The 224,770-nt window shown below is 63.6% G+C and carries 213 protein-coding genes, 1 tRNA gene and 1 pseudogene (1 of these 215 cut by a window edge); 107 read left to right on the top strand and 108 right to left on the bottom strand.

All coding sequences use genetic code 11. The features are described from left to right. Positions 1-128 carry the final stretch of a peptidoglycan DD-metalloendopeptidase family protein gene (locus BHD08_RS12170; protein ID WP_015278504.1) on the top strand. 769 nt of this gene lie to the left of the window's left edge, so only the last 128 of its 897 coding nucleotides appear in the window; its start codon lies beyond the left edge, outside the window; it ends in the stop codon at positions 126-128. Positions 129-179: 51 nt separating this feature from the next. Here the strand turns inward: BHD08_RS12170 and BHD08_RS12165 are convergent, their stop codons facing one another. From BHD08_RS12165 to glcC, 7 genes are all read right to left on the bottom strand, one after another. Then, positions 180-941, bottom strand: coding sequence for an outer membrane beta-barrel protein (locus tag BHD08_RS12165; protein ID WP_125022541.1), 762 nt, complete (start codon positions 939-941; stop codon positions 180-182). Between the two features lie 192 nt (positions 942-1,133). After that, positions 1,134-2,477, bottom strand: coding sequence for a hemolysin family protein (locus BHD08_RS12160; RefSeq protein WP_125022539.1), 1,344 nt, complete (start codon positions 2,475-2,477; stop codon positions 1,134-1,136). 100 nt (positions 2,478-2,577) lie between these two features. Further along, positions 2,578-3,879 (bottom strand): phosphate regulon sensor histidine kinase PhoR, encoded by a 1,302-nt coding sequence (phoR, locus tag BHD08_RS12155; protein WP_125022537.1) that lies wholly within the window; start codon positions 3,877-3,879, stop codon positions 2,578-2,580. 68 nt (positions 3,880-3,947) lie between these two features. Then, positions 3,948-4,637, bottom strand: coding sequence for a phosphate regulon transcriptional regulator PhoB (gene phoB / locus BHD08_RS12150; protein ID WP_003283304.1), 690 nt, complete (start codon positions 4,635-4,637; stop codon positions 3,948-3,950). A gap of 120 nt (positions 4,638-4,757) precedes the next feature. After that, positions 4,758-5,651 (bottom strand): 4-hydroxybenzoate octaprenyltransferase, encoded by an 894-nt coding sequence (gene ubiA, locus BHD08_RS12145; RefSeq protein WP_125022535.1) that lies wholly within the window; start codon positions 5,649-5,651, stop codon positions 4,758-4,760. Between the two features lie 42 nt (positions 5,652-5,693). Further along, positions 5,694-6,248, bottom strand: coding sequence for a chorismate lyase (locus BHD08_RS12140; protein ID WP_125022533.1), 555 nt, complete (start codon positions 6,246-6,248; stop codon positions 5,694-5,696). 108 nt (positions 6,249-6,356) lie between these two features. Next, on the bottom strand, positions 6,357-7,130 hold the full coding sequence (gene glcC, locus BHD08_RS12135; protein WP_015278498.1) for a transcriptional regulator GlcC: 774 nt from the start codon (positions 7,128-7,130) through the stop codon (positions 6,357-6,359). Positions 7,131-7,367: 237 nt separating this feature from the next. Here glcC and glcD point away from each other — a divergent pair, with 237 nt between their 5' ends. The 10 genes from glcD (at position 7,368) to BHD08_RS12085 (ending at position 18,188) form a co-directional block, all read left to right on the top strand. Continuing rightward, positions 7,368-8,867 carry a glycolate oxidase subunit GlcD gene (gene glcD, locus BHD08_RS12130; RefSeq protein ID WP_015278497.1) on the top strand — a complete coding sequence of 500 codons (1,500 nt, stop codon included), beginning with the start codon at positions 7,368-7,370 and terminating at the stop codon, positions 8,865-8,867. Next, positions 8,867-9,928 (top strand): glycolate oxidase subunit GlcE, encoded by a 1,062-nt coding sequence (gene glcE / locus BHD08_RS12125; RefSeq protein WP_125022530.1) that lies wholly within the window; start codon positions 8,867-8,869, stop codon positions 9,926-9,928. Before glcD ends, glcE begins: the two co-directional genes overlap by 1 nt. A 6-nt stretch (positions 9,929-9,934) precedes the next feature. Further along, a complete protein-coding gene (glcF, locus tag BHD08_RS12120; RefSeq protein WP_015278495.1) occupies positions 9,935-11,152 on the top strand; it encodes a glycolate oxidase subunit GlcF in 1,218 nt (405 codons plus the stop codon). Between the two features lie 73 nt (positions 11,153-11,225). Then, positions 11,226-11,630 carry a heme-binding protein gene (locus BHD08_RS12115; protein WP_015278494.1) on the top strand — a complete coding sequence of 135 codons (405 nt, stop codon included), beginning with the start codon at positions 11,226-11,228 and terminating at the stop codon, positions 11,628-11,630. A 20-nt stretch (positions 11,631-11,650) separates the two neighbouring features. Continuing rightward, entirely contained in the window at positions 11,651-13,831 is a 2,181-nt protein-coding gene (locus BHD08_RS12110; RefSeq protein ID WP_015278493.1) for a malate synthase G, read from the top strand. Positions 13,832-14,048: 217 nt separating this feature from the next. Next, positions 14,049-15,752: an L-lactate permease gene (locus BHD08_RS12105; protein ID WP_125022528.1), complete on the top strand. Its 1,704-nt coding sequence runs from the start codon at positions 14,049-14,051 to the stop codon at positions 15,750-15,752. Between the two features lie 114 nt (positions 15,753-15,866). After that, positions 15,867-16,034, top strand: coding sequence for a rubredoxin (rd, locus tag BHD08_RS12100; RefSeq protein ID WP_125022526.1), 168 nt, complete (start codon positions 15,867-15,869; stop codon positions 16,032-16,034). Positions 16,035-16,068: 34 nt separating this feature from the next. After that, entirely contained in the window at positions 16,069-17,253 is a 1,185-nt protein-coding gene (locus BHD08_RS12095; RefSeq protein WP_125022524.1) for an NAD(P)/FAD-dependent oxidoreductase, read from the top strand. 148 nt (positions 17,254-17,401) lie between these two features. Beyond that, complete coding sequence (locus BHD08_RS12090) at positions 17,402-17,674, top strand: HU family DNA-binding protein (protein WP_003283322.1); 273 nt, start codon at positions 17,402-17,404, stop codon at positions 17,672-17,674. A 139-nt stretch (positions 17,675-17,813) separates the two neighbouring features. Beyond that, entirely contained in the window at positions 17,814-18,188 is a 375-nt protein-coding gene (locus BHD08_RS12085; protein WP_102826336.1) for a helicase, read from the top strand. 140 nt (positions 18,189-18,328) lie between these two features. On the opposite strand, the gene BHD08_RS12080 is transcribed toward BHD08_RS12085, so the two are convergent. Then, positions 18,329-19,231 carry a LysR family transcriptional regulator gene (locus BHD08_RS12080; protein WP_125022522.1) on the bottom strand — a complete coding sequence of 301 codons (903 nt, stop codon included), beginning with the start codon at positions 19,229-19,231 and terminating at the stop codon, positions 18,329-18,331. A 175-nt stretch (positions 19,232-19,406) separates the two neighbouring features. Between BHD08_RS12080 and BHD08_RS12075 the strand changes: the two genes are divergently transcribed. Both BHD08_RS12075 and BHD08_RS12070 read left to right on the top strand, forming a co-directional pair. Further along, positions 19,407-20,588: an acyl-CoA dehydrogenase gene (locus tag BHD08_RS12075; RefSeq protein ID WP_015278487.1), complete on the top strand. Its 1,182-nt coding sequence runs from the start codon at positions 19,407-19,409 to the stop codon at positions 20,586-20,588. A gap of 121 nt (positions 20,589-20,709) precedes the next feature. Then, complete coding sequence (locus tag BHD08_RS12070) at positions 20,710-21,933, top strand: CaiB/BaiF CoA-transferase family protein (protein ID WP_125022520.1); 1,224 nt, start codon at positions 20,710-20,712, stop codon at positions 21,931-21,933. 1 nt (position 21,934) lies between these two features. On the opposite strand, the gene BHD08_RS12065 is transcribed toward BHD08_RS12070, so the two are convergent. Then, positions 21,935-22,948, bottom strand: a complete 1,014-nt coding sequence (locus tag BHD08_RS12065; protein WP_125022518.1) for a zinc-binding alcohol dehydrogenase family protein — start codon at positions 22,946-22,948, stop codon at positions 21,935-21,937. A 100-nt stretch (positions 22,949-23,048) separates the two neighbouring features. Here BHD08_RS12065 and BHD08_RS12060 point away from each other — a divergent pair, with 100 nt between their 5' ends. The 4 genes from BHD08_RS12060 to BHD08_RS12045 all read left to right on the top strand — a co-directional run bounded on the left by BHD08_RS12060 (position 23,049) and on the right by BHD08_RS12045 (position 25,956). Then, positions 23,049-23,876 (top strand): LysR family transcriptional regulator, encoded by an 828-nt coding sequence (locus BHD08_RS12060; RefSeq protein ID WP_125022517.1) that lies wholly within the window; start codon positions 23,049-23,051, stop codon positions 23,874-23,876. A gap of 86 nt (positions 23,877-23,962) precedes the next feature. Beyond that, a complete protein-coding gene (locus BHD08_RS12055) occupies positions 23,963-24,571 on the top strand; it encodes a LemA family protein (protein WP_125022514.1) in 609 nt (202 codons plus the stop codon). Next, positions 24,568-25,320, top strand: coding sequence for a YgcG family protein (locus BHD08_RS12050; protein ID WP_125022512.1), 753 nt, complete (start codon positions 24,568-24,570; stop codon positions 25,318-25,320). Before BHD08_RS12055 ends, BHD08_RS12050 begins: the two co-directional genes overlap by 4 nt. A gap of 18 nt (positions 25,321-25,338) precedes the next feature. Continuing rightward, the gene (locus tag BHD08_RS12045; RefSeq protein WP_015278481.1) at positions 25,339-25,956 is read left to right on the top strand and encodes a TPM domain-containing protein; all 618 of its coding nucleotides are present in this window, start codon (positions 25,339-25,341) and stop codon (positions 25,954-25,956) included. 32 nt (positions 25,957-25,988) lie between these two features. Here the strand turns inward: BHD08_RS12045 and BHD08_RS12040 are convergent, their stop codons facing one another. Beyond that, entirely contained in the window at positions 25,989-27,266 is a 1,278-nt protein-coding gene (locus BHD08_RS12040; RefSeq protein WP_125022509.1) for a tetratricopeptide repeat protein, read from the bottom strand. A 111-nt stretch (positions 27,267-27,377) separates the two neighbouring features. Between BHD08_RS12040 and BHD08_RS12035 the strand changes: the two genes are divergently transcribed. Continuing rightward, on the top strand, positions 27,378-28,454 hold the full coding sequence (locus BHD08_RS12035; protein ID WP_015278479.1) for a GlxA family transcriptional regulator: 1,077 nt from the start codon (positions 27,378-27,380) through the stop codon (positions 28,452-28,454). A gap of 43 nt (positions 28,455-28,497) precedes the next feature. On the opposite strand, the gene BHD08_RS12030 is transcribed toward BHD08_RS12035, so the two are convergent. Next, positions 28,498-30,471, bottom strand: a complete 1,974-nt coding sequence (locus BHD08_RS12030; RefSeq protein WP_125022507.1) for an AAA family ATPase — start codon at positions 30,469-30,471, stop codon at positions 28,498-28,500. Positions 30,472-30,879: 408 nt separating this feature from the next. Between BHD08_RS12030 and BHD08_RS12025 the strand changes: the two genes are divergently transcribed. Further along, on the top strand, positions 30,880-31,341 hold the full coding sequence (locus tag BHD08_RS12025; RefSeq protein WP_125022505.1) for a FecR domain-containing protein: 462 nt from the start codon (positions 30,880-30,882) through the stop codon (positions 31,339-31,341). Positions 31,342-31,346: 5 nt separating this feature from the next. Next, the gene (locus BHD08_RS12020) at positions 31,347-31,919 is read left to right on the top strand and encodes an OmpA family protein (RefSeq protein WP_177412677.1); all 573 of its coding nucleotides are present in this window, start codon (positions 31,347-31,349) and stop codon (positions 31,917-31,919) included. Positions 31,920-31,962: 43 nt separating this feature from the next. Here BHD08_RS12020 and BHD08_RS12015 read toward each other — a convergent pair whose 3' ends face one another. The 5 genes from BHD08_RS12015 to BHD08_RS11995 form a co-directional block, all read right to left on the bottom strand. Beyond that, the gene (locus tag BHD08_RS12015; RefSeq protein WP_125022503.1) at positions 31,963-32,343 is read right to left on the bottom strand and encodes a RidA family protein; all 381 of its coding nucleotides are present in this window, start codon (positions 32,341-32,343) and stop codon (positions 31,963-31,965) included. Between the two features lie 103 nt (positions 32,344-32,446). Beyond that, positions 32,447-34,555, bottom strand: a complete 2,109-nt coding sequence (spoT, locus tag BHD08_RS12010) for a bifunctional GTP diphosphokinase/guanosine-3',5'-bis pyrophosphate 3'-pyrophosphohydrolase (RefSeq protein ID WP_015278474.1) — start codon at positions 34,553-34,555, stop codon at positions 32,447-32,449. 60 nt (positions 34,556-34,615) lie between these two features. Further along, positions 34,616-34,879 carry a DNA-directed RNA polymerase subunit omega gene (gene rpoZ, locus BHD08_RS12005; protein WP_015278473.1) on the bottom strand — a complete coding sequence of 88 codons (264 nt, stop codon included), beginning with the start codon at positions 34,877-34,879 and terminating at the stop codon, positions 34,616-34,618. A gap of 114 nt (positions 34,880-34,993) precedes the next feature. After that, the gene (gene gmk, locus BHD08_RS12000; protein WP_125022501.1) at positions 34,994-35,614 is read right to left on the bottom strand and encodes a guanylate kinase; all 621 of its coding nucleotides are present in this window, start codon (positions 35,612-35,614) and stop codon (positions 34,994-34,996) included. A 69-nt stretch (positions 35,615-35,683) separates the two neighbouring features. Further along, positions 35,684-36,547 (bottom strand): YicC/YloC family endoribonuclease, encoded by an 864-nt coding sequence (locus tag BHD08_RS11995; protein WP_125022499.1) that lies wholly within the window; start codon positions 36,545-36,547, stop codon positions 35,684-35,686. Positions 36,548-36,698: 151 nt separating this feature from the next. On the opposite strand from BHD08_RS11995, the gene rph reads away from it, so the two are divergent. Next, positions 36,699-37,421, top strand: coding sequence for a ribonuclease PH (gene rph, locus BHD08_RS11990; RefSeq protein ID WP_106156069.1), 723 nt, complete (start codon positions 36,699-36,701; stop codon positions 37,419-37,421). Positions 37,422-37,438: 17 nt separating this feature from the next. After that, entirely contained in the window at positions 37,439-37,807 is a 369-nt protein-coding gene (locus tag BHD08_RS11985; RefSeq protein WP_106156068.1) for a DUF4870 domain-containing protein, read from the top strand. Between the two features lie 70 nt (positions 37,808-37,877). Here the strand turns inward: BHD08_RS11985 and BHD08_RS11980 are convergent, their stop codons facing one another. Then, a complete protein-coding gene (locus BHD08_RS11980) occupies positions 37,878-38,657 on the bottom strand; it encodes an exodeoxyribonuclease III (protein ID WP_015278468.1) in 780 nt (259 codons plus the stop codon). 85 nt (positions 38,658-38,742) lie between these two features. On the opposite strand from BHD08_RS11980, the gene pyrE reads away from it, so the two are divergent. The 3 genes from pyrE to BHD08_RS11965 all read left to right on the top strand — a co-directional run bounded on the left by pyrE (position 38,743) and on the right by BHD08_RS11965 (position 41,673). Next, a complete protein-coding gene (gene pyrE / locus BHD08_RS11975) occupies positions 38,743-39,384 on the top strand; it encodes an orotate phosphoribosyltransferase (RefSeq protein ID WP_125022497.1) in 642 nt (213 codons plus the stop codon). Positions 39,385-39,404: 20 nt separating this feature from the next. Further along, a complete protein-coding gene (locus BHD08_RS11970; protein WP_177412670.1) occupies positions 39,405-39,998 on the top strand; it encodes a DUF4124 domain-containing protein in 594 nt (197 codons plus the stop codon). Between the two features lie 199 nt (positions 39,999-40,197). Next, positions 40,198-41,673 (top strand): DUF3360 family protein, encoded by a 1,476-nt coding sequence (locus tag BHD08_RS11965; protein ID WP_015278465.1) that lies wholly within the window; start codon positions 40,198-40,200, stop codon positions 41,671-41,673. Between the two features lie 57 nt (positions 41,674-41,730). On the opposite strand, the gene argB is transcribed toward BHD08_RS11965, so the two are convergent. From argB to coaBC, 4 genes are read right to left on the bottom strand one after another with little or no spacing between them, the layout of a single operon-like run. Beyond that, the gene (gene argB, locus BHD08_RS11960) at positions 41,731-42,633 is read right to left on the bottom strand and encodes an acetylglutamate kinase (protein WP_125022495.1); all 903 of its coding nucleotides are present in this window, start codon (positions 42,631-42,633) and stop codon (positions 41,731-41,733) included. Between the two features lie 15 nt (positions 42,634-42,648). Further along, positions 42,649-45,222, bottom strand: a complete 2,574-nt coding sequence (locus tag BHD08_RS23355; protein ID WP_125022493.1) for a phosphomannomutase/phosphoglucomutase — start codon at positions 45,220-45,222, stop codon at positions 42,649-42,651. 41 nt (positions 45,223-45,263) lie between these two features. Beyond that, positions 45,264-45,719, bottom strand: a complete 456-nt coding sequence (dut, locus tag BHD08_RS11950; protein WP_122098788.1) for a dUTP diphosphatase — start codon at positions 45,717-45,719, stop codon at positions 45,264-45,266. 1 nt (position 45,720) lies between these two features. Then, positions 45,721-46,929: a bifunctional phosphopantothenoylcysteine decarboxylase/phosphopantothenate--cysteine ligase CoaBC gene (gene coaBC, locus BHD08_RS11945; protein ID WP_125022491.1), complete on the bottom strand. Its 1,209-nt coding sequence runs from the start codon at positions 46,927-46,929 to the stop codon at positions 45,721-45,723. Positions 46,930-47,068: 139 nt separating this feature from the next. Between coaBC and radC the strand changes: the two genes are divergently transcribed. Then, positions 47,069-47,743 (top strand): DNA repair protein RadC, encoded by a 675-nt coding sequence (gene radC / locus BHD08_RS11940; RefSeq protein ID WP_125022489.1) that lies wholly within the window; start codon positions 47,069-47,071, stop codon positions 47,741-47,743. 3 nt (positions 47,744-47,746) lie between these two features. On the opposite strand, the gene BHD08_RS11935 is transcribed toward radC, so the two are convergent. Together BHD08_RS11935 and BHD08_RS11930 are read right to left on the bottom strand one after the other, a co-directional pair. Then, on the bottom strand, positions 47,747-49,090 hold the full coding sequence (locus BHD08_RS11935) for a hypothetical protein (protein WP_125022487.1): 1,344 nt from the start codon (positions 49,088-49,090) through the stop codon (positions 47,747-47,749). Between the two features lie 3 nt (positions 49,091-49,093). Next, complete coding sequence (locus BHD08_RS11930; RefSeq protein WP_125022485.1) at positions 49,094-49,537, bottom strand: PaaI family thioesterase; 444 nt, start codon at positions 49,535-49,537, stop codon at positions 49,094-49,096. A 118-nt stretch (positions 49,538-49,655) separates the two neighbouring features. On the opposite strand from BHD08_RS11930, the gene BHD08_RS11925 reads away from it, so the two are divergent. The 3 genes from BHD08_RS11925 (at position 49,656) to BHD08_RS11915 (ending at position 53,546) form a co-directional block, all read left to right on the top strand. Continuing rightward, positions 49,656-51,182 (top strand): 3-hydroxyacyl-CoA dehydrogenase, encoded by a 1,527-nt coding sequence (locus BHD08_RS11925; RefSeq protein WP_125022483.1) that lies wholly within the window; start codon positions 49,656-49,658, stop codon positions 51,180-51,182. Positions 51,183-51,307: 125 nt separating this feature from the next. After that, positions 51,308-52,918 (top strand): methyl-accepting chemotaxis protein, encoded by a 1,611-nt coding sequence (locus BHD08_RS11920; protein WP_375708252.1) that lies wholly within the window; start codon positions 51,308-51,310, stop codon positions 52,916-52,918. Positions 52,919-53,021: 103 nt separating this feature from the next. Then, entirely contained in the window at positions 53,022-53,546 is a 525-nt protein-coding gene (locus BHD08_RS11915; protein WP_125022479.1) for a DUF962 domain-containing protein, read from the top strand. Positions 53,547-53,552: 6 nt separating this feature from the next. Here the strand turns inward: BHD08_RS11915 and BHD08_RS11910 are convergent, their stop codons facing one another. From BHD08_RS11910 to BHD08_RS11895, 4 genes are all read right to left on the bottom strand, one after another. Continuing rightward, positions 53,553-54,296 (bottom strand): hypothetical protein, encoded by a 744-nt coding sequence (locus tag BHD08_RS11910; RefSeq protein WP_125022477.1) that lies wholly within the window; start codon positions 54,294-54,296, stop codon positions 53,553-53,555. 157 nt (positions 54,297-54,453) lie between these two features. Further along, the gene (locus BHD08_RS11905) at positions 54,454-56,001 is read right to left on the bottom strand and encodes a phospholipase D family protein (protein ID WP_125022475.1); all 1,548 of its coding nucleotides are present in this window, start codon (positions 55,999-56,001) and stop codon (positions 54,454-54,456) included. A 58-nt stretch (positions 56,002-56,059) separates the two neighbouring features. Beyond that, positions 56,060-57,394: an FAD-binding oxidoreductase gene (locus BHD08_RS11900; protein WP_015278452.1), complete on the bottom strand. Its 1,335-nt coding sequence runs from the start codon at positions 57,392-57,394 to the stop codon at positions 56,060-56,062. A 103-nt stretch (positions 57,395-57,497) separates the two neighbouring features. Then, entirely contained in the window at positions 57,498-57,986 is a 489-nt protein-coding gene (locus BHD08_RS11895) for an Lrp/AsnC ligand binding domain-containing protein (protein ID WP_003295466.1), read from the bottom strand. Positions 57,987-58,132: 146 nt separating this feature from the next. Here BHD08_RS11895 and dadA point away from each other — a divergent pair, with 146 nt between their 5' ends. From dadA to BHD08_RS11870, 5 genes are all read left to right on the top strand, one after another. Beyond that, on the top strand, positions 58,133-59,431 hold the full coding sequence (gene dadA, locus BHD08_RS11890; RefSeq protein ID WP_015278451.1) for a D-amino acid dehydrogenase: 1,299 nt from the start codon (positions 58,133-58,135) through the stop codon (positions 59,429-59,431). After that, complete coding sequence (locus BHD08_RS11885; RefSeq protein ID WP_015278450.1) at positions 59,406-59,780, top strand: RidA family protein; 375 nt, start codon at positions 59,406-59,408, stop codon at positions 59,778-59,780. Before dadA ends, BHD08_RS11885 begins: the two co-directional genes overlap by 26 nt. A gap of 118 nt (positions 59,781-59,898) precedes the next feature. After that, complete coding sequence (locus BHD08_RS11880; protein ID WP_015278449.1) at positions 59,899-60,447, top strand: cupin domain-containing protein; 549 nt, start codon at positions 59,899-59,901, stop codon at positions 60,445-60,447. A 161-nt stretch (positions 60,448-60,608) separates the two neighbouring features. Further along, positions 60,609-61,034: a cytochrome c5 family protein gene (locus tag BHD08_RS11875; RefSeq protein WP_015278448.1), complete on the top strand. Its 426-nt coding sequence runs from the start codon at positions 60,609-60,611 to the stop codon at positions 61,032-61,034. A 134-nt stretch (positions 61,035-61,168) separates the two neighbouring features. Beyond that, on the top strand, positions 61,169-61,705 hold the full coding sequence (locus tag BHD08_RS11870; protein WP_125022473.1) for a cupin domain-containing protein: 537 nt from the start codon (positions 61,169-61,171) through the stop codon (positions 61,703-61,705). A gap of 7 nt (positions 61,706-61,712) precedes the next feature. On the opposite strand, the gene BHD08_RS11865 is transcribed toward BHD08_RS11870, so the two are convergent. The 4 genes from BHD08_RS11865 to BHD08_RS11850 all read right to left on the bottom strand — a co-directional run bounded on the left by BHD08_RS11865 (position 61,713) and on the right by BHD08_RS11850 (position 66,174). Continuing rightward, positions 61,713-62,285: a xanthine phosphoribosyltransferase gene (locus BHD08_RS11865; RefSeq protein ID WP_015278446.1), complete on the bottom strand. Its 573-nt coding sequence runs from the start codon at positions 62,283-62,285 to the stop codon at positions 61,713-61,715. A gap of 136 nt (positions 62,286-62,421) precedes the next feature. Beyond that, a complete protein-coding gene (locus BHD08_RS11860; RefSeq protein ID WP_015278445.1) occupies positions 62,422-63,006 on the bottom strand; it encodes a DUF1080 domain-containing protein in 585 nt (194 codons plus the stop codon). Positions 63,007-63,016: 10 nt separating this feature from the next. Beyond that, a complete protein-coding gene (locus BHD08_RS11855; protein WP_015278444.1) occupies positions 63,017-64,636 on the bottom strand; it encodes an alpha-amylase family protein in 1,620 nt (539 codons plus the stop codon). Positions 64,637-64,638: 2 nt separating this feature from the next. Next, complete coding sequence (locus BHD08_RS11850; protein WP_015278443.1) at positions 64,639-66,174, bottom strand: alpha-amylase family glycosyl hydrolase; 1,536 nt, start codon at positions 66,172-66,174, stop codon at positions 64,639-64,641. A gap of 186 nt (positions 66,175-66,360) precedes the next feature. Between BHD08_RS11850 and gap the strand changes: the two genes are divergently transcribed. The 5 genes from gap (at position 66,361) to BHD08_RS11825 (ending at position 71,666) form a co-directional block, all read left to right on the top strand. Beyond that, a complete protein-coding gene (gene gap, locus BHD08_RS11845; RefSeq protein ID WP_015278442.1) occupies positions 66,361-67,371 on the top strand; it encodes a type I glyceraldehyde-3-phosphate dehydrogenase in 1,011 nt (336 codons plus the stop codon). Next, entirely contained in the window at positions 67,371-67,952 is a 582-nt protein-coding gene (locus BHD08_RS11840) for a cyclodeaminase/cyclohydrolase family protein (protein ID WP_125022471.1), read from the top strand. Before gap ends, BHD08_RS11840 begins: the two co-directional genes overlap by 1 nt. Positions 67,953-68,113: 161 nt before the next feature. Beyond that, positions 68,114-69,280, top strand: coding sequence for an iron-containing alcohol dehydrogenase (locus BHD08_RS11835; RefSeq protein ID WP_125022469.1), 1,167 nt, complete (start codon positions 68,114-68,116; stop codon positions 69,278-69,280). Positions 69,281-69,284: 4 nt separating this feature from the next. Next, positions 69,285-70,787: a CoA-acylating methylmalonate-semialdehyde dehydrogenase gene (locus BHD08_RS11830; protein ID WP_125022467.1), complete on the top strand. Its 1,503-nt coding sequence runs from the start codon at positions 69,285-69,287 to the stop codon at positions 70,785-70,787. Between the two features lie 90 nt (positions 70,788-70,877). After that, the gene (locus BHD08_RS11825; RefSeq protein WP_015278438.1) at positions 70,878-71,666 is read left to right on the top strand and encodes an IclR family transcriptional regulator; all 789 of its coding nucleotides are present in this window, start codon (positions 70,878-70,880) and stop codon (positions 71,664-71,666) included. 1 nt (position 71,667) lies between these two features. Here the strand turns inward: BHD08_RS11825 and BHD08_RS11820 are convergent, their stop codons facing one another. Next, complete coding sequence (locus BHD08_RS11820; RefSeq protein ID WP_015278437.1) at positions 71,668-72,285, bottom strand: hemolysin III family protein; 618 nt, start codon at positions 72,283-72,285, stop codon at positions 71,668-71,670. Between the two features lie 97 nt (positions 72,286-72,382). Further along, positions 72,383-74,392 carry a DNA helicase Rep gene (rep, locus tag BHD08_RS11815; protein WP_015278436.1) on the bottom strand — a complete coding sequence of 670 codons (2,010 nt, stop codon included), beginning with the start codon at positions 74,390-74,392 and terminating at the stop codon, positions 72,383-72,385. A 245-nt stretch (positions 74,393-74,637) separates the two neighbouring features. Here rep and BHD08_RS11810 point away from each other — a divergent pair, with 245 nt between their 5' ends. Further along, positions 74,638-76,275 (top strand): bifunctional diguanylate cyclase/phosphodiesterase, encoded by a 1,638-nt coding sequence (locus BHD08_RS11810; RefSeq protein ID WP_041756780.1) that lies wholly within the window; start codon positions 74,638-74,640, stop codon positions 76,273-76,275. A gap of 38 nt (positions 76,276-76,313) precedes the next feature. Here BHD08_RS11810 and betT read toward each other — a convergent pair whose 3' ends face one another. From betT to BHD08_RS11795, 3 genes are all read right to left on the bottom strand, one after another. Continuing rightward, positions 76,314-78,287 carry a choline BCCT transporter BetT gene (betT, locus tag BHD08_RS11805; RefSeq protein WP_015278434.1) on the bottom strand — a complete coding sequence of 658 codons (1,974 nt, stop codon included), beginning with the start codon at positions 78,285-78,287 and terminating at the stop codon, positions 76,314-76,316. A gap of 131 nt (positions 78,288-78,418) precedes the next feature. After that, entirely contained in the window at positions 78,419-79,915 is a 1,497-nt protein-coding gene (locus BHD08_RS11800; protein WP_125022464.1) for a YifB family Mg chelatase-like AAA ATPase, read from the bottom strand. Between the two features lie 36 nt (positions 79,916-79,951). Next, on the bottom strand, positions 79,952-80,212 hold the full coding sequence (locus BHD08_RS11795; RefSeq protein ID WP_125022462.1) for an accessory factor UbiK family protein: 261 nt from the start codon (positions 80,210-80,212) through the stop codon (positions 79,952-79,954). Between the two features lie 398 nt (positions 80,213-80,610). Between BHD08_RS11795 and glnK the strand changes: the two genes are divergently transcribed. The 5 genes from glnK (at position 80,611) to sutA (ending at position 84,615) form a co-directional block, all read left to right on the top strand. Continuing rightward, positions 80,611-80,949, top strand: a complete 339-nt coding sequence (glnK, locus tag BHD08_RS11790; protein WP_003096476.1) for a P-II family nitrogen regulator — start codon at positions 80,611-80,613, stop codon at positions 80,947-80,949. A 38-nt stretch (positions 80,950-80,987) separates the two neighbouring features. Further along, positions 80,988-82,304: an ammonium transporter gene (locus tag BHD08_RS11785; protein WP_003283409.1), complete on the top strand. Its 1,317-nt coding sequence runs from the start codon at positions 80,988-80,990 to the stop codon at positions 82,302-82,304. 123 nt (positions 82,305-82,427) lie between these two features. Further along, positions 82,428-83,678 carry an ammonium transporter gene (locus BHD08_RS11780; RefSeq protein ID WP_003283411.1) on the top strand — a complete coding sequence of 417 codons (1,251 nt, stop codon included), beginning with the start codon at positions 82,428-82,430 and terminating at the stop codon, positions 83,676-83,678. A 103-nt stretch (positions 83,679-83,781) separates the two neighbouring features. After that, positions 83,782-84,207 (top strand): secondary thiamine-phosphate synthase enzyme YjbQ, encoded by a 426-nt coding sequence (locus BHD08_RS11775; RefSeq protein ID WP_058063638.1) that lies wholly within the window; start codon positions 83,782-83,784, stop codon positions 84,205-84,207. A gap of 78 nt (positions 84,208-84,285) precedes the next feature. Beyond that, positions 84,286-84,615 carry a transcriptional regulator SutA gene (gene sutA, locus BHD08_RS11770; protein WP_003283413.1) on the top strand — a complete coding sequence of 110 codons (330 nt, stop codon included), beginning with the start codon at positions 84,286-84,288 and terminating at the stop codon, positions 84,613-84,615. Between the two features lie 67 nt (positions 84,616-84,682). Here the strand turns inward: sutA and BHD08_RS11765 are convergent, their stop codons facing one another. From BHD08_RS11765 to BHD08_RS11740, 6 genes are all read right to left on the bottom strand, one after another. Then, positions 84,683-85,384, bottom strand: coding sequence for an HAD family hydrolase (locus tag BHD08_RS11765; RefSeq protein ID WP_125022460.1), 702 nt, complete (start codon positions 85,382-85,384; stop codon positions 84,683-84,685). Beyond that, positions 85,381-86,280 carry a tyrosine recombinase XerC gene (gene xerC / locus BHD08_RS11760; protein WP_125022458.1) on the bottom strand — a complete coding sequence of 300 codons (900 nt, stop codon included), beginning with the start codon at positions 86,278-86,280 and terminating at the stop codon, positions 85,381-85,383. The genes BHD08_RS11765 and xerC overlap by 4 nt, the downstream gene beginning before the upstream one ends. A gap of 66 nt (positions 86,281-86,346) precedes the next feature. Continuing rightward, positions 86,347-87,039: a DUF484 family protein gene (locus BHD08_RS11755; RefSeq protein ID WP_015278426.1), complete on the bottom strand. Its 693-nt coding sequence runs from the start codon at positions 87,037-87,039 to the stop codon at positions 86,347-86,349. Beyond that, positions 87,036-87,866 carry a diaminopimelate epimerase gene (dapF, locus tag BHD08_RS11750; RefSeq protein WP_125022456.1) on the bottom strand — a complete coding sequence of 277 codons (831 nt, stop codon included), beginning with the start codon at positions 87,864-87,866 and terminating at the stop codon, positions 87,036-87,038. The genes BHD08_RS11755 and dapF overlap by 4 nt, the downstream gene beginning before the upstream one ends. Positions 87,867-87,876: 10 nt before the next feature. After that, positions 87,877-89,124, bottom strand: a complete 1,248-nt coding sequence (gene lysA / locus BHD08_RS11745; RefSeq protein ID WP_125022454.1) for a diaminopimelate decarboxylase — start codon at positions 89,122-89,124, stop codon at positions 87,877-87,879. Between the two features lie 12 nt (positions 89,125-89,136). Beyond that, complete coding sequence (locus BHD08_RS11740) at positions 89,137-89,277, bottom strand: lipoprotein (protein WP_003283423.1); 141 nt, start codon at positions 89,275-89,277, stop codon at positions 89,137-89,139. Positions 89,278-89,465: 188 nt separating this feature from the next. Between BHD08_RS11740 and cyaY the strand changes: the two genes are divergently transcribed. Next, positions 89,466-89,798 (top strand): iron donor protein CyaY, encoded by a 333-nt coding sequence (cyaY, locus tag BHD08_RS11735; protein ID WP_015278423.1) that lies wholly within the window; start codon positions 89,466-89,468, stop codon positions 89,796-89,798. 160 nt (positions 89,799-89,958) lie between these two features. Further along, complete coding sequence (gene rnk / locus BHD08_RS11730; RefSeq protein WP_015278422.1) at positions 89,959-90,363, top strand: nucleoside diphosphate kinase regulator; 405 nt, start codon at positions 89,959-89,961, stop codon at positions 90,361-90,363. 83 nt (positions 90,364-90,446) lie between these two features. Here rnk and BHD08_RS11725 read toward each other — a convergent pair whose 3' ends face one another. The 10 genes from BHD08_RS11725 to argH all read right to left on the bottom strand — a co-directional run bounded on the left by BHD08_RS11725 (position 90,447) and on the right by argH (position 99,076). After that, a complete protein-coding gene (locus BHD08_RS11725) occupies positions 90,447-90,677 on the bottom strand; it encodes a DUF4880 domain-containing protein (RefSeq protein ID WP_041756778.1) in 231 nt (76 codons plus the stop codon). A 78-nt stretch (positions 90,678-90,755) separates the two neighbouring features. Further along, positions 90,756-91,223, bottom strand: coding sequence for a sigma factor-like helix-turn-helix DNA-binding protein (locus tag BHD08_RS11720; RefSeq protein ID WP_125022452.1), 468 nt, complete (start codon positions 91,221-91,223; stop codon positions 90,756-90,758). 85 nt (positions 91,224-91,308) lie between these two features. Beyond that, positions 91,309-94,134, bottom strand: coding sequence for a class I adenylate cyclase (locus BHD08_RS11715; RefSeq protein WP_125022450.1), 2,826 nt, complete (start codon positions 94,132-94,134; stop codon positions 91,309-91,311). A 139-nt stretch (positions 94,135-94,273) separates the two neighbouring features. Then, the gene (locus BHD08_RS11710; protein ID WP_015278419.1) at positions 94,274-94,519 is read right to left on the bottom strand and encodes a TIGR02647 family protein; all 246 of its coding nucleotides are present in this window, start codon (positions 94,517-94,519) and stop codon (positions 94,274-94,276) included. Between the two features lie 78 nt (positions 94,520-94,597). Further along, complete coding sequence (locus BHD08_RS11705; protein ID WP_125022448.1) at positions 94,598-95,041, bottom strand: hypothetical protein; 444 nt, start codon at positions 95,039-95,041, stop codon at positions 94,598-94,600. 68 nt (positions 95,042-95,109) lie between these two features. Further along, complete coding sequence (locus BHD08_RS11700) at positions 95,110-95,637, bottom strand: hypothetical protein (protein WP_125022446.1); 528 nt, start codon at positions 95,635-95,637, stop codon at positions 95,110-95,112. A gap of 92 nt (positions 95,638-95,729) precedes the next feature. After that, positions 95,730-96,878 carry an NnrS family protein gene (locus tag BHD08_RS11695; protein ID WP_125022444.1) on the bottom strand — a complete coding sequence of 383 codons (1,149 nt, stop codon included), beginning with the start codon at positions 96,876-96,878 and terminating at the stop codon, positions 95,730-95,732. A gap of 41 nt (positions 96,879-96,919) precedes the next feature. Further along, a complete protein-coding gene (locus BHD08_RS11690; protein ID WP_125022442.1) occupies positions 96,920-97,399 on the bottom strand; it encodes a GNAT family N-acetyltransferase in 480 nt (159 codons plus the stop codon). A 20-nt stretch (positions 97,400-97,419) separates the two neighbouring features. After that, positions 97,420-97,662: a hypothetical protein gene (locus BHD08_RS11685; protein WP_125022440.1), complete on the bottom strand. Its 243-nt coding sequence runs from the start codon at positions 97,660-97,662 to the stop codon at positions 97,420-97,422. A gap of 19 nt (positions 97,663-97,681) precedes the next feature. After that, the gene (gene argH, locus BHD08_RS11680; protein WP_125022438.1) at positions 97,682-99,076 is read right to left on the bottom strand and encodes an argininosuccinate lyase; all 1,395 of its coding nucleotides are present in this window, start codon (positions 99,074-99,076) and stop codon (positions 97,682-97,684) included. A gap of 207 nt (positions 99,077-99,283) precedes the next feature. On the opposite strand from argH, the gene BHD08_RS11675 reads away from it, so the two are divergent. The 9 genes from BHD08_RS11675 to BHD08_RS11635 all read left to right on the top strand — a co-directional run bounded on the left by BHD08_RS11675 (position 99,284) and on the right by BHD08_RS11635 (position 107,627). Continuing rightward, positions 99,284-100,342, top strand: coding sequence for a sensor histidine kinase (locus tag BHD08_RS11675; RefSeq protein ID WP_125022846.1), 1,059 nt, complete (start codon positions 99,284-99,286; stop codon positions 100,340-100,342). After that, positions 100,339-101,085 carry a LytTR family DNA-binding domain-containing protein gene (locus tag BHD08_RS11670; protein ID WP_015278411.1) on the top strand — a complete coding sequence of 249 codons (747 nt, stop codon included), beginning with the start codon at positions 100,339-100,341 and terminating at the stop codon, positions 101,083-101,085. The genes BHD08_RS11675 and BHD08_RS11670 overlap by 4 nt, the downstream gene beginning before the upstream one ends. Before the next feature lie 155 nt (positions 101,086-101,240). Beyond that, the gene (gene hemC / locus BHD08_RS11665) at positions 101,241-102,179 is read left to right on the top strand and encodes a hydroxymethylbilane synthase (protein ID WP_015278410.1); all 939 of its coding nucleotides are present in this window, start codon (positions 101,241-101,243) and stop codon (positions 102,177-102,179) included. Next, complete coding sequence (locus BHD08_RS11660; RefSeq protein ID WP_125022436.1) at positions 102,176-102,946, top strand: uroporphyrinogen-III synthase; 771 nt, start codon at positions 102,176-102,178, stop codon at positions 102,944-102,946. Before hemC ends, BHD08_RS11660 begins: the two co-directional genes overlap by 4 nt. A 16-nt stretch (positions 102,947-102,962) precedes the next feature. Beyond that, complete coding sequence (locus tag BHD08_RS11655; protein ID WP_125022434.1) at positions 102,963-104,141, top strand: uroporphyrinogen-III C-methyltransferase; 1,179 nt, start codon at positions 102,963-102,965, stop codon at positions 104,139-104,141. Next, positions 104,138-105,358 (top strand): heme biosynthesis HemY N-terminal domain-containing protein, encoded by a 1,221-nt coding sequence (locus BHD08_RS11650; RefSeq protein WP_125022432.1) that lies wholly within the window; start codon positions 104,138-104,140, stop codon positions 105,356-105,358. The genes BHD08_RS11655 and BHD08_RS11650 overlap by 4 nt, the downstream gene beginning before the upstream one ends. Positions 105,359-105,475: 117 nt before the next feature. Continuing rightward, positions 105,476-105,967, top strand: a complete 492-nt coding sequence (locus BHD08_RS11645) for a disulfide bond formation protein B (RefSeq protein WP_125022430.1) — start codon at positions 105,476-105,478, stop codon at positions 105,965-105,967. A 257-nt stretch (positions 105,968-106,224) separates the two neighbouring features. Next, positions 106,225-106,692 carry an Rsd/AlgQ family anti-sigma factor gene (locus tag BHD08_RS11640; RefSeq protein ID WP_015278405.1) on the top strand — a complete coding sequence of 156 codons (468 nt, stop codon included), beginning with the start codon at positions 106,225-106,227 and terminating at the stop codon, positions 106,690-106,692. A 104-nt stretch (positions 106,693-106,796) separates the two neighbouring features. Continuing rightward, a complete protein-coding gene (locus tag BHD08_RS11635; RefSeq protein WP_125022428.1) occupies positions 106,797-107,627 on the top strand; it encodes an AlgP family protein in 831 nt (276 codons plus the stop codon). Here the strand turns inward: BHD08_RS11635 and BHD08_RS11630 are convergent. After that, entirely contained in the window at positions 107,603-108,079 is a 477-nt protein-coding gene (locus BHD08_RS11630; protein ID WP_125022426.1) for a TIGR02444 family protein, read from the bottom strand. The two genes, BHD08_RS11635 and BHD08_RS11630, sit on opposite strands and share 25 nt — an antisense overlap. Before the next feature lie 68 nt (positions 108,080-108,147). Between BHD08_RS11630 and BHD08_RS11625 the strand changes: the two genes are divergently transcribed. The 5 genes and pseudogenes from BHD08_RS11625 to BHD08_RS11605 all read left to right on the top strand — a co-directional run bounded on the left by BHD08_RS11625 (position 108,148) and on the right by BHD08_RS11605 (position 112,051). Beyond that, positions 108,148-110,058: an ATP-binding cassette domain-containing protein gene (locus BHD08_RS11625; RefSeq protein ID WP_125022424.1), complete on the top strand. Its 1,911-nt coding sequence runs from the start codon at positions 108,148-108,150 to the stop codon at positions 110,056-110,058. After that, positions 110,055-110,636 carry a mechanosensitive ion channel family protein gene (locus BHD08_RS11620; RefSeq protein WP_015278401.1) on the top strand — a complete coding sequence of 194 codons (582 nt, stop codon included), beginning with the start codon at positions 110,055-110,057 and terminating at the stop codon, positions 110,634-110,636. Before BHD08_RS11625 ends, BHD08_RS11620 begins: the two co-directional genes overlap by 4 nt. Positions 110,637-110,651: 15 nt before the next feature. Then, positions 110,652-110,902, top strand: a pseudogene (locus tag BHD08_RS11615) (TerC family protein); the annotation flags it as partial. A 46-nt stretch (positions 110,903-110,948) separates the two neighbouring features. Further along, positions 110,949-111,581 (top strand): LysE family translocator, encoded by a 633-nt coding sequence (locus tag BHD08_RS11610; protein WP_125022422.1) that lies wholly within the window; start codon positions 110,949-110,951, stop codon positions 111,579-111,581. 14 nt (positions 111,582-111,595) lie between these two features. Then, on the top strand, positions 111,596-112,051 hold the full coding sequence (locus BHD08_RS11605) for a YaiI/YqxD family protein (protein ID WP_125022420.1): 456 nt from the start codon (positions 111,596-111,598) through the stop codon (positions 112,049-112,051). 4 nt (positions 112,052-112,055) lie between these two features. Here the strand turns inward: BHD08_RS11605 and BHD08_RS11600 are convergent, their stop codons facing one another. Both BHD08_RS11600 and elbB read right to left on the bottom strand, forming a co-directional pair. After that, positions 112,056-112,523, bottom strand: coding sequence for a thioesterase family protein (locus BHD08_RS11600; RefSeq protein ID WP_125022418.1), 468 nt, complete (start codon positions 112,521-112,523; stop codon positions 112,056-112,058). Positions 112,524-112,671: 148 nt separating this feature from the next. Continuing rightward, entirely contained in the window at positions 112,672-113,337 is a 666-nt protein-coding gene (elbB, locus tag BHD08_RS11595; protein ID WP_015278397.1) for an isoprenoid biosynthesis glyoxalase ElbB, read from the bottom strand. Positions 113,338-113,638: 301 nt separating this feature from the next. On the opposite strand from elbB, the gene hemB reads away from it, so the two are divergent. Both hemB and ppk1 read left to right on the top strand, forming a co-directional pair. Further along, the gene (hemB, locus tag BHD08_RS11590; protein ID WP_015278396.1) at positions 113,639-114,652 is read left to right on the top strand and encodes a porphobilinogen synthase; all 1,014 of its coding nucleotides are present in this window, start codon (positions 113,639-113,641) and stop codon (positions 114,650-114,652) included. Between the two features lie 19 nt (positions 114,653-114,671). After that, complete coding sequence (gene ppk1 / locus BHD08_RS11585; RefSeq protein ID WP_125022416.1) at positions 114,672-116,888, top strand: polyphosphate kinase 1; 2,217 nt, start codon at positions 114,672-114,674, stop codon at positions 116,886-116,888. 105 nt (positions 116,889-116,993) lie between these two features. Here the strand turns inward: ppk1 and ppx are convergent, their stop codons facing one another. Further along, the gene (ppx, locus tag BHD08_RS11580) at positions 116,994-118,496 is read right to left on the bottom strand and encodes an exopolyphosphatase (protein WP_125022414.1); all 1,503 of its coding nucleotides are present in this window, start codon (positions 118,494-118,496) and stop codon (positions 116,994-116,996) included. A gap of 183 nt (positions 118,497-118,679) precedes the next feature. Between ppx and trxA the strand changes: the two genes are divergently transcribed. The 4 genes from trxA to BHD08_RS11560 all read left to right on the top strand — a co-directional run bounded on the left by trxA (position 118,680) and on the right by BHD08_RS11560 (position 123,132). Beyond that, entirely contained in the window at positions 118,680-119,006 is a 327-nt protein-coding gene (gene trxA / locus BHD08_RS11575; protein WP_015278393.1) for a thioredoxin TrxA, read from the top strand. A gap of 231 nt (positions 119,007-119,237) precedes the next feature. Next, positions 119,238-120,497 carry a transcription termination factor Rho gene (rho, locus tag BHD08_RS11570; protein WP_014821732.1) on the top strand — a complete coding sequence of 420 codons (1,260 nt, stop codon included), beginning with the start codon at positions 119,238-119,240 and terminating at the stop codon, positions 120,495-120,497. Positions 120,498-120,620: 123 nt separating this feature from the next. After that, positions 120,621-122,087 carry a 4-hydroxy-3-polyprenylbenzoate decarboxylase gene (gene ubiD / locus BHD08_RS11565; RefSeq protein ID WP_125022412.1) on the top strand — a complete coding sequence of 489 codons (1,467 nt, stop codon included), beginning with the start codon at positions 120,621-120,623 and terminating at the stop codon, positions 122,085-122,087. 73 nt (positions 122,088-122,160) lie between these two features. Beyond that, the gene (locus BHD08_RS11560; RefSeq protein WP_015278391.1) at positions 122,161-123,132 is read left to right on the top strand and encodes a CDP-6-deoxy-delta-3,4-glucoseen reductase; all 972 of its coding nucleotides are present in this window, start codon (positions 122,161-122,163) and stop codon (positions 123,130-123,132) included. Positions 123,133-123,187: 55 nt separating this feature from the next. Here BHD08_RS11560 and BHD08_RS11555 read toward each other — a convergent pair whose 3' ends face one another. The 3 genes from BHD08_RS11555 to BHD08_RS11545 form a co-directional block, all read right to left on the bottom strand. Beyond that, positions 123,188-123,853, bottom strand: a complete 666-nt coding sequence (locus BHD08_RS11555; RefSeq protein ID WP_125022410.1) for an SPOR domain-containing protein — start codon at positions 123,851-123,853, stop codon at positions 123,188-123,190. After that, entirely contained in the window at positions 123,854-125,593 is a 1,740-nt protein-coding gene (gene argS, locus BHD08_RS11550; RefSeq protein WP_125022408.1) for an arginine--tRNA ligase, read from the bottom strand. A 112-nt stretch (positions 125,594-125,705) separates the two neighbouring features. Next, positions 125,706-127,928, bottom strand: coding sequence for a primosomal protein N' (locus BHD08_RS11545; RefSeq protein ID WP_125022406.1), 2,223 nt, complete (start codon positions 127,926-127,928; stop codon positions 125,706-125,708). Positions 127,929-128,124: 196 nt separating this feature from the next. Between BHD08_RS11545 and rpmE the strand changes: the two genes are divergently transcribed. From rpmE to BHD08_RS11530, 3 genes are all read left to right on the top strand, one after another. Beyond that, positions 128,125-128,337, top strand: coding sequence for a 50S ribosomal protein L31 (gene rpmE, locus BHD08_RS11540; protein WP_014821726.1), 213 nt, complete (start codon positions 128,125-128,127; stop codon positions 128,335-128,337). A 20-nt stretch (positions 128,338-128,357) separates the two neighbouring features. Beyond that, on the top strand, positions 128,358-129,155 hold the full coding sequence (locus tag BHD08_RS11535) for a thermonuclease family protein (protein WP_125022404.1): 798 nt from the start codon (positions 128,358-128,360) through the stop codon (positions 129,153-129,155). 156 nt (positions 129,156-129,311) lie between these two features. Beyond that, on the top strand, positions 129,312-130,580 hold the full coding sequence (locus tag BHD08_RS11530; RefSeq protein ID WP_106156000.1) for a malic enzyme-like NAD(P)-binding protein: 1,269 nt from the start codon (positions 129,312-129,314) through the stop codon (positions 130,578-130,580). Between the two features lie 65 nt (positions 130,581-130,645). Here BHD08_RS11530 and BHD08_RS11525 read toward each other — a convergent pair whose 3' ends face one another. After that, the gene (locus tag BHD08_RS11525) at positions 130,646-133,075 is read right to left on the bottom strand and encodes a penicillin-binding protein 1A (RefSeq protein WP_125022402.1); all 2,430 of its coding nucleotides are present in this window, start codon (positions 133,073-133,075) and stop codon (positions 130,646-130,648) included. 180 nt (positions 133,076-133,255) lie between these two features. On the opposite strand from BHD08_RS11525, the gene BHD08_RS11520 reads away from it, so the two are divergent. The 11 genes from BHD08_RS11520 (at position 133,256) to hemE (ending at position 148,769) form a co-directional block, all read left to right on the top strand. Then, positions 133,256-134,320: a pilus assembly protein PilM gene (locus BHD08_RS11520; RefSeq protein ID WP_125022400.1), complete on the top strand. Its 1,065-nt coding sequence runs from the start codon at positions 133,256-133,258 to the stop codon at positions 134,318-134,320. Continuing rightward, positions 134,320-134,892, top strand: a complete 573-nt coding sequence (gene pilN, locus BHD08_RS11515; protein ID WP_125022398.1) for a type 4a pilus biogenesis protein PilN — start codon at positions 134,320-134,322, stop codon at positions 134,890-134,892. The genes BHD08_RS11520 and pilN overlap by 1 nt, the downstream gene beginning before the upstream one ends. Continuing rightward, a complete protein-coding gene (pilO, locus tag BHD08_RS11510) occupies positions 134,889-135,512 on the top strand; it encodes a type 4a pilus biogenesis protein PilO (protein ID WP_125022396.1) in 624 nt (207 codons plus the stop codon). The genes pilN and pilO overlap by 4 nt, the downstream gene beginning before the upstream one ends. Then, complete coding sequence (gene pilP, locus BHD08_RS11505; RefSeq protein ID WP_125022394.1) at positions 135,509-136,036, top strand: type 4a pilus biogenesis lipoprotein PilP; 528 nt, start codon at positions 135,509-135,511, stop codon at positions 136,034-136,036. The genes pilO and pilP overlap by 4 nt, the downstream gene beginning before the upstream one ends. 54 nt (positions 136,037-136,090) lie before the next feature. Further along, positions 136,091-138,163 carry a type IV pilus secretin PilQ gene (pilQ, locus tag BHD08_RS11500; RefSeq protein WP_125022392.1) on the top strand — a complete coding sequence of 691 codons (2,073 nt, stop codon included), beginning with the start codon at positions 136,091-136,093 and terminating at the stop codon, positions 138,161-138,163. 5 nt (positions 138,164-138,168) lie between these two features. Beyond that, positions 138,169-138,714: a shikimate kinase AroK gene (aroK, locus tag BHD08_RS11495; RefSeq protein ID WP_125022390.1), complete on the top strand. Its 546-nt coding sequence runs from the start codon at positions 138,169-138,171 to the stop codon at positions 138,712-138,714. Positions 138,715-138,737: 23 nt separating this feature from the next. After that, the gene (gene aroB, locus BHD08_RS11490; RefSeq protein ID WP_125022388.1) at positions 138,738-139,841 is read left to right on the top strand and encodes a 3-dehydroquinate synthase; all 1,104 of its coding nucleotides are present in this window, start codon (positions 138,738-138,740) and stop codon (positions 139,839-139,841) included. A 10-nt stretch (positions 139,842-139,851) separates the two neighbouring features. Continuing rightward, a complete protein-coding gene (locus BHD08_RS11485) occupies positions 139,852-141,417 on the top strand; it encodes an AAA family ATPase (protein WP_125022387.1) in 1,566 nt (521 codons plus the stop codon). Positions 141,418-141,590: 173 nt separating this feature from the next. Then, complete coding sequence (gene gltB / locus BHD08_RS11480) at positions 141,591-146,039, top strand: glutamate synthase large subunit (protein ID WP_125022385.1); 4,449 nt, start codon at positions 141,591-141,593, stop codon at positions 146,037-146,039. 107 nt (positions 146,040-146,146) lie between these two features. Next, a complete protein-coding gene (locus tag BHD08_RS11475; protein WP_125022383.1) occupies positions 146,147-147,565 on the top strand; it encodes an FAD-dependent oxidoreductase in 1,419 nt (472 codons plus the stop codon). Positions 147,566-147,704: 139 nt separating this feature from the next. Next, on the top strand, positions 147,705-148,769 hold the full coding sequence (gene hemE / locus BHD08_RS11470) for a uroporphyrinogen decarboxylase (protein ID WP_125022380.1): 1,065 nt from the start codon (positions 147,705-147,707) through the stop codon (positions 148,767-148,769). Between the two features lie 57 nt (positions 148,770-148,826). On the opposite strand, the gene BHD08_RS11465 is transcribed toward hemE, so the two are convergent. After that, positions 148,827-150,032 (bottom strand): MFS transporter, encoded by a 1,206-nt coding sequence (locus BHD08_RS11465; protein ID WP_232422586.1) that lies wholly within the window; start codon positions 150,030-150,032, stop codon positions 148,827-148,829. 253 nt (positions 150,033-150,285) lie between these two features. Here BHD08_RS11465 and BHD08_RS11460 point away from each other — a divergent pair, with 253 nt between their 5' ends. Next, on the top strand, positions 150,286-151,185 hold the full coding sequence (locus tag BHD08_RS11460; protein ID WP_125022376.1) for a LysR family transcriptional regulator: 900 nt from the start codon (positions 150,286-150,288) through the stop codon (positions 151,183-151,185). A gap of 9 nt (positions 151,186-151,194) precedes the next feature. Here BHD08_RS11460 and BHD08_RS11455 read toward each other — a convergent pair whose 3' ends face one another. From BHD08_RS11455 to rpsU, 27 genes are all read right to left on the bottom strand, one after another. After that, a complete protein-coding gene (locus tag BHD08_RS11455) occupies positions 151,195-151,485 on the bottom strand; it encodes a hypothetical protein (RefSeq protein ID WP_015278371.1) in 291 nt (96 codons plus the stop codon). A gap of 116 nt (positions 151,486-151,601) precedes the next feature. After that, positions 151,602-152,042: a hypothetical protein gene (locus BHD08_RS11450; protein WP_015278370.1), complete on the bottom strand. Its 441-nt coding sequence runs from the start codon at positions 152,040-152,042 to the stop codon at positions 151,602-151,604. A gap of 32 nt (positions 152,043-152,074) precedes the next feature. Beyond that, positions 152,075-153,307, bottom strand: a complete 1,233-nt coding sequence (locus tag BHD08_RS11445; RefSeq protein WP_125022374.1) for a beta-ketoacyl-ACP synthase — start codon at positions 153,305-153,307, stop codon at positions 152,075-152,077. Then, positions 153,307-154,035, bottom strand: a complete 729-nt coding sequence (fabG, locus tag BHD08_RS11440) for a 3-oxoacyl-ACP reductase FabG (RefSeq protein ID WP_015278368.1) — start codon at positions 154,033-154,035, stop codon at positions 153,307-153,309. The genes BHD08_RS11445 and fabG overlap by 1 nt, the downstream gene beginning before the upstream one ends. Beyond that, positions 154,032-154,484, bottom strand: a complete 453-nt coding sequence (locus BHD08_RS11435; RefSeq protein ID WP_125022372.1) for a hotdog family protein — start codon at positions 154,482-154,484, stop codon at positions 154,032-154,034. The genes fabG and BHD08_RS11435 overlap by 4 nt, the downstream gene beginning before the upstream one ends. Continuing rightward, the gene (locus BHD08_RS11430; protein WP_125022369.1) at positions 154,481-155,674 is read right to left on the bottom strand and encodes a beta-ketoacyl-[acyl-carrier-protein] synthase family protein; all 1,194 of its coding nucleotides are present in this window, start codon (positions 155,672-155,674) and stop codon (positions 154,481-154,483) included. The genes BHD08_RS11435 and BHD08_RS11430 overlap by 4 nt, the downstream gene beginning before the upstream one ends. Further along, the gene (locus BHD08_RS11425) at positions 155,671-156,177 is read right to left on the bottom strand and encodes a DUF3261 domain-containing protein (protein WP_125022367.1); all 507 of its coding nucleotides are present in this window, start codon (positions 156,175-156,177) and stop codon (positions 155,671-155,673) included. Before BHD08_RS11425 ends, BHD08_RS11430 begins: the two co-directional genes overlap by 4 nt. 10 nt (positions 156,178-156,187) lie before the next feature. Next, positions 156,188-157,438: an NAD(P)/FAD-dependent oxidoreductase gene (locus tag BHD08_RS11420; protein WP_125022365.1), complete on the bottom strand. Its 1,251-nt coding sequence runs from the start codon at positions 157,436-157,438 to the stop codon at positions 156,188-156,190. Next, a complete protein-coding gene (locus tag BHD08_RS11415) occupies positions 157,425-159,773 on the bottom strand; it encodes an MMPL family transporter (RefSeq protein WP_125022363.1) in 2,349 nt (782 codons plus the stop codon). Before BHD08_RS11415 ends, BHD08_RS11420 begins: the two co-directional genes overlap by 14 nt. Beyond that, positions 159,763-160,371 (bottom strand): outer membrane lipoprotein carrier protein LolA, encoded by a 609-nt coding sequence (locus BHD08_RS11410; RefSeq protein ID WP_125022361.1) that lies wholly within the window; start codon positions 160,369-160,371, stop codon positions 159,763-159,765. Before BHD08_RS11410 ends, BHD08_RS11415 begins: the two co-directional genes overlap by 11 nt. Then, positions 160,368-160,793 carry a thioesterase family protein gene (locus BHD08_RS11405; RefSeq protein WP_125022359.1) on the bottom strand — a complete coding sequence of 142 codons (426 nt, stop codon included), beginning with the start codon at positions 160,791-160,793 and terminating at the stop codon, positions 160,368-160,370. Before BHD08_RS11405 ends, BHD08_RS11410 begins: the two co-directional genes overlap by 4 nt. Beyond that, the gene (gene hutH, locus BHD08_RS11400; RefSeq protein ID WP_015278360.1) at positions 160,786-162,318 is read right to left on the bottom strand and encodes a histidine ammonia-lyase; all 1,533 of its coding nucleotides are present in this window, start codon (positions 162,316-162,318) and stop codon (positions 160,786-160,788) included. The genes BHD08_RS11405 and hutH overlap by 8 nt, the downstream gene beginning before the upstream one ends. Next, positions 162,311-163,255, bottom strand: coding sequence for a glycosyl transferase (locus BHD08_RS11395; protein WP_125022357.1), 945 nt, complete (start codon positions 163,253-163,255; stop codon positions 162,311-162,313). The genes hutH and BHD08_RS11395 overlap by 8 nt, the downstream gene beginning before the upstream one ends. Next, positions 163,252-164,067, bottom strand: coding sequence for a glycosyltransferase family 2 protein (locus tag BHD08_RS11390; RefSeq protein WP_125022355.1), 816 nt, complete (start codon positions 164,065-164,067; stop codon positions 163,252-163,254). Before BHD08_RS11390 ends, BHD08_RS11395 begins: the two co-directional genes overlap by 4 nt. Further along, complete coding sequence (locus BHD08_RS11385) at positions 164,064-165,740, bottom strand: acyl-CoA synthetase family protein (protein WP_125022353.1); 1,677 nt, start codon at positions 165,738-165,740, stop codon at positions 164,064-164,066. The genes BHD08_RS11390 and BHD08_RS11385 overlap by 4 nt, the downstream gene beginning before the upstream one ends. Then, the gene (locus BHD08_RS11380) at positions 165,737-166,312 is read right to left on the bottom strand and encodes a hypothetical protein (RefSeq protein WP_256678668.1); all 576 of its coding nucleotides are present in this window, start codon (positions 166,310-166,312) and stop codon (positions 165,737-165,739) included. Before BHD08_RS11380 ends, BHD08_RS11385 begins: the two co-directional genes overlap by 4 nt. 49 nt (positions 166,313-166,361) lie before the next feature. Then, positions 166,362-166,619 (bottom strand): acyl carrier protein, encoded by a 258-nt coding sequence (locus BHD08_RS11375; RefSeq protein WP_015278355.1) that lies wholly within the window; start codon positions 166,617-166,619, stop codon positions 166,362-166,364. 12 nt (positions 166,620-166,631) lie between these two features. Continuing rightward, a complete protein-coding gene (locus tag BHD08_RS11370; protein WP_015278354.1) occupies positions 166,632-166,895 on the bottom strand; it encodes a phosphopantetheine-binding protein in 264 nt (87 codons plus the stop codon). Next, positions 166,876-167,682, bottom strand: coding sequence for a 1-acyl-sn-glycerol-3-phosphate acyltransferase (locus BHD08_RS11365; protein ID WP_125022351.1), 807 nt, complete (start codon positions 167,680-167,682; stop codon positions 166,876-166,878). The genes BHD08_RS11370 and BHD08_RS11365 overlap by 20 nt, the downstream gene beginning before the upstream one ends. Further along, complete coding sequence (locus BHD08_RS11360; RefSeq protein WP_125022349.1) at positions 167,658-168,380, bottom strand: beta-ketoacyl synthase chain length factor; 723 nt, start codon at positions 168,378-168,380, stop codon at positions 167,658-167,660. Before BHD08_RS11360 ends, BHD08_RS11365 begins: the two co-directional genes overlap by 25 nt. Positions 168,381-168,577: 197 nt before the next feature. Beyond that, entirely contained in the window at positions 168,578-169,015 is a 438-nt protein-coding gene (gene trxC / locus BHD08_RS11355; protein ID WP_125022347.1) for a thioredoxin TrxC, read from the bottom strand. 68 nt (positions 169,016-169,083) lie between these two features. Beyond that, on the bottom strand, positions 169,084-170,361 hold the full coding sequence (locus BHD08_RS11350) for a bifunctional O-acetylhomoserine aminocarboxypropyltransferase/cysteine synthase (protein WP_125022345.1): 1,278 nt from the start codon (positions 170,359-170,361) through the stop codon (positions 169,084-169,086). 91 nt (positions 170,362-170,452) lie between these two features. Continuing rightward, positions 170,453-172,243: an SLC13 family permease gene (locus tag BHD08_RS11345; RefSeq protein ID WP_125022343.1), complete on the bottom strand. Its 1,791-nt coding sequence runs from the start codon at positions 172,241-172,243 to the stop codon at positions 170,453-170,455. 233 nt (positions 172,244-172,476) lie between these two features. Continuing rightward, a tRNA-Ile gene (locus BHD08_RS11340) sits at positions 172,477-172,553 on the bottom strand. A gap of 156 nt (positions 172,554-172,709) precedes the next feature. Beyond that, complete coding sequence (rpoD, locus tag BHD08_RS11335; protein WP_015278348.1) at positions 172,710-174,563, bottom strand: RNA polymerase sigma factor RpoD; 1,854 nt, start codon at positions 174,561-174,563, stop codon at positions 172,710-172,712. Between the two features lie 67 nt (positions 174,564-174,630). Then, positions 174,631-176,574, bottom strand: a complete 1,944-nt coding sequence (gene dnaG, locus BHD08_RS11330; RefSeq protein WP_125022341.1) for a DNA primase — start codon at positions 176,572-176,574, stop codon at positions 174,631-174,633. A gap of 138 nt (positions 176,575-176,712) precedes the next feature. Beyond that, positions 176,713-176,928: a 30S ribosomal protein S21 gene (rpsU, locus tag BHD08_RS11325; RefSeq protein ID WP_003296736.1), complete on the bottom strand. Its 216-nt coding sequence runs from the start codon at positions 176,926-176,928 to the stop codon at positions 176,713-176,715. A gap of 196 nt (positions 176,929-177,124) precedes the next feature. On the opposite strand from rpsU, the gene tsaD reads away from it, so the two are divergent. Then, the gene (gene tsaD / locus BHD08_RS11320; protein WP_125022339.1) at positions 177,125-178,150 is read left to right on the top strand and encodes a tRNA (adenosine(37)-N6)-threonylcarbamoyltransferase complex transferase subunit TsaD; all 1,026 of its coding nucleotides are present in this window, start codon (positions 177,125-177,127) and stop codon (positions 178,148-178,150) included. A gap of 14 nt (positions 178,151-178,164) precedes the next feature. Here tsaD and plsY read toward each other — a convergent pair whose 3' ends face one another. Continuing rightward, positions 178,165-178,734, bottom strand: a complete 570-nt coding sequence (gene plsY, locus BHD08_RS11315) for a glycerol-3-phosphate 1-O-acyltransferase PlsY (RefSeq protein ID WP_125022337.1) — start codon at positions 178,732-178,734, stop codon at positions 178,165-178,167. A gap of 75 nt (positions 178,735-178,809) precedes the next feature. Between plsY and folB the strand changes: the two genes are divergently transcribed. Together folB and folK are read left to right on the top strand one after the other, a co-directional pair. Beyond that, complete coding sequence (folB, locus tag BHD08_RS11310; protein WP_038663516.1) at positions 178,810-179,163, top strand: dihydroneopterin aldolase; 354 nt, start codon at positions 178,810-178,812, stop codon at positions 179,161-179,163. Further along, positions 179,154-179,696, top strand: a complete 543-nt coding sequence (folK, locus tag BHD08_RS11305) for a 2-amino-4-hydroxy-6-hydroxymethyldihydropteridine diphosphokinase (protein WP_125022335.1) — start codon at positions 179,154-179,156, stop codon at positions 179,694-179,696. Before folB ends, folK begins: the two co-directional genes overlap by 10 nt. A gap of 6 nt (positions 179,697-179,702) precedes the next feature. Here folK and BHD08_RS11300 read toward each other — a convergent pair whose 3' ends face one another. From BHD08_RS11300 to BHD08_RS11250, 11 genes are all read right to left on the bottom strand, one after another. Continuing rightward, positions 179,703-180,872, bottom strand: coding sequence for a multifunctional CCA addition/repair protein (locus BHD08_RS11300; protein WP_125022333.1), 1,170 nt, complete (start codon positions 180,870-180,872; stop codon positions 179,703-179,705). A gap of 95 nt (positions 180,873-180,967) precedes the next feature. Continuing rightward, a complete protein-coding gene (locus BHD08_RS11295; RefSeq protein ID WP_125022331.1) occupies positions 180,968-182,515 on the bottom strand; it encodes a SpoVR family protein in 1,548 nt (515 codons plus the stop codon). Between the two features lie 10 nt (positions 182,516-182,525). Beyond that, entirely contained in the window at positions 182,526-183,797 is a 1,272-nt protein-coding gene (locus BHD08_RS11290) for a YeaH/YhbH family protein (RefSeq protein WP_125022329.1), read from the bottom strand. 81 nt (positions 183,798-183,878) lie between these two features. After that, positions 183,879-185,801: a PrkA family serine protein kinase gene (locus BHD08_RS11285; RefSeq protein WP_103456020.1), complete on the bottom strand. Its 1,923-nt coding sequence runs from the start codon at positions 185,799-185,801 to the stop codon at positions 183,879-183,881. Positions 185,802-186,071: 270 nt separating this feature from the next. After that, the gene (gene glpE, locus BHD08_RS11280) at positions 186,072-186,401 is read right to left on the bottom strand and encodes a thiosulfate sulfurtransferase GlpE (RefSeq protein WP_125022327.1); all 330 of its coding nucleotides are present in this window, start codon (positions 186,399-186,401) and stop codon (positions 186,072-186,074) included. Beyond that, a complete protein-coding gene (locus BHD08_RS11275) occupies positions 186,398-187,225 on the bottom strand; it encodes a symmetrical bis(5'-nucleosyl)-tetraphosphatase (protein ID WP_125022325.1) in 828 nt (275 codons plus the stop codon). The genes glpE and BHD08_RS11275 overlap by 4 nt, the downstream gene beginning before the upstream one ends. After that, entirely contained in the window at positions 187,222-187,605 is a 384-nt protein-coding gene (gene apaG, locus BHD08_RS11270) for a Co2+/Mg2+ efflux protein ApaG (RefSeq protein ID WP_125022323.1), read from the bottom strand. The genes BHD08_RS11275 and apaG overlap by 4 nt, the downstream gene beginning before the upstream one ends. A gap of 37 nt (positions 187,606-187,642) precedes the next feature. Further along, positions 187,643-188,437, bottom strand: coding sequence for a 16S rRNA (adenine(1518)-N(6)/adenine(1519)-N(6))-dimethyltransferase RsmA (gene rsmA, locus BHD08_RS11265; RefSeq protein WP_125022321.1), 795 nt, complete (start codon positions 188,435-188,437; stop codon positions 187,643-187,645). 114 nt (positions 188,438-188,551) lie between these two features. After that, positions 188,552-189,544, bottom strand: a complete 993-nt coding sequence (gene pdxA, locus BHD08_RS11260) for a 4-hydroxythreonine-4-phosphate dehydrogenase PdxA (protein WP_125022318.1) — start codon at positions 189,542-189,544, stop codon at positions 188,552-188,554. Between the two features lie 110 nt (positions 189,545-189,654). Continuing rightward, on the bottom strand, positions 189,655-190,962 hold the full coding sequence (locus BHD08_RS11255) for a peptidylprolyl isomerase (RefSeq protein WP_125022316.1): 1,308 nt from the start codon (positions 190,960-190,962) through the stop codon (positions 189,655-189,657). Further along, positions 190,943-193,711, bottom strand: coding sequence for an LPS-assembly protein LptD (locus BHD08_RS11250; protein ID WP_125022314.1), 2,769 nt, complete (start codon positions 193,709-193,711; stop codon positions 190,943-190,945). Before BHD08_RS11250 ends, BHD08_RS11255 begins: the two co-directional genes overlap by 20 nt. A 129-nt stretch (positions 193,712-193,840) precedes the next feature. Here BHD08_RS11250 and BHD08_RS11245 point away from each other — a divergent pair, with 129 nt between their 5' ends. From BHD08_RS11245 to BHD08_RS11235, 3 genes are read left to right on the top strand one after another with little or no spacing between them, the layout of a single operon-like run. Further along, a complete protein-coding gene (locus BHD08_RS11245; protein WP_125022842.1) occupies positions 193,841-194,860 on the top strand; it encodes an aminoglycoside phosphotransferase family protein in 1,020 nt (339 codons plus the stop codon). After that, complete coding sequence (gene murU, locus BHD08_RS11240) at positions 194,857-195,528, top strand: N-acetylmuramate alpha-1-phosphate uridylyltransferase MurU (protein WP_125022312.1); 672 nt, start codon at positions 194,857-194,859, stop codon at positions 195,526-195,528. The genes BHD08_RS11245 and murU overlap by 4 nt, the downstream gene beginning before the upstream one ends. A gap of 1 nt (position 195,529) precedes the next feature. Beyond that, positions 195,530-196,297, top strand: coding sequence for a TerB family tellurite resistance protein (locus BHD08_RS11235; protein ID WP_125022310.1), 768 nt, complete (start codon positions 195,530-195,532; stop codon positions 196,295-196,297). A gap of 7 nt (positions 196,298-196,304) precedes the next feature. On the opposite strand, the gene BHD08_RS11230 is transcribed toward BHD08_RS11235, so the two are convergent. Continuing rightward, complete coding sequence (locus tag BHD08_RS11230) at positions 196,305-197,318, bottom strand: alpha/beta hydrolase family protein (RefSeq protein ID WP_125022308.1); 1,014 nt, start codon at positions 197,316-197,318, stop codon at positions 196,305-196,307. Positions 197,319-197,414: 96 nt separating this feature from the next. On the opposite strand from BHD08_RS11230, the gene BHD08_RS11225 reads away from it, so the two are divergent. From BHD08_RS11225 to trpC, 14 genes are all read left to right on the top strand, one after another. Then, positions 197,415-199,832, top strand: a complete 2,418-nt coding sequence (locus BHD08_RS11225) for a PAS domain S-box protein (protein WP_125022306.1) — start codon at positions 197,415-197,417, stop codon at positions 199,830-199,832. Beyond that, positions 199,829-200,458, top strand: a complete 630-nt coding sequence (locus BHD08_RS11220) for a response regulator transcription factor (protein WP_038663465.1) — start codon at positions 199,829-199,831, stop codon at positions 200,456-200,458. Before BHD08_RS11225 ends, BHD08_RS11220 begins: the two co-directional genes overlap by 4 nt. Positions 200,459-200,606: 148 nt before the next feature. After that, positions 200,607-201,716 carry an ABC transporter ATP-binding protein gene (locus tag BHD08_RS11215; protein WP_125022304.1) on the top strand — a complete coding sequence of 370 codons (1,110 nt, stop codon included), beginning with the start codon at positions 200,607-200,609 and terminating at the stop codon, positions 201,714-201,716. Positions 201,717-201,765: 49 nt separating this feature from the next. Next, positions 201,766-202,797 (top strand): ABC transporter substrate-binding protein, encoded by a 1,032-nt coding sequence (locus BHD08_RS11210; RefSeq protein ID WP_125022303.1) that lies wholly within the window; start codon positions 201,766-201,768, stop codon positions 202,795-202,797. A 63-nt stretch (positions 202,798-202,860) separates the two neighbouring features. Further along, positions 202,861-204,114, top strand: coding sequence for an ABC transporter permease (locus tag BHD08_RS11205; RefSeq protein ID WP_125022301.1), 1,254 nt, complete (start codon positions 202,861-202,863; stop codon positions 204,112-204,114). Positions 204,115-204,177: 63 nt separating this feature from the next. Further along, positions 204,178-205,005, top strand: a complete 828-nt coding sequence (locus BHD08_RS11200; protein WP_125022299.1) for an ABC transporter permease — start codon at positions 204,178-204,180, stop codon at positions 205,003-205,005. A gap of 18 nt (positions 205,006-205,023) precedes the next feature. Then, a complete protein-coding gene (gabD, locus tag BHD08_RS11195) occupies positions 205,024-206,484 on the top strand; it encodes an NADP-dependent succinate-semialdehyde dehydrogenase (protein ID WP_177412676.1) in 1,461 nt (486 codons plus the stop codon). Positions 206,485-206,641: 157 nt separating this feature from the next. After that, on the top strand, positions 206,642-207,922 hold the full coding sequence (gene gabT / locus BHD08_RS11190) for a 4-aminobutyrate--2-oxoglutarate transaminase (RefSeq protein ID WP_125022294.1): 1,281 nt from the start codon (positions 206,642-206,644) through the stop codon (positions 207,920-207,922). A gap of 102 nt (positions 207,923-208,024) precedes the next feature. Next, a complete protein-coding gene (rpe, locus tag BHD08_RS11185) occupies positions 208,025-208,699 on the top strand; it encodes a ribulose-phosphate 3-epimerase (RefSeq protein WP_125022292.1) in 675 nt (224 codons plus the stop codon). Then, positions 208,696-209,397 carry a phosphoglycolate phosphatase gene (locus BHD08_RS11180; protein WP_125022290.1) on the top strand — a complete coding sequence of 234 codons (702 nt, stop codon included), beginning with the start codon at positions 208,696-208,698 and terminating at the stop codon, positions 209,395-209,397. The genes rpe and BHD08_RS11180 overlap by 4 nt, the downstream gene beginning before the upstream one ends. Positions 209,398-209,576: 179 nt before the next feature. Next, complete coding sequence (gene trpE, locus BHD08_RS11175) at positions 209,577-211,061, top strand: anthranilate synthase component I (protein WP_125022288.1); 1,485 nt, start codon at positions 209,577-209,579, stop codon at positions 211,059-211,061. A gap of 2 nt (positions 211,062-211,063) precedes the next feature. After that, positions 211,064-211,657: an aminodeoxychorismate/anthranilate synthase component II gene (locus BHD08_RS11170; protein ID WP_038663434.1), complete on the top strand. Its 594-nt coding sequence runs from the start codon at positions 211,064-211,066 to the stop codon at positions 211,655-211,657. Next, on the top strand, positions 211,657-212,703 hold the full coding sequence (trpD, locus tag BHD08_RS11165) for an anthranilate phosphoribosyltransferase (protein WP_125022286.1): 1,047 nt from the start codon (positions 211,657-211,659) through the stop codon (positions 212,701-212,703). The genes BHD08_RS11170 and trpD overlap by 1 nt, the downstream gene beginning before the upstream one ends. After that, positions 212,700-213,542: an indole-3-glycerol phosphate synthase TrpC gene (gene trpC, locus BHD08_RS11160; RefSeq protein ID WP_125022284.1), complete on the top strand. Its 843-nt coding sequence runs from the start codon at positions 212,700-212,702 to the stop codon at positions 213,540-213,542. The genes trpD and trpC overlap by 4 nt, the downstream gene beginning before the upstream one ends. Before the next feature lie 46 nt (positions 213,543-213,588). Here the strand turns inward: trpC and crp are convergent, their stop codons facing one another. After that, a complete protein-coding gene (gene crp / locus BHD08_RS11155; protein ID WP_122098694.1) occupies positions 213,589-214,233 on the bottom strand; it encodes a cAMP-activated global transcriptional regulator CRP in 645 nt (214 codons plus the stop codon). A gap of 214 nt (positions 214,234-214,447) precedes the next feature. Here crp and BHD08_RS11150 point away from each other — a divergent pair, with 214 nt between their 5' ends. Then, the gene (locus BHD08_RS11150; RefSeq protein ID WP_015278312.1) at positions 214,448-214,870 is read left to right on the top strand and encodes an OsmC family protein; all 423 of its coding nucleotides are present in this window, start codon (positions 214,448-214,450) and stop codon (positions 214,868-214,870) included. 89 nt (positions 214,871-214,959) lie between these two features. Here the strand turns inward: BHD08_RS11150 and coq7 are convergent, their stop codons facing one another. Together coq7 and BHD08_RS11140 are read right to left on the bottom strand one after the other, a co-directional pair. Next, complete coding sequence (gene coq7, locus BHD08_RS11145; RefSeq protein WP_125022282.1) at positions 214,960-215,607, bottom strand: 2-polyprenyl-3-methyl-6-methoxy-1,4-benzoquinone monooxygenase; 648 nt, start codon at positions 215,605-215,607, stop codon at positions 214,960-214,962. Positions 215,608-215,672: 65 nt separating this feature from the next. Beyond that, a complete protein-coding gene (locus BHD08_RS11140) occupies positions 215,673-216,014 on the bottom strand; it encodes a histidine triad nucleotide-binding protein (protein ID WP_125022280.1) in 342 nt (113 codons plus the stop codon). A gap of 76 nt (positions 216,015-216,090) precedes the next feature. Between BHD08_RS11140 and BHD08_RS11135 the strand changes: the two genes are divergently transcribed. Next, the gene (locus BHD08_RS11135) at positions 216,091-217,569 is read left to right on the top strand and encodes an AAA family ATPase (RefSeq protein WP_125022278.1); all 1,479 of its coding nucleotides are present in this window, start codon (positions 216,091-216,093) and stop codon (positions 217,567-217,569) included. A gap of 16 nt (positions 217,570-217,585) precedes the next feature. Here the strand turns inward: BHD08_RS11135 and BHD08_RS11130 are convergent, their stop codons facing one another. Further along, complete coding sequence (locus BHD08_RS11130; protein ID WP_125022276.1) at positions 217,586-218,542, bottom strand: DUF805 domain-containing protein; 957 nt, start codon at positions 218,540-218,542, stop codon at positions 217,586-217,588. 131 nt (positions 218,543-218,673) lie between these two features. Next, entirely contained in the window at positions 218,674-219,102 is a 429-nt protein-coding gene (hemJ, locus tag BHD08_RS11125) for a protoporphyrinogen oxidase HemJ (RefSeq protein ID WP_015278307.1), read from the bottom strand. Positions 219,103-219,230: 128 nt separating this feature from the next. Here hemJ and argC point away from each other — a divergent pair, with 128 nt between their 5' ends. Then, positions 219,231-220,265, top strand: coding sequence for an N-acetyl-gamma-glutamyl-phosphate reductase (argC, locus tag BHD08_RS11120; RefSeq protein ID WP_125022274.1), 1,035 nt, complete (start codon positions 219,231-219,233; stop codon positions 220,263-220,265). A gap of 103 nt (positions 220,266-220,368) precedes the next feature. Beyond that, entirely contained in the window at positions 220,369-220,719 is a 351-nt protein-coding gene (erpA, locus tag BHD08_RS11115) for an iron-sulfur cluster insertion protein ErpA (protein WP_003285497.1), read from the top strand. Positions 220,720-220,765: 46 nt separating this feature from the next. On the opposite strand, the gene BHD08_RS11110 is transcribed toward erpA, so the two are convergent. Both BHD08_RS11110 and BHD08_RS11105 read right to left on the bottom strand, forming a co-directional pair. Next, entirely contained in the window at positions 220,766-221,857 is a 1,092-nt protein-coding gene (locus BHD08_RS11110) for an anhydro-N-acetylmuramic acid kinase (protein ID WP_125022272.1), read from the bottom strand. Positions 221,858-221,859: 2 nt separating this feature from the next. Continuing rightward, positions 221,860-223,272 carry a peptidoglycan DD-metalloendopeptidase family protein gene (locus tag BHD08_RS11105; RefSeq protein ID WP_125022270.1) on the bottom strand — a complete coding sequence of 471 codons (1,413 nt, stop codon included), beginning with the start codon at positions 223,270-223,272 and terminating at the stop codon, positions 221,860-221,862. 167 nt (positions 223,273-223,439) lie between these two features. On the opposite strand from BHD08_RS11105, the gene tyrS reads away from it, so the two are divergent. Then, positions 223,440-224,645, top strand: a complete 1,206-nt coding sequence (tyrS, locus tag BHD08_RS11100) for a tyrosine--tRNA ligase (RefSeq protein ID WP_125022268.1) — start codon at positions 223,440-223,442, stop codon at positions 224,643-224,645. Positions 224,646-224,770 lie beyond the last annotated feature (125 nt).

Raw genomic sequence — 224,770 nt, 5'->3', positions numbered from 1 at the left:
GCAACAGCACCGGCCCGCACCTGCACTTCGTGGTGCAGCGCAACGTGGGCCTGGCCATCGAGTCGATTCCGTTCGACTTCTCCCAGCCGGTGAACAGCCTGCCGAACTTCGCGGTGGGTGGGGAGTAGCCGCTGGCTACCACCAGAGCATGATCCGGCAGGCTGATATCGCGTAGAGGCTTAGAACGCCAGGCCAACCTTCAGGCCGACCTGCTCCTGCTTGAGCTTGCTGTTCTCGGCGAACTCACTGTTGCTGTCGATTTCGTAGCGGGTCTGGGTGTAGTACAGGCTGGTGCTGATGGGCATGTTGTTGATGCCCTTGTTCCACAGCACGCTCAGCTCGCCGTAGGGGTTGACCTTGTCCTTCAGATCGACGGTGTCGCTTTCACCGCCAACCTTCAGCTTGCTGTCCGCTTCGATGGAGTAACGGGCGCCGACTTCCAGGCGTACGGTGTAATCGGGTGTCAGGTAGTTGTAGCCAACCCCGGCCTTGGCGAACGGCGAGCGGGTGGTCAGCTTGACGTCTTCCTCGAACAGGCCGAAATCGACGTCGTCCTGCTCGATGCGGCCCCAGTCGTAGCCACCGCCGACGATCACGTCGACATAGTTGTTGCTGCTCAGCGCAGCGCGCAGGCCCAGGTCGATATCGGCGCGGGCGGACATGTATTCCACGTCGTCCTTTTCCCGGTACTGGCCTTCGATACCTGCCTGGTAGATGAAACCTTCCTGGCCGGTCATCTTGTTGCCGAAGTTGTAGTACAGCCCGCCCTGGTTGAGGCGTTCCTTGTCGCTTTCGTCGTTCACGGTCAGCTTGTACTGATTGTGCGAACCAATGACGCCGAAATTCGAGATTGGGCCGGTGGCGGACTGGGCGAACGCCTGGGAGGTCGCTGTCAGGCCGAGGGCCAGGGCGGTTGCAGTGGTCAAAGCATTGATGCGCATGCGGGTAGCTCCATCGTCATTCGATTGGAAATCGGTGGCGGCTCGAGCGAGCCGCCTATGGCGTGGACTGAAACTACTTGCGATTAATTCTGCCAAGCACGACGGGCGGTCGTATTTCTTTGTAAATCAAAGATTAGCGACAGGTATGTAAACGAAAATGTAAGTCGCGGAGTTGTCTGTTTCCGTTACGGGTTAGTCCTTGAGCAGGAGCACCTTCGCGAGCACGATCTTCGGACCGCGCATCTTCTTGATGACGATCTGCAGGCCGTCGACCTGAAGCACTTCATTCTCGTCCGGTACGCGCTTGAGGGTTTCGTAAACCAGCCCTGCCAGCGTTTCCGCCTCGACGTGGTCGAGATCGATGCCCAGCAGGCGCTCGAGTTTGAACAGCGGCGTGTCGCCGCGCACCAGCAGCTTGCCCGGCTGATAGGCGAGCACGCCGCGTTCGGTCTTGCGGTGCTCGTCCTGAATATCGCCGACCAGCACTTCCAGCACGTCTTCCATGGTCAGGAAGCCGATCACCTTGTGGTCGCCTTCTTCCACCAGCACGAAATGCGCGCCGCCCTGGCGGAACTGCTCCAGCAGGCTGGCCAGTGGCATGTGCTTGGACACCCGCTCCAGCGGCCGCAGCAGCTCGCCCAGGCAGAAGTCCTCGGCTAGCGCGCCATTGGCGGCCAGCGCCAGCAGCAGGTCCTTGATGTGCAGCAGGCCGACGTACTCGCCCTTGGCGCTGTCGTAGACCGGATAACGGCTGTACTTGTGGCGACGAATGATCTCGAGGATCTCCGCCAGCGGTGCGTCGTGTTCCAGCTGCAGCAGGTCCTCTCGGGAGTTGGCCCAGTCCACCACTTCCAGCTCGCTCATTTCCACCGCCGAGGCCAGTACCTGGATCTGCGGGTTGCTCGGGTCGCGGGCGCGGTTGGAGTGCAGGATCAGCTTGAGCTCCTCGCGGCTGTAGTGATGATCGTGGTGCACGCCCGGCTCGCCCTGCCCGGCGATGCGCAGGATGGCGTTGGCGCTGGCGTTGAGCAGGTAGATCGCCGGGTACATCAGCCAGTAGAACAGGTACAGCGGTACGGCCGTCCACAGCGACAGCAGTTCCGGCTTGCGGATCGCCCAGGACTTCGGCGCCAGCTCGCCGATGACGATATGCAGATAGGAAATGATGAAGAACGCCGAGAAGAAGGCGATGCCATGCACCAGCGCCGGCGACTGGATACCGATGCCGGCCAGCAGAGGCTCGAGCAGGTGCGCAAACGCCGGCTCGCCGACCCAGCCGAGACCCAGCGATGCGAGGGTGATGCCGAGTTGGCAGGCGGACAGGTAAGCATCGAGCTGATTGTGCACGGTACGCAGGATGTGTCCGCGCCAGCCATGCCGGCTGGCGATGGCTTCCACCTTGGTGGCGCGCAGCTTGACCATGGCGAACTCGGCGGCGACGAAGAAGCCGTTGAGCAGCACGAGGAACAGAGCGAAGAGAATCAGGCCGAAATCGGCGAAGTAGGAAGAAGCGGCGTAACTGGGGGAGGGGTCCATGAAGGGTTCGGGTAGCCAATGATCGCGACAGGATGGCGGCGGCGAGCCGGCTTTTCAAGCGAGCAGCGGGATTTTTCCTGCTGCTCGCGGATATTCCCAGTCAGCGGCCGGGCACCTGGCTGTTCTGGAAGTGACAGGAAAAGCGACTGCCCCGGCCGGGGGTGCTGCTGATGTCCAGGCGCCCCTGGTGGCGCAGCAGCACGTGCTTGACGATCGCCAGGCCGAGCCCCGTACCGCCGGTGCTGCTGGCGCGGCTGGAGTCTACCCGGTAGAAGCGCTCGGTCAGCCGTGGCAGATGTTTCTGCTCGATGCCAATGCCGCTGTCCTCGACGCTGAGGTGCGCGCCGACCTCGTCGCCCCACCAGCGCACATGCACGCTGCCGCCATCCGGGGTGTACTTCACGGCGTTGAACACCAGGTTGGAGAAGGCGCTGCGCAGCTCCGTCTCGCTGCCCTTGAGCTGCAGTGCCGGATCGGCATCGAGGCTGATCAGGTGGCCGCGGTTGCCGGACAGTGCGCGGGCATCGCTGATGATCGACTGCAGTAGCAGCCCCACCGCCACTGGCTGGTTTTCGGTCGGGCGGCTGCTGGTTTCCAGCCGCGCCAGCAACAGCAGGTCGTTGAGCAGGTGCTGCATGCGGCCGGCCTGCTGGTTCATCTGCTGCAGGGCGCGAAGCCAGCGCGGGTTCACCGCTTCGGCATTTTCCAGCAGCGTTTCCAGGTAGCCGGCGATCACGGTGAGCGGCGTACGCAGCTCGTGGGAGACGTTGGCGACGAAGTCTTTGCGCATTTGTTCGAGCTGATGCAGGCGAGTCACGTCCCGCACCAGCAGCAAGTGCTCGCGGTTGCCGTAGCGGGTGATGTTGAACTGCAGGCGCAGGCGATCGTCGACCGGCGAGGCCAGCTCCAGCGGCTGGTCGTAGTTGCCTTTATCGAAGTACTCCTTGAATGCCGGATGGCGCACCAGATTGCCGATGGGGTGGCCGGCGTCCTGCGGCTTCTTCAGCCCCAGCAGGCGGTTGGCGGCGGGGTTCCACCATTCCAGGTTGCCGTCGCTGTCGAGCATGATCACCGCGTCCTTGAGTGCGGCGGTAGAGCCCTGGGCGCGATCGATGATGCCCTGCAGCTCGCCCCGCAGGCGCAGATCGCGGCGCTGCATCTGGTAGAGATTGTCGAACACATCGCCCCAGATTCCGGCCGAGTCCGGCGGCGGCTCGTCGGGATCGGCACGGTGCAGCCAGCGTTGCAGACGCAGCAGCTGGCGCAGGGTCCAGATCAGATAGCCGCTCAGACCGATCACCAGTACCCAGGCGTACTCGCCGGTGATCAGCCCCAGCAGCAGGCAGCCGCCGAGCAGGAGCAGCAGACGACGAATGAGGGCTCCTTGCCAGTCCTGATTCAACCGATGCACTCCAGAGAGGTGGCGATGATGGGATGGATGACGCCGGGACGCAGGCTCACCCGGCGCGCTCAGCTTTTGCTGGAGAAACGATAACCGGTGCCGCGTACCGTCTGCACCAGGTTCTCGTAGGCCTCACCGAGCGCTTTGCGCAGCCGACGGATATGCACATCGACAGTGCGCTCCTCGACATAGACATTGCCGCCCCAGACCTGGTCGAGCAGCTGGCTGCGGGTATAGGCGCGCTCCTGGTGGGTCATGAAGAACTGCAGCAGGCGGTATTCGGTGGGGCCCATCTCGGCCGGCTTGCCGTCGATGGTGACGCGGTGACTGACCGGGTCGAGCAGCAGCCCGCCGATCTCGATCGGCGACTCGCTGTCCACCGGTGTCGCGCGGCGCAGCACGGCCTTCAGCCGGGCCACCAGCTCGCGCGGCGAGAACGGTTTGGTGATGTAGTCGTCGGCGCCGACTTCCAGGCCCTGGATCTTGTTGTCCTCTTCACCCTTGGCGGTAAGCATGATGATTGGCGTGTCGGCGGTCAGTTCGTCGCGTTTGAGGCGGCGGGCCAGTTCGATGCCGGAGGTGCCGGGCAGCATCCAGTCGAGCAGGATCAGGTCCGGCTTGCGGTCGATGATCAGTGCGTGGGCCTGCTGGGTGTTCTCTGCTTCGAGACAGTCATAGCCGGCCATTTCCAGGGCGACGACGATCATCTCCCGGATCGGCGCCTCGTCATCGACGATCAGTATGCTCTTGCCGTTCATGGTCAAGCCTCGGGTCTGTTCTTGTCGTCCGGCATTAGATAACGGAATTATTGCAGCCATGTGACAGGCAGACGGCAGTCGGCTGTGGTGATCCGGCGCTCTAACTCGGCGCGCCTGGGCTTAAGCCTTGGTGGCGTAATCCAGCACGATGCCCGCGAGGATAGCCAGCCCTGCCCAGTGGTTATGCAGGAAGGCCTTGAAGCAGATCTGTGGTTTGCGCGACTGGGTCTTCCAGAACTCCCAGGCGAAGCAGCCGGCGGCGACCACCAGGCCGAGGTGAAACCACTGGCCGAGTTCGAAACGCACGCCAGCGAGCAGCAGGCAGAACAGCGCAAGGCCCTGCAGGGTGACAATGATGACGCGGTCCGCTTCGCCGAAGAGGATCGCGGTGGACTTGATACCGATCTTCAGGTCGTCGTCGCGGTCGGCCATGGCGTAGTAGGTGTCGTACGCCACCGTCCATAGCAGGTTGGCGATGAACAGCAGCCAGGCTTCCGGTGGCAGACTGCCGGTTTCGGCGGTGAAGGCCATCGGCATGCCCCAGGAGAACGCCGCACCGAGCACCACCTGCGGGTAGAAGGTGTAGCGCTTCATGAACGGGTAGCAGGCCGCCAGCGCCAGAGCGCCGAAGGACAGGTAGACGGTTGTCGCGTTGGTCAGCAGTACCAGGCCGAAGCTCAGGCCCACCAGCACGGCGAACAGCGTCCAGGCCTCGCGCGAGCTGACCCGCCCAGCAGCCATCGGACGTGCCTGGGTGCGCTGCACGTGGCCGTCGAAGTTGCGGTCGGCGAAATCGTTGACCACGCAGCCGGCGGCACGCATCAGGATCACGCCGGCGATGAAGATGAACAGATTCTTCGCGCTGGGCACGCCTTCGGCGGCGATCCACAGTGCCCACAGCGTCGGCCACAGCAGCAGGTAGGTGCCGATCGGCTTGTCCAGGCGCATCAGCTGGATGAAGTCCCAGGCGCGCGGGTGCAGGCGATTGCACGATTGCAGCAGTTTCAGATACATCAGCGGCTCTCCTTGGCGGAAGGGGACGTGCAGAGCGGCGGCTCAGGGCGTGACGGCGGCGGCCTGCCACAGTTCGGGGAGGAATACTTCGGCGACCAGCACGCCGAGTCGATTCTGGCGGAAGCACGAGCGCCGCGCCCAGAGGCCGTCGACACGGCACGCATCGGGCAGCCAGTGCGCGGGGTAATGCCGGGCCTCGAGCGTGCCGCGGGCGAAGGCCGGATCGCTGAACAGCAGCTCGCCCAGGGAGCGATTGCCCAGGCGTTGCAGATCGAGGCCGGATTCTTCCAGTTGCACGCGCGCCGCGACGCTGCGGGCGAACACCCAGGGCTGGCCGTGGCCGCACAGATAGACCTCGCGCACCCAGCCTTCACTCTCTGCCGGAACGCCGAGCGCGGCACACTCGTCGGCGCGCAGGGGCTGCCAGGCTTCGTGCAGCGGCTTCACGCTGAACGCGCCATCGGCCAGCTCCGTCAGACGGCGGGTCAGCGAGCCTTTGTCGACGTAGAGCCAGTCATGCAGGGCGGGATCGAGGGGGGAGGGCAGGCGGTCGGCAGTTAGCCAGTCAAGGAATTCGGACACGGCGCGTTCGGGCATAGCGGAAAGAGCGGCGAGTCTAGCATGCGTCCCGGCTGCTGCAGGACGCAGGCGACAACGCGGCGCCTGCAGCGGCTGTAGGGTCGCGCCGGCGCCGCTACAGAATGATCAGGTCCAGCCTTCCAGGCGCATGGTGGCGCGCACCAGGCGCTGCTCTTCCTGCTCGATCTCCTTGAGATTGTCGCGAATGCCGTGGATATGGTCGCGCGCCGCGCGCTGGGCCTGTTCGGGCAGGCGCTCGATTACCGCGTGGTAAAGCCGCGAGTGCTGGCGGTCGATCTGGCGCTTCTGCGCCGGGCGGTGGTAGAGGTTGTTCACCGAGGCGAACACGGTGCTCAGCATCAGGTCGGTCAGCGACTGCAAGGTGTGCACCAGCACCGGGTTGTGCGAGGCCTCGCAGATGGCCAGGTGGAAGGCATGATCGAGGCGGGCATGTTCGCGAGGGTCGGCACCCTCTTCGCTGGCGTGGGCGGCGAGCATTTCCTCGTAGCGGCGACGTAGCAGCACGAAATCCGCGTCGGTGCCGCGCAAGGCCGCCAGCCGCGCCGATTCGCTTTCCAGCAGCGCACGCACCTCCAGCAGGTCATAGAGCGTGCGCGGTTGCGAGTTGAACAGGTGCATCAGTGGGCTGGCGTCATGGTTGCCGGACAGTTCGGCAACGAAGGAGCCACGGCCCTGAGAGGTCTCGATGATGCGGCGCCCGCGCAATACGCGCAGACCCTCACGCAACGCCGAGCGGGAAATGCCGAGCTTCTCGCACAGGCGGCGCTCCGATGGCAGCGCCTGGCCGACTTTCAATACGCCGTCGACGATCAGCCGTTCGATGCGTTCGGCGACGACATCGGCGACTTGACGACGGTCATTGTGCTTTTCGTTCTGCATGTCCTTCGTTCTCCACTGGTAGGACCAGTTTGAGGCGAGTTTACCCTGAATGGCTGGATAGCAGAAACAGCGCCGCTTGGAAGGCCGTTTGGTAGTGCCTTTCATCGGCTGACTACAAAAAACTGGTAGGACCAGTTGTCTGGGGCATGGACGGGCGCCCACCTTCGACGTTAAAGATGCGTCATTCCACCGCAGCCGTGCGCGCTGGCTGTGGCCCCACGAGAACTGGAACCTGCCATGAACATTCTCTACGACGAACGCGTCGATGGTGCGTTGCCCAAGGTCGACAAGGCTGCCCTGCTGGCCGAACTGCAGGCACAGCTGCCTGACCTGGACATCCTCCATCGCAGCGAAGACCTCAAGCCCTACGAGTGCGACGGGCTATCCGCCTATCGCACCACGCCGCTGCTGGTCGTGCTGCCCGAGCGTATCGAGCAGGTCGAGACGCTGCTCAAGCTCTGTCATCAGCGCGGCGTTCCAGTGGTCGCCCGCGGTGCCGGCACCGGTCTGTCCGGCGGTGCGCTGCCGCTCGAGCAGGGCATCCTGCTGGTCATGGCGCGCTTCAACAAGATTCTCGAAGTCGATCCGGCCGGCCGCTTCGCCCGCGTCCAGCCCGGCGTGCGTAACCTGGCGATCTCCCAGGCTGCCGCACCCTATGAGCTGTACTACGCGCCGGACCCTTCGTCGCAGATCGCCTGCTCCATCGGCGGTAACGTCGCCGAGAATGCCGGCGGCGTGCACTGCCTGAAGTACGGCCTGACCGTGCACAACCTGCTCAAGGTGGACATCCTCACCGTCGAAGGCGAGCGCATGACGCTCGGCTCCGACGCACTGGATTCGCCGGGCTTCGACCTGCTGGCGCTGTTCACCGGCTCCGAAGGCATGCTCGGCATCGTCACCGAGGTGACGGTCAAGCTGCTGCCCAAGCCGCAGGTGGCCAAGGTGCTGCTCGCTGCCTTCGACTCGGTGGAGAAGGCCGGTCGTGCGGTCGGCGACATCATCGCTGCCGGCATCATCCCTGGCGGCCTGGAGATGATGGACAACCTGTCGATCCGCGCTGCCGAGGACTTCATCCATGCCGGTTACCCGGTGGATGCCGAGGCGATTCTGCTCTGCGAGCTGGACGGCGTCGAAGCTGACGTGCATGACGACTGCGCGCGGGTCAGCGAAGTGCTGAAGCTGGCTGGCGCCACCGAAGTGCGCCTGGCGAAAGACGAAGCCGAGCGCGTGCGTTTCTGGGCCGGACGCAAGAACGCCTTCCCGGCGGTTGGGCGCATTTCGCCTGACTACTACTGCATGGACGGCACCATCCCGCGGCGCGAGCTGCCGGGTGTGCTCAAGGGTATTTCCGACCTGTCCGAGCAGTTCGGTCTGCGCGTGGCCAACGTGTTCCATGCCGGCGACGGCAACATGCACCCGCTGATCCTGTTCGATGCCAACCAGCCCGGTGAGCTGGAGCGCGCCGAAGACCTCGGCGGCAAGATTCTCGAACTCTGCGTGAAGGTGGGCGGCAGCATCACCGGCGAACACGGCGTCGGCCGCGAGAAGATCAATCAGATGTGCTCGCAGTTCAATGCCGACGAGCTGACCCTGTTCCACGCGGTCAAGGCGGCCTTTGACCCGAGCGGCCTGCTCAACCCGGGCAAGAACATTCCGACCCTGCATCGCTGCGCCGAATTCGGCCGCATGCACATCCACAACGGCCAGCTGCCTTTCCCCGAACTGGAGCGTTTCTGATGTCCGTAATCGCCAACGACGCCAGCGCGCAGTTGCTGGATCAGGTCAACCAGGCGCTTGCCGCCAACACGCCGCTGCGCATCCAGGGCAGCGGCAGCAAGGCTTTCCTCGGCCGGCAGGTCGACGGCGTGCTGCTCGATACCCGCGAGCACCGCGGCATCGTCAGCTATGACCCCACCGAGCTGGTGGTCACCGTTCGCGCCGGCACGCCGCTGACGGAGCTGGAAGCCGCGCTGGATGCCGCCGGGCAGATGCTGCCTTGCGAGCCACCGCACTTTGGCGAAGCTGCCACCGTCGGCGGCATGATCGCCGCCGGGCTGTCCGGCCCGCGTCGCCCATGGAGCGGTTCGGTGCGCGATTTCGTGCTCGGCTCGCGGGTCATCACCGGCCAGGGCAAGCACCTGCGTTTCGGTGGCGAAGTGATGAAGAACGTCGCCGGCTACGACCTGTCGCGCTTGATGGCCGGCAGCTTCGGTTGCCTCGGCGTACTCACCGAAGTCTCGCTCAAGGTGCTGCCCAAGCCGCGCCTGTGCACCAGCCTACGCCTGGAGATCGATCTCGAACGTGCACTGCTCAAGCTTGCCGAGTGGGGCCAGCAGCCGATCCCGATCAGCGCCGCCAGCCATGACGGCCAGGCGCTGCACCTGCGTCTGGAAGGTGGCGAAGGCTCGGTGGGCGCGGCGCGCGAGCGTATCGGTGGCGAGGATCTCGACCCCGGCTACTGGAACGACCTGCGCGAACAGCGCCTGGCGTTCTTTGCCGATCCGCGCCCGCTGTGGCGCCTGTCGCTGCCGAACAACACGCCGGCGCTGGGTCTGCCGGGCGATCAGCTGGTGGACTGGGCCGGTGCCCAGCGCTGGCTGAAGTCCGACGCCGACGCGGTGACCATCCGCGGTATCGCCATTGAGGTCGGCGGCCACGCCACCTGCTTTACCGCAGGCGCCACAACCAATCCGTTCCAGCCGCTGGCCGCACCGCTGCTGCGTTATCACCGCCAGCTCAAGGCCGCGCTGGACCCGCAGGGGATCTTCAACCCCGGCCGCATGTATTCCGAGGTCTGACGACGTATGCAAACCAATCTGAGCGAAGCGGCGAAAAAGCTGCCGCGCGCCGAAGAAGCTGAAAGCATCCTGCGCTCCTGCGTGCATTGCGGCTTCTGCAATGCCACCTGCCCGACCTACCAGCTGCTCGGCGACGAGCTGGACGGCCCGCGCGGGCGCATCTACCTGATGAAGCAGATGTTCGAAGGCGGCGAGGTGACCGAAAGCACCCAGCTGCACCTGGACCGCTGCCTGACCTGCCGCAACTGCGAAACCACCTGTCCGTCCGGGGTGAAGTACCACAACCTGCTGGACATCGGCCGCGACTTCATCGAGCAGCAGGTGCAGCGCCCGTTGGGCGAGCGCGTCGTGCGCGGCGGCCTGCGCACGGTGATCCCGCGTCCGGGCCTGTTCAAGGCACTGCTGGGCGCCGGCAATGCGCTGAAGCCGCTGATGCCGGCCTCGTTGAAGGACCACCTGCCGCGCGAGATCCGCCCGGCCAAGCCGCGCCCGCAGGTCATGCACAGCCGTCGCGTGCTGATACTCGAAGGCTGCGTGCAGCCGAGCCTGTCGCCGAGCACCAACGCCGCCGCCGCGCGCGTGCTCGACCGCCTGGGCATCAGCGTCAGTCCGGCGCGCGAAGCCGGCTGCTGCGGCGCGGTGGATTACCACCTCAACGCGCAGGATGCCGGCCTGGACCGCGCACGGCGCAACATCGACGCCTGGTGGCCGGCCATCGAAGCCGGTGCCGAAGCCATCGTGCAGACCGCCAGCGGCTGCGGTGCCTTCGTCAAGGAATACGGTCATCTGCTCAAGGATGACCCGGCCTACGCCGCCAAGGCCGCGCGGGTCAGCGAGCTGGCCAAGGATCTGGTCGAAGTGCTGCGCAGCGCCGAGCTGGAAAAGCTCAATGTGCGCGCCGACAAGCGCATGGCCTTCCATTGCCCGTGCACCCTGCAGCACGCACAGAAGCTCGGCGGCGCGGTCGAAGACGTGCTCACCCGCCTGGGCTACCAGCTCACCGCGGTGCCAGATGCGCACCTGTGCTGTGGCTCGGCCGGCAGCTATTCGATCACCCAGCCGGAGATTTCCCACCAGCTGCGCGACAACAAGCTCAACGCGCTGGAGAGCGGCAAGCCGGAAGTGATCGTCACCGCCAACATCGGCTGCCAGACTCACCTCGACGGCGCCGGCCGCACGCCGGTCAAGCACTGGATCGAAGTGGTCGAGGAATCGATGCAGTAGCAACGCCTCATGGTTCGGTCGCCCAGTCAGGGCGGCCAGCGAACAACCGAAATACGAAGACAGGAGAATCGAGATGAAAAGCAAAGCCGTACTGAGCCAGACCGAAGTCGCCACCATCCTCGCCGCTGCTCGCGCCGAAGCGCAGGCTAATGGCTGGGCCGTGACCATCGTCGTCGCCGACGACGGCGGCCATCCGCTGGCGCTGGAGCGTCTGGACGGCTGCGCGCCGATCGCCTCCTACATCGCCACCGAGAAGGCCCGCAGCTCGGCCCTCGGCCGTCGTGAAACCAAGGGTTACGAAGACATGGTCAACGGCGGCCGCAGCGCCTTCCTCTCCGCGCCGGTGGTCTGCTCGCTGGAAGGCGGCGTGCCGGTAGTGGTTGACGGTCAGGTCATCGGTTCGGTTGGCGTCTCCGGCGTGACCGCCGCGCAGGACGCCCAGATCGCCAAGGCCGGCGTTGCCGCCCTGGCCAACTGAACAGACAAGGAGAACGACAGATGACTGAGCGCGTAACCCTGGGCCGCCTGCAAGTCGCGGCCAATCTGCAGCGTTTCATCGAAGACGAAGTCCTGCCGGGCAGCGGTATCGAAGCCGCCGCCTTCTGGCAGGGCCTGGACGCCCTGGTCCATGACCTGGCGCCGAAGAACCGTGAACTGCTCGCCGAGCGCGACCGCATGCAGGTCGAGCTGGACACATGGCACAAAGCCAATCCCGGTCCGATCAAGGACATGGCCGCCTACCGCGCCTTCCTCGAATCCATCGGCTACCTGCTGCCGGTGCCCGGCGAGGTGAAGATCGAAACCGCCAACGTCGACAGCGAGATCGCCACCCAGGCCGGCCCGCAGCTGGTGGTGCCGATCATGAACGCGCGTTATGCGCTGAACGCCGCGAACGCCCGCTGGGGCTCGCTGTACGACGCGCTCTACGGCACCGACGCCATCTCCGAAGAGGGCGGCGCGCAGAAGGGCCCGGGCTACAACGAAGTCCGTGGCGCCAAGGTCATCGCCTACGCGCGCAATTTCCTCGATCAGGCCGCGCCGCTGGCCGAAGGCAGCCACGCCGACGCCACCGCCTATCGCGTGCAGGATGGCCAGCTGAAGGTCACCCTGGAGAACGGCAGCGTCACCGGGCTGGCGCAGCCGGAAAAATTCGTCGGCTTCCAGGGTGAAGCGGTCGAGCCGAAGGCCGTGCTGCTGAAGAACAACGGCCTGCACGTCGAGATCCAGATCGATCCGAACAGCCCGATCGGCCAGACCGATGCTGCTGGCGTTAAGGACCTGCTGGTCGAGTCCGCGGTTTCCACCATCCTCGACTGCGAAGACTCGGTTGCTGCGGTGGATGCCGATGACAAGGTGCTGGCCTACCGCAACTGGCTGGGCATCGTGCAGGGCACCCTCAGCGAGGAAGTCGCCAAGGGCAGCTCGAGCTTCGTCCGCCGCCTGAACCCGGACCGCGAATACAGCGCACCCAACGGCGGCGAGCTGAAGCTGCATGGTCGTTCGCTGCTGTTCATCCGCAACGTCGGTCACCTGATGACCAACCCGGCGATCCTGCTGGAAGACGGCCGCGAGATTCCGGAAGGCATCATGGACGGTGTGTTCACCAGCCTGATCGCCAAGCACGACCTCCAGCGCAAGGGCAACTCGCGCACCGGCAGCGTCTACATCGTCAAGCCGAAGATGCACGGACCGAAGGAAGTCGCCTTCGCCGATGAGCTGTTCGGTCGCGTCGAGGAGCTGATCGGTGTGCCGCGCTACACCCTGAAGATGGGCATCATGGACGAGGAGCGCCGCACCAGCGCCAACCTCAAGGCCTGCATCGCTGCGGCCAAGCACCGCGTGGCCTTCATCAACACCGGCTTCCTCGACCGTACCGGCGACGAGATGCACACCTGCATGGAAGCCGGCCCGGTGCTGCGCAAGGGTGACATGAAGTCCACCCCGTGGATCCAGTCCTACGAGCGCAACAACGTGCTGGTCGGCCTGGCCTGCGGCCTGCGCGGCAAGGCGCAGATCGGCAAGGGCATGTGGGCCATGCCGGACCTGATGGCAGCCATGCTCGAGCAGAAGATCGGCCATCCGAAATCCGGCGCCAACACCGCCTGGGTGCCGTCGCCGACCGGCGCCACCCTGCACGCGCTGCACTACCACCAGGTGAACGTGCAGGCCGTGCAGAGCGAGCTGGAGAAGATCGACCTGGCGGCCGAGCGCGATCAGCTGCTCAACGACCTGCTGAGCATCCCGGTGGTCGCCGAAGACAAGTGGAGCGCCGAAGAGAAGCAGCAGGAGCTGGACAACAACTGCCAGGGCATCCTCGGCTACGTGGTGCGCTGGGTCGAGCAGGGCGTCGGCTGCTCCAAGGTACCGGACATCCACAACGTCGGCCTGATGGAAGACCGCGCCACCCTGCGTATCTCCAGCCAGCACATTGCCAACTGGCTGCACCACGGTGTGGTCAGCCGCGAGCAGGTGCAGGAAACCCTGCAGCGCATGGCCAAGGTGGTCGACCAGCAGAACGCTGGCGATCCGCTCTATCGCGCCATGTCCAGCGACTACACTCAGTCGATCGCCTTCCAGGCGGCGTCGGATCTGGTGTTCAAGGGCCGCGAGCAGCCGGCGGGCTACACCGAGCCGCTGCTGCATGCCTGGCGTCAGCGCTACAAGGCCAGCCAGGCCTGACAGGGCCGGGAACTGCGTGCTGCCGGAAGCTCGGCGCACGCGGTGCAGGACAGCAGCCCCAGGCGTCGAGTTGGCGTCCGGGGCTTTCGAGCATGAGCGGCACGGTTTCGGCCGGGCCGTCGGGAAGCGCACCGCGTGGGGGCGTTTCATGCGAAGCACCGGGCGTGCCCGGACACAATAGAAGCGGTTCACAACAAAAAACGCAGGGACCCAACAAATGAGTCAAACACTACTGTCCATCCTGGCCTTCGTGCCGCTGGTGCTGGCGGGTGTGCTGCTGATCGGCTTTCGCTGGCCGGCCAAGTACGCCATGCCGCTGGTTTTCGTCCTCACTGCGCTGATCGGCCTGCTGGCCTGGGACATGACCCTCAACCGGGTCATCGCTTCCACCTTGCAGGGCCTGATCCTCACCGCGGCGATCCTCTGGATCATCTTCGGTGCGATTCTGCTGCTCAACACGCTGAAACATTCCGGGGGGATCAGTTCGATTCGGCGTGGCTTCTCCAATGTCAGTCCTGACCGTCGCGTTCAGGTGCTGATCGTCGCCTGGCTGTTCGGTTGCTTCATCGAGGGGGCGTCGGGCTTCGGCACACCGGCGGCGGTGGCGGCACCGCTGATGGTCGCGCTGGGCTTCCCGGCGCTGGCGGCGGTGGTCATGGGGATGATGGTGCAGTCCACGCCGGTGTCCTTCGGTGCGGTGGGCACGCCGATTCTGGTCGGTGTCGGTGCGGGTCTGGACAAGACTGGCATCAGCGAGCAGCTGGCTGCGGTGGGCAGTAACTGGGAGGTGTTCTTCCACTTGATCTTCTCGCGCGTCGCGATCATCCATGCGCTGTGCGGGATTCTCATGCCGCTGATCATGGTCAGCATCATGACCCGCTACTTCGGTCGCAACAAATCCTGGACCGAAGGTCTGGCAGTCGCGCCGTTCGCGGTCTTTACCGGTCTCGCCTTCGTCATTCCGTATGCTGCGGCCGGTGTGTTCCTCGGTCCGGAATTCCCGTCGATGATCGGTGCGCTGGTTGGTCTGGCCATTGTCGTACCGGCGGCCAAGGCCGGCTTCCTGCTGCCGAAGGACACCTGGGATTTCGCGCCGGCGAAGGAATGGCCGTCCGAGTGGATGGGCAAGATCGAGATGAAGATCGAGGACGTAGCCGGCAAGACGCCGATCTCCGTGCCGATGGCTTGGGCTCCTTACTTGCTGCTGGCTGGTTTGCTGGTCGCCTCGCGGGTCTTCCCGGACTTCAAGGCGCTGCTGATGTCGCTCAGCTTCGGCTGGAAGGACATCCTCGGCGAAACGGGCGTTTCCGGTACGCTGGAGCCGCTGTACCTGCCGGGCGGGATTCTCTGCATGGTGGTGCTGATCACCTTCTTCCTGCATCGGATGAAGGCCAGCGAGCTGGGCGCGGCGATTTCCGAATCGAGCAAGACCCTGCTCGGCGCGGGCTTCGTGCTGATCTTCACCATTCCGATGGTGCGGATCCTGATCAACTCGGGCGTTAATGGCTCCGACCTGGTGTCCATGCCGGTGGCCATGGCGCAGCTCGTCGCTAACAGCGTGGGCTCGGTTTATCCGTTCTTCGCGCCGGCAGTCGGGGCGCTGGGCGCGTTCATCGCCGGTTCCAACACGGTGTCCAACCTGATGCTGTCGCAGTTCCAGTTCAACACCGCGGGCCTGCTCGGCCTGTCCGGTGCGCTGATGGTGGCGCTGCAGTCGGTGGGTGCGGCGGCGGGCAACATGATCGCCATTCACAACGTGGTGGCGGCCTCGGCCACCGTCGGCCTGCTCGGTCGCGAAGGGATCACCCTGCGCAAGACCATGCTGCCGACGCTGTATTACCTCATCCTGGCCGGCACCATCGGCCTGATCGGGTTCTACGTGCTGGGCATCAGCGATCCGCTGGTGGCTGCCGCAGGCTAAGCCTGACTGTAGCGTGACGGGCGGCCTAGGCCGCCCGTTTTCATTTGTGGGTTTGGTGCGACGCACCGTTCTGGTATAGCGTGCGTCGCAGTCGACGGAACATCGAGGTTAGCGATGAAGAAATGGCAATGTGTGGTGTGCGGCTATATCTATGACGAAGCGCTGGGCGCACCGGACGAGGGCATCGCGCCTGGGACGGCATGGGAAGATGTGCCGGAAGACTGGATGTGCCCGGACTGCGGCGTCGGCAAGATGGACTTCGAAATGATCGCCATCGGCTGATCTCTTTCGCAACGCTTCTCTGGAGGACAAGATCGTGAGCGCACCTGTAGTCATCATCGGCACCGGCCTGGCCGGCTATAACCTGGCCCGGGAATTCCGCAAGCTGGACACCCAGACGCCGTTGCTGCTGATTACCGCCGATGATGGGCGCTCCTACTCCAAACCGCTGCTTTCCACCGGCTTCGCCGCCAACAAGAATGCGGAAAACCTGGGCATGGCCACCGCCGGCGCCATGGCCGAACAGCTGAATGCGGAGATTCGCACCCATACCCGCGTCACCCGTCTCGATCCGGCGAATCGGCGCGTGTGGATTGGCAACGAGCCGGTGCCCTACCGCGACCTGGTACTGGCCTGGGGCGCGCAGACGATTCAGGTGCCGGTTGCGGGCGATGCTGCCGACGCGGTTTTTCCGATCAACGACCTGCACGATTACGGCCGCTTCCGCGCCGCCGTCGCCGGCAAGCGTCGGGTGCTGATCCTCGGTGCCGGGCTGATCGGCTGTGAATTTGCCAACGACCTGCTGCTCGGTGGCCATGAGGTCGATCTGGTCGCCCCCAGCGAGCAGGTCATGCCCGGTCTGCTGCCGCTACAGGCCGCCGAGGCGGTTCGCAACGGCCTGAAGGGCATCGGCGCACGCTTTCACCTCGGGGCCACGCTGGAGCGCCTGCAGCGCAGCACCGACGGTCTGCAGGCGACCCTCTCCGACGGCTCGCAGCGGAGCTGCGATCTGGTGGTCAGTGCCGTCGGCCTGCGCCCGCGCACCGAGTTGGCTGCCGAGGCGGGTCTCGAGGTCAAGCGCGGCATCGTCGTCGATCGCCTGCTGCAAACCTCGGCGGAACACGTCTATGCCGTCGGCGACTGCGCCGAAGTCGAAGGGCTGAACCTGCTCTACGTGATGCCGCTGATGGCTGGGGCGCGGGCCCTGGCTAAAACGCTGTTTGGCAATCCTACCTTTGTCAGTTACGGCCCCATGCCGGTCACAGTGAAGACCCCAGCATGCCCGGTAGTGGTTTCCCTGCCTGCGGCTGGTAGTGCCGGCAACTGGACTGTCGAAGCCCAGGGTAATGATGTCAAAGCGCTCTATCTCGGTACTTCTGGGCAGCTTCTCGGCTATGCCCTGACCGGCACGGCGGTACAGGAGCGCCTGGCGCTGAACAAGCAGCTGCCGCCGGTGCTGGCGGAACTACCGCAAATTCTGTCGTTAAAGTCCCCCAGCTGAGCCTGCGGGGCGTCCGGAGGGACTGGCGCAGGTGCTAGCGCCGTGCCATTCTCCATGAGTCTGCCCAGCCTAGAGCTGTTGCAGCGCCTTTAGCGCTGTTCTTGTGAACAGTACGGACACAACAACAAAAACGTCTCAGAGGCTTCCCATGCGTAAACCGGAACTCGCCGCAGCCATTGCCGAGAAGGCTGACCTGTCCAAGGATCAGGCCAATCGGGTACTCAACGCCGTGCTGGATGAAATCACCAACGCGCTGAACCGCAAGGACAGCGTGACCCTGGTTGGTTTCGGCACCTTCGTTCAGCGCCACCGCGGCGCCCGCACCGGGAAAAACCCGCAAACCGGGCAACCGGTGACCATCAAGGCCAGCAACACCGTTGCCTTCAAGCCGGGCAAGATGCTCAAAGACGCGGTCAACTGACGCTGCGCCAACCCGGAGCCAGCGGGCTCCGGGTCAACCTGACTGCCCGGTCCGCCTCGGACCCATTCGTACCCATCCTTTCCCCAGCCGACCAAGCCACTACAATGCGGCCTTTTCTCGTACCGGTCGGGACCTCACCATGAAATTCCGCTTCTTGCTTTGGATGCTTGGCCGCCTGATGGCCAAGGCCAGCCGCACCAATCCCGAGTTCCAGCAGCAGCTGGGAGACAAGGATCTGACCTTTCAGCTGCATACCCTGGACGGCAAGGTCGCCCGGCACTTCGTCGTGCAGAACCAGCGCGTCACCAGCAAGCGCGGCCCGGCGAGCGAACCGGCGTTCTCGCTTGGCTTCAAGGATGCCGCCTATGGTTTCGCCACCATGACGGCGAAGAACAAGCAGCTGGCGTTCATGCAGGGGATTCAGAACAAGGACATCCAGATCCAGGGGAATCCGGCGCTGGTGATGTGGTTTCAAGGGCTGACGAAGTACCTGAAGCCGAAAAAGAAGAAGTAGTTTCGCCCTGAGCCCGCGATTCGGCGCGCTCATTTCTGGATGTCCTGGCACCTGGGTCGACAGACCCAAACCTGCATGCCACCTGTGGTGGAAAACGCTGCGCGGTTTTCCACCCTACGGCTGGGCATCCCTACCCGGCCCTACGCCCCCTCCCGCCACACCCTCGCCTCATCCTTCAGCCAGTCCCGAAACGCCACCAGTCCCGCCGACTCCACCTTGCGCTCCGGAATCATCAGGTAATACGCTCGCGTCTCGCTGCGATAGGCCTGCGGATGCGCCAGCACCAGCCGCCCCTCGGCCAGTTCCCGCTGGATCAGGAACGGCGGGATCAGCGCTACTCCCATGCCATGCTCGGCCGCCTGCGCCAGCATGGAGAACAGCTCCAGCCGCGGACCGGTCATGTCGCGGGCGACTTTCAGCCCCAACGAGTCGAACCACTGCCGCCAGGCATAGGGTCGGGTGGTCTGCTGCAGCAGCGGCATGTCCGCCAGCGTCTGCGCGGTAAACGGCTGACCGTCGTGCAGCAAGGCGGGGCTGCAGACGGGCTGCAGGTCCTCGGGCATCAGATAGTGCGCCTCGGTACCGGACCAGTCGGCGTCGCCGAAGTAGATGGCGGCATCGAACTCGGTATCGGCGAAGAGAAAGGGCCGGGTGCGGTTGGTCAGGTTCACCGTGATTTCCGGATGCAGTGCCTGGAAATGCCTGAGGCGCGGCACCAGCCATTGGGTGCCGAAGGTCGGCACCACCGCAAGCTCCAGGCTCATCGCGCCCTGCTGGCCCATTACCGACAGCGTATCGCGCTCCACCGCGTCCAGCTGTGCGGCGATGCGGCGGGCGTAGGACTGGCCGGCGGCGGTGAGCTTCACGCCGCGCCGCGAACGGCGGAACAGCGCCAGGCCGAGAAACTCCTCCAGCCCGCCGATCTGCCGGCAGATTGCGCTCTGGGTCAGTGCCAGCTCGTCGGCCGCACGGGTGAAGCTCTCGTGGCGGGCGGCGGCCTCGAAGGCGATCAGCGCGGCGGTGCTGGGAATCTTGCGGCGCATTATGCAAAGACCTCACGGGATAAGCCTGATAATCGGTCAAGAGCTTATCTCGAAGTGAGCAAAGCGCACAGTTCGGTGCGAAATCCTCGTTTGCGACGCACCGTCGCTGCGCCTAGGATCAGCTTATCCCGCCCGCGTGACCGCGGTGCCGAAGACAACAAGAGGAGCCTCCCGAATGGCCGGCAAAGCAAGCTTCAACTGGATCGACCCGCTGCTGCTCGATCAGCAGCTGACTGAAGAAGAGCGCATGGTGCAGGGCAGCGCCGCGCAGTTCGCCGCCGACAAGCTGGCGCCGCGGGTGCTGGAAGCCTTCCGCCATGAACAGACCGATCCGGCGATCTTCCGCGAGATGGGCGAAACCGGCCTGCTCGGTGCGACCATTCCCGAAGCTTACGGCGGCAGCGGGCTCAACTACGTGTGCTACGGCCTGATCGCCCGCGAGGTCGAGCGCATCGATTCGGGCTACCGCTCGATGATGAGTGTGCAGTCCTCGCTGGTGATGGTGCCGATTTATGAGTTCGGCAACGAGGCGACCCGACAGAAGTACCTGCCCAAGCTCGCCAGCGGCGAATATATCGGCTGCTTCGGCCTCACCGAACCGAACCACGGTTCCGACCCGGGCAGCATGGTCACCCGGGCGAAGAAGGTCGACGGCGGCTATCGCCTGTCCGGCAGCAAGATGTGGATCACCAACAGCCCGATCGCCGATGTATTCGTGGTCTGGGCCAAGGACGACGCCGGCGAGATCCGCGGCTTCGTGCTGGAGAAGGGCTGGGAAGGGCTGTCCGCCCCGACGATCCACGGCAAGGTCGGCCTGCGCGCCTCGATCACCGGCGAGATCGTCATGGACAACGTGTTCTGCCCGGAAGAGAACGCCTTCCCCGACGTGCGCGGGCTGAAGGGGCCGTTCACCTGCCTGAACAGCGCCCGCTACGGCATCAGCTGGGGCGCGCTGGGTGCCGCCGAGTTCTGCTGGCACACCGCACGCCAGTACACCCTGGACCGTCAGCAGTTCGGCCGTCCGCTGGCCGCCAACCAGCTGATTCAGAAGAAGCTCGCCGACATGCAGACCGAGATCACCCTGGCCCTGCAAGGCTGCCTGCGCCTCGGCCGGATGAAGGACGAAGGCACCGCCGCCGTGGAGATCACCTCGATCATGAAGCGCAACAGCTGTGGCAAGGCGCTGGATATCGCGCGCATGGCCCGCGACATGCTGGGCGGCAACGGCATCAGCGACGAATTCGGCGTGGCCCGGCACCTGGTCAACCTGGAGGTGGTGAACACCTACGAGGGCACCCATGACGTGCATGCGCTGATCCTCGGCCGCGCCCAGACCGGCATCCAGGCGTTCTTCTGACGCCGCCGTAGGGTGGATGACGCTCTCTTCATCCACCGTTGGCTACGCGCGGTGGATGGGTGACGCATCAGCTACGCGCCCCGATCCACCCTACGTTCACTTGAGTTTCGAGGTTTCGCCCATGCCCGGCGCCCTGTCCCATATCCGTGTTCTCGATCTGTCGCGCGTGCTCGCCGGGCCCTGGTGCGGGCAGATCTTCGGCGACCTCGGCGCCGAGGTGATCAAGGTCGAGCGCCCTGGCACGGGCGACGATACGCGCCATTGGGGCCCGCCCTATCTCAAGGATCAGCACGGCGAGAACACCTCGGAGGCGGCCTATTACCTGACCGCCAACCGCAACAAGCAGTCGCTGACCGTCGACTTCACCCGGCCCGAGGGCCAGCGCATCATCCGCGAGCTGGTGGCGCAGTGCGATGTGCTGCTGGAGAACTTCAAGGTCGGCGGGCTGGCCGCCTACGGACTGGATTATGAAAGCCTGAAGGCGCTCAACCCGCGGCTGATCTATTGCTCGATCACCGGCTTCGGCCAGGACGGACCTTATGCCACTCGCGCCGGCTACGACTTCATGATTCAGGGCCTCGGTGGGCTGATGAGCCTGACCGGCCGCAGCGATGCGGAGGAGGGCGCCGGGCCGGTCAAGGTTGGTGTGGCGCTGACCGATATCCTCACCGGCCTGTACGCCACCGTCGGCGTGCTTGCTGCGCTGGCACATCGCGAACGCAGCGGCGAAGGCCAGCATATCGATACGGCGCTGCTCGACGTGCAGGTCGCCTGCCTCGGCAACCAGGCGCTCAACTACCTCACCACCGGCGTGGCGCCCAAACGCATGGGCAATGCCCATCCGAACATCGTGCCCTATCAGGATTTCCCCACCGCCGATGGCGACATCATCCTCACCGTCGGCAACGACGGTCAGTTCCGCAAGTTCTGCGAGGTGGCCGGGCGTCCCGAGTGGGCGTCCGATCCGCGCTTCGCCACGAATCGCGCGCGGGTCGCCCATCGCGCCGAGCTGATTCCGCTGATTCGCCAGGTCACGGTGTTCCGCACCACGGCCGAATGGGTCAGTGCGCTGGAGCAGGCCGGCGTGCCTTGCGGGCCGATCAACGACCTGGCGCAGGTGTTCGGCGACCCGCAGGTGCAGCATCGCGGGCTGAACGTCGAGATGCCGCACCCGCTAGCCGGCCGTGTGCCGCAGGTGGCCAGCCCGCTGCGGCTGTCCGCTTCACCCGTGGATTACCGCATGCCGCCGCCACTGCTCGGCGAGCACAGCGAGGCGCTGTTGCAGCGCCTGCTGGGCATGAATGACGAGCAGATCGCCGGCCTGCGCGCGGCCGGCGTCATCTAGCTCAGAAACCTTCCAGCACGATCTTGCCCTTGGCCTTGCCGCTTTCCAGCAGGGCATGGGCGCGGCGCAGGTTGGCCGCGTTGATGGTGCCGAAGTGCTCGCCTAGGGTAGAGCGCAGTACACCCAGATCAACCAGCTGGCTGACGCGCTGCAGCAGGTGATGTTGCTCGATCATATCCGGCGTCTCGAACAGTGAGCGGGTGAACATCAGTTCCCAGTGCAGCGACAGGCTTTTGCGCTTGAGCTTCATCACGTCCAGCGGCTGGGCTGGATCGTCGATCAGCGCGAGGCGGCCCTGCGGCGTCAGTGCTTCGACCAGCTGATCGAAGTGCCGGTCGGTCTGGGTCAGGCTGGCGACATGGCTGACGCTGGCGAAACCGGCGCGCTGCAGCCCGGCGTGTAGCGGCTGGCTATGGTCGATGACGTGGTGCGCGCCGAGTTCGCGGGCCCAGGCCTGGGTTTCCGGGCGCGAGGCGGTGGCGATCACGCTGACCTTGGTCAGCTGGCGGGCCAGCTGCAGCATGATCGAGCCGACACCGCCGGCAGCGCCAACGATAAGCAACTGCTGCCCGGCGCCCTGGCCTTCAACCAGTTGCAGGCGCTCGAACAGCAGTTCCCAGGCGGTGATGGCGGTCAGCGGCAGCGCGGCGGCCTCGGCGAAGCTCAGGCTCCGCGGCTTGCGCCCGACGATCCGCTCGTCCACCAGATGGCGTTCGCTGTTGCCGCCGGCGCGGGCGATGGAGCCGGCGTAGAACACCTCGTCGCCGACCTTGAACAGGCTGACTTCGCTGCCCACACCGACGACCACGCCAGCCACGTCCCAGCCCAGCACCTTCGGCTGGCCGGCCTCGGGCTGGGTGTTGCGGCGTACCTTGGTGTCCACCGGGTTGACCGAGATGGCGCGCACCTCCACCAGCAGGTCACGCGGGCCGGGCACCGGCTCGGGCAGCTCCACGTCCTGCAGGGCGCGGGGATCGTCGATGGCGAGGGAGTCGAAGTAGGCGACCGCTTTCATGCTGTTGCTCCGTATGGATTCGGTGGAGGGGCATGCTCAGCTATTTGACGCGGCAGAAAAACGGGGTAATAAGCGAGGCTCTTTCAACAGGATTTTGAAAATGCTGCGTATCGATGACCTGCAACTGTTCGTGCGTACGGCCGACAGCGGCAGCCTGTCTGCCGCTGCGCGGGCGCTGGATGTATCCCCGGCGGTGGCCAGCGCTGCGCTCAAGCGCCTCGAAGCCTCGCTTGGCGCCCGGCTGTTGGTGCGCTCCACCCGCAGGCTGCGCCTGACCGCCGAGGGCGAGGCGTATCTGCTGCATGCCCGGGCTGCGCTGGCCAGCCTGCACGAGGGCGCCCAGGCGCTCGCTGGCGGGCGCGAAGCGATCAGCGGCGTGCTGCAGCTGTCGGCACCGTCCGACTTCGGCCGCAATGTGCTGCTGCCGTGGCTCGACGAATTCCAGGCGAGTCATCCGCAATTGCAGCTGCGCCTGCTGCTGGGTGACGGCCTGACCGACCTGTTTCGCCAGCCGGTGGACATCGTCCTGCGCTATGGCGCGCCGCAGCGGCTGGAAGAGTTGACGGGGCACAGCTGCCTGCGCTTCATGCTCGCCGGCCGCGTGCATGACCGCTGGTGTTTTCAGGAAGGACGCCGGGCGCTCACCGTGCAGGTAAGCGGCGACCGGGTCAGCGATGACGCCGATGTGGTACGGCGCTGGGCGCTGGCTGGCGCCGGACTGGCCTACAAGTCCTGGCTGGATATTGCCGATGATGTCGCCGCCGGGCGTCTGCAGGTGCTGCTCTCCGATTGCCTCGGTGAAGCCGCGCCGCTGAACCTGCTTTGCGCGCACCGCGCGCAGCTGAGCAAGCCGGTGCGGCTGCTGCATGAACACCTGCAGGTGCGTTGCGCGCGGCTACTGCTGCGGGCGCCGTGGCAGGGCAGCTAGCGCAGAGGAGTTGATCTTCACCTGAACTCTTATGGCCCTTGGCTATTCTTATCTGCGTACTGGTTAACAGAATGGACGAGCGCACCATGCATACGCAGCGTTTTCGCTACACCTGGCAACTGACCGTTGTCGTCTTCATGTCCTGGCTGCTGGCCGGCTGCGGTATCAACAACATCCCCCGCTATGACGAGCAGGTGAAATCCGCCTGGTCGCAGGTCGAGAACCAGTATCAGCGGCGTGCCGACCTGATTCCCAATCTGGTCGAGACGGTGAAGGGCTTCGCCCGTCAGGAGCAGGAAACCCTCACCGCAGTGGTCGAAGCGCGGGCCAAGGCCACCTCGATTCAGGTCGATGCCAGCACCCTGGATGATCCGCAGAAGCTGCAGCAGTTTCAGCAGGCGCAGAACCAGCTTACCGGAGCGCTTAGCCGGTTGATGGCGGTGTCCGAACGCTATCCGGATCTCAAGTCAAACCAGAACTTCCTCGCCCTGCAGTCGCAGCTTGAAGGCACCGAGAACCGCATTGCGGTGGCACGCCGCGACTTCATCGCCGCGGTCGAGCGCTACAACACCGAGATTCGGACCTTCCCTGGCCGCATCTGGCACAAGGTGATGTACAGCGACATGCCGATCCGCGAGAACTTCGAGGCCACGGCCGAGAACGCCGAGCAAGCGCCGCAAGTGCAGTTTCAATGACCTCCAGGTTCCCGCTACTGCTGGTCCTGCTGCTCTGGGCTGCTGGCCTCGTCGCTCAGGAAAGCGAGCTGCCGGCGCTGACCGGCCGTGTGGTCGACCGCGCTGAGCTGCTTGATACCCAGGCCGAGGCCCGCCTGACCAGCATGCTGGCCGGGCACGAGCAGGCCACGGGCGAACAGGTCGTGGTGGTGACGGTGCCGGATCTGGGCGGGCGCAGCATCGAGGAATTCGGGCTGGAGCTCGGCCGCACCTGGGGCATCGGTCAAAAGGACGAGGACAACGGCGCGCTGCTGATCATCGCCCGCGATGACCGCAAGATTCGCATCGAGGTCGGTTATGGGCTGGAAGGTCGGCTCACCGACGCGCAGTCCTCGGTGATCATCAACCGCATCATCGCGCCGGCGTTCCAGCGCGGTGACTTCACTGCCGGGATCATCGAAGGGGCGGAGGCGATTGTCACCGTGCTCGGCGGCGACCCGTTGCCGGCCGAATTGCGTCCGGTGATGCCAATGGGGCAGGAGCAACCCGGCGGCCTCGGGATTCTCGGTTTCTTCCTCATGCTGGTAGCGATCTTCGTTATCGGCGGCGGGCGAGGCGGTCGCGGCGGTGGTCGTCGTGCCTTGCTGCTCGGCGCTTTGCTCGGCGGCATGGGCCGTGGTGGCGGCTTCGGCGGTGGTGGTTTTGGCGGTGGCGGCTTCGGTGGTGGCGGTGGGGGCTTCGGCGGCGGTGGTGCTTCCGGTGGCTGGTAATTCAATGATGGATGAACGATGACCTTACTCAGCGAAAGCGAACTGCAACAGGTGGCCGCGGCGATCGAGCAGGTCGAGCGCAATACCGATGCCGAACTGGTAACGGTGCTGGCTGCGCAGGCAGACGACTACCGCTACATTCCGCTGCTCTGGGCCAGCCTGATCGCGCTGCTGCTACCCGGCGCGCTGCTGTTCTTCAGTGGCTGGCTCGGCGCCTGGCAGTTGCTGCTGGTGCAGTGGGCGACCTTTATCGTGCTGGCGGTGCTGTTTCGCATGCCGGGACTGACCAGCCGCCTGATCCCGCGCTCCGTACGCTGCTGGCGCGCCTGCAATCTGGCGCGGCGCCAGTTTATCGAGCTCAATCTGCATCACACCGATGCCGATACCGGCATCCTGATCTTCGTTTCCGAAGCTGAGCGTTATGTGGAGATTCTCGTCGACCGCGGCATATCCAGCCGCATCGACAACGCCGCCTGGGAATCCATCGTCGCCTGTTTCACCGAGCGGGTGAAACAGGGCCAGGTGCTGGAAGGCTTTCTCGGTTGCATCGAGGCCAGCGGCGCGCTGCTGGCGCAGCATGTGCCGAAGACCCATGAGCGCAACGAGCTGCCCAACCGCCTGGTGGTGCTGCCGTAACCTCGCGAAAGGCGCCCGTGGGCGCCATCCGATCACTGCATGCGGCGTTGTTCGGCGAGTAGTTGCCGCTCGCGCTGCAGGGCCCGCGCAAGACGTTGCTGACCGCTGCGCTCGGCGGCGGCGATCAGCGTCTGGTCGACCAGATCGCGCTGAGCATGACTGCCGCCAAACAGCTGCGCCTGATTGCGGATCGAGCGCAGCAGCTCCACACACCGCCCATGATTGCCTTCGACGAACGCCACTACCGCCTCGACGCCCGGAGCGCCGATCCGGCCGGTGAAGCGTGCGTTGTCGTCGTCCCGCGCGCAGGCCCGTTGCTGGGCTGAGCGCAGCAGGCCCAGCAGGTCGTCGCGGCCGGCGCAGGCGAAGGCCATGGCGGCGTGAAAGTCGTTGAACGCATAGTTGCCATCCGCCGCCATCGCGGCCCAGCGCTCGGCCACGCCGGCCCAGCGGTCGCCGACATCCACGCCACGCAGTTGCAGCCGCCAGAGCAGTGCGCTGGCGTCGATCAGCTCCAGCGCCAGGGTGCTCTGATGGCCATTCACCGGGCCGTCGAACAGGTCCAGGGCCGCGCCGCAATCGTCCAGCTCGATGTGGTGCAACGCCAGGTGCCACCAGTTGTGCACCGCCAGCATGCTGTCCTGCTGCCAGGCCGGATTGCCGCGCATCCAGGCGATGCCTTCCTCGCGCCGTCCCTGCATCTCCAGGACGTGGGCGACTGCGTGCTGAGCCCAGGCGTCGGCGGGTTGCAGGGCGATCGCTTCACGGCCATAGCGCTCGGCGAGCCGATAGTCGCCGCATTCTTCCAGCCCGAACGCGTACAGGCCGAGCAGCGCGTGATAGCCAGGCAGCTGCAGCGACCAGTCCGGCAGCACACGGGCGATGCGGTCGCGCAGCATGCGTGCGTCGCCGGTGAAAAAGTCGATCTGCTGCCCGGCCTGCAACGCCAGCATGTCGTGGGGGTAGTCGATGCTGAGGTCTTCCAGCACACGCCCGGCCGCATGCCAGCGGCCATCCAGCAGTTGCCCCAGGGCCTTGAGGTGACGGCCCTCGCGATCATTGTGCGGCAGCTCCAGGGCGCGTTCGTACGAGGCGCGAGCCACCGGTAGCGCGGCCGCCTCGGTGCCGAGCAGGTAGAGCCAGGCGTGCAGGACATGGCCCATGACCAGTTCCGGCGACGCCTGCAGTGTGGCTTCGGTGGTCGCCAGGGAGTCGGCGTGCAGGCAGCGGAACTGTGCGAGCGCCTGATCGAGCAGGGCCTGCGCCTCGCTGTTGCAGCCGGTCAGTTGGTACCCGTGTGCGTCTTTCATTGTTCTATGCTCCATGAGTCCGGTTCGTTGGCATCGGCCAACGCGCCCATACTCGGGGTTACGTCTGCGTTGGACCCCAGTCATCCTGGAAACAAACCGGCTATTTCCGCCATGGCCCGCTCAGAGATCGCCGAACGTCCGCCATTGACCGTCGCTCTGCTGGCGACGCCGGACAGTACGGCCTCGACGCTGTTCGGTCTCTACGATCTGCTGCTGGGTGCCCGTCGCGACTGGCAGCAACTGCTGCACCGCGCCGACGTGGCGTCGCCCTTCCTGCCGCTGATCGTCAGCCGCGACGGCCGCTCGCTGCGGGTCTACAACGATATTCCGGTCCACCCTCACACCAGTCTGGACGACGCGCCCCCGACCGATGTGGTGATCGTCAGCAACCTGGCGGTCAGCCCCTGGGAGCCGCTGGACGATCGCTACGCGCCCGAGGCGCAGTGGCTGTGCGAGCGCTACGCGGCGGGGGCGACGCTGGCCGCTGCCTGCTCCGGGGCGATGCTGTTGGCGCGTACCGGGCTGCTGGCCGGCTGCGAAGGGACTTCGCACTGGGGCTACTGCGACTGCCTGCGACGCGAATACCCGGACGTGCACTGGCACCCGGACAAGGCATTGGTCAGCACCGGCGTCGGTCAGCGCCTGGTGATGTCCGGCAGCGGCAGCAGCTGGCATGCGCTGGGGCTGTTTCTTATCGCCCGTTTCGTCGGTGCGCGGGAGGCGATGGAGGTGGCGCGGATGAACCTGTTCGATTGGGATGCGACCAGTCCGCTGGCCTACGCCGCGATGATGCGCACCGGGCAGCTGGCCGATCCGGTGATCGCGCGTTGTCAGGAATGGGCGGCGCAGCATTACGAGGAAGAGGCTCCGGTGAGCGCCATGGTGCGCATCAGCGGCCTGCCGGAACGGACCTTCCAGCGCCGCTTCGCCCTGGCCACGGGACTGACGCCGCTGGATTACATCCACACCCTGCGGCTGGAAGAGGCCAAGCAACTGCTGGAAAGCGGAGAGCTGTCGGTGGAGGCGATCGCCTGGGAGGTCGGCTATCAGGATGCTGGCTTCTTTGGTCGACTGTTCCGGCGCAAGGTCGGCCTCACGCCGGCGCAGTACCGGCGCCGCTTCGGCGTGCTGTCGCGGCGCCTGGCCGGCATCGCCACCCTGCAGCAGGCGGCGCCGGCCGTGCACTGATCCCGGCGGGTGTGCCGCCCGCCGGGACCGTTACGCCCCCGGCTTAGAGCCGGGTCGGGCCGTCGTCTTCCGGCTCGCTGGATACCACCGGCGACAGTTCGAAGCTGTCGGTGCTGTCCATGGCGCTGGCCGCGACGCGGTCGATGCTGTTCAGCGCATGGCCGATGATCGAGCTGACACTGGCTTCGTGATGTTGCACCGGCAACCGCTCGATGGCCGCCAGCACCTCTTCCCCGGGCACGGTTTCCACCGCGAGCAGGCGCTCGGTGATGTGGTCGAGCGCCGGTTTCAACCGCTGCAGCAGGGCAAGGCATTCTTGGTTGAGCTGCTGCAGCAGCTCATCGGCCGCTTCCAGCGCTTCGCGCGGATCGCTATCCAAGTGCGCGTCGCGCACGGCCTGCAGGCTCAGCAGCGAGCCGCGCGGGCCCATGCCCAGCGCGCCGACCATGGAGAGAGCGATCTTCGAGGCTTCCTGCAGATCCTGTCCGGCCCCCGAAGACACCTCATGGAAGTACAGCTGCTCGGCACCGCGCCCGGCCAGCAGCATCTGGATGCGATTGCGCAGCTCGGAGTACATGTGCAGGCGCTTGTCTTCCACCGGGGTCACCAGGGTCACGCCCAGTGCCTGGCCGCGCGGCAGGATGGTGACCTTTTCCACCCGGCCGACATTCAGTGCCGCCGCCACCAGTGCGTGGCCAGCTTCGTGTACGGCAATGCGCTTGCGATCGGTCGGCGACATCGGCGTCACGCCGGAGGGCTGCTCGCCGATGCGGCAGGTTTCCACCGCGTCGACGAAGTGCGCCATATCGACCTGTTTGGCGCCGGCGCGGGCTGCCAGCAGGGCGGCATGGTTGACGATATAGGCGATCGCGGCTGGCGTCAGGCCGACGGTGTTGCGTGCCAGTTGCGGGAAGTCCAGATCCGCCGCGGCAGTGATCTTGCCGGCGTAGAGGCGGAACAGCGCTTCGCGGTCATCGAGGCCGGGCAGGCCGACGGCGATGGAACGGTCGAAACGGCCTTCACGCACCAGCGCCGGGTCGAGCGAGTTGGGAAAGTTGGTGGCGCCGAGCACCAGCACGCCGGCGGCACCATCGAAGCCGTCCATCTCGGCGAGGAACTGGTTGATGATGCGGTTGCTCTCGGCGTCGCTGGAGCGCGTCTGCTCGGCACGCTTGCCGATGCCGTCGATCTCGTCGATGAAGATGATGCACGGCGCCTGCTTGCGCGCGGTGCGGAACAGCGACTTGACCTTCTGGATGCCGACGCCGAAGTACATCGACGAAAAATCGCTGCCGGTGACCTGGATGAAGCTGGCATTCGATTCGCTCGCCAGCGCCTTGGCCAGCTGGGTCTTGCCGGTGCCGGGTTCGCCGGTCAGCAGCACACCCTTGGGCGGTCGGGCACCCAGGCGCGCATAGGCGGCTGGGTCGCGCAGGTAGGCGGTGACGTCACTGAGGGCCTGCTTGGCCTCCGCGGCGCCGATGACATCGGCGAAGGTCACGCCGCTGCCCTTGCGCTGCACGTCGAAGCCGCGGGTCTTCATGGCGAAGAAGATCGCTGCGCCGATCAGCAGCAGGGCGATCGGCGAGTAGGGCAGCAGGTATTTGTAGAACGGCTTCTCCGCGTCGGTCTGGAACATCGCCAGCGGGAACAACTCCGCGCCGCTAACGGCGTACTGATCGAGCAGCAGAGCGGCGACCCGCCCGGACTGGTCCGGTACCCAGTAACGCTGCTCGCCGGTGGTGGTGACGTAAACCGCATCGGCACCCAGCGCGGCGCTGGCAATGGCGCCGCCGCGCAAGTCACCCATCAGCCGCGACAGGTCACCGCGGTTGGCTTCCCAGCTTTCGCGCGAGCTCTGCAACTCGCCGAGCATGGCGGCAGCCGAGCCGGCGGCGGGGCTGTCGGTCGGTGCGCTGGGTTGTACCTGCCAGAAGGCGGCAGCCACGAGCAGCAGCAGGGAAAGAACGGACAACACAAGGCCGCGGCGACACTGGAGTAGGCGTGGTTTCTTCATTTCACATCCAATCGGGCCAGACCCGACGCATCGATAAACACTGCCCGGAATGGACAGACCACAGTTTTCTGGCGCGGGGAATACCCGCTGGCGCACAAGGCAAAGGTGCGTGCGGTCGCTAGCTTATGGATGCTGTTCTGTGCCAGACCGCTGGTCAGTTATTGATCAACCGACAGCGGCGAGGATACGGCAAGCGGGGCTCCCTGAATGGTTGCGCGACGAACGGCGAGAGGGTTTTCGACGAATGACCGGTTGCCGACGGAACCGATGGGCGCGCTCGTAAAGCTGCGTTGAAATACATCGATTCATGAAAACGAAACGGTCGAGGGATTTTTTGCCGGTTTGCACTGCCTTACTCCGGTGGAGCCGAACGGCATCGCTCCCACTGCCCTTCTGATGAGAGCTTCGATGATCTGTCCTCACAACTACCTATTGCCAGCCTCCTGTATGGTCGCCGCCCTCTTGAGCGGGCCTGCCTTGGCAGAGAACCTGCCCGAGCCCATAGGGCATGTGGCGCGGGTGGAAGGTGCCGCCTATATCAGCAGCCGTGGCTATACCAATGCGGCCAAGGTCGGCCAGGCGATCGTTCCAGGCGTGGCATTGAGTACCGGTGCGGAAGGCGCGCTGGGAGTGATACTCGGCGACGGCAGCGTGTTGTCGTTCGGCCCGCACAGCGAGCTGACGCTGGACGACTATCGCTTCGCCCCGGCTGCGGATGAGCTGCGGCTGCGCGCGACGCTCAAGCGGGGCACCCTCAATCTGATCGCGGGCGACATGGCCCGCCTCGATCCGCAGGCGATCTCCGTCGAGACGCCGGACGGCCGGATCGGCGTGCGCGGCGGCCAGGTGCTGATGAAGGTGGCGCCGTGACGCCGATGTCGCTGAAGAAAACAATGGCACTGCTGGCGATGGCGTCGCTGGCTGGCTGCGCCCAGCAGTCCTACGTGATGCTGGCGGACAATGGTGGTGGGTTCGGTGGCGTGATGCTCGGAGAGGAAGGCGAGCGGCGGCTAGACGCATCCGGACAGGGCATCGCGATCGCCGCGGGGCAGGCGTTCGCCGTGTCGGATGTGCGGCGCAAGGCGGATTTCGACCGCGCGCTGGCGGCTCAACCAGCTCTGCCGGAGCGATTCACCCTACATCTTGCGCCATCCGGTCAGCTGGACAGCGCCGCTGAACAACTGCTGGACAGCGTTCTGCTGGCCGCCCGCCGTCGGGATTACCCCGTGGTAACGGTGATCGGCCATACCGATACCCTCGGGCATCGTGCGGCGAACGAACAGGTTGGTCTGCGCCGCGCCCAGGCCGTTGCCGAGCTACTGCGCGCCAAGGGGCTGGAGGCGATGGAGTTGCGGGTGGAGTCCCACGGTGAGCGCAATCTGCTGGTGGCGACGCCGGACGCCACTGCCGAGCCGCGCAATAGACGGGTCGAAATTCTGGTGCGTTGATTCAACGACGCGGCGGCTGGCGCCGCGTCGACATACGATCCGATCAGTCGATGACCAGAACCGCGTCCATTTCCACCTGCGCGCCCTTCGGCAGAGCGGCGACACCGATGGCGGCACGGGCCGGGTACGGCTGCTGGCAGTAGCGGCTCATCACCTCGTTGACGGTGGCGAAGTTGCCGAGGTCGGTGAGGAAGATGTTGAGCTTGACGATGTCCTTTAGCGAGCCGCCTGCTGCTTCGGCCACTGCCTTGAGGTTTTCGAACACCTGCACGGCCTGCGCTTCGAAACCTTCCACCAGTTCCATGCTCTGCGGATCCAGCGGGATCTGCCCGGAAAGGTAGACGGTATTGCCGACCTTGATGGCCTGGGAGTAAGTGCCAATGGCGGCCGGGGCCTTGTCGGTGTTGATCACGATCTTGCTCATGGAAACTCCTCTGGAAATTGCGCAACGGGCCGCCAGCATAATGGCTGGCGGCAGGAGCGGCCAGCCGTGGCGCTTTGCTGATGGGTCGGAGTCGACGGGGAGGTCAGGCCTTGACGCGGGTGATGCGGGTGACGCCCTTGATGGCGCGCAGCTTCTTGATCACCCGGGCCAGATGCACGCGATCATGCACGCTGACCACCAACTGGACGACGCTGATGCGGCCGTCGCGCTCGTCCATGCCGATCTTCTCGATGTTGCCGTCGGCAGCATTGACGCTGCCGGCCAGCAGCGCGATCAGGCCGCGCTGGTGCTCCAGCTCGACGCGCAGCTCGACATTGAACTCGCCGGTGACATCCTTCGACCACGACAGCTGGATGCACTTGTCCGGGTTGTGGCGCACATCGGCGATGTTCCGGCAGGTTTCCAAGTGCACGACCATGCCCTTGCCAGCCGACAGGTGCCCGACGATGGGGTCGCCCGGGATCGGTGTACAGCACTTGGCGTAGTTGAGCACCAGCCCTTCGGTACCGCGAATCGCCAGCGGGCCTTCGAGCGCTGGCGCCTGCTCGTCGTCGCGCAGGATCAGCCGGCGCGCGATCACATAGGCCATGCGGTTGCCCAGGCCGATGTCTTCCAGCAGATCCTCGACGTATTCCATGTGGTACTCGGTGAGTACCTGCTGGATGCGTTCGGGACTGATCTTTTCCAGGCTGGTCTCGAAGCCGCTTAGCGCCTTGCTCAACAGGCGCTCGCCGAGGTTGATCGACTCCGAGCGGCGCTGCAGTTTCAGTGCGTGGCGGATATGCGTGCGCGCCTTGCCGGTGACGACGAAGTTCAGCCAGGCCGGATTCGGCCGCGCGCCCGGTGCGGTGACGATTTCCACCGTCGAGCCGCTTTCCAACGGTTGTGACAGCGGAGCCAGACGGCGGTTGACGCGACAGGCGATGCAGGTATTGCCGACATCGGTGTGCACGGCATAGGCGAAGTCGACTGCGGTGGAACCCTTGGGCATCTCCATGATGCGGCCCTTGGGGGTGAAGACGTAGACCTCGTCGGGGAACAAGTCGATCTTCACGCTCTCGATGAATTCCAGCGAGTTGCCGGCGCGCTGTTGCAGCTCCAGCACACCCTTGACCCATTGCCGGGCGCGGGCATGGGTGCCCTTGGGTACTTCGTCCTCGGGGGACTTGTACAGCCAGTGCGCGGCGATGCCGTTGTTGGCCATCTCTTCCATCTCGCGGGTGCGGATCTGGATCTCGATGGGCACGCCGTGCATGCCGAACAGAGTGGTGTGCAGGGACTGGTAGCCGTTGGCCTTGGGAATCGCGATGTAGTCCTTGAAGCGGCCCGGCAGCGGCTTGTACAGGCTGTGCACCGCGCCCAGCACGCGATAGCAGGTGTCGGCCTTGTCCACCACGATGCGGAAGGCATAGACGTCCATGATCTCGTGGAACGCCTTGCGTTTGCCGCGCATCTTCTTGTAGATGCTGTACAGGTGCTTCTCGCGCCCCAGCACCTCGCCGTCCAGGCCTTCGCGCTCGAGGCAGTGAATCAGCGACTGTTCGATCTTCTCGACGATCTCGTTGCGGTTGCCGCGGGCGCGGCGTACGGCAGCGCGAATGCGCTCCGAGCGCATCGGATGCATGGCCTTGAAGCCCAGATCCTCGAACTCCACGCGCATGGTGTGCATGCCCAGCCGGTTGGCGATGGGCGCGTAGATCTCCAGGGTTTCCTTGGCGATGCGCCGGCGCTTTTCCCCGGCCAGCACTTCCAGCGTGCGCATGTTGTGCAGGCGGTCGGCGAGCTTGACCAGGATCACGCGAATGTCGCGGGCCATGGCCATGGCCATTTTCTGGAAGTTCTCGGCCTGGGCTTCAGCCTTGGTCTCGAAGTTCATCTGGGTCAGCTTGCTGACCCCGTCGACCAGCTCGGCCACGGTTTCGCCAAACTGCGCGACCAGGGCTTCCTTGGGAATGCCGGTGTCTTCGATGACGTCATGCAGCATCGCGGCCATCAGACTCTGATGGTCCATATGCATGTCGGCGAGGATGTTGGCTACCGCGAGGGGATGGGTGACGTAGGCTTCACCGCTACGCCGGCGCTGCCCGTCGTGGGCCTGCTCGGCATAGAAGTAGGCGCGGCGAACCAGGTTCACCTGGTCCGGGCCTAGGTAGGTCGATAGGCGATCCGCAAGCGCGTCTATGGCTGGCAAGACAATGCTCCTTGCCAGCAGGCTTCGATGTTATCGGTTCGACTTCGACCTGGCATTTATTCAGATGGCCTCGTTCGGCTCTTCCTCGTACTGGGTGAAGAGCGGTTCGTCGTCGACGATCTCGTCCTGTGCAATGACATCGTAGTCGACCAGGCCGGAAGCGATTTCGCGCAGGGCGACGACGGTCGGCTTGTCATTTTCCCATGGGACCTTGGGCTCCTTGCCACCGGTGGCCAACTGGCGCGAGCGCTTGGTAGCGAGCATGACCAGCTCGAAGCGGTTATCGACGTTGTCCAGGCAATCTTCAACGGTAACGCGGGCCATGGTTTTCCTCATCAGTAGCGGTAGAGCGTGCCCGAATGGGCGAGCGGACGGAGTAGTCTAAAAAATCACCAGCCTTAATGGAAGCGCTGTTTCTGCGGGCTGTGCGCAACCGAGCTACGCCAGCAGTTCGCCGAGCAGGCGGGCATGGCGTTGCTGCTGGGTCGTCTGTATCAGCTGGTTGGCGCGGAAGATCGATTGCAGGTCAATCAGCGCGTGCGCGAAGTCGTCGTTGATCACCAGGTAGTCGTACTCGACGTAGTGGCTCATCTCGCTGACCGCTTCGCGCATGCGCTTGTCGATAATCTCGTCGCTGTCCTGACCGCGGTTGTTCAGGCGCTGGCGCAGGGCCTCCTGGGTCGGTGGCAGGATGAAGATCGACTTGGCCTTTGGCATCAATCGACGCACCTGCTGCGCGCCCTGCCAGTCGATTTCCAGGATCAGGTCGAAGCCTTCGGCGAGGGTGTCTTCCAGCCAGCGCTGCGAGGTGCCGTACAGGTTGCCGAATACTTCGGCATGCTCGAGGAACTCGTTGCGCTCCAGCCGGGTGACAAAATCCTCACGACTGACGAAGTGGTAGTTGACCCCGTCAACCTCGCCCGGGCGCATGGCGCGGGTGGTGTGGGAAACCGACACCCGCACCTGCGGTTGTGCGTCGACCAGCGCCTTGACCAGGCTGGTCTTGCCGGCCCCGGAAGGCGCGGAAACGATATAGAGCGTACCGGTGGTGGCGGACATGACGGGTTCCTGGAAAGCGCTATGAATGCTGTGGGACAAAAATAGACCAGCCGCCAAGGCGGCTGATGGTTATTCGAGGTTCTGCACCTGCTCGCGCATCTGCTCGATCAACACCTTGAGGTTGACCGCGGCCTGGGTGCTGCGCGGGTCGAATGCCTTCGAGCCGAGGGTGTTGGCTTCGCGGTTGAGTTCCTGCATGAGGAAGTCGAGGCGGCGTCCGGCCGCACCGCCGGTCTTGAGCACTCGGCGCACTTCCGTCACATGGGTGCTGAGTCGGTCGAGCTCTTCGGCGACATCACTCTTCTGCGCCAGCAGTACCATTTCCTGTTCGAGACGCTGCGGCTCGAGTTCGGCGCGCATCTCGGCGAAGCGGTCGAGAACCTTCTGACGCTGGGCTGCAAGCATCTGCGGCACCTGCTCGCGCAGCGTGGCGACTTCTTCGAGGATGCTGTCCAGGCGCTCGTTGAGCAGCTTGGCCAGCTCCTCACCCTCGCGGCGGCGGCCTTCCTTCAGCTGTTCGAGGGCGTCGTGGAACAGCTGCAGAGCACTCTGGTTGAGCGCCTGCGGGTCGAGCGCATCGCCAACCAGCACGCCTGGCCAGCTAAGCACCTGCAGGGGATCGATGGCCGCGGGTTGGCTGATCAGCGCAGCAACGCTCTCGGCGGCCGCGATCAATTGACTGGCGCGTTCGCGGTCGACCTGCAGCGCGGTGCGGTTGTTTTCTTCGGAGAAGCGCAGGGTGCATTCGACCTTGCCGCGCGAGAGGCCTTTGCGCAGGGCATCGCGGACCGCGCCTTCGAGGTCGCGGAAGGCTTCCGGCAGGCGCAGGTGCGGCTCCAGATAGCGATGGTTGACCGAGCGTATTTCCCAGCTGAGGGTGCCGTGGGTGCCGGCCTGCTCGCTGCGGGCAAAGGCCGTCATGCTGTGGACCATCGGGGATACCTCTCGAATGGGGGCTGCGAAAGGCGGAGGATTGTAAAGTAAAACCAGCCATCACTGCAGCGATGGCCAGACGGCCGCGACCCTTTTCCGTGGTAATGGGCTCTATAATGCCGTTCACTTTCTTCTCTAGCAGGACGTATCCATGAAGCGACCCAGTGGCCGTGCCGCCGATCAGCTGCGCTCGATCCGCATCACCCGCAACTACACCAAGCACGCCGAGGGTTCGGTGCTGGTGGAGTTCGGCGATACCAAAGTGATCTGCACGGTCAGCATCGAAACCGGCGTTCCACGCTTCCTGAAAGGGCAGGGTCAGGGCTGGTTGACTGCGGAGTACGGCATGCTTCCCCGCGCTACCGGTGAGCGGAACCAGCGTGAGGCTTCGCGAGGCAAGCAGGGTGGACGCACGCTGGAGATCCAGCGTCTGATCGGTCGCTCGCTGCGCGCCGCTCTGGATATGAGCAAGCTTGGCGAAAACACGCTGTTCGTCGATTGCGATGTGATCCAGGCCGACGGCGGTACCCGCACCGCATCGATCACCGGTGCCATGGTCGCGCTGATCGATGCACTCAAGGTGCTGAAGAAGCGTGGCGGTCTGAAGTCGGGCGACCCGATCAAGCAGATGATCGCGGCGGTTTCGGTTGGTATCTATCAGGGCGAGCCGGTGCTGGATCTGGATTATCTGGAAGATTCGGCGGCCGAAACCGATCTGAACGTCGTGATGACCGACGCGGGCGGCTTTATCGAGGTGCAGGGCACGGCCGAGGGGGCACCGTTCCATCCTGAGGAACTCAATGCGATGCTGGCTCTGGCCCATGATGGCGTGCGCCAGCTGTTCGAGCTGCAGCGCGCGGCGCTGGCGGACTGAGCAAGAGGTGGCGCGAAATGACCGATCAGGATCTTGTGCCGTTACCCAGTCGCGAAGCGCGCCAGTGGGCGATGTTCTGCCACTACTCGGCGTTCTTCTGGTTTCTGGCGCCGATGATCGGCAACGTGATCGGTCCGCTCATCGTCTGGCAGCTGAAGAAGGACATGGATCCCTTCGTCGATCAGCAGGGTAGGGAGGCGCTGAATTTTCAGCTGACCTTCAGCATCGCGATGATGATCTGCGGAGTGCTGGCCTGGATCCTCATCGGCTTTCCGCTAATGGTGTTGGTGAGCGTGGTGGCGCTGGTGCTGGTGGTGATCGCCGGCATTCGCGCCAACGAGGGCAAGCCCTACCGCTATCCGTTCTGTTGGCGGATCGTCAAATAGGACTGCTTCGGCCCTTTGGTTGACAGCTGAACGGCGGCCGACACATTTCGCGCCGGTCGCCAATGCGGGCTTACAGGCTCAGCGTCCAGTCGTAATCGACGATCAACGGCGCGTGCTGGGAGAAGCGCGGCTGGCGCGGCAGGCGCGCGCTGCGTACGAAGCGGCGCAGGCCGGAGGTGAGGATCTGATAGTCGAAGCGCCAGCCGAGGTTGAGCATTTCGGCTTGCTCGGTATCCGGCCACCAGCTGAACAGATCACCCTCGCGATTGACCTCGCGCAGCGCGTCGATATAGCCCATGTTGCCGAAGATCTCGTCCAGCCAGGCGCGCTCGGGCGCGAGAAAACCCGGATCCTGCTGGCAGTCGCGCCAGTTTTTCACATCGAGCTTCTGATGGGCGACGTATAGGGAGCCGCAGTAAATGTACTCGCGGCGCTTGCGGCGCTGCTTGTCCAGATAATGGGCGAAGTCGTCCATGAACTTGAGCTTGTGGTTCAGATTGGCGTCGCCGCCATGGCCGGACGGCACCAGCAGGCTGGCAATGCTGACCTTGTCGAAGTCCGCCTGCAGATAGCGCCCGTAGCGATCGGCAGTTTCGAAGCCCAGTCCGGTAATAACCGCTTTCGGCTGCAGCCGGGAGTAGAGCGCCACGCCTCCCTGCTCCGGAATCTCGGCATCGCAGGCATAGAGAAAATAACCGTCCAGCTGATAGGCCGGATCGTCGAGTTCCAAGGCAGAGGCGCGGGTATCCTGCAGGCAGATGACATCGGCATTCTGCGCTTGCAGCCAGCTGAGCAATCCTCGCTGTGCCGCCGCTTGAATGCCATTCACGTTGACACTGATGATCCGCATAAATGGCCCCTAAAAACACGTGCGTGTATGATAACCCAAGCTCTCCGCAATTAGCTAAAACAGTGGTTTTCCGGGAAATTTCTTCATGCAGGCGTACCAGCGCGAGTTCATCCGCTTCGCCATCGAGCGCGGCGTGCTGCGGTTCGGTGAGTTCACTCTCAAGTCGGGCCGCACCAGCCCATATTTCTTCAATGCCGGCCTATTCAACAGCGGTGGCGCGCTGGCTCAGCTCGGGCGTTTCTACGCTTCGGCACTGATGCAGAGCGGTCTGGATTTCGATGTGATCTTCGGTCCGGCCTACAAGGGGATTCCGTTGGGTGCTGCGACCGCCATTGCGCTTGCCGAGCAGCATCAGCGCGACCTGCCGTGGTGCTTCAACCGCAAGGAAGCGAAGGATCACGGCGAGGGCGGCACGCTGGTCGGTGCGCCGTTGGTCGGTCGTGTGCTGATAGTCGATGACGTGATTACCGCAGGCACCGCGATCCGTGAGGTCATGCAGATCATCCAGGCACAAAACGCCGAGGCGGCCGGTGTGCTCATTGCCTTGAACCGCCAGGAAAAAGGGCAGGGTGAACTGTCGGCGATTCAGGAAGTTGAACGTGATTATCGAATGCCGGTAATCAGTATTGTGTCCCTGGAACAAGTACTGGAATATCTCGCCGATGACGTTCAACTAAAACAATACCTGCCGGCGGTACAGGCTTACCGCGAGCAGTATGGAATCTGAACCAGGATAGGTATTCATTCATGCGTATTTCGGTAGCCGGTCGTTCGCTGCTCCTGCTGGGTATCATGTGCCCGGTATTGGCCTCGGCTGCCGAGTTGTATCGCTATGTTGATGAGCGTGGGGTAGTCGTGCTCGATCGCCACGGCGTGCCGCCGCAGCATATCTCCCGCGGCTACCAAGTGCTCAATGAGCAGGGGCGGGTGGTGCGTGAGGTGCCGCCGGCGCCCACTGCCGAGGAATTTGCCCGGTTGCAGGCGCAGAAGGCGCGCGATGCGTCAGATGCGCAATTGCTGCGGTTGTATGCCAGCGTCGAGGATGTAGAGCGGGCTGAAACGCGCAAACTTTCCGAACTGGACAGCGTGATTGGCTTGTCTCAGGGGAACCTGCAGTCAATCCGCAATCAGCGCAGCAGCCTGCAGAAGCAGGCTGCCAATCACGAGCGAGCCGGGCGCAAGGTGCCCGACAATCTGATGGCGCAAATATCGAATCTGGAGAAGGAAGAACATAGTCTGTTGCGCGATCTCCAGCGCTTCGAGAAGGCGCGCGCCGAGGCCAAGGTAAGCTTCGCTGATGACCGCCAGCGCATCGCTGAGCTACTTGGCCAGGCTCGATAAGCGAGCGTTTGGCTTTCTCCAGCTTGCCCCGCGTAGCAGGTTCTCTTGTCCCCTATGGCTAAACGCCATCCTTCGGATCCTAATGTGTAGCTTGCTTGCTATCACAACGGCCGCTCTATCTCAATAGTTTCAAGGTAGGGATGAGTTCAAGAGGGGCAGTCTGTACCGTTGCGCAAATTTTTCGGTATGGCTGACTAGCATGAATGATAGGGACCTACGCAGTTATCAGGAGCTTCACAAGCCGAAGGGAAATTTCGCAACTCGCTCTGAGTACCTGGAGCACGAACTGGAGATCATGGCGCCGAAACGTTGGGGCATAAACCTGCCGTTTCGCGACTATCGTTTCGAGTACGAAGACTGGGTGCCAGCCATGGCGGCGACCATCGGCAAGATCGTCATGGTGGCAGCGGTAGTCGCTGCGTTCGCCGGGCCGATGGGCCTGTCCAACGAGTTCGTCATCGAGAACGCCCGCTACGAGATGCTGATCGCCGCGGTGCTGTTCGTGGTGCTGTTTTCCGGCTTTCTCAATCCCACCGCCAACCTGGCCGGTACCCACGGCCCGCTGATTCCATTGATTCCGTTGATCGTCGCGTCGGGCGGACACCCGATGGCATTGGGCATCATGGTTGGGGTGCTCGGCTTCACCCTGGGGGTGTTCAAGGGTGGCAGTCTGCTGGCGCGGCTGACCAGTGACGGGGTGTGCGGCGGCCTGTTGCTCTATCTCGGTTTCATCGGCATCACGTCGCAGATCAAGAAGCTGTTCGGCTGGGCGGACAGCTTCGACATGGGCTACATCGCCTTCGTCGTGGTCTTTGCGACCATTGTGATGTACGCCTATCTGGAGCATATCCGCATGCGTTGGCTGGCGATTCCGCTGGGCTCGGCCCTGGCTGCGCTGATCGCGTTCGTGATGGGCGCCCCGTTCGAATTTACCACCGAGCCGGGCATACCCAATCTGAATCCGATGTACTGGTGGGGCGAGACCACGGGCTGGCAGATCGGCCTGCCGGACCTGCATCATTTCATCGCCGTCGCGCCGTTTGCCGTGTTGGCGGTAGCGATGTGGTCGCCGGACTTCCTCGGCCATCGCGTGTTTCAGCAGCTCAACTATCCGCCGAAGGCGAAGAAAGTGCTGATGAACATCGACGACACCATGTGCGTAGCGGCCGCACGGCAGATCGTCGGCACCTCGTTGGGTGGCGGCAACCTCGCGTCGTCCTGGGGTACTTTCATGGTGCCGGCCGCGATCGCCAAGCGGCCGATTCCCGCCGGTGCATTGCTCACCGGCCTGCTCTGCGTGGTTGCAGCGTTGTGGGGCTATCCGATGGACCTGGCCATCTGGCCGCCGGTGCTGAGTGTGGCGCTGATGGTCGGCGTGTTCCTGCCACTGCTGGAAGCCGGTATGCAGATGACCCGTGAAGGCAAGACCTCGCAGTCGGCGGCCATCGTGATCTTTTCCTCGGCGCTGGTTAACCCGGTGTTCGGCTGGTCGCTGACCGTGCTGCTCGACAACCTCGGACTGATCGGTGACAAGGAGCGCGGTCAGTCGCTGAGTCACCTGCATCGTTGGGTGATCCCGACGATCGTGTTCATCGTGCTGTGCGCGGTGATGCTGGGTATCGGCATGTTCCCGGGTATCCCGGCGATGCTCGAGTCCTTCCGCATCGATCTCTGAGTTTCGAACGCGCGATAAAAAGGGGAGCCCAGGCTCCCCTTTTTCGTTGCGTTGCTGTCAGCGCTGGCTGTTGGTGATCAGCGTGCCGACTCCGACGTCGGTGAAGATCTCCAGCAGCACTGCGTTGGGCACGCGACCGTCGATGATGTGCGCGCTATTGACGCCACCCTGCACCGCTTCCAGGGCGCAGCGGATCTTCGGCAGCATGCCGCCGTAGATCGTGCCGTCAGCGATCAGCGCGTCGACCTGCGCAGTAGACAGTCCGGTCAGGACGCTGCCCTGCTTGTCCATGAGGCCGGCGATGTTGGTCAACAACATCAGCTTCTCGGCTTTCAGCGCCTCGGCCACCTTGCCGGCGACCAGGTCAGCGTTGATGTTGTAGGACTCGCCGTTCTCGCCCACGCCGATCGGTGCAATCACCGGGATGAAGTTGCCTTTGACCAGCATCTCCAGCAGTTCCGCGTTGACCCCGGTGACTTCGCCGACATGGCCGATATCGATGATTTCCGGCTTGGTCATCTCCGGCGTCTGACGGGTCGCTTTGAGCTTTTTCGCGCGGATCAGGCCGGCGTCCTTGCCGGTCAGGCCGATGGCGCTGCCGCCATGCTGGTTGATCAGGCTGACGATGCTCTTGTTGACCTGGCCGCCGAGGACCATCTCCACCACGTCCATGGTCTGGCTGTCGGTGACGCGCATGCCGTCGATGAAGTGGCTTTCGATGTTCAGGCGCTTGAGCAGGTCGCCGATCTGCGGACCGCCGCCGTGCACCACCACCGGGTTGATGCCTACCGCCTTCATCAGCACGATGTCACGCGCGAAGCCAGTCTTCAGCTCCTCGCTTTCCATCGCATTGCCGCCGTACTTGATGACCAGCGTCTTGCCGACGAACCGGCGGATGTAGGGCAGCGCCTCGGACAGTACCTTGGCGAATTGGGTGGCAGCTTCACGGCTGAGGGTCATGCAGGGCTCCGCAAATCAGAACGGCAGTTTGAGGTCGGGTGCAACGTTGAGCAGTTGTGCGCGGAAAACATCCTGAATACGGCGGAGTTCTTCCTCGCTGTCGGCCTCGAAGCGCAACACCAGGACCGGTGTGGTGTTCGATGCGCGAATCAGGCCCCAGCCCTTGGGATAGTCGACCCGCACACCGTCGAGGGTGATCAGGTTGGCTTCGCCCCACTGAGCGTCGCGTTGCAGGGCGTCCATGATGGTGAATTTGCTTTCCTCTGTCACCGTGATGTTGATCTCCGGTGTCGAGATATCGCAGGGGAACGCAGCGAACACCTGCTCGGCGTCGCGCTTGTCCTGGCTGAGGATCTCCAGCAGGCGCGCGGCACTGTAGATGCCATCGTCGAAGCCGAACCAGCGCTCCTTGAAGAAGATATGGCCGCTCATTTCGCCAGCCAGCAGCGCGCCGGATTCCTTCATCTTCTTCTTGATCAGCGAGTGACCGGTTTTCCACATCACCGGGCGACCGCCGTAGCCGCTGATCAGCGGGGTCAGGCGGCGGGTGCATTTGACGTCGAAGATGATGTCGGCGCCGGGATTGCGTGAAACGACGTCCTTGGCGAACAGCATCAGCAGGCGGTCGGCATAGATCATGGTGCCGGCGTTGGTCACCACCCCTACGCGGTCGCCATCGCCGTCGAAAGCCAGACCTAGATCGGCCTTCTCCGACTTCACCTTGGCGATCAGATCGACCAGGTTCTCGGGCTTGCCCGGGTCCGGATGGTGGTTGGGGAAGTTGCCGTCGACATCGCAGTACAGCGGGATCACGGTGCAGCCCAGCGCCTCGATCATGCGCGGGGCGATGACGCCAGCGACGCCGTTGCCGCAGTCGACTACCACCTTCATCGGCTTGGCCATGGCGATGTCGCTGCGAATCTGCTGGAAGTAGCGTTCAAGCACGTCGACCTGCTCGACCTTGCCGACACCGCTGGACAGATCGTTGTTCTCGATGCGTTTGCGCAGGGTCTGGATCTGTTCGTTGGCCAGGGTGTCGCCGGCGATGACGATCTTGAAACCGTTGTAATCCGGCGGGTTGTGGCTGCCGGTAAGCATCACACCGGACTTGCCGGCGAGGATGTTCGCTGCGTAATAGAGCACCGGAGTCGGCACCATGCCGATATCGCTGACGTCGCAGCCGCTGTCGAGCAGGCCCTGGATGAGGTGCTGGACCAGTTCGGGACCGGACAGCCGTCCGTCGCGGCCAACCGACACATTGGGTTCACCCTTGGCGAGGCTTTCGGACCCGATGGCGCGGCCGACCCAGTAGGCGGTTTCGGTGGTCAGGCTGTCGCCGACGACGCCGCGGATGTCATAGGCGCGGAAGATACTGGCTGGCAAGTTCGGGGCTTTGGCGCTGCTCATTGCGGTTTCTCGCTCCTTGGTGTCGAGGCCAAAAATGTCCTGGTCCTCGTCGAGAATATCGATGTCGAGAATATCGGTCTCCGGCAAGCGCGGATCGACGTACTCGGTAGGTTTGGCGGGCCGAACGGCGGGAGCCGCGGCGGGTGCCTGGGTCGGAGCCGGTCCGGCGGGGCGGACGGGCAGTCGGACCATGTTCCTGGCCAGTGCGTCGAGGACCGGCAGGCTCAAGGCCGGTACTTGGATGGTCTTGCCGGTAGAGAGTTCCTGCAACAGGCGGCTGATCTGCATTACGTCTTCGCGCAGCTTGCGTTGCTGACTGCCAAGCACCAGTTGCAGGCCGATGAGCATGCCGGCGAGTGCCAGCAGCGCGGCTCCAATCAGCAACAGCGGTGAAAGCGTCGCCTGCGCGGCTTCGCTGCCGGGGAGGTAGACCAGCTTCCAGTTGGCGTTGCCGCTGGAAAGGGTCACTGCTGTGGCACCCTCCGTCGGCGCGCCGCGTTGCAGCAGCAACTGTTCCGGTGTGCCGGAAAACTGCTGAGTCAGGCGCAACTGGCCAGCCTCGGTGGGCAGCGCCGGCAGCGTCGCGAAAAGACGCTCGAGGTCACTGACCAGCAGCAGGGTGCCGCGTATCGCTTGCTGACCCTCCGCACGCAGCGGCACGGCGCTGTACAGCAGCCAGCGGTTGTCGACCTTGTAGGCTTCCGGCGCCGGTGACTGGCCGGCTTCGACGCGTTGTAGCAGGTCGAGCGCTGCGAAGTTAAGCGGCCCCGGGCGATTGGTATCCGGTACGGCTCTGCCGCGTATGTTCAGGTGGACATCGACAACGCCGGGCAGCTGCAGCAGACGCTGTTCGGCATCGCGTCGGCGCTCGGCATCGCCGCGCAGCACATCGGCCAGTTGCTGGCGGTCCACCAAGGCCTGAGTCTCGGCCCGCTGTTGCCGCAGTGCCTGCTGCAGCGCACCGGCCTGACTCTGGCCCCAGGCTTGGGAAAGTTGCGCCTGTTGTTGCTGTTGCGCGTTTTGCAGGCCCAGCCACAGTAGCGCCGCGGCTGCGCCCAGGCCGATCAGGCCGCTGGCAAGGCCGCCTAGCAGTGGTTTGATGGTGACGCCGGCGGGCTTGGTACGGGTACTGGCCGGGTTCAGTACGCCTGAATCCTTGGCGGTGCGCTTGAAGAGTGCCATGAAGCTCCTCGGATCATCCTGAAAGGTAAGCGGTGCGTTACTCAGTGACTGCCGGAGTGCCCAAAGCCGCCGGCGCCGCGATCACTGCTGTCGAAACTGTCGACCAGCTCGAAGCGGGCCTGCACCACCGGCACCAGCATCAGCTGTGCGATGCGTTCGCCAACGGCGATGGTGAAGGCGCTCTGGCCGCGGTTCCAGCAGGACACCATCAGCTCGCCCTGGTAGTCCGAGTCGATCAGTCCGACCAGGTTGCCGAGCACGATACCGTGCTTATGGCCCAGGCCCGACCGCGGCAGGATCAGTGCTGCGAGTCCGGGATCGCCGATGTGAATGGCCAGTCCGGTTGGAATCAGCAGCGTCTGACCCGGTTCAAGGACGGTATCGCTCTGCAGCATGGCGCGCAGGTCGAGCCCAGCCGAGCCCGGTGTCGCATATTCGGGAAGGGGGAAGTCCTGGCCTAGGCGAGGGTCGAGAATCTTGGCTTGGAGTGCGTGCATGTCAGGACTCTTTGTAGCGGTCGGCGATAAAGGCCACCAGTGCGCGGGCAATGTGTCCCTTGCTGGCCTGGCCGAAGCGGGTTTCATGTTGCTGGCGGTCGATCACGCTGACCGCATTGTCTTCGCTGTTGAAGCCGATGCTGGGGTTGGCCACATCGTTGGCGACGATCAGGTCGAGATTCTTGTCGCGCAGCTTGCGCGTGGCGTACTCCAGCAGGTTCTCGGTCTCTGCGGCGAAGCCGACACAGAACGGGCGGTCCGGGCGGCTGGCCAGGGTGGCGAGGATGTCCGGGTTGCGCACCATCTGCAGCAGCAGGCCGTCACCGGTGCTGGGATCTTTCTTCAGCTTGTGCGGAGCCACCACTTCGGGACGGTAGTCGGCAACAGCGGCGGCGGCGACGAGGATGTCGCAGGGCATCGCCGCCTCGCACGCGGCGAGCATGTCGCGCGCGCTGACCACGTCGATGCGCTGCACGCGGTCGGGCGTTGGCAGGAATACCGGACCGGTCACCAGGGTGACTCGGGCGCCGGCTTCGGCGGCCGCCTCGGCCAGGGCGAAGCCCATCTTGCCGGAGCTGTGGTTGGTGATGTAACGCACCGGATCGATGTTTTCCTGGGTCGGCCCGGCAGTGATCAGCAGGTGTCTGCCGGTCAGCAGGCCGGTTGCGAAGCAGTCCGCGGCGGCCTGAGCGAGTTCGTCCGCCTCGAGCATGCGGCCCATGCCGACATCGCCGCAGGCCTGGCTGCCGGAACCGGGGCCGAACAGGCGAATACCGCGCTCCAGCAGCAGTTCACGATTGGCCTGCGTGGCGGGATCGGCCCACATCGCCTGGTTCATGGCCGGTGCCAGCGCGACCGGGGCGTTGGTCGCCAGCACCACGGTGGTCAGCAGGTCATTGGCGATGCCCTGGGCGAGGCGGGCCATGAGGTCGGCGGTGGCCGGGGCGATCAATACCAAGTCGGCCCAGCGCGCCAGTTCGATGTGCCCCATGGCCGCTTCGGCGGCGGGGTCGAGCAGGTCCAGATGGACCGGGTGACCGGAGAGCGCCTGCAGGGTGAGCGGCGTGATGAACTCGCGCCCACCCTGGGTCATCACCACCCGGACTTCAGCTCCGTGGTCGCGCAGCCGGCGGACCAGTTCGGCGCTCTTGTAGGCGGCGATGCCGCCGCCGACGCCCAGGACGATGCGTTTACGATACAGCCGCTGCATAGGCCTGCCTTGTTGACTTGTAGGGACTGTCCGGAGTGAGAACCAGGTCAGAACACGCCCGATACCCCGGAAAAATGACGGGCTAAGATAGCACAGCGCCCACAGCGGAAAAGTGGGCTTGCTCAGACAGGGAGAGGACATGAGCATACGTGACTGGCCGGCGGCGGAGCGGCCGCGGGAAAAGCTACTGGAACAGGGCGCCGCCGCGCTTTCCGACGCCGAATTGCTGGCGATATTCCTGCGCACCGGCGTCGCCGGCAAGAGTGCGGTGGATCTGGCGCGGCACCTGCTCGCCGAGTTCGGCAGCCTGCGCGCGCTGCTGGAGGCGGATCTCGATCAATTCAGCGCACACCTGGGGCTTGGGCCGGCGAAGTTCGCCCAGTTGCAGGCGGTATTGGAGATGGCGCGCCGGCATCTGGCCGAACGACTGCGCCGTGATTCGGCGCTGGAGTCGCCGCAGGCGGTGCGCGACTATCTCAAAGCGCGCCTGCGCCACGAGCCGCATGAGCTGTTCGGCTGCCTGTTTCTCGATTCCAAGCATCGCGTGTTGGCCTTCGAGGTGCTGTTCCACGGCACCATCGATGGCGCCAGCGTCTACCCACGGCAGGTGGTCAAGCGCGCCCTTGCGCAGAATGCGGCGGCGGTGATCCTCACGCACAATCACCCGTCCGGTGTGGCCGAGCCGAGCCAAGCCGATCGTCAGCTGACTCAGCGCTTGAAAGAGGCGCTGGCGCTGATCGATGTGCGGGTGCTCGATCACTTCATCGTCGGTGACGGCGAGCCATTGTCGATGGCCGAGTACGGCTGGATGTGAGCGCTACGCCAGCAGCGGCACCAGCAACAGCGGCCCGAGTACCAGCAGCACGAAACGGCCGTTCCAACCAAAGGCGATGCGCCACGGCGACAATTGCGCGTGGCGCGCCAGCATCAGCGCGGAAGGCCCATAGGGCGACAGCAGCATGGCCAGGGAGAAACCGACCAGCAGCGCCACTGCGGGCTGCATGATCGCCACCCCATGTCCGGCCAGTTGCGCCAGCACTGCGGCGCACAGACTCAGCGAGATGATCGGGGCGACGCCGAGCAGAGCCAGGGCAATGATCGCGAGCATGCCGGCGCTGCCGAGTCCGAACAGCGCCAGCGGTGTGCTGCTGAAGTGGCTAGCCAGGCGTTCGACCGGGATCAGTACCGCAGTGAGCCCGCCGAGCAGGGCCGAGCAGGCGAAGATGAAGGTCTCGTTGCGTATGCCGGCGAGGGTGTCGCGCACTTCGCTATAAACAGCCTTCGGTGCTCCACCCTGATACAGCAGCATCCCTGTCACAGCGAGCGGCACCAGCAGCATGGCCGCCTGGGTTGCCGACAGCCAGGTCAGGTTGGCCAGCAGGGCGATCAGCAGGACGCCGACCAAGCTGCCGCAGAGCAGGCCGCGCAGTCCGTCGGCCGTGTCGGCTGGCGCCACCGTTTGCACCGACTCAGCGGTGGGCTGCAACTGCCGCAAGCGGCGGTTCTCCATTGGCCAGCCAACGACCAGAAGGATGGCGCCGCAGAGCAGGCCGAACGGTAGCAGGGCGCTCCAGCTCAGGCCGGGCAATTCGCGGGTGAGGATTGCCACGGCCACGCTGGTCGGTGCCAGCAATGGCACCAGGGCGAAACCACGGAGCGCCGTAACCATTACGCCCCTGGCACCTTCGCGGCGCTGTTGCTGGTTGTACGGCTGCCGCTCGAGATAGCGTTCCAGCGAACCGCAGACGAGATTGAGCATGCCGAAGCTCAGCACCGAGCTGATCGCAAAAGTGCTGAACAGATAGCTCGGATAAAGACTGGCGCGGGGCAGCCGCAACAACAGCCGATGCAGCTCACCGAGCTGTGGCAGCCGCCTGACTGCGCAGTGTGCAAGGCCGAGCGCACCGATAAAGGCGGCGTAGTAGGCTGCTGACGAGAGCATTCGCTGGGCCTGCTGCCAGTCGGGTTGGCCGAACAGCATCCAGTAGCCGAGCAGTCCCAGGGTGACCAGTCCGAGCCGGCGCGGGTAGGGCATCAGCGAGCGCCAGTGCCAGACGAAGAACAGCACCAGCAGCGCACCGCTGATCACGCTCAGTAGCGACAGATGGGTGGCCAGGGCAAGCAGCTCGCAGACGAGTGCCAGTGGCAGCAGGGCGAGCATCGTTCAGGGCAGCTCGTTGCGCAGTTTGCCGCGCTTGTAGACGCCTTCACCGAACGCCAGCAACCGATCCTGTTCATCGAGCAGGTCGCAACTGGCCATAAATACCTTGTGGCCCGCGGAGCGACAGACGGCCACGGCACGGATGCGGCTGCCGACCGGCGCCGGTGCGCTGAAGTTGACGTTCATCGACAACGTGGTCGCCACGCGACGCTGCTCCGGCTGTTCGACCCAGGTTCCGCAGAGCCCCATCGCCACGTCCAGCAGGGTAGCCGTGACGCCGCCGTGCAGGTTGCTGGCGTTGTTCAGGTGGCGCGGCTGTAACAGCAGCTCGACGACCACGCGCTCCGGACCGTACTCCCTCAGGCGGCAGCCGAGGTCCTGGAAGAACCCGGTCAACGAGCTTTCAACCTGCTGAAGTGTCGCGGCGGGATAGGGCTGATCTGACATGAACGAGCGGTTCGCTGGCTGACTTGCGCTGGAGATTGGCAGTCTTTACGCTCACGGTCAATTCGATGGAATCTTATTCCGCACTGCGAAATATCGCATTGCTCGTGAGGAGGTTTGCATGTTTGAGCGTATCGGCGTCGTCGGCGCAGGAGCCATGGGTCGCGGAATCGCGCAACTGTTCGCCGGCGCCGGCAAGCAGGTGTGGCTGCACGATTCACGCAGTGAGTCGATCAGTGACGCGCTGCGCTTCAACCGCGAGCTGCTCGAGCGTGGCGTGGCCAAGGGGCGGCTGAGCGTTGCCGAGCTGGACGCCACGCTTGCGCGCATGCAGGCGGCCCCCGCGCTGGCCGATCTGTCCGGTTGCGATCTGGTGATCGAGGCGATCGTCGAGAATCTCGAGATCAAGCAGGCGTTGTTCGTCGAACTGGAAGCACTGCTCGCCGAGGACGCGGTCCTTGCCACAAATACCTCCTCGCTTTCGGTCACGCGTATTGCCGCTGCCTGTCGGCTTCCGGGGCGGGTGGCGGGTTTTCATTTCTTCAACCCGGTGCCGCTGATGAAGCTGGTCGAGGTGGTGCGCGGCGAGCGCAGCGATCCGCAGGTCATCCAGCGGCTGGTAAAGCTGGCCGAAGAGGCCGGGCATTTTCCGGCGATCACCCCGGATACCCCCGGTTTTCTGGTCAATCACGCCGGTCGCGCCTACAGCACCGAGGCCCAGCGCATTCTCGCCGAGGGCATCGCCGATGCCGAGCAGATCGACCGCATCCTCCGCGACGGGCCGGGCTTTCGCATGGGGCCTTTCGAGCTGTTCGATCTCACCGGGCTGGATATTTCCCATGCGGTGATGGAGTCGGTGTACCAGCAGTTCTATCAGGATCCGCGCTATACGCCGTCGTATCAGGCGGCGCAGCGGGTTGCCGCAGGGTTGCTCGGACGCAAGACCGGGCAGGGCTACTACCGCTACGAGAAGGGTCAGCAGATCCGTACGCCGGAGCCACAGTTCTCGCCGGTCCGCATCGAGCGGCCGTTCTGGTTGGACAGTCAGGATCCGGCGTTGCGTTCGCAGCTGGCAGCCTTGTTGCAGGCGGCCGGTGCGCAGCTTGAATCGGGCGAGGTGCCATCGGCGCGCGCCATTTGCCTGATCACTCCCTTGGGCGAGGATGCCAGCAGCATGATCGCCCGGCTTGGTTTGCCAGCGGAGCGCTCTGTCGCGCTCGACCAGTTCTGCGATTTCGACCGACGCCGGGTGCTGATGCGTCAGCCAGCGCTTGCTGCGGCGATTGAAGCGCAGGCACGGCAAGCGCTGGGTAGCGATGGTGTGCCGGTCGAGGTGATCAACGACTCGCCCGGCTTCGTCAGCCAGCGCGTGGTTGCGAGCATCGTCAATCTGGGCTGCGAGATCGCCCAGAAGGGCATTGCCGACCCTCAGACGCTGGACCGCGCGGTCACCCTGGCGCTGGGTTATCCGAAAGGCCCGCTGGGATTCGCCGAGCACTACGGTGCGGCGCGAATCCTTGCCATCCTGCAAGCCATGCAGGGCTGCTATGGCGGCGAGGCGCGTTACCGTCCTAGCCCCTGGTTGCGTCGACGCGTGCAGCTATCGCTGCCGCTGACCGCAGCCGATCAGCCCGCCGCGCTGCGGTGACGGATGTCCCGACCGGTGGGTGGGGGGGACGGCTTCAGTTTGTGCGGGAGCGGCCGCTAAGCCTGAAGTGAGCCTCCGATGACGGCACGTTGCTACTAAGGCACTACTGTTCTTTATCCGGGGCTATGGGTACAACGTCGGATCGATCCGACAAGAACAAGAGGCCGTCCATGAGCCCCGCCTACCGCCATCCCAAGCTCGTGGCGTTCCACGCCGCGTTGATCATAGCTTTGTTGCTTGTGCATTACTGGCTGGCTCCGCCGCTGGCAGTGACGGCGATACTGTTGCTCGCCGCAGCGCTCTGGCCCTGGTTCAGTGCATCGCTGGCGGCGAATGCTGACGCAGCGAGCGCTGACGATACGCCGCGTGCCTTCGCCGAACTGAGCAAGAACCTCTCACGCAACACCTGTCACAACGCCTTGTCGGCTGCCCAGGTCGCCTACAGCGCCGAGCAGCTGGCCAGTCGGCTGCAATCGCAACTGCAGGCCGTGAGCGAAATTGCCAACGGCGCGCAGGCCATCGCTGCTACCGAGCAGGACAGCGCAGAGCGCGCCCGCCATACGCTGGACGCTGCGCAGGCGGTACGCCAGCGCAGCGATGCCGGGCAGGCGGAGCTGCAGAAGGCGATCGAGCGCATGCAGCAGCTCAGTGCCCAGACCCACGCCAGCCGCGAGTTGATCGACGGGCTTTCGGCACGCACTGAAGAGATCCGCCGGATCACCGACGTGATCCAGTCCATTGCCAGCCAGACCAACCTGCTTGCCCTGAATGCGGCCATCGAGGCTGCGCGCGCCGGTGAGGCCGGGCGTGGTTTCGCCGTGGTCGCCGATGAGGTTCGCAGCCTGGCGGCGCGTACCTCCAGTGCTACCGAGGAAGTCGGTCGCATGGTGGGCGACATTCGTCAGCAGAGCGAGGCGGTAGTCAGCTATATCCAGCGCCAGGGCAGCGAGCTGGATGCCGCTGCCGAACAGATTGCCGCCACCGGCGAGCAGCTCAGTGGCATCGCCGGTCTGGCCGGCAGCGTCGAAAGCCAGGTCGAGCAGATCACCACCGGCACCGCCGACAACCATCAGCGCCTGACCGGTCAGTTCGTCGCCCTCGATCAGTTGCGCGCCGACGCGCTGGACAGCGAAAAGCAGACCCGGCAGCTCGAGCAGGCTGCGGAACGACTGGTGGCGCAGGCCGAGAGTGCCAGCGAACAGCTGGCCGAGGTGCAGCTCGACGACTACCACCAGGCGATGTTCGATCTGGCTCGCCAGGGGGCGGCAGCGATTGCCGCACGGTTCGAGGCGGATATTGCCGCCGGACGCGTCAGTCTCGATGACCTGTTCGATCGCAATTATCGGGCGCAGCCCAATACCAATCCGGTCAAGTACCAGACCCGCTTCGACCGCTACGCCGACGAGGTGCTGCCGGCGGTTCAGGAGCCGCTCCTGCAGAAGCATTCGGCGATGGTCTATGCCATCGCCACCACGCCCGAAGGTTACGTGCCGACGCACAACCGCGCATTCAGCCAGCCGCCGGTGGGCAATCCGGAAATCGACCGGGTCAAGAGCCGCAGCAAGCGCCTGTTCAACGATCGCACCGGCGGGCGTTGTGGCAGTCATCAGCGCCGGGTATTGCTGCAGACCTACAGCCGCGATACCGGTGAGCTGATGCACGATCTGTCGGTACCGATCATGGTCAATGGTCGGCACTGGGGCGGGCTGCGACTGGGTTATCGACCCGAGGAATAGCGCAGCCAACCTCGATCTTGGCGTGATCGCCTTGGCTGCTGACGAGGGCGGCAGCGCACCGACCGACTAAGCTTGGCGGACGCGAAATCTGGAGATGCCGCCAATGAAAACCCTCACCGATCACCTGGCGCAGTACGCGGCCTATCATCGTGACCCGCGCAACCTGCTCACCCATTTCATCGGCATTCCGCTGATCGTGCTGGCGGTTGCCGTGTTGCTGTCGCGGCCTGGCATCGACGTGGCTGGACTATGGCTCAGCCCGGCCGCACTGGTCTCGCTCGCGGCGGCGCTGTTCTATCTACGCCTCGATCTGCGTTATGGCCTGCTGATGAGCGTGGTGTTGCTGCTGTGCGTATGGCTGGGCGCGCGCGTTGCCAGCGCGACGACGGCGTTGTGGCTGGGCGTTGGGCTGGGATTTTTCGTGCTCGGCTGGATCATCCAGTTCGTCGGGCACTATTTCGAGGGGCGCAAGCCGGCCTTCGTCGATGACCTTACCGGGCTGATCATCGGCCCGCTGTTCGTCGCGGCTGAACTCGGCTTCACGCTTGGCCTGCGCGAACCGTTGCGCCTCGCCATCGAAGCGCGCGTCGGTCCGGTGCGTCTGCGCGAGTCGGCCGCACACGGCTGACCGTGGTCAGGGTCTGGCGGCCATCCACTGGTCGCTGAGGCTGCGGGCATGACGGTCGACCATGATCGGCGCGAAGGGTCGGCCGGAGGCGGTGGTGAGGTTGTTGCTGGCACTGTTCATGTCCTCGAGCGCTACCTTGAGAAAATCCCAGCGGGTCTTGAGCTTGGCCAGAGCGGGATCGCGCTTGCCGTCCAGCCCGGCTAGCTGCGCGTCGATGGCCGGTACCAGATTGCGTTCGTCCTGCCCGAGGTAGGTGTCCGGCTGTTCACGGGCGATCTCGAACGAGCCGATATAAGCGCGGCTGAGGTATTGCACGGCCAGGTACTCCACTTTCGCCGGCAGTTCCGCCTCTGCATCGGCGCCCTGCTGCGCGCGGGCGGCCGTAAGAAAGTCGCGCAATGCCTTGCTCATCTGCAGCGGCCAGCCCCAGGGCATGTCGTCTTCCTTGTAGCCGAAACTGGCACCCTCCCGCAGCCGGGTCTGCAGTTCCAGATGGCTTTCGCGAAGCGCGCTGGTGGGATTGGCGACCTTCAGCAAGGCAGCGTTCAGCGCGCGGATGTCTTCCTCCAGGCGCAGCAGATGGGCTTTCTGGAAGCCTTCGCCGCGGTAGAGCAGCAAGCTGCTGGTGGCGCGGTTGGCATGGATCTGCATGCTCTGCAGAGGTGAGGTCGGTTCGGCCTGAGCCGCTTCGGTGAAGCCGGGCAGTATTGCGAGGATCAGCAATAGCCAGAGGCGAGTGGAACGGTCCATTGTCGTGCTCCTTTTTTATTTTTATAGAAGCTATGCGTGCGTGGCAGCAGCGTTCCTGAGCCTAACGGACCGCTGGCCAAGTGGTATCACCCCAAAGAATGATTTATGCCGAAGCGAATGCGCCGCGGGGCAATCGTGCGGTGTTCGGACGCGAACGCTAGAGCATCTTCTCCAAGCCGATGATCTCGGCGAACCAGGCATTGAAGCGGCGCCAGAGCCCGCCCGGTTCCTTGTCGATCACGCGCAACCGCCCATCATCCTCGGCGATCCATACCAGCTGCTTGCGGCCGTCGCGTTCCTCCAGGCGTACCTCGTAGCTGAGCGCTGGCGACATGCCCTCCAGCGTAAGCCGCTGAACCTCGCGGGCCAGCTCCTGGCTTTCCACCAGAACGCCCACCTCGCTGTTCCACAGCACGGAGCGCGGGTCGAGGTTCAACGAGCCGATGAAGACTTTATTCTGGTCGAACACTGCCGCCTTGCTGTGCAGGCTCGACTCAGACTCGCCGAGAAAGCTGTACGACGGCTCCTGCTCCGGTTGCCGGCGCAGTTCGAACAGGCGTACGCCGAGCTCCAGCATCGCCTCGCGATAGGGCGCGTAGCCACCATGCACGGCTGGGACGTCGGTGGCCTCCAGGGAGTTGGTGAGAATACGCACGGTGACGCCGGCGCCGGTGCGATCAGCCAGATACTCGACGCCGCTGTCCGTGGGCACGAAGTAGGCCGATACCAGGGTCAGCTCGCGACTTACCGTCTGCATGGTCGGTGCGAGTTGGGTCGTCAGCAGCAGTGAGGTGGCCGGTATGCCTTCGGCGAGCAGCTTCTCCGGCGCGTCCCACATCGCTTCGCCGGGCGCCCAGATGAGGTCGTCCAGCCATTGCTGCAGTTGCGGATCCTGCTTGTACTGCATCAGCCGCTGGTACTGCTCGCTGTTGTCGTGACGCGCCTGCTGCAGGTAGTCACGCAGCTGTTTGCGTGCCTTGTCCAGCCGGCTGGGTTTCGGCTGCCACCAGAGAAATCGCTGGATGGGCACGCTCAACTGATTGTTCCAGTACTGATCGAAACTCTGTGCCAGTTGCTCGGCGACCGGGCCTGCACTGAGCAGATCGATATCGGTGAAGTTGAAGGCCTGATCGGCGTCGAAATACTCGTCGCCCAGGTTGCGGCCGCCGACGATAGCCAGGCTGCCATCGACCAGCATCAGCTTGTTGTGCATCCGTCGATGCTGCAACGACAGGTGCAGCAGTCGCCCCATGGTGCGGGTAATGCCGGTGCTGCGGCCAAGGTGCAGCGGATTGAAGACGCGGATCTGGACATTGGGGTGTGCTGCCAGGGTGCCAATGCGGTAGTCGTGGCCATCGCTGGTGGTGTCATCCAACAGCAGGCGCACTCGCACGCCGCGGTCGGCAGCCTGCAGCAGCTCCTCGATCAGCGCGCGGGTGGTCATGCCGTCATGCACGATGTAGTACTGCACGTCGAGGCTGAGCTGTGCCGCGCGAATCATTTCGGTGCGGGCGGTGAATGCCTCGGTGCTTTCCGCTAGCAGACGATAACCGGAGTAGCCGTGCGGCTGCTCTGCAGCGAGCTGCTGGATGCGTCGTCCGAGCGGCGATGCATCCGGCGCCACCGAATAGGACTCACTGGGTGCAGGGTGGCTGGCACAGCCGACCAGCAGCAGAGCCAGCAGAAGCGTCAGGTAAGCGCGCAAGGTCTCTCCGATATGCGTCCGTTCATCAAGGCTTGGACGCTGCGCTTCGTCGGAAAATTCAGAAACGGTCTTTCAGCCGATACCAGAGCATGCCCAGGGCCAGCAGCGGCGAACGCAATGCCCGGCCACCGGGGAAGGTCGGATGCGGCACCTGGGCGAACAGGTCGAAGCCATGGCTTTCCTGGGTGGCGATCGCTTCGGCCAGCAAGTGCCCGGCCAGGTGCGTGGCATTCAGACCGTGTCCGGAATAGGCCTGGGCATAGAACACGTTGGGCTGCTCTGGCAGCCGGCCGATCTGCGGCAGCCGGTTGGCGCCGATGCCGATCATGCCGCCCCATTGGTAATCGATGCCGATGCCGATCAGCTGCGGGAATACTTCGAGCATCTTCGGCTGCATGTAAGCGGCGATATCTTTCGGATCACGGCCGGAGTAGTGGCAGGCACCGCCGAACAGCAATCGGCCATCGGCGCTGAGACGGAAGTAGTCGAGTGCCACCCGCTGATCGCATACCGCCATGTTCTGCGGCAGCAGTTCACGCTGCAGCGGTTCCGGCAGTCGCTCGGTGGCGATGATGTAACTGCCGGCTGGCAGCACCTTGCCCGCCAGCTTCGGCTGCAGGCCATTGAGGTAGGCGTTGCAGGCCAGCACGAGGTTGTCCGCGTGCACCACGCCCTGGGCGGTATGCAGCGCTACTTGCGGGCCGTACTCGATGCGCTCGACCGCCGATTGTTCGAACAGGCGCACGCCTAGCGATTGCGCCGCAGCGGCCTCGCCGAGCGCCAGGTTCAACGGGTGCAGGTGTCCCGAGCCCATGTCCAGCAGACCGCCGAGATAGCGCTGCGAGCCCACCACCGTGGCCAGGTTGGGACGCGACACGCGCTGCAGCGGGTGTGGATAGCCGAGGCGCAGCAGGTCGGAGTATTCCTCGTCGAAGCCTTTCAGGTGTCGCGGCTTGGTGGCGAGGTCGCAGTAGCCCCAGGTCAGGTCGCAGTCGATGGCGTAGCGCTCGATGCGCTGGCGAACGATGTCCACGGCTTCGAAGCCCATGCGCTTGAGCTCGTCGACACCTTCTTCACCGAGGATGTTGGTGAACTGCTCGACGTCATGGCCGACGCCGCGGATCAGCTGGCCGCCATTGCGCCCGCTGGCGCCCCAGCCGATGCGGTGCGCTTCCAGCAGGATGACGCTGAGGCCGCGTTCGGCCAGTTCGATGGCGGTATTGAGGCCGGAGAAGCCGCCACCGACGATGCACACGTCGGCTCGCTGTTCGCCCTGCAGGGGCTCGAAGGATAGCTCGCGGTTGACGCTCGCGGCATAGTAGGAAGGTGCATGGTCGCTGGTGTTCGAGGCGGATGCACGATGATTCACTGAAGTGTCATGAAAGGTCTGCATCTTTCTAGGGTAGACCGGAGCGGTGCTGCGGGGCAAAGGCGAGCTGGACCGACGGTGGCGCGGCTGGCTTCTCGCAGTACGTCCGGATACGCACCCGGACGCTCTAGTCCGGCACCGGCAGGTCAAGCGACTCCTTGATCTCCTCCATCACGATATAGCTCTTCGACTCGCGCACATGGGGCAGCTTCAGCAGGATGTCGCCGAGCAATTTGCGGTACGAGGCCATTTCCGAGATCCGCGCCTTGACCAGGTAATCGAAGTCACCGGAAACCAGGTGGCATTCGAGCACGTGCGGCAACTTGAGCACGGCGCGGCGAAACTCCTCGAAGATGTCGCCCGATTTGTAAGCCAGGCTGATCTCGACGAAGACCAGCAGGCCCGCCTTCAGATGCTGCGGGTTCAGCCGCGCGGAGTAACCCATGATGATGCCCTCGCGCTCCAGCCGTCGCACCCGCTCCGTGCAGGGCGTGGTCGACAGGCCGACGCGCTCACCCAATTCGGTGAAAGGCAGGCGTCCTTCGGCTTGCAGAATACGCAGGATATGGCGGTCGATCTTGTCCAGTTCGCGGCGTGTCTGATGGCGGGTTCTCAAGGGATATGCCCTCCGAATAAAGCGCGTTTGGCGTGAATAAAGGCCAAAGATAGCTTTTTATATGGTGAATAACACTGCCTCTGCCTTTTTATACTCCGCTTCAATAGTGATCCGGAAAAGTCCGTTCGAGCGGGCGGGAGGCTGCAATGCGTGTACTGGTATTGGGTAGCGGGGTGGTCGGTACGGCCAGCGCCTACTATCTGGCGCGAGCCGGTTTCGAGGTGGTGGTGGTCGATCGGCAACCAGCCGTCGCGATGGAAACCAGTTTTGCCAATGCCGGTCAGGTCTCGCCGGGTTATGCCTCGCCCTGGGCCGCGCCCGGCGTGCCGCTCAAGGCCATGAAGTGGCTGTTGCAGCGCCATGCACCGCTGGCGATCAAGCTCACCGGTGACGTCGACCAGTATCTGTGGATGGCGCAGATGCTGCGCAATTGCACGGCGGCGCGCTATGCGGTGAACAAGGAGCGCATGGTGCGGCTGTCCGAGTACAGTCGCGACTGCCTCGACGAACTGCGCGCCGAAACCGGTATCGCCTATGAGGGCCGTCAGCTCGGTACCACGCAGCTGTTCCGCACCCAGGCCCAGCTGGATGCCGCGGCGAAGGACATTGCCGTACTGGAGCGTTCCGGCGTGCCCTATGAGTTGCTCGATCGCGCCGCCATAGGTCGTGTCGAACCGGCCCTGGCGAAAGTCGCGCACAAGCTGAGCGGAGCCCTGCGCCTGCCCAACGACCAGACCGGCGACTGCCAGATGTTCACCTCACGGCTGGCCGAGATGGCGCTGGCACTGGGTGTCGAGTTCCGCTTCGGGCAGAACATCCAGCGCCTGGAGCATGCCGGTGACCGCATCGCCGGGGTCTGGATCGACGGCAAGCTGGAAACCGCGGACCGCTACGTGCTGGCGCTCGGCAGCTACAGCCCGCAGATGCTCAAGCCGCTGGGCATTCGCGCGCCGGTCTACCCGCTCAAGGGCTATTCGCTGACCGTGCCGATCAGCGACCCGGCAATGGCGCCGCAGTCGACCGTGCTCGACGAGACCTACAAAGTCGCCATTACCCGTTTCGATCAGCGCATCCGTGTCGGTGGCATGGCGGAGATCGCCGGGCACGACCTGTCGCTCAACCCGCGCCGTCGGGAAACACTTGAAATGGTCGTCGGTGATCTTTATCCGCAAGGCGGCGATCCGGCGGAAGCAGTATTCTGGACCGGCCTGCGACCGGCCACGCCCGATGGCACACCGATCATAGGCGCCACCGCGTATCGCAACCTGTACCTCAATACCGGTCACGGCACGCTGGGCTGGACCATGGCCTGCGGCTCCGGCCGGGTTTTGGCTGATCTGCTCGCGTCCAAGCGTCCGCAAATCAGTACCGACGGGCTGGATATCTTCCGTTACGGCAAGCACAAGGAGACACGTAAACATGCCCATCCGGCGGCTGCACACTGAAACCCGCTACAGCGAGGCGGTGATCCACAACGGCGCGGTTTATCTGTCCGGGCAACTGGCTGACGACCTGAGCGGCGATATCCGCGAGCAGACCCGCGAAACGCTATCGAGCATCGAGCGCCTGCTTGCGGAGGCGGGAACCAGCAAGGCCCGTCTGCTTTCGGCAACCATCCACCTCAAGGATATCGCCGCCGATTACGCCGGGATGAACGAGGTGTGGGACGCTTGGATTACGCCGGGTACCGCGCCGGCACGCACTACCGTCCAGGCATTGATGTATTCGCCGGATGTGCGGGTGGAGATCACCGTCATCGCTGCCATGCCCGACCTTGCTGGCCCGGTGCTTTGAAGGCCGGCTAAGCCGCGTGTGCCGGGCGACCAGACGTCCGGAGGCGGTGTTGTAAATTCTGAACGCTGTAGCCATGATAGCCCCCTCTTCGCATCGCTCTTGAAAGGGGGCTCCCGTATTGGACGTTGGCGTTCGACTGCAAACCATCCGCAAGCTCAAGGGTCTGTCCCAGCGTGAACTCGCCAAGCGCGCCGGCGTTACCAACAGCACGATTTCCATGATCGAGAAGAACAGCGTCAGCCCTTCGATCAGTTCGCTGAAGAAGGTGCTCAGCGGCATCCCGATGTCGCTGGTCGAATTCTTCTCGCCCGACTTCGATCAGGACAGCGACACCCAGGTGGTCTACAAGGGCAGCGAGCTGATCGACATCTCCGACGGCGCGGTGAGCATGAAGCTGGTTGGCAAGGCGCATCCCGGGCGCGCCATTGCCTTTCTCGCCGAAACCTATCCGCCTGGCTCGGATACCGGGACGGACATGCTCTCGCACCAGGGCGAGGAGGCCGGAATGCTGGTCGAGGGCCGCCTGGAACTGACCGTGAACGGTCAGGTATATGTGCTGGAAAGCGGCGACAGCTACTACTTCGAGAGCAGCAAGCCGCATCGTTTTCGCAATCCGTTCGACGCGCCAGCCAGGTTGATCAGTGCAACGACGCCGGCGAACTTTTAACCGTATCGGCCTCGATTTGTACGAAAGTTGCGATGCGACAAAGCGTCGCGGAGAATCGCCGGGCCTTTCGTATTGTTTCGGCCGGCATGGCTTGCCGTTATACTGACCGCCGCTCGCGATACCGTGGCCGCGGGCGTGTCTAGCCACAATGAGGGTGTAAGGTGAACCTGATTAAGAAGATCCTGGTAGCACAGACTGCCGTATTGGCCCTGTGGGCAATGAGCGCCCAGGCTGCGACCGACGAAGCAATCGCCGAGCGCCTCAAGCCGGTGGGTAGCGTATGTATTCAAGGTGAAGAGTGTGCCGCTGCTGGTGCCGGCGCTGCCGTAGCCGCTGGTGGTGCCGCTCGTAGCGGTTCCGACGTGTACGGCAAGTTCTGCACTGCCTGCCACGGTTCGGGTCTGCTGAACGCACCGAAGACCGGTGACAACGCTGCCTGGTCGGCGCGTGCCGATGCCGCCGGTGGTCTGGACGGTCTGCTCAAGCACGCGATCAGTGGTATCAACGCCATGCCGCCGAAGGGCACCTGTGGCGACTGCTCCGATGACGAGCTGAAGGCCGCCATCCAGCACATGTCCGGCCTCTGATCGAGCGCCAAGCGTCACCAGCAAAGCCGCCTTCGGGCGGCTTTGTCGTTTCTGCGGGGAGCAAAGTGAGTAGGGCTTGAGTCGAACTCGGTACGGCCGACCGGTCGGATTCCATGGCGACGGAGGAGTCCTGCATGCCCAGTTCCGCACCACAACCCGAGCAGCTGCGCCTAGCCAGTGACGGACGCACGCCCAACAGCCCGCACCCCGTATTGATCTATCGTCAGTTGCCGTTGGCCGGCCCGACTCCGGCCGAAGCCTTCGAACGGCTGTTCGACAGTCATCTCTGGCCTTCCGCCTGGCGCGGGACGGTTTACGACTACCATCACTATCACTCCACCGCCCACGAGGTGCTCGGCGTGGCCAGCGGCTGGGCGCGGGTCATGCTGGGCGGTGAGCATGGACAGGAGGTCGAGCTGAAAGCTGGCGATGCCGTGGTGCTTCCGGCCGGGACCGGGCACTGCGCGCTGCAGGCGAGTGAGGACTTTCAGGTAGTGGCCGGCTATCCGGTCGATCAGCAGTACGATATGCAGCGGCCGGACGCGGCCACCCACGACGCGGCGCGCGAGCAAATCGCCCGGGTCGGCGTGCCCATCAGCGATCCGCTGGCAGGCACGCAGGGCGCGTTGGTGCCGCTATGGCGCGGCGAGGCGGCGCCGCTCAGTCGATGAATTGCACTCAGTCTATGAATTGCACTTGGCCATCGGCCAGCGAGGCGACCCGGGCCAGCGACTCGACGCGGTAGCCGGCTTCTTCCAGCTCCTGGCGACCGGCCTGGAAGGCTTTTTCGATGACGATACCGAGGCCGGCGATGCAGGCACCAGCCTGGTTGATGATCGAGATCAGCCCCTTGGCGGCTTTGCCGTTGGCGAGGAAGTCATCGATGATCAGCACGCGGTCGTTCGAAGACAGATGCTGGGTCGAAACCGCGATGGTGCTCTCCACCTGCTTGGTGAACGAATAGACCGTGGCGGTGAGCAGGTTGTCCTGCAGGGTCAGCGACTGGTGTTTGCGCGCGAAGATCACCGGCACGCCCAGCTCCAGGCCGGCCATGACCGCCGGTGCGATGCCGGAGGCCTCGATGGTGACGATCTTGGTAATGCCTTCGTCGCGGAACAGGCGGGCGAATTCCTTGCCGATCGCCTGCATCAGCACCGGGTCGATCTGATGGTTGAGGAACGCGTCGACCTTCAGTACCCGGTCGGAAAGCACGATGCCCTGACTGCGAATCTTATCTTTCAGCTGTTCCACGAACGCTACCTCAAGCGTGGGCGGCCGCGGCTTGCCTGACGCTAGGCGCCGGGGCGCTTCTGCCGTCACTGCGTTTCGCAGCCTGGGAAAGCCGCGCATTCTCGCTCAATTCGCGGCGGCGATCCAAGGTCGGCGTTCAGCTCAGCGGTTCGATCGACAGGCGGCGAAAGCGCACCGCCTCGCCGTGGTGCTGGAGCACGATATGTCCGGTCTGCGCCTGGGCGAACAGCGGCTTGTCGGCGAACTTGCTGGATTCGATTCGCGTGTGCAAGGCTGGGTCGTCCAGGCGATAACTCAGCACCATACGATTGCCTAGCCAGTGCTCGACGTCCGCACCGCGTAGCTTCAGCGCACCTTCCATGAAACTGCCCGGTTCGATCGGGGTTGCCTGCTGCGTGGCGAGTAGCCCGTACAGGGCGCCGTTGCGCGTGGTCGGCTCGGCACCGTCGGGATGAACTTCATCATCGAGCAGCTGCATCTCCGGTCCGCTGTGCCAGGCGAGGTCGGCGCTCTCGTCGACGCGGTAGAACACCCCGGAATTCCCTCCCACCGGCAGGGCGTATTCGAAGCGTAGGATGAAATCGCCATAGCGCTCGCGTGAAATCAGATCGACCCTGGGTGCGCCGACGATGGCGCACAGCTGTTCATCGTCGCGATACCAGCTGTTCTCGGGAAATTCGTCGCCATGCCAGGCGCGCCACTGCGTAGCGTCGAGAATCATCCTGCAGCCCTCATCCGAACAGTTGCTGTTTGCGCCGCAGCCAGCGGTAGCCATACGGGCCAAGGCGGATTTTCAGCGGCGTGCCTTCCGGCTGGTCATAGTCGCAGTCGGCGAGCACATCGACCATGTCCTGCAGGTCGTCGTCAGTGATCTCCACTGTGGTTTCCTGATCCGCCAGATTGACCAGCATGAGTACGGTCGAGCCGTTGTCGTGGCGAATGGCGAACACCGCCGGGTCGTTCACCTCGACGGTCGTGCGCTTGCCGATGCCTATTTCGCGCAGGCCGATGCGCGTACGGATCATGTTGCCGGTGCGCGCCATCAGCGAGTCGCTACGCAGGGTCTGGGCGAACACGTTGATCTTCTCGTAGGTGAAGGGGCCTTCGTCGATCACCGGCGCGGCTAGTTCACCTTTGGTGCAGGAAAAGCCGGCGTTGGGCTCGTTGGACCATTGCATCGGCGTGCGTACGGCCAACCGCTCAGGGCGATCGAGGTCGTCACCCATGCCGATTTCCTCACCGTAGCGGATGATCGGCGTACCAGGCAGGGAGAAGAGCAGGGCATGGGTAGCGGCGATGCGACGCTCATCGCCATCGAGCATCGGCGCGAGGCGTCGACGAATACCGCGGTTGTAGGCACGCATGTTCTCGTCGGGGGCGAAGGTGTCCATCACCTCGTTGCGTTCATCCTCTTCCAGGCGGTCGAGGCTCAGCTCGTCGTGGTTGCGAATCCACAGCGCATATTGCGAATGGCTGGGCGGCAGCGGTTGGCTGTTCAGTGCCCGCACCAGCGGCTCGGCCTGCTGCCGCGCCAGGGAAAGGAACAGGTGATTGTTGGTCCAGAAATCCAGCAGCAGGGTGACGCGGTCGGCTTCGTCGCCGAAGTATTCGACGTATTTGTCCGGATCGGTATCGATCTCGCCGAGCAGCACGGTTTCCGGGCGGCGCATGGTGACGAAATCGCGCATGTGCTCGAGCAGCCAGTAACCCTTCTCCAGTTCACCACCGCCAGCCTGGCGCACCATATGCACCGCGGCGTCGATGCGAAAACCGGAAACGCCCAGGCGCAGCCAGAACGACATGATCCGCTCGATCTCGTGGATGACCCGCGGGTTGGTCAGGTCGAGGTCCGGCTCATGCTTGTAGAACAGGTGGCGGTAGTACTGGCCGGCTTCCTCGTCCCAGGTCCAGATGCTGTCTTCGACGGTCGGGAAAATCGGCTCCATGAAGTCGTCGGGCTCGTCGGCCCAGATGTAGTAGTCGCGATAGGGCGAGTTGCGGTCGCGGCGCGCCTCCTGAAACCACTTGTGCTGGATGGAGGTGTGCTGCACCACCAGCTCGATGATGACGTGCAGGCCCAGTTCCTCGGCCTTTTCCAGCAGCGCGACGATGTCCGCCAGATCACCGAAGCGTTCGTCCACCTGCAGGTGATCGCTGATGTCGTAGCCGGCATCCTCGAACGGCGACTGATAGAACGGCATGAGCCATACGGCGGTGCAGCCGAGGCCGCGAATGTAGTCGAGCCGTTCGGTGATGCCGCGCAGATCGCCGCAACCGTCGCCATTGCTGTCACGAAACAGCGTGGGGTCGATCTGATAGATCGCCGCGTTGCGGTACCAGAGTGGACGCATGCTCAGTTCTCCATTGGGCGCAGCACAACGGCCTGCCCCGGGTTAAGGGTGCCGTTGTAAGGCGCGTTCTCTCCGACCCCGTCACTGGCGATCTCGACGTGCCAGTCGCCTGCGTGCGGGTGGGCATGGGGCTGCTCGGAGAAGTTGATGCAGACCAGTCGGCAGTCATCGCCGTGCTGCCTGCGATAGGCCAGTACCTCGGGGTGCGAGGCCAATTCTTCGAAGTCGCCGTGATGCAGCGCCGGGCTGGCTTTGCGTGCGGCGAGCAGGCGCTGGTAGAGCGCGAATATCGAATTCGCTGCGCCGGTCTGCCGTTCCGCAGCCAGTTCAGCGGCATCAGGCGGGAAGGGTAGCCAGGGTTCCGCACCTTGCCAGCCGTGGGGCGGTTCGGCCTGCCAGGGGATCGGCGCGCGGCAGCCGTCGCGGCCGCCCGGGTCGATGCGCGCCTCGTCGCGGATATGCGCATCCTCCAGGCCCAATTCTTCGCCCTGGTAGATGAACGGCGTGCCGCGCAACGTCAGCAGCAGCACCGCAGCCGCCCGTGCGGCGCGCTCGGAGCCCCGGTAACGGCTGCGCTGGCGCACGTTGTCGTGATTCGACAGCACCCAGGTCGGCCAGGCGCCGGCGGGTTGCAGCCAGTGTTCGACCTCGCGGATGCAGGTGCGAAACAGCACCGGGTCCCAGGGCGCGTCGAGTGGGTTGAAATTGAACGCCAGGTGCAGCTCATCGCCGGCGCCGTAGTACTGCAACACGCGCTCGGTGGAGCGGATGTTCACCTCGCCCACCAGCATGCGGTCGCCGGGATAGCTGTCGACCAGCTTGCGTAGACCGCGCAGCACTTCGTGGCTGTAAGGCTGATCGTTGAAGTCCGACAGCGGTTGGCCGGCCTGGCAGCGCGGGTCGTCGGCGAAGCTTAAGTCCTTGCCGGTGCAGTGGATGACGTCGATACGGAAGCCATCGATGCCGCGGTCGAGCCAGAAGCGCAGCACGTCGTGCATCGCCTCGACCACCTCGGGGTTGCGCCAGTTGAGGTCCGGTTGCTTGGCGAGGAACAGGTGCAGGTAGTACTGCTGGGTGTGCTCGTCCCAGGTCCAGGCGCTGCCGGCGCCGAGCGCGGCACGCCAGTTGTTCGGCTGGTCACGCCAGATGTACCAGTCGCGCTTGGGGTTGTCCCGCGAGCTGCGCGACTCGACGAACCAGGGATGCTCATCCGAGGTGTGATTGGGCACGAAATCCAGCAGCACGCGGATATTGCGGGCATGGGCTTCGGCGATCAGCCGGTCGATGTCGGCCAGCGAGCCGAACAGCGGGTCGATATCGCAATAGTCGCTGATGTCGTAGCCGGCATCGGCCATGGGCGAGCGGAAGATCGGCGACAGCCAGAGGGCGTCGACGCCCAGCTGCTGCAGATGATCGAGATGGCGCAGTACGCCGTTGAGGTCGCCGATGCCGTCGCCATTGCTGTCGGCAAACGACCGCGGGTAGATCTGATAAACGGTCGCGCCCTTCCACCACGGTGTTCGGGTTGTCTCGCTCATGCCATGTACCCCCTGATTCGTCTCAGGTCGCGGCCGATGCTGCACGACCGCTCTGTCAGGTTTACGACTGGTCAACGGCACATGGGTTCGTTAGTTAATTGATCCTGGTCGGTCCGCGATGAACGCAAGGGTGGATACTCCGCCTAAGCTAACGACAGACTTTCACCCCCCTCCGAGGAGATTTGCATGCTACGTATTGCCATCAACGGGTATGGACGTATCGGTCGCGCCGTCGTACGAGCGCTGTTCGAGCGTGGGTTGCAGGATCGGGTACAGGTGGTCGCGATCAACGATCTCAGCGACCACAAGACGCTGGTGCATCTGACCCGCTTCGATTCGACCTTTGGTCGTTTTCCCGAGCCGGTTGAGCTGCAGGGCGAGTCGATGGTGGTGCGCGGCCAGGCGATCCGCCTGCTGGCCGAACGCGATGCGACCCAGCTGCCGTGGAAGGAGCTGAATGTCGATGTGGTGCTCGAGTGCACCGGCAAGTTCAAGAAGCGCGCGATGATCGAGCAGCACCTGCAGGCCGGAGCCAGTCGCGTATTCGCCTCGCATCCGCTGGATGGCGGCGACCTGACCGTGGTCTACGGCGTGAATCACCAGCTGCTGGGCGATCAGCGCGTCGTCTCCAACGCCTCGTGCACCACCAACTGCCTGGCGCCGCTGGCCAAGGTGCTGCACGAGGCGGTCGGCATCCGTCAGGGCCTGCTCAACACCGTGCACTCCTACACCAACGACCAGAACCTGCTGGACAAGGCGCACAGCGATCTCTACCGCGCGCGTGCCGCGGCGTTGTCGATGATTCCGTCCACCACCGGTGCGGCCAAGGCCATCGGCCTGGTGCTGCCGGAGCTGGCCGGGCGTCTGGACGGGCTCTCGGTGCGGGTGCCGACGCCGAACGTCTCGCTGGTCGATCTGACCTTCATCGCCGAGAACGCGCCGGCAAGCGTCGAGGCAATCAACGACATCCTGCGTGCCGGGGCGCAGAAGCTGCCGGCCGGCGTCATGGAGTGCAATGAGGAAGCGCTGGTGTCCTGCGACTTCAACGGCTACCCGGCGTCCTGCGTCGCCGACCTCAGCCAGACCCGCGTGCAGGGCGAGCTGGTCAAGGTGATGGCCTGGTACGACAACGAGTGGGGCTTCTCCAACCGCATGCTCGATGTGTTGCTGCATTGGGACGGAGCCAAGTCGGCCTGATGGCCGAAACCGACCGACCGGGCGCGGGGCAGGGGCTCTGGCAGCTGAGCCTCGCGCAGTTTCGCCAATCCGTGGCCGAGCGTGCGTTGCCCGGCTGCGGTGCGGTTACCGCAGTCAGCGCTGACTTGGCCGTGGCGCTGATCATCAAGGCGCTGCGGGTCAGCGCGGCATATGGCGGTGCTTCTTGCGAGGCGCTGCTGGCCGAAGCCCGCTCGCTGCTTGGTCGTCCCGGTGCCTTTGCCGATGATGACGTTGCGGTCTTTTCCGACTATCTGAAGGACGACGAAGACCGGAAGCCTGACTTGTCGCGACAGGCCTGTGCAGTGCCGCTGGCGACGGCACATGCCTGCGTCGAGGCGCTGGGCATCGCCGAGCACGCCTTGCCGATGGTCGAGCCGGCGCTGCGCTGTGATGTCGAGGCAGCGGTGTTGTTGCTGAGCGCCTGCGTCGATGCCGTACTGCTCAATGTCGAGGCTGATATGGACGAGCTGGATGCAAAGGCGCGGGCCGATGTGCTGTCGGCGCGTGATCGCCTGCGGCAGCAATCGACTCAGCTTCGCGATCGTCTGAGCACTCGCTGATCCTGTTTCCCTAAGCACACCCCCTAATCCTGAGACGAAAGGTCTCGTTTCAGGTTGACGGCGGCTGCCTGCCCTACCTACTCTCCGGTTTATAGTGAGACGTATAGTCTCAAAATAAGAAGCTGCCGCTTCGTCAGGCAGTCCACATTCGGAGAGTGCCCATGAGTCATCGCATCGTCCTGCCGCGCCTGATGGAAGTCGGCGCCGGCGCCAGCCAGCAACTCGCCCGCGTGCTGAAGGAGCTGGGCTGCAATCGCCCGTTGATCGTCACCGACCGCATGATGGTCGAGCTGGGCTATGTCGCGCGCATTGCCGGTCAGCTGGAAGAAGCCGGTATCGCCAGCCAGTGCTTCGCCGATACCCTGCCCGAACCAACCGCTGCCTCGATCCGCGCCGGGGTGGAAATGGTCCGCCAGGGCGACTTCGACTCCATCGTTGCGCTCGGCGGCGGCAGCCCGATCGATTCGGCCAAGGCCATCGGCATCCTCGGCAAGTTCGGCGGCGAGATGCGCGACTACCGCTTCCCGCGCGACGTCAGCGAAGCCGGCCTGCCGCTGATCGCCATTCCCACCACCGCCGGCACCGGCTCGGAGGCGACGCGTTTCACCATCATCACCGACGAAACCAGCGACGAGAAAATGCTCTGCGCGGGCCTCGGCTTCATGCCCATCGCCGCGCTGATCGATTACGAGCTGACCCTCTCGCTGCCGCCGCGGGTCACCGCCGACACCGGCATCGATGCGCTGACCCACGCCATCGAGGCCTATGTCAGCCGCAAGGCCAGCCTCTACAGCGATGCCCAGGCGCTCGAAGCCATGCGTCTGCTGGCGCCGAACCTGCGCGCAGCCTTCCACGAGCCGGGCAACCGCGCCGCGCGCGAGGCAATGATGCTTGGCGCGACGCTGGCCGGGATCGCCTTCTCCAACGCCTCGGTGGCGCTGGTGCACGGCATGAGCCGACCGATCGGTGCCTTCTTCCATGTGCCGCACGGGCTGTCCAACGCCATGCTGCTGCCGGCGATCACCGCCTTCTCGATTCCCGCGGCGCCCGAGCGCTACGCCGATTGCGCGCGGGCGATGGGTGTCGCCGCGCAAACCGACAGCGTCGAGGTAGCCAACGACAAGCTGCTCGCCGAGCTGCGCGCGATCAATCAGGAACTGAAAGTGCCGAGCCCGGAACAGTTCGGCATCAGCCGCGAGCGCTTCTTCGAGCTGCGCGAGACCATGGCGCGCCAGGCGCTGGCCTCCGGCTCGCCGGGCAACAACCCGCGCGTGCCCACGGAAGCGGAAATCATCGACCTCTACGAAACCGTCTGGAACCAGGAGTGAAGCCATGCAGACCCTCGGCAACCTGATCAACAACGAGGCCGTCGCCGGCCGCTCCGAACGCCACGCCACCGTCTACAACCCGGCCACCGGCGAGCCGCGCCTGTACGTCTCGCTGTCCTCGGCGGACGAAACCCGCGAGGCCATCGCCGCCGCTCAGGCAGCCTTCGACGGCTGGTCGAAGACCCCGCCGCTGGTGCGCGCGCGGGTCATGTTTCGTTTCAAGGAATTGCTCGAACGGCGCCGCGACGACGTCGCCCGGCTGATCACCAGCGAACACGGCAAGGTCTTTTCCGACGCCCAGAGCGAAGTCACCCGCGGGCTGGAGGTGGTCGAGTTTGCCTGCGGCATCCCGCACCTGCTCAAGGGCGAGTTCTCCTCCAATGTTGGTCGCGACATCGATTCCAACTCGCTGATGCAGCCGCTGGGCGTCTGCGTCGGCATCACCCCGTTCAACTTCCCGGCCATGGTGCCGTTGTGGATGCTGCCGGTGGCCATCGCCTGCGGGAATACCTTCGTCCTCAAGCCTTCGGAAAAGGACCCCAGCGCGACCATGCTGCTCGGTGAGCTGCTGGCCGAAGCCGGGCTGCCGGCCGGCGTGCTGAACATCGTCAACGGCGACAAGGAAGCGGTGGACGTGTTGCTCACCGACGAGCGCGTGCAGTCGGTGAGCTTCGTCGGCTCGACGCCGATCGCCGAATACATCTATGCAACCGCGTCGGCCCACGGCAAGCGCTGCCAGGCGCTGGGCGGGGCGAAGAACCACATGGTGGTGATGCCCGATGCCGATCCGCAGCAGGTGGTCAGCTCGCTGATCGGCGCGGCTTATGGCTCGGCAGGCGAGCGCTGCATGGCCATTTCGGTGGCGGTGTGCGTCGGTGACGAGGTGGCCGACAAGCTGGTCGGCATGCTGCAAGACGAGATCGGCCAGATGCGCACCGGCCCGGGCCTGGGCATCGAGCCCGAGCCGCACATGGGCCCGCTGGTGACCCGTGAGCACCAGCAGAAGGTCAGCGGCTACATCGATCTGGGCGTGGAAGAGGGCGCGACGCTGGTCTGCGACGGTCGTGGCATCAAGGTCGAGGGCCATGAGAACGGCTTCTATGTCGGCCCGACGCTGTTCGACCGTGTCACGCCGAGCATGCGCATCTACCGCGAGGAAATCTTCGGTCCGGTGCTGGCAGTGGTGCGGGTGAAGAGCTTCGACGAGGCGCTGCAACTGATCAACGACCATGAATACGGCAATGGCACCTCGATCTTCACCCGCGACGGCGACACCGCGCGGCAGTTCGAGGAAAACGTCAAGGTCGGCATGGTCGGCGTCAACGTGCCGATCCCGGTGCCGATGGCCTTCCACTGCTTCGGCGGTTGGAAGCGCTCGGTGTTCGGCCCGCTGAACATGCACGGCCCGGATGGGGTGCGCTTCTTCACCCGGATGAAGACCGTGACCCGGCGCTGGCCCACCGGTATCCGCGCCGGTGCCGAGTTCGCCATGCCGACCATGAAGTAACCCGCGCGGCACCGTTGCACAGATGGTGCCGGTCGCTACACTCGTGCGCGCCCTGCGGGGCGCTCATCTCATCGAACGACAAGGCAGACGATGCGCAGCATTCCCCGCGAGAAAGGCTCCTCCATCACCCGCGTGCTGGAAATCATCGAGGCGGTTGCGGCGGCGAAGGAGCCGCTCAGCCCGACGGCCCTGGCCGAACGGCTGGACATTCCCAAGGCCAGCGCGCACCGGCTGGTGCAGACGCTGGAAAAGGAAGGCTTCCTGCAGTTCGGCCTGCGCGGTGGGCTGTTACCGGGCGAGCGCCTGCACGTCGCGGCGCTGAACATCCTGCGCAGCAGCCGGCACAACGCGCTGCGCCAGGCGATCCTGCGCCAGCTCTCCGAAGCCATCGGTGAAACCTGCGGGCTGGCCATCCCGGATGGGCTGGACATGCTCTATTTCGACCGGGTGCAGACCAACTGGCCGCTGCAGATCAACCTGCCCATTGGCAGCCACACGCCGCTCTGGTGCACCGCCAGTGGCAAGCTCTATCTGGCCTCGCTGCCGCCGGAGCAACTGGAGCGGGTGCTGCCGCGCTTGCCGCTACAACGGATGGCGCGCAACACGCTGACTGACCTCAGCGCGCTGCGTGACGATCTGGCGCGGGTGCGTGAAGAACAGCTCGGCACCGATTGCGAGGAGTTCATCGACGGCATGGTCGCCTGTGCGGTGCCGGTGCGGGATGCCGACGGCGAGCTGCTGGCCTGCCTGTTCAGCCATGCACCGGTGATTCGCTGCTCGATGGCGCAGCTGCTGGAGTTCGTGCCGCGGCTGCGCGCCGCGGCGCGCGAGCTGGAAGCCGTGCTCGGCAGCGCGGCGGCGCTGGACGAACAACGCTGAGTCAGATCACGTAGAACAGAATCGCAATGAAGTGCAGCAGGCTGCCAACCATCACGAAGATGTGCCAGATGCCGTGCCAGTGGCGGAAACGGTCGTCGAAGACGAAGAACACGATGCCTACCGTGTAGCAGATGCCGCCGGTCAGCAGCCAGGCGAAGCCGGCACCGCCGAGCGCCGCCAGCAGCGGCTTGACCGCCACCAGCACGATCCAGCCCATCACCGCGTAGATCACCAGTGACAGCACCCGCGCCTCGGAGCGCGGCTTGATCTCCTGCAGCATGCCGATCACCGCCAGGCCCCAGACGATGCCGAACAGCGTCCAGCCCCAGGGGCCGGCCAGAGTGACCAGGCAGAACGGCGTGTAGCTGCCGGCGATCAGCAGATAGATCGACAGGTGATCGAGCTTGCGCATGACCACCTTCGCCCGCCCGCGCAGGCTGTGGTACAGCGTCGAGATGCTGTAGAGCAGGATCAGGCTGAGGCCGTAGATCGCGGCACTGACGATCTTCGCCAGCTCGCCGTCGAGCGCCGCCAGCACCAGCAGCCAAATGGCGCCCAGACAGGCCAGCAGCGCACCGACCAGGTGCGTCCAGGCATTGAAGCGTTCACCGTGGTACATCGAATCCCTCCAGAAGCCGCAATCGGCAAAGCATGCCGCGGTTGGGTTACGGGATACAAACCGGTGCTGAATGCCCCTCGAAAAGAAGGGCGTGGCGTCAGCGCTTGAGCATCGCCCGCATCGCCGCCAGGGCGTCGTTGCCGCGCGCGGCCTTGACCTCCACCGGCGCATCCTCCTGGCCTTCCCAGACCAGGTCCTCGGGCGGCAGTTCGTCGAGGAAGCGGCTCGGCGTGCAGTCGATCACCTCGCCATACTGCTTGCGCTTGGCGGCGAAGGTCAGTGCCAGGTTGCGCTTGGCGCGGGTGATGCCGACGTAGGCCAGGCGCCGCTCTTCCTCGATGGTGTCGGACTCGATGCTGGAGCGGTGCGGCAGAATCTCTTCCTCGAAGCCGATGATGTACACCGAGGGGAATTCCAGGCCCTTGGAGGCGTGCATGGTCATCATCTGCACGCCCTCGGCGCCTTCTTCCTCTTCCTGCTGACGCTCGAGCATGTCGCGCAGCACCAGCTTGCCGATGGCGTCCTCGATGGTCATGTCGCCATCTTCGTCTTTATCCAGCGTGTTTTTCAGCGCATCGACGAGGAACCAGACGTTGCCCATGCGTGCGTCGGCCACCTTGTCGCTGGAGGCGTTCTGGCGCAGCCAGTTCTCGTAGTCGATGTCCATCACCATGCTGCGGATGGCGGCGATCGGCTCGTTGACCACGCATTGCTGGCGGACGTTGTCCATCCAGTGCTTGAAGCGCGCCAGGCGCTCGGCATAGCGGCTGTCCAGATGCGCGCCGAGGCCGATCTCGTCAGCGGCGGCGTACATCGAGATGCCGCGCTCGCTGGCATAGTTGCCGAGCTTTTCCAGGGTGGTGGAGCCGATCTCGCGGCGCGGCACATTGATCACCCGCAGGAAGGCGTTGTCGTCGTCCGGGTTGACCAGCAGGCGGAAGTAGCTCATCAGATCCTTCACTTCCTGGCGGGCGAAGAAGCTGGTGCCGCCGGACAGCCGATAGGGAATCTGGTGGTGCTGCAGCTTCAGCTCCATCAGCTTGGCCTGGTAGTTGCCGCGGTAGAGGATGGCGAAGTCGCTGTAGGGGCGCTGGGTACGCAGGTGTTCGGTGAGGATCTCCAGCGCCACCCGCTCGCACTCGGCATCCTCGTTGCGCGTGCGGATCACCCGGATCTCGTCGCCGTGGCCCATCTCCGACCACAGCTGCTTCTCGAACACGTGCGGGTTGTTGGCGATGAGGATGTTGGCGCACTTGAGGATGCGGCTGGTGGAGCGGTAGTTCTGCTCCAGCATCACCACCTTCAGCGAGGGGTAATCCTCTTTGAGCAGCATCAGGTTTTCCGGCCGCGCGCCACGCCAGGCGTAGATCGACTGGTCGTCGTCGCCGACCACGGTGAACTGGTTGCGCATGCCCACCAGCAGCTTGACCAGCAGATACTGGCTGGCGTTGGTGTCCTGGTATTCGTCGACTAACAGGTAGCGGATGCGGTTCTGCCACTTCTCCAGGATGTCGGCGTGCTCTTGAAAGAGTTTCACCGGCAGCAGGATCAGGTCGTTGAAGTCCACCGCGTTGTACGCCTTGAGCGTACGCTGGTAGTGCAGATAGACGATGGCGGCGGTCTGCTCCTTGGGATTGCGCGCGTTGGCCAGGGCCTCGTCGGGCAGGATCAGATCGTTCTTCCAGCTGTCGATGTAGTTCTTGATCTCATCGGCGCCGTCGTCGCCGGAATACTCCTTCTGCATGATGTCGGTGAGCAGCGCCTTGATGTCGCCGTCATCGAAGATCGAGAAACCGGGCTTGTAGCCCATCCGCGCGTATTCCTTGCGGATGATGTTCATGCCCAGGTTGTGGAAGGTGGACACGGTCAGGCCGCGCGCCTCGGCGCCCTTGAGCAGGCTGCCGACGCGCTCCTTCATTTCGCGCGCGGCCTTGTTGGTGAAGGTCATGGCGACGATATGGCGGGCCTGGATGCCGCACTGCTGCACCAGATAGGCAATCTTGCGGGTGATCACGCTGGTCTTGCCGGAGCCGGCGCCGGCGAGCACCAGCAGGGGGCCGCCGACGTAGTTCACGGCTTCCTGCTGCCGAGGATTGAGTCGGGACATGGAGTTCAGGTCATTCGAAGCGGGGGCGGGAGTTTAACAGGCTGATGCGCCGATGCTGGCCCGTTGCATGCTCAATAAATCACCGATCGTCGCGCATGGGGCTTGGCTGAACGAAATAATGGATTAGTCTTGTGCGCGCTGCAGGAGGCAGGGCATTTGCAAAGGACTGTGCGGGAATCGGGTGCGTGTCGCTCGTCTACAAACCCATCGAGTCTGGAGGCCGCTTGTCAGCGCCCGTGCAAACCATGCCGCTGCTGTTACTTGCCGATCGTCCCGAATGGGCGACGCGGCTGCGTGACTGCCTGCAGGCTTCGCATTGCACGGAGCGGTTGGTCATCGCGGCGAGCTGCGAATCAGCCGGCGAGCTGCTCGCATCGCCCTGCCTGCTGCTGGCGACCCCTCAATGCCGGCCGCCGGTCGGGCGCTATCCCTGGCCGCTGATCCTGCTGCTCGACGAAGAACCAGCGGACTCTCCGGAGGGTGCGGTGGACTGGCTGGTAGCCGATCAGCTGAGCCCCGAGGTGCTGCGCCGTTGCCTGCGCTACGTGCGTGAGCGCTGCAACCTGCAGGGCACCCTGCAGAAGCTCGCCGAGCAGGACCCGCACACCGGTATCGTCAACCGCCAGGGCTTCCAGACGCTGCTGTTCGATGCCCTGGCCGAACACCAGGAGCAGGGCCTGGTGCTGGGTTATCTGGATCTGGACAACTTTCGCCACGTCAACGATGCCCTGGGCCACGAGGCCGGGGACCGGCTGATCCTGCAGGTGGTGGCGCGGCTCAAGGCGCAGCTGGAGGTCGGCGACATGCTGGCGCGGCTGGGCGGCGACGAGTTCGCGCTGTTGCTCGATACCCGCGGTGATCCGCAGCGCGCCGAGGCGGTAGCCGATCGTATCGTCGAGGCATTGGCAGAACCCTACTGGGTGGAAGGCGAGAGCCTGATGCTTGGCTGCAGCATCGGTCTGGCGCGGGCCAGCGCGGGCATCAAGGCCGATCCGCTGCTCTGGCACGCGCAGATCGCCATGCGCCAGGCCAAGGCGAGCCAAGGCTGCACCTGGTGTTTCTATGACGAGCAGGTCAGCCGCAGCGCGCGCAGCCTGGCCGATCAGGAAGGTGAGCTGCGCCGCGCCCTGCGTCGCGGCGAGCTGGAGCTGCACTATCAGCCGCGTCTGTGCCTGGAGAGCGGGCGCATCGTCGGGCTGGAGGCGCTGGTGCGCTGGCTGCATCCGGAAAGAGGCCTGCTGGCCCCGGACGCATTCATACCCATGGCCGAGGAGAGCGGGCTGATCGTGCCGCTCGGCTACTGGGTAATCGCCCGGGCGCTGCGTGATCTGCAAAGCCTGCAGGATGGCGGCGCCGATGCGCTGCACATGGCGATCAACCTGTCGTTTCGCCAGTTCCAGGACAGCCAGCTGCTGCCGACCCTCAACCGCCTGATCGACGAGCGTGGCATCGATCCGCACTGGCTGGAATTCGAACTCACCGAAACCGCGGTGATGCGTCGTAGCGATCAGGTACAGAGCGCCATGAATGCGCTGGGCGAGCTGGGCGTGCGTTTCTCGCTGGATGATTTCGGCACCGGCTTTTCGTCGTTCGTGCACCTGTCCAGCCTGCCGATCACGCTGCTGAAGATCGACAAGAGCTTTGTCGCCGGCATGATCCTGCGGCCGGAGAAACTGCAGCTGGTGCAGGCGATGGTCGGGCTGGCGCACAACCTCGACCTGGAGGTGGTTGCCGAAGGCGTCGAGACGGCTGAACAGCTTGAGCTGCTGCGCCAGTTCGGCGCGCAGCAGGTGCAGGGCTATCTGGTCAGCCAGCCGCTGCCATTGGCCGAGCTGGTTAGCTTCATGAGTGCCGAACGTCTGTCCGCAGGTGTGGCGCACTGATCGGGGGCGTCCTGGCCGTGCCAGGACGCCGGAGCGATTCAGCGGACCATGTGCAGGAAGTGCATGTGTTTCTCGTACTGGCCGAGGATGTCGCTGATGACGTCCTCGCGGCTCCAGCCCATCACGTCGTAATCCTGACCGCCTTCCTTCAGGTGCACCTCGGCACGGAAGTACTTGCGCTCCTCGCGTTCGTCGTCATCGCTGGTGGCGACGAAGCTCGGCATGGCGTAGGCGCGGGGGCGAACCTCGTAGATGAAATCCGGCTCGCCGTCATGGGTGATTTCGAAGCGCAGGCGACGGTCTTCGCCTTCGCTGATCTCGACCACATAGCCCTGCTTGCGCATTTCCTCGGCGATGTCCTCGTAGGCCGGGCGCACCACTTCGGTGATGAAGCGCACCACATGGGCGCGCCGCGGAAACAGCATCAGCGTGCGCAGTCGGCGCTGCCAGCCTCCCGCTGTGCGCGGCGCGCTGGGCGAGGTGCTCAGCGCCTGGTAGCGCAGCCCCTGCTTGGTGGCATCCAGGCGCAGCGCCTTGAGCAGGCCCCACATCGAACAGAGCAGCGCGATGGTGAAGGGCAGGGCGCTGGCGATGGTCGCGGTCTGCAGGGCGGTCAGGCCATCGGCCAGTAGCAGTGCGATGGCCACGCCGCCCATGGACATCGCCCAGAAGATCCGCTGCCAGACCGGCGTGCCCTGTTTGCCGCCGGAGGCGAGCATGTCCACCACCAGTGCACCGGAATCCGCCGAGGTGACGAAGAACACCACCACCATGATGATGGCGATCAGCGAGATGAGCGCGGAGAACGGGAAGTGCTCGAGGAAGGCGAACAGCGCCAGCGAGCTGTCCTGTTCGATGGCATCGCCGAGGCTGGTCACGTGCTCCCAGAGGATCATGTGAATCGCGGTGTCACCGAATACGGTCATCCACAGCAGGGTGAAGGCGGTCGGCACCAGCAGCACGCCGGCGACGAACTCGCGAATCGTCCGGCCTCGCGAGATACGCGCGATGAACAGCCCGACGAAGGGCGACCAGGCCAGCCACCAGCCCCAGTAGAACAGCGTCCAGCCGCCGATCCAGTCGTTCGGCTCGTAGGCGTAGAGGTTGAAGGTCTTGTCGACGATGTCCGACAGGTAGCTACCGGTGTTCTGCACGAAAGTCTGCAGGATGAACACCGTCGGCCCGGCAACGAGCACCATCAGCAACAGCAGTGCTGCCAGTGTCAGGTTCAGCTCGGACAAGCGGCGCACGCCCTTGTCCAGCCCGGTAACCACCGAAACCGTGGCCAACAGCGTGGTGGCGATGATCAGGCCGATCTGCACCGGCACCGAGATCGGCAGGCCATAGAGGTGGTTCAGGCCGGTGTTGATCTGGGTGACGCCCAGACCCAGCGAGGTGGCGACCCCGAGTACGGTGCCGATGATGGCGAAGATGTCCACGGCATGGCCGATTGGCCCGTAGATGCGCTCGCCGATCAGTGGATAGAGCGCCGAGCGCAGCGTCAGCGGCAGGCCATGGCGGTAGGCGAAGTAGGCCAGGATCATCGCCACGATGGCGTAGATCGACCAGGCGTGCAGGCCCCAGTGGAAGAAGGTGATCTTCATCGCCTCGCGCGCGGCGAGCGTGGTGCCGCCTTCGCCGGTCGGCGGCGAGAGGAAGTGCATCACCGGTTCGGCGACGCCGAAGAACATCAGGCCGATGCCCATGCCGGCGGAGAACAGCATGGCGAACCAGGTCAGCGCGCTGTAGTCCGGCTCGCTGTGGTCCGGGCCGAGCTTGATGTCGCCATAGCGACTGAATGCCAGCAGCACCACCATCAGCAGGATGAGTGCGACGGCAAGGATGTAGAGCCAGCTGACGTTGGCGATGATCCAGGCCTGGGTGTCGCCAAACAGGGTTTGTGCGTGGCTCTGGAACGCGACGCTGTAGATCACCAGCGCCAGGATGATAACCGCCGAGCCATAGAAGACCGGGGCGTTGAGGTGGGAAGACGAGGGCTGTTTTGCCTCCATGCTGCGCTCCTTCGGATTGTGTCTGGGGGAGTGGCCGCCTGTGGCGAAAGCCAGCCAACTTAACACAGACCGCGAAGGACGCCGGTTGTCCGCGGCCGATTTGCGCGAGCCAGAGCCCGCGCCAGAGTGGCTCAGGCCTGGCTGCCGGGCCGGTACTGCAGTGCTTCGGCGAGGTGCTGGCGACTGATGCACGCAGCTTGTTCCAAATCGGCGAGAGTGCGTGCCACCTTGAGCAGACGGTGCGCGGCGCGCAGCGACAGCGCCAGGCGTTCGCAGGCGCGCTCCAGCCAGGCCTGATCCTCAGCCGTCAGCTGGCAATGACTGCGCAGGCCCGCCAGGTCGAGAAAGGCATTGGCACAGCCCTGGCGAGCCTGTTGCAGCTGTCGCGCCTGCGCCACTTGAGCGGCCAGCACGGCACTGCTTTGCCCTGTTTGCGGTGGTGCGTTGAGTGCCGTGGCCTCACGCGCCACGGTCAGATGCAGGTCGATGCGGTCGAGCAGCGGGCCGGAGAGCTTGTTGCGATAACGCTGGATCTGATCCGGCGTGCAGCGGCAGCGTCCGTTGGGATCGCCGAGATAGCCGCACGGGCAGGGGTTCATCGCCGCCACGAGCTGGAAGCGCGCCGGAAAGCGCACCTTGTCGCGCGCTCGGGCAATTACGATATGGCCTGATTCCAGCGGCTCGCGCAGGACCTCGAGCACCTTGCGGTCGAACTCCGGTAGCTCGTCGAGAAACAGCACACCTTGGTGCGCCAAAGTGATCTCGCCCGGCTGCGGCCGGCTGCCGCCACCGACCAGCGCAGGGCCCGATGCACTGTGATGGGGCTGCCGAAAGGGACGCTGCGGCCAATGTTCAAGTGGGCTGTGGCTGGCCACCGAATGGATGGCGGCGACTTCCAGCGCTTCCTGTTCGTCGAGCGGCGGCAACAGGCCGGGCAGGCGGCTGGCCAGCAGAGTCTTGCCGGTGCCAGGTGGCCCGGAAAACAAGAGGTTGTGAGCACCAGCCGCGGCAATCAGCAGCCCGCGCTTGGCGGCCTGCTGGCCTTGTACGTCAGCCAGGTCCGGGTAGGGCTGAATCTGCCGCAGCAGGCCTTGGGCGGCATAGGGTTCGAGCGGTGTGACGCCGTTGAAGTGCGCAGCGACCTCGAGCAGGTGTTCGGCGGCATAGACGGTGAGCCCGGAAGCGAGGCTGGCTTCCTCGGCGTTGGCTCGCGGCACCAGCAAGGCGCGTCCGGCAGCCCGGGCGGCAAGGGCTGCCGGCAACACGCCCTGAACCGGACGCAAGGCACCGGAGAGTGCGAGCTCGCCGAGGCATTCCAGACTGTCGAGGCGCTCGGCGGGCAGCTGACCGCTGGCTGCGAGAATGCCCAGGGCGATGGCCAGGTCGAAACGACCGCCATCCTTGGGTAAATCGGCGGGCGCAAGATTGAGGGTGATGCGGCGCGGCGGGAAGTCGAAGCCGGAGGTGAGGATGGCGCTGCGCACGCGGTCCTTGCTTTCCTTGACGGCGGTTTCCGGCAGGCCGACCAGCGCGAGGGCTGGCAGACCGTTGGCCAGGTGGGCTTCGACGGTTACCGGCGGCGCTTCTACACCGATCTGCGCGCGGCTATGAACTATGGCCAGGGACATTCGATCACTCCTTTGATCGTGTCGCGGCCCGACCTGTCAGGGCGCGGGCGGCGTGAGCTTTTCTTCCAGTTCGGCGACCTTGGCCTCAAGCGCTTCCAGGCGAGTACGAGTACGGGCGAGTACCACCATCTGGCTGTCGAACTCATCGCGGCTGACTACGTCGAGCTTGTTCAGCGCGCCCTGCACCACGCCCTTGAGCTGGGCTTCGAATTCACCACGCGGCAGCGGCGTCTCGCCGTTGAACAGGCGCGAGGCCTGGGAGCCGATGGCATCTAGAAAAGCTTTTGGCGGCAACATTGAAAGCACCTGTCGTTGGACGGGGCGCAGTGTAGCACGGTGTTTTTTGCGGCTTTCTGGCGCGTCGTGCACAGAAACTGAGCAGGGGGTGGTGCGCAGTCGCACCATTAGGGTGCGTCGGCTGAGCGCAACCGTCCGTCGGCCGCCTCCGTTCTGGGTAAAAGCCCTTGCAAATTGGGGCTTGCGTAAAGCTGGCATCGATTCTGCTTTGTCCCCAGCAACGCATGCACCAGCGGGTTGCGGTGCATGGGTGATTCGAGACGCTTTGTCGGAGAGGTTGGTGGTGTCGGTCAGCTGCTCGGGTACAGCCGGAGCGTTACAAGAGCCAGACACTGAGCTTAGACTTGAGCCGGGTTCGTACTTCTGGGGCAAGTCCACCTAAAACGGGAGAAGTTTTCATGAAACTAGTCACTGCCATCATCAAGCCGTTCAAGCTGGACGACGTGCGCGAGTCTCTGTCGGAAATCGGCGTACAGGGCATCACCGTTACTGAAGTCAAAGGCTTCGGTCGTCAGAAGGGTCACACTGAGCTATACCGTGGTGCCGAATACGTCGTCGACTTCCTGCCGAAAGTGAAGATCGATGTAGCCATCGCCGACGATCAGCTCGATCGCGTCATCGAGGCCATCACCAAGGCCGCCAATACCGGCAAGATCGGTGACGGCAAGATCTTCGTGGTCAACCTGGAACAGGCCATCCGCATCCGTACCGGCGAAACCGATACCGACGCGATTTAAGCAGCACCTCCGAACCCCCACGCCCCAGGAGTAAAACCATGACTCTGCGAAGATTCGCAGGGCTAGGAGCCCTTTTGTCTCTGATAAGTCCAGGCCTGGCCCTGGCGCAGGAGGCAACGCTGGATTCAGGCGACACGGCATGGATGCTGACGGCCACTGCGCTGGTGCTGTTCATGACCATCCCTGGGCTGGCACTGTTCTACGGCGGCATGGTCCGCTCGAAGAACATTCTCTCGGTGATGATGCAGTGCTTCGCCGTCACCGGCCTGATGAGCATCCTCTGGATGGTCTATGGCTACAGCCTCGCTTTCGACACCACGGGTATGGAAGCCGGGGTCACCAACTTCAATTCTTTCGTTGGCGGTCTGGATCGCGCTTTCCTCAGCGGTCTGACGCCCGACAGCCTGGTCGGCGCCTTCCCTGAAAGCGTCTTCATCACCTTCCAGATGACCTTCGCCATCATCACCCCGGCACTTATCGTCGGCGCCTTCGCCGAGCGTATGAAGTTCTCCGCGATGCTGGTGTTCACGGGCGTCTGGTTCACGCTGGTCTATGCGCCGATCGCACACATGGTATGGGGCGGCGACGGCGGCCTGATGTGGGACTGGGGCGTGCTCGACTTCGCCGGCGGCACCGTGGTGCACATCAATGCCGGTATCGCCGGTCTGGTGGCATGCCTGGTGCTGGGTAAGCGCAAGGGTTACCCGAACACGCCAATGGCGCCGCACAACCTGGGCCTGACTCTGGTCGGTGCCGCGATGCTCTGGGTCGGCTGGTTTGGCTTCAACGCAGGCTCGGCCATTGCCGCCAACGGTACGGCCGGCATGGCCATGCTGGTCACCCAGATCGCTACTGCAGCCGCGGCGCTGGGTTGGATGTTCGCCGAGTGGATCGGCCACGGCAAACCCAGCGCGCTAGGCATCGCCTCCGGCGTGGTGGCCGGTCTGGTCGCCATCACCCCGGCCGCCGGCACCGTCGGTCCGATGGGCGCGCTGGTCATCGGCCTGGTCTCCGGAGTGGTCTGCTTCTTCTGCGCCACCAGCCTGAAACGCAAGCTCGGCTACGACGACTCTCTGGATGCGTTCGGTGTGCACGGCATTGGCGGCATCGTCGGTGCGCTGCTTACCGGCATCTTCGCCGCACCCATGCTGGGCGGCTTCGGCGAAGTGGAGAGCATTGGTCTGCAGCTGTGGATCCAGTTCAAGGGCGTGCTGTTCACCGTGGTGTACACCGGCATCGTCACCTACCTGATCCTCAAGGCGATCGATCTGGTGATGGGGCTGCGGGTCAACGAGGAGCAGGAAACCATCGGCCTGGACCTCAGCCTGCATAACGAGCGTGGCTACAACCTGTAATCCATTCAGGGCACCCCGGAGCCAACGCCGGGGCCAATCCTAAAAGCGGTGCAGGCCTTCGATGCAGCATGCGATGGCCTGCGGACCGAACAGCGCATACAGCGCGACAGCAAGAGGTGACACATGGATAGCACTGCATTGATACCCGTCCAGTACGGACTCGATACCTTCTACTTCGTGATCTGCGGAGCGCTGGTGATGTGGATGGCGGCAGGTTTTGCCATGCTCGAAGCCGGTCTGGTCCGGGCGAAGAACACCGCCGAGATTCTTACCAAGAACATCGTGCTCTACTCGCTGGCTTCGATCATGTACCTGCTGGTCGGCTACTACATCATGTACTCCAGCCCGGAAGGTGGCATTTTCCCGAGTCTGGGCTTCCTGATCGGCGACGAACATGCAGTCGACCTGGTCGCGGCCGGGGGTGAGGATGCGCCTTACTATTCCGCTCGCGCTGACTTCTTCTTCCAGATCGTGTTCGCCGCAACCTGCATGTCGGTGGTCTCCGGTGCGGTGGCCGAGCGCATGAAGCTGTGGGCGTTCATCGCCTTCGCCGTGGTGATGACCGGCTTCATCTATCCGGTTCAGGGCTTCTGGAAGTGGGGCGGTGGTTTCCTCGACGCGGCTGGCTTCCTCGACTTCGCCGGCTCCGGCATCGTGCACATGGCTGGCGCGGCTGCAGCTCTGGCGGGTGTCTTGTTGCTCGGTGCACGTAAGGGCAAGTACGGCCCGAACGGCCAGATCAATGCCATTCCCGGCGCCAACATGCCGATGGCGACGCTCGGTGCCTTCATCCTTTGGATGGGTTGGTTCGGCTTCAACGGTGGCTCGCAGCTGAAAATGAGCACCATCGAAGACGCCAACGCCGTGGCCCAGGTCTTCGTCAACACCAACATGGGTGCTGCTGGCGGCCTGATCGCTGCACTGATCACCGCGCGCCTGCTGTTTGGCAAGTCCGACCTGACCATGGTCCTCAACGGTGCGCTAGCCGGCCTGGTGGCCATCACTGCAGAGCCGCTGACCCCGAGCGCGCTGCAAGCGACCCTGATCGGTGGTGTGGGTGGTGTGCTGGTGGTGTTCAGCATCCTCGGTCTGGACAAGCTCAAGCTTGATGACCCGGTCGGAGCGATCTCCGTGCACGGTGTCGCCGGCATGTGGGGCCTGATGGCCGTGCCGCTGACCAATGCCGATGCCACCTTCGGTGCACAACTGCTGGGCCTGGTGTCGATCTTCCTCTGGGTGTTCATCGCCAGCCTGATCGTCTGGGGCATCATCAAGGCAGTGATGGGCCTGCGCGTCAGCGAGGAGGAGGAATACGAGGGTGTGGACGTGGTGGAGTGCGGTCTGGAAGCCTATCCGGAATTCACTCGCCAGTAACAATTGCGCGGTTCATGACAAGGGCGCCTTTTGGCGCCCTTTGTTTTTTTCTACGCCACGCTAGAATGCGCGCGACCAGCCGTTGAACATGAGCCTCTCGAACATGTGGCAACAGACTCTGATCACCTTGCGAGCGCGGCCACGCGGCTTCCATCTCATTACCGATGAACTGCTAGATGCACTGCCGGAACTGCGGCAATGCCGGGTCGGTCTGTTACACCTGTGGCTGCGGCATACCTCGGCGTCGCTGACGATCAACGAGAATGCCGATGCAGCGGTGCGGCGCGATTTCGAGCGCTTCTTCAATCGCCTGGTGCCGCAGGGTGAGGGGGGCTACGAGCACGACTACGAAGGGCCGGACGATCTGCCTGCGCACTTCAAGGCCAGCCTGCTCGGCTGTCAGTTGAGCCTGCCGGTCAGTGATGGGCGCCTGGCACTCGGTACTTGGCAGGGCATCTATCTCGGAGAGCACCGCGACCAGGGTGGGGCGCGGCAGATAGTGGCAACGCTGCACGGGACGGCAAGTTGAATTTTTTTTGGCGGTGTCGGTTTTTCCGCATCGCTGGGCTATAACTTACTCCGCTTTGGCAAGGCCATGAGGTTGAACATGAGCGACGAAGAACTAGAACAAGACGATCTGGACGTTAGCGACGAGGAGGAAGGGGAAGAGCTGAACGCTGCCGATGATGGCGACGACAGCCTCGACGACGAAGGCACCGACAGCGAGCGCGCTACGCCGGCCAAGAAGGCCAAGGCCAAGGCCGTGGAACCGGACGAACTGCCGAGCCTGGAAGCCAAGCAGAAGGAGCGCGATGCGCTGGCGCGGGCCATGGAAGAATTCCTCGCGCGTGGCGGCCAGGTGCAGGAAGTCGAACCCAATGTGGTCGCCGACCCGCCGAAGAAGCCGGACAGCAAGTACGGCAGCCGCCCTATCTGAGTCGGCCGAATTGCAAAAAAGCCCGCATCACGGCGGGCTTTTTCGCGTCTGGCGTATGGATCGTTGTTCAGTCGCCGCGCCAGCCATGCAGCAGTTTTGGCAGCTCCGCCAGGCTCTGGATCTCGGCATCGGGATGGTAGTCGTGCGGCCAGACGGCGCGCTTTGGATTGAACCAGATCGCCCGCAGGCCGGCCTGCTGCGCCCCGGCGATGTCGTCGAGGGCGTGGTCGCCGATGTGCACGGCTTGCTCCGGGCGCGCATCGCCCAGTCGCAAGGCCTGCTGGAACGGGTGCGGGTCCGGCTTGCCGACGCCCAGCTCCTCGGCGCACAGGGTGAACTGGAAATAGTCGGCCAGGCCCAGGCGGCGCACGTCGGCATTGCCGTTGGTGATCACGCCAAGGGTGTAGTGATTGGCGAGAAACTCCAGGGTCGGTTGCACGTCCGGGAAAATCTGCACCTCATGGCGCGCATCGAGAAATACCTGAAACGCCTGTTCGGCCAGCCCGTCCGCTTCATCGGCGGGATAACCGGCATCGTGTAACGCGTGCTGCAGGATGCGTCGGCGCAGCTCGCTGATGCGGTGGCGCAGCGCCGGGTCCCGTTCGATCAGCATGCGGCGGATAGCGCCCAGCGCCTCGACGGGAAATTCGCCCAGGCGCGGTGCATGTACCGCCAGCCAGTCGCGCAGCGCGGTCTCGGCGCTCTGGATTGCCGGCGTGGTTTCCCAGAAGGTATCGTCCAGGTCGAAGGTGATCAGGCGAATGCTCATGTGTCGGTGTCCTGCTTGCGCTTGGCGCGCGGATGCGCCTGATCGTAGACCTTGGCCAGGTGCTGAAAGTCCAGATGGGTATAGATCTGCGTGGTGCCGATGTCGGCATGGCCGAGCAGCTCCTGCACCGAGCGCAGGTCCTGGGACGACTCCAGCAGGTGGCTGGCGAAGCTATGGCGCAGCATATGTGGGTGCAGATGCTGGCCGAGCTCGCGCACACCGGCCTGACGCACCCGCAGTTGCACGGCGCGGGCACCGAGGCGACGGCCCTGCTGGCCGATGAATACCGCGCCATCGGCTGGGTTGGCCAGCGCGCGTATTGGCAACCAGGCCTGCAACGCCTCGCGCGCCTTGCGCCCGACGGGCAGCTCGCGAACCTTGTTGCCCTTGCCGAGCACCCGCACCAGCCCCGCCGGCAGGTCGAGCTGGTCAAGGTTCAGGCCAACCAGTTCCGACAGGCGCAGACCGGATGAATAGAACAGCTCGAGCATCGCCTGGTCACGCAGGGCGATGAAGTCGTCCTCGACGCCACCATCGAGCAACTGCATGGCCCGGTCGGTATCCAGCAGCTTCGGTAGACGCCGTTCGCCTTTCGGCGCCGACAGACCGGCGGCCGGGTCGTGTTGGCAGATGCCTTCCTGATTGAGATAGCGATACAGGCCGCGCACCGATGACAGCAGGCGTGCCAGGCTGCGGCTGGATTGGCCCTGACGATGTAGCTCAGCGATCAGCTGGCGCAGGTGGCGGCCCTGTAGCCCGCGCCAGTCGGCTATCTGCTCGCGCTCGCAATGGGCCAGCAGCTTGTTCAGGTCGCGGCGGTAGCCTTCCAACGAGTGGCCCGACAGTTGCCGGGCGCTGCGCAGGTATTCGAAGTAGGCGTCGAGTTCGTTCTGCATGAGCAGGCTCCAGCCTCAGGCCGCGAGCAGGCGCGCGTGATGCTTGGCGTTGGTCTGCAATTGTGCTCAGCGCACCGAGCGCAGCGGGGTGCCGAAGCGCGGCAGCACGCGGGTCAGCACTTCGGCGATATAGCCGAGGAACAGCGTGCCCAGCGAACTCTTGTAGTGCTGCGGGTCCGGGCTGCCGATGGCCAGCACGCCGAGCTGGTTGTTCAGGCTGACCACCGCGGCAGAGCCAACGCTGCCACCATCCTCGCCGAAGAGGAAGTTCAGTTCATGCGGGCGCAGTACGCCGCAGATGGTCTTGCCGCCGTCGAGCAGCCCGCCGATGCTCTGCTGCGCCTCGCCGGTGCTGACGCAGCGGCCGACCGGAAGCGTGGCTTCGCTGAACAGGATCAGGCTGACATAGGGGACCTGAAATTCATGGCGCAGGCTGTCTTCGACTGCGCTGACCACTTCTTCCAGGCTGCTGGCGTCGAGCAGGTCGAGCACCAGGCGGCGGGTCTTGTCGAACAGGCGGTCGTTGTCGCGGGCCACATCCATCAGTTGCGACAGGCGATGGCGCATCTCGATATTGCGCTCGCGCAGCAGTTTGACCTGGCGTTCGACCAGCGACACGGCGGTGCCTGGTTGATGGGGAATGCGCAACTCCGGGATCAGCTCGTCGTGGTCGACGAAGAACTCCGGATGGGCGCGCAGGTAGGCGGCGACGGCTTCGGCGTCGGGAAGCGGGGTGCTGCCCTGGGTCTGGTCGGTCATAGGCGAACCTGTCCTTCAAATACGCGAACGGCGGGGCCGGTCATCATAACCGGCTGTCCGGGACCTGCCCATTCGATGGACAGGCGGCCACCCGGCAGGTCGATCTGCACCGGGGAGTCCATCCAGCCCTGGCGAATGGCGGCTACCGCGGCCGCGCAGGCACCGGTGCCACAGGCCTGGGTCTCACCGGCGCCGCGCTCCCAGACGCGCAGACGTGCCTGACGGCGGTCGACGATCTGCAGGAAGCCAACGTTGACCCGTTGTGGAAAGCGCGGGTGATGCTCAATCTTCGGTCCGAGCTCATGCACGGGTGCCTGCTCGACGCTGTCGACGCGCAGCACCGCGTGGGGGTTGCCCATCGACACGGCGGCCAGCTCGACGCGCTGGCCATCGACCTCGAGCGGATAACACAGGGCTTCCTGGTCGGCCTGGAACGGAATCTCGGCCGGCACCAGGCGTGGCGGGCCCATGTCGACGCGGATCTGTCCATCCGGGCGGATGTCCAGCTCGATGATGCCGCCCTTGGTTTCGACCTTGATCTTGCGTTTGACGGTCAGGCGCTTGTCGACCACGAAGCGGGCGAAGCAGCGCGCGCCGTTGCCGCACTGCTCCACTTCCGAACCGTCGGAGTTGAAGATGCGGTAGCGGAAATCGACGTCCGGATTCTGCGGTGGCTCGACGATCAGCAGCTGATCGAAGCCGACGCCGGTATGGCGATCGCCCCACTGCTTGGCGTGCTTGGGCTGGATGTGCGCGTGCTGGCTGACCAGGTCGATGACCATGAAGTCATTGCCCAGACCGTGCATCTTGGTAAAGCGCAGAAGCATGATCTTGGCCTCAAGTGGGCAGCAGGCTTTCGCCGGCGTATAGCTCCTGAACGCTCTCGCGACGGCGCACTTCGAAGGCCTGGTCACCGTCCACCAGCACCTCGGCGGCGCGACCGCGGGTGTTGTAGTTGGAGCTCATGACGAAGCCGTAGGCACCGGCCGAACACACCGCCAGCAGGTCGCCCTCGACCAGCGCCAGCTCACGATCCTTGGCGAGGAAATCGCCGGTCTCGCAGATCGGCCCGACGATGTCGTAGCGGCGCGTATCGCCTTCGTGCGGCTGCACCGCGATGACGTTCATCCAGGCCTGATACAGCGCCGGACGGATCAGATCGTTCATCGCCGCATCGACGATGGCGAAATCCTTGTGCGCGGTGTGCTTGAGGTATTCCACGCGGGTCAGCAGCACGCCGGCGTTGGCGACGATGGAGCGGCCCGGTTCGAACACCAGCGCCAGGCCGCGGCCTTCGATGCGCTGGCGCACGGCCTGGATGTAGTCGCCGGCCAGCGGTGGCTGCTCGTCGCGGTAACGCACGCCAAGGCCGCCACCGAGGTCAAGGTGACGAATCTGGATGCCGCGTGCGGCGAGGCGGTCGGTCAAGGCGAGCAGGCGATCGAGCGCATCGAGGAAGGGCGGCAGGCTGGTCAGCTGCGAGCCGATGTGGCAATCGACGCCGACCACTTCCAGGTTCGGCAGCTCGGCGGCGCGGGCATAGACCGTCTCGGCGTTGTCGATATCGATGCCGAACTTGTTCTCTTTCAGACCGGTGGAAATGTACGGGTGGGTGCCGGCATCGACGTCCGGATTGACCCGCAGCGATACGGGCGCCTTTTTGCCAAGCTCGGCGGCGACCTTCTGCAGGCGCTCCAGCTCGTCGGTGGACTCGACGTTGAAGCAATGCACACCGACTTCCAGCGCGCGACGCATGTCGTCACGGGTCTTGCCGACGCCGGAGAAGACGATACGGTCCGGCTGGCCGCCAGCGGCCAGCACGCGCTCCAGCTCACCGCGCGAAACGATATCGAAGCCGGCACCGAGGCGCGCCAGCACGTTCAGCACGCCCAGGTTCGAGTTGGCTTTGACGGCGAAGCAGACCAGATGCGGCATGCCATCCAGCGCATCGGCATAGGCCCGGTACTGGGCCTCGATGTGCGCGCGGGAATAGACGTAAGTCGGGGTGCCGAAGCGTTGCGCAAGTGCGGACAGTGCCACGCCTTCCGCGAAGAGTTGACCGTCGCGGTACGAGAAGGCCTCCATGAACAGCCTCCTTTAGAGTTCGAAACGGTCTTTGGAACGTTCTTTGACGGTCTGCTCGTCATCCGGCAGGTACAGCGGACCTTTCTGGCCACAACCGCTGAGCGCGGCGGCGAAGACGGCGAGGGCGATGAAGGGAAGCAGGAGGCGCTTCATGGGGGCTGGAATCCTTGAAAAATCTAATCGCCGGAGTATACCCAGCACCCGGCGGATTGCCTATGTGAGCCGCACGTCACCCGGCGGCCTTGCTGGCTGGCGGCTCGCTTGATTCGACCGCCCCCTGCTAAGCTCGCCGCCATCGCGTGCGGCAGGGTCGCGCGCAGCACAATTCGAGGAAATGTTGCATGAGCCTGAGCGAAGCCCGTTATCACGATCTGGTCGATGCTGTGCAGGAGAGCGTCGAGGACGTATTCGATGACACCAGCATGGACGTCGATCTGGAAAATTCCGGGGGTGTGCTGACCGTGCGTTTCGCCAACGGCAGCCAGCTGATCCTCAGTCGTCAGCCGGTGTTGCGCCAGTTGTGGGTCGCGGCGCGCTCCGGCGGCTTTCATTTCGACTACGACGAGGGCGGCCAGCTGTGGTTGTGCGATGCCAGCGGCGAGCGCCTCGGTGAGCTGCTGACGCGAGTGACGCTGGAGCAGGGCGGCGAAGCGTTAGAGTTCGAGGACATCTAAGCCATCGGCGCGCAGGCCCCGTTTTCCGGGGCCTGCAGGCAGGGGCCTTGCTTATTCGGGCTGCTGTGATAGTGTCTTTCGCAGGTCAACAAAACCCCGCCTTCGGGCGGGGTTTTGCTTTTTTCGTCTTTTGATTTTTCGCAGGAGCTTGCCAGAACCCATGACCAGTGCACCGCCGATCATCCTTACCCAACTCGATCTGCAGCGCCTTGAGCGGCTGCTCGACAGCCTCGACGACTACGGTCCGGCTGCCGAAGCGCTCGAGCAGGAACTGTCGCGGGCGCAGATTGTGGAGCGCAGCGAAATGCCTGCCGGTGTCGTCACCATGAACTCGCGGGTGCATTGCCTGGATGAGGGAACCGGCAAGGAATATCACCTGACGCTGGTCTACCCCCACGACGCTGGCAAGGAAGGTACTGTTTCCGTCCTGGCGCCGGTGGGCACGGCGCTGCTGGGCATGAGCGTCGGCCAGCACATCGACTGGCCAACCCCTGCCGGCAAGATCATCAAGCTCACCCTGCTCGCCATCGAGTATCAGCCCGAGGCGGCTGGCGATCCGTTCTGACCCAGCCTTGGCGTTCTATCGGATCGGTATCCCGCCGGGGTTTCCGTTGACGCGGGGCGGCGCCTGCTGCAACGGCGGGCGTATCAGACTCGCCGAGGGCGACGGCAGATGACGTTGACAATCCAGGCGCCGGCATTTTTGCCAGGACGCCGCTGCCGTTGAACTTCCGTCGGAAGCTGCCCAGTCAGCTGCCATATCTGCTCCGCTCGTTGCCAGGCGCTGGCATTTACAGGCGAGGCCCGTTGCCAGGCCTCGCAGGCAGCACGCAGTTCCTGGTCGTCGGGCGAAGCCTGCAGCCAGATAAGCCATTCCATGGCGCAATTCCATTGGGGTGCGGGAATTTCACTCATTTAGAGATCACCGACAGTTGGAATAAACCCAGATTTGGCTTGTTACGGCTGCTTTGTCGCTCCGTCCAGCGCAGCCGCGCAGCGACTGAGTGCCGTGCGTATCGCCTGGTGGGCCATGCCGGCAGTGATGTCCAGTTCCCTTGCGACCTGCTCCAGCGTATAGCCACGCAGGCGATGCAGTTCGAAGGCCGTGCGGGTGCGCGTCGGCAGCTGTGCCAGAGCGGCGGCGATCAGCGTGAGCTCGCCCGGATGCGCACATACCTGCTCGGCACGTTGTTCCCTTAAGCGAGACGCGCGGTCGTCCGCTTTGGCGAGCGCGGGCTTGGTCACGATACGCAGGAGAAAACTAATGGCCTTGCTCAGCCAGAAGCCGGCTTGAGCGTCCCGGTGCGAAGTCTTGTGGCCATCCATGGCGGTTTGGCTTGTCAGCGCTCGGTTCGCCGGCAATGAACCGACGGGGATGCCGTGATCAGCCGCGAACAGATCGGTTTTGTTGTTTTGTTCGTTCACGATGGTGCGCTCTCGAAGAAATGCGCGGATGGCCCGGGCATCCTAGCCTGAGGGCAAAATGACATCAAGCGGGAAGCTTTATCATTTAGCCGTCCATGGCGGCGTTCAGTGCAGCCTCTAGCCGGGACTTGTAGCGTAGGTACTGCACGGTCTGGCTGCGCCCGCCGCCGTGCAGGCCGGTGAGGTCGAGATCGGTGATGTAGCAGGGGTAGCGCTCGCCATCACGGCGGCGGGAGATGATGGTGCGAGCCACGGCGGCGAACAGCCCGGCTCCGTACTCCAGACCGGAAAATTCCTGCTGGTTGCAGTACAAGGTGACCTGCGAACGACCGTTGTCGCCGGCTTCGACGATGGCCTGCACGTCATAGAATGGGTCGTTGATTTCTTCCAATGGCGCGGGGCGGCGCTCGAGTTGTGCTGGTTGCGATCCCTGCTCCGGCTGGATGCGGTAGAAGATGATGGGCGCCTCAGCCAGCAGCTGGGCCTGATTTTCCTGCTGTGCCTTGCGTCGATAGCGCATCGACTCGAGAAAACGCATCAGCGGTCGCAACAGCGAGCGTTCGTCGCGATAGGGCAGGTGCTGGCGCCACAGTGCGTTGTATTCGTCCAGTACGCTGATCTCGGCAAGCTCGCCCGCGGCGCGGTAGAACACCTGCAAGCAGCCTGGTCGCTGCTGGGCGAGGATCAGCGCCAGGTCGTCTCCTTCCAGCGCCGCACGGTCGAGCTGCAGCGGCAGGTACGCGTGATGTGCTTCGCCCAGATGTTCGATCAGTGCTGAACGGTCGAGAAGATTGATGAGGCGCAGCTCGCCTGCATCGCGTTGCAACACATGGAAATGTTGGCGGATCTTCAGCAGGTAGCGCCCTCGAGCCTCGCTGGCAAGGCCTTGGCGGGCATCGTCGAAGAGCTGCTCGACGCGCCGGGCGATGAGCTGCCCGCGATTGCGTGCGAAGCAGAACACCTGCGGCTGCGGCAGCTCTGCGCCCGGCTCGAGGTTCTCCAGATAATCGCGCAGGCACAGGGGCAGCGCCTTCGGACCGTCGTAACGGGTCACCAGCATCTCGTTCCAGCTGTTGAGGGTGACCTGGTCGATGCTGAGTATGAGGTTTTCCGCCGCTGCGCTCGGTAGCGCCGGCTCGTTACCTGCTTGCCCTGACGCGGTCTGTTGTGTGGGGTCCAGGCCGACGTTGATCAGCAGCAGCACACGGCTGGGTTTGCATGCCGCCAGCAGTGCCTCCTCGTCCACCTGCGGCAGTGGCATTGGCATCGCCCGGCGCAGGTCGCTGAGCAGGGCAAACAGCTCCGCCTCGCTCAAGCCGCTATCGCCTGGGAACAACGAAAGGTGGGTGCCGGTATCGACAATACCGTTGCGATGGCACCAGGCGAGCAGCGCGAGCAGTTCGCGGGTGCGTTTCAGTGGTGCGAAATTGGACAGCTCCTGAGCCGAGTGCCGGCCCTGGTAGAGGGACCAATGCACATTGCCTGCAGCGTCGTAGCCGTGTGCCAGGGTCAGGCTGTCCTCGGCCATATCGGGGGATATGCCGAGGTTGACCACCTCGACCTTGCCAGCCTTGCGCTCGATGGCTGCGTAGAGGCGGCGACCGAGTACGCCGAGGTCACGGCTGGTGAGCGGGCTGACTGCCTGCAGGCGGCGGGTGAAGTCGCTGAGGAAGCGATAGCCATAGGTCAGTTCGTTGACCAGCGCCCGTCGCTCCTGACTGACCTGGCGCACCTTCCACTGGCTGCGATTGTCGAGCAGGGCGAACTGGCGTTCATCCCAGTGCCAGCTGCGCGTCATGCTTTCGAGCAAGGTTCGCTGCCAGCTCTTGTTGCGGTGCACCGGTGGTCGGCTCAGCGGGCGGTTGATCTTCAGGTACAGGCAGCGTCGCGCCAGCTCCAGGCGCTCCTGGTCGCCGCGTTCGCTCAGGTAGCGTTCGATGGCGCCATAGGCGGCGATGTAGGGATCGAGTTCGTCCAGCTCGACGTTGCCGTGATAGATGGCCCGTTTGAAATCCAGCGCCAGGCAGCGAAGTTGCGGGTACTGGCTGGCATACACCTCGACCAATAGCAGCTTGAACAGCGACTTGTACGGGGAGGCGATGGCCTTGTAGAGCTGCCAGAGCCCGGCGCCGACGAACTCCCCCGGCGGCACCTGGCCGAGGTGACCGAGATCGAGGACCTCATCGACACGGACGAAGCGCTTGGCCAACAGCGTCGTCACGTAATCGTCGTAGCGATGCTCCTCGTAGTCCGGCACCAGCCACCATAGCGGTGTGCAGCCACCGAGCCAGAGCGCGGTGCGGTAGAACTCATCGAGCAATAGATAGTGCTGGGTGGTGCCGCAGTCATCGGAGGTCAGCCGGGCTTCGCGCTGGCCCTGGGTGAAACGCTGCGGATCGACCAGAAAGAAGTGCGCTTCGCTGCCCTGGGTCGCCGCCCAGGCTTGCAGGAGTTCGCACTTGCGGCGCAGTTCCTCGAGTCCCTGGGTGTCCAGCGCTGGATCGTGACAGACCCAGACGTCCAGATCGCTGTGTTCGTCCTGCGCTACGGTCCCCAGGCTGCCCATGAGGAACAGGCCTTGGATCGGTCGCGGTGCCTTGCCGCGCACGGGCCTGTAGGCAAATGAACGGCTCAGGCGCTGCGCTTCGGCCAGGTGTTCGCTATCCGGCTCGAAGTGGGCGAGCCCCGCCGGCGTGTTCGTCGACACGTAGCCGGGAAGCATCGGATGGTTGACGTGGAACAGCAGCGGCAACAGCTTGAGCACCTGCTGCTGGCGGGTCGACATGGCGGCCAGTGCTCGATTCAACCGGGCATCGTTCACTGCGAGAAAGCGCGCACGCAGGGTCGTCAGGACCTTGCGATCGATGCCGTCTTCGAGAATCGGCTGGATAGGGTGGTGAGTGCGGATCATGGTGGGTCTTGCAGGCCTGGCTAACCTTGTTCATCGGCCAACAGGCGCAGGGCTTGAGGCTGGCTCGGAGCTTGGCGGCGACCGACCGAAGCCCGGGGCGGCATTATCCGGCCCGGGCAGCGCAGTAAAACGGGGTTATTCAGGCCGTGGCCGTTTCCGAAAGGATGGTGAGCAGCGTTTGTGCCTGTTCGGCGGCGTCACGGCCGAGGCTGGTGAGGTAACCGCCGTCAGCCTGAGTGATCAGGCCCTTGGCGTGCAGACGTGAAAAGGCGGCGATAGTCGAAGGACTGGCGTCGTGATGAACCTTCAGGCCTTCCTGCAGGTTTTCCAGATTGAACTGTCGAAGTACGTCCAGTTCGGCGACCAACTCAGGGGTGTACGACATGCTCGCTCCTCGGATGGTGGGCTCGTGCCCTGTTTGCTGAGTGTAGATGCTGTCAGTGGCCCTGCCTTGATCCAGGTCTTATTCGGTGGCTTCCGGCAGCTCTGGCAGTTTGCGCAGCATGACCTCGTAGGCGTTGGCGTCGAAGGGCCGGTCTGCGGCCAGCATGCTGCGGATTTCGTGTGCCAGAACCACCGCCATCATCTGCAGGCATTCGTCGCGCTCGTAGCCGACCAGGGTGAGCTTGTTCAGTGTGGCTTGAGTGGCTGCCGGCTCGCCTGCTTCGATCTGGTTCTCGATGGCCTGGATCAGATGGGATTCGGCGAAGGTTTCGTCTTCTTCGTTCTCAGGGGTGTCTTGCACCATGGCGGGGGTCTCGTCGAGCGGTGCCGGATTTTCCTCATCGAGCTGACAGATCGTACAGCTGCCGTCATCCGGACGGTTGGTTTCAACGTAGCGTACCCGTCGATGGGCGGCCTGGCGATCGGCATCGATGCGAAAGCGTGGGCGGTCGGGCTCGGACATGGGTACTTCTCCGTTTGCATGTTTTGCAGCTAAGCAGATGCGAGTATGCGCGGCAACATACGACAGCGTCAGTCCATAAAGCTCAATGCCAGGCAAAGCAGGCCGAATGCGCTCCACACCAGCGAAAAAATGATGGGTGTACGTAGAGAAAATAGCAGCGTGCGTTTGTAGCGACGTCCGCCGGGCGGGCTGTTGCCCTCGCCGAACAGCGCCGACTCGTTGTTCGGCAGTATGCCCACGCGACCTTCGATCTGTAGCAGCTCGCCCTGTTTCTGATGCCAGCGCTCAATGACCTCGAAATTGGCCTTGATGCCGGGCATGGCGTGAATCGAGGTGATCAACCCGAGTACCGAGAGAATGGCCGGTACGACCAGGCGGAACAGATCGCCCCATTCGGGATTGCTGTTGGCCATCGATGAGGCGAAGGCGATCATCAGAAAGGACTGCGACGACAGGTATGCGCTCGTGCGCTCGGCCAGCAATGACGATTCGAAGTGGATTTCCGAACGGTAGAACAGCAGCCGCTCCTTGGGCGAGTCGAAGAGCTCGGCGCCCTGGGTGTCCTGGTTCAGCAGCAGGGTGCGCAAGTCGGTCATGCAGGCCTCGATGAGTACGGCCGCTGCGGCTGGAATTAGCCGCCGGCTGCATGTAGGTCAAGCGCAAGCTGCGAGAGTTCCTGGCAAATGACTCAGCGGTCGACGGCGCGGCGCGGGCTATCCGAGTGCGCGTGGCGGCAGCGCCAGAGCAGCAGCGTCAGGGCAAGAAAGGCTAGCGACCAGGTTATTGCCGCCAGCAGCAACCAGCCCGGTCTGGACTGGTCAAGCAGTGCGGGCATCACACGGGCCAGGGCCGCCAGACTGATCAGCAGCGCGGCGGCCTGAATCCACGGTTGCGCAGCCGGATCGCGAAAGCGGTAGATCAGTTGCGTTCGTGCCATCACGGCGAAGGTCAGGCTGCCCAGTGCGCCGACGCTCAGCGCGTGTAGCGTTGCGTTGAGCGGCAGCCGTGGCAGCAGAGTGCCCAGGCCAAACAGCAGCAACCCGAGCGCGAGCCAGGCATAGCCGAGCAGCAGGATCAGCAGGTCCGGACGCGTGCAATGCCACGGCTGCCAGCGCAGCAGACGGATGATCGTGAGCACGCTGGCGCTGATCAGCACTGCTCCGGTCAATTGCCGGGCCAGTGACCAGGGCAGGAGGTTGAGCACAAGGGCGAGGCCCAGCAGGATCAGCACGGCGCCCTCGAGATTCGGCTGGACTCGCGCAGCCAGCTGCCGACCCTGGCTCTGTGCATAGCCGGCGACAGCGGGCGCGATGATGCGGCCGCCCATGAAGAACATCAGCGTCGCGAGCAGCAGCAGCGCTTCGAGCAATGCCAATCGATCAAGGGTCGCGCCTAACCCCCCGCTGGCCGCCGCGCTGAGCAGCCCCAGCCCGGCCACGATGGGTGCGACTGTCTGGTTGCGCCACTTCTTCGCAGCGCCAAGAAAGCGCGGCAGTATCTTCCCGGCAAGCCCGGCGGCGAAGAGTGCTGCGCTCGCCAGCGCCAGCCAGGAGCCCGGCCAGAGCAGAAAGCTCACCCGCGCGAGAAGCCAGCAGCCAAGCAGGGTCAGGGTAAAACGTAGCGGTTGCGGACCTAGCAGGTAGCCGGCGATCACCGCGAGGGCGAAACCGAAGATCATTTCATGAGCGTGGCCGGCGGGCGTAACCAATCCGGGCAACGCCGGAATCAGGCCGAGGAGAGCAAGGACCGAGCTTGGCAGGATGAGCGCTGCGTAGAGCGCGGCAGCAGGAAAGAACCAGGCGTTGGCAAAGGGCAGGCGAGGCTTGCGCTGCGGCATCGCAGTTGCGGAATCTGGCGCAGGCGCGTTCGGGCGGGTGATCAACCCGCTGCGAACTCTGACAGTGCGTCGCCGGCAAGGCGGTAGCCGATCCACTCGCTCTGTGGCCTGGCGCCGATGGATTCGTAGAAGTCGATGGCTGGCTGATTCCAGTCCAGTACCGACCACTCGAAGCGCCCGCAGCCGCGTGCCACCGCCAGTCTGGCCAGATAACGCAGCAGTGCCTTGCCGGCGCCGACGCCACGCTGTTGCGGGGTGACGTAGAGGTCTTCCAGGTACAGGCCGTGCTTGCCCAGCCAGGTCGAGTAGTTGAAGAAATACACCGCATAGCCGATCGGCTCGCCGTCCAGCTCGCAGATCAATCCGTGGGCGGTACTGCCGTCAGCGAACAGGCTGTTCTCGATGCCGGCGACGTCGGTCTTGACCTCGTGCTCAGCCTTTTCGTAGATCGCCAGGTCAGTGATGAAGCGCAGGATCAGCGCGGCGTCGTCTGGGGTGGCGGGGCGGATGGTGAGGGGCATTGAATTGTCTCGGGAGAAGATCAGCCATAGATGAAGGTCAGCCACGTCAACGGCAAGCCCATCAGGCAAAGAAAACCAAACGCCGCAACCCAGGCACTACGTGAGCTCATCGGGTCGGCTAGGCGTAGCGGCAGATCTGGGTAGCGGCCCAGCGTTAGCAGCCGTAAGGCAAACCAGCCAGTAGTGTAGAAAAGATAGGCCAGGGCGATCTCGGCGATCACCCCGGCCAGAAACGCTAGCCCGCGTAGCAGCGGTTCGAACATGGGAGTCCCGGACTTGCGCTTAGCGGCTGGCGAGCAGCTCCTGGCCGCGCTTGACCGCAGCGCGCACCTGCGCCGGTGCCGTGCCGCCGATATGATCGCGGGCGTTCACCGAGCCTTCCAGGGTCAGCACGGCGAACACGTCGTCGCTGATCTGATCGCTGAACTGGCGCAGCTCGTCCAGGCTCATTTCGGCCAGGTCCTTGCCGGTCTGCACGCCATACTTCACCGCGTGACCGACGATCTCGTGGCAGTCGCGGAAGGGCAGGCCCTTGCGCACCAGATAGTCGGCCAGGTCCGTGGCGGTGGAGAAGCCGCGCAACGCTGCCTCGCGCATGATGTCGCGCTTGGGCTTGATTGCCGGGACCATGTCGGCGAAGGCGCGCAGGCTGTCACGCAGAGTGTCGGCGGCGTCGAACAGCGGCTCCTTGTCCTCCTGGTTGTCCTTGTTGTAGGCCAGCGGCTGGCCCTTCATCAGCACCAGCAGGCCGGCGAGCGCGCCGAACACGCGGCCGGTCTTGCCGCGCACCAGCTCCGGGACGTCCGGGTTCTTCTTCTGCGGCATGATCGAGGAGCCGGTGCAGAAGCGATCGGGCAGGTCGATGAACTGGAACTGCGCGCTGGTCCAGAGCACCAGCTCTTCGGAGAAGCGCGACAGGTGCATCATCGCCACGCTGGCGGCGGCGCAGAATTCGATGGCGAAGTCGCGATCGGATACGCCGTCCAGCGAATTGCCGGAGATCGCCTCGAAGCCCAGCAGCTCGCAGGTGATTTCCCGCTGTATCGGGTAGGTGGTGCCGGCCAGCGCGGCCGAGCCGAGCGGCATGCGGTTGGTACGCTTGCGGCAGTCGACCAGGCGCTCGTAATCACGGCTGAGCATCTCGAACCAGGCCAGCAGGTGATGACCGAAGGTCACCGGCTGCGCGGTCTGCAGATGGGTGAAGCCGGGCATGATGGTGTCCGCTTCGGCTTCCGCCAGACCCAGCAGACCCTGCTGCAGACGGGTGATCTCGGCGAGGATGGTGTCGATCTCATCGCGCAGCCAGAGGCGGATGTCGGTGGCTACCTGATCGTTGCGGCTACGCCCGGTGTGCAGCTTCTTGCCGGTGACGCCGATGCGGTCAGTCAGCCGGGCCTCGATGTTCATGTGCACGTCTTCCAGATCGACGCGCCAGTCAAAGGTGCCAGCCTCGATCTCGCCCTGGATGTCTTTCAGGTTGGCGGTGATCTGGTCGCGCTCATCGGCGCTCAGCACGCCGGCCTTTTCCAGCATGGTGGCGTGGGCGATCGAGCCCATGATGTCGTGGCGATAGAGGCGCTTGTCGAACTCGACGGAGGCGGTGAATCGGGCGACGAAGGCGTCGACGGGCTCGCTGAAACGGCCGCCCCAGGACTGGTTGGTCTTGTCGGTGCTCATGAATGCGCTCGCTGAAATCCGAAGGCTGAGGAAAGGCGGCGATGATAACAGGGATGGCGCTGCTGTCGGGCACGTCGGAACCTCGCCGTGAAGGGTGAGCTGGCTGGCAAATCCCGACTAATCCCAGCATGGCGACGAGCGATCGTCTTGCCGTTGCCGGGGCGGCCAAGGAAACTCGCCCACCAGATAACCATCAGGCCGAATCGCGTGAAATCCACTGCCCTAACCGACGAATTCTTCGTGCCCGAGCTGTGCCAGCCCGAGGCCTTGCTCGGCCTCGTCCTGCTCGCCGAACTGCTGGTGTTCGTGCTGGTGCTGGCCGAGCCGATGCAGCCCAGCTTCAACTGGATGCGTCTGGCGCTGACCTCGCTGTTCGTGCAGTGGATCGTACTGCTCTCGGCCGGCACCATGTGCCTGCTGCGGCCTCTGCTGGCGCGCCTCCGCGCGGCCTTCGCGGGGCTTGCCTGCTGCGCGCTGGTGGTCGGCTTGACCCTGGCTTGCACGGCGGTGGCCGATATCTACCAGCTCGGCGGGCCGCTTTCACGCGACGGCGAGGTCAACCTCTACCTGCGCCATGCGTTGATCAGCCTGATCATGTCGGGGCTGCTGCTACGCTATTTCTATCTGCAGAGCCAATGGCGCCGTCAGGAGCAGGCTGAACTGCGCGCGCGGATCGAATCGCTGCAGGCGCGTATCCGCCCGCATTTCCTGTTCAACAGCCTCAACAGCATCGCGGCGCTGGTGGCCAGCGATCCGGTGAAGGCCGAGCAGGCGGTGTTGGATCTATCCGATCTGTTTCGCGCGAGCCTGGCGCGTCCCGGCACGTTGGTGGCCTGGAGCGAAGAGCTGGAGCTGTCGCGGCGCTATCTGTCGATCGAACAATATCGCCTGGGTGACCGTCTACAGATGGACTGGCAGGTCGACGGCGTACCGGACGATCTGCCGATTCCGCAGCTCACGCTGCAACCGTTGCTGGAGAATGCACTGGTGTATGGCATCCAGCCCCGTATCGAGGGAGGTGTGGTGAGCGTAACCGCCGATTATGTCGATGGCACGTTTCAGTTGGTGGTCAGTAACCCCTTCGACGAAGTCGCTCAAACGCAGGCTTCACGCGGGACACGTCAGGGTTTGCAGAACATCGACGCACGATTAGCGGCACTTTTCGGTCCGCTAGCGAGTCTCAGCGTGGAGCGCCGTGAAGGCCGCCATTACACATGTCTACGCTATCCATGTGCGAGACAAACGCAGGAAGCCAGATCTATATGAATGTCCTGATTGTCGATGACGAACCTCTAGCCCGCGAGCGCCTCAGCCGACTGGTAGGTGACCTCGACGGCTATCGTGTCCTCGAGCCCGCTGCCAGCAATGGCGAAGAAGCATTGACGCTGATCGAGGAACTGCGCCCTGATGTCGTGCTGCTGGATATCCGCATGCCCGGGCTCGATGGCCTGCAGGTTGCCGCCAAGCTCTGCGAGACGGATGCGCCGCCGGCCGTGATCTTTTGTACTGCCCATGATGAATTCGCCTTGGAAGCGTTCCAGGTCAGCGCGGTTGGCTACCTGGTCAAACCGGTACGCCCGGAACACCTCACCGAGGCATTGAAGAAGGCGGAACGGCCGAACCGGGTGCAGCTCGCCGCGTTGACCCGGCCGGCGGCGGTTTCCGGTGCCGGACCGCGCAGTCACATCAGCGCGCGTACCCGCAAGGGCATCGAGCTGATCCCGCTGGACCACGTGATCTACTTCATTGCCGATCACAAGTACGTCACCTTGCGCCACATAGGCGGCGAAGTGTTGCTGGACGAGCCGTTGAAGTCCCTGGAAGACGAGTTCGGTGAGCGCTTCGTGCGTATCCACCGCAACGCGCTGGTGTTCCGTGACCGGATCGAGCGCCTGCAACGCACGCCGCTCGGGCACTTCCAGCTGTTCCTCAAGGGGCTCGAAGGCGAGGCGCTGACGGTGAGCCGTCGGCATGTGGCCGGTGTGCGCAAGCTGATGCAGAACCTCTGAACCAGTACGGTTCGCGGCGTCGGTGACCGTCAGCTCCTGCAGCTGGCGGGCTCCGGCACAGTGGCGTGACACCACTCTTTACTTGATTCCGGCCAACCCAGGCTGGTTGTCCGGCCTGTTATCATCGCCGGCAATTCACTGTTCTGGAATTGCCCATGTCTCGCGAAATTCGCATCGCCACCCGCAAGAGTGCCCTGGCCCTGTGGCAGGCCGAATACGTCAAGGCGCGCCTGGAAGCGTCGCACCCGGGGCTGAAGGTCACCTTGGTGCCGATGGTCAGCCGCGGCGACAAGCTGCTCGACGCGCCCCTGGCGAAAATTGGCGGCAAAGGCCTGTTCGTCAAGGAGCTGGAAACGGCGCTGATGGAGAACGAAGCGGACATCGCCGTGCACTCCATGAAGGATGTGCCGATGGAGTTTCCCGAAGGGCTGGGCCTGTACTGCATCTGCGAGCGTGAAGATCCACGCGACGCCTTCGTCTCCAATCACTACGACGACCTCGATGCGCTGCCGCCCGGCAGCGTGGTCGGCACCTCGTCGCTTCGCCGCCAGGCCCAACTGCTGGCGCGTCGGCCGGACCTGAAAATCCAGTTCCTGCGCGGTAACGTCAATACCCGACTGGCCAAGCTCGATGCCGGCGAGTACGACGCCATCATCCTCGCCGCCGCCGGGCTGATCCGCCTTGGCTTCGGCGAGCGCATCCGCTCCAGTATCAGCGTCGATGAGAGCCTGCCGGCCGGCGGTCAGGGTGCGGTCGGCATCGAGTGCCGCACCGGCGACAGTGAGCTGCATGCGCTGTTGGAGTGCCTCAACCATCCGCAGACTGCTACCCGCGTCGTCGCCGAGCGTGCCTTGAACAAGCGCTTGAACGGCGGTTGCCAAGTGCCGATTGCCTGTTACGCGGTGCTCGAAGGCGAGCAGCTGTGGCTGCGCGGGCTGGTCGGGCAGCCGGACGGCACCTTGCTGCTACGCGCCGAGGGGCGTGCGCCGGCCGCCGACGCCGAGGCATTGGGTGTGCGGGTTGCCGAACAGTTGCTGGACCAGGGCGCCGAGCAGATCCTCCAGGCGGTTTACGGTGAGGCTGGCCACGAGTGAATGACTGGCGTGTGCTGCTGACCCGGCCGGCCGAGGAGTGCGGGCCGGTCGCGGCATCATTGGCTGAAGACGACATTCACACTGCGAGCCTGCCGCTGCTGGCGATCGAGCCTTTGCCGGAAACCGCCGAGCAGCGCGCGACGATTCTCGACCTGGATCACTACTGCGCGGTCATCGTGGTGAGCAAACCGGCGGCGCGGCTGGGCATCGAGCTGCTCGACCGCTACTGGCCGCAACCACCGCTTGGCCAGGCCTGGTTCAGCGTCGGTGCTGCCACCGGCGCGATACTCGCCGACTACGGTCTGGACACCAGCTGGCCGGAGCGCGGCGATGACAGCGAGGCGCTGCTGGCGCTGCCGCGCCTCGACGCGGCGCTGGCCAGACCCGATCCGAAGGTGCTGATCCTGCGTGGCGAGGGTGGGCGTGAGTTGCTCGCCGAGACGTTGCGCGGGCGTGGGGTGCAGGTGGATATCCTCGAACTCTACCGGCGTAGGCTTCCTGCTTACCCGCCGGGCACGCTGGCCGCTACGGTCCGTTCGGAACGGCTCAACGGCCTGGTGGTCAGCAGTGGGCAGGGTTTGCTGTCGCTGCATGAGCTGGCGGCCGATACCTGGCCTGAATTGCTTGAGCTAACCTTGTTCGTACCCAGTCCGCGGGTCGCGGAGATGGCTCGGCAGTTGGGCGCCAAACGAATTGTGGATTGCCGTGGCGCAAACGTTGCGGCATTGCTGGCGGCGTTGCGGGAAACCGCGGTGACTGCCTCCTGAAGCAAAGGATGGAAACGTGAGCGAAGCAGATTCCAAGAAAGAACCGCTGCAACCCCCCGCCAGTGAGCCGACCCCAGCCGTCGAGACTGCAAAGCCCGCCAAGCCTGCTCCATCCAGACCTGCCAGCGCCAATGCGGGCGGCAAATCGCTGGCGGCACTGGCGCTGCTGGTCGGTCTGGGTGGCGTGGCGCTCGGCGGTTATGGCCTCTGGCAGCTGAAACAGCTTGGTGCCAGCGAGGATCGCCAGCTCGAAGCGTTGCAGAGCACCGGTGAGCAGACTCGCCAGCTTGCTGAACGCGAGCGCGAGTTGGCAGCACGCCTGGGCCGTCTGGAGCAGCTGCCGTCGGCCAGCGAGCTGGAGGAACGGCGTCGATTGCTGGCGGCGTTGCAGAGCGATCAGCAGCGGCTTTCCGGGCGTGTCGAGCAGGTGCTGGGCGCCAGTCGCGAAGAATGGCGCCTGGCCGAGGCCGAACATCTGTTGCGTATGGCGATGTTGCAGCTGTCGGCGATGCAGGACATCAAGAGCGCCGAAATGCTGGTGCACGAAGCCGATCTGATCCTGCAGAAACAGGATGACCCCGGCGCCTACGGCACGCGGCAGAAACTGCTGGAGGGCCTTGAGGCGCTGCGCAGCCTGCCGGAGCTTGATCGCACCGGCTTGTTCCTGCAGCTCGGTGCGCTGCGTGGACAGAGCAACCAGCTCAGCGCGCTCGCACCCGAGTTCGTCAATGGCGAGGCCGTGCCGGAAAACGCGCAGGACAGCCGCTGGCAGCGCTGGCTCAACGAGCTGACTCGCTACGTGCGGGTGGATTTCGATGCCGGTGGCGATGTCAAGCCGCTGCTGGCCGGCCAGACGCTGGGGCAGGTGCGTCTGGCGCTGTCGCTGGCCATCGAGCAGGCGCAATGGGCAGTGCTCAACGGCAATACCAAGGTCTACCGCCAGTCGCTGGAGCAGGCGAGTGCAGTGCTCAAGGACCATTTCAGCGAAGACAACGGCCAGGCGCGTGGTCTGCACGAGCGCCTCGAAGCATTGTCCCAGCGCGAAGTAGAGGTGACCCTGCCTGATCTGGCGCCGGCGTTGCAGGCTCTGCAGGCCTATGTGCAGAAGCGCGAACGTCGCGACGAAGGCCCGGCGAGCGAGGCTTCGTCTCAGCCTGAAACGCAGACCGAGGCGCAGGAGGCAGAGCGCACATGAAACGCCTGGCCCTGGTATTCATCCTTCTGCTTGCGATCGCAGGCTTTCTCGGTTGGGCGATCAGTCAGAGCGCCGGCTATGTGCTGATCACCTACGACCAGTTCCGTTACGAATCGAGCTTCTGGATATTTCTCGCGCTGGTTGGCTGTCTGTGGTTGCTGGCCATGGTCGTGCACTGGTTGTTGGGCGTGCTGCAGGTGTCGGGGGCGCTGGTCAATCCATGGTCGCGGCGGCACCGCGCACGGCGTGTGGAAAATGCCTCCCGCAAGGGGCTGCGTGAGCTCGCCGAGGGCCAGTGGGGCCCGGCGTTGACGCACCTGCAGCTGGCGGCAGAGAAGGATCGCCAGCCGCTGGTGCATTACCTGGGCGCGGCGCGGGCAGCCAACGAGCTGGGCGAATATGCCCAGAGCGACGAGCTGCTGCACAAGGCGCGTGAGCGCGAGCCGGAGGCGGCACTGGCGATCGGCTTGACCCAGGCGCAGCTGCAGATTGCCCGTGGCCAGTATGTCGAAGCCCGTGCTTCGCTCAGCGAATTGCAGAGTGACCATCCGCGTCACCCCTATGTGCTTACGCTGCTGCAGCAGCTCTACGTGCAGCTGGAAGACTGGGCGGCGCTGTGCCGCTTGCTGCCGGAGCTGCGCAAGCATCGTGTGCTGCCGCCCGCGCGCCTGAGCGAACTCGAAGTGCTGGCCTGGACGGCAGCGGTCGAGCAGGCCGGGCAGCCGTCCGAAGTGGCCGCCGAGGCAGGCATCGAAGCGCTGAATCAGCGTTGGCAGACCGTTCCCAGCGCGCTGCGCAGCGAGCCGCTGGTAGTACGCGCTTATGCCGACGGGTTGTCCCGGCTGGGTGCGCAACCCAAGGCCGAAGAAGTGCTCTACGCAGCGATCAAACGGCAGTTCGATGATCGGCTGGTGGAGCGTTACGGACGGGTGCAGGGCCGTGATCCGGCGCGTCAGCTCGCGCACGCCGAAGGCTGGCTCAAGGATCATCCGCAAAACCCGGTGCTGTTGCTTGCACTGGGGCGTCTGAGCCTGCGTAACGAACTGTGGGGCAAGGCGCGCGATTATCTCGAGGCGAGCCTGCGTTTCGATCATCGTCCGGAAACCTGCGCCGAGCTGGCGCGTCTGCTGGCGCAGTTGGGTGACACCGAGAACAGCAACCGCTTGTTTCAGCAGGGCGTCGGTCTGCTCGGTCGCAATCTTCCCGCCACCCTGTGATCGGCTCGTCAGGTCCGCTATCGCGCGGGCCTGACGCATCTCCGAGGCTGTCCGCCGCTTGTAAGGCCGCTGGGGTTTCCACTACCGTAGCGAACTTTTCCAGCTAGCGGAGCCACCATGCGCCTGGCCAGCCCTCGTTCCCTGTTCGTCATCGCTTTTCTGGGCAGCGCCCTGTTGATCGCTATTGCGCTCTACATGGAGCACGTGATGGGGCTTGCGCCGTGTCCGCTGTGCATTGTTCAGCGCGTCTGCGTGATCGGTTTCGGCCTGATCTGCCTCATCGCGGCGATTCACGGGCCAGCCAAGACCGGACGCCGCATCTACTCGGGCTTTGCCCTGCTATTCGTGCTGGCCGGCGCTGCCACGGCAATCCGGCAGATCTGGCTGCAGAGCGTGCCGGCCGACCAGCTGCCAAGCTGCCTGCCGAGCCTGGAATACATGATGGAGGCATTGCCGTTCCAGGAAATCGCCCGCCTGGTGCTACACGGCACCGCCGAGTGCGCCGAGGTGAGCTGGACGATGCTGGGCATGAGCATCCCGGAGTGGAGCCTGCTGGGCTTTATCGGCATGGCGATCCTCTGCCTGTGGCAACTGCTGCGTCGCGACTGAGCAGATCTTTTACCTTCCTGTCGAACTCCCGTTGCGCTTGCACGGTCTTCTCATGGACGCGCGGCCCGTGGGGGCCGCTGTGCGCTCGCGAGATTCATCGGCATTTTGCTTGATGCATCGAGCGTCGCGGCATAGTCTGCTCGTGCGGTGACGGATTCCTGCCATTCGCTGCCGCCACTCACCCAAAGGCCGATACCGAAAGACAAAAACGTCTCGGGATGGCGTAAAGCATCATCGATTAGGGAAGTGAGGTCATCATGCTCGAGAGCTGTCGGAATGCCCAGGAACGCTGGGGTGGTGTACATCTACTGATCGACCGTTGGCTGCACGAGCGCCACGCTTTGATCAACGCGTACGACGGTTTGCACACCGAGCGCGACGACGCCGCTGCTCGTCAGGGTCTGCAGCAGTTCTGCGAATATCTGGTCGACTACGTCTCGGCTGGCCATTTTGAAATCTACGAACAATTGCTCGCCGAGGCTGAAGCCTTCGGCGACGCGCGTGCCATCGAGCTTGCCAAGCAGATCTATCCGCGTATCGAGACCATCACCCAGGTCGCGCTGGGCTTCAATGATCGCTGCGAAAAGGGCGATTGTCTGGGCAGCCCAGGCCTGGCCGATGAGCTGAAGAAGCTTGGTCAGCTGTTGCATGAGCGTTTCGAGCTGGAAGATTGCCTGATCGAAGTGCTGCATACCGCGCACAAGCAAGCCGCTACGCCGGCCTGAACAACGCGCCAGGCGCTGCGGCAGATGCAGCGCTTCCTGGCCGCTGGCGGCCACCTTGCGGGCCGTCTAGTATGGCTGCATCGTTCCCGCCAGGAGGCACCTTCATGCCCGCGAAGAAGAAGTCAGTCACTACACCGCTGCATCTGCTGCAACAGCTCTCGCACAGCCTTATCGAGCATCTGGACAAAGCCTGCAGCCAGGCAGTCAAGGATGCCGAAAGTGCGCTCGCCAAGCTGCAGAAGCAGCGCGGCAAAGCGCAGGAGAAACTGACCAAGGCCCGCGCCAAGCTGGACGAAGCGGGCAGTGCTGGCAAAGCCAAGGCGCAGACCAAAGCGCGCACCCGGCTCACTGAACTCGAGGACTCTCTCGCGCTGCTGCAGAGTCGTCAGAGCGAAACGCTGACCTATCTTGCCGAGCTCAAGCGCGACGCCGACCAGAGTCTGAAACTGGCGCAGGGCATCCGACAGGTTGCCGATGCCGCGGACAAGGAATTACTGAGTCGTCAGCAGGCGACCGCTACCACCGGCAAAGCTGCAGCGCCTCGGCAGGCCGCGCGCAAGCCGGCTCCAGCCGCTAAAACTGCTGCGAAAACCGCGGCCACGCCAGCCAGAACCCAAGCCGCCAAAGCAGCGGTAAAACCAGCAGCCAAAGCCCCAGTCAAGACTCCGGCCAAAGCGCCGGCAAAGACGTCAGTCAGTGCTGCCGCTTCCAAGCCCGCCACTGCACGCCCGACTGCTGGAAAGGCACCAGCCCGTACCCGACCTGCCGCCACGGCCAAGCCTGTGGTCGCTCCTGCGGCTGCTGAGAAAGCGGCGCCCGCCGCGCAGGCATCGGTTCAGCCTGCCGCCAGCAAGCCAGCCAGCCTGCCTGCCGCGAAGAAGCCCGCTCCGCGCAAGCCAGCCGCCAGCGCTCAAAAGTCGTCCAGCTCCCGCTGAATCCGATACGCCGCGCTGCGCAGGGTTTCCAGGCCTGCGCGGCAGTGGTTCGTCGGCGCCAGTGCGCTCAACCATAGGTTGGGTTCGCAAGACTCGACCCAGTCGTTACTTGTTGTCTGTAGCCGCGCCAGCAAGTGGCGCTCTGCCTGCAGCTCCATTGTCTTCAGCGTCTCGCGCAGTTCGCGCAACGCTTCGTCGCTCTGGGCCGGTGGTCGCCATGCCTGGCGCAGTGCGCGCAACGGCTCGACGACATCCCGTTGCCAGGGCGCGGCGATCTCCTGCAGCGCGTGCCGCCGCTCTTCGTTGCAGGCCACCCCTCGTGCTTCCAGCCAGGCAGCGCAAAGCAGCACGCACACATCGGCGCCCTGGCTCTGCAGCTCCAGACAGGCACTCTCGACGCCGGGTTGTGCGTAGCAACGCACAGCGAAATCCCACAGGTTCAGGTCAGGCATTGGCAATCGCCTTTTTTTGCGGCTAGCTCGGCTGGCTTTCCAGGCGAACTGATAAACTCGCCGACATTATGATCCGACTTCAGAACCTCACTCTACAGCGTGGCCCGCAGCGTTTGCTGGAAGGCGCCGAGCTGACCCTGCACCCCGGCCAGAAGGCCGGCCTGATCGGCGCCAATGGCGCCGGCAAATCCACCCTCTTCGCATTGCTACGCGGTGAAATGGTGCCCGACGGTGGCGATTGCCAGCTGCCACCGGACTGGCGCATCGCGCACATGCGTCAGGAGATCGATACCCTCGATCGCCTGGCGGTGGATTACGTCCTCGATGGCGACGTCGAGCTGCGCCGCGTCCAGCGTGAGCTGGCCGCAGCCGAGCAGGCGCACGATGGCAACGCTCTGGCGCGGTTGCATACCGAGCTGGACAACCTCGACGGCTATAGCGCCGATGCCCGTGCGCGCAAGTTGCTCGCCGGGCTGGGCTTTGCCAACGAGCAGATGACGCTGCCGGTCAGCAGTTTCTCCGGTGGCTGGCGTATGCGTCTCAACCTCGCGCAGGCGCTCATGTGTCCGTCGGATCTGCTGTTGCTGGACGAACCGACCAACCACCTCGATCTCGATGCGATTCTCTGGCTGGAGGATTGGCTCAAGGGCTATCCCGGCACCTTGCTGTTGATTTCCCACGACCGCGACTTCCTCGATGCGGTGGTCGATCACGTTATCCATCTCGAACAGCGCAAACTGACGCTCTACCGTGGTGGCTACTCGGCGTTCGAGCGCACCCGTGCCGAACGCCTGGCGCAGCAGCAGCAGGCCTTCGAGAAGCAGCAGGCGCAGCGCGCGCACATGGAAAACTACATCCGCCGCTTCAAGGCTCAGGCGACCAAGGCACGCCAGGCCCAGAGCCGGATCAAGGCGCTGGAGCGGCTCGAGGAGCTGGCACCGGCGCATGTCGACTCGCCATTCGACTTCCGCTTCCGTGAGGCGGACAAGGTATCCAGTCCGTTGCTGGACCTCGCCGAAACGCGCCTCGGTTACGGCGAAAAGGTCGTCCTGGAGAAGGTCAAGTTGCAGCTGGTGCCCGGTGCACGTATTGGTCTGCTGGGACCGAACGGCGCGGGCAAGTCGACGCTGATCAAGACGCTTGCGGCCGAGCTCACACCGCTGAGTGGCCGCCTGCAGCGCGGCGAGAATCTGGCCGTCGGCTACTTCGCCCAGCATCAGCTCGATTCGCTCGATCCCAAGGCCAGCCCGCTGCTGCACCTGCAGCGCATCGCCCCCAGTGAGCGTGAGCAGACATTGCGTGATTTTCTCGGTGGCTTCGACTTCCGTGGTGCGCGCTGCGACGAGCCGGTGCTGAACTTCTCTGGTGGCGAGAAGGCGCGCCTGGCGTTGGCGCTGATCGCCTGGGGCAAGCCCAATCTGTTGCTGCTCGATGAGCCGACCAACCACCTCGATCTGGAAATGCGCCTGGCACTGACCCTGGCCCTGCAGGATTTCGAAGGTGCGGTGCTGGTGGTGTCCCACGACCGGCATCTGCTCAAGAGCACCACCGACGAGTTCCTGCTGGTCGCCGACGGGCAGGTGCAGAGTTTCGACGGAGACCTCGAGGATTATGCGCGCTGGCTGGTTGATTACCGGGCGCGCCAGCAGCCCGTCGCCAGCGGCGAGCCCGCGGCGGACAAGACCGACAAGCGCGCCCAGCGTCAGGCCGCCGCCGCGTTGCGCCAGCAGTTGGCGCCGCACAAGCGCCAGGCGGACAAGCTGGAGAAGGATCTGGCGACGGTGCACGAAAAACTGGCCGAGCTCGAAACGAGCCTGGGCGACAGCGCGCTTTACGAAGTGGCGCGCAAGGATGAGCTGCGCCAGCTGCTGGCGAAGCAGGCCGAGTTGAAGGTTCGCGAAGGCGAGCTTGAGGAGGCCTGGCTGGAAGCGCTGGAAACGCTGGAAGCCTTGCAGGCGCAACTGGAGGCCAGCGCATGAGCGAACCCTGGCTGAGCATGGTCGAAGAGTGGCGGTTGCAGTGGATGCTCGGCCTGCAGGTGCTGCTCATCCTGCTGGTGGCCTATGTACTGCAACGGCTTGTGGCCCGCGGCCTGACGCGGCTGTCGTCGCGCTACCCGTTGCCGCCGGAACTGCTGATTCCGGTGCGCGGCGGCATCCGCTGGTTCATCATCGGCGGCGCGCTGATCATGGTGCTGGAGCGCTTTGGTGTTTCTGCCACGGTGCTGTGGACGGCCATTTCCGGGTTCGTCGCGGTGGCAGCGATCGCCTTCTTCGCGATCTGGAGCGTGCTGTCCAACCTGCTTTGTGCGGTGCTGATTCTCACCGTAGGGCCGTTCCGGCTGGGCGACGTCGTGGAAATCGTCGAGGCGTTCGACAAGCCGATCGTCAAAGGCCGGGTGATCGACATCAATCTGGTCTACACCACTCTCGAAGAGGTGGCCGAAGCGGGCACCGGCGCCATCGTCCAGGTGCCCAACAGTCTGTTTTTCCAGAAGGCTGTGCGCCGCTGGCGTGGCAGCGAAGTCCAGCTCTACCACCGTAACCCCAACGAGTAACAACTCTCATGGAATGCCGTGTTGGTGATGAAGCTGGCTACGGACACCATCAGCGACTTCATGGCTGAAGATTGTCGCGCTGCCTTCCTCATCGTGGTCGGTACGCTGCTGATTGCCGAAGCCTTCGGTGTGCATGTGCCGAGGGCTACGTCTACTTCGCCATGGCCTTCTCGCTGGGCGTCGAGACGCTGAACATCCGCATGCGCAAGGCCATGAAGCGCAAGCTCAAGGAGCCGGTGAAGCTGGGCAAGGGCTTGCCGGACTGAATCGAAGCGCCGGCTGCGGCGCAATCGTCTGAACGGAGGAATTCAAATGTCACTGGAAACCTGGCTCGCTTTCTTCGTCGCCTGTTGGGTAATCAGCCTGTCGCCGGGCGCCGGTGCCATCGCATCGATGTCCTGCGGCCTGCAGTACGGCTTCTGGCGTGGCTACTGGAACGCCATCGGCCTGCAGCTGGCATTGGTGCTGCAGATCGCGGTGGTGGCTGCGGGTGTCGGTGCGGTGCTGGCGACCTCGGAGTTGGCGTTCAGTCTGATCAAGTGGTTCGGCGTCGGCTATCTGCTGTGGCTGGCCTGGAAGCAGTGGCAGGCGCAACCGCAGGCGCTGGACGACTCCGCCGCGCCGCGACCCATTGGCAGGCCGCTGAGCCTGGTGCTGCGCGGGTTCGTCGTCAATGCCAGCAACCCCAAGGCGATCGTCTTCATCCTTGCGGTCCTGCCACAGTTCCTCGACCCGCAGCGGCCGTTGCTGCTGCAATACAGCGAAATGGCCGCAACCATGGTGGTGGTCGATTTGATCGTCATGGCTGCATACACCGGGCTGGCGGCGAAAGTGCTGCGGTTATTGCGCACGCCGCGTCAGCAGCGCCTGATCAATCGCAGTTTTGCCGCGGCCTTTGCCGGTGCGGCGGCGCTGCTGGCAACGGTGCGGCGCGCTGTCGTATGAGCGAGCCGACTTCAATGCGCGTCTGGATCGACGCTGATGCCTGTCCACGGGCGGCGAAGGATCAGGTGATCAAGTTCGCCCTCAAGCGCAAGTTCGAGGTGCTGCTGGTCGCCGGGCAGAGCCAGGTCAAGCCGGCGTTCGCCTGCGTGCGGCTGATCGTGGTGCCGAGCGGTCCGGATGCGGCTGACGACTATCTGGTCGAGCATGCCGAGCCTGGCGATCTGGTGATCTGCAGTGACGTTCCGCTGGCCGATCGACTGGTGAAGAAGGGCATCGCGGCTTTGGACCCGCGCGGTCGCGAGTTCGACGAGCGCAACATGGGCGAGCGCCTGGCAGTGCGCAATCTGTTCACCGATCTGCGCGAGCAGGGGCAGGTAGGTGGCGGCCAGGCTGCCTACAGCGAGCGCGATCGGCAGGCCTTCGCCAATGCACTGGACCGCTTGCTGACGCAGCTGTCGAGAAGCCGCTAAGCGATCAGCCGCAGAGGTAGGTCCCGGTGCCCACGGCTACCAGCACACCGGTTTCGTTATGCAGCTCCGAGCGCACCACTGCGACCTTGTTGCCCGAGCGCAGCAACATGGCGCAGGCACTGAAGCGCGTGCCGCGGCCTGGCCGCAGGTAATCGATGCGCAGGTCGATGGTGCCCAGCCGGGATAGTCGCGCGGCGCGCTCCTGCGTCGTCAGGTGACGATGCTTGTCGAAGGCGCCGAGCATCGCCATGGCCCCGCCGGCGACGTCCAGCAGCGAGGCGATGACCCCGCCGTGGAGGATGCCGTGGACAAAATTGCCTACCAGCTCGGGCTTCATCGGCAGGTGCATCACCACCCGGCTAGTGGAGATTTCGTCGAGTTCGATGCCCAGTGCCTGATTGAACGGGATGCGCTCGAACATCTGGCGTACCGCCTGGGCCTGCTCGGCGAGCAGTTCATCGTCTTGATTCATGATCGGCATTCCTGTGGCTGAGCGACCAAGCTGCCCGACCCTGCCTTCGCTGAACAGGGCAGCGGCATGAGCAGCCGCGGCTTTGGCGGCTTTCGCGCAAAAAAAATCCCGGGCTGGCCCGGGATTTTTATCAGCACTGCGGAGCAGATCAGCTCTCGGTGGTCATTTCCAGAACGCGATCGACCAGCTTGTAGATGCCCGATGCGGCCTCGCTGATGGACTGCGCCAGCATGTATGCAGGGGTGGTGACCAGTCGGTGCTTGTCATCCACGACGATATCGCTGACTTCGCATGCCTGATGCTCGGCGCCCATCTGGCCGACCGCCTTGGCCGCATCGGCGTCGTCGCTGCCCAGGGTGCAGACCACGCCGGCCCCGAAAATCTGCGCGGCCATGGTCGGTGCGATGCACATCATGCCGATTGGCTTGCGCGCTTCGGCGAAGGCCTGGGCCAGTGCGATCACTTCAGGCAGCGCCTTGCTGGCGGCGCCTTCGGTGGCAAAGGTCGACAGGTTCTTCGCGGCGCCAAAGCCGCCGGGGATGATCAATGCATCGAAATCCTCGGCGCGGGCTTCGCGCAGGTCCTTGATCTCGCCACGGGCCAGGCGCGCCGATTCGGTCAACACGTTGCGCGATTCTGGCATCTCGTCGCCGCTCAGGTGATTGATCACGTGCATCTGCGGGATGTTCGGTGCGAAGCACTGCACCTTGACGCCACGCTGGTCCAGGCGCAACAGAGTGATGACGCTCTCATAGATCTCCGAGCCGTCGTAGACGCCACAGCCGGATAGGATCACGGCGACTTTCTTGTTCATAGCGATACTCCTGGTCAAGTTCAACGGCCCTGCGGTGGGCGCTGCGGATGCGTTCGATGCTAATGCCTGAGACGGCTTCAGGTAAGCCCCGCATGTTTGTTGGATGCGTCGGAGCTGTCGGTGTTCATTGCCGCAGGTCTGGCATGCCGGTTTGCGCTTGATCAAAGGACTGGCAGTCACCGGCATGGCTGGCGACAATGGGGTGATTTCGCAGGCCCGGCGGCGTGCCGTTGTCATCATTTCGTCATGCGCCAGGCCTATAAACGTCATATTCGCCCGTTTTGCGGGCCAGGAGTCCGTCGTGAGTTTCGTTCCTGCCAGCCGGTTGTTCCCTGCTACTCGCCTGCGTCGCAACCGTCGCGATGATTTTTCCCGCCGCCTGGTGCGCGAGAACGTTCTGACGGTCGATGACCTGATCCTGCCGGTGTTCGTGCTCGATGGCGAAAATCGCCGTGAGGCGGTGCCGTCGATGCCGGGAGTGGAGCGCCTGTCCATCGACCTGCTGCTCGAGGAAGCCGAGGAGCTGGTGGCGCTGGGGATCCCGGCGCTGGCGCTGTTCCCGGTGACGCCGCTGGAGAAGAAATCCCTGGATGCCGCCGAAGCCTGGAACCCCGACGGCATCGCCCAGCGTGCCACCCGCGCGCTGCGTGCGCGCTTCCCGGAGCTGGGGATCATCACCGACGTCGCGCTCGATCCCTTCACCACCCATGGCCAGGACGGCATCCTCGACGACAACGGCTACGTGCAGAACGATGTCACGGTCGACGCGCTGGTCCGCCAGGCGCTGTCCCACGCCGAAGCCGGTGCCCAGGTGGTCGCACCGTCAGACATGATGGACGGTCGCATCCAGGCGATCCGCGAGGCGCTGGAAGTGGCCGAGCATCACAACGTGCGCATCATGGCCTACTCGGCCAAGTACGCCAGTGCCTACTACGGCCCGTTCCGCGATGCGGTCGGTTCGGCGGCCAACCTCGGCAAGAGCAACAAGAACACCTACCAGATGGACCCGGCCAACGGCGACGAGGCCCTGCATGAAGTCGCCGCCGACCTGGCCGAGGGCGCGGACATGGTGATGGTCAAGCCCGGCCTGCCTTATCTGGATATCGTCTGGCGCGTGAAGGATGCCTTCAAGGCGCCGACCTTCGTCTATCAGGTCAGTGGTGAGTATGCGATGCACATGGCCGCCATCCAGAACGGCTGGCTGAGCGAGGCCGTCATCCTTGAGTCTTTGGTCGGCTTCAAGCGTGCCGGGGCCGATGGCATCCTCACTTACTTCGCCAAACAGGCGGCACAACAATTAAAACGGGGCCAGTGAGCCCTTTCGAGGCAAAGCGATGATCAACCAGGGACTCAGCGAAAAGGAACTGCAGGACGCCGTCGTCAGCGAGGTGCTGGAGCCGGTCGTGCCTGAAGCGGTGGCGGTGCCTTCCGCGCCGCCGGAAGTCATCGAGGAAGCGCCGGTCGCACCGGTGACCAATCTGGATGACAGCGTGCTGTACATCCATCGCGAGCTTTCCCAGCTGCAGTTCAACATCCGCGTGCTGGAACAGGCGCTGGACGAGTCCTATCCGCTGCTCGAGCGGCTGAAGTTCCTGCTGATCTTTTCCAGCAACCTCGATGAGTTCTTCGAGATTCGCGTCGCCGGGCTGAAGAAGCGCGTCACCTTCGCCCGCGAGCAGGCCGGCGCCGACGGCCTGCAGCCGCACCAGGCGCTGGCACGCATTTCCGAGCTGGTGCATGAACAGGTCGACCGCCAGTACGCGATCCTCAATGACGTGCTGCTGCCGGCACTGGCCGAGCATCAGATCCGCTTCATCCGTCGTCGGCACTGGACGGCCAAGCTCAAGACCTGGGTGCGCCGCTATTTCCGCGACGAGATCGCGCCGATCGTCACGCCGATCGGCCTGGACCCGACCCATCCGTTTCCGCTGCTGGTGAACAAGAGCCTGAACTTCATCGTCGAACTGGAAGGTGTCGATGCCTTCGGTCGCGACTCCGGTCTGGCCATCATCCCGGCGCCACGGCTGCTGCCGCGGGTGATTCGTGTGCCGGAGTCGGTCGGTGGTCCGGGCGACAACTTCGTCTTCCTCTCATCGATGATCCACGCCCACGCCGACGACTTGTTCCACGGCATGCGCGTCAAGGGCTGCTACCAGTTCCGCCTCACTCGTAACGCCGACCTCTCGGTGGACACCGAGGACGTCGAGGACCTGGCCCGCGCGTTACGCGGCGAGCTGATCTCCCGGCGTTACGGTGATGCCGTGCGTCTCGAGGTGGCCGACACCTGCCCGCAGAATCTGGCCGACTTCCTGCTCAAGCAGTTCAGCCTCGGCGAGAGCGAGATGTACCGGGTCAACGGCCCGGTCAACCTGACCCGGCTGTTCAGCATCACCGGCCTGGACAGCCACCCGGAGCTGCAATACAGCCCGTTCACCCCGTCGATTCCGAAGCTGCTACAGAACAGCGACAAGATCTTCAGTGTGATCAACAAGCAGGACATCCTGCTGCTGCACCCCTTCGAGTCCTTCACGCCGGTGGTCGACCTGCTGCGTGAAGCGGCGAAGGACCCGTGCGTGCTGGCGATCAAGCAGACGCTGTACCGCTCCGGCGCCAATTCGGAAATCGTCGATGCGCTGGTCGATGCGGCCCGCAGCGGCAAGGAAGTCACTGCGGTGATCGAGCTGCGTGCCCGTTTCGACGAGGAGTCCAACCTGCAGCTCGCCAGCCGTCTGCAACAGGCCGGTGCGGTGGTGATCTACGGCGTGGTCGGCTACAAGACCCACGCCAAGATGATGCTGATCCTGCGCCGCGAAAACGGCGAGCTGTGCCGCTACGCGCATCTGGGCACCGGCAATTACCACGCAGCCAACGCCAGGCTGTACACCGACTACAGCCTGCTGACTTCGGACGACGCGCTGTGCGAGGACGTTTCCAAACTGTTCAGTCAGCTGATCGGCATGGGCAAGACTATGCGCATGAAGAAGCTGCTGCATGCGCCGTTCACGCTGAAGAAGACGCTGCTCGACCTGATCGCACAAGAGACGCAACACGCTGCCGAGGGGCGGCCGGCGCATATCATCCTGAAGATCAACGCGCTGACCGACCCGAAGATGATCAAGGCGCTGTACAAGGCCAGCCAGACGGGCGTGCGCGTCGATCTCATCGTGCGTGGCATGTGCTGCCTGCGCCCGGGCATTGCCGGGGTCTCGCACAATATCCATGTGCGCTCGATCATCGGCCGCTTCCTCGAGCACAGCCGGGTGTTCTACTTCCAGAACGATGGCGACGAGAAGCTCTACCTCTCCAGTGCTGACTGGATGGAGCGCAACCTCGATCGTCGGGTGGAGACCTGTTTTCCGGTGGAGGGCAAGAAGCTGCTGATGCGGGTGAAGAAGGAGCTGGAAGGCTTCCTCAGCGACAACACCCAGAGCTGGATCCTGCAGCCGGACGGCAGCTACCTGCGCAACAGCCCCACCGGCAACCAGAACCCGCGCAATGTGCAGAGCACCTTGCTCGAGCGCCTGACCGGCCCGCAGGTCGCGGCGCGCTGAGACTGGCCATCGTGCACGGTTCGTTTTCAGGCATGTGGCGCCGGCTCGGCCGGTGAGACGAAAAGCGGATTCCTGAATCAACAAGGGCCCCAACGGGCCCTTGTTTCATTTCATCCGCAGTTCATATCCCACGCGCGCGAGCCAGGCGGCTTCGGCCTCGAAGTCGGCGCGGGTCAGCGGGTTGGCGCCGAGCCAGCCGGCCGGGAAGATCAGCTCAAGGTTGCGCTCGTCGGCCTTCAGTTGTACTTCAGAGACGGCATTGGCGCCGCGGATGTGGTGAAACAGAATCGCAAAGCGCAGCAGGATGCACAGGCGCACCAGGGCATCGGCGTCGGCCCCGGTTTCACCGAACTTATCCTGCGGAATATTGCGCCGGTGGCCGCGTACCAGCAGCGCCAGCATCAACTGATCCTGACGTGAAAAGCCCGGCAGGTCGGAGTGCTCGATCAGATAGGCGCCGTGCTTGTGGTAATGGTAATGCGCGATGTCGAGCCCCACTTCATGCACGCGCGCGGCCCAGGCGAGCAGCTCGCGGTGCCAGTCCTGGTCGAGGTTCCAGGCCTCGGCGACCTGGTCGAAGGCCTCCAGCGCCTTGGCTTCGACCCGTGCGGCCTGCTCCATGTCGACGTGGTAGCGCTCCATCAGGAAGCTCAGCGAGCGGTCGCGGATGTCCTCGTCGTGATGACGGCCGAGCAGGTCGTAAAGCACCCCTTCGCGCAACGCGCCTTCGGAGTGGGTCATGCTGCTGATCTCGAGCGCATCGAAGATCGCCTCGAGAATCGCCAGGCCCGCCGGGAATACTCCGCGGCGATCCGGCTTGATGCCATCGATATCGATCTTTTCCACGTCGCCGAGCTTGAACAGCTTGCGCTTGAGCCAGCCGAGCCCTTCGAGATTGACTTCGCCGTTGCCGAAGCCGCCGCTCTTGATGGCCAGCCCCACGGCACGGATGGTGCCGGATGCACCAATGGATTCCTGCCAGCCGAGCCGGCGCAGGCCGTGCTCGATGCCCATCAGCTCGACACGCGCAGCGGTGTAAGCCTGGGCGTAGCGCGCCGGGGTGATCTTGCCGTCGCGGAAGAAGCGCTGGGTATAACTCACGCAGCCCATCTGCAGGCTTTCACGCAACTGCGACTCGAAGCCTTCACCGATGATGAATTCGGTGCTGCCGCCGCCGATATCGGCGACCAGGCGTCGGCCCTGGCTCGCCGGAACGGTGTGCGACACCCCGAGGTAGATCAGGCGCGCTTCTTCGCGGCCGGAAATGACTTCCACCTGGTGGTCGATGATCTCTTCGGCGCGGCGGATGAAGGTGGCGCGGTTGCGCGCCTCGCGCAGGGCGTTGGTGCCGACGATGCGCACGGCGCCCTGGGGCAGGTGGTTAACCATCTGCGCGAAGCGCCGCAGACAGTCCAGTCCGCGCTGCATGGCAGCCTCGTCGAGCAGACGATTCTCGTCAATGCCCGCAGCCAGCTGGACCTTCTCGCCGAGCCGTTCGAGGATGCGCATTTCGCCGTTGGCGGTGCGAGCGAGCACCATATGAAAGCTGTTCGAGCCCAGATCCAGGGCGGCGATCATGGGGAAAGTATCGGCGGTGTTCTGGCGCATTGGGCGGTCTCGATGCAAAACCCCGACATCCTGACACGATCGCCCCCATCCGCCAACGCAGTCATCGCCGCAGCGGCCTGCTGCGGGCGGGCGCTCGTCGCCTGCTGGCGGGTCTGCGGCTTTCGATCCGCTCACAGTAGGGCTATGATGGCGACCTTTCCGTTCCGACCCTGGAGAAAATCCATGAGCGACTACATCAACAATGTCAGCGACAGCAGTTTCGAGCAGGACGTCCTCCAGGCCGACGGTCCCGTACTGGTCGACTACTGGGCTGAATGGTGTGGCCCCTGCAAGATGATCGCGCCGGTACTCGACGAGATCGCCAAGGAATACGAAGGCCGTCTGAAGGTCTGCAAGCTCAACATCGACGAGAACCAGGAAACGCCGCCGAAGTATGGCGTGCGTGGCATCCCGACACTGATGCTGTTCAAGAACGGCAACGTCGAAGCCACCAAGGTCGGCGCGCTGTCCAAGTCGCAGCTGGCAGCCTTCCTCGACAGCAACATCTGAGTTCGCCAACGTTCTCTTCCAAAGCCCCCGCAGACGCGGGGGCTTTTTTTATCGGCAGGGTGGACGCTTCGCCTGCACGGTGCTAAATTCGGCCTCGCGACGCATTCTTCCGTCGCCCTCTGCACGCCGTCGCCGACGCACTTCAGCCTCATAAAGCACAACGAACCTGTTCGTCTCTTGCTGCGCGGCTTCTCAAGCTAATCGCTTTCTACATCCTTCCTGACTCTCTCTATGAATCTGACTGAACTCAAGCAAAAGCCCATCACCGAACTGCTGGAAATGGCCGAACAGATGGGCATCGACAACATGGCCCGTTCGCGCAAGCAGGACGTGATTTTCTCCCTGCTGAAGAAGCACGCTAAAAGCGGCGAGGAAATTTCCGGTGATGGCGTGCTGGAGATTCTCCAGGACGGTTTCGGCTTCCTGCGCTCCGCGGATTCTTCCTATCTGGCCGGCCCGGACGACATCTACGTCTCGCCCAGCCAGATTCGTCGCTTCAATCTGCGTACCGGTGACACCATCATCGGTAAGATTCGCCCGCCCAAGGAAGGCGAGCGTTACTTCGCCCTGCTCAAGGTCGACTCGATCAACTACGATCGGCCGGAGAACGCGAAGAACAAGATCCTCTTCGAAAACCTGACCCCGCTGTTCGCCAACGAGCGCCTGAAGATGGAAGCCGGCAACGGCTCCACCGAAGACCTCACTGGCCGCGTGATCGACCTCTGTGCGCCGATCGGCAAGGGCCAGCGTGGCCTTATCGTCGCTCCGCCGAAAGCGGGCAAGACGATCATGCTGCAGAACATTGCCAGCAACATCACCCGTAACAACCCCGAGTGCCACCTGATCGTGCTGCTGATCGACGAGCGCCCGGAAGAAGTGACCGAAATGCAGCGCACCGTGCGCGGCGAAGTGGTCGCCTCCACCTTCGACGAGCCGCCGACCCGCCACGTGCAGGTCGCCGAGATGGTGATCGAGAAGGCCAAGCGCCTGGTCGAGCACAAGAAGGACGTGGTCATCCTGCTGGATTCCATCACCCGCCTGGCGCGCGCTTACAACACCGTGATCCCGAGCTCCGGCAAGGTCCTGACCGGTGGTGTCGACGCCCATGCGCTGGAGAAGCCCAAGCGTTTCTTCGGTGCCGCGCGCAATATCGAGGAAGGCGGTTCGCTGACCATTCTCGCCACCGCGCTGGTCGAAACCGGCTCGAAGATGGACGAGGTGATCTACGAGGAATTCAAGGGCACCGGCAACCTGGAGCTTCAGCTCGATCGCCGCATTGCCGAAAAGCGCGTATTCCCGGCCATCAACATCAATCGCTCGGGTACCCGCCGCGAAGAGTTGCTGACCAGTGAGGAAGAGCTGCAGCGCATCTGGATTCTGCGCAAGCTGCTGCACCCGATGGATGAAAGCGCCGCCATCGAGTTCCTGCTCGACAAGCTCAAGGACACCAAGACCAACGACGAATTCTTCATGTCCATGAAGCGCAAGTAAGCGACTCGTCGTTACCCACAAGGCCGGGGAAACCCGGCCTTCGTCTGTCTGCAGGTTTTGGAAAATCCGGCGCTGGGGCTAAACTTTGCGCCCCGACCCTGCCGGCCCATGCGAGGCTCAAGCATGCAGTATCGCGATCTGCGCGACTTTATCAGCGGCCTGGAAAAACGTGGCGAGCTCAAGCGCATCACCACTGCCGTCTCTCCCGTTCTGGAAATGACCGAGATCTGCGACCGCACCCTGCGCAAGCAGGGCCCGGCGCTGCTGTTCGAGAATCCGACCGGTTTCGACATGCCGGTGCTCGGCAACCTGTTCGGCACGCCGCAACGGGTCGCCCTGGGCATGGGCGCCGAGGATGTCTCCGAGCTGCGCGAAATCGGCAAGCTGCTGGCGTTCCTCAAGGAGCCGGAGCCACCGAAGGGGCTGAAGGACGCCTGGAGCAAGCTGCCGATCTACAAGAAGGTCATCAGCATGGCGCCCAAGGTGCTCAAGGACGCGCCTTGTCACGAGGTGATCATCGAGGGCGATGACGTCGACCTGGCGAAGATCCCGGTTCAGCACTGCTGGCCGGGCGACGCCGCGCCGCTGATCACCTGGGGTCTGACCATCACCAAGGGGCCGAACAAGGAGCGACAGAACCTCGGTATCTACCGCCAGCAGGTGATCGGCGGTAACAAGGTGATCATGCGCTGGCTCAGCCATCGTGGCGGTGCGCTGGATTTCCGCGAATGGTGCGAGAAGTATCCTGATCGGCCGTACCCGGTGGCAGTGGCGTTGGGCGCCGATCCGGCGACGATCCTCGGTGCGGTGACGCCTGTGCCCGATACGCTCTCCGAATACGCCTTCGCCGGTTTGCTGCGCGGCTCGCGCACCGAGCTGGTCAAGGCGATCGGCTCCGACTTGCAGGTGCCGGCCTATGCCGAGATCGTCTTGGAAGGGCATATCTACCCAGGCGAGATGGCCGACGAAGGCCCCTACGGCGATCACACCGGCTACTACAACGAAGTGGATCGTTTCCCGGTGTTCACCGTCGAGCGCATCACTCAGCGCAAGAATCCGATCTACCACAGCACCTACACTGGCCGACCGCCAGACGAGCCGGCGATTCTTGGTGTGGCGCTGAATGAAGTGTTCGTGCCGATTCTGCAGAAGCAGTTCCCGGAGATCGTCGACTTCTACCTGCCGCCGGAAGGCTGTTCCTACCGCATGGCAGTGGTGACCATGAAGAAGCAGTATCCCGGTCACGCCAAGCGGGTCATGCTGGGGGTGTGGAGCTTCCTGCGTCAGTTCATGTACACCAAGTTCGTCATCGTCACCGACGACGACATCAATGCTCGCGACTGGAATGACGTGATCTGGGCCATCACCACGCGCATGGACCCCAAACGCGACACGGTGATGATCGACAACACGCCGATCGATTACCTGGATTTCGCCTCACCGATCTCCGGGCTGGGCTCGAAGATGGGCCTGGATGCCACCCACAAATGGCCGGGCGAGACTAACCGCGAATGGGGACGCGCCATAGTCCAGGATCCGGCGGTGAAGCAGCGGGTCGATGAACTCTGGTCGCAGCTGGGTATCGACTGACATAACCGAAGAGGCGGGCTCGAGCCCGCCCGAAGCCTTGGCGGGTCATCCCGTTCACTGATAAGACGTGCACATGAAAGTTACCTTGCAGCCATCCGGCGCCGTGCTCGACGTGCGGCCCGGCGAACGATTCCTCGATGCCGCCAGGCGTCTGGGCTACGAATGCCCGCAGAGCTGTCGCAACGGCAATTGCCATATCTGTGCCTCGCTGCTGGTCGAAGGACGTGTGCGCCAGGCCGGCGAAGTGCGCGATCACGGCGAGCTGCTTGCCTGCCTGGCCGAGCCGCTGGAAGACTGCGTGCTGCTCTGGGATGGCGTGCTGGCGCCCGGCGAACTGCCGGTGCGCGAGCTGAGCTGCCAGCTGAGCGGCTACGAAGAGGTCGGCGGCGATGTAGTGCGTCTGCGTCTGCGTCTGCCCGCTGGCCGGCAACCGCGCTATCACGCTGGCCAATATCTGCTGCTGCAGCGGGAGGATGGCGAGTGGTCGGCGTTCTCTCTCGCTTCGGCGCCAGGGAGCGGTCGGGAGCTCGAACTGCACGTGCTGGCTCGCGAAGAGTCCGCCATCGAGCTGCTGGCGTTCCTGCAGCGACAAGGCTTCGCCCGGGTCCAGTTACCGTTCGGCGATACGCATCTGGCCGAGCTACCGGATGGCCCGCTGGTGCTGGTCGCTGCCGGCACCGGCATGGCGCAGATGCACAGCCTGATCGAGTACTGCCGCGCCGCGGGCTTCGTGCATCCGGTGCATCTGTACTGGGGCGTGCGGCGGCCGGAAGATTTCTACCAGCTGCCGCACTGGGATGAATGGCAGGGCATGGGCAATCTGCATCTGCACCGGGTGGTCAGTGACGTCTGTGGCTGGGAAGGGCGCTGCGGCATGCTGCACGAAGCGATCCGAGAGGACTTCAGCGATCTCAAAGCGCTGCATGTCTATGCCAGCGGCTCGCCGTCGATGGTCTATGGCACGCTCGATGCGCTGGTGGAGGCGGGGATGGACCCGCATCAGATGCGTGCGGACGTGTTCGCCTACGCGCCGCGTGAGGACTAAGGCTGCAGTGGTCGGATAAATGAAAAACGCCGGGTCGAAACCCGGCGTTTTTCGTTCAGCGCGTCTGCCGCTGTTGCAGCAGCAGGTTCTTGTAGCCACTGGCGGCGAGTGTCTTCTGTGCGGCGTTCAGTTGCTCGCGACTGCCGAAGGGCCCGACCAGCACGCGATACCAGGGCTCGTCACGAACCTTGACGCTTTCCACCCGCACATCCTGGCCGAGCAGGATGATCTGCGCACGCACACGATCGGCTTCCGCCTGCTGGCGGAAGGAACCCGCCTGCAGGAATAACTGGGTCACCGGAGCCTTGGCCACGGTGGGCGGTGGTGGCGGCACCTGGCCGTTGAGGGCGGCCTGGGCGCGCGCTTCGTCGATCTTCGCCGCTTCCTCCGGCGTAACCGGCGTGCTTGGTGGTTCCGGCTGCTTGGCCTCGGGCGGCAGAATTACCTCCGACTCGGGCAGCAACGTATAAAAGTCGTACTTCGGCTTGGCTGGCTGCTCACTGGTTGGGGTGCGCTTGGGCTGTTCCTTGATCGCGGTCTTCGGGGCTTCCTTGACGCGTTTGACCTCTTCGCCCCCCGGCTCGAGGCTCATCAGAAACACGATGAAGCCGCCGATCACCAAGCCACAGACCAGCCAGATCCAGCCTGGTACGGCCTGCTTGGCTGGCGCTTGATAGCGGCTGGCGCCCCGCTTGGGCGCGGCTTTCTTCCTTGCAGCCACTTACATGCGCTCCAGAGTTTCCAGACCGAGAAGTTCCAGGCCCTGCTTGAGGGTCTTGCCGGTCAGGGCGGCCAGGCGCAGTCGGCTCTGTTTCTGGTCTTCCTGCTCGGCGCTGAGAATCGGGCAGTGTTCGTAGAAGCTGGAGAACAGCCCGGCCAGATCGTACAGGTAAGCGCACAACAGGTGCGGTTCGCCTTTCTCGCCGACGCTGTTGAGCACCTCGCCGAACTGCGCGAGCTTGGCAGCCAGGGCGAGTTCCTGCTCGGCTTCCAGTCGGATGCGCCCGGTGCTTTCGTCGATGCCTTTGCCTAGCTTGCGGAACACACTGGCCACGCGGGTGTAGGCATAGAGCAGGTAGGGTGCAGTGTTGCCTTCGAAGCTCAGCATCAGTTCGAAGTTGAAGCGGTAATCGCTGGTACGGTGCTTGGACAGGTCGGCGTACTTGACCGCGCTGATGCCCACCGCCCGGGCGATCTGGCGCAGCTCGGCCTCGTCGAGCTCGGGGTTCTTGCCTTTGACCAGGGCATAGGCGCGCTGCTCGGCCTCGTCGAGCAGATCGATCAGCTTCACCGTACCGCCGTCGCGGGTCTTGAACGGACGTCCGTCGGCGCCGTTCATGGTGCCGAAGCCCATGTGTTCCAGCTGCATGCTTTCATGAACGAAGCCGGCGCGGCGGGCCACTCCGAAGGCCATCTGGAAGTGCAGCGCCTGACGCTGGTCGACGAAATACAGCGCGCGATCGGCATGCAGCACCTGGCTGCGGTAACGCATGGCGGCCAGGTCGGTGGTGGCATAGAGATAGCCGCCGCCGGCCTTCTGCACGATTACCGGCAGCGGGTTGCCTTCGGCGTTCTTGAACTCGTCGAGGAAGACACACTGCGCGCCGTTGTCCTCGGTAAGCAGGCCCTTCTCGCGCAGCGCATCGACAATGCCTGGCAGCTCGGCGTTATAGGCGCTTTCGCCCTTCACATCGGCCGGGGTCAGTTTGACGTTGAGGCGGTCGTAGAGCTTCTGGCAGTGCGACAGCGAGATGTCGTTGAAGCGGGTCCAGAGGCTCAGGCACTGTGCGTCGCCAGCCTGCAGCTTGACCACCAGCTCACGGGCGCGGTCGGCGAACTCGGCGGACTCGTCGAAGCGCTGCTTGGCGGCGCGATAGAACTGCTCGAGGTCGGCCAGTTCGCTCTCGGCGGCGGCCGGCTTTTCTTCAAGATAGGCGAGCAGCATGCCGAACTGGGTGCCCCAGTCGCCGACGTGGTTCTGCCGGATCACCTCGTCGCCGAGGAAATCCAGAACACGGCCCACTGCATCACCAATGATGGTCGAGCGCAGGTGGCCGACGTGCATCTCCTTGGCCAGGTTTGGCGATGACAGGTCAACCACCACGCGTTGCGTAGCACTTGCCTTGCGCACTGCCAGCTGTGCGTCGGTCAGGGCCGTTTCGAGGCGCTCGGCCAGGGCGTCGCTGTTCTGGAAGAAATTCAGAAAGCCCGGTCCGGCGATTTCCACCTTGCTGACCTGGGCATCCTGCGGCAGTGCGGCGATCAGCTTCTCGGCCAGGTCGCGCGGCTTCAGGCCGGCAGGCTTGGCCAGCATCAGGGCGATATTGCTGGCGAAATCACCATGACTCTTGTCCTTGGTGTTCTCCACCTGAATAGCAGGTGTCAGCCCATCGGGCAGCACGCCTTCGCTGGTCAGACGAACAAGGGCTTGCTGGATCAGGTGGCGAATGCTGTCTTTCATGGTCGGCTCGGTCCGCAAGAGTGCGCGAAAACCCGGCATTATCGGGGTGCGATGGGTATCGCTTCAAGGTGCGTAGCGCCCAGGCCGGGAAAAGTGCCGTTAATCCGGGCGTTCAGAAGAGGTCGATCGGGTCGACATCCAGACTCCAGCGTACCGCTCGGCTACCGGGCAGCTGTTCGAGCGTGGGGGTCCAGATGTCCATCAGGCGATGCAACGTCGCCCTGGCGTTGCCCTGAAGCAGCAACTGAGCTCGATAGCGTCCGGCGCGTCGCTCCATTGGTGCGGGAACCGGTCCGAGCAGTTCGACGCCGTTGAGTTGCAGTTGCTCGAGTAGCTGTTCGGCGAGGCTGCAGGCGTCATCGAGGAAGGCTTCGGCCTGGCCCGGCTTCTGCGCTTCGGCGCGCAGCAGCGCCAGGTGGCTGAACGGTGGCAGGCCGGCGGCGCGGCGTTCGGACAGCGCCTGCTCGGCGAAGGCGAAATAGCCCTGCTCGGTCAGCTGCACCAGCAGCGGATGGTCGGCCAGATGCGTCTGGATGATGACCTTGCCAGGTTCTTCCGCCCGCCCGGCGCGCCCGGCGACCTGGACGATGAGCTGGGCCATGCGCTCGCTGGCGCGAAAGTCGGCAGAGAACAGTCCACCGTCTGCATCGAGAATTGCCACCAGCGTGACGCGCGGAAAATGATGGCCCTTGGCGAGCATCTGCGTGCCGACCAGCAGGCAGGGCTCGCCGCGATTGATGGTGCCGATCATCTGCTCCATCGCGCCCTTGCGTGCGGTGCTGTCGCGGTCGATGCGCAGCACCGGATAATCCGGAAAGAGGATGCCCAGGCGTTCCTCGGCGCGTTCAGTCCCGGCGCCTACTGGTCGCAAGTCGACCTTGCTGCAGTCCGGACAGTTGCGCGGTGGCCGCTCGACATGCCCGCAATGGTGGCAGCGCAGTTCGTTGTGGCGTTGGTGCAACGTCATTCGTGCGTCGCAACGCGGGCATTGGCTGAGCCAGCCGCAGTCGTGGCAGAGCAGGGTGGGGGCGAAGCCGCGCCGGTTGAGGTAGATCAGCACCTGCTGGCCAGCCGCAAGGGTCTGGCCGATGGCCTGTTGCAGCGGGCCGGAAATGCCGGCATCCAGTGGGCGGCTCTTGACGTCCAGGCGCAAGAAGCGCGGTGACTGGGCGTTGCCGGCGCGTTGGGTCAGTTTGAGCAGCGCATAGCGTCCGCTGTGGGCGTTGTGCAGGCTCTCCAGCGAAGGTGTGGCGGAGCCGAGCACAATCGGTAGGTTTTCCTGCCGTGCTCGCACCAGGGCCAGATCGCGCGCGTGATAACGCAGGCCCTCCTGCTGTTTATATGAGGCGTCGTGCTCTTCATCGATGATGATCAGTCCCGGATTCTTCATCGGCGTGAACAGCGCCGAGCGGGTGCCGATGATGATGTCCGCTTCACCGTCGCGGGCGGCGAGCCAGGCATCGAGCCGGTCACGATCATTGACGTTGGAATGCAGCAGGGCGATCCGTACATTGAAGCGCTGCTCGAAACGGGCGAGCGTCTGTGGTCCCAGGTTGATCTCGGGGATTAGCACCAGGGCCTGCTTGCCGGCTTCCAGTACGCGATGAATCAGTTGCAGATAGACCTCGGTCTTGCCGCTGCCGGTCACCCCGGCCAGCAGGAACGCCTGAAACCCTCCAAGGCCGGCGCTCACCGCTTCGAAGGCCGCGCGTTGCTGTGCGTTCAAGGTGAGTTCGGCCTGCAGCAGCCAGCTGCCACTGTGCCCGCGAGACGGCTTGCTGCGGCGTGATTCGATATGTACCAGGCCCTTCTCCAGCAGCAGGTCGAGGCTGTCCTTGTTCAGCTGCAGTTTGCTGAGCAGCGCATGCGGCAGGCCGTGAGCATGCTGGGCGATGGCTTTCAGCGCTTCACGCTGCCTGGGTGCGCGAGCCAGTCGCGGGTCTTCGGGGCTGGCGCCTTCGGCTAGGCGCCAGTAGCGCTCCTGGCGCGCCTCGGCGGGTTCGCCCTGGCGCAGCAGTACCGGCAGTGCCCAGCTGAGGGTGTCGCCCAGGCTGTGCTGGTAGTACTGCGCGGTCCACAGGCAGAGCTTGAACAGCGGCGCGGGCAGCGGTGGTTTCGCGTCCAGCAATTCCAGCGCCGGCTTGAGCTTCTCCACCGGTACTTCGCTCTGGTCGCTCAGCTCGACCAGAATGCCGACGACCTCGCGTCGACCGAAGGGCACGCGCAGGCGCACGCCTGGTTGCAGCGCGGCGCGCGACACGCCAGCCGGCGGCAGATAATCGAACAGGCGGCGCAAGGGCGAGGGCAGCGCCAGGCGGAGGATGCAGGAAGGCAAGCGGTGTTCCTTGGCAATGAGCGCAGATGGTAAACGATCGTACCGTTTGGCGCCGATGGTAAGCGTATCTTCGGCGGGTCGGTGCGCCCGTCGCCTGCGCTTGCATCACCCTAGCGCTCTGGTATGATTCGCGCCCTACTTCGTGCGGTACTCGACATAGGGTCGGGTGGCGGCACACAATCCTAGAGGATTCACCATGAAAGCCGATATCCATCCGAATTACGTAGAAATCGAGGCCACCTGCAGCTGTGGCAACGTCATCAAGACCCGTTCCACGCTGGGCAAGAACCTGAGCCTCGACGTGTGCTCCGAGTGCCACCCGTTCTACACCGGCAAGCAGAAGGTACTGGATACCGGCGGCCGTATCGACCGCTTCAAGCAGCGTTTCGGTGTGTTCGGCGCCAAGTAAGTTGGCGTACCGGGAATCCGATGAGGTTTTCCGAGCACATGAAAAAGGCGTCCCTTGTGGGCGCCTTTTTCGTTTCCGTCTTCTGGCACGCGTCAACGCTGGCGTTCTTCTGCCCGTCTCCAGGGCGCCTGCCGCTGGTGGATGTGGCGCGGGTGATCGATGGCGACACGCTGCGCCTGGCCGATGGTCGCAGCGTTCGGCTGATCGGTATCAATACGCCGGAGCTGGGGCGTGAGGGGCGCAAGGCGGAGCCGTACGCTGTAGCGGCACAGCGAAGGCTGCAGGCATTGGTGAAAGCCAGCGATGGCCGAGTCGGGCTGGTCGTGGGGCGTGAGCGTCAGGATCGCTACGGGCGCATCCTGGCTCACGCCTATGACGCCAATGGCATCAATCTCGAGGCGTCGCTGCTTGCCGAGGGCCTCGGACTCATGGTCGCGATTGCGCCAAACACCGCATTGGTGGCCTGCCATCAGCGGGCGGAGCAGCATGGGCGGTATGAGCGTCTGGGTGTCTGGCGCGAGCTGACTCCGCGCTCCCCGCAGTCACTCAGGCAGGGAGGTTTTGCGCTGATCGACGCCAAGGTGGCGCGGGTAGAGCGCAATCGCGGCGGCTACTGGCTAGAGATGGAGGGCCCGCTGGTCGTGCATATACCTGTGCAGGCATTCGACGCGTTCGATCTTCGCGCTCTGGATGCGCTCGCCGGTAAGCGACTCGAGCCGAGAGGTTGGATAGTCGATCGCCGCGGACGGGCTGCGGCTGGCCAGGCTCGCTGGATGCTGCGCATTACCCATCCGGCCATGCTTGGCCAGTCCCGCTGAGCTCTCTGTTTCTCCGCCGAGCGCGGCGTGAGTCTACCCGGAAAGTCGTATTGGCGCGGGCTTGACAGCCAGCTTGCCGACTGGCTTGTGACTGCGCTTGTTCTTGGCGTATGCTCGACCGCCTGTCTGTCCCAGTAAAATAAGCGGAAATGCCACATGACTGACCTGAAAACTGCCGCGCTCGAATACCATGCCCAACCCCGTCCGGGAAAACTGAGCGTCGAGCTGACCAAGCCCACCGCTACCGCTCGTGATCTGTCTCTGGCGTACAGCCCGGGTGTCGCCGAGCCTGTGCGCGAAATCGCGCGCGATGCGGAGCTGGCTTACCGTTACACCGGCAAAGGCAACCTGGTGGCGGTTATCTCCGATGGCACCGCTATTCTCGGCCTGGGCAACCTCGGCCCACTGGCATCCAAGCCGGTGATGGAAGGCAAAGGCGTGCTGTTCAAGCGATTCGCCGGTGTCGACGTCTTCGACATCGAAGTCGATGCCGAAAGTCCTCAGGCTTTCATCGATACCGTCAAGCGTATCTCCATCACTTTCGGTGGCATCAACCTCGAAGACATCAAGGCGCCTGAGTGCTTTGAAATCGAGCGTGCGCTGATCGAACAGTGCGATATTCCGGTGTTTCACGACGACCAGCATGGCACCGCCATCGTCACCGCGGCAGGCATGCTCAACGCGCTGGAAATTGCCGGCAAGACATTGGAGCAGGCGAAGATCGTCTGCCTCGGCGCTGGTGCGGCTGCGACCTCGTGCATGAAGCTGCTGGTCAGCATGGGTGCCAAAATCGAAAATATCTTCATGATCGACCGCAAGGGCGTGATCCACGCCGGTCGTGACGATCTGAATCAGTACAAGGCTGTGTTCGCCCACGAAACCGACAAGCGCACCCTGGACGATGCCCTCGAAGGCGCCGACGTTTTCGTCGGCCTGTCCGGTGCCAACCTGCTGAGTCCTGAAGGGCTCAAGCGCATGGCGGCCAACCCGGTTGTTTTCGCCTGTTCCAATCCTGATCCGGAGATCAGTCCCGAGCTGGCCCATGCAACGCGTTCCGACGTGATCATGGCCACCGGTCGTTCTGACTATCCGAACCAGGTCAATAACGTGCTTGGCTTCCCGTTCATCTTCCGTGGCGCGCTAGACGTGCGCGCCAAGCGCATCAACGAGGAGATGAAAATCGCTGCGGCCATCGCATTGCGCGATCTTGCCAAGCTGCCGGTGCCGGCTGAAGTGGCTGCCGCTTATGGAGTGGACAGCCTGGAGTTCGGTCGCGAGTACATCATCCCGAAACCCATGGACCCGCGCCTTATCACGCTGGTGTCCGACGCAGTGGCCAAGGCGGCGATTGAAAGCGGCGTTGCAACGCTGCCTTATCCGTCGCACTACCCGCTGCAGTCGGTACAAGATGTATTCAACGGCTGACCAGCGTTGAATAAAAAACCCCGCCTTGGCGGGGTTTTTTATGGGCCGAATAACTGGATAGGCGATCAGAACAGATCGAGCGGCGCCGCTTCGTCGGCGGGCAGCGGACTGCCAGGTGCCTGATAGCCCGGATCGACCTCGCCCATCGGCGGCGGCGAATCTTCGCTTTTGAACACCTCGAAGTAGGCGTCGGGTGTGCCCGGCGTGGCCGCTCGGCCACTAACCGGGTCGATACGCAATTTGAGCAATCCGTTCGGCTCCGCCGGTGGATGCTCGGGCATGTCCTTGAGCACGGCGCTCATGAAGGTCATCCAGATCGGCAGTGCGACCGTGCCGCCATACTCGTTGCGCCCGAGACTCTGCGGTTGGTCGAAGCCGGCCCACACCGTGGTGACGATGTCGGCGTTATAGCCGGAGAACCAGCTGTCTATCGAGTCGTTGGTGGTGCCGGTTTTGCCAGCAATGTCATTTCGGCCCATGGCCAGCGCGCGACGCCCCGTGCCTCGCTTGATAACGTCCTGCAGCATGCTGGTCATGATGTAGGCGGTACGCTCATCCAGCACTTGCTCGGCATAGCGCGGTCCCGCGCCTGTCGACTCGTCTGTGTCGAGCGCTCGGCTAGGCGGCGCAGCAAAGGTGTCGGCGACCGCATCCGCAGGCTGATCATCGGGTGATGGAACTCTTGCCGGATTGGCCTCGAATACCAGATTACCCTCGCGGTCTTCGATGCGTTGGATCAGGTACGGCTCGATCTTGTAGCCGCCATTGGCGAAGGTGGTCCAGCCAGTGGCGATCTCCATTGGCGTCAGGGTCGCAGTGCCCAGAGCCAGCGAAAGGTTGCGCGGCAGGTCCTGCGGATTGAAGCCGAAGCGGCTGATGTAATCGACGGTATGGTCGATGCCCATTGTCTGCAGCAGGCGGATCGAAACCAGGTTTCTCGATTTGTATAGTGCCTCCCGCATCCTGATCGGCCCGAGGAAGGTGTTGTTGTCGTTCTTCGGGCGCCAGATGCGATCCATGCCTTGCTCGACGAAGACGATGGGGGAGTCGTTGACCAGGCTCGCGGCGGTGTAGCCCGCGTCCAGTGCCGCGCTATAGATGAAGGGCTTGAAGCTCGAGCCAGGCTGGCGCTTGGCCTGGATAGCGCGGTTGTAGTTGCTCTGGCCAAAAGAGAATCCGCCCGCCAAGGCTTCGATCGAGCCATCTTGCGGGTCGAGGGAAACCAGAGCTGCCTGTGCCTGGGGTACTTGGCTGAACAGCGCGGCCTCACCCTGCCAGCGAATGCGTATGACATCGCCTACCTTGACCACGTCTGCCGGGCGCTGTGGTCTGGGTCCCATGCTGTTGATCCCGAGATGCGGGCGGGCCCACTTCATGCTGTCCCAACTCACCGCTTGCTCTTTGCCATCCCTGGTTAGCGCAAGGATGCCGGTAGTGTCGATTTGCGTCACAACGGCCGGCTGCAGGCCGGATAGGCCGCGGTACTTGGCCAATTCTTGCGCCCAGTTCTCGCGCGGCACATCGGCAAGGCGAGCCTCCGGTCCGCGATAACCATGACGCTGGTCGTATTCGATGAGTCCGCCGTTGAGTGCGTTGTTTGCGGCCACCTGGCGCTCGCTCGAAACGGTGGTCTGTACCCTGAACCCGTCAGTGTATGCAGCGCTGCCGAAGCGTCCGACCATTTCTGCGCGGGCCATTTCGGCAATATACGATGCATCCAGTTCGGGAGCGGCTCCGTGGTATCGCGCGGTCTCAGGTTCAGCCAGCGCCTGCCGATAACTAGATTCATCCAGTGAGCCCAATCTGAACATGCGCCCCAGGATCCAGTCGCGGCGCTCTTTGCTGCGGGCTGGGTTGACCACTGGGTTGAATGCGGAGGGGGCCTTGGGAAGTCCTGCGATCATCGCGAGCTGTGCAACGCTCAGTTCAGAAATGGATTTGCCGTAGTAGACCTGAGAGGCCGCCTCGATACCGTAGGCCCGATTACCAAGGTAGATCTTGTTGACGTACAGCTCGAGAATCTCGTTTTTGCTGAGTTCGCGTTCGATTTGCAGCGCTAGGAGGATCTCGTTGATTTTGCGTGAGAAGCTTCGTTCGCTGGTGAGGAAGTAGTTCTTCGCCACCTGCATCGTGATGGTGCTGCCACCGGTCTGAATCTGTCCGCTTTTCAATAATTGCGTGGCAGCGCGCATCAGGCCGGTTATGTCGACGCCATAATGATTAGCGAAATTGTCATCCTCCGCGGCGAGCAACGCCTGGATGAACTCCTGGGGAATGTCTTCGAAACGAATCGGCGAGCGTCGCATCTCGCCGAACTCTGCGATCAGCTTGTCGTCAGCGCTGTAGACGCGTAGCGGGATCTGTAGCTGTATGCTGCGAAGTGAGTCGACCGAGGGAAGGTTCGGACTGAGGTAGAGAAAAGCACCGCTGATGCTGAGCAACAGGGCACAAAAAACTGCGAAGCACGACCAGAGAAGAAATTTCAAAAAACGCATCGGGGTTCTTGGAATCCAGGATTTTGAGGGGAGGAGCGGCGGCGATGCTGAAAGGGAAAACCGTTCACATTATATGCGCTTTTTTTGCCGGGTAGCCATTTGCGCTTCTGTCAAGGCTGTTATCTAATGTGGATGAACATAATTAATCCGTAAGTTGCGGATAAAGATAGGAAATCGGTCGTGCTAGGGCTCTTCACTAAGAAAGCGAACACGCTGCTTGGGATCGATATCAGTTCGACCTCAGTCAAGCTCCTCGAATTAAGTCGATCGGGTAATCGGTATCGTGTCGAGGCCTATGCCGTCGAGCCGCTCCCGCCGAATGCCGTGGTCGAAAAGAACATCGCCGAACTTGAGGGTGTTGGTCAGGCTCTGCAACGCGTAGTTGCCAAGGCTAAGACAGGATGCAAGTCGGCAGTTGTGGCTGTTTCGGGTTCTGCGGTCATCACCAAGATGATCGAGATGGATGCGGGGCTGTCCGACGAAGAGCTGGAAAATCAGCTTAAGATTGAGGCCGACCAGTACATCCCATACCCGCTCGAAGAAGTCGCAATCGACTTCGAGGTTCAGGGCCCTGCTCCTCGTGCCCCGGGCAGGGTTGAGGTGCTTCTGGCTGCCTGTCGTAAAGAAAACGTCGAGATTCGAGAAGCTGCGCTAGCGCTGGCTGGGCTCACCGCGAAAGTGGTGGACGTCGAAGCCTATGCATTGGAGCGGTCGTACGGCCTGCTCGCCTCTCAATTGGGCTCAGGGCACGGTGAGTTGACTGTGGCTGTTGTGGATATCGGTGCGACGATGACCACGCTCAGCGTTTTGCACAACGGTCGCACAATCTACACGCGCGAGCAGCTTTTCGGTGGGCGGCAGCTGACCGAGGAAATACAGAGACGCTACGGTTTGTCTCAGGAGGAGGCTGGCCTTGCCAAGAAGCAGGGTGGTCTTCCAGATGACTACGACAGTGAGGTGCTTCTTCCGTTCAAAGAGGCGGTCGTACAGCAGGTTTCCCGCTCATTGCAATTCTTCTTCGCTGCCGGACAATTCCATGATGTCGATTGCATCCTGCTCGCAGGGGGGACCGCATCCATCCCCGGTCTAGATCACATGATTCAGCAGAAGATCGGTACCCACACTGTAGTGGCTAATCCCTTCGCCGATATGGCTTTGAGTAGCAAGGTCAACGCGGGGGCGCTGGCCAGTGATGCACCGGCATTGATGATCGCCTGTGGCTTGGCGCTGAGGAGCTTCGACTGATGGCGCAAATCAACTTACTTCCGTGGCGTGAACAGCTACGGGAAGAGCGAAAGCAGCGTTTTCTCGCATCTCTCGTCGGCGTGCTTGTTGTTGCGGCGGGCATGGTGTTCCTCGGTGACCGCTATTTCCAGGGTGCTATAGAGAATCAAAACGCTCGAAATGAGTTCGTCAAAAAGGAAATTGCGGTTCTCGATGCGCGGATAAAAGAGATTAAGGAACTTAAAGAGCGCAGGCAACAGCTCTTGGAGCGCATGAAGATCATTCAGGACCTTCAAGGTAATCGGCCAATTATAGGGCGGGTATTTGATCAGCTTGTCAGAACGTTGCCTGATGGGGTTTATTTTACTTCGCTGAAGATGACCGGCAAGAACATTGCAATCGTCGGCGCAGCTGAGTCCAATAATCGCGTTTCAAATTTGATGCGAAATCTCGACGGTTCCGATTGGCTCCAGGCGCCCAACCTGAACGAAGTTAAAGCAGTCACCGCCGGCGCCGTGGATCAAGAGAACGTGTTCCAGCTGACGGTGCAACAGACGCAGCCGGGTGTCTCTACGGAAGGAGCGAAACCATGAGTCTAGCTGATTCGCTGGATAGTCTTCGTAAAGTCGACTTTGCGGACCTTGATCTAAATAATCTCGGCTCTTGGCCAGGGCCGGTTAAATTTATTGCAGGAGTTTTTTTGCTCGCTGCAGTACTTGCTCTGGGTTACTACTTTCATCTTCAGGATATGCAGCTTCAGTTGGAGCAGCAGCGCGCTCAGGAAGTGTCGTTGAAGCAGCAATTCTCCACTAAAGCCTTCCAGGCGGCGAATTTAGAAGCCTATAAAGAACAGATGGCCGAGATGGAAACTTCGTTCGGCGCCTTGCTTCGGCAATTGCCAAGCGACACTGAAGTCCCGGGGTTGTTGGAAGACATTACTCGTACGGGCTTGGGGAGTGGGTTGGAGTTCGAAGAAATCAAGCTCCAGCCGGAAGTGGCGCAGCAGTTCTATATTGAGCTACCAATAAACATCAAGGTCGTAGGCAGTTATCACGACTTGGCTACTTTTGTAAGCGGAGTTTCGAGTCTTCCTCGTATTGTTACGCTGCATGATTTCGAGATAAAGCCAGACAAGACCGATGCTACGTCAAAACTGCGTATGAGCATCGTTGCCAAGACTTATCGCTATAACGACAAGGGGCTGCAGAAATGAGGGGCGGGCTACTCACTTCGCTGGGTTTAAGCCTGGCGCTGCTTTCGGGCTGCGGCGGCGGTACCGATTTCAACGACCTTCAGCAGTACATGGATGAGGTGAGAGCTAAGCCGAAGGGCACGATCGAGCCGCTCCCCGCATTTATACCGTACGAGGCCTTTACCTATAGTGCGGCGGCCTTGCGTCATCCTTTTCAGCCGCCGGTAAAGCTCGATCTGGCTCAACGACAAAAAGGATCAAAGGATATCCAGCCTGATGAGTCGCGAGTTAAGCAGTTCCTTGAAGGTTTCAATATCGAGAATTTCACCATGGTCGGTACGCTTACCAATGGAGGGGGACGGTACGCGCTTATCAAGGGTGGTGATGGGGTTCATCGCGTCAAGATCGGTGACTATCTAGGGCGCAATCACGGCCGGATAGTAGAGATCAGCGAAGCCGGGGTGGACGTGGTGGAAATCGTTCCTGATGGAGAGGGTGGGTGGCTTGAGCGCCCGCGCAGTCTGACTTTGAAAGAGCGCGCCTAGCGCGGGGCAAAAAGCATGGAAAACCTTTACCGGTCTGCACAACGGAAGCAATTTATGAACACTACCCTTTCACGTCTGGGCGTTTCTCTGCTGGCGGCGTTTATTTCGCCTGCACTGCTTGCGGCCAAGCTCAATGCCCTTGATGTCGCTGCGCTGCCCGGTGATCGCGTTGAGCTGAAGCTCGCTTTTGACGAGCCTGTGGCGTCGCCTCGTGGCTACACATTGGATCAGCCTGCGCGCATTGCACTCGATCTTCCCGGCGTTTCGAATAATCTGGGTGCCAAGAATCGCGAGTTAGGGGTTGGTAACGCACGAAGCGTGACGGTTGTCGAGGCTCAAGGACGCACGCGGCTCATTGTTAATCTGACGTCCCTTGTGCCTTACTCCACGCGAGTGGATGGCAATAACCTTTTTGTGGTTCTTGGCGAAAGCGCCGGGGGGGTTACAGGTATGTCGCCGGCGACTGCGGCGCCCGTTGCGGTGTCCGCGCCTGTTAAGGTCGCGCCAGTCGGTAAGGCAATCGAGAACATCGACTTTCGTCGCGGTGACGACGGTGCCGGAAACGTCATTATCAGTCTTTCGGATCCGTCGATAAGTCCCACGATCGAAGAACAGGGCGGCAAGATTCGCGTCATTTTCGACAAGACGCGGTTGCCCGAATCGTTGCGGGCTCGCCTCGACGTCCAGGATTTTGCAACCCCAGTACGGTTCGTTGACTCAACAGTTCAATCAGGCAAGGCTAGCATCGCTATCGAGCCAACTGGGCGGTACGACTATCTGGCCTATCAGACTGATAACAAGCTGACCATTAGTATCAAGCCTCTCACCGAAGATGAGGCAGATAAGCGCAAAGCAGATCGTTTTGCCTACTCGGGCGAAAAACTCTCGCTCAACTTCCAGGATATTGACGTCCGCTCCGTGCTGCAGCTGATCGCCGACTTCACTGATCTTAACCTTGTTGCGAGCGACACTGTCAGCGGCAATATCACTTTGCGTCTGCAGAACGTGCCTTGGGATCAGGCGTTGGACCTGGTGCTGAAGACCAAGGGCCTGGATAAACGTCAGGTCGGCAACGTGCTGCTGGTGGCTCCTGCTGACGAAATCGCTGCGCGCGAGCGCCAAGAGCTGGAATCGCAACGCCAGATCGCTGAGCTCGCGCCGCTGCGTCGGGAAGTCGTTCAGGTTAATTACGCCAAAGCGGCCGATATCGCACGGTTGTTTCAGTCAGTGACTAGTAATGCGGCTTCAGCAGAAGACCGCGGATCTATTGCGGTTGACGACCGCACTAACAATATTATTGCCTATCAGACGCAGGATCGACTCGACGAGCTTCGCCGCATTGTCGCGCAGCTAGATATTCCGGTGCGTCAGGTGATGATTGAGGCGCGTATCGTTGAGGCAAATGTCGATTACGACAAGAGTCTTGGAGTTAACTGGCGAGGGGCTAGAGTAGGCGACAATAATTTCGTCGTAGGTGGGGTCGGTGGAAATCGCGTTGGTGCTGGAGATAATCCAGCGACGGCGTTAGGTACGTTCGTAGATCTTGGTGCTACCGGGGCTACAAATGGTATTGGCATAGGCTTTATCACTGATAACACCATCCTTGACCTACAGTTGTCTGCGATGGAGAAAACCGGCAACGGCGAGGTTGTGTCGCAGCCGAAGGTAGTCACTTCTGATAAAGAAACCGCGAAAATACTGAAAGGTGCGGAGGTTCCTTATCAGGAAGCTAGTTCGAGTGGTGCCACTAGTACGTCATTTAAAGAAGCGGCACTATCGCTTGAGGTTACTCCGCAGATCACGCCTGATAACCGCATTATCATGGAAGTCAAGGTGACCAAGGATGAGCCTGATTTCTCTCAAGCTGCGAGTACTGGCGGTGTGCCTTCCATTCGCAAAAATGAGGTTAATGCCAAGGTGCTCGTGACGGATGGCGAAACGATCGTCATCGGGGGGGTATTCTCCAATACTCAAAGCAAGTCAGTGGACAAGGTACCATTCCTTGGTGATGTGCCCTTCGTTGGCCGTCTGTTCCGCCGTGATCTAGTGCAAGATCGAAAGTCCGAGCTGCTTGTGTTCATTACTCCGCGGATAATGAATAATCAGGCGATTCAGGTCGGCCGCTGAGATAAATGCAAAATTTGATCCTCATAGGCCCGATGGGTGCTGGAAAAAGCACCATCGGGCGTTTGCTTGCCAAAGAGCTGCGTCTGCCGTTCAAGGACTCCGACAAGGAGATCGAGCAGCGGACTGGGGCCAGCATCCCGCTGATATTTGATGTCGAGGGGGAGGCGGGGTTTCGCGAGCGTGAGCGAGCGGCTATTGCGGAGCTTTGTCAGCTTGAGGGTGTTGTGCTTGCCACGGGTGGCGGTGCGGTGTTGCGGGACGAGAATCGGCAGGCGCTTCGTGCGGGCGGTCGGGTCATCTATCTCTGTACGTCGGTTGATCAGCAACTCGAGCGTACCTCGCGAGATCGCAATCGGCCGTTGTTGCAGGCTGACGACCCTCGCAGCGTGCTGACTGCTTTGATGGCCGTTCGCGATCCTTTATATCGATCCATTGCGGACATCATCATCGAGACCGACGAGCGCCCGCCGAGGCTTGTGGTTATGGAAATTCTCGATCGGCTTGCGTCACTACCGCCCCGTGAAAGCCAGGATGAAACTGCGCTATCCTAGCCCCCTTTATTCTTGGGGGCCCCATGCACACTCTTCAGGTCGATCTCGGCGAGCGTAGCTATCCCATCCATATTGGCGAACGGTTGCTGGATCGCCCGGAGCTATTCAGCGACAAGATTCGCGGTCGGCAGGTCGCCATTGTCACTAATGAGACGGTTGCGCCGCTGTATCTCGACCATTTGACTCGCACTCTTTCCAATCACGCGGTCACTCCGGTGATTCTTCCTGACGGAGAAGAGCACAAGAACTGGCAGACCCTCCAGCTCATCTTCGACGCTCTGCTCGGGGCGAGACATGACCGCAACACCACGATCATTGCGCTGGGTGGTGGCGTGGTCGGCGACATGGCTGGTTATGCGGCGGCCAGCTATCAACGTGGCGTCGACTTCATTCAAGTGCCCACTACGTTGTTATCGCAGGTGGACTCTTCGGTCGGTGGTAAGACGGGCATCAACCATCCGCTGGGCAAGAACATGATCGGTGCGTTCTACCAGCCCCGTGCGGTTGTTATCGATACAACCACGCTGGCTACGCTGCCTGCGCGCGAGTTGTCGGCAGGGCTGGCCGAAGTCATCAAGTACGGGTTGATCTGCGACGAGCCGTTTCTTGGCTGGCTCGAAACCAATATCGACCTGATTCGAGCGCTTGATTCCGCGGCGCTGACTGAGGCTATCCACCGTTCCTGTGCCGCCAAAGCGAAGGTGGTCAATGCCGATGAGCGCGAGTCGGGGGTGCGAGCCATCCTGAACCTGGGTCACACTTTTGGTCACGCGATCGAAACTCACATGGGCTATGGCGTATGGCTGCATGGTGAGGCCGTCGCGGCGGGAACCGTGATGGCATTGGAGATGTCATGTCAGCTTGGCTGGATAGGAGAGGCAGAACGCGATCGCGCTATCCGGTTACTGCAGCGCGCGGCGCTGCCCGTCGTTCCACCGGCGCAAATGCGGCCGCAGGACTTCCTTGAGCACATGGCCGTCGACAAGAAGGTGCTGGATGGCCGGCTGCGTCTTGTTCTGCTGCGACGACTCGGTGAGGCAGTTGTGACCGGCGACTTCCCGCGCGATGTGCTAGAGACGACCTTGAATGCCAATTACGGCGCAATGACGGAACCTTTGGGAGCATAAGAAGATTTCCATGACCAGTTTGTCTGCGGACGACGCGTTTCTGAATCACTATGGCTTCAGCCATGATCCCTTCGCTGCTCGTGTTCCGGGCTTCAAGTTCTTCCCTGCGCAGCGCAAACCGGTGCTTGGGCAGCTTCATCATCTTGCTCGGTATAGCCAGTTACTGCTGCTGGTAACCGGGCCGGAAGGCAGTGGCAAAACCCTGCTGCGTCAAGCCTTGGTGGCCAGCAGCAACAAGCAGTCGGTGCAGAGCGTGGTCATCACGCCGCAAGGCACTATGGATGCCAGCGCGTTGCTCGCGCAGATCGCCCAGGCGTTGAGCAGTCCGCCCGCCGACTTCGACGGCATCATGACGCAAGTGACGCAGCTGGCCCTGACTGGCCAGGAAGTCTATCTGCTGGTCGATGACGCCGAGTGTCTGACCGGGGCCGCAGTTGAGACCCTGTTGCGCCTGGCTGCTGGCAGTCCCGAGGCGCGCCCGCACGTATTCCTGTTCGGTGAGCCAGCGCTTGCCGGGCGTCTGGAGGCCCTGAGCGAGGGGGAAGAGCGTTATCACGCCATCGCTCTGCAACCCTATGAAGAAGACGAGACGCGGGAATACCTTGCGCTGCGGCTCGAGGGAGCTGGCAGCGGAATCGAGTGCCTGAATGAGGAGCAGATCGTCCGCGTCCATGAGCAGTCGGGTGGCTGGCCTGGCGCGATCAATCAGATGGCGCGAGACGAGTTGCTTGCTGCAATGCAGAGTCGCCGTGGCAGCCGCAAGGCGGGCGGAATTGCCTTTCCGCTGCCTAGACGACACCTGCTGGCAGCTGTCGCGGTGATTGTGGTGGTTGCGGTTGGCTATCTCGCGCTGCGGGGCGGCGACACTCAGGCACCGCTTCCGCCGGCAGTTACCAGTCTGCCCCTCGATAGCTCGCCGGCTGATGGCACTGCGGGCCAGGATCGGCAGACGGCAATCGAGTTCGATGGCGAGGAGCGTCCGCTGTCGTTGCCGTTAGGCGGCGATGCGCAGCCCGTGATCCGTGAGCCGCTCGCGGCGGCCGCCGGGGGTGAGGACGACCGCGAAGCTTCCGTTCGTGGGGCGACTGCACCGATGATGCCTGCACCTGCACCTGCACCTGCACCTGCACCTGCACCTGCACCTGCACCTGCGCCCGCACCGGTCGAGCGTGCTCAGCCGGTTCCTGCACCGCCTGTCGCCGCTCCGACTCCTGCGCCCGCGGCGCCGGTGCGGCCGAATGTCGCGGAGCGCCCCCCAGCGCCAGCCGCCGCACCGGCCAGCTCAGGTCATGGCGCGTGGTATACGAGCCAGCCGGGAAGCAACTATCTGGTTCAGATCCTGGGTACGCGCGTCGAGAAGAATGCCCAGGCGCTTGTTCAGCAGCATGGTGGTAGCTACCGCTATTTTGCCAAGCAACATGAAGGCAAGCCGCTCTACGTCGTTACCTACGGCAATTTTGCCAATCGAGCGGCTGCCGTCGCGGCGGTCAAGTCGCTGCCCGCTTCGCTGCAGGCTGGCAAGCCATGGGTGCGGAGTCTTGCAAGTGTTCAGCAGGAAATGACGCAGTCTCGATAAAAAACGCCCCAAAAAAGTGCGCAATGCACCTTTTTGGGGCTTGCAAAAATAAATTGTGCCGATCTAGCGGGCTTTGTAAACTGCTCCCCCTTTTGCCCACGTGAATGACGGGGTGAGTCGCTGCGCCGTCAATAAGGGGTTGATTTACAACGCATTTAGCTGGTGGAGTGCCTATGAGAGCAGGTCTGTTTCGTCCTGAAGAGTTCAAGGATAACTGCGGCTTCGGTCTGATTGCCCACATGCAGGGCGAGGCAAGCCATCACCTGCTAAAGACTGCCATTCAGTCCCTTACCTGCATGACTCACCGCGGCGGCATCAACGCCGATGGCAAAACCGGTGACGGCTGCGGTTTGCTGATGCAGAAGCCGGATGCCTTCCTGCGCGCCAAAGCGCTTGAGCATTTTGGCACCGAGCTACCGGCGCAGTACGCCGTCGGGATGATCTTCCTGGATCCTGACGCCAGCAAGGCCGATCGTGCTCGGGCTCGTCTGAGCGAAGAAATCGCCGCACAGGGCTTGGCCCTTGTTGGCTGGCGCGAAGTGCCGGTCGATACCAGCGTGCTGGGCCAGCTTGCGCTCGAGCGGTTGCCACGGATCGAGCAGGTATTCGTTTCCGGTGACGGCCTGGAAGAGCGAGAGTTCGGCATCAAGCTGTTCTTCGCCCGCCGCCGTGCCGAAGTCGCACTGGCCGACGACAGCGCCTTTTACGTCTGCAGCCTCTCCGACAAAGACATCATCTACAAAGGCCTGATGATGCCGGCCGACCTGGCGCAGTTTTACCCGGATCTGGGTGACGAGCGCCTCGCGACTGCTATCTGCGTGTTTCACCAGCGTTTCTCCACCAACACCATGCCGCAGTGGCGGCTGGCTCAGCCGTTCCGCTTTCTTGCCCACAACGGCGAAATCAACACGATCACCGGCAACCGCAACTGGGCCCAGGCGCGTCGCCTGAAATTCGCCAACGAGTTGCTGCGCGACCTCGAGAGCCTGTCGCCGCTGATCAACCGCACCGGCTCCGACTCCTCGAGCATGGACAACATGCTTGAACTCTTGGTCACCGGCGGAATGGATCTGTTCCGCGGGCTGCGCATGATCATTCCGCCGGCCTGGCAAAACGTCGAAACCATGGACCCTGATCTTCGTGCGTTCTACGAGTTCAACTCCATGCACATGGAGCCTTGGGATGGTCCGGCTGGCGTGGTGTTGACCGATGGCCGCCATGCGGTCTGCCTGCTCGACCGCAACGGCCTGCGTCCGGCACGTTGGGTGACCACCAAGAATGGCTATATCACCCTCGCGTCCGAAGTTGGCGTGTGGGACTACAAACCCGAGGACGTTCTCGCCAAGGGCCGCGTCGGCCCAGGCCAGATCCTTGCCGTCGATACCCTCACTGGCAAGGTGCTGCACACCGACGACATCGACAATCATTTGAAGGCGCAGCAGCCCTACAAGAAGTGGCTGCGGCAGAACGCGCTGCGCATCCAGTCGACCCTGGATGACAACGACCACGGTTCGGCCTTCTACGATGCCGACCAGCTCAAGCAGTACATGAAGATGTACCAGGTCACCTTCGAGGAGCGTGACCAGGTGCTGCGCCCGCTGGCCGAGCAGGGCCAGGAAGCGGTCGGCTCAATGGGCGACGATACGCCCATGGCCGTGCTGTCGCGCCGTGTGCGTTCGCCCTACGACTACTTCCGCCAGCAGTTCGCGCAGGTCACCAACCCGCCGATCGACCCGCTGCGCGAAGCCATCGTGATGTCGCTGGAAACCTGTCTGGGTGCCGAGCGCAACGTCTTCGAGGAAACCGCCGAGCACGCCAACCGGGCGATCCTGACCACTCCGGTGATCTCGCCAGCGAAGTGGCGCACGATCATGAACCTGGAACGCCCGGGCTTCGAGCGCCTGGTCATCGACCTGAACTACGACGAGAGCATCGGTCTCGAAGCGGCAATTCGCAATATTGCCGATCAGGCCGAGGAAGCCGTACGCGGCGGCAAGGTTCTGCTGGTACTCAGCGACCGTCATATCGGCCCGGGCAAGCTGCCGGTGCATGCTTCGCTGGCCGTGGGCGCAGTTCATCACCGTCTGGTCGACACCGGCCTGCGCTGCAGCTGCAACATCCTGGTGGAAACCGCCACCGCACGCGACCCGCATCATTTCGCGGTCTTGATCGGCTTTGGTGCCACGGCGGTGTACCCGTTCCTTGCCTACGAGGTGCTGGGTGACCTGATCCGCACCGGTGAAGTGCTGGGCGACCTCTATGAAGTGTTCAAGCACTATCGCAAGGGCATCTCCAAGGGGCTGATGAAAATCATCTCCAAGATGGGCATCTCGACCATCGCGTCCTACCGTGGCGCGCAACTGTTCGAGGCCGTTGGTCTGTCCGATGAGATCGTCGAGCTCAGCTTCCGTGGCGTCGCCAGCCGTATCAAGGGCGCTCGCTTCGAGGATCTCGAGGCCGAACAGAAGGCGCTCGCCGCCGAGGCCTGGAGCAGTCGCAAGCCGATCCAGCAGGGTGGCCTGTTGAAGTTCGTCTACGGCGGTGAGTACCACGCCTACAACCCCGATGTGGTCAGCGCACTGCAGATGGCGGTGCAGAGCGGCGATTACAGCCGCTTCAAGGAGTACACCGCGCTGGTCGACCAGCGCCCGGTGGCGATGCTGCGCGACCTGCTCAAGGTCAAGCTGGCCGATCAGCCACTGGCGCTGGAAGAGGTCGAGCCGCTGGATGCGATCCTCAAGCGTTTCGACTCCGCTGGTATCTCGCTCGGCGCCTTGTCGCCGGAGGCCCACGAAGCCATCGCCGCGGCGATGAACCGCATCGGTGCGCGTTCGAACTCCGGTGAGGGTGGCGAAGATCCGGCCCGCTACGGCACCGAGCGCAGCTCGAAGATCAAGCAGGTCGCGACCGGTCGTTTCGGTGTCACGCCGGAATACCTGGTCAATGCCGAAGTGCTGCAGATCAAGGTCGCCCAGGGCGCCAAGCCGGGTGAAGGCGGCCAGCTGCCCGGTGGCAAGGTCAACGGTCTGATCGCGCGGCTGCGTTACGCCGTGCCGGGGGTGACGCTGATCTCCCCGCCGCCACACCATGACATCTACTCCATCGAGGATCTGGCGCAGCTGATCTTCGACCTCAAGCAGGTCAACCCGCAGGCGCTGGTGTCGGTCAAGCTGGTGGCCGAGCCGGGCGTGGGCACCATCGCCGCCGGCGTGGCCAAGGCCTACGCTGACCTGATTACCATTTCCGGCTACGACGGCGGTACCGGCGCTTCGCCGTTGACCTCGATCCGCTACGCCGGTTCGCCGTGGGAACTCGGTCTCGCCGAAACCCACCAGACCCTGCGCGGCAATGATCTGCGTGGCAAGGTCCGGGTGCAGACCGATGGTGGCTTGAAGACCGGTCTGGATGTGATCAAGGCTGCGATTCTTGGCGCCGAAAGCTTCGGCTTCGGTACTGCGCCGATGATCGCGCTGGGCTGCAAGTACCTGCGCATCTGCCACCTGAACAACTGTGCCACCGGCGTCGCCACCCAGAACGAACAGCTGCGCAAGGATCACTTCATCGGCACCGTCGACATGGTGGTCAACTTCTTCCAGTTCGTTGCCGAAGAAACCCGCGAGTGGCTGGCCAAGCTGGGCGTGCGTAGTCTCGGCGAGCTGATCGGTCGGACCGACCTGCTCGAGCTGCTGCCAGGTGAAACGGCGAAGCAGAACAGTCTGGATCTTTCGCCGCTACTTGGTGGCAGCAATATCCCGGCCGACAAGCCGCAGTTCTGCCAGGTGGAAAAGAACCCGCCGTTCGACCAAGGGCTGCTGGCCGAAGAAATGGTCAAGCTGGCCAAGGCCGCCATCGATACCAAGAGCGGTGGCGAGTTCGAGCTGGAGATCTGCAACTGTGACCGTTCCATCGGTGCCCGTGTGTCCGGCGAGATCGCTCGTCAACATGGCAACCAAGGCATGGCTGGCGCGCCGATCACCTTCCGCTTCAAGGGAACGGCTGGCCAGAGCTTCGGCGTCTGGAACGCCGGCGGCCTCAACCTGTATCTGGAAGGCGACGCCAACGATTACGTCGGCAAAGGCATGACCGGCGGCAAGCTGGTCGTCACGCCGCCGCAGGGCGCGGCCTACCGCTCGCAGGATTCGGCGATCATCGGTAACACCTGTCTATATGGCGCCACTGGCGGCAAACTGTTCGCCGCCGGCACCGCAGGTGAGCGTTTTGCGGTGCGCAACTCCGGCGCCCATGCGGTCGTCGAGGGTACCGGCGATCATTGCTGCGAGTACATGACTGGCGGCTTTGTCTGCGTGCTGGGCAAGACCGGGCACAACTTCGGCTCGGGCATGACCGGTGGTTTCGCCTATGTGCTGGACATGGACAACAGTTTCGTTGATCGGGTGAACAACGAGCTGGTCAACCTGCAGCGCATCACCGGTGAGGCGATGGAAGCCTATCGCAGCCATCTGCAGGATGTGCTGCGCGAATATGTTGCTGAAACCGCGAGTGAGTGGGGGGCTGAACTGCTGGATAATCTCGACGACTACCTGCGTCGGTTCTGGCTGGTCAAGCCCAAGGCGGCCAACCTGGCCTCGCTGCTGTCGAGCACCCGGGCCAACCCGCAATAACAAGAAGCCGCTTCAGGCGGCGGCCCCAGCCCTGGCGGGGCCGCCGCTTACCCTGATTGTCTTGCGGCCGTATGTATTGCCTACGGCTGCTGTTGAGAGGTTTTGAAATGACTGAACGTCTGAATAACGACTTCCAGTTCATCGAGGTCGGGCGCAAGGATCCGAAGAAGAAGCTGCTGCGCCAGCGCAAGAAGGAGTTCGTCGAGATCTACGAACCCTTTAAGCCGCAGCAGGCGTGCGAACAGGCCCATCGCTGCCTGGGTTGCGGTAACCCTTATTGCGAGTGGAAGTGCCCGGTCCACAACTACATACCCAACTGGCTCAAGCTGGTTTCCGAGGGCAACATCCTCGCCGCTGCCGAGCTGGCGCACCAGACCAACACCCTGCCGGAAGTCTGCGGTCGCGTCTGCCCGCAGGACCGTCTCTGCGAGGGCGCCTGCACCCTCAACGACGGCTTCGGCGCAGTGACCATCGGCTCGGTGGAGAAGTACATCGCCGATACCGCCTTCGCGATGGGCTGGCGGCCGGACATGTCCAAGGTCAAGCCGACCGGCAAGAAGGTCGCGATCATCGGTGCTGGCCCGGCGGGCCTGGGCTGTGCCGATATCCTCGTGCGCAACGGCGTAACCCCGGTGGTGTTCGACAAGAACCCGGAGATCGGCGGTCTGCTGACTTTCGGCATCCCCGAATTCAAACTGGAAAAGACTGTACTCAGTCGTCGTCGCGAAATCTTCGGCGGCATGGGCATCGAGTTCCGTCTGAACACCGAAGTGGGCAAGGACATCACGATCGATCAGCTGCTGGCCGATTACGACGCCGTGTTCATGGGCATGGGCACCTATACCTACATGAAGGGTGGCTTCCCGGGTGAGGACCTGCCGGGCGTCTACGACGCGCTGGATTTCCTCATCGCCAACGTCAACCGCAACCTTGGCTTCGAGAAGTCCGCCGAAGACTTCATCGACATGAAGGGCAAGAAGGTCGTGGTACTCGGCGGCGGTGATACCGCGATGGACTGCAACCGCACCTCCATCCGCCAGGGTGCCAAGAGCGTGACCTGCGCCTACCGTCGTGATGCGGCGAACATGCCGGGCTCGCGTCGTGAAGTGAAGAATGCCAAGGAGGAGGGCGTGAAGTTCCTCTTCAACCGCCAGCCCATCGCCATCGTCGGCGAAGGCAAAGTGGAAGGTGTTAAGGTCGTCGAGACGCGTCTCGGCGCGCCGGATGCCCGCGGTCGCCGCAGCCCCGAGCCGATTCCAGGTTCCGAGCAGGTGCTGCCGGCTGATGCCGTGGTCATCGCCTTCGGTTTCCGTCCGAGCCCGGCGCCCTGGTTCGAAACTCAGGGCATTCAGATCGATAACCAGGGCCGCGTTGTTGCGCCCGAGCAGGGTAAGTTCAAGCACCAGACCAGCAACCCGAAGATCTTCGCTGGCGGCGACATGGTCCGCGGTTCCGATCTGGTGGTGACGGCGATCTTCGAGGGGCGCCAGGCTGCCGAAGGCATCATGGACTATCTCGGCGTTTGATCCGATGCTGCCGGGTGTCGACAGGCCCCCGGCGCGGCCTGATTTGAATCAAGCCCAGAGCTAAATGGCACGGCGCTCGCCGTGCCTTTTTTTTTCCGCTTTGCGACAATGCACGGCACTTTTACGCTGGAACCCTGCCATGACTGCCCTGAAGAACGACCGTTTCCTTCGTGCCCTGCTCAAGCAGCCTGTCGACGTCACCCCGGTGTGGATGATGCGCCAGGCCGGCCGCTACCTGCCCGAATACCGGGCCAGCCGCGCCAAGGCCGGTGACTTCATGAGTCTGTGCATGAACCCCGAGCTTGCCTGCGAGGTCACCCTGCAGCCGCTGGACCGCTACCCGCTGGATGCGGCGATCCTGTTCTCCGACATCCTTACCGTGCCGGACGCCATGGGCCTGGGCCTGTACTTCGAGACCGGCGAAGGGCCGCGCTTCAAAAAGGTGGTGAGTAGCGTTGCGGACATCGAGGCGCTGCCAATTCCCGATCCTGAGAAGGATCTGGGCTATGTAATGGATGCGGTGCGTACCATCCGCCGCGAACTCAATGGCCGCGTGCCGCTGATCGGTTTCTCCGGCAGCCCCTGGACCCTGGCGACCTACATGGTCGAGGGCGGCTCGTCGAAGGATTTCCGCAAGTCCAAGGCGATGCTCTACGAGAACCCGCAGGCGATGCACGCGCTGCTGGACAAGCTGGCGCAGTCGGTCACCAGCTACCTCAACGGCCAGATTCTCGCCGGCGCCCAGGCGGTGCAGATCTTCGATTCCTGGGGTGGCAGCCTGTCGGCGGCGGCCTATCAGGAGTTCTCCCTGGCCTACATGCGCAAGATCGTCGACGGTCTGATTCGTGAGCATGACGGCCGCCGCGTGCCGGTCATCATGTTCACCAAGGGTGGTGGCCTCTGGCTGGAATCGATGGCCGACTCGGGCGTCGAGGCGCTGGGCCTGGACTGGACCTGTGATATCGGCGAGGCGCGTCGCCGTGTCGGTGACAAGGTGGCGCTGCAGGGCAACATGGACCCAAGCGTGCTCTATGCCAAGCCTGACGCCATCCGCGCCGAGGTGGCGCGCATCCTGGCCAGCTTCGGTCATGGCAATGGCCACGTGTTCAACCTGGGCCACGGCATCACGCCGGAAGTCGATCCAGCCCATGCCGGCGCCTTTATCGAGTCGGTGCACGAACTGTCGGCGCAATACCACGGCTGACTTTTCACCCGCTGGAAGCAAACGCCCCGCAGCAGCGGGGCGTTTTGCGTTAAGGGCTCAGTGCACCGTCTGCGGCTCCGGCAGCGGACGCAGACGCGCCAAGTGCAGCGCCACGGCGAAGGCGATCAGTAGCAGCGAGGCGATGAACAGGCCGACGCCATCCCAGCCGGCGGCATGCCAGAACACACCGCCCAGCGTCCCGGCGATGCTGGACCCTAGGTAGTAGCTGAACAGATAGAGCGAAGAGGCCTGGCCGCGCGCCTGCCGGGCTCGGCGGCCAATCCAGCTGCTGGCGACCGAATGGGCGCCGAAGAAGCCGAAGGTGAACAGCAGCATGCCCAGCAGCACCAGCGGCAGCCGGTCGAACAGGGTCAGGCCTACGCCTGCCAGCATCAGGGCGATCACCAGCCAGAATACCCGGCGCCGGCCGAAGCGGTCGGCCAGTGCGCCAACCTGAGCCGAGCTGTAGATGCCGGACAGGTAGAGCACTGCCAGCAGGCCGATCATGGTCTGGCTGAGGTGGAACGGCTCGGCGATCAGCCGATAGCCGATGTAGTTGTACAGCGTGACGAAGCTGCCCATCAGCAGGAAGCCCTGCAGGAACAGCCAGGGCAGTCCGGCATCGCGGAAGTGCAGGCTGTAGCCTTGCAACAGTCCCTGCAGGCGCAGCGGCCGCGGGCGGAAGTGCCGCGACTCCGGAAGAAAGCGCCAGAGCAGCAGCGCCGCCAGCAGCGCCAGACCACCCATCAGCCCCAGCACGCTGTGCCAGGACAGATAGTCCACCAGCACCCCGCTGAGCAGCCGTCCGCTCATGCCGCCGATGGCATTGCCGCCGATATACAGCCCCATCGCCAGGCCCAGGTGGTGCGGATGGATTTCCTCGCTCAGGTAGGTCATGGCAACGGCCGCCACCCCGCTGAGTGCCAAACCGACCAGTGCGCGCATCAGCAGCACGCCGTGCCAGCTGGGCGCCAGCGCACTGCCGACGGTGAACACGGCGGCGGCGAGCAGGGAGACGACCAGTACCTGCTTGCGGCCGATGGCATCGGAGATCGGCCCGGTGATCAGCAATCCGACAGCCAGGGTCAGCGTCGAGAGCGATAGGATCAGGCTGCTCTGGGCTGCGTTGATACCGAACGCCTGCGACAGCATGGGCATCATCGGCTGTACGCAGTAGAGCAAGGCGAAGGTGGCGAAGCCGCCGGCGAACAGGGCCAGGGCGGTGCGCGCGAAGCGCGGCGTGCCTTTCTCGGTATGGCTGATGGGCGCGTCAGGCGCGGGTGTCGCTGCTGGCGCGTCGCTGGCGCCCTGCGTACTGCTCACGATGATGACCTCTATCCGTTTCGCTTTTTTCCGGCCAAAAGCGGCCCGTTACGCCTGTGATCGCATTTTTTGATCGGAGGCGCGGATGTGCTGTTGTTTGGCTTTATGGGCGAAAGGATAGGAAGCTTTGTTTAAGCTTTCCAATATATTATTCGACCTGAATGATATGTTTTTCGACTCATAAGGAGGCTTGATGGAGCTGCGTCATCTGCGCTACTTCGTGGCGGTCGCCGAGGAACTTCACTTCGGTCGCGCCGCCGAGCAGCTGCGCATCTCTCAGCCGCCGTTGAGCCAGCAGATCCAGGCGTTGGAACAGGAACTGGGCGTGCGGCTGTTCGATCGGACCAACCGGCGGGTGGCGCTGACTGACGCGGGGCGGCTGTTTCTCGAGGAAACACGGCGCACGCTCGCGCAGGTCGACAAGTCGGTGGACGTGGCGCGGCGCGCCGAGCAGGGCGAGATTGGCGAGCTCAAGGTGGGGTTCACCTCATCGGCACCGTTCACCTCGATTCTGCCGCGGGCGATCCTGGCCTTCCGCCGCACCTTTCCAGCGGTGCATCTGGATTTGCAGGAGATGACCAGCAAGCAGGTGGTCGATGCCGTGCAGAACGAGACGCTGCAGGTCGGCATGATTCGCCCCTTTGCGTTGCCGGCTGGCCTGCAGACGGTTGAGCTGTTCAGCGAGCCCCTGGTCGCGCTGATGCATGCGGGACACCGGCTGGCGGATGCCGGGGACGAAGGGCTGACATTGGCCGATCTGGCCGACGAGCCCTTCGTGTTCTTCCCGCGCAGCTACGGTACGGGCCTGTACGACCAGCTGCTCAGCCTGGCGCGTCGCGCGGGTTTCAATCCACGTATCGCCCAGGAAGCGAACGAGGCGCTGACCATCATCGGCCTGGTCGCCGCCGGGCTGGGGGTTTCGGTGCTGCCGGCGTCGTTCCAGCGCATCCGCATCGACGGTGTGCGCTTTCGCACCCTGCTGGACAAGGATGCGACCACCGCCGTCTGGCTGGTCAAGCGCCGGCAGGAGCAGTCGCCGCTGGCACAGGCCTTCATGGAGCTGGTGACGAGCGAGGCGTCGGCGCAGCGCTGATGCTCGCGCTCAGGGCTGCTTGTAGTGGCCGGGTGTATCGCCTTTCTCGTGCTTGTGCACGCGGGTGACGCGGATGTCGGTGATGCCCATGACTTCGGCCTGCTCCAGCAGCTGCGCCTCGTCGGCACCGGCCTTCGGCATCACCAGGCTGTTCTCGGCGTCGGCGTTGTGCAGCTGGATCAGATGACGCGCCGCTTCGCCCTGGGACAGGCTGTCGACATCGGCGTCGTAGGTCTCGGCGCGCGGGTCGTTCTGGTAGATGTAGTTGATTTCGAAGGTGTGCGAGGACTTGCCGAACATGAGGCGCTCCTGTCGAGGTGACTGATGTTCAGTGGACTCGGAGGCCCCGGCAAACGTTCCAGCAGGCGGTCGCCGCGTGGAGCCGATGCCTTGCCCAGCGCATCGGCAGGGGACGCTTACTTGACGTTGGCCAGATCGCCTTTGATCGCGACGCCAGCCATGATGGCACCGGCATGGCATTCGTACTTGGCGCTGTCCTTGTACTCGACATGCTTGTAGTTGCTGGCGATGTTCACCACCGCATTGGCGCCGGCAGCCTTGGCGGCCTGCTGCATGGCGATCAACGCCGATTGCAGGGCCCAGCTGCAGGCGCCTTCGTCGGTCTTGTTGAAAGCGTTGGTCTTCTTGCTGGTGCTCACGCCGCTGCGCACGACCTTGGCATTGCCCGGCGTCTTGCCGGCCAGGTAGAACTTGACGCTGCCATCCAGGCGGCCGGCCTGGGTGGCTTCAGCCACCACGGCGTCGAAGGGTAGGTAGTGGGTGGTGTCACGGGCCTGGCTGATGCCGGGTAGCATCAGAAGCGCCAGCGCTGCGCCTATCCATGCGGTTGTTTTCATCGGCTTTTTCCTTGCGGTTGGTGGGTGAAGCGCTAGGCCCAGCGACGGAAGATCAGCGAGGTGTTGATCCCGCCAAAGGCGAAATTGTTGTTCATCACGTACTCGTGCTGCATGGCACGCGGCGCATCCCGCAGGTAATCGAGATCGCCACAGCGCCGGTCGACCTCGTCCAGGTTGAGCGTGTGGATATAACGGTCGCGGTTCATCATCTCGATGCTGAACCAGGATTCCAGCGCACCGCACGCGCCCAGGGTGTGGCCGAGAAAGGATTTCTGCGAGCTGATCGGCATGCCGCTGCCGAACAATGCCTGGGTCGCCTGGGTTTCGGCGATGTCGCCCTGCTCGGTGGCGGTGCCATGACCGTTGACGTAGCCGATGGCCGCCGGTGCGAGGCCGGCATCTTCCAGGGCCAGCTCCATGGCCCGGCGCATGGTCAGCTGCTCGGGCTTGGTCGCGTGTTGGCCGTCGGCATTGCTGCCGAAGCCGACCAGCTCGGCATGAATCGTCGCGCCGCGCGCCAGTGCGAGCTCCAGCTCCTCGAGCACCAGCATGCCGGCGCCTTCGCCGATCACCAGGCCATCACGTCCGCTGTCGTAGGGGCGCGGCGAGGTATGCGGTGCGTCGTTCTTCAGGCTGGTGGCGTAGAGCGCATCGAAGACCATGGCCTCGGTGGCGCACAGCTCCTCCGCACCGCCGGCCAGCATCAGTGGCAGGCGGCCGAACTTGATCGCCTCGTAGGCGTAGCCGATGCCCTGGCTGCCGCTGGTACAGGCGCTGGAGGTGGGGATCACCCGGCCGGTGAGGCCGAAGAAGATGCTGATGTTGGCCGCCGTGGTGTGCGGCATCATGCGGATGTAGGAGTTGGCATTCAGCCCGTCGGCCACTGAATTCAGCAGCATGTTGCCGAAGGCCTTGATCTCCTCGGTACTGCCGGTGGAGGAACCGCAGGCGACACCCATGCGACCATCGCGGATCGAAGCATCGTCTAGCAGGCCGGCATCGGCCAGTGCCCGCTCGGCAGCCAGCACCGACAGCCGCGACACGCGGCCCATGCTGCGCAGCTGCTTGCGCGTCCAGTGCGTCGGCACGGCGAAATCATCCACAGGACCCGCCAGGCGGGTGTTCAGCTCGGTGAAGCGATCCCATTCATGCATGCGGCGAATACCGCTGCGGTTGGCGCTGAAATTGGCCTCGATGCTTGCCCAGTCGCTGCCCAGCGAGGTAATGCCGGCCATGCCGGTGACGACTACACGTCTGCCGCTCATCAGCACAGCCCTCCGTTGACGGCGATGACCTGCCGGGTGATGTACGCCGCCTCGGCGGACATGAGGAAATTAACCGCACCGGCGACCTCTTCCGGCGTGCCCATGCGCTGTGCCGGAACCATCTTCAGCATTTCTTCGATAGGCAGTTCGGCGTCGAGCATCTCGGTATCGATCAACCCCGGCGCAACGCAGTTGACGGTGATTCTGCGCTTGCCCAGCTCCACCGCCAGCGCTTTCGCGGCGCCGATGACGCCGGCCTTGGACGCGCTGTAGTTGACCTGGCCGCGGTTGCCGATCAGGCCGGATACGGAGGTGATGCAGACGATTCGCCCCGGCTGGCGACGGCGAATCATCGGCATGGTCAGGGGGTGCAGCACGTTATAGAAGCCGTCCAGGTTGGTGCGCAGCACCTGGTCCCAGTCGTCGTCACTCAGCGCCGGGAAGGCACCGTCGCGGGTCAGACCAGCGTTGCAGACCACGCCGTAATAGGCGCCGTGGGTTTCGACATCGGCTTCCAACTCGTGACGGCAGGCGACACGGTCGGCGATGTCGAACTGCAGGATGCGTGCGCTGCGACCCATCCCCTGTATTTCGGCCTGGACCGCTTCGGCCTGGTCGCGGCGTGAGCGGCAGTGCAGCACGATGTCATGGCCGGCACGGGCCAGGCGCAGCGCGATGGCGCGGCCAATGCCGCGGCTGGAGCCGGTGACGAGGACGGTTTCACTCATGGGGCAGACTCTTGTAGGTAGCTCGCCACTTCGGGCGGGCGGAACACGTTCAGACGCGCTTCGGCATGGATGCCGGGGCCGTCGAGATGACATTCGAAGACGCCCATGCCGTTGTCGTCCTGCAGCGACCGGGTGGCACGGACGCGCAGCCGGGCGCCGACCGGGAAGGTTTCGACATTGCACTGGTAGTTGCGCGTACCGAGCAGGAAGCCGAGGGCGACCGGCTCGCCGGCCTGGCGTGCATGGCAGCCGGCGAAGGCGGCGACGCTCTGCGCCATGATCTCGACGCCGACCCAGGCCGGCAGGCTGCCGTCGGCCGCGCTGAGCAGGCCGTCGGCGCGTACCAGCAGGTGAGTGTCCACGCTGTCTTCATCGAAGCGCTCGACAGCGTCGAGCAGGATCATGTCGCCAGCGTGGGGTAGCAGTTCGGCGAGGGGCCAATCGATCACGGCGCGTCTCCCAGGATCAGGCTGATATTGTTGCCACCGAAGGCGAAGGAGTTGCTCATCAGCCGTCGCGGCGCGGCTCTATCCATCCGCAGCTCGGCCGTGACCAGGCGCAGCGGCGGCAGGTCCGGGTCCGGCTGGCCGTCCCAGCGGTGCGGTGGCAGCTGCTGATCGGCGTTGAAGCGCGACAGCGCCAGCCAGCAGAATGCCGCCTCCAGCGCGCCGGCGGCGCCGAGGGTATGGCCGGTCAGCGGCTTGCTCGAAGAGCAGGCGACGCCCTGAGGAAACAGCGTGGCGACGGCCTGGCTTTCCATGGCGTCGTTGTGCGCGGTGGCGGTGCCGTGCAGGTTGAGGTAGTCGATCTGTTCGGGCGTGCAGTCGGCAGTGGCCAGTGCCTGGCGCATGGCGGCCAGCGCGCCGCGGCCTTGTGGTTCGGGGGCGGAGATATGGTAGGCATCGGAGCTGGCGCCGCCGCCAAGCAGGGCGATGGCGCCCTCAGCGGGCTCGCGGGTCATCAGAAACAGCGCCGCCGCCTCGCCGATGTTGATGCCGTTGCGGTTGCGCGAGAAGGGATTGCACAGCGACTCGCTGGTGGCCTCCAGCGCGGTGAAGCCTTGCAAGGTCAGGTCGCTCAGGCTGTCGACACCGCCGCAGAGCACCGCATCGCAAATGCCGGCGTCGAGCAGACGTTTGGCGCTGAGCAGGGCGCGTGCACTGGAGGTGCAGGCGGTGGAGATGGCATAGCAGGGGCCGGCCAGTTGCAGCCATTCGCCGAGAAAACTCGCCGGCGCCGCCAGTTCCTGGTGCCCGTAGTGATAGCCGGGTGGAAAGGCGCCGTTGTTCAGCAGGCCGGCGATACCTTGCGCGGCTTCCTGGATGCCGGTGGTACTGGTGCCCAGGACCACGCCGATACGACTCTGGCCGTAACGGGCGATTGCCGTACGGATATCCCTTTCGATTTCCTGCGCGGCAGCCAGCAACAGCTGGTTGTTGCGGGTCGCATGACGTGGATCGTCGCCGGGCAATGCCGGCAGTGCGCAGCGGACCGCGCCCACCGGCAAGCGTCGACCGGCCACCGGCTGCGGATGGGGCTGCATGCCGGAGGTGTCGCCGGCGAACAGGCGTCCGGCTACCTCGGCCTTGCCGCTGCCGAGCGCGCAGATCACGCCAAGGGCGTCGAGGTAGGCGGTCATCGTTGGCTTCCGGTCGAGTCGGGCAAGGGGGCGACACGATAGGTCAGCCCCGGCGCCACGTCGAGTTCGAAGCTCTGTGCGGATCCATAGTGGACCTGCCAGCGCAGGCCGTCGCCCTGGCGCAGCCGGCGCTCGCCCGCGCCGGGCTGTTCGGCCGCGGTGCCATACAGCGCGGCCAGCTGGTCGCGGTCGGTCAGGGCGAACAGCAGGGCGGCGAACAGCTCGCGCGCCTCCGGATTGGGTCGCAGCAGCCCGTCGGCGTGCCAGGCGCCGTTGTGCAACTGCTGGCGCGCCAGCGGAATGCCCAGCGGGTCGAGCAGCGACCAGCGCAGCGATGTTCCTTCGCGCTGGATCACCAGCAGCCAGTCGACCGGCTCGCTGCCCCGGCGCTGCACATGCAGCTGCAGCGGAATGTCCAGCGCTGGCGTGGTTACCGGCAGCGGTGGGCGCGCCGCGCAGCCCGCCAGCAGCACGAAGCACAGGCCGAGCAGCAGTCGCCTCATTGCAATCCGCTCACGCGTCGGCACCGGCCGAGCAGAGTTCGGCCAGTACGCGCAGACGGCGTTTGGGTTCGGCGACATAGGGGTTCTTTTCGTCCCAGGCATAGCCGGCGAGGATCGAGCTGATCATCCGGCGGATCTCCGGCTGGGCGTGTTCGTAGTAGATCACGTCCTGGAAGCTGCAATCGTACCAACCCTCCACGTAGGTTCGGAAGGTATCGACGCCGCGCTTGAGTGGCGCGGCGAACTCGCGTTCCCAGTCCACTGTTTCGCCGCTCAGCTGGCGATGCAGCACGGCGGCGGCCATGTGTGCCGAGCGCATGGCGATGGTCACGCCGGAGGAAAACACCGGGTCGAGGAACTCGGCGGCGTTGCCCAGCAGGGCGAAGCCCGGACCGTGCAAACTCTTGACGTTGGCCGAGTAGCCGCCGATCAGGCGCGCCGGGGTGTCCCATTCAGCGTTCTGCAGAATGCGTTTGAGGTTCGGTGCCTCCTGGACGAATTCGCGCAGGCAGGCATCGAGGTTCACCGGCCGGCCTTCGTAGCGCTCGGCACTGGCGACCACACCCAGCGAACAACGGCCGTTGCTGAACGGGATGGTCCAGTACCAGACATCGCGCAGCTCGGGATGGGTGGTGATAAGGATCTTCTCGCGGTCGAAACGCGGATCGTCGATGCGGTCCTCGATATGGGTGAAGATCGCCCGGCGCACCGGGAAGCCCGACGGCGCCTCCAGGTCCAGCAGCTGCGGCAGTACCCGGCCATAGCCGCTGGCATCGAGCACGAAGGCGGCATCGACGCGGTATTCGCTGCCATCGGCCCGACGAACCTGCAGCCAGGGCCGCGCGCCGCTGAAATCCGCCGCGGTGACTTCTTCCTCGTAGCGAATCTCCACACCCTGCAGCTCGGCCTGGTCGGCCAGCAGCTTGTCGAAGTCGGCGCGCTGGACCTGATAGGTGCTGCCATGGCCGGCGGTGAACTTGTCGCGGAAATCGAATTCCGTGTAGCGCTCGCCCCAGCCGAAGGCCGCGCCGTGCTTGGTCTGGAACCCCGCCGCGCGCACCGCCTCGAGCATTCCGGCTTCCTCGATGAAGTCCAGGCAATGCGAAAGCAGGCTCTCGCCGATGGAGAAGCGCGGAAAGCGCTGGCGTTCGACGATCAGCACGTCGTGGCCCTGGCGCTTGAGCAGCGCGCCGGCGATTGCGCCGGACGGGCCGGCTCCGATGATCACGACTTCACGGTGTTGCGTCTCAAGCGGCGCCATACGGCCTCCCTGCCTGTGCTGGTGTGTCTTGCTGATGGATGGCCCAGGGGGCCAGGAAAAAACTGAATGCCAGGCCGAGGCTGACGGTGAGGCCGAAGTTGCTCACTGCCGGCGTGCTGGACACCGCCAGCAGGCCGAACGACAGCCAGGTGGTGGTGGCCGCCAGCAGGGTGCCGACCAGGCTGACCGCGGCGCCGCCGACCTGCTCGCGCATCAGAATGGCGTAATCCACGCCGATCGCGGTGACCAGCAACAGGCCGAACAGGCCGAACAGAGTCAGTGATTGACCGAGCCAGCCGAGGCTGGCCAGGCTCGCCAGGGCGGCCAGCAGCGGCACGGCCAGGCAGCGCAGGGCGCCGCGCGGCCCGAAGGGGATGCAGAGCAGGGCAAAGATCAGCAGGCTGGCGAGCAGCTTGAGTTCGCCGGCCTGCAGCTTGGTCGCGGCGAACAGCTGGTTGAGCCGGGCCGGTTGGTCGACCAGCGTCGTGCCGGGCACGCCTTCGGCGATCTGCTCAAGGGCAGCACCGTCGCGCAGCCCCTGCAGGCTGATCAGCCCGGCGACGCCGTCGTCCGTTTTGCCAAGCCAGAGCGCGCGCCAGGGTTCGCCCAACGGGCCAGCCAGCGCCGCCTCGAGGGTCACCGGTGGTTGTGCCTGCAGGCGCTCGATTTCGGTCCGCAGGGCGTGGACGTCGACGCCAAGCGCCGTTAGCAGCTGGCTGGCGGCGAGCAGTTGCGCCAGGGCGGGGCGCAGGCGGGCCTGTTCGGCAGTCGGTGCAACCAGCTGGCTCAGGGCGAGGTAGCCACCCAGCCGCTGCTCAGTCTGCAGAGGGTCCAGGCGGCGGCTCAGCTCGGCCTGACGCTCGAGCAGGGCGTCGGCATCGGCGGCACGCACGAGGAAATACTGACTGGTGGGCTGGAAGCCGGTGATCGTGCCGATACGCTCGGCTTGCTGTTGCAGTAGCGGCGCGCGGCTGACCCACTGGCGCAGGTCATCCTTGAACGACAACTGCAGCACGCCACCAAGGCAGAACAGTCCGAGGCCGGCCAGCAGCCAGGGAGTCCCGATGCGGGCCAGCAGGGTCTGACGCAGCTGCAGCCAGCACTGCGCCCAACCCAGCGGGTGCGGCCAAGGAGTCAGATGGCCGCTGAACAGCACGGGCAGCAGGCAAGTTGTGCAGAGAAAGGCGCCGAGCAGCCCGGCGGCGGAGAACACCGCCACCTGGGTCAGTGCCGGGAACGGCGTGAAGGCCAGCGCCAGGTAGCCGATCAGGTTGGTCAACAGGGCCAGCGCCAGCCCGGGCAGGATCAGACGAAGTGCGCGCCAGCCGTGCCAGGGCTGCAGCGTCCAGCTCTTGGACAGGTAGTGCAGCGGGAAATCCAGGCTGACGCCGATCAGGCTGGCGCCGAGCACCAGCGTCAGTACGTGCATCTGGCCGAACAGCGCGACGCAGGCGGCCGCCCCCGCCAGCGCACCGACCAGTACCGGCAACGCGGCTAGCAGGATGCGCGGCGTGCGGAACAGCCAGAGCAACAGCAGCAGCGTGGCACCCAGCGACAGGCTGCCGATCAGGCTCGCCTCGGCGCGGGCCGAGCGTTGACCATGGGCGGCATGCAGCACACCGCCGGCCGCGAGCAGTTCGCCGCCGGCGGTTTCGACAGCGCTGCGGGCGGTCTCGACGAGTGCCGCTACCTGTTGCGGCAGGCGCTCGTCGAACGCATCGCCCTGCGTGCGCGCGTGCACGACGGCCCAGCGTTGACCGGCGTGCTCGGCAATCAGATGGCCATCGCCACCGGTGCGAAGGTTGCCCAGCTGCGGCAACCGTTGCAGGGCCAGGCCGGCGATGCCGAACCAGTCCTGTTCGAGCGGCAGCGGGCTGGCGGCGAACGGGTCGTAGAGGCGCTCGATGCGCTGCTGGACGAACCGCGCGGGATGTTCGATGAGCTGCTGGCGCTCGGTATCGTCGAGTAATCCGAGGGACTGCTCGCGCAGCTGGCGGGCGACCGCCGGCAGATCGGGCTGCACCCGCTCGCGTACCTGCGCGAACAGCCCGCTGCCACGCAGTTCGGCTGCCAGGCTTTCAGTCAGGCGCTGGGTTTCACGCTCGTCGTCATGCCGGATCAGCAGCATCAGGTCGCGCTTGAGCGGCTCCTGCATGCGCTCGGTCGCCAGCTGTTCCAGCGCGTCGTGGCTGTCGCTGGGCAGCAGCTGCAGCAGGTTGGCGCTCAGCGGCGGACCATCGCGCCATTGCCAGGCGCTCAGCGCCAGCAGGCCGAGCAGCGCCAGGCAGAACAGCGCGGCCGGCCAGCGCTGGGGCTGCAGCGGCTCAGTCGGCAAGATCGCGCTGCTCGCTGGCCGTGAGAGCGACGTCGGTCTGGCTGTCGAGCAGACGGATCAGCGTGCGATCACCCTGGGCTTCGTGTAGCTCGATCTGAGTCACCGTCTCACCGCCGTGGATCTCGATGTCAGCGAAGATCTGCCTGAGCAGCGCGCCGCGTGGCGTCAGTTGCAACCGCCAGGCCGTGGCTGCACCGCTAAGCTCGAGTTGAAAGTCGCGCTGCAGGGCCTGGGTGGCCCCGCTCAGCACGGCGAGGAACAGCTGATTCTGCCGGGCCGAACCGCCCTGCGGGTCAACCGCCTGCCAGCCATTCTCATTGCGCCGCGCGATCCCCTCAGGCGTGATGCGATAGTCCTGGCGGATCGGCTGTTGCAGCAGCCAGAGCAGGCCGTGGTCGCGGGACAGGGCGAACTGGCCGTGACTGGTCAGCGGCTGCGGCAGGGCACGGAGATGCTTTTCCTGAATGAAGTCGCCACGTACCACGGCCGGCCCGCTCAACTGTTCGGCGAGCTGTGGCAGGTCGAAGGGCTGCGCCATGGCGGTGTTGGCAACCATCAGCAGGACGGTGGCGGCCAGCCATTTCTTGAAGGACGTCATGCCAGTGCGCGCTCCACCGCGTCGACGAAGACTCGTGGTGAGGTGAGCAGCATCTCGCGGCTGGCGATCTCCACGGCGACCTGCACGGTGCTGCCGCGGGTCATGCGCTCGCCGGTTTCGGCATCGCGGATCAGGTAGTTGATCTTCAGGCGGTTCTCCCACTCCACCAGGTCGGCGCGCACCACGATGCGCTGGTTGAAGCGGGCGCCGCGCATGTAGCGCAGCTGCACGTCGATGATCGGCCAGGCATAGCCGGCGTCGCGCATCTGCTGATAGTTGTGGCCGATACGCTCGAGCAGCGCACAGCGGGCGATTTCGAAGTACTTGACGTAATGGCCGTGCCAGACCACGTCCATGGAGTCGACGTCGAAGAACGGCACGAGCATCTCGACCTCGGCCTGCAGTACGCCGTCCTTACGCATAAAGCCTCCAGTGCCGGTTGCGGATCTGCGCGAGACACAGGCGCAGTTCGCCTTCCAGCGCGCGGTCTTCGATCAGCGGGGGGAAGGTCTCCGCCAGTTCGCTGTGCATGGCCGCCAGTGGTGCGGGCAGCGGGCGCGCGTCTTCCTGGCGCTGGCGCAGCCAGACGCCCTGCTGGGCGGCGAGCAGCGTGGCCGCGGCGACCTGCTCGCTCAGCTCCAGGCTGCGCAGCGCGTCGCGGGCGGCGATGGTGCCCATGCTCACCTTGTCCTGGTTGTGGCATTCGGTGGAGCGCGAGAAGACGCTGGCCGGCATGCTGTTTTTCAGCGCCTCGGCAGTCCAGGCGCTGGTGCCGATCTGCACCGCCTTGAAGCCATGGTTGATCATCGCCGTGGCGGCCGGCGCGCCGGAGAGGTTGCTCGGCAGGCCGTGGTTGTAGCGTGTGTCGACCAGCAGGGCGAGCTGGCGGTCGAGCAGGTCGGCGACATTAGCCACCAGATTCTTCAGGCTGTCCATGGCGAAGGCGATATGCCCGCCGTAGAAGTGTCCGCCGTGCAGCACGCGCTCGTTGTCGGCATCGATGATCGGGTTGTCGTTGGCGCTGTTCAGTTCGGTTTCGATGAACTGGCGCAGCAGGCCCAGGCTGTCGGCCAGCACGCCGAGCACATGCGGTGCGCAGCGGATGGAGTAGCGGTCCTGCAATCGATGCAGCGGCGCAGCGGGAGCATCGATTGCCAGGTCCTGACGAATCCAGGCGGCGACCTGGGTCTGACCCGGGTGCGGCTTGGCGGCGAACAGGCGCTCGTCGAAATGCTCCGGGTTGCCCTGCAGGGCGATCACGTTCAGCGCGGTGATACGGGTTGCCAGCTGCAACAGATAATCGGCGCGGGCGTAGGCCAGGCAGGCGAGACCGGTCATTACCGCGGTGCCGTTCATCAGTGCCAGCGCCTCCTTGGGGCGCAGCGTCAACGGCGTCCAGCCCAGCTGGCGGTGCACCTCGGCGGCGCTGCGGCGCTCGCCGCGATACAGCACCTCGCGCTCGCCGGCGAGAGCGGCGGCGACATAGGACAGCGGCGTCAGGTCGCCGCTGGCGCCAACCGAGCCTTCCTCAGGAATCAGCGGCAGCACGTCGTGCTCGAGAAATGCCTGCATGCGTTCCAGCAGCTCGATGCGTACGCCGGACATGCCATGGGTCAGCGAGCGCAGGCGCGCGGCGAGCACCGCGCGGGTGGCCTCGGCCTCCAGCAGCTTGCCCAGGCCGCAGCCGTGAAAGGTGAACAGGTGCTGCGGCAACGCTTCGACCTGATGCAGCGGCACCGCCACCACGCAGGAGTCGCCATAGCCGGTGGTGACACCATAGATCACGCCTTCGCGGTCCAGCAGGGTGTCGAGAAACTGTGCGCCGCGGGCTATGCGGCTGCGAAAGGCCTCGTCCGCCTGCAGCCGTGCCGGCGCTCGGCGCTGCGCCACGGCCAGCACGTCCTCGATGCGCAGAAGGTTTTCGCCAAAGATCACGGGCTCAGTCACGACGCGGGTCCTGTGTGTTCCAGAAGGGATAGAAGTTGAACCATTGCAGCGGCGCCTCCAGGCAGCGCGCGGCGAGGCGGTCGGCGTAGCGCTGCACTGCTTGCGCGATCACCGCTTCGCGGTCGGCGCGGCGCCAGCGGATGCGTTCGGCGAATGGTTCGAGATGCACATGGAAGTGCTCGTCCTGCTTGAGACAGAACAGCAGATTCACCGGGCACTCCAGCAGGCCGGCGAGCAGCCAGGGACCCTGGGGAAAAGCTGCCGCCTGACCGAGGAAGTCGGCCATGGCGGTGCGCCCGCCGTGCAGCGGCACCCGATCACCGGCGATGGCCAGCCACTCGCCGCGCTCCAGGCGCTGGGACAGCTGCAGCATGGTCGCAGGGTCCAGCTCGCTGACCTGGATCAGCCGCAGGTTGTCGGCGCCGGACTGGTCCAGTAGCCGATTGAACTGCTCGGCGTGACGGGTGTGTACCAGCACGTTCATCCTTACTTCGCCGCCGATCTCGGCCAGTGCCCGGCAGATCTCCAGATTGCCCAGGTGCGAGCCGACCAGCAGCTGACCGCGCGGCCCGGCGAGGCTGGCGTGCAGGTTGGCCGGGTCGTGGATCACCAGGCGTTCCCGCCCGACGCGCCCGCTCCAGACATCCAGCTTGTCCAACAGCGCTTCGGCGAAACTCATGAACTGGTGATAGACCGAGCGCGTGCTCGGCTGCAGTTCGGCGCGACCGCTCCAGCGCGCCAGGTAGCCCTGATACTGGCGCGCGCTGTTCCGGGCGCTGCGGCCGAACAGGTAGAAATACAGCACGATCAGATACAGCAGCGGCGCCATGGTACGCCGACCCAGGACCCGTACCGCCCAGGCGGTCAGGCGCATCAGCGCGAAACTGCCGCGCTCGCGCTGCGCCGCCCAATGCGAGGGCACTGGGGCTTCGCTCATCGTTGCAGACGCCGGGCGAGCAGTTTTGGCGCGCGCAGCAGCATGCCGAAGAACAGCCGGGCATGCATGGCGGAGATCAGTGCGTTGTCCAGCCAGAGGCGGAAGTGCGAGACGCCATCGGCCGGGTAATGCACCCGCGTCGGCAGCCAGACCATCGGCTGCTGCTGCCAGTGCAGGCGCACCAGGATCTCGGTGTCGAAATCCATGCGCCGGCCCAGGCGCACGCGGTCGAGCAACGCCAACGTTGGCTCCAGCGGGTAGACACGGAAGCCGCACATGGAGTCGCGGATCGCCAGCGACAGGGTGTTGATCCAGACCCAGACATGGGTCAGGTAGCGGGCATACAGGCGCCCCTTGGGCACGCTGGCGTCGTATCGCGGATAGCCGCAGATCACCGCATCCGGCGCCTGGCTGGCGCGGTCGAGGAACAGCTCGACACCGGACAGGTCGTGCTGGCCGTCGGCGTCGACCTGCAGCGCATGGCTGAAGCCCAGTCGTCGCGCCTCGCGCAGGCCGCTGATCACTGCGCCGCCCTTGCCCTGGTTGCGCGAATGACGGAGCAGGAAGACGCTTGCCTGCTCCGCCAGCTCGTCGATAACCGCTGCAGCGGCTGGGCAGGAGCCGTCATCCACCAGCACGCAGGGCAGATCCGCCGCACGCAGCGCGGCGACCACAGCGGGCAGGCTGCGCTCGTGGTTGTAGACCGGAATCACCGCGCAGGGCTTGAACCAGTCGTCTTCGACCGGCGGGGCGAGCGTCGCACTGGTGCACGGCTGGCCCACTACAGGCGGCAGGGGATTCAGCGTGGTCATGGACGAACTCCCAGCAGGATGCGGCCGGACGAGCAGGGCTTGCCGGCGTTGTGATAGGCGAAGTACAGCTTTCCGCGCTCATGATCGAAACGCAGGCTCAGCTCCAGACGATCACCCGGGCGAGCCAGCTGCTGGAACTTCAGCACTTCCATGCCGGCGAAGCGGGGCGGCAAGTCGTTGAACAATTCGCGCGCGAGGTCCATCGCCCATTCGATCTGCACCACGCCCGGCAGCACCGGCGTACGCGGGAAATGGCCGCTGAAGTGCGCCAGGTCCAGCGGCACGCGCAGCTCGATCTGCCAGTGGTCGTTCTGCCACTGCTGCTGCAGGCGCTCCGGTTCGCGCGGGCGCGGTGCCAGCAGCAGGGCGTCGAGTTCGGCCTGGGGCAGTTTGCCCTGGGCATTGCCTGGTAGCTGATGCAGCAGGCGCCAGCGTCGCGGCAGGGCCAATGCTTCGCAGTGGTCGTTCAGATGCTGGCGCAGAGCCTGGGTGACGGCGCGCCGCCCCTGGTTGCGCAGGGCGAATATGCCAGCCTCGCTCAGCGCCACCAACGCGCCGAGATAGGCCCGCTGCTCCTGGATGACGCCCAGGCGGGCCTCGCTGACGTAGGCGTGCTCGGCCAGCGCGCCTTCCAGCATCGGCAGCGAAACGCGCTTCTCTTCCAGCTTGACGATGCGATCCAGCCGGCCACGCAGGGCGAAACGGCCATCGGCGTGCAACTCGGCGCCATCGGCGGTCTGTTCAACGTGCCCGCCAGCGAGCCAGGGCGAGGCCACGCGCAGCGCGCCGTGATCGTCCTGGCCGAGCTCGACGCCCGGCAGCGGCTGCCACAGCTCGCCGCCCTGGCGCCAGGCGATGCCGCCGGTTTCCGAACTGCCGTAGATCTCGGTAGGCCACTGGCCAAGGCGCTGTTGCAGCAGCTCCGCGGCTTCGATTGGCAATGGGCCGCCGGAGGAGAACACCCGACGCACCTGGCGCAGCGCCGGCCAGTCGAGGTTGTCGCCCATGCGCTTGAGCAGGGCGGGACTGGCCACCCAACAGAACGCCGGTTGTTCACGGCTGGCCCGCTGCATGTCCTCGGCGAACGGCAGGGCGCGGCGCAGCATGGGACGGCCGGCGCACAGCGGCCAGAGCACACGGAACAGCAGGCCGTAGATGTGCTGTGTGGCGACGCTGCCGATCACGCTGGCAGCTCCAAGATCGACGCCCCACAGCGCTTCCAGCGTCTCGACCTCATGGGCGAGCTGCACCAGGCGCTTGTCGATCAGTTTGGGCTGGCCGCTGGAGCCGGAGGTGCAGAGCGTCAGGCCGAGCAGTTGTGGGTCGAGCTCGGCGGCGCCCAAAGGCTCGCCCAACAAGTCCGTCAGGCTGTGATCGCCAGGCAGATCGGTCAGCCACAGCTCGGCCTGTGCATCCAGGCGCTCACGGTTCGCCGGCTGCAGGTCTGCCGGCAGCAGCACACGGGCCCCGGCGCGCCAGGCGCCGAGCAGGGCGATCGCCAGCTGCGCGGCATCCTCCAGGTGCACGGCCAGGCTGCGCACATTGCGTCGCTGCAGCCCACCGGCCAGCTGCAGCGCCTGCTGTTGCACCTGGCCGAGCGACAGCGCGGGGGCATCGGTTACCGGGCGCGATTCGCCTGAAGTCAGTAGTTCACACAGGGCAATCCAGCTCATGGGCGGCCTCTGACCCGCTGGCGCACCAGCCACTCGCCGGCGAACAGCAGGCCCATCAGGCCGTAGGCGATCAGGCCGTTGTACAGCGTCCACCAGGCCAGCGGCGCCCACAGCGTCAGGGCGGCGGCGATGGTGCCGTTGAAGATGAAAAAGCCCACCCAGACCTTGGTCACTTGCCGCGTATAGCGCACGCCGGCTTCCGCCAGATCGGGCTCCTGCAGCCGCGCCAAACGCTCGATCACTGGCATGCCGACGAACAGGCTGCCGGCGAACAGCGCAAGCATGGCGGCGTTGATCAGGACCGGATACCAGCGCAGCAGGACACCGTCATCGAGTAGCGCCAGGGCAAGGCAGAACAGCAGCGCGACAGCGGCCGTGCCGCGGCTGGCGGCGCGCTCGCTGCTCAGTAGGCGGGCAAGCCAGAGCGCCCCGAGGAGCGCAGCGAATACCCGCGGCGAGAGGTGCTCGATGCCGAAGTAGACGGCGAACGGATAGGCCAGCCCGGCGAGCAGCAAGGCGAGGCCTGCCATGCGGGCCAGGCCGGGCGGGATGGTGGATGAGCGTGGAAGCATCAGGAGTCCGAAAAACCGTGGTTGTGCTGCGGGGCTGGCGCGATGTCCGTCAGGCGGTTTCCGCGCTGGTCAGGCGATAGACCGCCTCCACTACGTCACCGACGGTGCGCACGGCCTTGAACTCCTCGGCGGCAATCTTCTTGCCGGTCTGGCGCTTGATATGGTCGATCAGGTCGACGGCGTCGATGCTGTCGATCTCCAGGTCCTGATAGAGGTTGGCCTCGAGAGTGATGCGCTCGGGTTCGAGTTCGAACAGTTCCACCAGGGCGTCGCGCAGGGTCTGGAAAATCTCGTTACGGCTGTTCACGGCAGATGCTCCTCAGGCGATGGCGCGGCTGGCGCTGACGAAGGCTGCCAGGCTGTCGACGCTGGCGAAATGTTTGCGGGTGTCCTTGGCGTCGGCGTCGATCTTGATGCCGAAGCGCTTCTGGATCGCCAGGCCGAGTTCCAGGGCGTCCACCGAGTCGAGGCCAAGGCCTTCGCCGAACAGTGGCTGGTCGGCGACGATGTCGTCCGGGCCGAGGTCTTCCAGACCCAGGGCGTCGATGATCAGTTGCTTGATTTCAAGCTTGAGTTGGCTCATCGAATGCGAGCTCCTTTATGAAGTGTCGGTGCAGATGGTCGTTGAGGCGGCGCGAGGCAATCGGCGCCGCGCCTTGGGCAGCGAACGTTTGTGGGTCGATGTCTTCACCGACGCGCAGATGGAAGTGGAAGCGCCGCGAGGGAATGCGGTACCAGGGCTCGGCCTTGGTCAGCGTGGTTGGTGTCACGCTGATCACCACCGGCGTCACCAGCCGCGCGCCGCGTAGGGCAATGGCCGCCGCGCCGCGATGAAACTGTGGAGCCTGGCCGGGCGTGGTGCGGGTGCCCTCGGGGAAGATGATCAGCGTCTGGCCCTGCTGCAGGGCTTCGGCGGCTTCGTCGAGCATCTCGGCGCTGCCGTCGTTGCTGATGTACTGCGCGGCCCGGATCGGACCGCGGGTGAAGGGGTTGTCCCATAGGCTCTGCTTGACCACGCAGTTGGCGTCGCGGATCAGCGCGATCAGCACGACAACGTCGATCAGCGAGGGATGATTGGCAATGATCAGCTGACCCGGGCGCCCCAGCCGCTTGGCGCCCTCGACCTCATAGGTGAGCACGCCGCTGCGGTACATGAACTGCACGAACAGCCAGAACAGCCGGCTGACCGTCTGCCGCGCGCGGCGGCGATGTGTGTCCGCATCGCCCGGAAGCAGCGAAAGCAGTGGGAATACGATCAGCCGCAGGCAAAGACCGCCAATGCCGAACAGGACGAACGACAGGCCGGTGGCGACGAGGCGCCATAGCCAGGGCGTGTTGGGCCGCTTCAGCGAGTCCGCTGCCAGTTCCATTTGCGCGTCTTCCAGTGATGCGTGAATTGGGAATCGTCGCCAAGCAAGGCCCGGATCAGTTGCAGGGCATGGGGCTGGTGCCGCTGCGCCGCTTGATCATCGGCAGCCTGCAGTTGCAGTTGCCAGCTGTCGCCTTTGGTCAGCCGCAAGGCCAGCGCATAAGGCGTGCTTTCGTCGATCCATGGGCGATAGGCTTCGGGGGGCGACTCTTCGGCGATCACCAGCAGGACAGCGGGCGCGCCTTCCTTCAGCAGCAGACTGGCCTCGAGCACCGCGTGTTCCAGCCCGTCGCCCTCCGCAGCAATAGCGGTCATCTCACTGGTATCGCTCTGGAATATTGACCAGAGCCCGACGATGGCATTGTGCACGGAGAGGCTGAACTGGGTTGGCGACAGCGGCTGCGTAACCGCCAGATCGCTGAGCAGGGCGAAATTGCGCGTGGTTTCGCCATGGCGCGACGCGTACACAAACGGCATCGGAGGCTGGCCTTCGGCCAGTGGATGGGCGACAGCAAATACCATCCGCGCCAGTCGGCTCAAGCGCCTGCGCTGCATCGCCGGTAGGAAGGATACATCCGGCTGCGCCTCTGGATCGTCCTGCCATTGGCTAGCACACGCCCAGCGCGACCAGTCGTCCTGGCAGGTACGGCCCGGAGCCCAGGCCTGCCATTGGTCGATGTCGAAGCGTATTGCGCTCATGCTCGCGCGGCTCCCGTGACGAGGCCGGCGTACAGACGTCCGTGTGTTGCTTGCATTGAAAGTGCCGCTCGAAAAGTGCGGGCATTATCCAAGTGCCATGAACGCTACGCAAACATTGCGATACATATCCTGATGGGAGGTCGCAATAGTTGCGGAACTCGCCGCTTTGCAGAGTGTCTGGGCGCGCCGGCAGCTGGTTATCTAACCCCCTGCTGCGCCAGCCAGGCCATTAGCTGCGGCAGCGGCATGGCTCCGCTCTGTCGTGCCACCTCGCGGCCGTCGCGGAACAGGATCAGGCTGGGAATCGAGCGGATGCCGAGTTGCGTCGACAGCTGCGCGTTGGCTTCGCTGTCGAGCTTGGCCAGGCGGCAACGGCCGTGCAGCTGGCTGGCTGCCTGGGCGAAGGTCGGGGCGAAGCTGCGGCAGGGGCCGCACCAGCTGGCCCAGACGTCCACCAATAACGGCAGGTCGCCCTTGATCTGGTTGGCAAACTGGCTCTGTTGCAGATCGAACGGCGCGCTCGGCAGCGCCTCGGCCTTGCAGCGACCGCAGCGCGGCGCGTCCTGTAGCCGGTCTACGGGGATGCGGTTGAGGCTGGCGCAGTGCGCGCAAGGGATGATCAGCGATTCGGTCATGGCGAGGCTCCACAGCGGTATGCCGTTAATGTGGAGCCTCGCTGGCGGATATCAAGGCGCGTGCTGCCTCAACCCTTGGAAGCGCTCAGCGCCTGGGCCAGATCGGCAAGGATGTCGTCGATATGCTCGATGCCGATGGACAGCCGGATCAGGTCCTGGGAGACACCGGCGCGGGCGAGTTCGTCTGCATTCAGCTGACGGTGCGTGGTGCTGGCCGGATGGCAGGCCAGGGACTTGGCGTCGCCGATATTGACCAGGCGCACCACCAATTTGAGTGCGTCGATAAAGCGCGCACCAGCTTCGATGCCGCCCTCGATACCGAAGCAGAGGATCGACGCCGGCGTGCCACCCATATAGCGCCGCGCCAGCTCATGCTCGGGGTGATCCGGTAGTCCGGCGTACTTCACCCAGGCCACCTGCGGGTGGGCCTGCAGGAATTCGGCGACCTTCAGTGCATTCTCGCAGTGGCGCTCCATGCGCAGTGCCAGGGTTTCCAGCCCCTGCAGAATGAGGAACGAGTTGAACGGCGAAATCGCCGCGCCCATGTTGCGCAGCGGCACCACACGGCAGCGGCCGATGAAGGCGGCCGGGCCGAACGCTTCGGTGTAGGTGACGCCGTGATAGGACACATCGGGAGTGTTCAGCAGCGCAAAGCGCTCCTTGTGCTGCGCCCAGGGAAACTTGCCGGAGTCGACCACGATGCCGCCGATGCTGGTGCCGTGGCCGCCCATGTACTTGGTCAGCGAATGCACGACGATGTCGGCGCCATGCTCGAATGGCCGGCAGAGCATCGGTGTGGCGACGGTGTTGTCGACGATCAGCGGCACGCCATGGCGGTGCGCGGCTTCGGCCAGCGCCGCGAGGTCGATGACGTTGCCCGCCGGGTTGCCGATGGACTCGCAGAACACCGCCTTGGTGCGCTCGTCGATCAGCGACTCCAGCGCGGCGATGTCATCGTGGGCGGCGAAACGCACCTCGATGCCCTGGCGCGGCAGGGTGTGGGCGAACAGGTTGTAGGTGCCGCCATAGAGTTTGGCCACCGAGACGATATTGTCGCCGACTTCGGCAATGGTCTGGATGGCATAGGTGATCGCCGCCATGCCCGAAGCCACGGCCAGCGCCGCGACACCACCTTCCAGTGCCGCGACGCGCTGTTCGAGCACGTCGGTGGTGGGATTCATGATGCGCGTATAGATGTTGCCCGGCACCTTCAGATCGAACAGATCGGCACCGTGTTGGGTGTCGTCGAAGGCGTATGAGGTGGTCTGATAGATTGGCACCGCCACCGCCTTGGTGGTCGGATCAGGACTGTAGCCGGCGTGGATGGCCAGGGTTTCCAGTTTCATGACGCGCTCCTTTTTCTTGTTCGTCGGGCAAAGGCCGCAGAGCATGAAACTGAAAGGCATCCCGGTCAATGATCCAGGGCAAGCCTGATCGTCAGAGCGGCGTCAGCGGCCAGAACAGCGGAATCACCAGCGTGCCGACGCCCCACAGCAGCAGGTTCAGCGGGATGCCGATCTTGAGGAAATCGGCGAAGCGGTAGCCGCCGGCGTTGTAGACGAAGGTGTTGGTCTGGTAGCCGATCGGTGTGGCGAAGCTGGCGCTGGCTGCGAACATCACCGCGACGACGAACGCGCGGGGATCGACACCCAGGTGCTGGGCCAGGCCGATGGCAATCGGCGTGATCAGGACTGCCACCGCGTTGTTCGACAGCATCTCGGTGAGCAGCGAAGTGAGCAGATAGATGAACGACAGCATGAACAAGGGGCCGGCCCAGGGCGTCAGCGTCGTCACGTTCTGCACGATAAGCTGCACCAGGCCTACCTTGTCCATCGCGATGCTGATCGCCAGCATGCCGAAGATCAGGCTGAGAATCTTCCAGTCCACCGCCTTGTACGCATCCTCGACGTCCAGGCAGCGGGTCGCCAGCACCGACGCCGCACCGATTATTGCCAGGCCTTCAATCGGCATCACGCCGAAGGCGGCCAGCACCATCACCGCGAGGGTGGCGATGATCGCGATTGGCGCCTTATCGCGGCGGAACGCGCGTTCCTGTACCGCATTGAGGCTGATCAGCTCACCGTTATCGGCGAAACGCTTGATCTGCGCCGGTGTGCCCTCGACCAGCATCACGTCGCCAAACTGCAGCTGAAAGTCGTCGAAGTTGCCCTGGATGTTTTCGTCCTGGCGGTGCACGGCGAGCACGCTGATGCCGTAGCGCGCGGACAGGTCGAGGTCGCGCATCGGCCGGTGGCTGTACCGCGAACCGCGGCCGACGATGGCCTCGGCGAGGATCACGTCTTCACTGCTGATGGTTTCGAAGGCGTCGCCACGGTTAAAGGTCAGGTGGCCGCTTTCACGCAACTCCACCACGTCCTTGACTTGGCCGTGAATCATCAGCAGGTCGCCGGCGGTGAGGGTGAAGTCATGCTCCGGTCGGCTGAACAACTGGGTGTCACGATTCACCTGCAGTACCTGCAGGCCGCTGCCGCCATTGAGGTTGGCCTCGGCGATGGTCTTGCCGATCACCGGCGAATTCAACGGGACGCGCAGCTCGGTCATGAAGTTGCGGTCCAGCCGCGGGCCGAGCAGCTTCGACAGCGTGTCGCGTTCCGGCAGCAGATGCTTGCCGATGGTCAGCAGGTAGACCATGCCGGCGGCGGCCATGATCAGTCCTGCCGCGGTGATCTCGAACATGCCGAAGGGGGCAAGGCCCGCCTTGCGTGCTACGCCATCGACGAGAATGTTGGTCGATGTACCGATCATCGTCAGCGTGCCGCCGAGGATGGTGGCGTACGACAGCGGAATCAGAAGTTTCGAAGGCGTGGTGCCGGCGCGCTTGGCCAGCGAAATCGCCACCGGCGTAAGGATCGCCACCACCGGCGTGTTGTTCAGGCAGGCGGAGATTACCAGTGCGGTTATGGTCAGGCCGAACAGCACCCGCGTAGGGCTGGTGCCCACCAGATTCCCGAGCCAGTTGCCCAGCGCATCGATGCATCCGGTGCGCTCCAGCGCCGCCGAGATGATGAACATGCAGGCGATGGTGACCGGCGCCGAGTTGGACAGCACGCCGAGCACTTCACCGGGCGTCAGCAGCTGCGTCGCCAGCAGCACTGCCACGGCAATCGCCACGACGATATCCGGGCTCCAGCTCTCCCTTACGAACGCCACCAACACCCAGATCAGCAAGGCGCAGACGAACAACAGCGGCAGCGATTCTGGAAGCATGGACGTCCTTAAGGGTGGCTACTGAGGTGCATCGAAACGGTGATGCCCGCGGCGCAAGATAGAGACGTCGACTTAGAGAGTCCAGAAACCTTTCCTGCTGTTTATATTCGTTCTGGTTATTAGCGCTGAATCGGCGCGACCGCCGCGCGAGGGCCGGAATGGCGGCATTGCCGAGCAAAGCTCATCAACAAGGGGGATAAACGAAAAAGCCGCGCAATGCGCGGCTTTGAAGGTGGTGGGCCCACACGGACTCGAACCGTGGACCAAAGGATTATGAGTCCTCTGCTCTAACCAACTGAGCTATAGGCCCCCAGAAGGCCGGCGGATTATACCGATGGGCTTTGTCATGCGCCAAGGTTTGTGGCCGTTGCGTGCTGTTCCGATGCATTACGGGCGCAGGCAGCTCAGGCGCCTGGTGGCAATGCCGCAGAAACGACAACCCCGGCATGAGCCGGGGTTGTTGGTCTTACTCGTCGAGGAAGGAGCGTAGGTGCTCACTTCTCGTCGGGTGGCGCAGCTTGCGCAGTGCCTTGGCTTCGATCTGGCGGATCCGCTCGCGGGTGACATCGAACTGTTTGCCGACTTCCTCGAGGGTGTGGTCGGTGTTCATGTCGATGCCGAAACGCATGCGCAGTACCTTGGCTTCACGGGCGGTGAGGCCGGAGAGCACTTCGCGAGTCGCTTCCTTGAGGCTTTCCACGGTGGCCACGTCGATCGGCGACTGCATGGCCGAGTCTTCGATGAAGTCGCCCAGGTGCGAGTCTTCGTCGTCACCGATCGGCGTTTCCATGGAGATCGGCTCCTTGGCGATCTTCAGTACCTTGCGGATCTTGTCCTCGGGCATTTCCATGCGCTCGCCAAGCTCCTCAGGTGTGGGTTCGCGACCCATTTCCTGCAGCATCTGACGGGAGATGCGGTTGAGCTTGTTGATCGTCTCGATCATGTGCACCGGGATACGGATGGTCCGCGCCTGGTCGGCAATGGAGCGAGTGATCGCCTGGCGAATCCACCAGGTAGCGTAGGTCGAGAACTTGTAGCCGCGGCGGTATTCGAACTTGTCCACCGCCTTCATCAGGCCGATGTTGCCTTCCTGAATCAGGTCGAGGAATTGCAGGCCGCGGTTGGTGTACTTCTTGGCGATGGAGATCACCAGGCGCAGGTTGGCCTCGACCATCTCTTTCTTCGCCCGGCGGGCCTTGGCCTCACCGATGGACATGCGACGGTTGATGTCCTTGATGTCCGCGATCGCCAGGCTGCATTCCTGCTCCAGTTCGATCAGCATCTGCTGGCAGCGCTGGATGTCTTCCTTGCGGTTGCCGATGGCTTCGGCGTACTTGCCCTTGCCTGAGGCCAGTTGCTCAGCCCAGTCCAGGTTTGTCTCGTTGCTCGGGAACTGACGCAGGAAGTCGGCGCGCGGCATGCGGGCATCACGCACGCACAGCTGCATGATGGCGCGTTCCTGAGCACGGATCTGGTTCAGCGCGTTGCGCACACGCTCGACCAGTGCATCGTACTGCTTGGGCACGAGCTTGATCGGCATGAATAGGATGGCGAGGGCTTCGAGTTCCTCGACAGCCTGCTGGCTGGCACGGCCATGCTTCTTCAGCGCTTTGTTGGCTTTTTCCAGCTGCTCCGCGACCGCGCCGAAACGCAGGCGTGCAACTTCTGGATCCGGCCCGCCGTCGCCTTCTTCTTCCTCGGTGTCGGAGTCTTCTTCGTCCTCGTCGTCCTTGTCGTCAGCTGCCGGTTTCGCCGCGGTCTGCGGAGCTTCCGGTTCGACTTCCTGAGGTGCGGCAGCGCCGTCATCGTCGGGGTCGATATAGCCGCTGAGGATGTCGGACAGGCGGCCACCTTCGGTCGTTACTCGCTCGTAATCGGCGAGGATGCTGTCGACGGTGCCGGGGAAGTGAGCGATGGCGCTCATCACCTCGCGAATGCCTTCCTCGATGCGTTTGGCGATTTCGATCTCGCCTTCGCGGGTCAGCAGTTCGACGGTGCCCATTTCGCGCATGTACATGCGCACCGGGTCGGTAGTGCGGCCGATGTCGGTCTCGACCGCAGCGAGTGCGGCGGCGGCCTCTTCGGCAGCGGCTTCATCGGTATCGGCTTCGGCCAACAACAGGGCATCGGCATCCGGGGCAACCTCGAATACATTGATGCCCATGTCGTTGATCATGCGAATGATGTCTTCCACCTGTTCCGGATCGGAAATATCCTCCGGTAGGTGGTCGTTGACCTCGGCGTAAGTCAGGTAACCCTGCTCACGGCCACGCTGGATCAACTCTTTGAGGCGGGACTGCTGTTGCGCTTTTCCGGACATATAACCCTATCCACTGAAGGTTCTGGCGGGCTGAAAACAAGCTGAGCATTATAGCTGAGCTAAGACCTCACGCGCCAGTTGAGGTCGGTGTCGTGGGTATTGCGTTGCGGCTCAGTAGGTTACGCAGTTGGTCTTTTTCCTCTGCGCTGAGTTCACCCTGGCGAGCCTTGCGCAGCAGGTTCTCGAGTCGGCGTTCCCGCTGTCGGGCGGCAAGGCTATTAATGGTGTCGAAAAACTGCTGTTCAAGGTTATCGGCAGAGATCAGCCATTCTTTCTCTGCAAGTGCACGTAAAAGTCGCCCTTGGTCGGTTCCATGCCAGCGGGCGATCAATTGCAGGCTGCGCAGCTTCGGGTTCTTCTGCAGCGCGCCGAGCAGCGCAACCAGCAACTGTGCGTAGGTGTCGTCCTCGGCTGCGAAGTGGCTGACGTCTTCGACTTTCTGCGCCAGTTCGGGATGGTGCAGCAGTGTGCGCAGTGTGGTCAGTGTCGGTGGTTCGACCGTGGCTGGTGTGCGAGGTCCGTGAGGCTTGAAGTCTGGTCGCTGTCCGGATTTTTTCCAGTCTTTCTTCCATTCCTTCTTGCCGCTGCGTTGCTGTTTCGGCGCTTCCGGAGGCTCGAAGTAGTCCGTTTCGGCATAGTGTGCGCCGGTTTCGTAGTACGCCGAGTCGTCGTATTCGGGTGTGCTGTTGCCGGGATTCGGTGCGGGTGTGGCCGCCATGTACTGCAGGGCTTCGCCGTTGAGGCCGGTGATCTCGGTCAGGCGTTGGCGCATCAGTGCGCGCAGGTTGGAGCCTGGAATCTTTTCGATGAGCGGCGCTGCAAGCGTAGCCAGGTGGGCCTTGCCTTCCAGTGAGCGCGGATCGGCTTCATCGCTCAGCTGCTGGAAGAAATAGTCTGCCAGCGGCTGCGAATGCTGCTGAATGCGCGCGCGAAACGCATCGGTGCCCTCTGCGCGGACCAGGGTGTCGGGGTCTTCCCCGTCCGGCAGGAACAGAAAGCGTGCGCGACGGCCGTCTTGCAGGTTCGGTAGGGTCGCCTCCAGGGCTCGCCAGGCGGCCTTGCGTCCAGCGGCGTCGCCGTCGAAGCAGAACAGCACGCTCGGTACGATGCGGAACAGGCGCTTGAGATGCTCTTCGCTGGTCGCGGTGCCGAGAGTGGCGACGGCGTTGCGCAAGCCTTGCTGGGCCAGAGCAATGACGTCCATATAGCCTTCAACCACCATGATTTCGTCGAGATCGCGGTTGGCCTGGCGTGCTTCGTAGAGGCCGTAGAGTTCCTGGCCCTTGTGGAATACCGGGGTTTCCGGGGAATTCAGGTACTTGGGCTTGTCGTCGCCCAGGACGCGGCCGCCGAAGGCGATGACCCGGCCGCGGCTGTCGCGGATGGGAAACATCACGCGGTCGCGGAAGCGGTCGTAGCGTTTGCCGTTCTCGGCGTTCTCGATCAGCAAGCCGGCATCGATCAGTGCCTTCTGCTGCAGGGCATCGCCACCGAGATGCTTCATCAGGTTGTCCCAGCCGGGCGGAGCAAAGCCCAGGCCGAAGTCTCGGGCGATCACGCCGGAGAGGCCGCGGCCCTTGAGGTACTCGACGGCCGATTTGCGGGTCGGGTGGCTCTTCAGTGCCTGGCGGTAGTAATCGGCTGCGGCAGCGAGTAGCGGGTAGAGCGGCGAGTCGACCGGTTGGCGCGGCTTGTGTTTGCGCCCGCTATCCTCGTGGGGGACTTCCATGCCGGCGCGCTTGGCCAGTTCCTCGACCGCTTGGGGGAAATCCAGTTGGTCGTGGTCCATGACGAAGCCGAGCGCGTTGCCGCCGGCGCCGCAGCCGAAGCAGTAGTAGAACTGCTTGTCCGGGCTGACGCTGAAGGAGGGCGTCTTTTCCTTATGAAAAGGACAGAGGGCGCTGTAGTTCTTGCCGGCTTTTTTCAGCTGGATGCGTGAACCCACCACTTCGACGATGTCGGAGCGGTTGAGCAAATCATCGATGAAAGATTGCGGGATCAGGCCGGCCATAAGGGTGTCAGATTACGCTCGCATTGCATGAGCCGGAAATGAAAAAACTCCGGCCATTCGCCGGCTGGCGAAGCGGAGTATGCATGCAATGCAAAGCCCGGCCTGAGCCGGGCTTGATGCGACGTCAGCTGTACTGGATCAGTACAGGCGGACGCTGCGGCGCTGCTCGCGCTGCACTTTCTTGGCGTGACGCTTGACTGCAGCAGCAGCCTTGCGCTTGCGCTCGGAAGTCGGCTTCTCGTAGAACTCGCGCGAGCGGACTTCGGCCAGAACGCCTGCTTTCTCGCAGGAGCGCTTGAAACGACGCAGTGCTACGTCGAAGGGTTCATTCTCTTTAACTTTGACAGCGGGCATCCAGGACTTACCTTCACTTGATTACCGGTGGCAACGCGCTTCGGCAATGACTCGCAAGCACGCTGGTTTTAAGGGTTGCGGATGTTACCCGCTCCAATTGCGGAATGCAAAGCCCCTGATCGAAAAGCGCTGGTCGGTCGGACGGCCCGACGATTAATATGCACGGCTTCATTCGCCCTCCGGAAAGGTTGAACCCATGCTGGTGCTGGGGTTGGAAACGTCCTGCGACGAGACTGGTGTCGCGCTTTACGATAGCGAGCAGGGCCTGCTGGCCGACGCGCTATTCAGCCAGATCGACCTGCATCGCGTCTACGGCGGCGTGGTGCCCGAGCTCGCCTCGCGCGACCACGTGAAGCGTATGCTGCCGCTGATTCGCCAGGTGCTGGAGGAGGCTGGTCGCGAGGCTGGCCAGATCGATGCGGTGGCGTATACGGCGGGCCCGGGGCTGGTCGGTGCGCTGCTGGTTGGGGTCTCCTGTGCCCAGGCGCTGGCTATGGCCTGGGGCGTGCCGGCGGTCGGTGTGCATCATATGGAAGGTCATCTGCTGGCGCCGATGCTCGAAGCGCAGCCGCCGGCATTCCCGTTCGTCGCCTTGCTGGTGTCGGGTGGCCATACGCAGTTGGTCCGAGTGGATGGCATTGGTCGGTACGAGCTGCTCGGCGAGTCGGTCGACGATGCCGCCGGTGAGGCTTTCGACAAGACCGCCAAGCTGATGGGTTTGCGCTACCCAGGCGGGCCGGAAATCGCTCGCCTCGCCGAGCAGGGCACTCCGGGCCGCTTCGTCTTTCCGCGGCCGATGACCGATCGGCCCGGTCTGGATTTCAGCTTCAGCGGCCTGAAGACCTTCACCCTAAATACCTGGCAGCAGTGCCGTGCCGCGGGCGATGAGTCCGAACAAACCCGCTGCGATATCGCGCTGGCCTTCCAGCAGGCGGTGGTCGAAACACTGACCATCAAGTGTCGTCGGGCGCTCAAGCAGACGGGTCTGAAGTCATTGGTCATTGCCGGTGGGGTCAGCGCGAATCAGTCACTGCGCGAGTCGCTGGAGCGGATGCTCGGCGAGCTCAAGGGCCAGGTGTTCTATGCACGCCCACGCTTCTGCACCGACAATGGCGCGATGATCGCCTACGCTGGCTGTCAGCGTCTGCTCGCCGGGCAGCATGATGGTCCGGCGATCACCGTGCAGCCGCGCTGGTCAATGGAGACACTGCCGGCGATCTGATGAACGTTGGGCGGTCAGAAATGCCGCTCGCGGCCCGCGAACAGGTCGCGCACGTTGCTGCGGTGCCGCCAGACGATCAGTGTGGCGAGCAGGCTCATCGGCAGCAGGGCGCCCGGTTGCTGCCAGGCCAGCAATGGCAGGCACAGGGGCAGCGCGATGAGGGCGGCCAGCGAGCTGGTCCGGGTCAGGCGGAACACCAGCAGCCAGGCGACGATGGCCAGCAGTGCGGCCGGCGGATAGAGCGCCAGCAGGGTGCCGGCAGCAGTGGCGACACCCTTGCCACCGCGGAAGCGGAAATACAACGGATAGAGGTGGCCGCAGACGGCGGCAAGTCCGATCCAGGCCTGTTGCTGGACGGACATGTCCAGCGACGCAGCCAGCAGTACGGGCAGCAGGCCCTTGAGCAGATCGCCGAACAGCGTGCAGATCGCCAATCGCCTGCCTGCCAGACGAAGCATATTGGTGGCGCCGGGATTGCCGGAGCCGCCGGCGCGCGGGTCGGGCATTCCGGCCAGGCGGCTGAGCAGTATGGCGAATGACAGCGAGCCGGTCAGGTACGCGAGCAATGTCAGCAGCCAGAACATGGAATCCATCCGGGGCAGGGAGTCCCTGAGTCTAACGGCGCGTTTCGAGCTTGTCGTGCCGTAGGAGAATGTTGCGTGGACACAGTCTTCATCGAAGGCCTGGAAGTGGATACGGTAATCGGCGCCTATGACTGGGAGCGGGGCATTCGCCAGTGCCTGCACTTAGACCTGACGTTGGGCTGGGACATTCGTCCCGCCGCCGAGAATGATGAGCTCGACAAGGCCTTGGACTATGCCAAGGTCGCTGCCGCCATCGATCAGTTCGCCTCCGAGGCACGCTTCGAGCTGGTCGAGACCTTTGCCGAACGCCTGGCGCAGCGCCTGATGAGCGAGTTCGGCATCGTCTGGCTGCGCCTGCGCGTGACCAAGCCCGGTGTCAATGCGCGTGCCCGGGCGCTGGGTGTGGAGATCGAACGCGGATGTCGCTGACCCCAGTCATGCTCGGCCTGGGCAGCAATGTGCAGCGCGAACTGCGGCTGCATGCCGGGCTCGATGCGCTGGCCGAGCTGCTGCAGGATATACGTTGCTCGCCGGTGTTCGAGAGCCTTGCGGTGGGCTACAAGGGCGACAATTTCTACAACCTGGTGGTGGCCGGCTATACCGATCTGCCGCTGACCGAGCTGGATCGCCGGCTCAAGTTCATCGAGGCGGACAACGGCCGCTACGCGCCGGATCGCAGGGGGCTGCCGCTGGATATCGACGTGCTGCTGTATGGCGAGCTGGTTGGCAATTTCCATGGCTTGCAGTTGCCGCGGGCGGAGATTCTGAAGAACGCCTTCGTGCTCTGGCCGCTGGCGCTGCTGGCGCCGACCGTGAAGCATCCCGCTGCAGGCGAACCCTTCGCTGATCTATGGGCGCAATCATCCATCAACCAGCAGCTCTGGCCGGTGCCGTTTCAGTGGCGCGGCAGCGAGCTGACACCTGTCGATCTGATCCGCCGCTATCCTCCACAGCGCGCCTGAATCGCCTTACTTCGAATTTTCCCGGCAGTAGGCGCGCAGGGCATCGAGGCGCGCAGCGCTGAGTGCCTTGCCCAGTTCGGCGCCTTTGTACCCCTGATCCAGCAGCGGTTTGACCGCGACGGCCCGCGCCGCGTTGGCCGCGCCGTGCAGATAATCAGCGTCGAAGAGCAACTCGCCCGGCGAACCTGCCTGGGCGTGCATTTCACACGCCGCGACGAACTGTTCGAAGCGCTCGGGGCGGCGGTAGATGTCGAAGTGCTGCAGCATGTCGAGCAATGCATCCGCTTGCAGCTTCTTGGCGTTGAGCGCGTCATCGTGATACCTACCGAGCAGCATCGCCAGCTCCTGGCAGTCCCTCGGCGCCTTGCAGCGCTGGTTGAGAGCGTCGATGGCGGGCAGGCGTGCTTGCGGTGCAGCGTCCGGCGTTGCGCCGCCGAGCAACAGGCAGGCCCAGCGTACCGGCAGTGGTTGGGCATGTTCGGCACAGCGGCGAAGTGCACGGAGCAGGTGCTCACCCGTGGCGTTGCCCATGGCGAAGGTCGCGGCGAGTTCCGGGAACAGCTCGGCCAACGCTTCGCAGTCCTGAAGCACCTGGATGAATACGTCCGGCCGTGGTTCCATCAGTGCGCGGGATATTTCCTTCCAGCTGCGCTCCGCTGTCAGCGCCGATAGTTCGCCGGAGCGGGCCAGCAGCCGCATTAGCTCAAGGGTTTCGCCGGCGATACGGAAACCAAGTTCGGCGTAGCGTGCAGCGAAGCGCGCCACGCGCAGCACGCGCAGCGGGTCTTCGGCGAAGGCCGGGGAGACGTGGCGTAGCAGGCGCGCCTGTAGATCGCTCTGGCCACCGTAGGGGTCGATCAGCTGGCCACGGTCGTCTTCGGCGATGGCGTTGATGGTGAGGTCGCGGCGCTGCAGATCCTCTTCAAGCGTGACGTCGGGACTGGCATGGAAGGTGAACCCGCCATAGCCGCGACCGCTTTTGCGTTCGGTGCGCGCCAGGGCGTACTCCTCGCCGGTCTGCGGGTGCAGGAATACCGGAAAGTCCGCACCGACCGGGCGGAAGCCGCGGGCCTGCATCTGTTCCGGTGTAGCACCGACCACCAGCCAGTCCACTTCGCTTACCGTGCGCCCCAACAGGCGGTCGCGTACTGCGCCGCCGACTTTGTAGATCTGCATGTCCACCTCCGTTGGCGCGGAGGATAAAGGATAACGACGTCGACAACAGGCCGATGTGAGGGCAAATACCGGGCGAGCCTTCCCCGTGGCCAATATCAGGCGAAGCTCATCCCGGGAAAGCGGTTGTCGCCCTCGGCCTCGCTGCTTGGGCGCTGCGGCATATGGTGGGTATTGACCAGCTTGTCGTCCTGCATCGATTGCAGGTGCACGTCGAAGCCCCAAAGTCGGTGAAGGTGCTTGAGTACCTCGTCGGTGGAAACGCCCAACGGTTTGCGGTCGTGCTGCTGGTGACGCAGGGTGAGCGAGCGGTCGCCGCGGCGGTCAACGCTCCAGACCTGCACGTTGGGCTCGCGATTGCCCAGGTTGTATTGCGCTGCCAGCAGCTCCCGAATGGTGTGGTAGCCACTTTCGTCGTGGATCGCCGGGACCAGCAGCTCGTCCTTGCGATCGTCATCGAGGATGCTGAACAGCTTGAGGTCGCGGATTACCTTGGGCGAGAGGAATTGCAGGATAAAACTCTCATCCTTGAAGTTGTTCATGGCGAATTTCACCGTGGTCAGCCAGTCGCTGCCGGCAATGTCCGGGAACCAGCGCTTGTCTTCCTCGGTCGGGTGCTCGCAGATCCGGCGGATGTCCTGATACATCGCAAACCCCAGGGTGTAGGGATTGATGCCGCTGTAGTAAGGGCTGTCGAAGCCGGGCTGATAGATCACGCTGGTATGCGACTGCAGGAACTCCATCATGAAGCCGTCGGTAACCAGGCCTTCGTCGTAAAGGTCGTTGAGCAGGGTGTAGTGCCAGAACGTGGCCCAGCCTTCGTTCATTACCTGGGTCTGGCGCTGCGGATAAAAGTACTGCGCGATCTTGCGCACGATGCGCACCACCTCGCGCTGCCAGGGCTCGAGCAGCGGGGCATGTTTCTCGATGAAATAGAGAATGTTCTCCTGGGGTTCGGCGGGGAAGCGTTGGCTGTCCGCCAGGGCATCGCCCTTTTCCGCACCCTTGGGGATGGTGCGCCAGAGGTCGTTGATCTGCCGCTGCAGATGTTCTTCTCGATCCTTCTGCCGCCGCCGCTCTTCTTCGGCAGAAATGGGATAGGGCCGCTTGTAGCGATCAACGCCATAGTTCATCAGCGCGTGGCAGGAATCGAGCAGGTCCTCCACCGCATCGATGCCGTGGCGCTCTTCGCATTGCATGATGTACTGCTTGGCGAAGACCAGATAATCGATGATCGAGCTGGCGTCGGTCCAGGTGCGGAACAGGTAGTTGCCCTTGAAGAAGCTGTTGTGGCCGTAACTGGCGTGGGCAATCACCAGCGCCTGCATGCACATGGTGTTTTCTTCCATCAGGTAGGCGATGCAGGGATCGGAGTTGATCACGATCTCGTAGGCCAGGCCCATCTGGCCGCGCTTGTAGTTCTTCTCCGTGTGCAGGAATTGCTTGCCATAGGACCAGTGGTGGTAGCCCAGCGGCATGCCGACGGAGGCGTAGGCATCCATCATCTGCTCGGCGGTGATCACCTCGATCTGGTTCGGGTAGGTATCCAGCGCGTAGCGTTCGGCGATACGGCCGATCTCGCGGTCGTACTGCCGAATCAGGTCGAAGGTCCATTCCGAGCCGGTGGAAATGGGCTGTCGCTTCATGCTGCACACCTCAGCTGGTCATGCGCCGCTGGAAGAGTTCGCGGAACACTGGATAGATGTCTCCGGCGCTGACCAACTGCTGTTGGGCGAACGCATCGGAAAAGGCTTCAGCCACCTGGTTGTACCCGTACCAGAGTGCCTGGTGTTCGCGCGGGGTGATTTCGACGTAGGTGAAGTACTGCACGAACGGCATGATCTGGTTGATCAGGATGTCGCGGCACAGTGGCGAGTCGTCGTTCCAGTTGTCGCCGTCGGAAGCCTGGGCTGCGTAGATGTTCCATTCATTGGCCGGGTAACGCTCGGCCATGATCTCCTGCATCATCTTCAGCGCGCTGGAAACGATGGTGCCGCCGGTTTCCCGCGAGTAGAAGAACTCTTCCTCGTCGACTTCCTTGGCGCTGGTGTGGTGACGGATGAATACCACATCGATCTTGTCGTAGTTCCGCTTGAGGAACAGGTACAGCAGGATGAAGAAGCGCTTGGCGATGTCCTTGGTGGCCTGGGTCATGGAACCGGACACGTCCATCAGGCAGAACATCACGGCCTTGGAGCTGGGGTTGGGGTGCTTGACCAGCAGGTTGTACTTCAGGTCGAAGGTATCGAGGAACGGCACGCGTTTGATGCGCGCCATCAGCCGCTCGATTTCCTCCTCTGCAGCCTTAATGTCGCCGAAGTTGTTCGGCTCCTCAATACGTAGTCGCTCCAACTCTGCCTTCAGGGTGCGCAGTTGTGCGCGGCTGCTGCCGGACAGCGCGATGCGCCGGGCATGGGCCGAGCGCAGCGTGCGCACGATGTTGATGCGCGACGGGTTGCCTTCGTTGCTGATGCCAGCACGCACCGTTTTGAAAGTGTCGGTGCCGGTGAGGTGACGCTTGACCAGGTTGGGCAGCTCCAGGTCCTCGAACATGAAATCGAGGAATTCTTCCTGGGTGATCTGGAAGACGAAGTCGTCCATGCCGTCGCCGCTGTTGCTGGCCTGACCGGCTCCTTGCCCGCCACCGCCGCCCTGCGGGCGCGGAATTCGCTCGCCGGCGATGAACTCCTTGTTCCCGGGATGGACGATGGTCTGGCGGCCGCCGCGGCCGTGGTGCAGCACCGGCTCGTCGATATCACGCCCAGGGATGCTGATCTGCTCGCCATGTTCCATGTCGGTGATGGAGCGCCGTCCGACGGCTTCCTCCACGGCTTTCTTGATATGCCCACGGTAACGCTGCAGGAACCGCTGGCGGTTTACCGTGCTCTTGTTCTTGCCATTCAGGCGACGATCGATCACGTAGCTCATAGGCCCTCCGGGCTAGGCTGAAACCATAGGCCTGAAACTGGAAGCGTGCCGCGCTGCTTCCAGCTTCAGGCTTCCAGCCGCTTACTGCGATTTACGCACCCGCAGATACCATTCGGACAGCAGGCGGACCTGCTTCTCGGTGTAGCCCCGCTCGACCATGCGCACGACGAAATCGTTGTGCTTCTTCTGGTCTTCCTTGCTCGCCTTGGCATTGAAGCTGATGACAGGCAGCAGATCCTCGGTGTTGGAGAACATCTTCTTCTCGATCACTACGCGTAGCTTCTCGTACGACAGCCACGACGGGTTCTTGCCGTTGTTGTTGGCGCGGGCGCGCAGCACGAAGTTGACGATCTCGTTGCGGAAGTCCTTCGGATTGCTGATGCCGGCCGGTTTCTCGATCTTCTCCAATTCCTCATTGAGCGCCACGCGATTGAGTATCTCGCCGGTTTCCGGATCGCGATATTCCTGGTCCTGAATCCAGAAGTCGGCGTAGAGCACGTAGCGGTCGAAGATGTTCTGCCCATACTCGCTGTAGGACTCGAGGTAAGCGGTCTGGATCTCCTTGCCGATGAACTCGATGTAGCGCGGCGCCAGGTACTCTTTGATAAAGCGCAGGTAGCGCTCGCGCACCTCGGCCGGAAACTGCTCTTGCTCGATCTGCTGTTCCAGCACGTAGAGCAGGTGCACCGGGTTGGCGGCGATCTCGTGCGGGTCGAAGTTGAAGACCTTGGAAAGGATCTTGAAGGCGAAGCGGGTGGAGAGACCGTTCATGCCTTCGTCGACCCCAGCGGTGTCGCGGTACTCCTGGATCGACTTGGCCTTGGGATCGGTGTCCTTCAGGTTTTCGCCGTCGTAGACGCGCATTTTCGAGTAGATATTGGAGTTCTCCGGCTCCTTCAGACGCGACAGCACGGAGAATTGCGCGAGCATCTTCAGGGTGTCCGGCGCGCAGTGGGCGTGAGCCAGCGAGCTGTTGGTCAGCAGCTTGTCGTAGATCTTGATCTCGTCACGGACACGCAGGCAGTAGGGCACCTTGACGATGTAGATACGGTCGATGAAGGCTTCGTTGTTCTTGTTGTTGCGGAAGCTGTGCCATTCCGACTCGTTGGAGTGGGCCAGCAAGATGCCGCTGTAAGGAATCGCGCCCAGGCCTTCGGTACTGTTGTAGTTGCCTTCCTGGGTAGCCGTGAGTAGCGGGTGCAGCACCTTGATCGGCGCCTTGAACATCTCGACGAATTCCATCAAGCCCTGGTTGGCCCGGCACAGTGCGCCCGAATAGCTGTAGGCATCCGCGTCGTTCTGCGGGAATTCTTCCAGCTTGCGGATATCCACCTTGCCGACCAGCGAGGAGATGTCCTGGTTGTTCTCGTCACCTGGTTCGGTCTTGGCCACGGCAATCTGGTTGAGGATCGACGGGTAGAGCTTGACCACGCGGAACTTGGAGATGTCGCCGCCAAATTCCTGCAGCCGCTTGGTGGCCCAGGGTGACATGATCGAGCTCAGGTAGCGTCGTGGAATTCCGTAATCCTCCTCGAGGATCTGCGCGTCTTCGATTGGGTTGAACAGCCCCAATGGCGACTCGAACACCGGCGAGTCTTTGATTGCGTAAAAAGGCACATGCTCCATCAGCTGCTTGAGCTTCTCGGCGAGCGAAGACTTGCCACCACCCACCGGGCCGAGGAGATAGAGGATCTGCTTCTTCTCTTCCAGGCCCTGAGCGGCGTGGCGGAAGTAGGAGACGATCTGGTCGATGCACTCCTCCATGCCATGGAAATCCTCGAAGGCCGGATAACGGCGGATCACCTTGTTGGAGAAGATGCGCGATAGTCGGGAGTCCACGGAAGTGTCGACCAGTTCCGGCTCGCCGATCGCCATGAGTAAGCGCTCTGCGGCACTGGCGTAGGTCCCCGGGTCCGCCTTGCACAGATCGAGATATTCCTGGAGGGAATATTCCTCCTGGCGGGTCGCTTCGAAACGTTGTTGGAAGTGGCTGAAAATGCTCATGACTTCACCTCGATCGATGCACGAATAGGCGCGTCATCAGGCACTCTGGGCCCGGCCGAAGTGGCGGCCAGTGGAGTTCCCCCGAACACCTAATGGTCGAAACCCTGAAATCCGTCAGCCGTTTCCCGGCTTCGTTTATTTGGATGGCCTGAACTCAAGGATAGTTCGTATTCGGCAAGGTCAAGGAGGGGGAGGGATTTTAAGCGCGGCCTTTTAGCGCCTGAGAGCGCCTAGCCCGCGGTTGGCGGGCGATTGAGGTGAAATATTTTTTTACGCTTGCTCGCCGTGATCGACGTCGCTGGGGTAGGTGTGTCGCCAGAGCTCGAAGCCGCCGTCGAGGCTGTAGACATCCGAGAACCCCTGATTGACCAGATACGCCGCTGCGCTCTGGCTGGAGTGGCCGTGGTAGCAGGTGACGATCAAGGGCTGGTCGAGATCGGCCGAGGCGATGAAGTCAGGCAGCGAATGGTTATCCAGGTGCAGCGAGCCACTGATGTGCCCATTGGCATAGCTGTGCGAGTCGCGAATATCCACGATAACGGCGCCGCTGCTGCGCATGGTCTGAGCTTGTTCCGGCGGGATGCGTTTGAAGTCGGTCATGCAGTTTTCCCATGTTCGCATTCGCAGCGATGCATTTCGCCGCTGTCGAGGTTCATCAGGGTCATGGCATTGCCCCAGACGCAGCCGGTGTCCAACGCGAAGACATTCGGCTCGTCACACTGACCTTCCAGTGCGGCCCAGTGGCCGAAGATCAGCCTGACATTGCGAGTCTTGCGGTTGGCATGGGCGAACCAGGGCGCGTAGCCGGCGGGGGCGCTATCCGCTCCTTCCTTGGCCTCCAGATCGAGGGTGCCATCGGCCTTGCAGAAGCGCATGCGAGTGAAATAGTTGGTGATCAGGCGAAGCCGCGGTACGCCGTGCAATTCCTTGCTCCATTTCGCCGGTTGATTGCCGTACATACCGTCGAGGAACGGCAGCAGCAGTGCGTCGTCCTGCAACGCCTGCTCCACTTCGGCGGCACGCTTGAGTGCCTTTTCCAGCGACCACTGCGGCGGAATGCCGGCGTGCACCATGGCTGTGTGGCGTCTGTCGTCATAGTGAATCAGCTTCTGCTGACGCAGCCAGTCGATTAGTTCGCAACGATCCGGCGCATCCAGAATGACCTGTAGCGTATCGGATTTGCGCATGCGCTCGATGTTGTGCGCTACGGCCAGCAGGTGCAGATCATGATTGCCAAGTACGGTGATCGCGGACGAATCGAGGTCGCGGACGAAACGCAGCGCCTCCAGCGATTGTGGGCCGCGATTGACCAAGTCGCCAGCCAGCCACAGGCAGTCGCGCGAGGGACTGAAGTCAACGCGCTCCAATAGGCATTTGAGCGGTTCGAGGCAACCTTGCAGGTCACCGACGGCATAGGTCGTCAATGCAGTGCTCCGGGTACGGCCAGGCGGAACGGCGCAATGACGGCATCGAAGCTGTGGCCGTCTTCGGCCAACATCTGATAGCTGCCTTGCATGCTGCCGACACAGGTCGCCAGCAGCGTTCCGCTGGTGTAGACGTGGTGTTCGCCTGGTGCGATAAGCGGCTGCTCGCCAATGACGCCGGCACCGCGTACTTCCTGCACCTGGCCATCGCCATCGGTAATGATCCAGTGTCGCGATATCAGTTGCGCTGCCACCTGGCCATTATTTTCGATGGTTACGGTGTAGGCAAAAGCGTAGCGATTTTGTTCCGGCTCAGATTGTGCTGCCAGATAGCGGGGCGTGATGCTGACATCGATGCGGTAGTGATTGTCGTTGGACATTGGCCGGCTCGCTGGAGGGCAGGTCTGGGGCTGGGCCCTAGCTGCGCTCGGTCAGTTGATCGGAAAGGCGAACGAAGGCCGCCAGGTCCAGTTGTTCGGGACGCAGGCTGCCGTCCACATTCGCCGCTTCGATGGCTTCGGCGTCCAGCAACCCCTTGAGGGTGTTGCGCAACGTCTTGCGACGCTGGTTGAACGCTTCCCGAACGACTCGCTCCAGTTGGCGGTGGTCGCGCGCGGGATGCGGCAACGTTTCATGGGGCACCAGGCGAACGATCGCCGAATCGACCTTTGGCGCCGGGTTGAACGCACCCGGCCCGACGTTGAACAGATGCTCCACCCGGCAGTGATACTGCACCATGATCGACAACCGTCCCCAGTCACCACCACCCGGCTCTGCCGCAAGGCGCTCGACCACTTCCTTCTGCAGCATGAAGTGCATGTCGCGAATGAGGTGCGCGTGGGAGAGCAGGTGGAAGATCAGCGGCGTGGAGATGTTGTAGGGCAGATTGCCGACGATGCGCAGGCTGTTCGCCTCCTCGCTGAGGCGGCTGAAATCGAACTTCAGTGCATCGCCTTGATGCAGGGTGAAATTGTCCCGGTCGGCAAACTTGCCCTGCAGGATCGGGATCAGGTCGAGGTCGAGTTCGACCACATCCAGATGTGCACCGCTGTCGAGCAGTCCCTCGGTGAGGGCACCCTGCCCTGGGCCGATTTCCACCAGTCGCTCACCCGGCTTGGCATGAATCGCCCGCAGGATACGGTGGATGACGCCGGCGTCGTGCAGGAAGTTCTGGCCAAAGCGCTTGCGCGCGCGGTGCTGGTAATCGGACATCGGGGCTCCAGGGAGCAGCTTGAAGCCTGAAGCTTGAAGCTGAGAAACGGATAAGGCGCGTATTTTAGCAGGCGAGGGCGGCAAGAAGATCGTTCGAGCCGCGTGCGGTGCTCGCTAGCGCTGGCTGGCGGCCATCTGGTACGCCGTTTCCAGCGCGACTTGCAGGCTGCCGGTGTCGATCCTGCCGCTGCCGGCCAGGTCCAGCGCGGTGCCGTGATCGACCGAGGTGCGCACGATCGGCAGGCCGAGCGTGACATTGACCGCAGCACCGAAGCCTTTGTACTTCAGCACCGGCAAGCCCTGGTCGTGGTACATCGCCAGCACGGCATCGCAACGCTCGAGATGCTTTGGCGTGAACAGCGTGTCGGCCGGTAGCGGACCGACCAGATCGATGCCTTCTTCGCGCAGCCTGGCAAGCGCCGGCTCGATGATTTCGATCTCTTCGCGGCCCAGGTGTCCACCCTCACCGGCATGCGGGTTCAGCCCGCAGACCAGAATGCGCGGTCGGGCAATACCGAACTTGCTGACCAGATCGTTGTGCAGTATCCGCGTAACCCGCTCCAGACGCTCCGATGTAACTGCTGCCGCGACATCCTTGAGCGGCAGATGCGTGGTCACCAGTGCGACGCGCAAGCCCCGTGTGGCAAGCATCATCACCACCTGCTCGGTGTGGGTCAGCTCGGCGAGAAACTCCGTGTGGCCGGAAAAGGGGATGCCGGCCTCGTTGATCACGCCCTTGTGTACAGGCGCGGTAATCATGCCGGCGAAGCTGCCGTCCAGGCACCCTTTTCCAGCGCGGGTCAGCGTCTCCAGAACGTAGCGACCATTGCGCGAATCGAGCTGGCCCGCCGTCACTGGTGCATCGAGTGGCGTGTCCCAGACGTACAGGCTGTTGGCTGGTGCCGGTTCGCTTGGCCAGCTATGCGGGTCGACTGAACGCAGCTCGATCGCCAGCCCGAGCTGCGCAGCGCGCTCGGCCAGCAGCGCGCGACTGGCAATGGCTATCAGGGTCTGAGGCTGGGCCTCACGCGCAAGCAGCAGGCAGAGATCCGGACCGATGCCGGCCGGTTCGCCGGGCGTGAGAACGAAGGGGCAGGAAACAGACATCGAGGCACTCTCGGATTGGGGTGGTGGTTGCCGCCGGAATGAAAAACGGGGTGGCGACCCTTCGGCCAACACCCCGCATTCCTGTCTAACGTGTGACTTCTACTTGAAGCTTAGAGCTTGATCTCGACGTAGGCTTCGTCGCGGATCTGGCGAAGCCAGGCCTGCAGTTCTTCATCGTACTTGCGGTTGCGCAGCAGGGTTAGCGCCTGTTGCTCGCGGAACTGCTCGCTGGCGTCGGTGGCGCGGCGGCCAAGCACTTCGAGGATGTGCCAGCCGTAGGGCGACTTGAACACCTGGGAGAGTTCGCCGCTTGCCGTGTTCGCCATGACTTCGCGGAACTCGGGTACCAGCGAGGCTGGGTCGATCCAGTTCAGGTCGCCGCCGTTGAGCGCCGAGCCCGGATCTTCGGAGAAGCTCTTGGCCAGCTGGGCAAAGTCTTCGCCAGCACTGATGCGGTCGCGCAAGCGCTGTACCAGCAGGCGGGCCTCGTCTTCGCTACGGATCGCACTCGGCTTGATCAGGATGTGGCGGACATGCACTTCGTCACGCACCTGTGTCTCGCCGCCACGTTTTTCCAGCAGCTTCAGCATGATGAAGCCCGGCGGCGTGCGCACCGGCTCGGTCACTTCACCGATCGACAATTCGCGTACTACGGCATCGAAGGGCGGCGGTAGTTGAGCCGCCTTGCGCCAGCCCATGTCGCCGCCTTCCAGTGCGTTCTCGCTGCCGGAACGAGACACGGCAAGGCGGGCAAAGTCGGCGCCCTGTTGCAACTGCTGGTAGGTATCCATCGCGGTACGTTCGGCAGCCTGGATGGTTGCCGAATCAGCTGCTTCTGGAACCGGGATGAGGATGTTCGCCAGGTGATACTCCTCGGACAGTTGCAGCTTGCCGAGGTCGGAAGCCAGGAAGTTCTGCACCTCCTGGTTGGATACCTGGATGCGCTCGGCCACTCGACGCTGACGCACGCGGCTGATGACCATTTCGCGGCGGATCTGCTCGCGCGCGCTTTCCAGGCTCAGGCCATCGCGCGACAACGCCTCGCGGAACTGCTCCAGCGACATATTGTTGCGCTGGGCGATGGTACCCATGGCCTGATTGAGCTCTTCATCAGCGATGCGAATGCCGGAACGATCGCCGATCTGCAGCTGCAGGTTTTCGGTGATCAGGCGCTCCAGCACCTGCTGTTGCAGGACATCCATGGGCGGCGCGTCAGCGCCACGCTTCTCGATGGTCTGCTGAACTTCACGTATCCGCTGCTGCAACTGGCTCTGCATGATGACGTCGTTATCGACGATCGCCACGACGCGGTCCAGTGGCTGAACCTGAGCGAGGGCCGCAGGCGCGAGAGTCGCACCGCTCAGCAGCAGAGCGCCGAGCGCGAGCGGGCGCAGTACTTCAGAAAGCTTGATCTTCACGTTCACGGTAGCCTTGAATGCCTTCGTCGAGGAAAGTTTCGGTCCCATTGCCGACTACGCCGCCGAGTCCCTTGAGGACGATCTGCAGGAAGATGCCGCGGTCCGGCTCGTCGTTGCGGTCGGGGTTGAGGCTGGTCTCGTCGTAGTCGACCCAGTAGCGATTGATCAGGCGCAGCTTCCAGCAGCAGCTGTCGTACTCGAAGCCACCGAAGGCTTCCAGCGTGCGGCTGCGGCTGTAGTCATGCTGCCAGCGGGCGATGACGCTCCATTGCGGGACGACCGGCCAGATGACCGAGAAGTCATGCTGGTTGATCTTGTAGTAGTCCTTGATGTACTCCGGCGAGTCTGGCGTGCCGTAATCGCCGCCGTAGGTCCATTCGCCTGTCGCCTGGTCGAACCGCATGGTGTCGTTGCGGTAGCGATAGCCTAGATTGATGATCTTGCCTGGGTTGTCTTCCGGCTGGTAATGCCACATTGCGCTGCCAGAGCGTGTGCTGTGGCTGTCCGGGTCCCAGTTGAAAGTCGAGGTGAAGCGCCAATCGCGGTTGTAGCGATACATGTATTCCAACGCGTACGGCGATACGTCGGAAGTGGCGCTTGCGCGAGTGCGGTAATCGATACCACGCAACTGCACCTTGCGATCTTCAAAGTAGAACGCCTGGCCGATGCTGAAACGCTGACGCTCGAAGCCGTTGGGTTCGACCCAGCGATTAGTCACGCCGAGCGAAACCTGATTGGCGTCGCCAATGCGATCTTTTCCAGAGAAGCGGTTCTCGCGCCATAGCGATGAATAGCTGAAGCTGCTCTCGCCGGTATCGAAGATCGGGATGTCGTCCTGATCCTCTTCCGGTACGTAGAGATAGAACATGCGTGGCTCGAGGGTCTGGCGATAGTCCTTGCCGAACCACTGGGTGTCGCGGTCGAAGTACAGGCCGCTGTCGACACTCAGGATCGGCACGCTGCGGTTCTGGCTGCTGTCGAACGATTCGTAGCTGGCCAGAGTGCTCTGGCCGCGGCCGTCCAAGTCGAGGTCGTACTGGGTGTACGCATATTTCAGCGAAGGCTTGAGGAAGCCCCACGACCAGTTCAGAGGGAGGCTGACGCCCGGCTCAAGATGCAGACGCTCGCCTTCGGCGCGAGTCAGGCCGCGCAGGCGATCGTCGTACCACTGCTCCGGATTGCCGTCTTCGTTGATGAAGTTGCCGCTGCGCAGGCTGCGCTGGAAGCTGACGAACTCGGTCTTGTAGGCGAAATTCAGGCCGCCCGGCTGGAAAGGCAGGCGCCCGTCCAGGGTCAGCTGCGGCAATCGCTCGTAAGGCGTGATGTCAGTGACCGTGGCGCGCTCATAGGCGTGCATGTTCAGGCGCGCTGTGTAGGTGTTGCCGCGATAGGTGAGCGTGCCGCGCTGATCAAGGTGATCAGGCTGATTTATATCCAGGTTGGTATCCAGATCCTGGAAGTAGTACGGATCGCTGATATCGGTGTAGTCCACCTCGGCGAGCCAGCGCGAATCCAGCCCGGTACGGTTCTGCCAGCTGTACATCCAGCGCTGGTCTTCGTACTCGGACTGCAGCTTGCGGTCGTCGTTGCTGTCGTCCAGGTAGGCTGCGCCGAACTGGCCTTCGCTGCTGCGGGTCAGGTAGCGGAACTCGCCTTCCATCAGCAGCCCGCGGTCGGTCATCAGGTGCGGATACAGGGTCGCATCGAAGTTCGGCGCCAGGTTGAAGTAATAGGGCGTCTGCAGCGAAAAACCGGTATCGCTGGAGGAACCGATGCTCGGCGCGAGGAAGCCCGACTGGCGACGGTCATCGATGGGGAAGTGGATATAGGGGGTGTAGAACACCGGAATATCCTTGACCCGCAGCGTGACGTTGGTTGCCGAACCAAAGCCGGTGGCCGGGTTCAGCGTGACGTTGTTGCCCTTCAGGTGCCAGGTGTTTTCACCCGGTTCGCAGCTCGTATAGGTGCCATCCTTGAGGCGGATGATGGCGGTCTCTTCGCGCTTGGCGTATTGCGCGCTGCCGCGGACCTTGCCGGAATGCACGACGTACTCGGCGTTTTCCACCTTGGCTTCGCCGCTGTCGAGGAAGATTTCGGCGCGATCGCCGACCAGCAGTGCGTCACGGTCGCGGAAGCGCACGTTGCCGGTCAGCTCGCCGCGATTTTCCAGCTGGTGCAGGCTGGCTTCGTCCGCCTCGACCTGGATGCTGCCCTGACGCAGGACCACCTCGCCGGCGAGGGTGGCGATTTCCTGCTCCTGCTCGTAGCGTGTCGCCTTGGCCGACACATAGGTCGGCGCTTCGCTCATCGGCGTGGTGTCGAACTTGCCAGGACGATCCGGCTCGACATAGGTGCCGGCGCAGTACGGGCCGGTTTCGGCGAGCTGGGCAGGGGTCAGCTGATCGCGCGGCACCCAGTCGAGGTGGCTGAAGTCGGCGCTGCGCGAGGCAAGGGCGCGGCCTTTGCTTTCGGTGACCAGCTTGGTGGTTGCGGTCGGCGCCTGCGCCTTGGCGGTTGTCGACTTGCTGGTGCTCGGCGTGGTCGCAACGCTACCACTTTGCGCCGGGCGCGGCGGCAGTGTCTGGCTCGGCACATTGGAAGCGCAATTCCAGCCACCGGTCGCATCGGGTTGGCAGGCAAACTGTTCGGCTGCGAAGACAAAAGGTACAGCTACCGGTTGCAATGCAAGCAGACCGCCAGTAACCAGTAGAGGGAATTTTTTACGAAACGCGGGGTATTTGACTGCCATCTTGTTTTTTGGTCCGTGCTTGCGGCGAGCCATCGGCCGGCTGGGCCGCACGCCTCTCGATGGGCTGAGAAAGATGCAGGATAATAAAGCATGACCCGCCTATCGGCTAGCGCCGTGGAGACCCCCTGGATGCCGCATCAAGATCAACGTCTGCTGGACCTGAGCGCCTGGCTGGACCAGCAACTACCTGAAGTCTTCGCCCGTTGCGGCTGGGGCGAAGTACCGGCCGCACAGCTTACAGCGGCGAGTAGTGACGCCAGTTTTCGCCGTTACTTCCGCTGGCAGGGCGGCGAGCGCAGCCTGATCGTGATGGATGCGCCGCCGCCCCAGGAAGACTGCCGGCCCTTCGTCAAGGTGGCGCAGATGCTGGATGAAGCCGGCGTGCATGTTCCGCAGGTGCTCGCGGCCGACCTCGAGCGCGGCTTTCTGCTGCTCTCCGACCTGGGACGCCAGACATACCTGGACGTGATCGATCAGGGTAATGCCAACGCGCTGTTCGATGATGCCATCGAAGCCCTGCTGAAATTCCAGTTGCAGCCTGTCTCGCAGCCGATGCCGGCATACGACGAAGCGCTGCTGCGCCGCGAGTTGCAGCTCTTCCCTAAGTGGTATGTGCAGCGCCACCTTGGCCATACGTTCACTGACGCGCAGCAGGCTGCCTGGGAGCGTATCTGCCGGAAGCTGATCGACTCGGCGCTGGCGCAGCCGCGGGTGCTGGTGCATCGCGATTACATGCCGCGCAATCTGATGATCAGCGAGCCCAACCCCGGCGTGCTGGATTTTCAGGATGCCGTGCTCGGCCCGGTCAGCTACGACATCACCTCGCTGTTCAAGGATGCCTTTCTCAGCTGGCCCGAAGCGCAGGTTCAGACCTGGCTCGAAGGCTACTGGCACAAGGCGCGTGCAGCCGGCGTCGCGCTGCCTGATTCGCTCGAAGAGTTCTTGCGTGCCAGTGACCTGATGGGGCTGCAGCGTCACTTGAAGGTGATCGGCATCTTCGCCCGAATCTGCCACCGCGACGGCAAGCCACGTTACCTGGCCGACGTGCCGCGCTTCTTTGCCTATATCGAGGCGGTGCTGGCGCGGCGACCAGAGCTGGCCGAGCTGCAACAGCTGCTGGCCGAGCTGCCGCAGGCGCCGCACGCATGAAGGCGATGATTCTGGCCGCCGGCAAGGGCGAGCGGCTGCGCCCGTTGACACTGCATACGCCCAAACCATTGGTTCGCGCCGCCGGCGTGCCGCTGATCGAGTACCACGTTCGTGCGCTGGCGGCCGCCGGCTTCGACGAACTGGTGATCAACCACGCCTGGCTTGGGCAGCAGATCGAGGACTATCTTGGCGATGGCAGCCGCTTCGGAGTGGCGATCCGCTATTCGGCCGAAGGCGAGCCGCTGGAGACCGGCGGCGGTATCCACCGGGCTCTGCGCCTGCTGGGCGATGAGCCGTTCCTCGTAGTCAACGGCGATATCTGGACCGACTACGACTTCGCCCAACTGCGGCGCCCTCTGGCGGGGCTCGCGCATCTGGTACTGGTGGACAATCCTCCGCACCACCCCAAGGGTGATTTCAGTCTGGCCGAATCGGCTGTCACGGAACCCGAGGTCAGTGACGACGCGCTGACCTACAGCGGCATCTCCGTTTTGCATCCGGCGCTGTTCGAAGGCTGCCAGCCGGGGGCCTTCAAACTGGCGCCGTTGCTGCGCCGTGCCATGGCTGATGGACAGGTGAGTGGCGAGTGCCATGCCGGGCTCTGGGTGGACGTAGGCACCCACGAGCGCCTGGCGGAAGTCGAGCAACTACTGGAGGCGCGACGCTGACATGTTCTGGCCCATCACGCTGTTGGGGCTGCTGATCGGCTGGTTGCTGGCGAGCATTCCGGGCGCTTTGCTCGGCGGTCTGCTGGGGCAGGTGCTGGATCGCCGGCTAGGGCTCGATTCCTGGGCCAGCCTGCGTGCGCGCCTGGCCGGTAAACCGGTGCTGCAAGGCCATGATTTGCTGTTCTTCCTATTGGGGCGTTTGGCCAAGAGTGGCGGACGCGTGAGCCCGGCACATATCCAGGCCGCCCGTGACGAAATGCGCCGTCAGAGTCTTGATGCTGCGGCGCAGCGGCAAGCCATCGCTGCGTTCAATCGCGGCAAGGCCAGCGGTGATGGCCTGCGTGACACCCTGCAGCGGCTGCGCGGCCAACGTGAAGAGAATCGTCGTATGATCCAGGCCTGCTGGCGCATGGCGCGTGCGCAGGGGCCAATCGGCGCTCGCGAACATGAGCTGGTGCTGCTCTGGGGCAAGTGGTTGGGCTGGGATGCGGCCGAGGTCGCGGCGCTGGACCCGGGCGCGGCTCGGCGCAAGGAGGCGCCGGCCGGTCGGGGAGGCGCTTATGAGCAGGCCATGCAGTTGCTGGGTGTGCGTGCGGATACCGATCCGCAGCTGATCAAGCGGGCCTACCGCCGCCTGCTGAGTAAGCATCATCCCGATAAGCAGGCCGGAGCCGGTGCGAACGCCGCTCAGGTGCGCGACGCCACCGAGCGCACCCGCGAGCTGCATAGCGCCTACGCCCTGATCCGCGAGCGCCGCGGCTTTCGCTGATACGGACTTACCGGGCTGGCTTACGGTCCAGCCAGCCCCGTACGCGGCGCACCAGTTGTTCCTGTTCGTAGTGCCGGTCGCCGGTCAGATTGGTCAGTGCGACCTGTCGGTAATCTCTGTGGCCGGCACGGCGCGCCGCGTTGCGTCGTTGCATGGCCTGCTCCTGTGCAGCCGGCCGATCGTTCATATAGAAGTCGCCTACGCCGACGGCGAGCGTCGCAAGATAGGCCTCCAATGGCTGCTCCGGCATCGGCGGCGTACGTGGATCGATCACCACCAGTTGGCCGACATCCTTCGGCTGAAGCTGCGCCATGTACTGGCTAGCCCAGTAGGCACCGGTGCCATGGCCGACCAAGACGATCATCGGTGCCTGCAGCGTACGGGCGTGCTCGATCGCGGCATCGATACGCGCCTGCATCCGCTCGGCATGGCTTGGTTGCTCTGCATTCTCATTCGCTTGCGGCGGCTCCGTCGCTGGCCCGTCGCTGTCCGCTGGAGCTATCTGCTCGGGTAGATAACCGGCGCTGCCGGGATCGGACGGCTGGCCTGTCTCGTCTGCGTCCGGTGCTTCCTGCGTATCAGGCGCTTCGGTCGCTGCTGGTGGTACGGGAATGCGCGGACCGGGCGTCAGGGCAGCATCAGCGGGCGTCAGGCTCAGGGTGTGCCAGCCATGTTCGGGAAGGCCGCGCCGTAGCGGGGCGATTGCGCGTGGCCAGTCGGCGGTTTCGCCTTCGCTGGGCACGATGACCAGCACGCCGCGGGCCTTTGCCGTGTTCGCCGGCTGCCAAAGCGCAAGGAACCTGTCCTCCTCGCCCAGTTGCAGCTGGGCGGCGGCGTCGAGCTGCCGTTGCAGCCCTGCGGCCAGCGCTTCGCTGCGCATTTGCGGTGCCGGGCGCTGCACCTTGGGTTCATCCGCTGGTGCTTCCTGAGCCGCCTCCGGTTCCTGCGCCGCGGCCATGTACGGCACGCCGCCGCCCAGCGCGACGCCGAACAGAAGCACGAGAGCAGGCAGGCAGCGCATGGATTGTCTCCGCTATGGGTGTCGGCACCACGCTGGCGCCGGCAGGGGTTATGCATTACAACAGCGTGTCGGCACGCCCATCAATTGCGTGAATATATGCTCGCCTTATCCCTGCGTTTCGTTCTTCTCATCAGCCTGGCGCTGCCGTTCGCGGCTGGCGCCGTGACGCTCGACGACGACAGCCGTGCCTGGCTGGAGCAGCATCCGGAGTGGCGCGTCGGGGTGGTGATGGGCGCGCCCTACGCCGAGTATGACCAGCGCCAGCGGCGCCTGTCAGGCTTTCATGTGCAGCTGATGGAGCATCTTGCCGACGACCTCGGGGTGCGCCTGCAATGGCGCCGCTTCAGTGACGAGGCTGCGCTGGAGAAGGCCGCCCGCGAAGGCCTGATCGATGTGGCGCCGGGCCTGCGTCAGACGCCGGCCGGCCTGCGTCTGTGGCATTACAGCGATCCCTTCCTGCGCATTCCGCGCTTGCTCGTCGGCGACCGTGGCGGCCCGCGCGCCATCGACCTGGAGTATCTGCATCCGAGCGAACTGGTTTCGGCCGTCGGGCCGGGTCCAGTCACCGAGTTTCTTGCCAGCAACTATCCCAATATCACCGTGCTGACCGCGACCAGCCAGGCCGATGCGCTGCGTCAGGTGCTGGAAGCCAAGGCCAGTTATGCCGTGATCGACGAGCCGGTGTTCGCGCGGCTGTCGCAGCAGGTGGAGTACGACTCGCTGGCGGTGGTCGGTGATCTGGGCAACCCGCAGCTGCTGCGTATCGCTTCGCGGCGTGACAGCGCCGAACTCGCTGCCGTGCTCGATACGGCGCTGCGGCAATTTCCGGCGCGGGAGTTCAGTCAGTTGCAGGAACAGTGGCTCAAGACCCGCAGCATTGATCTCGGCCGCGAGATCAGCTACTGGCGCAGTCTCAGCCTGCTGCTCGGCGTTCTGCTGCTGGCCTGCCTGCTGATGCTCGCCTGGCAGCGGCGCCAGCATGGAGTGCTGGAAAGCCGGCTGAAGACCGCCCGCCGCGACATCGAGCTGCGCGAGGCGGCCGAAGAAGCGCAGCGTTTGACGCAGTTTTGTCTCGATCACAGCACCGTCGGCATCCTCTGGCTCAACTGGGACAGTCGCGTGCGCTACGCCAACCAGGCCGCCGAGATGTTGCTCGGGCATGCCTCCGGCGGATTGCTCGATCAGCCGTTGGAAACCTTCGACCCGGCGCTGGGCATGGATGCCTGGCTGGCGCGCTGGCGTGCCGCGCGTACCGGCGAGGATGATCGCCAGGTACACGAATGCGAATGGCTGCGCGCTGACGGCCAGCGCTTTCCGGCGGCGGTCACCTACAGCTTTCTGCGCTTCGGCAGTCGTGAATACCTAGTGGTATTTCTTGCCGATATCACCGAGCGACGCCGCGCCAGCGCCCAACTGCAGGAGAGCGAGGCTCGGCTCAAGGCCATGGCCGGCAACGTGCCGGGGCTGGTGTTCCGCCTGGAGCGCGACGGGCCGCAGGCCCCGGTACGGGTGGCTTATATCAGCGAAGCCAGCCAGCGCCTGGTGGGCTATTCCGCCGAGCGCCTGCTGCAGCCGGGGCAGGGCATCCGCAGCCTGGTGCACGCCGATGACGAGGCGGGCTACTGGGCCAGCCAGCAGCTGGCACTGGAGAAAAGCCAGGACTGGCGCTGGCAGGGGCGCATTCTCAACCGCAATGGCGAGGTGCGCTGGGCCGATATCCGCGCCTCCGTGCGCGGCCAGCCGGATGGCCGCCAGGTATGGGACGGCATCGTCTGGGATATCACCGACAACAAGCGCATCGAGCTGGAGCTGGATGCCTCGCGCGCGCAGTTGCGCGAGCTGGCCGCGCACCTGGAGACCGTGCGCGAGGAGGAGAAGGCGCATATCGCCCGCGAAGTGCACGACGAGCTGGGCCAGGTGCTGACCGTACTCAAGCTGGAAACCTCGATGTGCGAGCTGGGCTTCGCCGACCTCGATCCGGCCCTGGCGCAGCGGCTGGAGAGCATGAAGCGGCTGATCGCCCAGCTGTTCCAGCGGGTGCGTGATGTCGCTACCGCGCTGCGCCCGCCGATTCTCGATGCCGGCATCGCCTCGGCCGTGGAGTGGCAGGCGCGGCGCTTCGAGGAGCGCAGCGGCGTGGCTTGTCTGGTCGAAGTGCCGGAATGCCCGCCGTTGCTGGGTAACGCCAAGGCCATCGGCCTGTTCCGCATTCTTCAGGAGTCGCTGACCAATGTGATGCGCCACGCCCAGGCGCAAACGGTCAGCGTGCAGTTGCTGCTCGAAGGCAACATGCTCTGCCTGCGCGTCAGCGACGATGGTTGCGGTTTTCCGGTCGCCGCGCACGGCGCCGGCAGTTCGTTCGGCCTGGTCGGCATGCGCGAGCGGGTGCAGATGCTCGGCGGGCAACTGATAATCGACAGTCAGCCCGGCGAGGGCACCACCATCACGGCGCGGGTTCCACTGGACTCGGTGCCGCTTCCATCAGCCGCAAGCACTGGAGCATTGCCGTCATGATCAGGGTCATGGTCGCCGAAGATCACACCATCGTCCGCGAGGGCATCAAGCAGCTGATCGGCATGGCGCGTGACATGCAGGTAGTCGGCGAGGCCGCCAATGGCCAGCAGCTGCTCGACCAGTTGCGCCAGATCAGTTGCGATGTGGTCCTGCTGGACATCTCCATGCCCGGCGTCAACGGCCTCGAGGCAATTCCACGGATCCGCGCGCTGAACCAGCCGCCGGCCGTACTGGTGCTGTCGATGCACGACGAGGCGCAGATGGCGGCGCGCGCGCTGAAGATCGGCGCGGCCGGCTACGCGACCAAGGACAGCGAGCCAGCGCTGCTGCTGACCGCCCTGCGCAAGGTGGCCGGTGGCGGTCGCTACATTGATCCGGCGCTGGCCGACCGCATGGTCTTCGAGGTTGGCCTGACCGATTCGCGGCCACCCCACGCGCTGCTTTCCGAACGCGAATACTCGGTGTTCGAACGGCTGGTGCAGGGCGATTCGGTGAACGACATTGCCGGCAAGCTGGCGCTGAGCAGCAAGACCATCAGCACCCACAAGGCCCGCCTGATGCAGAAGCTGGCGGCGCATTCGGTGGCCGATCTGGTGCGCTACGCCATGGAACACAAGCTGGTCTGAGCACCAGCCACCGACCCGCCGTGTAGGGCGTTCCCTACACGCGACTCTCCCTCACGCCTAGGCTAATCGCTCCGCTGTACCGATTTTTCCGCCGCCGCTGCGCTTCTACGCTGTGGTCACGGTTCAACGGTTACGCAGGTGCAGCAGCATGGTCGAGTCAACGGCGAACGATATCCTGGTGAGCTTTCGCGGCATCCAGAAGAGCTATGACGGTGAGTCGCTGATCGTCAGGGATCTCAATCTGGACATCCGCCGCGGCGAGTTCCTCACCCTGCTCGGGCCGTCCGGCTCGGGTAAAACCACCAGCCTGATGATGCTGGCCGGCTTCGAAACGCCCACCGCGGGGGAGATCCTCCTCGATGGTCGGGCGATCAACAACGTGCCGCCGCACAAGCGCGACATGGGCATGGTGTTTCAGAACTACGCGCTGTTCCCGCACATGACCGTGTCGGAGAATCTGGCGTTTCCGCTCAGCGTGCGCGGCATGGCCAAGCCGGACATCAAGGAGCGGGTCAAGCGCGCGCTGGCGATGGTCCAGCTGGAGGGCTTTCGCAACCGCTATCCGGCGCAGCTCTCTGGTGGCCAGCAACAGCGTGTTGCCCTCGCCCGGGCGCTGGTGTTCGAGCCGCAGCTGGTGCTGATGGACGAACCCCTGGGCGCGCTGGACAAGCAGTTGCGCGAGCAGATGCAGATGGAGATCAAGCATCTGCACGAACGCCTCGGCGTCACCGTGGTGTACGTCACCCACGATCAGGGCGAAGCGCTGACGATGTCCGATCGGGTAGCGGTATTCCATCAGGGCCAGATCCAGCAGATCGAAGACCCGCGCACCCTCTACGAAAAGCCGGTGAACACCTTCGTCGCCAACTTTCTCGGCGAGAACAACCGCCTGCCGGCGCATCTGCTCGACCGTCGTGGCGATAGTTGCACGGTCAAGCTCGGCCGCGGCGAAACCGTCGAGGCGCTGGCGGTCAACGTCGGCGCGACGGGAACGCCGGTCAGCCTGTCGATCCGTCCGGAGCGGGTGCTGCTCAACGGCGCCAGCGCCAACTGCCCGAACCGCTTCACCGGGCGCGTCGCCGAGTTCATCTACCTCGGCGACCACATTCGTATCCGTCTCGAGGTCTGCGGGGTCAGCGATTTCTTCGTCAAGCAGCCGATCGCCGAGTTCGACCAAGCCCTGCGCGTGGGCGACGTGGTGCCGATCGGCTGGCATGTCGAGCACGTCCGTGCACTCGACCCGCTGCAGGCGGCTTGAAGCGAAACCTACAAGAAACCCAAACAACTGCATCATGGAGCGAACTGGTATGAGCAACTACCTGAAACTGTCCGCGCTGGCGCTCGGGCTCGTCTGTGCCGGTCAAGCCACTGCCAACAGCCTCACCGCGGTGAGCTTCGGCGGCGCCAACAAGCAGGCCCAGGTCAAGGCCTTCTATCAGCCTTGGGAAGCCGCCGGGCATGGCCGCATCGTCGCGGGTGAGTACAACGGCGAAATGGCCAAGGTCAAGGCGATGGTCGACACCAACAGCGTGTCGTGGAACCTGGTGGAAGTGGAGTCTCCGGAACTGTCCCGCGGCTGTGACGAGGGGCTGTTCGAGGAACTCGACCCGAGCATCGTCGGCAATCCGGACGATTTCGTCGAAGGCGCAATCCAGCCCTGCGGCGTCGGCTTCTTCGTCTGGTCGACGGTGCTCGCCTACAACGCCGACAAGCTGAAAAGCGCGCCGGTCAGCTGGGCAGATTTCTGGGATACCGAGAAATTCCCCGGCAAGCGCGGCCTGCGCAAGGGCGCCAAGTACACCCTCGAGTTCGCACTGATGGCCGACGGTGTGCCGGTCAAGGACGTCTACAAGGTGCTGGCCACCAAGGACGGCCAGAACCGCGCCTTCAGAAAGCTCGATCAGCTCAAGCCGAACATCCAGTGGTGGGAAGCCGGCGCGCAGCCGCCGCAGTTCCTCGCTTCCGGCGACGTGGTGATGAGCAGCGCCTACAACGGCCGCATCGCCGCCGTGCAGAACGAGAGCAACCTGCAGATCGTCTGGAGCGGCGGTATCTACGACTTCGATTCCTGGGCCATCCCCAAGGGCGCGAAGAGCCAGGAGCAGGCACGCAAGTTCATCGCCTTCACGGTCGAGCCGCAGCAGCAGAAGGCTTATTCCGAGAACATCGCCTACGGCCCGGCGAACACCCAGGCCGTGTCGTTGCTGGATGAAAAGCGCCTGGCGCAGATGCCCACCGCACCGGAAAACATCGCCGATCAGGTGGCGATGGATGTGACCTTCTGGGCCGACTACGGCGAACAGCTCGAACAGCGTTTCAACGCTTGGGCAGCACGCTGATCTTAGCGCTCCGCCGCATTGGCGGGGCCGGTCCCAGCTATCGGAACGAATCGCGGAGTCTTCATGGCCACAGCAATATCCCTGCCGGCGAACCAGATCGCCGAGCCCAATCTGAAACAGCGACTGGCACGGGCCGAACGGGTGAACAAGCTCAAGTCGCAGGCGCTGATCCTGCCGCTTTTGCTGTTCGTACTGCTGACCTTTCTGGTGCCCATCGCCTCGCTGCTCTGGCGCAGCGTGGAGAACCCGGAAGTGGTGAACACGCTGCCACGCACGCTGGCGGCGCTGGCCGAATGGGATGGTCGTGGGCTGCCGGCGGAGCCGGCCTATCAGGCGCTGGCAGAGGATCTGTATCAGGCGCGGCGGGAGCAGAGTCTGGGCGACCTGTCCAAGCGACTGAACATGGAGCTGGCCGGCTACCGCAGCCTGCTGACCAAGACCGCGCGGGCGCTGCCGTTTCGCGAAGTGCCTGCCTCCTATCAGGATGCGCTGGAAGCGCTCGACGAGCGCTGGGGCGATCCGGCGTTCTGGCAGGTGATCCAGCGCAACGACAGTGCGGTGACCGGCTATTACCTGCTGGCAGCGCTTGATCACCGTATCGACGAGCTGGGCGAGCTGGCCAAGGTCTCGCCGGATCAGGCGGTGTACCTCGACATCTTTGCCCGGACGTTCTGGATGGGCCTGGTGATCACAGTGATCTGCCTGCTGCTGGCCTATCCGCTGGCGTATCTGCTGGCCAACCTGCCGGCGCGGCAGAGCAACCTGCTGATGATCCTGGTGCTGCTGCCGTTCTGGACCTCGATCCTGGTGCGCGTGGCGGCGTGGATCGTGCTGCTGCAGTCGGGCGGGCTGATCAACGGTGCGTTGCTGAAGATGGGCCTGATCGACGAGCCGCTGCAGCTGGTGTTCAACCGCACCGGTGTTTACATCGCCATGGTGCACATCCTGCTGCCGTTCATGATCCTGCCGATCTACAGCGTGATGAAGAACATCTCGCCGAGCTACATGCGCGCCGCGGTGTCGCTGGGCTGTCATCCGTTCGCCAGCTTTTGGCGGGTGTACTTCCCGCAGACCCTTGCCGGTGTCGGTGCCGGTTGCCTGTTGGTGTTCATCATCTCCATCGGCTACTACATCACCCCGGCGCTGCTCGGCAGCCCGAACGATCAGATGGTCAGCTACTTCGTCGCCTTCTACACCAACACCACCATCAACTGGGGCATGGCCACGGCGCTGGGCGGTCTGCTGCTGCTCGCCACCATGCTGCTGTATGTCATCTACAGCTGGTTGGTCGGTGCCAGCCGTCTGCGGCTGGGTTGAGATGACGCACGTCGCGGCGTGGCCGCCTTTCCAGAGTCTTCATGCCGGGCAGGAGAACCTTTCATGCTGAGCCCCTATATGTCGCCCGTCGAACGGGCCTGGTACTACGCGCTGCGCATCCTCTGCGCGCTGGTGCTGCTGTTTCTGATCGTGCCGGTGCTGGTCATCGTGCCGCTGTCGTTCAACTCCGGCTCGTTCCTGGTCTATCCGCTACAGGGCTTCTCGTTGCGCTGGTACGAGGCGCTGTTCACCTCGGCGGACTGGATGCGCTCGCTGAAGAACAGTCTGCTCATCGCGCCCGCCGCGACCTTTCTCGCTGTGGTGCTCGGCACCCTGGCGGCCGTCGGCCTGACCCGCGCGGAATTTCGCGGCAAGGCGCTGCTGATGACCATACTGATCTCGCCGATGGTGGTGCCGGTGGTGATCATCGGTGTCGCCAGCTATTTGTTCTTCGCACCGCTGGGCATGGGCAACAGCTACCTGTCGCTGATTCTCGTGCACGCGATGCTCGGCGTGCCCTTCGTGATCATCACGGTCTCCGCGACGCTGCAGGGCTTCAACTACAACCTGGTGCGCGCTGCGGCCAGCCTCGGCGCCTCGCCGCTGACCGCGTTCTTCCGCGTGACCCTGCCGCTGATCGCGCCCGGGGTAATCTCCGGCGCGCTGTTCGCCTTCGCCACCTCGTTCGATGAGGTGGTGGTGACCCTGTTCCTCGCCGGACCTGAGCAGATCACCCTGCCGCGGCAGATGTTCAGCGGCATCCGCGAAAACCTCAGCCCGACCATCGCCGCCGCGGCGACGCTGCTGATCGGCTTCTCCATCGCCCTGCTGCTGACTCTGGAGTGGCTGCGTGGCCGTGCCGAGAAGCTGCGCACCCAACAACCTGCCTGACGGAATACGCACATGACTCTGCAACTTGGGCAACCCGATCTGTTGCGCCAAACCGCCTATCTCAACGGTGAGTGGTGCGAGGCCGACAGTGGCGCGCGCATCGAAATCTTCAATCCGGCCACCGGCGAGCTGATCGGCGCCGTGCCGAACTTGGGCCGCGACGAGGCCCGCCGCGCCATCGAAGCCGCGCGGGCAGCCCAACCGGCCTGGCGCGCGCTGACCGCCAAGGAGCGCGCCGCACGGCTGCGCCGTTGGTACGAGCTGATGCTGGAGAATCAGGAAGACCTGGCGCGGATCATGACCGCCGAACAGGGCAAGCCGTTGGCCGAGGCGCGGGGGGAGGTGGCCTACGCCGCATCCTTTCTCGAATGGTTCGCCGAGGAAGGCAAGCGCCTCTACGGTGATGTGATTCCCGCCCACGCCGGCGACAAGCGCATCCTGGTGCAGAAGGAACCGGTCGGCGTCACCGCGGCGATCACGCCGTGGAATTTTCCCAGCGCCATGATCACCCGCAAGGCCGGTCCGGCGCTGGCCGCCGGCTGTGCCATGGTGCTCAAGCCGGCACCGCAGACACCGTTCTCGGCGCTGGCACTTGCTGCGCTGGCCGAGCGTGCGGGCATCCCGGCGGGACTGTTCAGCGTGATCACCGCCGATGCGGCAACGTCCCGCGAGGTAGGCGCCGAACTCTGCGAAAACCCGGTGGTGCGCAAACTCTCGTTCACCGGCTCGACCGCGGTGGGCATCAAGCTGATGCAGCAGTGCGCGCCGACGCTGAAGAAGCTCTCGCTGGAGCTGGGCGGCAACGCACCCTTTATCGTCTTCGACGACGCCGATCTGGATGCGGCGGTCGAGGGCGCGATGATGTCCAAGTACCGCAACGCCGGGCAGACCTGCGTCTGTGCCAACCGCATCTACGTACAGGACGGTATTTACGACGCCTTCGTCGACAAGCTTTCCGCTGCGGTGGCGCGGCTGAAGGTCGGCAACGGTGCGGAGGAGGGCGTGACCACCGGACCGCTGATCGATGCCGCGGCCGTAGCCAAGGTGCAGCGCCATCTGCAGGACGCGCTGGACAAGGGCGCCACTCTGCTGGCTGGCGGCAAACCCCATGCGCTGGGTGGCAACTTCTTCGAGCCGACGCTGGTGGGCGGCGTCACTGCCGAGATGGCCGTGGCGCGCGAGGAAACCTTCGGCCCGCTGGCACCGCTGTTCCGCTTCAGCGACGAGGCCGAGGTGATTCGCCAGGCCAACGACACCGAATTCGGCCTCGCCGCCTATTTCTACGCCCGCGACCTGAGTCGGGTGTTCCGCGTCGCCGAGGCATTGGAGTACGGCATGGTCGGCATCAACACCGGGGTGATCTCCACCGAGGTGGCGCCGTTCGGCGGCATGAAGGCCTCCGGCCTCGGCCGTGAAGGCTCGAAGTACGGCCTGGATGAATATGTGGAAATCAAATACCTGTGCCTGGGCGGCATCTGATCAAACGGCCCAAATCGGGCGTGCAAAATAATGCACGGAGTTTTACTGTAATCCGAACGCTTTGGATGGCTCGGCAGTCGATCATCGTATGCTGCCGCGCCCGCTTCCTGGCGTTCTTCATGACCCGAGCCGACGATGAGCGGCTACCGAGGAGCTTATGAGCAAGACCAACGAATCCCTGATGCAACGCCGTGTCGCCGCCGTCCCCCGTGGCGTCGGCCAGATCCACCCGATCTTTGCCGACCACGCCAAGAACAGCAGCGTGGTCGACGTCGAAGGTCGCGAGTTCATCGATTTCGCCGGTGGCATCGCCGTGCTGAATACCGGTCACCTGCACCCGACGATCGTCAAGGCGGTGGAAGAGCAGCTGCACAAGCTGACCCACACCTGCTTCCAGGTGCTGGCCTACGAGCCCTATGTCGAGCTGTGCGAGAAGATCAACGCGCGGGTGCCGGGTGATTTCGCCAAGAAGACCCTGCTGGTCACCACCGGCTCCGAGGCGGTGGAAAACGCGGTGAAGATTGCCCGCGCCGCCACCGGCCGTGCCGGCGTGATCGCCTTCACCGGCGCCTATCACGGTCGCACCATGATGACCCTCGGCCTGACCGGCAAGGTGGCACCGTACTCAGCTGGCATGGGACTGATGCCCGGCGGTATTTTCCGCGCGCTTTACCCCTGTGCCATTCATGGCGTCAGCGTCGATGACTCGATCGCCAGCATTGAGCGTATCTTCAAGAACGACGCCGAGCCGCGCGACATCGCGGCAATCATCATCGAGCCGGTGCAGGGTGAGGGCGGCTTCAATGTCGCACCGAAGGACTTCATGGCTCGCCTGCGTGCGCTCTGCGACGAGCACGGCATCCTGCTGATCGCCGACGAAGTGCAGACCGGCGCCGGGCGCACCGGCACCTTCTTCGCCATGGAGCAGATGGGTGTGGTCGCCGATCTGACCACCTTCGCCAAGTCCGTCGGTGGCGGCTTCCCGATCGCCGGCGTCTGCGGCAAGGCCGAGATCATGGATGCCATTGCTCCTGGTGGTTTGGGCGGCACCTACGCCGGCAATCCGCTGTCCTGTGCCGCCGCGCTGGCGGTGTTGGAAGTCTTCGAGGAAGAGAAGCTGCTCGACCGCTGCAAGGCGGTAGCCGAGAGGCTGACCACGGGCCTCAAGGCAATCCAGGCCAAGCACAAGGAGATCGGCGAGGTGCGCGGGCTCGGCGCGATGATCGCCATCGAGCTGTTCGAAGACGGTGATCATGCGCGGCCGGCTGCCGCCCTTACCTCACAGATCGTTGCCCGTGCGCGGGACAAGGGGCTGATCCTGCTGTCCTGCGGCACCTACTACAACGTGCTGCGGGTGTTGGTGCCGCTGACTGCCGAAGACGAGCTGCTTGATCGTGGCCTGGCGATCATCGGCGAGTGCTTCGACGAACTGACCTGAACCACCCTGTGCGCGCCGGCATCCGCAACGGATGTCAGGTGCGCCGCGACCCGAGCCCTCGGGTACAATGCGCGGCATCTTGCCGTGCTACCCGAGGTCGTCATGCAGCCGTTCGCCATCGCCCCTTCGATTCTTTCCGCCAATTTCGCCCGCCTGGGCGAGGAAGTGGACAACGTGCTGGCCGCCGGCGCCGACATCGTCCATTTCGATGTGATGGACAACCACTACGTACCCAACCTGACCATCGGCCCCATGGTCTGCTCCGCGCTGCGCAAGCATGGCGTGACCGCGCCCATCGACGTGCATCTGATGGTCAAGCCGGTGGATCGCATGATCGGCGACTTCCTCGAGGCCGGCGCCACTTACATCACTTTCCATCCAGAGGCTTCCGAGCACATCGACCGCTCGCTGCAGCTGATCAAGGATGGCGGCGCCAAGGCCGGTCTGGTGTTCAATCCGGCCACGCCGCTGGACGTGCTCAAGTACGTGATGGACAAGATCGACATGGTCCTGCTGATGAGCGTCAACCCGGGCTTCGGCGGGCAGAAGTTCATTCCCAATACCCTCGACAAGCTGCGCGAAGCGCGTGCGCTGATCGACACCAGCGGTCGCGAAATTCGCCTGGAGATCGACGGCGGCGTCAATCCGCAGAACATCCGCGAAATCGCCGCGGCCGGTGCCGATACCTTCGTCGCCGGCTCGGCGATCTTCAACCAGCCGGACTACAAGGCGGTGATCGACCAGATGCGCGCCGAGTTGGCGCTGGCGCGCCCATGACCCGTCTGGAACAACTGTTCGACGGCAGACTGCCACGGCTGGTGATGTTCGATCTGGACGGCACCCTGATGGATTCGGTACCGGACCTAGCCGCCGCAGTGGACAAGATGCTGATGCTGCTCGGCCGCGAGCCTGCCGGCATCGAGCGGGTGCGCGACTGGGTGGGCAATGGCTCGCGCGTGCTGGTGCGTCGCGCATTGGCCGGTCAGCTGAACCATGACGGTGTGGCCGACGAGTTGGCCGACGAGGCGCTGGCGCTGTTCATGCAGGCATACTCCGGCGGCCACGAGCTGACCACCGTCTATCCGGGCGTTCGTGAATGCCTGGACTGGCTGCGCGAGCGCGAGGTGAGGCTGGCAATCATTACCAACAAGCCGGCGCAGTTCATCGAACCGCTGCTGGAGGAGAAGGGGTTGGCCGGTTACTTCCAGTGGTTGGTCGGCGGCGATACCTTGCCGCAGCAGAAGCCCGATCCCGCGGCGCTGTTCTGGGTGATGGACAAGGCGGGCGTTGTGCCCGGTGAATCGCTGTTCGTGGGGGATTCGCGCAACGACGTACGGGCTGCCAAGGCCGCGACAGTACGCTGTGTCGCGCTTACCTACGGCTACAACCACGGCGAGCCCATCGCGCATGAGCAGCCGGCGCTGGTGCTCGACGACCTGCGCGAGCTGGTTGCTTCGGCTCCGGGCCTGCGCTAGTGTGGCCGGACTCTTTTTGACCCACCGAAGAGATCAGCTCGTGGTGCTCACCCGCAGACAATGGATGAAAGTCATCAAGGCCCTGGCCCGTTGGCGCTGGCGCGCCTGACTTTTCCTGCCGGCTAGGCCGGCGCGTTTGCCGTTGTTCGTTCGAACCCTCCTCAGACCACGAGGCTGACATGACCCGCGAAGAATTCCTGCGTTTGGCCGCCGAAGGCCATAACCGCATCCCTCTGTCGTTCGAAACCCTTGCCGACTTCGACACGCCGCTGTCGCTGTACCTGAAACTGGCCGATGCGCCGAACTCGTATCTGCTCGAATCCGTTCAGGGCGGCGAGAAGTGGGGGCGCTATTCGATCATTGGCTTGCCATGCCGCACCGTGCTGCGCGTGCAGGACCACCGCATCAGCGTGACCACCGATGGCATCGAGACCGAGGCCTGCGAGGTCGAGGACCCGCTGGCCTTCGTCGAATCCTTCCAGCAGCGCTACCGCGTCGCGCCGGTCGAAGGCCTGCCGCGCTTCAATGGCGGGCTGGTCGGCTATTTCGGCTATGACAGCGTGCGCTATGTCGAGCGCAAACTGGGCAATTGCCCCAACCCGGATCCGCTGGGCACACCGGATATCCTGCTGATGGTTTCCGACGCCGTGGTGGTGTTCGACAACCTCGCCGGCAAGCTGCACTGCATCGTGCTGGTCGACCCGTCGCAGCCGGAAGCCTACGAGGCGGGCCAGGCTCGCTTGCAAGCGCTGCGGGCGAAGCTGCGCCAGTCGATCACCCCGCGCCTGGGCCTGGATTTCGAAAAGAGCAACGGTGCCGAACCGACCTTCCGCTCCAGCTTCAGCCGCGAGGATTACGAGCAGGCGGTCAACCGCATCAAGGACTACATCCTCGCCGGCGACTGCATGCAGGTGGTGATTTCCCAGCGCATGTCGATCCCGTTCAAGGCTGCGCCGATCGATCTGTACCGCGCGTTGCGCTGCTTCAACCCGACGCCCTACATGTACTTCTTCAACTTCGGCGACTTCCACGTGGTGGGGTCGTCGCCGGAAGTGCTGGTGCGCGTCGAGGAAGGCCTGGTCACGGTCCGCCCCATCGCCGGTACCCGTCCACGCGGCGCCAACGAAGAAGCTGATCTGGCGCTGGAGCAGGACCTGCTCAGCGATGCCAAGGAGCTCGCCGAACACCTGATGCTGATCGACCTGGGCCGCAACGATGTCGGTCGTGTCGCCGAGACCGGCACCGTGCGGTTGACCGAGAAGATGGTCATCGAGCGCTATTCGAATGTCATGCACATCGTCTCCAACGTCACCGGTCAGCTCAAGGCGCCGCTGACAGCGATGGATGCACTACGTGCGATCCTGCCGGCCGGCACGCTCTCCGGGGCACCGAAGATCCGCGCGATGGAAATCATCGACGAGCTGGAACCGGTCAAGCGTGGTGTCTACGGCGGCGCCGTCGGCTATCTCGCCTGGAACGGCAACATGGATACCGCCATCGCCATCCGTACCGCGGTAATCAAGGACGGCGAGCTGCACGTGCAGGCTGGTGCCGGCATCGTCGCCGACTCGCAGCCGGCGCTCGAATGGGAAGAGACGCTGAACAAGCGCCGCGCCATGTTCCGCGCGGTGGCCCTGGCCGAACGCGACCAGCAGGAGAACTGATCATGCTGTTGATGCTGGATAACTACGATTCCTTTACCTACAACGTCGTGCAATACCTCGGCGAGCTCGGTGCCGACGTCAAGGTGGTGCGCAACGACGAACTGAGCGTGGCCGAGATCGAAGCGCTGAATCCGGAGCGCATCGTCGTCTCGCCCGGCCCGTGCACGCCGAACGAGGCGGGTGTGTCGCTGGAGCTGATTCGTCATTTCGCCGGCAAGTTGCCGATTCTCGGCGTTTGTCTCGGTCACCAGAGCATCGGTCAGGCCTTCGGTGGCGATGTGGTGCGCGCCCGCCAGGCCATGCACGGCAAGACCAGCCCGGTGTTTCACCATGATCAGGGTGTGTTCGCCGGGCTCAACAATCCGCTGACCGTCACCCGTTACCACTCGCTGGTGGTCAAGCGCGAAACGTTGCCCGAGTCCCTGGAAATCACAGCCTGGACCCAGCTGGACGATGGCTCGGTCGACGAGATCATGGGCTTGCGGCACAAGACGCTGAACATCGAGGGCGTGCAGTTCCACCCCGAATCGATCCTCACCGAACAGGGCCATGAGCTGTTCGCGAATTTTCTGAAGCAGACCGGAGGTGTGCGCTGATGGATATCAAGGAAGCCCTCAACCGCATCGTCGGTCAGCTCGACCTGAGCACCGAAGAGATGCAGGCGGTGATGCGCCAGATCATGACCGGTCAGTGCACCGATGCGCAGGTCGGTGCGTTCCTCATGGGCATGCGCATGAAGAGCGAAACCATCGACGAGATCGTTGGCGCCGTGCAGGTGATGCGCGAGCTGGCCGCTCCGGTGCGTTTCGACACCGACAAGCTGGTCGATACCTGCGGCACCGGTGGCGACGGGATGAACATCTTCAATGTGTCCACCGCTGCCTCGTTCGTCGTTGCCGCGGCTGGCGGCAAGGTTGCCAAGCACGGTAATCGCGCCGTGTCGGGCAAGAGTGGCAGCGCCGATCTGCTCGAGGCTGCCGGAGTCTTTCTCGACCTGACGCCCGAACAGGTGGCGCGTAGCGTCGATACGGTCGGCGTCGGCTTCATGTTCGCCCCGGCCCATCATGGCGCCATGAAGCATGCAGCCGGCCCTCGCCGCGAGCTCGGTTTGCGTACCCTGTTCAACATTCTCGGACCGATGGCCAACCCGGCCGGCGTCCGTCATCAGGTGCTCGGCGTGTTCAGCAAGGCGTTGTGCCGGCCCATGGCCGAAGTGTTGTCGCGTCTGGGCAGCAAACATGTGCTGGTGGTGCATGCGCAGGATGGGCTGGATGAAATCAGCCTGGCGGCGCCGACCCATGTCGCTGAGCTGAAGGATGGTGAGATCCGCGAATACAGCATTCAGCCCGAGGATTTCGGCATCAAGAGTCAGAGTCTGATCGGCCTGAATGTCGAGGACGCACAGGGCTCGTTGGCCTTGATCCGTGATGCGCTGGGACGACGACAGAGCGAAAACGGCCAGAAAGCTGCTGACATGATCGTGCTCAATGCCGGTGCCGCGCTGTATGCCGCCGACCTGGCGAGCAGCCTGAAGCAAGGCGTCGAGATGGCGCACGACGCGCTCAGCACCGGGCTGGCGCGCGACAAGCTGGAGGAACTGGTGTCCTTCACCGCAGTGTTCAAGCAGGAGAATCAGAAATGAGCGTGCCGACCGTGCTGGAAAAGATCATCGCGCGCAAGTTCGAGGAGGTCGCCCAGCGCAGTCTTGAAGTCGGCCTAGGCGAGCTTGAGCAGCGGGCAGCCGTGGCCGATCCGGTGCGGGGTTTTGCCGCTGCGATCGAGCGGCGTGTGCGCAGTAAGGAGCCGGCCGTCATCGCCGAGGTGAAGAAAGCGTCGCCGAGCAAGGGTGTCATTCGTGACCCGTTCCTGCCCGCCGAAATTGCCGCCAGCTACGAGGCGGGTGGCGCAGCTTGCCTTTCGGTGCTGACCGACATCGATTTCTTCCAGGGTGCCGACGCGTACCTGCAGCAGGCACGTGCAGCCTGCTCACTGCCGGTAATCCGCAAGGATTTCATGATCGATCCCTATCAGGTGGTCGAAGCGCGAGCGCTGGGCGCCGACTGCATTCTGCTGATCGTTGCGGCGCTGGATGATGCGCGCATGCACGAGCTGGCGGCGGTAGCCAAGGAACAGGGGCTGGATGTGCTGGTCGAGGTGCATGACGCAGCCGAGCTGGAACGTGCTTTGCGCTTGGAAACACCGCTGGTGGGCATTAACAACCGCAACCTGCATACCTTCGAGGTCAATCTGGAAACCACACTGGATCTGCTGCCGCGGATTCCGAAGGATCGGCTGGTGGTGACCGAGAGCGGGATCTTCAATCGCGCCGATGTCGAGCTGATGGAGATCAACCAGGTCTATGCGTTTCTGGTGGGTGAGGCATTCATGCGCGCCGAACAGCCAGGCGTAGAACTGCAGCGCCTGTTCTACCCCGATCGTTCGCGTGGCCGCGTGGCTCCTGTCGTTGCCGATCCGGAGTGACCGCCTGCCTGCGCATCGCGCGCCGGCAGGTAGCGGTCTTACGGGGTCAGCGAGTACCGAATACCACCATGGTCTTGCCTTTGACGTAGACGAGACCTTGGGCTTCCAGGCTCTTGAGTACCCGGCCGACCATTTCGCGGGAGCAGCCGACGATGCGGCCGATTTCCTGACGGGTGATCTTGATCTGCATGCCGTCCGGATGAGTCATGGCGTCGGGCTGTTTGCACAAGTCAAGCAGGGTGCGCGCGACGCGGCCGGTGACGTCGAGGAACGCCAAGTCGCCGACTTTGCGGGTGGTATTGCGCAGGCGTTCGGCCATCTGGCTGCCTAGCGCGTAGAGAATGTCCGGATCCTGCTGGGTCAGCTCGCGGAATTTCGCATAGCTAAGCTCAGCCACTTCGCACTCGGTCTTGGCGCGAACCCAGGCGCTGCGTTCCTTTTCCGTTCCTTCCTTTTCGAAAAGCCCCATCTCTCCGAAGAAGTCGCCGGCGTTCAGGTAGGCGATGATCATTTCGCGCCCGTCATCGTCTTCAATAAGAATCGTGACCGAGCCTTTGACAATGAAGAAAAGCGACTCGCAACGGTCGCCTGCATAGATGATCGTGCTTTTTGCTGTGTACCGCCGTCTATGGCAGTGCGCGAGCAACTTGTCGATATTCTTTATCTTGGGCGTAAGTGTGATAGCTACCATGCTGTGGGTCCCGGATAAGTACTCAAATAAAGGCTGATTATTGTTATATGTGGCTGTCATTCAGCTTTCGTCAGCTTAACAGACCTGGGTAGACCGCCTGCAAAGGTGCGACAACCGAAACGTGCGGGTCAACGCACCTTTAGTCGCGTGCGTGGTCGCGGCCGGTTTGAATGCCCATGTTAAGCTATCGGTCTTGTTTTTATTGGAGTTGGCGATGAAAGCGCGCATTCAATGGGTCGACGGTGCCATGTTTCTTGGTGAGTCCGGTAGCGGCCATGTCGTCGTGATGGATGGCCCGCCCGAGAACGGTGGCCGGAACCTCGGCGTACGCCCCATGGAGATGCTGCTGCTGGGCTTGGGCGGCTGCAGTAACTTCGACGTGGTCAGCATTCTGAAGAAGTCGCGACAGGCGGTAGATAGTTGCGAGGTCTTTGTCGAGGCCGAACGCGCTACCGAGGACCCCAAGGTATTTACCAAGATCCACTTGCGTTTCGTCGTCAAAGGTCGAGCGCTGAAGGATGCGCAAGTGAAGCGCGCCGTCGAGCTGTCGGCCGAAAAGTACTGTTCCGCGTCCATCATGCTTGGTCGTGCCGGTATCGACATTACCCACGCCTACGAGATTGTCGAACTCGGCTAAGCGACGCACAGACTGTCGCGCATTTCGCCAAGCCGTCACCAGACATCGCGAGATCACCAGAAAGGGCGCCTTAGCGCCCTTTTCAATGGTCAGATGCGATATGTCGCCTTGGTCATGACCTTCGATACCAGGCTCATGCCGAACTTGATCGGCGCAGGGAAGCGCAGGCCGCCAGCCGCGATGGCTGCGGTCGAGTGCTGTGCTTCGTCCTCACGCATCTGTTCGAGAATGGCCCGGGACTTTTCGTCTTCTGCCGGCAGTTGGCCGAGGTGATCGTCCAGGTGCTTGCATACCTGGTCTTCGGTCGCGGCGACGAAGCCCAGGCTGATGCGATCGCTGATAAGTCCCGCGGACGCCCCGATACCGAACGACAGTCCGTAGAACAGAGGATTGAGCACGCTGGTATGGCAGCCTAGTTGACGAATGCGCTGTTCGCACCATGCAAGGTGGTCGATCTCCTCATCCGCGGCCTGTTCCATTGCCTGACGCACCTGCGGCAGGCGGGCTGTCAGAGCCTGCCCCTGATACAGCGCCTGGGCGCAGACTTCGCCGGTGTGGTTGATGCGCATCAAACCTGCCACGTGACGGGTTTCGCTCTCGCTAAGTTCGCTCTCGTTCTTCAGCACGGCCGGCGATGGCCGTGCGGGCTGCCCGCTGAAGGGCAGCAGGGTTCGCAATGCCGCATCGGCCTGCATCAGCAGGCGGTCGGCTGGGGAGTAGTGGCGTTGGCTGGTCATATGTCCTCCGGAACAAGATTAGACCGCTAGCAGGTTGCTGGGGCTGCAGGGGCTGGAGTGGTAGCTCAGCCCGGCGGCCAATGCATCTGTCGCTGCCCGAGTACGTGCATGTGAATGTGATGGACGGTCTGGCCTCCGAGGTCGTTGCAATTCATCACCACGCGGAAGCCTTCCTGGCAGCCTTGTTCTTGCGCCAGCCTCTGGGCGGTGAGGAGGATATGCCCGGCCAGCAGCTTGTCGTTCTCCTCGCTCAGATCATTCAGTGTGGCGATGTGCTTCTTCGGAATTACCAGAAAGTGCACCGGTGCCTGCGCCGAAATGTCATGGAAAGCGATAACCTGATCATCCTCATAGAACTTGTGTGCGGGAATATCCCCACACACGATCTTGCAGAACAAGCAATCCATGACTGTTCTCCAGGGGAGACTCGGTCACACAGTGTATCAGGGCGGTTACGCGCCAGTGAGCGTACAGGGAGGTTGGGTGAAGAACGATATACATGATCTCGCATTGGTCCTGGATTCGCGGGTCAAGCTGGTGATGGTCGAATCATGGGATGAGCGCAGAGTGCTTGAGACGCTGACCGGGCTCGCCGTACGCCAGGGGCTGGGCTTGTACGTGTGGTCTGCGACCGACGGGCTGCGGCACCTAGGGTTCGACGGCGAGCAGCAGGGCGGTGAGGACAGTTGTTCCCCTGAGGTTGCGCTGAAGCTGGTCAAGCATGACCTCCGAGCAAACCTGTATGTGTTCTGCGACCTCCATCCGTTTCTCAGCGAGCCCAAGCTGGTGCGGCTACTCAAGGACGTGGCGATGCGAGAAGCATCCACTGCGCCGACCCTGGTGCTGGTCTCGCATGCGCTCAAGCTTCCGCCAGAGGTCCAGCGTTATGCGGCACGCTTCAGCCTTTCGCTACCAGCAGAGGAGGAGCTGCTTGCCATCGTTCGTGAAGAAGCCACTCTATGGAGCGAGCGCAACCGCGGCGCCCGTGTACGCACGGACAATCGAACCCTGCAGCAGGTCGTAAAAAACCTGCGCGGCCTCAGTCACGCTGAAGCGCGGGCGCTGGCGCGCAACGTGATCTGCGATGACGGTGCAATTACCCAGGAGGATCTGCCCGAGCTTAATCGAGCGAAGTTCCAGATGCTGGATCTCGAAGGCGTGCTGAGCTTCGAGTATCAGACCGCCCGTTTTGCCGAGGTGGGCGGACTGGCCAATTTCAAGCGTTGGCTGGCGGAGCGGCAGGGCGCATTCCTGGGCGGGAGGGGCGATGATCTGCCGCGTGGCGTGATGCTGGTTGGTGTGCAGGGCGGCGGCAAGAGTCTCGCCGCCAAGGCCGTAGCAGGGCTGTGGGGTTTACCATTGCTGCGGCTCGACTTTGCCTGTCTCTACAACAAGTATTTCGGCGAAACCGAGCGCAATCTGCGCGAGGCGCTGACGTTGGCTGAGCAGATGGCGCCTTGTGTGCTGTGGATGGACGAGATCGAAAAAGGCCTGGCGACAGGCGATATGGATGGTGGAGTCAGTCAGCGGGTGCTCGGTACGCTGCTGACTTGGATGGCCGAGCGTTCGGCGCCGGTATTCATGGTTGCCACCGCGAATGCGATTGATCGGCTGCCACCGGAGCTGTTGCGCAAGGGCCGTTTTGACGAGCTGTTCTTTGTCGACTTGCCAGACGATACGACGCGTGAGGAAATCTTCCGTATTCACCTGGCTCGTCGCGAGCTACGGCCTGATGATCTGGGCGTGACGTTGTTGGCCGAGGCGTCCAGCGGTTTCTCTGGTGCCGAAATCGAGCAGGTTGTTGTGAGTGCCGTGTATGCCGCCCAGGCTCAGCAGCGGCAGGTCGATCAGCCGATGTTGCTCGAGTGCATCCGCGCGACATCTCCGCTGTCGATCGTCATGGCCGAGCGTTTGGAGGCGTTACGCTTATGGGCTCAAGGGCGAACCGTGCAAGCCGATTGAGCCGGGCTCGGAGAAGTTAGAGGGCGGCTCCGCGGCGCATGTCCACCAGCGCCGGGACGGTCAATGCCGCTACCAAGCCGAAGATGATCAGCACCAGCCACAACGCGGCGAGCACCTTCACCGAGCGGCTGTTGGGCGGTGGAGGTGAGCCGTAGCGGTTGACCTCCCGATTTCCCGGCATAAGCAGCATGAAGAAGGGAAAAAGGCTGCCCAGTAGCGGAACCAGGTTGAGCAGGATCAGCCAGCCGGACCAGCCAAAGTCATGCAAGCGCTGGACACCAATCTGGACGCTCACTACCAGCATCCCGATGCCGACCACGGCCACACAAACAAATCCGAGCGTGCTGGATATCGGCATGAGCAATGCCGCTATCGCGAACAAGCCCGTCGCTGTAAGCATGACTACCAGCGACCATGCCAGGTAGCGCAGTCGACCGATGCGTCCAGAGATGGAAAGCGGTTTTAGCTCGCCATGGAGCGGCATGGTTTCATTAACGTCTGCGGATGGCGACGCGTAAGGAGACTGGATTGTGCTTTTGCCTTGCATTGCAGAGGCGTCGCGAAGCTGTGCCTGACGGGCCAGGTACTTTTCAATAATGATGCCGCACGCCGTGCATTCGCTGGCCTGGCTTTGTATGTGTTCGCATTTAGGGCAGGTCATGACGCTGGCTGCAGCTCTTTCAGACTCCGCAGCTGAGCGCTCTTCCTCCGTTTGCACCAGGCTCAGCGCAGGCACCGCGCGCTCTGGCTCCTTGCGGGCTTTCGCCCCCGCACGGTGGAGTGCGGCAAGGTACTTATCGGCGTCCTGTTGGCTGAGCCTCGTTTTGATTACCGCGTCCTGACCGCCGAAGAGGCGTTCGACCTTGCTTGCGTCTGTCTTGAACAGCCTTGCCAGGTTCGACTTGACCGTCTCGACTGGCATGTCGGGCATCAGTTCGCCATTGAAGACGATCTTGAAGTGGGCTTCTTGCATGTGGCGTCCATGTCACAAATAAATGATGGTGCAGATTAGAAGCCTGGCCAGCTCGACACAACTGCGATCAATCGGGACTCGGACACGGATAACACAATGCTTGTCGGCAGCCTGGGCAAAGGCCGCAGGCGTCAGAACGGCTTGACGACGACGAGAATCACGATGGCCAGCAGAAAGAGCACAGGTACTTCGTTGAACCACCGGTAGAAGACGTGCCCCCGGACGTTTTCATCTCGTGCAAAGCGCTTCAGTTGCGCGCCGCACATATGGTGGTAACCGACCAGCACCAACACCAAGGCCAGCTTGGCATGCAGCCAGCCACCTGTGCTGAACAGGCCGGGGTTGAGAATGACCATCCAGATCCCGAACACGAGGGTTGCGATCATCGATGGGAGCATAATGCCGCGGTAAAGCTTGCGTTCCATTACCTTGAAACGCTCACGGCTAGGCTGATCCTCACTCATTGCATGATAGACAAACAAACGAGGGAGATAGAACAGGCCGGCAAACCAGCAGACGATGGCGATGATGTGCAAGGCTTTGAGCCACAGATAGAGCATTGGTTGAATCCTGGGAAGAAGAATGCGTCGATAGTAGTGGCTGGGATCGCCTCCGTCATCCCGCCGGTTGGCCCCGGCGCCAAGCAGCTTTATCATCGCGCTTTTACACGTTCATTCGAGGGCAGGTCATGATCAAGGTCGGTATCGTTGGCGGCACAGGCTATACGGGCGTCGAGTTGTTACGCCTGCTTGCCCAGCATCCGCAGGCCGAGGTGGCGGTTATCACCTCTCGCTCCGAGGATGGCGTCAAAGTCACCGACATGTATCCGAATCTGCGCGGCCACTATGACAATCTCGCATTCAGCGTCCCGGATGCTGCGACGCTGGGCGTGTGCGATGTCGTGTTCTTCGCCACGCCCCATGGCGTCGCGCATGCATTGGCCGGTGAGTTGCTGGCGGCCGGAACACGGGTCATTGACCTGTCTGCCGATTTTCGTCTGCAGGACGCCGATGAGTGGGCAGCGTGGTATGGCCAAGCCCATGGTGCTCCGGAGCTGCTTCCGGAAGCCGTCTACGGCTTGCCGGAGGTCAATCGCGAGCAGATCAGAAAGGCACGCTTGATCGCCGTTCCCGGTTGCTATCCCACTGCCACGCAGCTCGGTTTCCTGCCGCTGCTCGAGAACGGATTGGCCGATGCCTCGCGCTTGATTGCAGATTGCAAGTCCGGGTTAAGCGGTGCTGGGCGTGCGGCTAAGATCGGTTCGTTGTTTACCGAGGCGGGCGAAAGCATGATGGCCTATGCAGTAAAAGGGCATCGCCACTTGCCAGAGATCAGCCAGGGGCTACGTCGTGCCGCCCGCGGCGATATCGGCCTGACTTTCGTTCCTCACTTGACGCCGATGATTCGCGGTATTCACGCGACTCTGTATGCCACTGTCGAAGACAAGTCCGTGGACCTGCAACGCCTCTACGAGCAACGTTATGCCAACGAGCCCTTTGTAGACGTGATGCCAGCAGGTAGCCACCCCGAAACACGCAGCGTTCGTGGCGCCAACGTTTGCCGCATCGCCGTGCATCGTCCGCAAGGTGGCAATCTGGTTGTGGTGTTGTCGGTAATCGACAATCTTGTGAAAGGCGCATCTGGTCAGGCAATTCAGAACATGAATATCCTGTTCGACCTTGACGAAAGGCTGGGGCTTGGCAACGTGGCGTTGCTGCCCTGATCGGCGTTAATAAGAGCTACCGGTCTAATAGTTGACCGGTTTTGTCAGGAAAGCCGATAATGCACCGTCAACGCAGTAGGGCGTTTCACGCCAGGAGAACCGAATGAGTGTCGAATCCTTCACGCCCACCGCCATCCAGTTCAGTCAGGGGGCAGCGAGCAAGGTGAAGAGCCTGGTCGATGAGGAGGGCAACCCTCGCTTGAAGTTGCGTGTCTTCGTCACTGGAGGCGGCTGCTCGGGTTTCCAGTATGGCTTCACGTTCGACGAGGACGTGGCCGACGACGATACGATTATCGAGCGAGAGGGAGTCAGTCTCGTGGTCGATCCGATGAGCTATCAGTACCTGGCCGGCGCGGAAGTTGATTATCAGGAAGGCCTGGAAGGCTCCCGTTTTGTAATCAAGAATCCGAACGCTACGACCACGTGTGGATGTGGTCAGTCATTTTCGATCTGAGGTTTGCCGCTTTCAGAAACGCCGTGCAATGCACGGCGTTTTCATTTTAGGCCGGATAGATCGCGCCCAGGATCCGATCACCTCGCGCGCCGGTAACCGCTGGGCGATTAGCGGGTATGCGCTCCAGGCAGCAGTGCGCCAGCCACGCGAACGCCATCGCCTCTACCCAGTCCGGCGGTACACCCTCACTCTCCGTACTTCGTACGTCGCAGCTGGGGAGCAATGCTTGCAGTCGTCGTATCAAGGCAACGTTATGTGCTCCGCCGCCACATACCAGAAGGTCTTGTGTCTCTGCTTGGGTCGTCATCAGGGAATCGGCGATGCTCTTCGCGGTCAGCTCTAGCAGCGTCGCCTGGATATTCTCGGGACTTAGGTGGCCATGCTCGGCAAGGTGTTTGTCCAGCCAGTTCAGATTGAAGAGCTCCCGTCCGGTGCTCTTTGGTCCTTGAGTCGTGAAGAATTCCTCGCTCAGCAGCGCAGCTAGCAGTTCCTCATCGACCGACCCACTTGCCGCCCAGTCGCCATTGCGGTCGAACGCCTGGTTCCGATGGCGCTGGATCCAGGAATCCATGAGCACATTGCCGGGACCACAATCGAAGCCGTTGGTGGGACTGCCGGGACACAGGAGGCTCAGATTGCTGAATCCACCGATATTGAGAACAGCGCGGATGCGCTCTTTGTCGCCAAAAACGGATTCGTGGAACGCAGGAACGAGCGGTGCGCCCTGGCCCCCGGCCGCAACGTCGCGTCGGCGAAAATCACTGACGACGCTGATGCCGGTAAGCTCGGCCAAAAGTGGTGGGTTGCCAATCTGAATGGTGAAGCCAAGATGAGGCTCATGGCGTACGGTTTGCCCGTGGCTGCCAATGGCGCGCACTGCTTGAGGAGACAGTTGCTGGTCGGAGAGTAGCTGGTTGATCGTTTCGGCGGCTAATGTAGCCCAGCGTTGTTCGGCAATCGCCGCCCGTGCCAACTCATCCGCTCCGGTCGAGCAGAGCGCCAACAGCTCTTGGCGAAGTGTGGCTGGCATTTCCTGAAAGCGCGTAGCGATCAGTCGGGTCTGGGTATGCTGCTCTATGAGAGCGATGTCCAGACCGTCGAGACTGGTACCAGACATCACTCCCAGATAAAGAGTCATGCTTACTGCTGGTTCAGGGCCAGCATGGTGGCCTTCTCTTCATCCATCCGTGCCATTAGCGGTTGGCTCAGCTGCATGAAACGCTGTTTCTCGTTCTGCGCAATCGGATCGGCCATTGGTAGTTTCAACCCCAGCGGATCAACATGCACGCCATCAACCTGGAACTCGTAATGCAGATGCGGGCCGGTGGATAGACCCGTTGTGCCGATATAGCCAATGATCTGTCCCTGCTTCACCGTGGAGCCATTACGCACGCCTTTGGCGAAGCCCTGCATATGTGCGTAAAGGGTGCGGTAGCGTTGGCCGTGCTGGATGATCACAGTGTTGCCATAGCCGCCTTTGCGTCCGGCGAGCAGAACCTTGCCGTCACCGGCGCTTTTGATCGGTGTTCCATGCGGTGCCGCATAGTCGACGCCTTTGTGCGCGCGAATCTTGTTCAGAATCGGGTGTTTGCGTCCGTTGGAAAAGCGCGAGCTGATCCGCGCAAAATCCACTGGTGTACGAATAAACGCCTTGCGCATGCTGGTGCCATCGGCATTGTAGTAACTGGTAGCACCGTCCTTGCTGGTGTAACGAACGGCGGAGTAGGTCTTGCCTCGGTTGGTAAAACGAGCGGCGAGAATATTGCCCGTCCCGACCCGTTCGCCTTCAACGGTTTTCTCTTCGTAGATGACCTCGAAACTATCGCCCTTTCGAATGTCTAGGGCGAAGTCGATGTCGTAACCGAACACGTTGGCCAGGTCCATCGTCAGGTTGTGGCTAAGGCCCGCGCGCTTTGCTGCGAGGAACAGACTGCTGTCAATCTCGCCCCGGGCATAAACAGAGGTCACCTCTGGTTTGACCTGCTCTTTCTTGAATGCATATCCATCGGCCGTTTTCTCAAGCGCCAAGGTTTCCAGGCTGTTGAGTTTGCTGCGTAGGTTGGCCAGCTCGCCATCCTCGGTCAGCTTGAACTCCAAGGCCTGGCCGATCTTCAACCGTGAAAGTTGCTTCGCATCCTGACTGCTCGCAAGTACCGCGTGCATTACCGACGGTGACAAGCCCACTTTGGCGAATACGGTCGATAGCGTATCCCCATTGGCTACCACAACCGTTTTTGTCAGAGGATCCTCTGCTGCGCTGGTTTCCTGGCCGGCATCCGCTTCTGGCGGCATCTCATGCTGGGCTTCAGCGGAAGGTTCCAGCTGGCTTGCGGAGGAGAACGGAGACTGGGCTAGGGTGGACTCTTTCTGGTCGGGCTCGATGAAGATCTGCCCAGAAGAAGTCTCAAGCTTCAGATCGATGAAAGTCTTCTTGGCCTCGACTTCACGTGATGGAAATACGAGGAGCGCCAGGCTCAGCAGCGCAGCTACACCACTCGCAGCCAGGAGATGGCTCTTGGGGTAGTTCGGAGCTTTTGATTTGGAAGGCATCATTGGGCTTCTGGCATTATTTTGTACGGGAAATAACTGTCTAAAATATAAGCAAAGCCCATCGGAGGCAACCCTCGCTGAGGCTGATCTGCTGGCCGGTACGCTGTGGCTTGTAATCGCCCAGCGATCTTGTAAGGTTGTCGCCCTTTCATAATGGTATAGGGCTTGCCATGAAGTCGGTTGAAGAGCAACTGTCGGTGATCAAACGGGGCGCTGATGAGGTGCTCGTCGAGTCGGAGCTGGTCGCTAAGCTCGAGCGGGGCGAGCCTCTGCGCGTCAAGGCTGGCTTCGATCCTACCGCTCCGGACCTTCACCTCGGGCACACTGTGCTCATTAATAAGATGCGGCAGCTGCAGGAGCTGGGGCACCAAGTGATCTTCCTTATAGGGGATTTCACAGGGATGATTGGTGACCCAAGTGGCAAAAGTGCTACGAGGCCACCGCTGACACGGGACCAGGTTCTTGAAAACGCCGAGACGTACAAGGCGCAGGTTTTTAAGATTCTTGATCCTGCTCGAACCGAGGTGGCCTTCAACTCGACATGGATGGACAAGCTGACTCCTGCTGACTTCATCCGCCTGGCCTCTCAGTACACCGTTGCACGTATGCTCGAGCGGGACGACTTCCATAAGCGTTACTCGACTAATCAGCCAATCGCGATCCATGAGTTCTTGTATCCGTTGGTGCAGGGATATGACTCGGTGGCGCTCAAGGCCGATATCGAGCTGGGTGGAACCGATCAGAAGTTTAATCTCCTTATGGGCCGTGAGCTGCAGCGGGCATATGGGCAGGCGTCCCAGTGCGTGGTGACGATGCCGTTGCTTGAGGGGTTGGACGGCGTCAAGAAGATGTCCAAGTCTCTCGGCAACTATGTAGGTATCCAGGAGCTGCCGGGCGTCATGTACAGCAAATTGGTATCCATTCCTGATGCGCTTATGTGGCGGTACTTCGAGCTGCTCAGCTTCCGCGCGCAAGCAGAGATCGACGAGCTTCGTTTGGATGTTGAGCGTGGGGCCAACCCTCGCGACATCAAGATCAAGCTGGCGGAGGAGATAGTCGCGCGATTCCATGGTGAAGAAGCTGCGGCTGCAGCGCATCGCTCGGCGGGCAATCGCATGAAGGATGGAGAATTGCCGGAGGATCTTCCGGAAATCGAGCTGACATCCGATCAGGGTATGCCTATCGCGTCGGTGCTTAATAAGGCTGCGCTTGTTAAGAATGCCGCTGTGGCTCGTGACTTGTTGGGTTCTGGTGGTGTGCGTGTTGACGGCCAAGTCGTGGATCGTGGCTTTGTATTCCAGCTCGGTGCAACCCACGTTTGCCAGGCTGGCAAAAAGTCGTTTGCTCGTGTAACGCTGAAGCCCGAACAAAACTGAAATAAACGGTTGACGTTAGTTTTCAGGCTCCTATAATGCGCACCACTTCCGGCGCAGTCCTTAAGCAAAACCTCTTGTAAATCAAAAGGTTAGCGAAATAAAAGGGTTGCACGGATGGCGGATTC

This window comes from Pseudomonas sp. SCT (genome assembly GCF_003864275.1).
GTDB lineage: Bacteria > Pseudomonadota > Gammaproteobacteria > Pseudomonadales > Pseudomonadaceae > Stutzerimonas > Stutzerimonas stutzeri_AE.
The sequence above is the reverse complement of the archived record's forward strand: the minus strand, read 5'-3'. Positions and strand labels throughout refer to the sequence as shown.

Excerpts from the sequence above, each read along its gene's own strand:
- BHD08_RS11920 (WP_375708252.1), top strand. The coding sequence starts at position 51,308 with ATGGGTACAACGTCGGATCGATCCGACAAGAACAAGAGGCCGTCCATG.
- hemE (WP_125022380.1), top strand. The coding sequence starts at position 147,705 with ATGACTGCCCTGAAGAACGACCGTTTCCTTCGTGCCCTGCTCAAGCAG.
- BHD08_RS11300 (WP_125022333.1), bottom strand. The coding sequence starts at position 180,872 with ATGCAGATCTACAAAGTCGGCGGCGCAGTACGCGACCGCCTGTTGGGG.
- BHD08_RS11285 (WP_103456020.1), bottom strand. The coding sequence starts at position 185,801 with ATGAGCATTTTCAGCCACTTCCAACAACGTTTCGAAGCGACCCGCCAG.
- BHD08_RS11460 (WP_125022376.1), top strand. The coding sequence starts at position 150,286 with ATGGAGCTGCGTCATCTGCGCTACTTCGTGGCGGTCGCCGAGGAACTT.
- rep (WP_015278436.1), bottom strand. The coding sequence starts at position 74,392 with ATGTCCCGACTCAATCCTCGGCAGCAGGAAGCCGTGAACTACGTCGGC.
- cyaY (WP_015278423.1), top strand. The coding sequence starts at position 89,466 with ATGAGCCTGAGCGAAGCCCGTTATCACGATCTGGTCGATGCTGTGCAG.
- murU (WP_125022312.1), top strand. The coding sequence starts at position 194,857 with ATGAAGGCGATGATTCTGGCCGCCGGCAAGGGCGAGCGGCTGCGCCCG.
- BHD08_RS23355 (WP_125022493.1), bottom strand. The coding sequence starts at position 45,222 with ATGGCACTCTTCAAGCGCACCGCCAAGGATTCAGGCGTACTGAACCCG.
- rnk (WP_015278422.1), top strand. The coding sequence starts at position 89,959 with ATGACCAGTGCACCGCCGATCATCCTTACCCAACTCGATCTGCAGCGC.
- BHD08_RS12060 (WP_125022517.1), top strand. The coding sequence starts at position 23,049 with ATGCTGCGTATCGATGACCTGCAACTGTTCGTGCGTACGGCCGACAGC.
- BHD08_RS12105 (WP_125022528.1), top strand. The coding sequence starts at position 14,049 with ATGAGTCAAACACTACTGTCCATCCTGGCCTTCGTGCCGCTGGTGCTG.
- BHD08_RS11635 (WP_125022428.1), top strand. The coding sequence starts at position 106,797 with ATGCCCGCGAAGAAGAAGTCAGTCACTACACCGCTGCATCTGCTGCAA.
- BHD08_RS11360 (WP_125022349.1), bottom strand. The coding sequence starts at position 168,380 with ATGAGCGCAATACGCTTCGACATCGACCAATGGCAGGCCTGGGCTCCG.
- BHD08_RS12070 (WP_125022520.1), top strand. The coding sequence starts at position 20,710 with ATGCCCGGCGCCCTGTCCCATATCCGTGTTCTCGATCTGTCGCGCGTG.
- BHD08_RS11215 (WP_125022304.1), top strand. The coding sequence starts at position 200,607 with ATGGTCGAGTCAACGGCGAACGATATCCTGGTGAGCTTTCGCGGCATC.
- pdxA (WP_125022318.1), bottom strand. The coding sequence starts at position 189,544 with ATGTCTGTTTCCTGCCCCTTCGTTCTCACGCCCGGCGAACCGGCCGGC.
- BHD08_RS11230 (WP_125022308.1), bottom strand. The coding sequence starts at position 197,318 with ATGCGCTGCCTGCCTGCTCTCGTGCTTCTGTTCGGCGTCGCGCTGGGC.
- ubiD (WP_125022412.1), top strand. The coding sequence starts at position 120,621 with ATGCAGTATCGCGATCTGCGCGACTTTATCAGCGGCCTGGAAAAACGT.
- elbB (WP_015278397.1), bottom strand. The coding sequence starts at position 113,337 with ATGAACAAGAAAGTCGCCGTGATCCTATCCGGCTGTGGCGTCTACGAC.
- rpoD (WP_015278348.1), bottom strand. The coding sequence starts at position 174,563 with ATGTCCGGAAAAGCGCAACAGCAGTCCCGCCTCAAAGAGTTGATCCAG.
- BHD08_RS11605 (WP_125022420.1), top strand. The coding sequence starts at position 111,596 with ATGCGCGTCTGGATCGACGCTGATGCCTGTCCACGGGCGGCGAAGGAT.
- BHD08_RS11645 (WP_125022430.1), top strand. The coding sequence starts at position 105,476 with ATGCGCCTGGCCAGCCCTCGTTCCCTGTTCGTCATCGCTTTTCTGGGC.
- BHD08_RS11640 (WP_015278405.1), top strand. The coding sequence starts at position 106,225 with ATGCTCGAGAGCTGTCGGAATGCCCAGGAACGCTGGGGTGGTGTACAT.
- BHD08_RS11535 (WP_125022404.1), top strand. The coding sequence starts at position 128,358 with ATGAGGTTTTCCGAGCACATGAAAAAGGCGTCCCTTGTGGGCGCCTTT.
- dapF (WP_125022456.1), bottom strand. The coding sequence starts at position 87,866 with ATGCTTCTGCGCTTTACCAAGATGCACGGTCTGGGCAATGACTTCATG.
- fabG (WP_015278368.1), bottom strand. The coding sequence starts at position 154,035 with ATGAGTGAAACCGTCCTCGTCACCGGCTCCAGCCGCGGCATTGGCCGC.
- betT (WP_015278434.1), bottom strand. The coding sequence starts at position 78,287 with ATGGAGGCAAAACAGCCCTCGTCTTCCCACCTCAACGCCCCGGTCTTC.
- BHD08_RS11925 (WP_125022483.1), top strand. The coding sequence starts at position 49,656 with ATGTTTGAGCGTATCGGCGTCGTCGGCGCAGGAGCCATGGGTCGCGGA.
- BHD08_RS11290 (WP_125022329.1), bottom strand. The coding sequence starts at position 183,797 with ATGAGCTACGTGATCGATCGTCGCCTGAATGGCAAGAACAAGAGCACG.
- ppk1 (WP_125022416.1), top strand. The coding sequence starts at position 114,672 with ATGATCAACCAGGGACTCAGCGAAAAGGAACTGCAGGACGCCGTCGTC.
- BHD08_RS11930 (WP_125022485.1), bottom strand. The coding sequence starts at position 49,537 with ATGTCAGATCAGCCCTATCCCGCCGCGACACTTCAGCAGGTTGAAAGC.
- rho (WP_014821732.1), top strand. The coding sequence starts at position 119,238 with ATGAATCTGACTGAACTCAAGCAAAAGCCCATCACCGAACTGCTGGAA.
- BHD08_RS11820 (WP_015278437.1), bottom strand. The coding sequence starts at position 72,285 with ATGTACCACGGTGAACGCTTCAATGCCTGGACGCACCTGGTCGGTGCG.
- pilQ (WP_125022392.1), top strand. The coding sequence starts at position 136,091 with ATGAACACTACCCTTTCACGTCTGGGCGTTTCTCTGCTGGCGGCGTTT.
- argB (WP_125022495.1), bottom strand. The coding sequence starts at position 42,633 with ATGACCCTCAGCCGTGAAGCTGCCACCCAATTCGCCAAGGTACTGTCC.
- BHD08_RS12140 (WP_125022533.1), bottom strand. The coding sequence starts at position 6,248 with ATGCCCGAACGCGCCGTGTCCGAATTCCTTGACTGGCTAACTGCCGAC.
- BHD08_RS12165 (WP_125022541.1), bottom strand. The coding sequence starts at position 941 with ATGCGCATCAATGCTTTGACCACTGCAACCGCCCTGGCCCTCGGCCTG.
- BHD08_RS11205 (WP_125022301.1), top strand. The coding sequence starts at position 202,861 with ATGGCCACAGCAATATCCCTGCCGGCGAACCAGATCGCCGAGCCCAAT.
- BHD08_RS11225 (WP_125022306.1), top strand. The coding sequence starts at position 197,415 with ATGCTCGCCTTATCCCTGCGTTTCGTTCTTCTCATCAGCCTGGCGCTG.
- BHD08_RS11885 (WP_015278450.1), top strand. The coding sequence starts at position 59,406 with ATGCCCATCCGGCGGCTGCACACTGAAACCCGCTACAGCGAGGCGGTG.
- BHD08_RS12015 (WP_125022503.1), bottom strand. The coding sequence starts at position 32,343 with ATGAGCAAGATCGTGATCAACACCGACAAGGCCCCGGCCGCCATTGGC.
- BHD08_RS11965 (WP_015278465.1), top strand. The coding sequence starts at position 40,198 with ATGAATGATAGGGACCTACGCAGTTATCAGGAGCTTCACAAGCCGAAG.
- BHD08_RS11245 (WP_125022842.1), top strand. The coding sequence starts at position 193,841 with ATGCCGCATCAAGATCAACGTCTGCTGGACCTGAGCGCCTGGCTGGAC.
- BHD08_RS11625 (WP_125022424.1), top strand. The coding sequence starts at position 108,148 with ATGATCCGACTTCAGAACCTCACTCTACAGCGTGGCCCGCAGCGTTTG.
- trpD (WP_125022286.1), top strand. The coding sequence starts at position 211,657 with ATGGATATCAAGGAAGCCCTCAACCGCATCGTCGGTCAGCTCGACCTG.
- crp (WP_122098694.1), bottom strand. The coding sequence starts at position 214,233 with ATGGTAGCTATCACACTTACGCCCAAGATAAAGAATATCGACAAGTTG.
- BHD08_RS11350 (WP_125022345.1), bottom strand. The coding sequence starts at position 170,361 with ATGAAACTGGAAACCCTGGCCATCCACGCCGGCTACAGTCCTGATCCG.
- BHD08_RS12045 (WP_015278481.1), top strand. The coding sequence starts at position 25,339 with ATGACCTTACTCAGCGAAAGCGAACTGCAACAGGTGGCCGCGGCGATC.
- BHD08_RS11105 (WP_125022270.1), bottom strand. The coding sequence starts at position 223,272 with ATGATGCCTTCCAAATCAAAAGCTCCGAACTACCCCAAGAGCCATCTC.
- sutA (WP_003283413.1), top strand. The coding sequence starts at position 84,286 with ATGAGCGACGAAGAACTAGAACAAGACGATCTGGACGTTAGCGACGAG.
- BHD08_RS11620 (WP_015278401.1), top strand. The coding sequence starts at position 110,055 with ATGAGCGAACCCTGGCTGAGCATGGTCGAAGAGTGGCGGTTGCAGTGG.
- BHD08_RS12050 (WP_125022512.1), top strand. The coding sequence starts at position 24,568 with ATGACCTCCAGGTTCCCGCTACTGCTGGTCCTGCTGCTCTGGGCTGCT.
- BHD08_RS11630 (WP_125022426.1), bottom strand. The coding sequence starts at position 108,079 with ATGCCTGACCTGAACCTGTGGGATTTCGCTGTGCGTTGCTACGCACAA.
- BHD08_RS11650 (WP_125022432.1), top strand. The coding sequence starts at position 104,138 with ATGAAACGCCTGGCCCTGGTATTCATCCTTCTGCTTGCGATCGCAGGC.
- BHD08_RS11860 (WP_015278445.1), bottom strand. The coding sequence starts at position 63,006 with ATGATTCTCGACGCTACGCAGTGGCGCGCCTGGCATGGCGACGAATTT.
- rpmE (WP_014821726.1), top strand. The coding sequence starts at position 128,125 with ATGAAAGCCGATATCCATCCGAATTACGTAGAAATCGAGGCCACCTGC.
- BHD08_RS11220 (WP_038663465.1), top strand. The coding sequence starts at position 199,829 with ATGATCAGGGTCATGGTCGCCGAAGATCACACCATCGTCCGCGAGGGC.
- rph (WP_106156069.1), top strand. The coding sequence starts at position 36,699 with ATGAAGCGACCCAGTGGCCGTGCCGCCGATCAGCTGCGCTCGATCCGC.
- BHD08_RS11170 (WP_038663434.1), top strand. The coding sequence starts at position 211,064 with ATGCTGTTGATGCTGGATAACTACGATTCCTTTACCTACAACGTCGTG.
- BHD08_RS11380 (WP_256678668.1), bottom strand. The coding sequence starts at position 166,312 with ATGCTTCCACGCTCATCCACCATCCCGCCCGGCCTGGCCCGCATGGCA.
- BHD08_RS11130 (WP_125022276.1), bottom strand. The coding sequence starts at position 218,542 with ATGCAAGAAGCCCACTTCAAGATCGTCTTCAATGGCGAACTGATGCCC.
- radC (WP_125022489.1), top strand. The coding sequence starts at position 47,069 with ATGAGCATACGTGACTGGCCGGCGGCGGAGCGGCCGCGGGAAAAGCTA.
- argH (WP_125022438.1), bottom strand. The coding sequence starts at position 99,076 with ATGAGCACCGACAAGACCAACCAGTCCTGGGGCGGCCGTTTCAGCGAG.
- glnK (WP_003096476.1), top strand. The coding sequence starts at position 80,611 with ATGAAACTAGTCACTGCCATCATCAAGCCGTTCAAGCTGGACGACGTG.
- BHD08_RS11485 (WP_125022387.1), top strand. The coding sequence starts at position 139,852 with ATGACCAGTTTGTCTGCGGACGACGCGTTTCTGAATCACTATGGCTTC.
- BHD08_RS11765 (WP_125022460.1), bottom strand. The coding sequence starts at position 85,384 with ATGAGCATTCGCCTGATCACCTTCGACCTGGACGATACCTTCTGGGAA.
- plsY (WP_125022337.1), bottom strand. The coding sequence starts at position 178,734 with ATGTTCTGGCTGCTGACATTGCTCGCGTACCTGACCGGCTCGCTGTCA.
- BHD08_RS11755 (WP_015278426.1), bottom strand. The coding sequence starts at position 87,039 with ATGACCGACCAGACCCAGGGCAGCACCCCGCTTCCCGACGCCGAAGCC.
- BHD08_RS11425 (WP_125022367.1), bottom strand. The coding sequence starts at position 156,177 with ATGAGGCGACTGCTGCTCGGCCTGTGCTTCGTGCTGCTGGCGGGCTGC.
- BHD08_RS11405 (WP_125022359.1), bottom strand. The coding sequence starts at position 160,793 with ATGCGTAAGGACGGCGTACTGCAGGCCGAGGTCGAGATGCTCGTGCCG.
- BHD08_RS11450 (WP_015278370.1), bottom strand. The coding sequence starts at position 152,042 with ATGAAAACAACCGCATGGATAGGCGCAGCGCTGGCGCTTCTGATGCTA.
- BHD08_RS11825 (WP_015278438.1), top strand. The coding sequence starts at position 70,878 with ATGCGCAGCATTCCCCGCGAGAAAGGCTCCTCCATCACCCGCGTGCTG.
- BHD08_RS12055 (WP_125022514.1), top strand. The coding sequence starts at position 23,963 with ATGCATACGCAGCGTTTTCGCTACACCTGGCAACTGACCGTTGTCGTC.
- erpA (WP_003285497.1), top strand. The coding sequence starts at position 220,369 with ATGAGTGTCGAATCCTTCACGCCCACCGCCATCCAGTTCAGTCAGGGG.
- BHD08_RS12040 (WP_125022509.1), bottom strand. The coding sequence starts at position 27,266 with ATGAAAGACGCACACGGGTACCAACTGACCGGCTGCAACAGCGAGGCG.
- BHD08_RS11295 (WP_125022331.1), bottom strand. The coding sequence starts at position 182,515 with ATGAAGCGACAGCCCATTTCCACCGGCTCGGAATGGACCTTCGACCTG.
- BHD08_RS11980 (WP_015278468.1), bottom strand. The coding sequence starts at position 38,657 with ATGCGGATCATCAGTGTCAACGTGAATGGCATTCAAGCGGCGGCACAG.
- BHD08_RS11610 (WP_125022422.1), top strand. The coding sequence starts at position 110,949 with ATGTCACTGGAAACCTGGCTCGCTTTCTTCGTCGCCTGTTGGGTAATC.
- BHD08_RS12085 (WP_102826336.1), top strand. The coding sequence starts at position 17,814 with ATGAAATTCCGCTTCTTGCTTTGGATGCTTGGCCGCCTGATGGCCAAG.
- BHD08_RS11780 (WP_003283411.1), top strand. The coding sequence starts at position 82,428 with ATGGATAGCACTGCATTGATACCCGTCCAGTACGGACTCGATACCTTC.
- BHD08_RS11740 (WP_003283423.1), bottom strand. The coding sequence starts at position 89,277 with ATGAAGCGCCTCCTGCTTCCCTTCATCGCCCTCGCCGTCTTCGCCGCC.
- BHD08_RS12090 (WP_003283322.1), top strand. The coding sequence starts at position 17,402 with ATGCGTAAACCGGAACTCGCCGCAGCCATTGCCGAGAAGGCTGACCTG.
- BHD08_RS11110 (WP_125022272.1), bottom strand. The coding sequence starts at position 221,857 with ATGACTCTTTATCTGGGAGTGATGTCTGGTACCAGTCTCGACGGTCTG.
- BHD08_RS12080 (WP_125022522.1), bottom strand. The coding sequence starts at position 19,231 with ATGCGCCGCAAGATTCCCAGCACCGCCGCGCTGATCGCCTTCGAGGCC.
- ppx (WP_125022414.1), bottom strand. The coding sequence starts at position 118,496 with ATGCGCCAGAACACCGCCGATACTTTCCCCATGATCGCCGCCCTGGAT.
- rpe (WP_125022292.1), top strand. The coding sequence starts at position 208,025 with ATGCAGCCGTTCGCCATCGCCCCTTCGATTCTTTCCGCCAATTTCGCC.
- dnaG (WP_125022341.1), bottom strand. The coding sequence starts at position 176,574 with ATGGCCGGCCTGATCCCGCAATCTTTCATCGATGATTTGCTCAACCGC.
- BHD08_RS11420 (WP_125022365.1), bottom strand. The coding sequence starts at position 157,438 with ATGGCGCCGCTTGAGACGCAACACCGTGAAGTCGTGATCATCGGAGCC.
- trxA (WP_015278393.1), top strand. The coding sequence starts at position 118,680 with ATGAGCGACTACATCAACAATGTCAGCGACAGCAGTTTCGAGCAGGAC.
- coq7 (WP_125022282.1), bottom strand. The coding sequence starts at position 215,607 with ATGACCAGCCAACGCCACTACTCCCCAGCCGACCGCCTGCTGATGCAG.
- BHD08_RS12065 (WP_125022518.1), bottom strand. The coding sequence starts at position 22,948 with ATGAAAGCGGTCGCCTACTTCGACTCCCTCGCCATCGACGATCCCCGC.
- argC (WP_125022274.1), top strand. The coding sequence starts at position 219,231 with ATGATCAAGGTCGGTATCGTTGGCGGCACAGGCTATACGGGCGTCGAG.
- BHD08_RS11995 (WP_125022499.1), bottom strand. The coding sequence starts at position 36,547 with ATGGTCCACAGCATGACGGCCTTTGCCCGCAGCGAGCAGGCCGGCACC.
- BHD08_RS12025 (WP_125022505.1), top strand. The coding sequence starts at position 30,880 with ATGATCTGTCCTCACAACTACCTATTGCCAGCCTCCTGTATGGTCGCC.
- BHD08_RS11370 (WP_015278354.1), bottom strand. The coding sequence starts at position 166,895 with ATGAGCCAACTCAAGCTTGAAATCAAGCAACTGATCATCGACGCCCTG.
- BHD08_RS11985 (WP_106156068.1), top strand. The coding sequence starts at position 37,439 with ATGACCGATCAGGATCTTGTGCCGTTACCCAGTCGCGAAGCGCGCCAG.
- BHD08_RS11395 (WP_125022357.1), bottom strand. The coding sequence starts at position 163,255 with ATGAGCGAAGCCCCAGTGCCCTCGCATTGGGCGGCGCAGCGCGAGCGC.
- BHD08_RS12115 (WP_015278494.1), top strand. The coding sequence starts at position 11,226 with ATGAAAAGCAAAGCCGTACTGAGCCAGACCGAAGTCGCCACCATCCTC.
- hemJ (WP_015278307.1), bottom strand. The coding sequence starts at position 219,102 with ATGCTCTATCTGTGGCTCAAAGCCTTGCACATCATCGCCATCGTCTGC.
- BHD08_RS11935 (WP_125022487.1), bottom strand. The coding sequence starts at position 49,090 with ATGCTCGCCCTGCTGCCACTGGCACTCGTCTGCGAGCTGCTTGCCCTG.
- BHD08_RS11785 (WP_003283409.1), top strand. The coding sequence starts at position 80,988 with ATGACTCTGCGAAGATTCGCAGGGCTAGGAGCCCTTTTGTCTCTGATA.
- BHD08_RS11560 (WP_015278391.1), top strand. The coding sequence starts at position 122,161 with ATGAAAGTTACCTTGCAGCCATCCGGCGCCGTGCTCGACGTGCGGCCC.
- BHD08_RS11915 (WP_125022479.1), top strand. The coding sequence starts at position 53,022 with ATGAAAACCCTCACCGATCACCTGGCGCAGTACGCGGCCTATCATCGT.
- pilO (WP_125022396.1), top strand. The coding sequence starts at position 134,889 with ATGAGTCTAGCTGATTCGCTGGATAGTCTTCGTAAAGTCGACTTTGCG.
- rd (WP_125022526.1), top strand. The coding sequence starts at position 15,867 with ATGAAGAAATGGCAATGTGTGGTGTGCGGCTATATCTATGACGAAGCG.
- gmk (WP_125022501.1), bottom strand. The coding sequence starts at position 35,614 with ATGTCCGCCACCACCGGTACGCTCTATATCGTTTCCGCGCCTTCCGGG.
- glcC (WP_015278498.1), bottom strand. The coding sequence starts at position 7,130 with ATGCAGAACGAAAAGCACAATGACCGTCGTCAAGTCGCCGATGTCGTC.
- BHD08_RS11670 (WP_015278411.1), top strand. The coding sequence starts at position 100,339 with ATGAATGTCCTGATTGTCGATGACGAACCTCTAGCCCGCGAGCGCCTC.
- BHD08_RS11345 (WP_125022343.1), bottom strand. The coding sequence starts at position 172,243 with ATGCTTCCAGAATCGCTGCCGCTGTTGTTCGTCTGCGCCTTGCTGATC.
- rpoZ (WP_015278473.1), bottom strand. The coding sequence starts at position 34,879 with ATGGCCCGCGTTACCGTTGAAGATTGCCTGGACAACGTCGATAACCGC.
- phoB (WP_003283304.1), bottom strand. The coding sequence starts at position 4,637 with ATGAACGGCAAGAGCATACTGATCGTCGATGACGAGGCGCCGATCCGG.
- BHD08_RS11150 (WP_015278312.1), top strand. The coding sequence starts at position 214,448 with ATGAAAGCGCGCATTCAATGGGTCGACGGTGCCATGTTTCTTGGTGAG.
- coaBC (WP_125022491.1), bottom strand. The coding sequence starts at position 46,929 with ATGCAGCGGCTGTATCGTAAACGCATCGTCCTGGGCGTCGGCGGCGGC.
- BHD08_RS11390 (WP_125022355.1), bottom strand. The coding sequence starts at position 164,067 with ATGACCACGCTGAATCCCCTGCCGCCTGTAGTGGGCCAGCCGTGCACC.
- BHD08_RS11700 (WP_125022446.1), bottom strand. The coding sequence starts at position 95,637 with ATGACCGACTTGCGCACCCTGCTGCTGAACCAGGACACCCAGGGCGCC.
- BHD08_RS11235 (WP_125022310.1), top strand. The coding sequence starts at position 195,530 with ATGTTCTGGCCCATCACGCTGTTGGGGCTGCTGATCGGCTGGTTGCTG.
- BHD08_RS11445 (WP_125022374.1), bottom strand. The coding sequence starts at position 153,307 with ATGAGCGGCAGACGTGTAGTCGTCACCGGCATGGCCGGCATTACCTCG.
- glpE (WP_125022327.1), bottom strand. The coding sequence starts at position 186,401 with ATGACCGACTTCAAACGCATCCCGCCGGAACAAGCTCAGACCATGCGC.
- BHD08_RS11475 (WP_125022383.1), top strand. The coding sequence starts at position 146,147 with ATGACTGAACGTCTGAATAACGACTTCCAGTTCATCGAGGTCGGGCGC.
- BHD08_RS11900 (WP_015278452.1), bottom strand. The coding sequence starts at position 57,394 with ATGCAGACCTTTCATGACACTTCAGTGAATCATCGTGCATCCGCCTCG.
- lysA (WP_125022454.1), bottom strand. The coding sequence starts at position 89,124 with ATGGAGGCCTTCTCGTACCGCGACGGTCAACTCTTCGCGGAAGGCGTG.
- dadA (WP_015278451.1), top strand. The coding sequence starts at position 58,133 with ATGCGTGTACTGGTATTGGGTAGCGGGGTGGTCGGTACGGCCAGCGCC.
- BHD08_RS11210 (WP_125022303.1), top strand. The coding sequence starts at position 201,766 with ATGAGCAACTACCTGAAACTGTCCGCGCTGGCGCTCGGGCTCGTCTGT.
- xerC (WP_125022458.1), bottom strand. The coding sequence starts at position 86,280 with ATGCAGAACGAACTCGACGCCTACTTCGAATACCTGCGCAGCGCCCGG.
- tyrS (WP_125022268.1), top strand. The coding sequence starts at position 223,440 with ATGAAGTCGGTTGAAGAGCAACTGTCGGTGATCAAACGGGGCGCTGAT.
- BHD08_RS11365 (WP_125022351.1), bottom strand. The coding sequence starts at position 167,682 with ATGGAACTGGCAGCGGACTCGCTGAAGCGGCCCAACACGCCCTGGCTA.
- BHD08_RS11835 (WP_125022469.1), top strand. The coding sequence starts at position 68,114 with ATGAGTCATCGCATCGTCCTGCCGCGCCTGATGGAAGTCGGCGCCGGC.
- BHD08_RS11715 (WP_125022450.1), bottom strand. The coding sequence starts at position 94,134 with ATGATCCGCACTCACCACCCTATCCAGCCGATTCTCGAAGACGGCATC.
- BHD08_RS11800 (WP_125022464.1), bottom strand. The coding sequence starts at position 79,915 with ATGTCCCTGGCCATAGTTCATAGCCGCGCGCAGATCGGTGTAGAAGCG.
- glcF (WP_015278495.1), top strand. The coding sequence starts at position 9,935 with ATGCAAACCAATCTGAGCGAAGCGGCGAAAAAGCTGCCGCGCGCCGAA.
- dut (WP_122098788.1), bottom strand. The coding sequence starts at position 45,719 with ATGCACGCACTCCAAGCCAAGATTCTCGACCCTCGCCTAGGCCAGGAC.
- BHD08_RS11525 (WP_125022402.1), bottom strand. The coding sequence starts at position 133,075 with ATGCGTTTTTTGAAATTTCTTCTCTGGTCGTGCTTCGCAGTTTTTTGT.
- tsaD (WP_125022339.1), top strand. The coding sequence starts at position 177,125 with ATGCTGGTGCTGGGGTTGGAAACGTCCTGCGACGAGACTGGTGTCGCG.
- pilP (WP_125022394.1), top strand. The coding sequence starts at position 135,509 with ATGAGGGGCGGGCTACTCACTTCGCTGGGTTTAAGCCTGGCGCTGCTT.
- BHD08_RS11970 (WP_177412670.1), top strand. The coding sequence starts at position 39,405 with ATGCGTATTTCGGTAGCCGGTCGTTCGCTGCTCCTGCTGGGTATCATG.
- BHD08_RS11530 (WP_106156000.1), top strand. The coding sequence starts at position 129,312 with ATGACTGACCTGAAAACTGCCGCGCTCGAATACCATGCCCAACCCCGT.
- BHD08_RS11910 (WP_125022477.1), bottom strand. The coding sequence starts at position 54,296 with ATGGACCGTTCCACTCGCCTCTGGCTATTGCTGATCCTCGCAATACTG.
- rpsU (WP_003296736.1), bottom strand. The coding sequence starts at position 176,928 with ATGCCCGCTGTCAAAGTTAAAGAGAATGAACCCTTCGACGTAGCACTG.
- ubiA (WP_125022535.1), bottom strand. The coding sequence starts at position 5,651 with ATGTATCTGAAACTGCTGCAATCGTGCAATCGCCTGCACCCGCGCGCC.
- glcD (WP_015278497.1), top strand. The coding sequence starts at position 7,368 with ATGAACATTCTCTACGACGAACGCGTCGATGGTGCGTTGCCCAAGGTC.
- BHD08_RS11385 (WP_125022353.1), bottom strand. The coding sequence starts at position 165,740 with ATGAGCTGGATTGCCCTGTGTGAACTACTGACTTCAGGCGAATCGCGC.
- folK (WP_125022335.1), top strand. The coding sequence starts at position 179,154 with ATGTCGCTGACCCCAGTCATGCTCGGCCTGGGCAGCAATGTGCAGCGC.
- aroB (WP_125022388.1), top strand. The coding sequence starts at position 138,738 with ATGCACACTCTTCAGGTCGATCTCGGCGAGCGTAGCTATCCCATCCAT.
- BHD08_RS11850 (WP_015278443.1), bottom strand. The coding sequence starts at position 66,174 with ATGAGCGAGACAACCCGAACACCGTGGTGGAAGGGCGCGACCGTTTAT.
- BHD08_RS11140 (WP_125022280.1), bottom strand. The coding sequence starts at position 216,014 with ATGGATTGCTTGTTCTGCAAGATCGTGTGTGGGGATATTCCCGCACAC.
- BHD08_RS11795 (WP_125022462.1), bottom strand. The coding sequence starts at position 80,212 with ATGTTGCCGCCAAAAGCTTTTCTAGATGCCATCGGCTCCCAGGCCTCG.
- pyrE (WP_125022497.1), top strand. The coding sequence starts at position 38,743 with ATGCAGGCGTACCAGCGCGAGTTCATCCGCTTCGCCATCGAGCGCGGC.
- gap (WP_015278442.1), top strand. The coding sequence starts at position 66,361 with ATGCTACGTATTGCCATCAACGGGTATGGACGTATCGGTCGCGCCGTC.
- BHD08_RS11250 (WP_125022314.1), bottom strand. The coding sequence starts at position 193,711 with ATGGCAGTCAAATACCCCGCGTTTCGTAAAAAATTCCCTCTACTGGTT.
- BHD08_RS11200 (WP_125022299.1), top strand. The coding sequence starts at position 204,178 with ATGCTGAGCCCCTATATGTCGCCCGTCGAACGGGCCTGGTACTACGCG.
- BHD08_RS11455 (WP_015278371.1), bottom strand. The coding sequence starts at position 151,485 with ATGTTCGGCAAGTCCTCGCACACCTTCGAAATCAACTACATCTACCAG.
- trpC (WP_125022284.1), top strand. The coding sequence starts at position 212,700 with ATGAGCGTGCCGACCGTGCTGGAAAAGATCATCGCGCGCAAGTTCGAG.
- BHD08_RS11725 (WP_041756778.1), bottom strand. The coding sequence starts at position 90,677 with ATGGAATGGCTTATCTGGCTGCAGGCTTCGCCCGACGACCAGGAACTG.
- BHD08_RS11775 (WP_058063638.1), top strand. The coding sequence starts at position 83,782 with ATGTGGCAACAGACTCTGATCACCTTGCGAGCGCGGCCACGCGGCTTC.
- BHD08_RS11600 (WP_125022418.1), bottom strand. The coding sequence starts at position 112,523 with ATGAATCAAGACGATGAACTGCTCGCCGAGCAGGCCCAGGCGGTACGC.
- BHD08_RS12160 (WP_125022539.1), bottom strand. The coding sequence starts at position 2,477 with ATGGACCCCTCCCCCAGTTACGCCGCTTCTTCCTACTTCGCCGATTTC.
- BHD08_RS11180 (WP_125022290.1), top strand. The coding sequence starts at position 208,696 with ATGACCCGTCTGGAACAACTGTTCGACGGCAGACTGCCACGGCTGGTG.
- BHD08_RS12020 (WP_177412677.1), top strand. The coding sequence starts at position 31,347 with ATGTCGCTGAAGAAAACAATGGCACTGCTGGCGATGGCGTCGCTGGCT.
- rsmA (WP_125022321.1), bottom strand. The coding sequence starts at position 188,437 with ATGTCCGATTACCAGCACCGCGCGCGCAAGCGCTTTGGCCAGAACTTC.
- pilN (WP_125022398.1), top strand. The coding sequence starts at position 134,320 with ATGGCGCAAATCAACTTACTTCCGTGGCGTGAACAGCTACGGGAAGAG.
- apaG (WP_125022323.1), bottom strand. The coding sequence starts at position 187,605 with ATGTCCAACGACAATCACTACCGCATCGATGTCAGCATCACGCCCCGC.
- aroK (WP_125022390.1), top strand. The coding sequence starts at position 138,169 with ATGCAAAATTTGATCCTCATAGGCCCGATGGGTGCTGGAAAAAGCACC.
- BHD08_RS11685 (WP_125022440.1), bottom strand. The coding sequence starts at position 97,662 with ATGTTCGAACCGCTGCTACGCGGGCTAGCGTTTCTGGCCGGGGTGATC.
- BHD08_RS11810 (WP_041756780.1), top strand. The coding sequence starts at position 74,638 with ATGCCGCTGCTGTTACTTGCCGATCGTCCCGAATGGGCGACGCGGCTG.
- BHD08_RS11410 (WP_125022361.1), bottom strand. The coding sequence starts at position 160,371 with ATGACGTCCTTCAAGAAATGGCTGGCCGCCACCGTCCTGCTGATGGTT.
- hemC (WP_015278410.1), top strand. The coding sequence starts at position 101,241 with ATGTCTCGCGAAATTCGCATCGCCACCCGCAAGAGTGCCCTGGCCCTG.
- gabT (WP_125022294.1), top strand. The coding sequence starts at position 206,642 with ATGAGCAAGACCAACGAATCCCTGATGCAACGCCGTGTCGCCGCCGTC.
- BHD08_RS11830 (WP_125022467.1), top strand. The coding sequence starts at position 69,285 with ATGCAGACCCTCGGCAACCTGATCAACAACGAGGCCGTCGCCGGCCGC.
- BHD08_RS12035 (WP_015278479.1), top strand. The coding sequence starts at position 27,378 with ATGGCCCGCTCAGAGATCGCCGAACGTCCGCCATTGACCGTCGCTCTG.
- BHD08_RS11710 (WP_015278419.1), bottom strand. The coding sequence starts at position 94,519 with ATGTCGTACACCCCTGAGTTGGTCGCCGAACTGGACGTACTTCGACAG.
- BHD08_RS12030 (WP_125022507.1), bottom strand. The coding sequence starts at position 30,471 with ATGAAGAAACCACGCCTACTCCAGTGTCGCCGCGGCCTTGTGTTGTCC.
- BHD08_RS11695 (WP_125022444.1), bottom strand. The coding sequence starts at position 96,878 with ATGCCGCAGCGCAAGCCTCGCCTGCCCTTTGCCAACGCCTGGTTCTTT.
- BHD08_RS11705 (WP_125022448.1), bottom strand. The coding sequence starts at position 95,041 with ATGTCCGAGCCCGACCGCCCACGCTTTCGCATCGATGCCGATCGCCAG.
- BHD08_RS12110 (WP_015278493.1), top strand. The coding sequence starts at position 11,651 with ATGACTGAGCGCGTAACCCTGGGCCGCCTGCAAGTCGCGGCCAATCTG.
- BHD08_RS11840 (WP_125022471.1), top strand. The coding sequence starts at position 67,371 with ATGGCCGAAACCGACCGACCGGGCGCGGGGCAGGGGCTCTGGCAGCTG.
- gltB (WP_125022385.1), top strand. The coding sequence starts at position 141,591 with ATGAGAGCAGGTCTGTTTCGTCCTGAAGAGTTCAAGGATAACTGCGGC.
- BHD08_RS11855 (WP_015278444.1), bottom strand. The coding sequence starts at position 64,636 with ATGCGTCCACTCTGGTACCGCAACGCGGCGATCTATCAGATCGACCCC.
- trxC (WP_125022347.1), bottom strand. The coding sequence starts at position 169,015 with ATGACCGAATCGCTGATCATCCCTTGCGCGCACTGCGCCAGCCTCAAC.
- trpE (WP_125022288.1), top strand. The coding sequence starts at position 209,577 with ATGACCCGCGAAGAATTCCTGCGTTTGGCCGCCGAAGGCCATAACCGC.
- BHD08_RS11430 (WP_125022369.1), bottom strand. The coding sequence starts at position 155,674 with ATGACCGCCTACCTCGACGCCCTTGGCGTGATCTGCGCGCTCGGCAGC.
- BHD08_RS12075 (WP_015278487.1), top strand. The coding sequence starts at position 19,407 with ATGGCCGGCAAAGCAAGCTTCAACTGGATCGACCCGCTGCTGCTCGAT.
- BHD08_RS11870 (WP_125022473.1), top strand. The coding sequence starts at position 61,169 with ATGCCCAGTTCCGCACCACAACCCGAGCAGCTGCGCCTAGCCAGTGAC.
- argS (WP_125022408.1), bottom strand. The coding sequence starts at position 125,593 with ATGAAAGACAGCATTCGCCACCTGATCCAGCAAGCCCTTGTTCGTCTG.
- glcE (WP_125022530.1), top strand. The coding sequence starts at position 8,867 with ATGTCCGTAATCGCCAACGACGCCAGCGCGCAGTTGCTGGATCAGGTC.
- BHD08_RS11690 (WP_125022442.1), bottom strand. The coding sequence starts at position 97,399 with ATGCCCCTCACCATCCGCCCCGCCACCCCAGACGACGCCGCGCTGATC.